Source organism: Hydrogenophaga crocea (assembly GCF_011388215.1).
Classification (GTDB): Bacteria; Pseudomonadota; Gammaproteobacteria; order Burkholderiales; family Burkholderiaceae_C; genus Hydrogenophaga; species Hydrogenophaga crocea.
The window spans coordinates 4,230,656-4,447,342 of the sequence record NZ_CP049989.1; the positions used below are offsets into that span (position 1 = coordinate 4,230,656).

The 216,687-nt window shown below is 69.3% G+C and carries 226 protein-coding genes and 2 tRNA genes (1 of these 228 running past the window's edge); 138 read left to right on the forward strand and 90 right to left on the reverse strand.

Annotated elements, in window-relative coordinates; all coding sequences use genetic code 11:
• Positions 1 to 35: 35 nt before the first annotated feature.
• The 3 genes from G9Q37_RS20090 to G9Q37_RS20100 are packed head-to-tail and all read left to right on the forward strand — an operon-like array spanning position 36 to position 3,574.
• Entirely contained in the window at positions 36 to 2,690 is a 2,655-nt protein-coding gene (locus tag G9Q37_RS20090; RefSeq protein WP_166230117.1) for a PAS domain-containing protein, read from the forward strand.
• The gene (locus G9Q37_RS20095) at positions 2,687 to 3,121 is read left to right on the forward strand and encodes a response regulator (RefSeq protein WP_166230119.1); all 435 of its coding nucleotides are present in this window, start codon (positions 2,687 to 2,689) and stop codon (positions 3,119 to 3,121) included. Before G9Q37_RS20090 ends, G9Q37_RS20095 begins: the two co-directional genes overlap by 4 nt.
• A gap of 18 nt (positions 3,122 to 3,139) precedes the next feature.
• Positions 3,140 to 3,574 carry a universal stress protein gene (locus G9Q37_RS20100; protein WP_166230121.1) on the forward strand — a complete coding sequence of 145 codons (435 nt, stop codon included), beginning with the start codon at positions 3,140 to 3,142 and terminating at the stop codon, positions 3,572 to 3,574.
• A 22-nt stretch (positions 3,575 to 3,596) separates the two neighbouring features.
• Here G9Q37_RS20100 and G9Q37_RS20105 read toward each other — a convergent pair whose 3' ends face one another.
• From G9Q37_RS20105 to G9Q37_RS20125, 5 genes are read right to left on the reverse strand one after another with little or no spacing between them, the layout of a single operon-like run.
• Complete coding sequence (locus G9Q37_RS20105; RefSeq protein ID WP_166230123.1) at positions 3,597 to 4,247, reverse strand: tetratricopeptide repeat protein; 651 nt, start codon at positions 4,245 to 4,247, stop codon at positions 3,597 to 3,599.
• Complete coding sequence (locus G9Q37_RS20110; RefSeq protein ID WP_166230125.1) at positions 4,244 to 5,035, reverse strand: SDR family oxidoreductase; 792 nt, start codon at positions 5,033 to 5,035, stop codon at positions 4,244 to 4,246. Before G9Q37_RS20110 ends, G9Q37_RS20105 begins: the two co-directional genes overlap by 4 nt.
• Positions 5,032 to 5,718: an iron-containing redox enzyme family protein gene (locus G9Q37_RS20115; protein WP_166230127.1), complete on the reverse strand. Its 687-nt coding sequence runs from the start codon at positions 5,716 to 5,718 to the stop codon at positions 5,032 to 5,034. Before G9Q37_RS20115 ends, G9Q37_RS20110 begins: the two co-directional genes overlap by 4 nt.
• A gap of 26 nt (positions 5,719 to 5,744) precedes the next feature.
• Complete coding sequence (locus G9Q37_RS20120; protein WP_166230129.1) at positions 5,745 to 7,211, reverse strand: AMP-binding protein; 1,467 nt, start codon at positions 7,209 to 7,211, stop codon at positions 5,745 to 5,747.
• Entirely contained in the window at positions 7,208 to 7,831 is a 624-nt protein-coding gene (locus G9Q37_RS20125; protein ID WP_166230131.1) for a thermostable hemolysin, read from the reverse strand. Before G9Q37_RS20125 ends, G9Q37_RS20120 begins: the two co-directional genes overlap by 4 nt.
• A 223-nt stretch (positions 7,832 to 8,054) precedes the next feature.
• Here G9Q37_RS20125 and G9Q37_RS20130 point away from each other — a divergent pair, with 223 nt between their 5' ends.
• Positions 8,055 to 8,513, forward strand: coding sequence for a hypothetical protein (locus G9Q37_RS20130; RefSeq protein WP_166230133.1), 459 nt, complete (start codon positions 8,055 to 8,057; stop codon positions 8,511 to 8,513).
• 85 nt (positions 8,514 to 8,598) lie between these two features.
• Here the strand turns inward: G9Q37_RS20130 and G9Q37_RS20135 are convergent, their stop codons facing one another.
• The 8 genes from G9Q37_RS20135 to G9Q37_RS20170 are packed head-to-tail and all read right to left on the reverse strand — an operon-like array spanning position 8,599 to position 17,137.
• A complete protein-coding gene (locus G9Q37_RS20135; protein WP_166230135.1) occupies positions 8,599 to 10,869 on the reverse strand; it encodes an ATP-binding protein in 2,271 nt (756 codons plus the stop codon).
• Complete coding sequence (locus tag G9Q37_RS21915) at positions 10,866 to 11,390, reverse strand: putative pterin-binding protein (protein ID WP_166230137.1); 525 nt, start codon at positions 11,388 to 11,390, stop codon at positions 10,866 to 10,868. The genes G9Q37_RS20135 and G9Q37_RS21915 overlap by 4 nt, the downstream gene beginning before the upstream one ends.
• Positions 11,391 to 11,419: 29 nt before the next feature.
• Positions 11,420 to 12,520, reverse strand: coding sequence for a protein-glutamate methylesterase/protein-glutamine glutaminase (locus G9Q37_RS20145; RefSeq protein WP_166230139.1), 1,101 nt, complete (start codon positions 12,518 to 12,520; stop codon positions 11,420 to 11,422).
• A gap of 24 nt (positions 12,521 to 12,544) precedes the next feature.
• On the reverse strand, positions 12,545 to 13,225 hold the full coding sequence (gene cheD, locus G9Q37_RS20150; protein WP_166230141.1) for a chemoreceptor glutamine deamidase CheD: 681 nt from the start codon (positions 13,223 to 13,225) through the stop codon (positions 12,545 to 12,547).
• The gene (locus G9Q37_RS20155) at positions 13,222 to 14,145 is read right to left on the reverse strand and encodes a CheR family methyltransferase (RefSeq protein WP_166230143.1); all 924 of its coding nucleotides are present in this window, start codon (positions 14,143 to 14,145) and stop codon (positions 13,222 to 13,224) included. Before G9Q37_RS20155 ends, cheD begins: the two co-directional genes overlap by 4 nt.
• Before the next feature lie 2 nt (positions 14,146 to 14,147).
• The gene (locus G9Q37_RS20160; RefSeq protein ID WP_166230145.1) at positions 14,148 to 16,259 is read right to left on the reverse strand and encodes a chemotaxis protein CheA; all 2,112 of its coding nucleotides are present in this window, start codon (positions 16,257 to 16,259) and stop codon (positions 14,148 to 14,150) included.
• 23 nt (positions 16,260 to 16,282) lie between these two features.
• Positions 16,283 to 16,645: a response regulator gene (locus tag G9Q37_RS20165; RefSeq protein WP_166230147.1), complete on the reverse strand. Its 363-nt coding sequence runs from the start codon at positions 16,643 to 16,645 to the stop codon at positions 16,283 to 16,285.
• A 45-nt stretch (positions 16,646 to 16,690) separates the two neighbouring features.
• Entirely contained in the window at positions 16,691 to 17,137 is a 447-nt protein-coding gene (locus G9Q37_RS20170; protein ID WP_166230149.1) for a hypothetical protein, read from the reverse strand.
• Positions 17,138 to 17,288: 151 nt separating this feature from the next.
• Here G9Q37_RS20170 and G9Q37_RS20175 point away from each other — a divergent pair, with 151 nt between their 5' ends.
• The 3 genes from G9Q37_RS20175 (at position 17,289) to G9Q37_RS20185 (ending at position 20,683) form a co-directional block, all read left to right on the forward strand.
• Positions 17,289 to 18,428, forward strand: a complete 1,140-nt coding sequence (locus G9Q37_RS20175) for an ATP-binding response regulator (RefSeq protein ID WP_166230151.1) — start codon at positions 17,289 to 17,291, stop codon at positions 18,426 to 18,428.
• Positions 18,406 to 19,035: a response regulator gene (locus G9Q37_RS20180; RefSeq protein WP_166230153.1), complete on the forward strand. Its 630-nt coding sequence runs from the start codon at positions 18,406 to 18,408 to the stop codon at positions 19,033 to 19,035. Before G9Q37_RS20175 ends, G9Q37_RS20180 begins: the two co-directional genes overlap by 23 nt.
• A gap of 229 nt (positions 19,036 to 19,264) precedes the next feature.
• Entirely contained in the window at positions 19,265 to 20,683 is a 1,419-nt protein-coding gene (locus G9Q37_RS20185) for a sensor histidine kinase (RefSeq protein WP_166230155.1), read from the forward strand.
• On the opposite strand, the gene G9Q37_RS20190 is transcribed toward G9Q37_RS20185, so the two are convergent.
• The 14 genes from G9Q37_RS20190 to fliF all read right to left on the reverse strand — a co-directional run bounded on the left by G9Q37_RS20190 (position 20,644) and on the right by fliF (position 32,453).
• Entirely contained in the window at positions 20,644 to 21,141 is a 498-nt protein-coding gene (locus G9Q37_RS20190; protein WP_166230157.1) for an acyl-CoA thioesterase, read from the reverse strand. The two genes, G9Q37_RS20185 and G9Q37_RS20190, sit on opposite strands and share 40 nt — an antisense overlap.
• Before the next feature lie 119 nt (positions 21,142 to 21,260).
• On the reverse strand, positions 21,261 to 22,025 hold the full coding sequence (fliR, locus tag G9Q37_RS20195) for a flagellar biosynthetic protein FliR (protein ID WP_166230159.1): 765 nt from the start codon (positions 22,023 to 22,025) through the stop codon (positions 21,261 to 21,263).
• A gap of 25 nt (positions 22,026 to 22,050) precedes the next feature.
• A complete protein-coding gene (fliQ, locus tag G9Q37_RS20200; protein WP_166230161.1) occupies positions 22,051 to 22,320 on the reverse strand; it encodes a flagellar biosynthesis protein FliQ in 270 nt (89 codons plus the stop codon).
• Between the two features lie 8 nt (positions 22,321 to 22,328).
• The gene (fliP, locus tag G9Q37_RS20205; protein ID WP_166230163.1) at positions 22,329 to 23,111 is read right to left on the reverse strand and encodes a flagellar type III secretion system pore protein FliP; all 783 of its coding nucleotides are present in this window, start codon (positions 23,109 to 23,111) and stop codon (positions 22,329 to 22,331) included.
• The gene (locus G9Q37_RS20210; protein ID WP_166230165.1) at positions 23,098 to 23,469 is read right to left on the reverse strand and encodes a FliO/MopB family protein; all 372 of its coding nucleotides are present in this window, start codon (positions 23,467 to 23,469) and stop codon (positions 23,098 to 23,100) included. The genes fliP and G9Q37_RS20210 overlap by 14 nt, the downstream gene beginning before the upstream one ends.
• A gap of 4 nt (positions 23,470 to 23,473) precedes the next feature.
• Positions 23,474 to 23,896 (reverse strand): flagellar motor switch protein FliN, encoded by a 423-nt coding sequence (fliN, locus tag G9Q37_RS20215; protein WP_166230167.1) that lies wholly within the window; start codon positions 23,894 to 23,896, stop codon positions 23,474 to 23,476.
• A gap of 22 nt (positions 23,897 to 23,918) precedes the next feature.
• On the reverse strand, positions 23,919 to 24,923 hold the full coding sequence (fliM, locus tag G9Q37_RS20220) for a flagellar motor switch protein FliM (RefSeq protein WP_166230169.1): 1,005 nt from the start codon (positions 24,921 to 24,923) through the stop codon (positions 23,919 to 23,921).
• A 16-nt stretch (positions 24,924 to 24,939) separates the two neighbouring features.
• Positions 24,940 to 25,509, reverse strand: coding sequence for a flagellar basal body-associated FliL family protein (locus tag G9Q37_RS20225; RefSeq protein ID WP_166230171.1), 570 nt, complete (start codon positions 25,507 to 25,509; stop codon positions 24,940 to 24,942).
• A 116-nt stretch (positions 25,510 to 25,625) separates the two neighbouring features.
• Positions 25,626 to 26,996 carry a flagellar hook-length control protein FliK gene (locus G9Q37_RS20230; protein ID WP_166230173.1) on the reverse strand — a complete coding sequence of 457 codons (1,371 nt, stop codon included), beginning with the start codon at positions 26,994 to 26,996 and terminating at the stop codon, positions 25,626 to 25,628.
• A complete protein-coding gene (gene fliJ, locus G9Q37_RS20235; RefSeq protein WP_166230175.1) occupies positions 26,993 to 27,472 on the reverse strand; it encodes a flagellar export protein FliJ in 480 nt (159 codons plus the stop codon). Before fliJ ends, G9Q37_RS20230 begins: the two co-directional genes overlap by 4 nt.
• A 58-nt stretch (positions 27,473 to 27,530) precedes the next feature.
• Positions 27,531 to 29,021, reverse strand: a complete 1,491-nt coding sequence (fliI, locus tag G9Q37_RS20240) for a flagellar protein export ATPase FliI (protein WP_166230177.1) — start codon at positions 29,019 to 29,021, stop codon at positions 27,531 to 27,533.
• Between the two features lie 16 nt (positions 29,022 to 29,037).
• Positions 29,038 to 29,727, reverse strand: coding sequence for a FliH/SctL family protein (locus tag G9Q37_RS20245; protein WP_166230179.1), 690 nt, complete (start codon positions 29,725 to 29,727; stop codon positions 29,038 to 29,040).
• The gene (gene fliG / locus G9Q37_RS20250; RefSeq protein WP_166230180.1) at positions 29,724 to 30,722 is read right to left on the reverse strand and encodes a flagellar motor switch protein FliG; all 999 of its coding nucleotides are present in this window, start codon (positions 30,720 to 30,722) and stop codon (positions 29,724 to 29,726) included. Before fliG ends, G9Q37_RS20245 begins: the two co-directional genes overlap by 4 nt.
• A 24-nt stretch (positions 30,723 to 30,746) precedes the next feature.
• A complete protein-coding gene (gene fliF / locus G9Q37_RS20255) occupies positions 30,747 to 32,453 on the reverse strand; it encodes a flagellar basal-body MS-ring/collar protein FliF (protein WP_166230182.1) in 1,707 nt (568 codons plus the stop codon).
• 184 nt (positions 32,454 to 32,637) lie between these two features.
• Here fliF and fliE point away from each other — a divergent pair, with 184 nt between their 5' ends.
• The 4 genes from fliE to G9Q37_RS20275 all read left to right on the forward strand — a co-directional run bounded on the left by fliE (position 32,638) and on the right by G9Q37_RS20275 (position 34,380).
• The gene (gene fliE / locus G9Q37_RS20260) at positions 32,638 to 32,958 is read left to right on the forward strand and encodes a flagellar hook-basal body complex protein FliE (RefSeq protein ID WP_166230184.1); all 321 of its coding nucleotides are present in this window, start codon (positions 32,638 to 32,640) and stop codon (positions 32,956 to 32,958) included.
• 109 nt (positions 32,959 to 33,067) lie between these two features.
• A complete protein-coding gene (locus tag G9Q37_RS20265; protein WP_166230186.1) occupies positions 33,068 to 33,535 on the forward strand; it encodes a hypothetical protein in 468 nt (155 codons plus the stop codon).
• A 103-nt stretch (positions 33,536 to 33,638) separates the two neighbouring features.
• Positions 33,639 to 34,103 carry a hypothetical protein gene (locus G9Q37_RS20270; RefSeq protein WP_166230188.1) on the forward strand — a complete coding sequence of 155 codons (465 nt, stop codon included), beginning with the start codon at positions 33,639 to 33,641 and terminating at the stop codon, positions 34,101 to 34,103.
• Positions 34,104 to 34,119: 16 nt separating this feature from the next.
• The gene (locus G9Q37_RS20275) at positions 34,120 to 34,380 is read left to right on the forward strand and encodes a hypothetical protein (RefSeq protein WP_166230190.1); all 261 of its coding nucleotides are present in this window, start codon (positions 34,120 to 34,122) and stop codon (positions 34,378 to 34,380) included.
• Positions 34,381 to 34,411: 31 nt separating this feature from the next.
• On the opposite strand, the gene G9Q37_RS20280 is transcribed toward G9Q37_RS20275, so the two are convergent.
• The 5 genes from G9Q37_RS20280 to G9Q37_RS20300 form a co-directional block, all read right to left on the reverse strand.
• Positions 34,412 to 36,286: an FG-GAP repeat protein gene (locus G9Q37_RS20280; protein ID WP_166230192.1), complete on the reverse strand. Its 1,875-nt coding sequence runs from the start codon at positions 36,284 to 36,286 to the stop codon at positions 34,412 to 34,414.
• 138 nt (positions 36,287 to 36,424) lie between these two features.
• Complete coding sequence (locus tag G9Q37_RS20285; RefSeq protein ID WP_166230194.1) at positions 36,425 to 36,727, reverse strand: flagellar protein FliT; 303 nt, start codon at positions 36,725 to 36,727, stop codon at positions 36,425 to 36,427.
• A 2-nt stretch (positions 36,728 to 36,729) separates the two neighbouring features.
• Complete coding sequence (gene fliS, locus G9Q37_RS20290) at positions 36,730 to 37,140, reverse strand: flagellar export chaperone FliS (RefSeq protein WP_166230196.1); 411 nt, start codon at positions 37,138 to 37,140, stop codon at positions 36,730 to 36,732.
• Positions 37,141 to 37,249: 109 nt separating this feature from the next.
• Positions 37,250 to 38,644, reverse strand: a complete 1,395-nt coding sequence (gene fliD, locus G9Q37_RS20295) for a flagellar filament capping protein FliD (protein ID WP_166230198.1) — start codon at positions 38,642 to 38,644, stop codon at positions 37,250 to 37,252.
• Positions 38,645 to 38,782: 138 nt separating this feature from the next.
• Positions 38,783 to 39,574 carry a flagellin N-terminal helical domain-containing protein gene (locus G9Q37_RS20300; protein WP_166230200.1) on the reverse strand — a complete coding sequence of 264 codons (792 nt, stop codon included), beginning with the start codon at positions 39,572 to 39,574 and terminating at the stop codon, positions 38,783 to 38,785.
• A gap of 475 nt (positions 39,575 to 40,049) precedes the next feature.
• Between G9Q37_RS20300 and flhD the strand changes: the two genes are divergently transcribed.
• The 14 genes from flhD (at position 40,050) to G9Q37_RS20370 (ending at position 52,364) form a co-directional block, all read left to right on the forward strand.
• The gene (gene flhD / locus G9Q37_RS20305) at positions 40,050 to 40,391 is read left to right on the forward strand and encodes a flagellar transcriptional regulator FlhD (RefSeq protein ID WP_166230202.1); all 342 of its coding nucleotides are present in this window, start codon (positions 40,050 to 40,052) and stop codon (positions 40,389 to 40,391) included.
• Between the two features lie 32 nt (positions 40,392 to 40,423).
• The gene (gene flhC / locus G9Q37_RS20310; protein WP_166230204.1) at positions 40,424 to 40,963 is read left to right on the forward strand and encodes a flagellar transcriptional regulator FlhC; all 540 of its coding nucleotides are present in this window, start codon (positions 40,424 to 40,426) and stop codon (positions 40,961 to 40,963) included.
• Positions 40,964 to 41,118: 155 nt separating this feature from the next.
• Positions 41,119 to 41,982: a flagellar motor stator protein MotA gene (gene motA, locus G9Q37_RS20315; protein ID WP_166230206.1), complete on the forward strand. Its 864-nt coding sequence runs from the start codon at positions 41,119 to 41,121 to the stop codon at positions 41,980 to 41,982.
• A gap of 17 nt (positions 41,983 to 41,999) precedes the next feature.
• Positions 42,000 to 43,040 (forward strand): flagellar motor protein MotB, encoded by a 1,041-nt coding sequence (gene motB, locus G9Q37_RS20320; RefSeq protein ID WP_166230208.1) that lies wholly within the window; start codon positions 42,000 to 42,002, stop codon positions 43,038 to 43,040.
• 42 nt (positions 43,041 to 43,082) lie between these two features.
• Positions 43,083 to 43,469: a chemotaxis response regulator CheY gene (cheY, locus tag G9Q37_RS20325; RefSeq protein WP_166230210.1), complete on the forward strand. Its 387-nt coding sequence runs from the start codon at positions 43,083 to 43,085 to the stop codon at positions 43,467 to 43,469.
• 14 nt (positions 43,470 to 43,483) lie between these two features.
• Complete coding sequence (locus G9Q37_RS20330) at positions 43,484 to 44,101, forward strand: protein phosphatase CheZ (protein ID WP_166230212.1); 618 nt, start codon at positions 43,484 to 43,486, stop codon at positions 44,099 to 44,101.
• Positions 44,102 to 44,180: 79 nt separating this feature from the next.
• Positions 44,181 to 44,450, forward strand: coding sequence for a type II toxin-antitoxin system TacA family antitoxin (locus tag G9Q37_RS20335; RefSeq protein WP_166230214.1), 270 nt, complete (start codon positions 44,181 to 44,183; stop codon positions 44,448 to 44,450).
• Positions 44,447 to 44,950 carry a GNAT family N-acetyltransferase gene (locus tag G9Q37_RS20340; RefSeq protein ID WP_166230216.1) on the forward strand — a complete coding sequence of 168 codons (504 nt, stop codon included), beginning with the start codon at positions 44,447 to 44,449 and terminating at the stop codon, positions 44,948 to 44,950. Before G9Q37_RS20335 ends, G9Q37_RS20340 begins: the two co-directional genes overlap by 4 nt.
• A 128-nt stretch (positions 44,951 to 45,078) precedes the next feature.
• Positions 45,079 to 46,233 (forward strand): flagellar biosynthesis protein FlhB, encoded by a 1,155-nt coding sequence (flhB, locus tag G9Q37_RS20345; protein WP_166230217.1) that lies wholly within the window; start codon positions 45,079 to 45,081, stop codon positions 46,231 to 46,233.
• Positions 46,230 to 48,305, forward strand: a complete 2,076-nt coding sequence (gene flhA / locus G9Q37_RS20350) for a flagellar biosynthesis protein FlhA (RefSeq protein ID WP_166230219.1) — start codon at positions 46,230 to 46,232, stop codon at positions 48,303 to 48,305. Before flhB ends, flhA begins: the two co-directional genes overlap by 4 nt.
• A 41-nt stretch (positions 48,306 to 48,346) precedes the next feature.
• Positions 48,347 to 49,834: a flagellar biosynthesis GTPase FlhF gene (flhF, locus tag G9Q37_RS20355; RefSeq protein ID WP_166230221.1), complete on the forward strand. Its 1,488-nt coding sequence runs from the start codon at positions 48,347 to 48,349 to the stop codon at positions 49,832 to 49,834.
• Positions 49,827 to 50,579 carry a hypothetical protein gene (locus tag G9Q37_RS20360; RefSeq protein WP_166230223.1) on the forward strand — a complete coding sequence of 251 codons (753 nt, stop codon included), beginning with the start codon at positions 49,827 to 49,829 and terminating at the stop codon, positions 50,577 to 50,579. The genes flhF and G9Q37_RS20360 overlap by 8 nt, the downstream gene beginning before the upstream one ends.
• A 2-nt stretch (positions 50,580 to 50,581) precedes the next feature.
• Positions 50,582 to 51,298 carry an RNA polymerase sigma factor FliA gene (locus G9Q37_RS20365; protein WP_166230225.1) on the forward strand — a complete coding sequence of 239 codons (717 nt, stop codon included), beginning with the start codon at positions 50,582 to 50,584 and terminating at the stop codon, positions 51,296 to 51,298.
• A 7-nt stretch (positions 51,299 to 51,305) separates the two neighbouring features.
• Positions 51,306 to 52,364 (forward strand): glycosyltransferase family 2 protein, encoded by a 1,059-nt coding sequence (locus tag G9Q37_RS20370; RefSeq protein WP_240936444.1) that lies wholly within the window; start codon positions 51,306 to 51,308, stop codon positions 52,362 to 52,364.
• Between the two features lie 6 nt (positions 52,365 to 52,370).
• Here the strand turns inward: G9Q37_RS20370 and G9Q37_RS20375 are convergent, their stop codons facing one another.
• Positions 52,371 to 53,408 (reverse strand): hypothetical protein, encoded by a 1,038-nt coding sequence (locus G9Q37_RS20375; RefSeq protein ID WP_166230227.1) that lies wholly within the window; start codon positions 53,406 to 53,408, stop codon positions 52,371 to 52,373.
• A 206-nt stretch (positions 53,409 to 53,614) separates the two neighbouring features.
• Between G9Q37_RS20375 and G9Q37_RS20380 the strand changes: the two genes are divergently transcribed.
• Entirely contained in the window at positions 53,615 to 54,025 is a 411-nt protein-coding gene (locus G9Q37_RS20380; protein WP_166230229.1) for a gamma-glutamylcyclotransferase family protein, read from the forward strand.
• Positions 54,026 to 54,062: 37 nt separating this feature from the next.
• Here the strand turns inward: G9Q37_RS20380 and G9Q37_RS20385 are convergent, their stop codons facing one another.
• The 3 genes from G9Q37_RS20385 to flgA all read right to left on the reverse strand — a co-directional run bounded on the left by G9Q37_RS20385 (position 54,063) and on the right by flgA (position 55,579).
• Positions 54,063 to 54,407 (reverse strand): hypothetical protein, encoded by a 345-nt coding sequence (locus G9Q37_RS20385; RefSeq protein ID WP_166230231.1) that lies wholly within the window; start codon positions 54,405 to 54,407, stop codon positions 54,063 to 54,065.
• An 11-nt stretch (positions 54,408 to 54,418) separates the two neighbouring features.
• Positions 54,419 to 54,730, reverse strand: coding sequence for a flagellar biosynthesis anti-sigma factor FlgM (gene flgM, locus G9Q37_RS20390; protein ID WP_166230233.1), 312 nt, complete (start codon positions 54,728 to 54,730; stop codon positions 54,419 to 54,421).
• A 123-nt stretch (positions 54,731 to 54,853) separates the two neighbouring features.
• Entirely contained in the window at positions 54,854 to 55,579 is a 726-nt protein-coding gene (gene flgA, locus G9Q37_RS20395; RefSeq protein ID WP_166230235.1) for a flagellar basal body P-ring formation chaperone FlgA, read from the reverse strand.
• Between the two features lie 199 nt (positions 55,580 to 55,778).
• On the opposite strand from flgA, the gene flgB reads away from it, so the two are divergent.
• From flgB to queC, 13 genes are all read left to right on the forward strand, one after another.
• A complete protein-coding gene (gene flgB, locus G9Q37_RS20400; protein WP_166230237.1) occupies positions 55,779 to 56,192 on the forward strand; it encodes a flagellar basal body rod protein FlgB in 414 nt (137 codons plus the stop codon).
• 20 nt (positions 56,193 to 56,212) lie between these two features.
• Entirely contained in the window at positions 56,213 to 56,617 is a 405-nt protein-coding gene (gene flgC, locus G9Q37_RS20405; RefSeq protein WP_166230239.1) for a flagellar basal body rod protein FlgC, read from the forward strand.
• Between the two features lie 22 nt (positions 56,618 to 56,639).
• Positions 56,640 to 57,305, forward strand: a complete 666-nt coding sequence (locus G9Q37_RS20410; RefSeq protein WP_240936445.1) for a flagellar hook assembly protein FlgD — start codon at positions 56,640 to 56,642, stop codon at positions 57,303 to 57,305.
• A gap of 30 nt (positions 57,306 to 57,335) precedes the next feature.
• Positions 57,336 to 58,544 (forward strand): flagellar hook protein FlgE, encoded by a 1,209-nt coding sequence (gene flgE, locus G9Q37_RS20415; RefSeq protein ID WP_166230241.1) that lies wholly within the window; start codon positions 57,336 to 57,338, stop codon positions 58,542 to 58,544.
• 254 nt (positions 58,545 to 58,798) lie between these two features.
• Positions 58,799 to 59,533: a flagellar basal-body rod protein FlgF gene (gene flgF, locus G9Q37_RS20420; protein WP_166230243.1), complete on the forward strand. Its 735-nt coding sequence runs from the start codon at positions 58,799 to 58,801 to the stop codon at positions 59,531 to 59,533.
• Positions 59,534 to 59,553: 20 nt separating this feature from the next.
• Complete coding sequence (gene flgG / locus G9Q37_RS20425; protein ID WP_166230245.1) at positions 59,554 to 60,336, forward strand: flagellar basal-body rod protein FlgG; 783 nt, start codon at positions 59,554 to 59,556, stop codon at positions 60,334 to 60,336.
• Positions 60,337 to 60,353: 17 nt separating this feature from the next.
• Positions 60,354 to 61,028, forward strand: a complete 675-nt coding sequence (locus G9Q37_RS20430) for a flagellar basal body L-ring protein FlgH (protein WP_166230247.1) — start codon at positions 60,354 to 60,356, stop codon at positions 61,026 to 61,028.
• A 44-nt stretch (positions 61,029 to 61,072) separates the two neighbouring features.
• On the forward strand, positions 61,073 to 62,200 hold the full coding sequence (locus G9Q37_RS20435; RefSeq protein WP_166230249.1) for a flagellar basal body P-ring protein FlgI: 1,128 nt from the start codon (positions 61,073 to 61,075) through the stop codon (positions 62,198 to 62,200).
• On the forward strand, positions 62,200 to 63,048 hold the full coding sequence (flgJ, locus tag G9Q37_RS20440; protein WP_166230251.1) for a flagellar assembly peptidoglycan hydrolase FlgJ: 849 nt from the start codon (positions 62,200 to 62,202) through the stop codon (positions 63,046 to 63,048). The genes G9Q37_RS20435 and flgJ overlap by 1 nt, the downstream gene beginning before the upstream one ends.
• A gap of 13 nt (positions 63,049 to 63,061) precedes the next feature.
• Complete coding sequence (gene flgK / locus G9Q37_RS20445; protein WP_166230253.1) at positions 63,062 to 64,975, forward strand: flagellar hook-associated protein FlgK; 1,914 nt, start codon at positions 63,062 to 63,064, stop codon at positions 64,973 to 64,975.
• Between the two features lie 2 nt (positions 64,976 to 64,977).
• Positions 64,978 to 66,198 carry a flagellar hook-associated protein FlgL gene (gene flgL, locus G9Q37_RS20450; protein ID WP_166230255.1) on the forward strand — a complete coding sequence of 407 codons (1,221 nt, stop codon included), beginning with the start codon at positions 64,978 to 64,980 and terminating at the stop codon, positions 66,196 to 66,198.
• A gap of 11 nt (positions 66,199 to 66,209) precedes the next feature.
• Positions 66,210 to 67,412: an HDOD domain-containing protein gene (locus tag G9Q37_RS20455; RefSeq protein WP_166230256.1), complete on the forward strand. Its 1,203-nt coding sequence runs from the start codon at positions 66,210 to 66,212 to the stop codon at positions 67,410 to 67,412.
• Positions 67,413 to 67,449: 37 nt separating this feature from the next.
• Entirely contained in the window at positions 67,450 to 68,169 is a 720-nt protein-coding gene (gene queC, locus G9Q37_RS20460) for a 7-cyano-7-deazaguanine synthase QueC (protein ID WP_166230258.1), read from the forward strand.
• A gap of 15 nt (positions 68,170 to 68,184) precedes the next feature.
• Here the strand turns inward: queC and G9Q37_RS20465 are convergent, their stop codons facing one another.
• The 3 genes from G9Q37_RS20465 to G9Q37_RS20475 all read right to left on the reverse strand — a co-directional run bounded on the left by G9Q37_RS20465 (position 68,185) and on the right by G9Q37_RS20475 (position 69,618).
• Positions 68,185 to 68,580 carry a type II toxin-antitoxin system VapC family toxin gene (locus tag G9Q37_RS20465; RefSeq protein WP_166230260.1) on the reverse strand — a complete coding sequence of 132 codons (396 nt, stop codon included), beginning with the start codon at positions 68,578 to 68,580 and terminating at the stop codon, positions 68,185 to 68,187.
• Positions 68,577 to 68,822: a FitA-like ribbon-helix-helix domain-containing protein gene (locus tag G9Q37_RS20470; RefSeq protein ID WP_166230262.1), complete on the reverse strand. Its 246-nt coding sequence runs from the start codon at positions 68,820 to 68,822 to the stop codon at positions 68,577 to 68,579. The genes G9Q37_RS20465 and G9Q37_RS20470 overlap by 4 nt, the downstream gene beginning before the upstream one ends.
• A gap of 67 nt (positions 68,823 to 68,889) precedes the next feature.
• A complete protein-coding gene (locus G9Q37_RS20475; protein WP_166230264.1) occupies positions 68,890 to 69,618 on the reverse strand; it encodes an aspartate/glutamate racemase family protein in 729 nt (242 codons plus the stop codon).
• Positions 69,619 to 69,782: 164 nt separating this feature from the next.
• Here G9Q37_RS20475 and G9Q37_RS20480 point away from each other — a divergent pair, with 164 nt between their 5' ends.
• From G9Q37_RS20480 to bla, 9 genes are read left to right on the forward strand one after another with little or no spacing between them, the layout of a single operon-like run.
• Positions 69,783 to 71,453, forward strand: a complete 1,671-nt coding sequence (locus G9Q37_RS20480) for an ABC transporter substrate-binding protein (RefSeq protein ID WP_166230266.1) — start codon at positions 69,783 to 69,785, stop codon at positions 71,451 to 71,453.
• A gap of 19 nt (positions 71,454 to 71,472) precedes the next feature.
• On the forward strand, positions 71,473 to 72,423 hold the full coding sequence (locus tag G9Q37_RS20485) for an ABC transporter permease (protein ID WP_166230268.1): 951 nt from the start codon (positions 71,473 to 71,475) through the stop codon (positions 72,421 to 72,423).
• A 12-nt stretch (positions 72,424 to 72,435) separates the two neighbouring features.
• Positions 72,436 to 73,329 carry an ABC transporter permease gene (locus tag G9Q37_RS20490; RefSeq protein WP_166230270.1) on the forward strand — a complete coding sequence of 298 codons (894 nt, stop codon included), beginning with the start codon at positions 72,436 to 72,438 and terminating at the stop codon, positions 73,327 to 73,329.
• A gap of 10 nt (positions 73,330 to 73,339) precedes the next feature.
• Complete coding sequence (locus G9Q37_RS20495) at positions 73,340 to 74,404, forward strand: ABC transporter ATP-binding protein (RefSeq protein ID WP_166230272.1); 1,065 nt, start codon at positions 73,340 to 73,342, stop codon at positions 74,402 to 74,404.
• A complete protein-coding gene (locus tag G9Q37_RS20500; RefSeq protein ID WP_166230274.1) occupies positions 74,401 to 75,414 on the forward strand; it encodes an ABC transporter ATP-binding protein in 1,014 nt (337 codons plus the stop codon). The genes G9Q37_RS20495 and G9Q37_RS20500 overlap by 4 nt, the downstream gene beginning before the upstream one ends.
• 10 nt (positions 75,415 to 75,424) lie before the next feature.
• Positions 75,425 to 76,624, forward strand: a complete 1,200-nt coding sequence (locus G9Q37_RS20505; RefSeq protein WP_166230276.1) for an amidase — start codon at positions 75,425 to 75,427, stop codon at positions 76,622 to 76,624.
• Between the two features lie 2 nt (positions 76,625 to 76,626).
• Positions 76,627 to 77,370 (forward strand): GntR family transcriptional regulator, encoded by a 744-nt coding sequence (locus G9Q37_RS20510; RefSeq protein WP_240936446.1) that lies wholly within the window; start codon positions 76,627 to 76,629, stop codon positions 77,368 to 77,370.
• A 4-nt stretch (positions 77,371 to 77,374) separates the two neighbouring features.
• A complete protein-coding gene (locus tag G9Q37_RS20515) occupies positions 77,375 to 78,634 on the forward strand; it encodes a Zn-dependent hydrolase (protein ID WP_166230278.1) in 1,260 nt (419 codons plus the stop codon).
• A 41-nt stretch (positions 78,635 to 78,675) separates the two neighbouring features.
• Complete coding sequence (gene bla / locus G9Q37_RS20520) at positions 78,676 to 79,536, forward strand: class A beta-lactamase (RefSeq protein WP_166230280.1); 861 nt, start codon at positions 78,676 to 78,678, stop codon at positions 79,534 to 79,536.
• A 12-nt stretch (positions 79,537 to 79,548) separates the two neighbouring features.
• On the opposite strand, the gene G9Q37_RS20525 is transcribed toward bla, so the two are convergent.
• From G9Q37_RS20525 to gspG, 15 genes are all read right to left on the reverse strand, one after another.
• The gene (locus G9Q37_RS20525) at positions 79,549 to 80,376 is read right to left on the reverse strand and encodes a hypothetical protein (protein ID WP_166230282.1); all 828 of its coding nucleotides are present in this window, start codon (positions 80,374 to 80,376) and stop codon (positions 79,549 to 79,551) included.
• Positions 80,377 to 80,457: 81 nt separating this feature from the next.
• Entirely contained in the window at positions 80,458 to 82,230 is a 1,773-nt protein-coding gene (locus tag G9Q37_RS20530; RefSeq protein WP_166230284.1) for an ABC transporter ATP-binding protein/permease, read from the reverse strand.
• Positions 82,227 to 83,144: a D-hexose-6-phosphate mutarotase gene (locus G9Q37_RS20535; protein WP_166230286.1), complete on the reverse strand. Its 918-nt coding sequence runs from the start codon at positions 83,142 to 83,144 to the stop codon at positions 82,227 to 82,229. Before G9Q37_RS20535 ends, G9Q37_RS20530 begins: the two co-directional genes overlap by 4 nt.
• Before the next feature lie 11 nt (positions 83,145 to 83,155).
• Positions 83,156 to 84,052: a 5'-nucleotidase gene (locus tag G9Q37_RS20540; RefSeq protein ID WP_166230288.1), complete on the reverse strand. Its 897-nt coding sequence runs from the start codon at positions 84,050 to 84,052 to the stop codon at positions 83,156 to 83,158.
• Positions 84,053 to 84,056: 4 nt separating this feature from the next.
• On the reverse strand, positions 84,057 to 85,286 hold the full coding sequence (gspF, locus tag G9Q37_RS20545) for a type II secretion system inner membrane protein GspF (RefSeq protein WP_166230290.1): 1,230 nt from the start codon (positions 85,284 to 85,286) through the stop codon (positions 84,057 to 84,059).
• A gap of 1 nt (position 85,287) precedes the next feature.
• On the reverse strand, positions 85,288 to 86,730 hold the full coding sequence (gene gspE, locus G9Q37_RS20550) for a type II secretion system ATPase GspE (protein WP_166230292.1): 1,443 nt from the start codon (positions 86,728 to 86,730) through the stop codon (positions 85,288 to 85,290).
• A gap of 10 nt (positions 86,731 to 86,740) precedes the next feature.
• Complete coding sequence (gene gspD / locus G9Q37_RS20555; RefSeq protein ID WP_166230294.1) at positions 86,741 to 88,984, reverse strand: type II secretion system secretin GspD; 2,244 nt, start codon at positions 88,982 to 88,984, stop codon at positions 86,741 to 86,743.
• Between the two features lie 34 nt (positions 88,985 to 89,018).
• Positions 89,019 to 89,810: a type II secretion system protein N gene (gene gspN, locus G9Q37_RS20560; RefSeq protein ID WP_166230296.1), complete on the reverse strand. Its 792-nt coding sequence runs from the start codon at positions 89,808 to 89,810 to the stop codon at positions 89,019 to 89,021.
• 2 nt (positions 89,811 to 89,812) lie between these two features.
• Positions 89,813 to 90,343, reverse strand: coding sequence for a type II secretion system protein GspM (gene gspM / locus G9Q37_RS20565; RefSeq protein ID WP_166230298.1), 531 nt, complete (start codon positions 90,341 to 90,343; stop codon positions 89,813 to 89,815).
• A gap of 3 nt (positions 90,344 to 90,346) precedes the next feature.
• A complete protein-coding gene (gspL, locus tag G9Q37_RS20570; protein WP_166230300.1) occupies positions 90,347 to 91,630 on the reverse strand; it encodes a type II secretion system protein GspL in 1,284 nt (427 codons plus the stop codon).
• 90 nt (positions 91,631 to 91,720) lie between these two features.
• Positions 91,721 to 92,701: a type II secretion system minor pseudopilin GspK gene (gspK, locus tag G9Q37_RS20575; RefSeq protein WP_166230301.1), complete on the reverse strand. Its 981-nt coding sequence runs from the start codon at positions 92,699 to 92,701 to the stop codon at positions 91,721 to 91,723.
• A complete protein-coding gene (locus G9Q37_RS20580; protein ID WP_166230304.1) occupies positions 92,698 to 93,441 on the reverse strand; it encodes a prepilin-type N-terminal cleavage/methylation domain-containing protein in 744 nt (247 codons plus the stop codon). Before G9Q37_RS20580 ends, gspK begins: the two co-directional genes overlap by 4 nt.
• A gap of 2 nt (positions 93,442 to 93,443) precedes the next feature.
• Positions 93,444 to 93,800 (reverse strand): type II secretion system minor pseudopilin GspI, encoded by a 357-nt coding sequence (gene gspI, locus G9Q37_RS20585; RefSeq protein WP_166230305.1) that lies wholly within the window; start codon positions 93,798 to 93,800, stop codon positions 93,444 to 93,446.
• Positions 93,797 to 94,258 carry a prepilin-type N-terminal cleavage/methylation domain-containing protein gene (locus G9Q37_RS20590; RefSeq protein WP_166230307.1) on the reverse strand — a complete coding sequence of 154 codons (462 nt, stop codon included), beginning with the start codon at positions 94,256 to 94,258 and terminating at the stop codon, positions 93,797 to 93,799. Before G9Q37_RS20590 ends, gspI begins: the two co-directional genes overlap by 4 nt.
• Before the next feature lie 38 nt (positions 94,259 to 94,296).
• Positions 94,297 to 94,674: a type II secretion system major pseudopilin GspG gene (gspG, locus tag G9Q37_RS20595; protein WP_240936690.1), complete on the reverse strand. Its 378-nt coding sequence runs from the start codon at positions 94,672 to 94,674 to the stop codon at positions 94,297 to 94,299.
• Between the two features lie 128 nt (positions 94,675 to 94,802).
• On the opposite strand from gspG, the gene G9Q37_RS20600 reads away from it, so the two are divergent.
• Complete coding sequence (locus tag G9Q37_RS20600) at positions 94,803 to 95,312, forward strand: type II secretion system protein N (protein ID WP_166230311.1); 510 nt, start codon at positions 94,803 to 94,805, stop codon at positions 95,310 to 95,312.
• Between the two features lie 25 nt (positions 95,313 to 95,337).
• Here the strand turns inward: G9Q37_RS20600 and G9Q37_RS20605 are convergent, their stop codons facing one another.
• Together G9Q37_RS20605 and ilvA are read right to left on the reverse strand one after the other, a co-directional pair.
• Complete coding sequence (locus G9Q37_RS20605) at positions 95,338 to 96,450, reverse strand: nicotinate-nucleotide--dimethylbenzimidazole phosphoribosyltransferase (RefSeq protein WP_166230313.1); 1,113 nt, start codon at positions 96,448 to 96,450, stop codon at positions 95,338 to 95,340.
• A 12-nt stretch (positions 96,451 to 96,462) separates the two neighbouring features.
• Positions 96,463 to 98,028: a threonine ammonia-lyase, biosynthetic gene (gene ilvA, locus G9Q37_RS20610; protein ID WP_166230315.1), complete on the reverse strand. Its 1,566-nt coding sequence runs from the start codon at positions 98,026 to 98,028 to the stop codon at positions 96,463 to 96,465.
• A 206-nt stretch (positions 98,029 to 98,234) separates the two neighbouring features.
• Here ilvA and G9Q37_RS20615 point away from each other — a divergent pair, with 206 nt between their 5' ends.
• Complete coding sequence (locus G9Q37_RS20615) at positions 98,235 to 98,684, forward strand: OsmC family protein (RefSeq protein WP_166230317.1); 450 nt, start codon at positions 98,235 to 98,237, stop codon at positions 98,682 to 98,684.
• Between the two features lie 29 nt (positions 98,685 to 98,713).
• Here G9Q37_RS20615 and coq7 read toward each other — a convergent pair whose 3' ends face one another.
• Positions 98,714 to 99,373 (reverse strand): 2-polyprenyl-3-methyl-6-methoxy-1,4-benzoquinone monooxygenase, encoded by a 660-nt coding sequence (gene coq7 / locus G9Q37_RS20620; RefSeq protein ID WP_166230319.1) that lies wholly within the window; start codon positions 99,371 to 99,373, stop codon positions 98,714 to 98,716.
• A gap of 297 nt (positions 99,374 to 99,670) precedes the next feature.
• Between coq7 and G9Q37_RS20625 the strand changes: the two genes are divergently transcribed.
• Together G9Q37_RS20625 and G9Q37_RS20630 are read left to right on the forward strand one after the other, a co-directional pair.
• Positions 99,671 to 100,702 carry a porin gene (locus tag G9Q37_RS20625; protein WP_166230321.1) on the forward strand — a complete coding sequence of 344 codons (1,032 nt, stop codon included), beginning with the start codon at positions 99,671 to 99,673 and terminating at the stop codon, positions 100,700 to 100,702.
• A gap of 271 nt (positions 100,703 to 100,973) precedes the next feature.
• On the forward strand, positions 100,974 to 102,035 hold the full coding sequence (locus G9Q37_RS20630; RefSeq protein ID WP_166230323.1) for a porin: 1,062 nt from the start codon (positions 100,974 to 100,976) through the stop codon (positions 102,033 to 102,035).
• A 64-nt stretch (positions 102,036 to 102,099) separates the two neighbouring features.
• On the opposite strand, the gene G9Q37_RS20635 is transcribed toward G9Q37_RS20630, so the two are convergent.
• A complete protein-coding gene (locus tag G9Q37_RS20635; RefSeq protein WP_166230325.1) occupies positions 102,100 to 102,402 on the reverse strand; it encodes a ComEA family DNA-binding protein in 303 nt (100 codons plus the stop codon).
• Between the two features lie 269 nt (positions 102,403 to 102,671).
• Here G9Q37_RS20635 and G9Q37_RS20640 point away from each other — a divergent pair, with 269 nt between their 5' ends.
• From G9Q37_RS20640 to G9Q37_RS20670, 7 genes are all read left to right on the forward strand, one after another.
• Positions 102,672 to 104,267, forward strand: a complete 1,596-nt coding sequence (locus G9Q37_RS20640; RefSeq protein ID WP_166230327.1) for an ABC transporter substrate-binding protein — start codon at positions 102,672 to 102,674, stop codon at positions 104,265 to 104,267.
• Between the two features lie 64 nt (positions 104,268 to 104,331).
• Positions 104,332 to 105,312 (forward strand): ABC transporter permease, encoded by a 981-nt coding sequence (locus G9Q37_RS20645; protein ID WP_166230329.1) that lies wholly within the window; start codon positions 104,332 to 104,334, stop codon positions 105,310 to 105,312.
• Between the two features lie 2 nt (positions 105,313 to 105,314).
• The gene (locus G9Q37_RS20650; RefSeq protein ID WP_166230331.1) at positions 105,315 to 106,601 is read left to right on the forward strand and encodes a M20 aminoacylase family protein; all 1,287 of its coding nucleotides are present in this window, start codon (positions 105,315 to 105,317) and stop codon (positions 106,599 to 106,601) included.
• The gene (locus tag G9Q37_RS20655) at positions 106,598 to 108,166 is read left to right on the forward strand and encodes an ABC transporter substrate-binding protein (protein WP_166230333.1); all 1,569 of its coding nucleotides are present in this window, start codon (positions 106,598 to 106,600) and stop codon (positions 108,164 to 108,166) included. Before G9Q37_RS20650 ends, G9Q37_RS20655 begins: the two co-directional genes overlap by 4 nt.
• Before the next feature lie 53 nt (positions 108,167 to 108,219).
• A complete protein-coding gene (locus G9Q37_RS20660; RefSeq protein WP_166230334.1) occupies positions 108,220 to 109,155 on the forward strand; it encodes an ABC transporter permease in 936 nt (311 codons plus the stop codon).
• A 2-nt stretch (positions 109,156 to 109,157) separates the two neighbouring features.
• Positions 109,158 to 110,126 carry an ABC transporter ATP-binding protein gene (locus G9Q37_RS20665; protein WP_166223077.1) on the forward strand — a complete coding sequence of 323 codons (969 nt, stop codon included), beginning with the start codon at positions 109,158 to 109,160 and terminating at the stop codon, positions 110,124 to 110,126.
• Positions 110,123 to 111,148 carry an ABC transporter ATP-binding protein gene (locus tag G9Q37_RS20670; RefSeq protein ID WP_166230336.1) on the forward strand — a complete coding sequence of 342 codons (1,026 nt, stop codon included), beginning with the start codon at positions 110,123 to 110,125 and terminating at the stop codon, positions 111,146 to 111,148. Before G9Q37_RS20665 ends, G9Q37_RS20670 begins: the two co-directional genes overlap by 4 nt.
• 4 nt (positions 111,149 to 111,152) lie before the next feature.
• Here G9Q37_RS20670 and G9Q37_RS20675 read toward each other — a convergent pair whose 3' ends face one another.
• Entirely contained in the window at positions 111,153 to 112,001 is an 849-nt protein-coding gene (locus G9Q37_RS20675; RefSeq protein ID WP_166230338.1) for a MurR/RpiR family transcriptional regulator, read from the reverse strand.
• Positions 112,002 to 112,065: 64 nt separating this feature from the next.
• On the opposite strand from G9Q37_RS20675, the gene tal reads away from it, so the two are divergent.
• Positions 112,066 to 113,007 (forward strand): transaldolase, encoded by a 942-nt coding sequence (tal, locus tag G9Q37_RS20680; RefSeq protein WP_166230340.1) that lies wholly within the window; start codon positions 112,066 to 112,068, stop codon positions 113,005 to 113,007.
• Between the two features lie 86 nt (positions 113,008 to 113,093).
• Here tal and groL read toward each other — a convergent pair whose 3' ends face one another.
• From groL to metK, 4 genes are all read right to left on the reverse strand, one after another.
• Positions 113,094 to 114,740 (reverse strand): chaperonin GroEL, encoded by a 1,647-nt coding sequence (groL, locus tag G9Q37_RS20685; RefSeq protein WP_166230342.1) that lies wholly within the window; start codon positions 114,738 to 114,740, stop codon positions 113,094 to 113,096.
• A 36-nt stretch (positions 114,741 to 114,776) separates the two neighbouring features.
• Positions 114,777 to 115,067 carry a co-chaperone GroES gene (groES, locus tag G9Q37_RS20690; RefSeq protein WP_166230344.1) on the reverse strand — a complete coding sequence of 97 codons (291 nt, stop codon included), beginning with the start codon at positions 115,065 to 115,067 and terminating at the stop codon, positions 114,777 to 114,779.
• A gap of 217 nt (positions 115,068 to 115,284) precedes the next feature.
• The gene (locus G9Q37_RS20695) at positions 115,285 to 117,309 is read right to left on the reverse strand and encodes a PAS domain-containing sensor histidine kinase (protein ID WP_166230346.1); all 2,025 of its coding nucleotides are present in this window, start codon (positions 117,307 to 117,309) and stop codon (positions 115,285 to 115,287) included.
• A 167-nt stretch (positions 117,310 to 117,476) separates the two neighbouring features.
• Positions 117,477 to 118,661, reverse strand: a complete 1,185-nt coding sequence (metK, locus tag G9Q37_RS20700) for a methionine adenosyltransferase (protein ID WP_166230348.1) — start codon at positions 118,659 to 118,661, stop codon at positions 117,477 to 117,479.
• Between the two features lie 161 nt (positions 118,662 to 118,822).
• Here metK and G9Q37_RS20705 point away from each other — a divergent pair, with 161 nt between their 5' ends.
• Positions 118,823 to 119,656, forward strand: a complete 834-nt coding sequence (locus G9Q37_RS20705) for a lysophospholipid acyltransferase family protein (protein ID WP_166230350.1) — start codon at positions 118,823 to 118,825, stop codon at positions 119,654 to 119,656.
• A complete protein-coding gene (locus tag G9Q37_RS20710; protein ID WP_166230352.1) occupies positions 119,653 to 120,579 on the forward strand; it encodes an LpxL/LpxP family acyltransferase in 927 nt (308 codons plus the stop codon). Before G9Q37_RS20705 ends, G9Q37_RS20710 begins: the two co-directional genes overlap by 4 nt.
• Before the next feature lie 21 nt (positions 120,580 to 120,600).
• Here G9Q37_RS20710 and yihA read toward each other — a convergent pair whose 3' ends face one another.
• Positions 120,601 to 121,311: a ribosome biogenesis GTP-binding protein YihA/YsxC gene (gene yihA, locus G9Q37_RS20715; protein WP_166230354.1), complete on the reverse strand. Its 711-nt coding sequence runs from the start codon at positions 121,309 to 121,311 to the stop codon at positions 120,601 to 120,603.
• Positions 121,312 to 121,416: 105 nt separating this feature from the next.
• Here yihA and G9Q37_RS20720 point away from each other — a divergent pair, with 105 nt between their 5' ends.
• The 5 genes from G9Q37_RS20720 to G9Q37_RS20740 all read left to right on the forward strand — a co-directional run bounded on the left by G9Q37_RS20720 (position 121,417) and on the right by G9Q37_RS20740 (position 127,366).
• The gene (locus tag G9Q37_RS20720; protein WP_166230356.1) at positions 121,417 to 122,031 is read left to right on the forward strand and encodes a c-type cytochrome; all 615 of its coding nucleotides are present in this window, start codon (positions 121,417 to 121,419) and stop codon (positions 122,029 to 122,031) included.
• Between the two features lie 96 nt (positions 122,032 to 122,127).
• Positions 122,128 to 124,272, forward strand: a complete 2,145-nt coding sequence (locus tag G9Q37_RS20725) for a cytochrome c biogenesis protein ResB (RefSeq protein ID WP_166230358.1) — start codon at positions 122,128 to 122,130, stop codon at positions 124,270 to 124,272.
• Complete coding sequence (gene ccsB / locus G9Q37_RS20730; RefSeq protein ID WP_166230360.1) at positions 124,269 to 125,630, forward strand: c-type cytochrome biogenesis protein CcsB; 1,362 nt, start codon at positions 124,269 to 124,271, stop codon at positions 125,628 to 125,630. The genes G9Q37_RS20725 and ccsB overlap by 4 nt, the downstream gene beginning before the upstream one ends.
• A gap of 94 nt (positions 125,631 to 125,724) precedes the next feature.
• A complete protein-coding gene (gene msrP, locus G9Q37_RS20735) occupies positions 125,725 to 126,717 on the forward strand; it encodes a protein-methionine-sulfoxide reductase catalytic subunit MsrP (protein ID WP_166230362.1) in 993 nt (330 codons plus the stop codon).
• Between the two features lie 10 nt (positions 126,718 to 126,727).
• Positions 126,728 to 127,366 (forward strand): protein-methionine-sulfoxide reductase heme-binding subunit MsrQ, encoded by a 639-nt coding sequence (locus tag G9Q37_RS20740; protein ID WP_166230364.1) that lies wholly within the window; start codon positions 126,728 to 126,730, stop codon positions 127,364 to 127,366.
• Here the strand turns inward: G9Q37_RS20740 and lysA are convergent.
• Complete coding sequence (gene lysA, locus G9Q37_RS20745; RefSeq protein WP_166230366.1) at positions 127,336 to 128,607, reverse strand: diaminopimelate decarboxylase; 1,272 nt, start codon at positions 128,605 to 128,607, stop codon at positions 127,336 to 127,338. The two genes, G9Q37_RS20740 and lysA, sit on opposite strands and share 31 nt — an antisense overlap.
• On the reverse strand, positions 128,564 to 128,761 hold the full coding sequence (lptM, locus tag G9Q37_RS21990; RefSeq protein WP_166230368.1) for an LPS translocon maturation chaperone LptM: 198 nt from the start codon (positions 128,759 to 128,761) through the stop codon (positions 128,564 to 128,566). Before lptM ends, lysA begins: the two co-directional genes overlap by 44 nt.
• Positions 128,762 to 128,772: 11 nt before the next feature.
• On the opposite strand from lptM, the gene cyaY reads away from it, so the two are divergent.
• Positions 128,773 to 129,102, forward strand: a complete 330-nt coding sequence (cyaY, locus tag G9Q37_RS20755) for an iron donor protein CyaY (protein WP_166230370.1) — start codon at positions 128,773 to 128,775, stop codon at positions 129,100 to 129,102.
• Here cyaY and G9Q37_RS20760 read toward each other — a convergent pair.
• Positions 129,092 to 131,518 (reverse strand): penicillin-binding protein 1A, encoded by a 2,427-nt coding sequence (locus tag G9Q37_RS20760; RefSeq protein ID WP_166230389.1) that lies wholly within the window; start codon positions 131,516 to 131,518, stop codon positions 129,092 to 129,094. The genes cyaY and G9Q37_RS20760 overlap by 11 nt on opposite strands.
• 264 nt (positions 131,519 to 131,782) lie before the next feature.
• Between G9Q37_RS20760 and G9Q37_RS20765 the strand changes: the two genes are divergently transcribed.
• The 36 genes from G9Q37_RS20765 to tatC all read left to right on the forward strand — a co-directional run bounded on the left by G9Q37_RS20765 (position 131,783) and on the right by tatC (position 164,721).
• Complete coding sequence (locus G9Q37_RS20765; protein WP_166230391.1) at positions 131,783 to 132,862, forward strand: pilus assembly protein PilM; 1,080 nt, start codon at positions 131,783 to 131,785, stop codon at positions 132,860 to 132,862.
• Positions 132,859 to 133,491, forward strand: a complete 633-nt coding sequence (locus tag G9Q37_RS20770; protein ID WP_166230393.1) for a PilN domain-containing protein — start codon at positions 132,859 to 132,861, stop codon at positions 133,489 to 133,491. Before G9Q37_RS20765 ends, G9Q37_RS20770 begins: the two co-directional genes overlap by 4 nt.
• Before the next feature lie 10 nt (positions 133,492 to 133,501).
• Positions 133,502 to 134,173: a type IV pilus inner membrane component PilO gene (locus G9Q37_RS20775; RefSeq protein ID WP_166230395.1), complete on the forward strand. Its 672-nt coding sequence runs from the start codon at positions 133,502 to 133,504 to the stop codon at positions 134,171 to 134,173.
• Complete coding sequence (locus G9Q37_RS20780) at positions 134,173 to 134,709, forward strand: pilus assembly protein PilP (RefSeq protein ID WP_166230397.1); 537 nt, start codon at positions 134,173 to 134,175, stop codon at positions 134,707 to 134,709. Before G9Q37_RS20775 ends, G9Q37_RS20780 begins: the two co-directional genes overlap by 1 nt.
• Positions 134,706 to 136,829 (forward strand): type IV pilus secretin PilQ, encoded by a 2,124-nt coding sequence (locus G9Q37_RS20785; RefSeq protein WP_205710684.1) that lies wholly within the window; start codon positions 134,706 to 134,708, stop codon positions 136,827 to 136,829. The genes G9Q37_RS20780 and G9Q37_RS20785 overlap by 4 nt, the downstream gene beginning before the upstream one ends.
• Positions 136,826 to 137,377: a shikimate kinase gene (locus tag G9Q37_RS20790; protein WP_166230399.1), complete on the forward strand. Its 552-nt coding sequence runs from the start codon at positions 136,826 to 136,828 to the stop codon at positions 137,375 to 137,377. Before G9Q37_RS20785 ends, G9Q37_RS20790 begins: the two co-directional genes overlap by 4 nt.
• 41 nt (positions 137,378 to 137,418) lie before the next feature.
• A complete protein-coding gene (gene aroB, locus G9Q37_RS20795; RefSeq protein WP_166230400.1) occupies positions 137,419 to 138,543 on the forward strand; it encodes a 3-dehydroquinate synthase in 1,125 nt (374 codons plus the stop codon).
• Entirely contained in the window at positions 138,540 to 139,703 is a 1,164-nt protein-coding gene (locus tag G9Q37_RS20800; RefSeq protein WP_166230402.1) for a deoxyguanosinetriphosphate triphosphohydrolase, read from the forward strand. The genes aroB and G9Q37_RS20800 overlap by 4 nt, the downstream gene beginning before the upstream one ends.
• On the forward strand, positions 139,700 to 140,878 hold the full coding sequence (locus G9Q37_RS20805; protein ID WP_166230404.1) for an MFS transporter: 1,179 nt from the start codon (positions 139,700 to 139,702) through the stop codon (positions 140,876 to 140,878). Before G9Q37_RS20800 ends, G9Q37_RS20805 begins: the two co-directional genes overlap by 4 nt.
• A 27-nt stretch (positions 140,879 to 140,905) precedes the next feature.
• Positions 140,906 to 141,610 carry a transposase gene (locus tag G9Q37_RS20810; RefSeq protein WP_166230406.1) on the forward strand — a complete coding sequence of 235 codons (705 nt, stop codon included), beginning with the start codon at positions 140,906 to 140,908 and terminating at the stop codon, positions 141,608 to 141,610.
• 159 nt (positions 141,611 to 141,769) lie between these two features.
• On the forward strand, positions 141,770 to 146,548 hold the full coding sequence (locus tag G9Q37_RS20815) for a glutamate synthase-related protein (protein ID WP_166230408.1): 4,779 nt from the start codon (positions 141,770 to 141,772) through the stop codon (positions 146,546 to 146,548).
• A gap of 36 nt (positions 146,549 to 146,584) precedes the next feature.
• A complete protein-coding gene (locus G9Q37_RS20820) occupies positions 146,585 to 148,051 on the forward strand; it encodes a glutamate synthase subunit beta (protein ID WP_166230410.1) in 1,467 nt (488 codons plus the stop codon).
• 95 nt (positions 148,052 to 148,146) lie between these two features.
• Complete coding sequence (locus G9Q37_RS20825) at positions 148,147 to 148,965, forward strand: ABC transporter ATP-binding protein (protein WP_166230412.1); 819 nt, start codon at positions 148,147 to 148,149, stop codon at positions 148,963 to 148,965.
• Positions 148,962 to 149,744 (forward strand): lipid asymmetry maintenance ABC transporter permease subunit MlaE, encoded by a 783-nt coding sequence (gene mlaE / locus G9Q37_RS20830; RefSeq protein ID WP_166230414.1) that lies wholly within the window; start codon positions 148,962 to 148,964, stop codon positions 149,742 to 149,744. Before G9Q37_RS20825 ends, mlaE begins: the two co-directional genes overlap by 4 nt.
• Before the next feature lie 19 nt (positions 149,745 to 149,763).
• A complete protein-coding gene (gene mlaD / locus G9Q37_RS20835; protein ID WP_166230416.1) occupies positions 149,764 to 150,267 on the forward strand; it encodes an outer membrane lipid asymmetry maintenance protein MlaD in 504 nt (167 codons plus the stop codon).
• A gap of 22 nt (positions 150,268 to 150,289) precedes the next feature.
• Entirely contained in the window at positions 150,290 to 151,018 is a 729-nt protein-coding gene (locus G9Q37_RS20840) for an MlaA family lipoprotein (RefSeq protein WP_166230418.1), read from the forward strand.
• A 125-nt stretch (positions 151,019 to 151,143) separates the two neighbouring features.
• On the forward strand, positions 151,144 to 151,779 hold the full coding sequence (locus tag G9Q37_RS20845) for an MlaC/ttg2D family ABC transporter substrate-binding protein (RefSeq protein ID WP_166230420.1): 636 nt from the start codon (positions 151,144 to 151,146) through the stop codon (positions 151,777 to 151,779).
• Positions 151,779 to 152,054, forward strand: coding sequence for an STAS domain-containing protein (locus G9Q37_RS20850; RefSeq protein ID WP_166230422.1), 276 nt, complete (start codon positions 151,779 to 151,781; stop codon positions 152,052 to 152,054). The genes G9Q37_RS20845 and G9Q37_RS20850 overlap by 1 nt, the downstream gene beginning before the upstream one ends.
• Before the next feature lie 115 nt (positions 152,055 to 152,169).
• Positions 152,170 to 153,168 (forward strand): ABC transporter ATP-binding protein, encoded by a 999-nt coding sequence (locus G9Q37_RS20855; RefSeq protein WP_166230424.1) that lies wholly within the window; start codon positions 152,170 to 152,172, stop codon positions 153,166 to 153,168.
• On the forward strand, positions 153,165 to 153,920 hold the full coding sequence (locus G9Q37_RS20860) for an ABC transporter permease (RefSeq protein WP_166230426.1): 756 nt from the start codon (positions 153,165 to 153,167) through the stop codon (positions 153,918 to 153,920). The genes G9Q37_RS20855 and G9Q37_RS20860 overlap by 4 nt, the downstream gene beginning before the upstream one ends.
• A 4-nt stretch (positions 153,921 to 153,924) precedes the next feature.
• Positions 153,925 to 154,164, forward strand: coding sequence for a BolA family protein (locus tag G9Q37_RS20865; protein ID WP_166230428.1), 240 nt, complete (start codon positions 153,925 to 153,927; stop codon positions 154,162 to 154,164).
• A gap of 7 nt (positions 154,165 to 154,171) precedes the next feature.
• On the forward strand, positions 154,172 to 155,455 hold the full coding sequence (gene murA, locus G9Q37_RS20870) for a UDP-N-acetylglucosamine 1-carboxyvinyltransferase (RefSeq protein WP_166230430.1): 1,284 nt from the start codon (positions 154,172 to 154,174) through the stop codon (positions 155,453 to 155,455).
• Positions 155,452 to 156,099, forward strand: coding sequence for an ATP phosphoribosyltransferase (hisG, locus tag G9Q37_RS20875; protein WP_166230432.1), 648 nt, complete (start codon positions 155,452 to 155,454; stop codon positions 156,097 to 156,099). Before murA ends, hisG begins: the two co-directional genes overlap by 4 nt.
• Before the next feature lie 10 nt (positions 156,100 to 156,109).
• Positions 156,110 to 157,501: a histidinol dehydrogenase gene (hisD, locus tag G9Q37_RS20880; protein WP_166230434.1), complete on the forward strand. Its 1,392-nt coding sequence runs from the start codon at positions 156,110 to 156,112 to the stop codon at positions 157,499 to 157,501.
• A complete protein-coding gene (gene hisC / locus G9Q37_RS20885) occupies positions 157,498 to 158,598 on the forward strand; it encodes a histidinol-phosphate transaminase (protein WP_166230436.1) in 1,101 nt (366 codons plus the stop codon). The genes hisD and hisC overlap by 4 nt, the downstream gene beginning before the upstream one ends.
• Positions 158,595 to 159,224, forward strand: a complete 630-nt coding sequence (gene hisB, locus G9Q37_RS20890; RefSeq protein ID WP_166230438.1) for an imidazoleglycerol-phosphate dehydratase HisB — start codon at positions 158,595 to 158,597, stop codon at positions 159,222 to 159,224. The genes hisC and hisB overlap by 4 nt, the downstream gene beginning before the upstream one ends.
• Positions 159,225 to 159,243: 19 nt before the next feature.
• Complete coding sequence (hisH, locus tag G9Q37_RS20895; RefSeq protein ID WP_166230440.1) at positions 159,244 to 159,894, forward strand: imidazole glycerol phosphate synthase subunit HisH; 651 nt, start codon at positions 159,244 to 159,246, stop codon at positions 159,892 to 159,894.
• Positions 159,895 to 159,921: 27 nt separating this feature from the next.
• Positions 159,922 to 160,662, forward strand: a complete 741-nt coding sequence (hisA, locus tag G9Q37_RS20900; RefSeq protein WP_166230442.1) for a 1-(5-phosphoribosyl)-5-[(5-phosphoribosylamino)methylideneamino]imidazole-4-carboxamide isomerase — start codon at positions 159,922 to 159,924, stop codon at positions 160,660 to 160,662.
• 3 nt (positions 160,663 to 160,665) lie between these two features.
• Entirely contained in the window at positions 160,666 to 161,445 is a 780-nt protein-coding gene (hisF, locus tag G9Q37_RS20905; RefSeq protein WP_166230444.1) for an imidazole glycerol phosphate synthase subunit HisF, read from the forward strand.
• The gene (hisI, locus tag G9Q37_RS20910; RefSeq protein WP_166230446.1) at positions 161,445 to 161,834 is read left to right on the forward strand and encodes a phosphoribosyl-AMP cyclohydrolase; all 390 of its coding nucleotides are present in this window, start codon (positions 161,445 to 161,447) and stop codon (positions 161,832 to 161,834) included. The genes hisF and hisI overlap by 1 nt, the downstream gene beginning before the upstream one ends.
• A gap of 4 nt (positions 161,835 to 161,838) precedes the next feature.
• Positions 161,839 to 162,204 carry a phosphoribosyl-ATP diphosphatase gene (locus G9Q37_RS20915; protein WP_166230448.1) on the forward strand — a complete coding sequence of 122 codons (366 nt, stop codon included), beginning with the start codon at positions 161,839 to 161,841 and terminating at the stop codon, positions 162,202 to 162,204.
• 21 nt (positions 162,205 to 162,225) lie between these two features.
• Positions 162,226 to 162,615, forward strand: coding sequence for a DUF4870 family protein (locus G9Q37_RS20920; protein ID WP_166230450.1), 390 nt, complete (start codon positions 162,226 to 162,228; stop codon positions 162,613 to 162,615).
• 12 nt (positions 162,616 to 162,627) lie between these two features.
• Positions 162,628 to 162,990: a histidine triad nucleotide-binding protein gene (locus G9Q37_RS20925; RefSeq protein ID WP_166230452.1), complete on the forward strand. Its 363-nt coding sequence runs from the start codon at positions 162,628 to 162,630 to the stop codon at positions 162,988 to 162,990.
• A gap of 106 nt (positions 162,991 to 163,096) precedes the next feature.
• Positions 163,097 to 163,342 (forward strand): Sec-independent protein translocase subunit TatA, encoded by a 246-nt coding sequence (tatA, locus tag G9Q37_RS20930; protein ID WP_166230454.1) that lies wholly within the window; start codon positions 163,097 to 163,099, stop codon positions 163,340 to 163,342.
• 87 nt (positions 163,343 to 163,429) lie between these two features.
• Positions 163,430 to 163,918 (forward strand): Sec-independent protein translocase protein TatB, encoded by a 489-nt coding sequence (gene tatB / locus G9Q37_RS20935; RefSeq protein ID WP_166230456.1) that lies wholly within the window; start codon positions 163,430 to 163,432, stop codon positions 163,916 to 163,918.
• Positions 163,918 to 164,721, forward strand: coding sequence for a twin-arginine translocase subunit TatC (gene tatC, locus G9Q37_RS20940; protein ID WP_166230458.1), 804 nt, complete (start codon positions 163,918 to 163,920; stop codon positions 164,719 to 164,721). The genes tatB and tatC overlap by 1 nt, the downstream gene beginning before the upstream one ends.
• A gap of 7 nt (positions 164,722 to 164,728) precedes the next feature.
• Here tatC and G9Q37_RS20945 read toward each other — a convergent pair whose 3' ends face one another.
• Positions 164,729 to 165,889, reverse strand: a complete 1,161-nt coding sequence (locus G9Q37_RS20945; RefSeq protein ID WP_166230460.1) for a Do family serine endopeptidase — start codon at positions 165,887 to 165,889, stop codon at positions 164,729 to 164,731.
• A 110-nt stretch (positions 165,890 to 165,999) separates the two neighbouring features.
• Here G9Q37_RS20945 and G9Q37_RS20950 point away from each other — a divergent pair, with 110 nt between their 5' ends.
• Both G9Q37_RS20950 and pdxA read left to right on the forward strand, forming a co-directional pair.
• Positions 166,000 to 166,755 carry a Nif3-like dinuclear metal center hexameric protein gene (locus G9Q37_RS20950; protein WP_166230462.1) on the forward strand — a complete coding sequence of 252 codons (756 nt, stop codon included), beginning with the start codon at positions 166,000 to 166,002 and terminating at the stop codon, positions 166,753 to 166,755.
• 59 nt (positions 166,756 to 166,814) lie between these two features.
• A complete protein-coding gene (pdxA, locus tag G9Q37_RS20955; protein WP_240936448.1) occupies positions 166,815 to 167,837 on the forward strand; it encodes a 4-hydroxythreonine-4-phosphate dehydrogenase PdxA in 1,023 nt (340 codons plus the stop codon).
• Here the strand turns inward: pdxA and mscL are convergent.
• The gene (mscL, locus tag G9Q37_RS20960) at positions 167,827 to 168,249 is read right to left on the reverse strand and encodes a large conductance mechanosensitive channel protein MscL (RefSeq protein ID WP_166230466.1); all 423 of its coding nucleotides are present in this window, start codon (positions 168,247 to 168,249) and stop codon (positions 167,827 to 167,829) included. The genes pdxA and mscL overlap by 11 nt on opposite strands.
• 191 nt (positions 168,250 to 168,440) lie before the next feature.
• Here mscL and petA point away from each other — a divergent pair, with 191 nt between their 5' ends.
• The 6 genes from petA (at position 168,441) to G9Q37_RS20990 (ending at position 172,632) form a co-directional block, all read left to right on the forward strand.
• Positions 168,441 to 169,076: a ubiquinol-cytochrome c reductase iron-sulfur subunit gene (gene petA / locus G9Q37_RS20965; protein ID WP_166230468.1), complete on the forward strand. Its 636-nt coding sequence runs from the start codon at positions 168,441 to 168,443 to the stop codon at positions 169,074 to 169,076.
• Positions 169,077 to 169,107: 31 nt separating this feature from the next.
• Positions 169,108 to 170,508 carry a cytochrome b gene (locus tag G9Q37_RS20970; RefSeq protein ID WP_166230470.1) on the forward strand — a complete coding sequence of 467 codons (1,401 nt, stop codon included), beginning with the start codon at positions 169,108 to 169,110 and terminating at the stop codon, positions 170,506 to 170,508.
• Between the two features lie 28 nt (positions 170,509 to 170,536).
• On the forward strand, positions 170,537 to 171,292 hold the full coding sequence (locus G9Q37_RS20975; protein WP_166230472.1) for a cytochrome c1: 756 nt from the start codon (positions 170,537 to 170,539) through the stop codon (positions 171,290 to 171,292).
• Positions 171,293 to 171,399: 107 nt separating this feature from the next.
• On the forward strand, positions 171,400 to 172,011 hold the full coding sequence (locus G9Q37_RS20980; RefSeq protein ID WP_166230474.1) for a glutathione S-transferase N-terminal domain-containing protein: 612 nt from the start codon (positions 171,400 to 171,402) through the stop codon (positions 172,009 to 172,011).
• A 10-nt stretch (positions 172,012 to 172,021) separates the two neighbouring features.
• On the forward strand, positions 172,022 to 172,498 hold the full coding sequence (locus tag G9Q37_RS20985; RefSeq protein ID WP_166230476.1) for a ClpXP protease specificity-enhancing factor: 477 nt from the start codon (positions 172,022 to 172,024) through the stop codon (positions 172,496 to 172,498).
• Between the two features lie 58 nt (positions 172,499 to 172,556).
• A tRNA-Thr gene (locus G9Q37_RS20990) sits at positions 172,557 to 172,632 on the forward strand.
• A gap of 22 nt (positions 172,633 to 172,654) precedes the next feature.
• Here the strand turns inward: G9Q37_RS20990 and G9Q37_RS20995 are convergent.
• The gene (locus G9Q37_RS20995) at positions 172,655 to 172,969 is read right to left on the reverse strand and encodes a DciA family protein (RefSeq protein ID WP_166230478.1); all 315 of its coding nucleotides are present in this window, start codon (positions 172,967 to 172,969) and stop codon (positions 172,655 to 172,657) included.
• Positions 172,970 to 173,031: 62 nt separating this feature from the next.
• On the opposite strand from G9Q37_RS20995, the gene G9Q37_RS21000 reads away from it, so the two are divergent.
• From G9Q37_RS21000 to G9Q37_RS21020, 5 genes are all read left to right on the forward strand, one after another.
• On the forward strand, positions 173,032 to 173,985 hold the full coding sequence (locus G9Q37_RS21000) for a M23 family metallopeptidase (RefSeq protein WP_166230480.1): 954 nt from the start codon (positions 173,032 to 173,034) through the stop codon (positions 173,983 to 173,985).
• A 168-nt stretch (positions 173,986 to 174,153) separates the two neighbouring features.
• Positions 174,154 to 176,895: a preprotein translocase subunit SecA gene (gene secA, locus G9Q37_RS21005; RefSeq protein ID WP_166230482.1), complete on the forward strand. Its 2,742-nt coding sequence runs from the start codon at positions 174,154 to 174,156 to the stop codon at positions 176,893 to 176,895.
• Positions 176,896 to 176,937: 42 nt separating this feature from the next.
• Positions 176,938 to 178,185, forward strand: a complete 1,248-nt coding sequence (gene argJ, locus G9Q37_RS21010; RefSeq protein WP_166230484.1) for a bifunctional glutamate N-acetyltransferase/amino-acid acetyltransferase ArgJ — start codon at positions 176,938 to 176,940, stop codon at positions 178,183 to 178,185.
• On the forward strand, positions 178,182 to 179,060 hold the full coding sequence (locus G9Q37_RS21015; protein WP_166230486.1) for an ATP-binding protein: 879 nt from the start codon (positions 178,182 to 178,184) through the stop codon (positions 179,058 to 179,060). The genes argJ and G9Q37_RS21015 overlap by 4 nt, the downstream gene beginning before the upstream one ends.
• Positions 179,057 to 179,512 (forward strand): NUDIX domain-containing protein, encoded by a 456-nt coding sequence (locus G9Q37_RS21020; RefSeq protein WP_166230488.1) that lies wholly within the window; start codon positions 179,057 to 179,059, stop codon positions 179,510 to 179,512. The genes G9Q37_RS21015 and G9Q37_RS21020 overlap by 4 nt, the downstream gene beginning before the upstream one ends.
• Positions 179,513 to 179,522: 10 nt before the next feature.
• Here G9Q37_RS21020 and G9Q37_RS21025 read toward each other — a convergent pair whose 3' ends face one another.
• The 8 genes from G9Q37_RS21025 to G9Q37_RS21060 form a co-directional block, all read right to left on the reverse strand.
• Positions 179,523 to 179,717 (reverse strand): DNA gyrase inhibitor YacG, encoded by a 195-nt coding sequence (locus tag G9Q37_RS21025; protein ID WP_166230490.1) that lies wholly within the window; start codon positions 179,715 to 179,717, stop codon positions 179,523 to 179,525.
• A 4-nt stretch (positions 179,718 to 179,721) separates the two neighbouring features.
• Entirely contained in the window at positions 179,722 to 180,477 is a 756-nt protein-coding gene (gene zapD / locus G9Q37_RS21030; RefSeq protein WP_166230492.1) for a cell division protein ZapD, read from the reverse strand.
• 43 nt (positions 180,478 to 180,520) lie between these two features.
• On the reverse strand, positions 180,521 to 181,126 hold the full coding sequence (gene coaE / locus G9Q37_RS21035; protein WP_166230494.1) for a dephospho-CoA kinase: 606 nt from the start codon (positions 181,124 to 181,126) through the stop codon (positions 180,521 to 180,523).
• Complete coding sequence (locus G9Q37_RS21040) at positions 181,123 to 181,968, reverse strand: prepilin peptidase (protein ID WP_166231555.1); 846 nt, start codon at positions 181,966 to 181,968, stop codon at positions 181,123 to 181,125. Before G9Q37_RS21040 ends, coaE begins: the two co-directional genes overlap by 4 nt.
• Positions 181,969 to 181,976: 8 nt before the next feature.
• Positions 181,977 to 183,194, reverse strand: coding sequence for a type II secretion system F family protein (locus G9Q37_RS21045; protein WP_166230496.1), 1,218 nt, complete (start codon positions 183,192 to 183,194; stop codon positions 181,977 to 181,979).
• 35 nt (positions 183,195 to 183,229) lie between these two features.
• Positions 183,230 to 184,963, reverse strand: a complete 1,734-nt coding sequence (gene pilB / locus G9Q37_RS21050; RefSeq protein WP_166230498.1) for a type IV-A pilus assembly ATPase PilB — start codon at positions 184,961 to 184,963, stop codon at positions 183,230 to 183,232.
• A gap of 166 nt (positions 184,964 to 185,129) precedes the next feature.
• Positions 185,130 to 185,206: transfer RNA gene (locus G9Q37_RS21055), tRNA-Pro, on the reverse strand.
• A 30-nt stretch (positions 185,207 to 185,236) separates the two neighbouring features.
• Positions 185,237 to 186,166, reverse strand: coding sequence for a polyprenyl synthetase family protein (locus tag G9Q37_RS21060; protein ID WP_166230500.1), 930 nt, complete (start codon positions 186,164 to 186,166; stop codon positions 185,237 to 185,239).
• A 261-nt stretch (positions 186,167 to 186,427) separates the two neighbouring features.
• On the opposite strand from G9Q37_RS21060, the gene rplU reads away from it, so the two are divergent.
• The 4 genes from rplU (at position 186,428) to proB (ending at position 189,333) form a co-directional block, all read left to right on the forward strand.
• Positions 186,428 to 186,739, forward strand: coding sequence for a 50S ribosomal protein L21 (gene rplU / locus G9Q37_RS21065; protein ID WP_166230502.1), 312 nt, complete (start codon positions 186,428 to 186,430; stop codon positions 186,737 to 186,739).
• A 12-nt stretch (positions 186,740 to 186,751) separates the two neighbouring features.
• Positions 186,752 to 187,009, forward strand: a complete 258-nt coding sequence (gene rpmA, locus G9Q37_RS21070) for a 50S ribosomal protein L27 (RefSeq protein ID WP_166230504.1) — start codon at positions 186,752 to 186,754, stop codon at positions 187,007 to 187,009.
• Positions 187,010 to 187,089: 80 nt separating this feature from the next.
• Positions 187,090 to 188,160 carry an Obg family GTPase CgtA gene (cgtA, locus tag G9Q37_RS21075; protein ID WP_166230506.1) on the forward strand — a complete coding sequence of 357 codons (1,071 nt, stop codon included), beginning with the start codon at positions 187,090 to 187,092 and terminating at the stop codon, positions 188,158 to 188,160.
• A gap of 3 nt (positions 188,161 to 188,163) precedes the next feature.
• The gene (gene proB, locus G9Q37_RS21080) at positions 188,164 to 189,333 is read left to right on the forward strand and encodes a glutamate 5-kinase (protein ID WP_240936449.1); all 1,170 of its coding nucleotides are present in this window, start codon (positions 188,164 to 188,166) and stop codon (positions 189,331 to 189,333) included.
• Between the two features lie 9 nt (positions 189,334 to 189,342).
• On the opposite strand, the gene G9Q37_RS21085 is transcribed toward proB, so the two are convergent.
• Positions 189,343 to 189,852: a CNP1-like family protein gene (locus tag G9Q37_RS21085; protein ID WP_166230508.1), complete on the reverse strand. Its 510-nt coding sequence runs from the start codon at positions 189,850 to 189,852 to the stop codon at positions 189,343 to 189,345.
• On the reverse strand, positions 189,849 to 190,475 hold the full coding sequence (locus tag G9Q37_RS21090) for an RNA pyrophosphohydrolase (RefSeq protein ID WP_166230510.1): 627 nt from the start codon (positions 190,473 to 190,475) through the stop codon (positions 189,849 to 189,851). Before G9Q37_RS21090 ends, G9Q37_RS21085 begins: the two co-directional genes overlap by 4 nt.
• A gap of 172 nt (positions 190,476 to 190,647) precedes the next feature.
• Between G9Q37_RS21090 and G9Q37_RS21095 the strand changes: the two genes are divergently transcribed.
• Both G9Q37_RS21095 and G9Q37_RS21100 read left to right on the forward strand, forming a co-directional pair.
• Positions 190,648 to 192,393, forward strand: coding sequence for a proline--tRNA ligase (locus G9Q37_RS21095; RefSeq protein WP_166230512.1), 1,746 nt, complete (start codon positions 190,648 to 190,650; stop codon positions 192,391 to 192,393).
• Positions 192,390 to 193,016, forward strand: a complete 627-nt coding sequence (locus tag G9Q37_RS21100; protein ID WP_166230514.1) for a lytic transglycosylase domain-containing protein — start codon at positions 192,390 to 192,392, stop codon at positions 193,014 to 193,016. Before G9Q37_RS21095 ends, G9Q37_RS21100 begins: the two co-directional genes overlap by 4 nt.
• A gap of 6 nt (positions 193,017 to 193,022) precedes the next feature.
• Here the strand turns inward: G9Q37_RS21100 and G9Q37_RS21105 are convergent, their stop codons facing one another.
• The 5 genes from G9Q37_RS21105 to hemA form a co-directional block, all read right to left on the reverse strand.
• Positions 193,023 to 194,033, reverse strand: coding sequence for an AAA family ATPase (locus G9Q37_RS21105; protein WP_166230515.1), 1,011 nt, complete (start codon positions 194,031 to 194,033; stop codon positions 193,023 to 193,025).
• Positions 194,034 to 194,201: 168 nt separating this feature from the next.
• Positions 194,202 to 194,525 carry a Grx4 family monothiol glutaredoxin gene (grxD, locus tag G9Q37_RS21110; protein ID WP_166230517.1) on the reverse strand — a complete coding sequence of 108 codons (324 nt, stop codon included), beginning with the start codon at positions 194,523 to 194,525 and terminating at the stop codon, positions 194,202 to 194,204.
• A gap of 44 nt (positions 194,526 to 194,569) precedes the next feature.
• The gene (prmC, locus tag G9Q37_RS21115; protein ID WP_166230519.1) at positions 194,570 to 195,406 is read right to left on the reverse strand and encodes a peptide chain release factor N(5)-glutamine methyltransferase; all 837 of its coding nucleotides are present in this window, start codon (positions 195,404 to 195,406) and stop codon (positions 194,570 to 194,572) included.
• Complete coding sequence (gene prfA / locus G9Q37_RS21120; RefSeq protein ID WP_166230521.1) at positions 195,403 to 196,488, reverse strand: peptide chain release factor 1; 1,086 nt, start codon at positions 196,486 to 196,488, stop codon at positions 195,403 to 195,405. The genes prmC and prfA overlap by 4 nt, the downstream gene beginning before the upstream one ends.
• A gap of 62 nt (positions 196,489 to 196,550) precedes the next feature.
• Positions 196,551 to 197,843, reverse strand: coding sequence for a glutamyl-tRNA reductase (gene hemA / locus G9Q37_RS21125; protein ID WP_166230523.1), 1,293 nt, complete (start codon positions 197,841 to 197,843; stop codon positions 196,551 to 196,553).
• A 48-nt stretch (positions 197,844 to 197,891) separates the two neighbouring features.
• On the opposite strand from hemA, the gene G9Q37_RS21130 reads away from it, so the two are divergent.
• Complete coding sequence (locus tag G9Q37_RS21130) at positions 197,892 to 198,152, forward strand: hypothetical protein (protein WP_166230525.1); 261 nt, start codon at positions 197,892 to 197,894, stop codon at positions 198,150 to 198,152.
• A gap of 6 nt (positions 198,153 to 198,158) precedes the next feature.
• Here the strand turns inward: G9Q37_RS21130 and ugpQ are convergent, their stop codons facing one another.
• From ugpQ to ugpB, 5 genes are all read right to left on the reverse strand, one after another.
• A complete protein-coding gene (gene ugpQ / locus G9Q37_RS21135; protein ID WP_166230527.1) occupies positions 198,159 to 198,908 on the reverse strand; it encodes a glycerophosphodiester phosphodiesterase in 750 nt (249 codons plus the stop codon).
• Between the two features lie 16 nt (positions 198,909 to 198,924).
• A complete protein-coding gene (locus tag G9Q37_RS21140) occupies positions 198,925 to 199,935 on the reverse strand; it encodes a sn-glycerol-3-phosphate import ATP-binding protein UgpC (RefSeq protein ID WP_166230529.1) in 1,011 nt (336 codons plus the stop codon).
• 11 nt (positions 199,936 to 199,946) lie between these two features.
• Positions 199,947 to 200,801 (reverse strand): sn-glycerol-3-phosphate ABC transporter permease UgpE, encoded by an 855-nt coding sequence (gene ugpE / locus G9Q37_RS21145; RefSeq protein ID WP_166230531.1) that lies wholly within the window; start codon positions 200,799 to 200,801, stop codon positions 199,947 to 199,949.
• Between the two features lies 1 nt (position 200,802).
• A complete protein-coding gene (ugpA, locus tag G9Q37_RS21150) occupies positions 200,803 to 201,684 on the reverse strand; it encodes a sn-glycerol-3-phosphate ABC transporter permease UgpA (RefSeq protein WP_166230533.1) in 882 nt (293 codons plus the stop codon).
• 104 nt (positions 201,685 to 201,788) lie between these two features.
• Positions 201,789 to 203,108, reverse strand: coding sequence for a sn-glycerol-3-phosphate ABC transporter substrate-binding protein UgpB (gene ugpB, locus G9Q37_RS21155; protein ID WP_166230535.1), 1,320 nt, complete (start codon positions 203,106 to 203,108; stop codon positions 201,789 to 201,791).
• Between the two features lie 176 nt (positions 203,109 to 203,284).
• Here ugpB and G9Q37_RS21160 point away from each other — a divergent pair, with 176 nt between their 5' ends.
• From G9Q37_RS21160 to G9Q37_RS21225, 14 genes are all read left to right on the forward strand, one after another.
• Positions 203,285 to 207,154: a DUF3683 domain-containing protein gene (locus G9Q37_RS21160; RefSeq protein WP_166230537.1), complete on the forward strand. Its 3,870-nt coding sequence runs from the start codon at positions 203,285 to 203,287 to the stop codon at positions 207,152 to 207,154.
• Positions 207,155 to 207,171: 17 nt separating this feature from the next.
• Positions 207,172 to 207,588: a gamma-butyrobetaine hydroxylase family protein gene (locus G9Q37_RS21165; protein ID WP_166230539.1), complete on the forward strand. Its 417-nt coding sequence runs from the start codon at positions 207,172 to 207,174 to the stop codon at positions 207,586 to 207,588.
• 9 nt (positions 207,589 to 207,597) lie between these two features.
• Positions 207,598 to 208,329: a bifunctional demethylmenaquinone methyltransferase/2-methoxy-6-polyprenyl-1,4-benzoquinol methylase UbiE gene (gene ubiE, locus G9Q37_RS21170; protein ID WP_166230541.1), complete on the forward strand. Its 732-nt coding sequence runs from the start codon at positions 207,598 to 207,600 to the stop codon at positions 208,327 to 208,329.
• 50 nt (positions 208,330 to 208,379) lie between these two features.
• Positions 208,380 to 209,387 (forward strand): Tim44 domain-containing protein, encoded by a 1,008-nt coding sequence (locus G9Q37_RS21175; RefSeq protein ID WP_166231561.1) that lies wholly within the window; start codon positions 208,380 to 208,382, stop codon positions 209,385 to 209,387.
• A 61-nt stretch (positions 209,388 to 209,448) separates the two neighbouring features.
• Positions 209,449 to 210,027, forward strand: coding sequence for a hypothetical protein (locus tag G9Q37_RS21180; RefSeq protein WP_166230543.1), 579 nt, complete (start codon positions 209,449 to 209,451; stop codon positions 210,025 to 210,027).
• Positions 210,024 to 211,589: a ubiquinone biosynthesis regulatory protein kinase UbiB gene (gene ubiB, locus G9Q37_RS21185; protein ID WP_166230545.1), complete on the forward strand. Its 1,566-nt coding sequence runs from the start codon at positions 210,024 to 210,026 to the stop codon at positions 211,587 to 211,589. Before G9Q37_RS21180 ends, ubiB begins: the two co-directional genes overlap by 4 nt.
• 121 nt (positions 211,590 to 211,710) lie before the next feature.
• Complete coding sequence (locus G9Q37_RS21190) at positions 211,711 to 212,049, forward strand: FmdB family zinc ribbon protein (RefSeq protein ID WP_166230547.1); 339 nt, start codon at positions 211,711 to 211,713, stop codon at positions 212,047 to 212,049.
• A gap of 9 nt (positions 212,050 to 212,058) precedes the next feature.
• On the forward strand, positions 212,059 to 212,733 hold the full coding sequence (locus G9Q37_RS21195; protein WP_166230549.1) for a DUF502 domain-containing protein: 675 nt from the start codon (positions 212,059 to 212,061) through the stop codon (positions 212,731 to 212,733).
• An 18-nt stretch (positions 212,734 to 212,751) separates the two neighbouring features.
• Complete coding sequence (gene aspS, locus G9Q37_RS21200; protein WP_166230551.1) at positions 212,752 to 214,554, forward strand: aspartate--tRNA ligase; 1,803 nt, start codon at positions 212,752 to 212,754, stop codon at positions 214,552 to 214,554.
• Between the two features lie 132 nt (positions 214,555 to 214,686).
• On the forward strand, positions 214,687 to 215,007 hold the full coding sequence (locus G9Q37_RS21205) for an ElaB/YgaM/YqjD family protein (RefSeq protein WP_166230553.1): 321 nt from the start codon (positions 214,687 to 214,689) through the stop codon (positions 215,005 to 215,007).
• Positions 215,008 to 215,015: 8 nt separating this feature from the next.
• Positions 215,016 to 215,390, forward strand: a complete 375-nt coding sequence (locus G9Q37_RS21210) for a phage holin family protein (RefSeq protein WP_166230555.1) — start codon at positions 215,016 to 215,018, stop codon at positions 215,388 to 215,390.
• Positions 215,391 to 215,403: 13 nt separating this feature from the next.
• The gene (locus tag G9Q37_RS21215) at positions 215,404 to 215,706 is read left to right on the forward strand and encodes a hypothetical protein (protein WP_166230557.1); all 303 of its coding nucleotides are present in this window, start codon (positions 215,404 to 215,406) and stop codon (positions 215,704 to 215,706) included.
• Entirely contained in the window at positions 215,699 to 216,175 is a 477-nt protein-coding gene (nudB, locus tag G9Q37_RS21220; protein WP_166230559.1) for a dihydroneopterin triphosphate diphosphatase, read from the forward strand. Before G9Q37_RS21215 ends, nudB begins: the two co-directional genes overlap by 8 nt.
• A 104-nt stretch (positions 216,176 to 216,279) precedes the next feature.
• Positions 216,280 to 216,687 carry the 5' portion of a hypothetical protein gene (locus G9Q37_RS21225; RefSeq protein WP_166230561.1) on the forward strand. Its footprint extends 54 nt past the window's final position, so 408 of the gene's 462 nt are visible here — the first part of the coding sequence; its start codon is at positions 216,280 to 216,282; its stop codon lies off the right edge, out of view.

Sequence of the window (216,687 nt, forward strand, 5' to 3'; positions counted from 1 at the left end):
CGGCGCCTGACCGCGGCCACGCGGGAGCGCGCGGCATGAGCCCGCGGGCCGACCGCTGGACGCCGCCGGGCCGCTGGTGGCTTCCCGTGCTGTTCGGCCTGTTCGCCCTGGCGGCGACCGGCGTCAACTACCTCAGCGGTCTGCGCGACCTCGGCACCCAGGTGGAGCAGGCCGAGTCGCGCCGCCTGTTCGAACGCCTGGTGATGGAGCAGACGCGCATGCGGCTGCAGAACCCCGACACGCCCCAGCCGCTGGTGCAGCAGGTGATCGACGGCCTGGCGCGTTACCAAGGCCTGGCCGAGGCGATGCTGGTGCGCGCCGACGGCATGGTGATCGCGGCGCTGGAGCGCAAGGACGCCGGCCGCCCCTTCGAGGCGCTGCTGAACGAGCGGCCCGAGCTGGCCCACCTGCGCGAGTTCGCCCAGGGCCCGGTGAGCGGCCCGACCCTGCCGGTGCTGGTGCAGCGGCGCGCCGGCACCGACGAGCTGGTGGGCGTGGTGCCGTACCCCACGGGGTCGCGCCTGTTCACCGTGGTCGACCTCGGCGTGCCATTGGCCCAGCGCCATGCCCAGCTGCGCCACGAGGTGCTGCGCGAATCGCTGCTCATGCTGGTGGTGGTGGCGGCGCTCGCGGTGCTGCTGCACCTGCTGTGGTTCCGCCGCGCGCAACGCCTGTCGGCCACGCTCGCGGCGTTCGGCGAAGGCCGGCTCGACCACCGCACCGGCCTGCGCGGACAGGACGAACTCGGCCAGATCGGCGCCGAGGCCGACCGCATGGCCGAGCGCCTGCAGCAACAGCAGCAGCAACTGCGGCAGCTGCACGCGCTGGTCGACCGCTCGCCCGCGGTGGTGATCGAATGGGCCAACCGGCCCGGCTGGCCCATGACCTACCTGAGCCGCAACGTGGCCCAGTGGGGCTACGCGCCCGAGGAGCTGCTCAATGGCGCGATCGACTGGGACGATCTCGTGCATCCCGACGACGTGGCCCAGATGAACGCCGAGATCGCGGCCCACTGGGCCGCCGGGCGCAACGAGTACCGGCAGGAATACCGGCTGCGCCGCGCCGACGGCGGCTACGCCTGGATCGACGACCGCACCTCGATCGCGCGCCGCGCCGATGGCGACATCGACAGCATCAGCGGCATCCTGCTCGACATCACGGCCCAGAAGCAGGCCCAGTTCGCGCTGCGCGAGCAAAGCGAGGTGCAGCGCCTGTTCTACGACCTGCCCTTCATCGGCATGGGCATCTCGTCGCCCGGCAGCAAGCAGTGGCTGCAAGTGAACGACCGCCTGTGCGAGATCCTGGGCTACACGCGCGAGCACCTGATCAACACACCGTGGACCGCCTTCACGCCCCAGCCCGATCTGGACCGCAACCTCGAGCTGCTGCAGGCCATGATGGACGGCAAGACCGACCACTACATGATGCAGAAGCGCTTCGTGCGCGGCGACGGGCGCCTGGTGCACACGCTGCTGGACGTGCGCGCCGTGCGCGCGGCCGACGGTTCGCTGCAGCGCCTGTTCGCCACCGTGCAGGACATCACCGAGGCCCTGCAGTCCAGCGAGGCCTTGCGCGAGCAGAAGGCGCTGCTGGAGCAGGCCGAAGGCCTTGCGGGCCTGGGCAGCTGGCAGTACGACGCCGGGCAGCGCCTGGTGCTGTGGTCGAACCAGATGTTCCGCAACATCGGGCGCGACCCCGCGCTCGGGCCGCCGGCCACGCTCCCGGACTACCTGGACTGCCTGCACCCGGGCGACCGCGAGCGCATCGCCGACTTCATGCGCTCGGCCGGCAGCGGTGGCGGCGTGATGCACACCGAATTCCGCCGCCACCCCGACCTCGGTCCCGAGCGCTGGTTCCGCGCCAGCCTCGAACACCACCGCACGCCCGAGGGCGGCTCGCGCTACTCGGGCACCTTGCTCGACATCACGGCACTCAAGCGCGCGCAGATCGCGCTGCAGCAGACCAATGCCGAGCTCGAGCGCCGCGTGGCCGAACGCACCGAGCAGCTCAGCGTGGCCAACCGCGAACTCGAGGCCTTCACCTACACCGTGTCGCACGACCTGAAGGCGCCGCTGCGCGGCATCGACGGCTACAGCCAGTTGCTCGAAGAGGAGTACGGCCCCACACTCGACGACGACGCGCGCGGTTTCATCGTCCGCATCCGGCGGGGGGTGGGCCAGATGAGCGCGCTCATCAACGACCTGCTGGCCTATTCGCGCATGGAACGCCGCACGCTCGATCCGCAGACCATGAACCTGCACGCCACGGTGGCGCGTGTGCTCGACGAGTTCGGCGCCGACCTCGAACGCAGTGGCGCGCGCGTGGCGGTGAACGTGCCCGAGATCTCGCTCATGACCGACCGCGAAGGCCTGGCCGTGGTGCTGCGCAACCTCGTGGGCAATGCGCTCAAGTTCGCGCAGCCGGGCCAGCCGCCGCAGGTCGAGGTGGGTGCGCGGCGCGAAGGCGATCGCCACCTGGTGTGGGTGCGTGACCAGGGCGTGGGCTTCGACATGAAGTACCACGACCGCATCTTCGGCATCTTCCAGCGCCTGCAGCGCGCCGAGGACTACCCCGGCACCGGCGTGGGCCTGGCGCTGGTGGCCAAGGCCATGCAGCGCATGGGCGGCCGTGTGTGGGCCGAGAGCGAGCCCGGCCAGGGCGCCACGTTTTTCCTGGAGTTCCCGTCATGAGCTCACGACAGGTGCCGCTGCGGCCCATCCTGCTGGTCGAGGACAACCCGATGGACCTCGACCTCACGCTGCGTGCGTTCAGCAAGCGCAACTTCTCCAACGAGATCATCGTCGCGCGCGACGGCGAAGAGGCGCTGGCCTGGCTGCCGCGCTGGGCCGCGGGCGAGCCCATGCCGGCCGTGGTGCTGCTCGACATCAACCTGCCGCGCGCGAGCGGCCTGGAGGTGCTCAAGGCCTTTCGCGAGCACCCGCAGGCGCGGCACGTGCCGGTGGTGGTGCTCACGTCCTCGCGCGACGACCGCGACCTCAAGGCCGCGTACGACCTGGGCGTGAACTCTTACATCGAGAAGCCGGTCAGCTTCAACAAGTTCATCGAGGTCGCCGGGCACATCGAGTTGTACTGGTGCGTCTTCAACGAACGCCCTTACTGACCGCCACAGGAGTCGCCCATGCACAAGGTCCTGATCCCCATCGATGGTTCGCCCGAGGCGCTCGCGGCAGTGCACCACGTGCTGCAGCTGGTGGGCCAGGGCCTGCGGCTGCGTTGCGTGCTGGCCAATGTGCAGGAAAGCGCTTCACTCTACGAGGTGGTGACCGCGCCCGACCCGGCCGTGCTGCAGCGCGTGGCCGACGGCGCGGGGCGCGACCTGCTCAAGCCCGCGCAGCAGCTGCTGGCCGCGGCGGGCGTGGCCTTCGAGCAGGAGGTGGTGCAGACCGGTGAGGTCGCGCAGGCCCTGCTCGACGTGGCCGAGCGCCACGGCGTGCACGCGATCGTGATGGGCGCGGGCGCCAGCGGCCTGGGCGATCGGGTGCTCGGCTCGGTCTCGCTCGACCTGGTGCGCGCGGCGCCGGTGCCCATCACGGTGGTGCGGGCCCGGGGCTGAGGCGCGGGCCACGGCACGCGCTTCAGCGCGCGCTGACCAGCTTGGCCTGCAGGGCCTTGATCTCGTCGCGGCGGCCCGCGTCGGCCAGCGGGCGGCCGGGGCGCGCCGGGGCGGCCAGCGCGCGGTCCAGGTAGACCTTGGCCTGGTCGGCGCGGCCGGTGTCGGCGAGCAGTTCGGCGTAGAAGAAGTTGGGGTCGATGCCGTTGGGGTTGATCGCCAGCGCCTGCTTGAACAGCGCCTCGGCCTTGGCCTTGTCGCCGAAGCCGATGGGCCAGCCCGGCACCTTGTGGTACAGCACACCCAGGCTCGCGTAGGCCGAGCCGTCGAGCGCCTTGCCGTCGATCTCGATCGCCTTCTCGTACAGCGCCTTGGCCTGCTTCACGAGCGAGAGCGCGCCCATGCCGCCGCGTTCGGCGGCCCAGGAGCTCACGATGATGCCTTCCCACACCAGCGGCTCGCTGCGGTCGGCGAAGGCCTGGCTGGTTTCGCGGGCCTTGGCGCTCAGGGACTCGAAGCGCTTCTCACGCTCCTTGGGCGGCGCCTGGTAGCGGATGGTTTCCCAGTCGTGCTGCAGCGTGGACACGGCGTCGTCGACCGGGGCGGCATGGGCGGCGAACAGCGGCAGCGCCAGGGCGCAGGCCAGCAGCGGGGCAAAAAAGGTGTGGCGTTTCATGAGGAGCTTCCTTCGGAGGGCAGGGACAGGAGCGCGTCGCGGTGCTTGCGGAAACCCGCGTCCATGAGCGGGCCCAGCACGCCGTTCAGGCGCACCGCGAGGCGTTCGGGAAAACCGATGTGGCGTTCGGCGGCGCCGCTGCGCAGCAGCTCGATCAGCGCCTGGGCCACCACCTCGGGCGGGTCGCTGTGCGTCTGCGTGGCCCGGTTGAAGGCCTCGCTGCGCGCGCTGTTGAACGCGGTGCGTGTGGCCCGGGGCGCCAGCCACTGCACGCCCACGGCGCTGCCGGCGAGTTCGCGCCGCAGCGCTTCGGCCAGCCGGTGCAGGCCGGCCTTGCTGGCGCCGTACACCGCCGAACCCGGCACGCCGATGCGCCCGAGCGCCGAGCCCACGAACACGATGCGGGCCTGGGGCATCTGGCGCAGGTGCGGCAGCAGGGCCCGGGTGAGCGCGATCGGCGACCACAGGTTGAGCTGCAGCACGCGCGCGACCTCGGCCGGGTCGAGCTCGTCGAAGGCGCCGAAGGCGGGCACGCCCGCGGCATGCACCAGGGTGTCGGCGCCCCAGGCGGTGGCCGAACGCGCCACGCGGTCGATGTCTTCGGGCCGCGACAGGTCGCCCTGCACCCAGACCTGCGGCTGGTCGGCCGCGTCGGCCGCGGTGAAGTCGGCGGGCGATCGCGACACACCCATGGTGGCGGCGCCGCTGCGGCGCAGCGCGCGCAGCATGGCGCGGCCGATGCCGCCGGTGGCGCCGGTGAGCAGCACCCGCGAGCCGGCCGGCATCATGCGGCCGCCTCGGCGGGGGCGCCGGCCTGCGCCTGGGGCAGCGGCAGGCTGGCGAACACGTTGGCGTAGAGCCCGTAGAACATGCGCGCGGCGTGCACGATGGCCTGCTGGTCCTTGGGGTCGGCGATCTGGTCCATCAGCAGCGCGAAGTGCGCGGTGTGCTCCTGGTCGAGCGTGCCGTGCGAGCGCAGGTAGGAGAAGCCGCTGTCGGGCAGGTTCAGCGGGCGCTGGATGGCGTCGGCCGCGAGCAGCGCGAGCGAGACGCTGGTGCCTTCGAGCACATGCACCATGCCGAAGAAGCCCAGCGGGTTGCCGCGCTGCACGGTGTCGTAGGCGTAGGCCACCATGAGTTCGGTGGCGGCCGACGGCCGGCCGTGGCGCACGGCCTCGGCGTCGCCGCCGCAGGCCGCGATGTCGTTGAGGATCCACTCGTCGTGGCCGGCCTCTTCCTCGATGTACTCGTCGAGCGCCGCGTCGAGCCAGCGGTGGTGCTCGGGCAGTGCGGCCTTCATGGCCTTGAGCAGGGGCACCGTGTGCCGCACGTGGTGGTAGGCCTCGCGCAGGAAGGCGAGGTAGCTCGGGACCGACACCTGGCCGCGCAGGGCGCCCTGGATGATCGGTGTCTGGAGCAGGCGCTGGCGCGCCGATTCGGTGTCGGAGACGAGGGTGGTGTGAAAGCTCATGGCGGGTCTCGGGTTCGGGTTCGGATTCAGGGGGCGGTGGCGGTGGCGGCGCCGCCGTCGGTGACGGGAGGCATCAGGTCCGGGCCGTAGCGCGCCTGCACGCGCTCGCGCACCGGGCGGCCGTTGGGGGTGAAGAGGCCGCTGGCGAGATCGCTGGCGAGCTCGCCGACGGTCCAGGCGCCGATGCGCGCGTAGTCGGGCAGCCGGGCGTTGGCGCGCTCGACCGCGCTGGCAATCGCGGCCGCGGGCAGGCTGCCTGCCAGCGGCGTGGGCCAGATCACCGCGCTCAGGTGCACGCGGCCCTCGCCCATCACCACCGCCTGCGCGATCGCGGCTTCGCCGGCCAGCGTGGTCTCGACCCATTCGGGCGACACGTTGCGGCCGTAGGCGGTGATGAGCACGTTCTTGCGCCGGCCTTCGATGAACAGGAAGCCGTCGTCGTCGATGCGGCCCAGGTCGCCGCTGGGCCACCAGTCGGGGACCGGCGCGGTGTCACCCAGGTAGCCCAGGTGCAGGCTGCCGCGCACCTCGATCTCGCCCGAGGGCGAGATGCGCAGCTGCGCGTGCGGCAGGGCGCGGCCCGCGCTGCCGGCGCGCTCGGCCCCGGGCAGGTTCAGCGTCTGCACCGACGCGCCTTCGGACAGCCCATAGCCTTCGAACGCCGGCACGCCCAGCGCCTTCGCCTGGGCCAGCAGCGGCGCGCCCACGGCGGCGCCGCCCACGGCCACGAAGCGCAGGCCCGGGTGGGCGCGCTGGCCGGTCTGCGCCAGCCAGCCGCACCAGGCGCGCAGCATCTGCGGCAGCAGGATGACGCTCTGGACATCGAGCACGCGCAGGGCGCGGTCGAAGGTGGCGGGGTCGAAGCGCGACGAGCCGCTGAGGCCGACCCGGGCCGTGGGCAGGCTCACCAGCGTGGCGCCCTGTCGGCGCGCCGCCATCGAGCCGGCGACGTTTTCGAGCAGCACCGCGTAGGGCAGCACGCTCAGGTGGCGCTCGATGCCCAGCGGCCCCAGCGCCTGCACCAGGCCGTTGGCAATGGCGTCGAGCGCCTCGCGGCCCAGGCACACGCCCTTGGGCTGGCCGGTGGTGCCCGAGGTGAAGGTGATCTTGACGGTACCGGCCGGCATGGCGCGCGGCGTGGCCGGACGGTGCGCCATGCTCAGGGTCTCGCCCGCGACCTGCAGCGGGGCCCATGGCCACTGGGGCCACTGGGCGGCGAGCAGGGGGCTGGCGATGAGGGTGTCCACGCCGGCGGCGTCGAGCGCGTGCAAGGCCTGCTGGCTGGTGAAGAAGGGCGGCAGCGGCACATGCACCAGGCCGGCGTCGAGTGCGGCCTCGTCGAGCACCACGAAGGCCGGGCCGTTGTCGAGCAGGGTGGCGACCACGCGGGCGCCCGTGGTCGCCAGCGCCTGGCGCGCGCCCCAGACCTCGGCCTGCCAGCCGGCGGCGTCCCAGGTCTGGTGTTCACCCTGGATCAGGGGGGCGGGCGTCATGCGCGGCTCCGGCGTTGCATGGCCTGCAGCGCGAGCTGCAGCTGCCCGGCGTGCACCAGCGGGCGGTGGTCGTAGTAGCTGCCCCAGTCGGCCGCCTGCTCGCCCAGCCGTTCGGGGTCGGCCACGCCCAGGGCCAGCGGCGCCACGCCCAGTCTTACGAAGAGCTGGCGCAGCTCCTGCGTCAGGGTGCTGACGATCCAGTCGAAGCCTTCGCGCGCCAGCAGCATGGCCATCAGACCCACCAGTCGCCGGCCTTCGCCGGGCTGGATGGAGGCCAGGTGGCCCACCTCGGCGATGCGTGCGCGCGAGACCGGCGCGCCCGAGGCCATCTGCAGGTGGTGTTCGATGGGGTGTTCCAGGTAGCGTTCGAGGAACAGCGGCCCGCCGTCGGCGGCGCGGTAGCCGGCGGCGGCCACGAGCCGGTCCTGCGCGTCGCGCAGGGCAACGAGCACCGGCGCGAAGCCGCGCACCCGCGCGCCGAAGCGCTCCTGGAAGACCCCGTGGATGAAGGCCTCGACCTCGGCGCGGCGGGGGTCGTCGCGCAGCACCTCGCACAGGCGCGGGCCGTGGGCGGTGGGGCGGGGTGGGGCGGCGCAGGGCAGCGCGGCATGCGGTGGCATCGGATCTCCTGTTCGCCCGGGGGGCGGCACGTTGGGATGTGATGCTCTTGTGATGCCATTAACCGTTTCTTAAATGACGGTGCAACCGCCGATCGGCCGATTCGCGGAAATGACCTCAAGTTCGGCCCCAGTTCGACCGATAGCCTTGGGGAAGCCCAGGCCTCCCCGCCGGGGCACCCTATTTGGGGGTTTCACCATGATCCCGACCAGTCCAGCCCATTCCGTGTCGTGGACCGCCCCGGCGTCCCCGGCGGTGGTGCCCGTGCCTGCCGTCGTGGGCGTCGCGCCCGCGGCCGCCGCCGCGCGCGATCAGCAAGCCGGCCTCGAGCAGCGCCGCGGGCAACCGCGGCCGGTGCAAACGCGCGACGCCGCCGTCCCCACCGACACCGTCGACGCGGGCGCCAGTGCCAAAGAGGAACTGGCCGAGGAGCGCAGCCGGGCCCTGCGCAGCGAGCAGCAGGCGCAGCGCGCCCGCGAACAGGCGCAGATCCAGCAGGAAGCCATGGAGCACCTGCGCACGGCGCTGCGCAAGGTGTGGGACGCGAGCGGCGCGGTGGTGGACCAGGCGCTCGCGCGCGACGCCGAGGCCGCGAGTCAGCAGGCCTCGCGCGCTCGTTCGGTCGATGCCTATGGCGCGTCGACCGGAGCCGGCACGCCCACGAACCTCAGCAAGCGCGTTTGACGCGGGTGATTTGAACCAGCGCGCTTGAACCCGCGCGCTTGAAGCCGCGTGCGCGAACGGCGCGCGCAATCAGCGCCCCGCCCCCTCAGGCGTCGATGAAGACCGCATTGCCGGTGAAGGCCGGCAGGGCCTTGACGGTGTCGTGCACGTCCCTGGTCAGCCGGCGGGCCAGGGTGCGCAGCTGCGCAAGATCGCCCTCTTGGCCCGCTTTCTCGATCTGGGTCGAGACCTCGACCAGCGCGCGCAGGCCCATCAGCATGCACGAGCCCTTGAGCCGGTGCGCCTGGTACACCACCGCGGCCACATCCTCCTCTGCGAGTGCCTTCTCGAGCAGGGGGGCGGTGCCATCGGGGGCCTTGAACAGCATGTCGAGCAGTTCGTCGTGCATGCCGGGCGGCATCATCGAGAAGAGCTGGTGGTGCATGTCGGCGTCGATGAGCTCGTTCGGGTGGCGCGAGGCCGGCTGCAACGGCGTCAGCGGCGCGGGCTGGGTGTCGGTCGATTCGCCGAACAGGCCGCAGCGGCGCAGGGCGCGGCGCAGGTCGGCTTCCTGCAGCGGCTTGGGGGCGAACTGCGTCACTCCGGCTTCGGCCGCGAGCTGCCTCGTGTCGTTGACCACGTCGGCCGTGACCATGATGACCGGCACCTGGCCCGCGGCCCCGGGCAGCAGGCGGATCTCCTGCGTCGTGGCGATGCCGTCGAGCAGGGGCATGTGGTAGTCGAGCAGCACCGCGTCGAAGGTCTCGCGGTTGAGCAGTTGCAGCGCCTCGAAGCCGTTCTCGCAGAACACCGCTTCGTGGCCCATGCGTTCGATCAGCAGGTTCAGGTACTTGAGGTTGACCGGGTGGTCTTCGGCCACCAGCAGGCGCAGCCGGCGCGCCGGCGGACGGCGGCGGTCGCGCTCCCAGGCCGCATCGTCGAGCAGGGCGTCCTTGTCGACCGCCGGGGCGGCCGTGCGCGGCAGGCTGAGCGTGACCACGAAGATCGAGCCCTTGCCGATCTGGCTGGTGACGCTGATGTCGCCGCCCATCATGCGGGCCAGCGTGCGCGAGATCTCCAGGCCCAGGCCGGTGCCGCCCACGCGGCGTCGCAGCGAGTTGTCGGCCTGGTAGAAGCGCGTGAAGAGCTGGCCGACGGTTTCTTCGTCCATGCCGATGCCGGTGTCCTGCACGGTCATGCGGATGCCGTCGGGCAGACTGGTGTCGGTCTCGAGGATGACGTCGATGCTGCCCTGGCGCGTGAACTTGACCGCGTTGTTGACCAGGTTGAGCAGGATCTGGCGCACGCGCGTGGGGTCGGCCAGCACCCATTCGGGCAATTCGTGATCGCACACGCAGTTCATGGTCACGCCCTTCTCGTGCGCGAGCGGCTCGAGCAGGGTGGTGACCTCGTTGGCCGTCATCGCCAGGTTCATCGGCGCGGGCGAGAGCTTGAGCGTGCCCGATTCGATGGTGGACACGTCGAGGATGTCGTTGACCACGCCGAGCAGGTGATGGGCCGAGTCGGACGCGGTCTGCACGTAGTCCTTCTGCTGGCTGGTCAGGCGCGTGTCCTCGAGCAGCTTGAGCATGCCCAGAACGCCCTGGAACGGCGTGCGGATCTCGTGGCTCATGTTGGCCAGGAACACGCTCTTGGCCTGGTTGGCGGCCTCGGCCTGGTCGCGGGCGGCGGCGAGCTCGCGGCTGAGCTTCTGCAGGTTGGCGTACTGGCGCGTCTGCTGGCGGATGTGGCGCACCAGCACCGCCACGAAGAGCAGCATGGCGGCCACCTGCACGCCGGCCAGCGCGATCAGCAACAGGCCTTGGCGGCGCAGCTGGGTGTTGCGCTCGTCCAGGTAGCGGGCCACCGCGCGGTTGGCCTCGCGCGTGAGTTCGGCCAGGCTCTGGCTGAGCTCGTGGGCCATGCCGTCGATCTTCTGCAGGGCCGCGCGGTTCTGGATGAGCCGGGCGCCATCGGCGAACAGCGGGTCGGCCTCGCTGCGGAAGGCGGCGATGGCCTGCATGGTGGGCTGGTAGCCGGTCCAGGCCTCGAGCAGGTCGCGGCGCGGAATGTCGCTGAGCAAGGTGATGCGGCTCAGGAAGATCTCGTAGCGTTCCTGCAGGTCCTCGGGCAGCACCTGGGTGTTGGGTTCGCCCGCCTCCATGATGGCGTGCTCGAGCCGGCTCAGCTCGCGCTCGAGCTGGTAGGCCTGCCACATGATGGAGTCGACCTGGCGCGTGTCGGTGTCCTTGAGCAACTGCCACTGGCGCCACTCGATCAGGCCCAGCGGTGTCAGCGTGACCACAAGGATCGCGAGGATCGCCAGGGTCCAGGTGCGAGACCCCCAGGCCGCAATACCGCTCGGCTTGCTGTTCATTCGATGCTCATGCGCTTGAGTTGCCAGATCGAACGCTCATAGTACGTGGAGCTGCGCAACTCGGCCTTGCTGTCGAACGGATAGATGACAAACAGGGGACCCTTTTCACGCACGGGCATGGGCTGGTCGTTGAGCAGGCGCGCCACGATCACGCCGTGCGCCGCGGCGTCGGCCACGGGGATGCTGATGGTGTAGTCGTTGATCGCGCTGGCCTTGATGGTCTGGCCCTTGGCCTTGACGGCCGCGAGCACGTCGGACAGCAGCGGGCCGGTGAACTTCATGGGCTTGTCGAACCACGGCGTGCGCGTGGTGAAGCTCTGCTGCGGCAGCGCTTCGAGCATGGCCATGTCGAAGGCGGCGTCCTTGCCGCGGTTGGTCTGCTCGATCTGGCCGCTCACCGTGAGGATGACGCGCCCTTTGGGTTCGGGCAGGCCCTGGGCGGCGGCGGTCAGCGTCGAGAAGGCCAGCGCCAGGCCGAGGGCGAGCGCGCCACGGCGCGGCAGACGGGGATGCAGGGACATCGGGGTACTCCAGAAAGGGTGCGTTGGCATCAGATGCGGTGACGCACACCGGCCGGTGCGTTCGCCAGGCGGGCCAACACCGCCGGCGCAATCTGGTTGAGGGGCAGGACTTCGTGCGCCGCACCGTGCTGGATCGCCATGCGGGGCATGCCGAACACGACACAGCTCGCTTCGTCCTGGACGTAGTTGTAGCTGCCCGCGTCCTTCATCTCGCGCATGGCGCTGGCGCCGTCGGCGCCCATGCCGGTGAGCATGATGCCGATGGCGTTGGGCCCGATCACGCGGGCGGCGGACTTGAACAGCACCTCCACCGAAGGGCGGTGGCGGTTCACGGGTTCGGTGTCTTCGACCACGGCCACGTAGTTGGAGCCGCTGCGGTCGATGCGCAGGTGGTGCCCGCCGGGGGCGATGTAGGCATGACCGGGCAGGATGCGTTCGCCGTCGCGGGCCTCGGCCACACGGATCTTGCACAGACCGTTGAGGCGGTTCGCGAAGCTGGTGGTGAAGCCGGGCGGCATGTGCTGGGTGATGACAATGGCGGGCGAGTCGGCCGGCATGGGCACGAGCACCTCGCGGATCGCTTCGGTGCCTCCTGTGGAGGCGCCGATGCAGATGATCTTCTCGGTCGACACGCGCGGCAAGGGGGCCGCGGGCCGGGTGTGAGAAACGGCCGCGGCAGGGTTCACGCCCGGGCCGGGCGACGGCGCAGCGGCGGGCAGGCGGCGCACCTTGGCGGCCGCGGCCACGCGGATCTTGTCGGTGATGTCGCTGGCGAGCTCGTTGAGCCCCTGGCTCACGCCGATGCGCGGCTTGGCCACGAAATCGATCGCGCCCAATTCGAGCGCGCGCATGGTGATTTCGGCGCCTTGTTCGGTGAGGGTGGACACCATCACCACCGGCATGGGCCGCAGGCGCATGAGGCGCGAGAGGAACTCCAGGCCGTCCATGCGCGGCATCTCGACGTCGAGCGTGATCACGTCGGGGTCGAGCTCGCGGATCATTTCACGCGCGGCCAGCGGGTCGGCGGCCGCGCCCACGCATTGCATGTCGCTCTGGCGGTTGATGATCTCGGTGAGCAGGCTGCGCACCAGCGCCGAATCGTCCACCACCACCACTCGGGTCTTGGGCATGTTGTTCTCCTTGTCGTCGCGCCCTCAGAACAGGTCGATCGAGCCGCCCGCGGTGCTCGTGACCACGGTGGCGGCACTGCCCTTGCGTTCCTGGGTCTCCAGCGTCTCGGGGTGCGAATGCGCCAGGCGCTTGACCATGGCCTTGCCCGTGGACGGGAAGAAGCAGACCTTGCGCGGATGGATGTCCAGCACGTCCTTGGAGACGACCGCGATGCGTTCGGTCTGCAGGTAGTCGAGCACGAAGCTCGTGTTGCGCTCGCCCACGTTCATGGTGGTGAAGCTGCTCATGACCTGGCCGCCGCCGAACACCTTGGCCTGCATGGTCTCGCGCCGCGCGCCCTGCTTCATCAGTTCGTTGATCAGCAGTTCCATCGCGTAGGAGCCGTAGCGCCCGCCCGAGTCGCTGCCGCCTTCGGGCAGCATGAAGTGGTTCATGCCGCCCACGCGCACGCGCGGGTCCCAGATACAGGCCGCGATGCACGAGCCCAGCACGGTCTGGATCACGAGCGGGTCGGCGCTCACGTAGTACTCGCCCGGCAGCACCTTCACGGCGTCGCTGCGGAAGTGCGGGTCGTAGAAGAAGAACGAGGCCTCGCCGGGTTTGGGCTTGCGCGCGCGGTACTCGGCCACGCGCGAGACCGTGCCCGGGTGCGGCGTCACCGGCAGAAGGGGCTTGTGCGGCGCGGGCACCGCGGCGGCGGTCATAGGCGCTCGTACACGGTCTTGCCGCGCAGCTGGAACAGGCTGCGGGCGTCGCTGAAGTTTTCGGCGTGACCCACGAAGAGGGTGCCGCCCGGGCGCATCACGCGGTGGATGCGTTCGAGCACGGCGCGCTGGGTGCCGGCGTCGAAATAGATCATCACGTTGCGGCAGAAGACCACGTCGAAGGTGTCGCGCAACGGCAGCTCCTGCACCAGGTTCACGGGCAGGAAGCTCATGTGCTTCTGCAGCTCGGGCTTCACACGCATGTAGCCCGCGTTGGCGCCCTTGCCGCGCAGGAAGAAGCGCTGCAGCCGCTCGGCCGACAGGCCCTTGTTGCCGTCGACCTTGTAGACGCCGCGCTGCGCCGTGGCGAGCACCTTGGTGTCGATGTCACTGTTGACGATCTCGTACTGCCCGTTGGCGCCCAGCACCTCGGCGCAGGTCATGGCGATGGAGTAGGGCTCCTCGCCGGTGGACGCGGCCGCGCACCAGATGCGCCAGGCATGGCCGGGCTTGCTGCGCAGCAGCTGGGCCAGGGCGTCGAAGTGGTGCGACTCGCGGAAGAAGGCCGTGAGGTTGGTGGTGAGCGCGTTGATGAACTCCTGCCACTCGGCGCCGTCGTGGCGCTCGAGCCAGTCGAGGTAGTCTTTGAAGCTCGCGTGGCCGGTCTCGCGCAGGCGGCGCGAGACGCGGCTGTAGACCATGGCGTGCTTGCCGTCGTGCAGGCTGATGCCGGCCTTCTGGTAGATCAGCGCCTTGATGCGGGCGAAGTCGGCATCCGACCAGACGAACTCGCGGCCTTCGGCCACCGGCCCGTCATCGAGCGCCGGCCCGGAACCGGGAAACACCGCGGATCCGGCTTTGCCGGGCCGCTGGTGTTGCCCCCTCGAGGGGGTCGCGCGAAGCGCGGCGGGGGTGTTCATGTTCAGTGCCGCGAGCGGCGCACCAGGGCAGAGGTGTCGAGGATCAGCGCCACCTTGCCATCGCCGAGGATGGTGGCGCCCGACACGTTGGGCACCTTGCGGTAGTTGCTTTCGAGGTTCTTGATCACCACCTGCTGCTGGCCGAGCAGTTCGTCGACCATCAGCGAAGCGCGCTGGCCGTCGGCTTCGACCACCACCATGATGGGGCTGGCGGCGTTGTGCTCGAAACGCGGCACCGAGAAGATCTGCTCGAGCTCGACCACCGGCATGAACTCGTCGCGCACCTTCACCACGCGGGCGCCGTGCGCCACGGTGTTGATGTCCTTGGGCTTGATCTGGAACGACTCGATCACGCTGGCCAGCGGCAGGATGTAGACCTCGTCGCTCACGCGCACCGACATGCCGTCCATGATGGCCAGCGTGAGCGGCAGCCGCACCGACACACGCATGCCGTAGCCCTCGGCCGAGTCGATCTCGACCGTGCCGCCGAGCGCGGTGATGTTCTTCTTGACCACGTCCATGCCCACGCCGCGGCCCGACACGTCGGTGACCTGTTCGGCGGTGGAGAAGCCGGGCGCGAAGATCAGGTTCCAGACCTCCGGGTCGCTCAGGGTGTCGGGGGCGTCGATGCCCTTTTCACGCGCCTTCTGGAGCAGCTTCTCGCGCGACAGGCCCTTGCCGTCGTCGCGCACCTCGATGAGGATGCTGCCGCCCTGGTGCGTGGCCGACAGCGTGATCGTGCCGGTCTCGCTCTTGCCCTTGGCGCGGCGCTCCTCGGGCATCTCGATGCCGTGGTCGCAGCTGTTGCGGATCAGGTGGGTCAGCGGGTCGGTGATCTTCTCGACCAGGCCCTTGTCGAGTTCGGTCGATTCGCCCTGCGTCACCAGGTCGACCTTCTTGCCGAGCTTGGCCGCGAGGTCGCGCAGCATGCGCGGGAAGCGGTTGAACACCACCGACATGGGGATCATGCGGATCGACATCACGGCTTCCTGCAGGTCGCGCGTGTTGCGGTCCAGATCGGCCAGTCCCGCGAGCAGCGGGTGGCTGGCGGTGTTGTCGAGTTCGCGGCTCTTTTGCGCCAGCATGGCCTGGGTGATCACGAGCTCACCCACCAGGTTGATGAGCTGGTCGACCTTGCTGACCGACACGCGCAGCGTGGTCGATTCGAGGCCGGCGCTGCTGTTGGCGGCGGCCGCCGCCTTGGGCTCGGCGCTGCGCACCTCCTTGCGCGGCGCGGGCGCGGCGTCGGCGGCGGGCAGGCCGGGCGAGCCTTCGAAGAAGCCGTAGTCGCGGCCTTCGGTGGCCGGGGGCATGGGCACGCGGCCGTGCACCATGTCACCGGCTTCGTGGATCTGGATCTGTTCCTTGCTCACGTGGAAGGTGAACAGGTCCAGCAGTTCGTTGTCGCTGGCCGCGGTGCGCGCGCGGAACACGCGCTTGCCCGGCTGGTCGCAGGGCAGGGCGCTCACCGTGCCCAGGCCCGGGATGTCGCGGAACAGCTCGGCGATGCCATCGGCCGTGGCGGGGTTGTCGATCGGGCCGATGTGGATGTCGATCTCGCGCTCGCCCTTGGCCAGGGGTTTGGCGGGCTCGCTCGGCGTTTCGGGCGCAGCGACGGGTGCGGCCGCGACCGGCGCGGGGGCGGCCACCGGCGCGGGCGCCGGGGCGCTGGCCACGGCGGCGGGGGCTTCCTGGCCCTGCGCGAGTGCGTAGATGCGGGCCACCAGGTTGCCGGTGTCGGGGCTGCTGCTGGCGCCGCCCTGGTGCACCGCGAGCTGGCCGCGCAGCGCGTCGCTCGATTCGAGCAGCACGTCGACCATGGCGGTGGTGGGTTTGAGTTCGTGGCGGCGCAGCTTGTCCAGCAGCGACTCGGCCTGGTGCGTGAGCTCGGCCACGTCGGCAAAGCCGAAGGTGGCGGCGCCGCCCTTGATCGAGTGGGCGCAGCGGAAGATCGCATTGAGCTCTTCGTCTTCGGCCGCTTCCACGTCCAGCGCGAGCAGCATCTGCTCCATCTGGTCCAGGTTCTCGCCGGCCTCCTCGAAGAAGATCTGATAGAACTGGCTCAGGTCGATGTCGTTGCCGAGGTGCTGGCCCTCGCTCATCATGTCACCCATGTCTTGGCTCCTGGGGTTGCGGCTCAGCGGATCACCTTGTTGATCACCTCGATGAGGCGACCCGGGTCGAAGGGCTTCACGAGCCAGCCCGTGGCGCCCGCGGCGCGGCCGGCCTGCTTCATCGCGTCGCTCGACTCGGTGGTCAGGATGAGGATGGGGGTGGTCTTGAACTTGGGGTGCTCGCGCAGCTTGCGCGTCAGCCCCAGCCCGTCCAGGCGCGGCATGTTCTGGTCGGTCAGCACCAGGTCGATGCTGTGGTTCTGGGCCTTGTCCCAGGCGTCTTGGCCGTCCACCGCCTCCACCACGTGGAAGCCCGCTCCGGTGAGCGTGAACGACACCATTTTTCGCATGGATGCCGAATCGTCGACGGCTAGGATGGATCGCATGGGTTTCTCCGTACTTCGGGTGTTATCGGCACCGGGCGCGCGTTCTTAAAACAGTTCGATCGACCCGGCGTCCATTTCGCTCTGCGTCACGGGGCTGGGGCGTTCGGGGATGGGGTCGAGCTGCAGCGGCTCTTCGTCTTCTTCGGGCGCCATGGCCTGGTCGGCCAGGCGCCAGGCGCAGCCCTGCAGCACCTTGCCGGTGTGGGTCAGCAGCTGGGTCGCCATGTCGTGGAACTGCAACTCCGTGACGGCCTGGTGAAGGCTGTGGTGGATGCGCGTGAGCTCGCCCGCGCCGTGCACCGCTTCCAGGGCGGCCAGGTCGCGGTTGGCGTTGCCGAAGCGCTCCAGCAGGTTGCCCGTGGCGTGGTCGAGCAGGCCCTGCAGGCGCTGCAGGTCGGTCATGGCCATCAGCAGCGAATCCTGCAGATCGGCGACCAGGGCCACGGAGAGCGTGACCGATGGCTCATTCGGCAGCATTGGGGTGGGCTCCATGGCAACAGTTCGGTCAGATATACGGTTAGGGGGTACTAGAATTCTCGACAGCAGTCCCGTGGTGTATCGACCGAAAACCGCCAGAAATCAGGCGCTTTTGGTCGCCTGCGAAGACCCCTCGTCGGCTTCCTCCCCCTCCTTCCGATCACCCATGACCGGCCCCGGTGCAGCGACCGAACAGCGCGTGGTGCGCATCCTTCACCTCGAGGACTCCCGGGTCGACCATGCCCTGGTGAAGTTCGCGCTGCAGCGCAGCCAGCTGGCCAACGAGATCACCCTGGTCGACACCCTGGAGGACTTCCGCCGCGAGCTGCAGCAGGGGCGGCACGACATCGTGCTGGCCGACTACCACCTGCCCGGCTTCACCGGCATCGAGGCCTGGGAGGTCGCGCGCGAGCTCAAGATCCAGATCCCCTTCGTGGTGCTGTCGGGTGCCATCGGCGAGACCGCGGCCGTGGATGCCATGCACCGCGGCGTAAGTGACTACTTGCTCAAAGACAGCATGCACCGGCTGGCCCACGTGGTGCAGCGCGCGCTGGAGGTGAGCGAAACGCGGCGCGCCAAGGCCCGCGCCGACGCCGAACTGGCCGAGTCGCGCCAGCGCCTGGGCGAGCTCGCCGAGCACCTGCAGACCAGCATCGAGCGCGAACGCGCCGACATCGCGCGCGAGATCCACGACGACATCGGCGGCGCGCTGGCGGCCGTCAAGCTCGACCTCTCCTGGGTGAGCCGCCGCGCCAGCGACCCCGAGGTGCAGCGCCACCTGAACAGCGCCATGGACATGCTGCAGCACGCCCTGGGCGCGAGCCAGCGCATCATGATGAACCTGCGCCCGCCCATCCTCGACCAGGGCCTGGTGGCCGCGGTGCAGTGGCTGGCCAGCGGCTTCGAGCGGCGCACCGGCCTGCGCGTGAACGTGCGCCGCTCGGCCGAGCGCATCGAGGTCTCGCGCGACGTGCAGCTCGTGGCCTACCGCACCGCGCAGGAGGCGCTCACCAACATCGGCAAACACGCGCAGGGCGCGTCGCAGGTGGACATCGACCTCAGCGACGGCGAGGGCGTGCTCACGCTGGAGGTGAGCGACAACGGCCCGGGCATGAGCACGGGCGCCCTGCGCAAGACCCAATCGTTCGGCCTGCTCGGCCTGCGCGAGCGCGCGGCCAAGGTCGGTGGCTGGCTCGACGTGAGCTCGTCGCCCCGCGGCACCTCCGTGATCCTGTCGGTGCCATTGCCGCGGGCCGCCGAGGTTCCCGCCCCCAAGGAAGCCCATGATCAAGGTGATTTTGTGTGATGACCACGCCGTGGTGCGCCGCGGCATCCGCGACACGATCAGTGAAGCGGTGGACATCCAGGTGGTCGGCGAAGCCGGCAGCTACCCCGAGTTGCGCGAGCTCATGCGCAAGGCCGTGTGCGATGTGCTCGTGCTCGATCTGAACATGCCCGGTCGCGGCGGCCTGGAGGTGCTGGCCGCGCTCAAGGAAGAGGGCTCGGTGGTGAAGGTGCTGGTGGTGTCCATGTACCCCGAGGACCAGTACGCCATCCGCTGCCTGCGCGCGGGCGCACGCGGCTACGTGAACAAGGCCGGCGACCCGGCCGAGCTGGTGAACGCCATCCGCGTGGTGATGCAGGGCCGCAAGTACGTGACGGCCGAGGTCGCGCAGATGCTGGTGGACACCCTGAGCGCGCCCGAGACCGAGGAACTGCACGCCAGCCTGTCCGAGCGCGAGCTGCAGACGCTGCAGAAGATCGCCTCGGGCCGCAAGCTGTCCGACATCGCCGAAGAGCTCATGCTCAGCCCCAAGACCGTGAGCGTGTACCGCGCGCGGGTGCTCGAGAAGCTGCACCTGTCGAACAACGCGGAACTGACGGTCTATGCGATCCGCAACGGGCTGGTCTGAGGCGGTCAGCGCTCTTGCTCGAAACATCAGGCTAAATACCCTACAGGGTTCTTTGGATCGCCTTTCACCGGCCCGCCGCGAACGCGGCGCGCAGGCCATTCTTCTGCGCTGATCGAAACATCATGCGCTGGCGCGCGCTGCACCCCGGATCGCGGGGTTTGCCCGGCCTGGCCAAACCTACACTGCGCCGCTCAGTGCCGGCGCAGCAGCCGGCCGCAGGAGGAACCCCATGTACTCGTTGCTGCCGGCTCTGGTCGCGGGGCTGTTCCTGGGCTATGGCACCTACGTGCTGCTCACGAAGGGGGTCAATCGCGTCAGCCGCAGCTTTTTTCTGCTGTGCGTGACCACGTTCTTCTGGCAGGCAACCTGGGCGGTTCTTTTCCAAGTGGACGATCCGCAGCTGGCCGACAAACTGGCCCGGTTCGGCTACCTGTTGATCATCTTTCTGCCGACCAGTCTCTATCACCTGCTGATCGAGATCGCGAACCGCCCAGACGATCGTCCATGGGTCAAGCTGTCGTATGGCTTCGCGCTGATGCTGGGGGTTCTTGACCTCACCACCGATCTGTTCGTCGCTGGCCACTACCAGTACTTCTACGGCTACTACCCCAAGGCCGGCCCTTTGCATGCTCTGCATCTGGTGCAAACGGGACTGGTCGTGATGCGTGGCCTCTGGGTGACCTACCAGGCTGCTCGTCGCGTCGCTCCCGACGATGCCGTGCGCCTGCGCTTGTGTGTGGTCAGCCTTCTGATCTATTTCTTCGCGTCGGTGGACTATCTGTGCAACTACGGGTTCGGCTTTTACCCGCCCGGTGTCGTGTTCATCGCGGTCAGCCTGGGGCTGATCATGCTGGCCGTGACCCGGCACAAGCTCATGAACCCGGTGGCCGTGGCGGCATCGGTCGCGCACGAAATGCGCACACCGCTGGCCACCATTCGCCTGCAGGCCGAGACCTTGCATACGTGGTTGCCCGAGCTCGACCGGGGCTACCGCATCGCGGTGTCGCGTGGATTGCTCGAGCAGCCGTGTGAGGTACCTGACTTCTCACGCCTGTGCACCTTGGCGGAAGCGATCGCGAAACAGGTCGATCGCTCCAACGCCGTGATCGACATGGTGCTCGCCTCGGCCCGTTTCGAGCAGATCAATCCCTCGGAATTCAGGCGCTGCTCCATGGGTGCGTGCGTGCGCGAGGCGATCGACAGCTATCCCTTCATCGGGCGGGAGCGAGACAAGGTGCACCTGAACCTCGGTGCCGACTTTCGTTTCATGGGTGCCGAAGCTTTGATGATTTATGTGCTGTTCAATCTTTTCAAGAACGCCCTCTACGCGATGAAGGCGGCCGGCAAGGGTGAGCTGCATATCGAACTGTCGAACGGGAAAGGGCAGCACGCGCTGATCGTTCGCGACACCGGATCGGGCATTCCGGCGGCCAGCCTGCCCCGCATCTTCGATACCTTCTACACCACCAAGCCCATGAAAGGTGCGGGCCTGGGCCTGCCGTTCTGCCGCCGCGCGGTCGAGTCCTTCGGCGGTCGCATCCATTGCGAGTCGGTGGAGGGCGAGTACACGGTGTTTCACCTGCGATTTCCCGCCCTTCAGGGCCACCCTCAGCCGCGCTCGAAAGGTGTCGTGTCCATCACCTCGTAGTCGCGCATGCGGTTCAGCGCGAAGGCGGGCAACCGCTGCAGACGCTTTCGATGGTCCGCAAAAGCAATCTGCTGGTAGCCGGTGGCCACGGTTCTTTCTTCGCTGACGAAGCGGAACAGCAGTTGGAAGGAGCAGTGCCGGATCTCGTGGGTATTGACCTCACAGGTCAGGTGCTGAAAGGGAAAGGACTCGTGCAGGTATTCGGCATGTGCGCGTTTGGTGATGAACACGCCCAGCGATTGCAGCATGTCGGCAGAAATGCACTGGTGGAACCAGCGCTCGCGGCAAACGCCTTGCCACTCGAAGTACCTGGAGAAATAGGTGTTCCCGTACGCATTCGAATCCTTCAGGTAGATGTCGATGCTGTGCCGGAAGGTTTTGATGGCGCGGCGCGCCGGGGTGGGTGCAGGCACGCCGTGACGAAAGGACTCGGGCAGGTCGATGAGGTGGGACAACATGGAAGGCTCCTGTTTCATGGCGTTGAGGCTTTGGGCAAAGCCGCAGGCCCGGAATGGACCTGCACAGGCCAATCTAGTGAAGCGCAGCGCGTGTACCCACCCCCCGGCGTCGTTGGTGATCAGCCGGTGAACATCGCCGTGGCCACGCGCAGCAGCGCGGCGATCGGCGTGTCCAGCATGGGCAGCGTGAAGGCGATGCCCAGCAGCCCGGCCGACAGGGTGACCGGAAAGCCGATGGCGAAGGCGTTCATCTGCGGCGCGATGCGCGAGACGATGCCCAGCACGGTGTTGATGAAGATGAGCATGCCGATCAGCGGCAGCGCGATCCACAGCCCGTAGCGGAACACCACCGCGCCGAGTTCGTGCAGGCGCATGGTGTTGACGGCATCGAGCGCGCCGCCGCCCAGGGGGAAGGTGTTGAAGCTGGCCACCACGGCCTGCAGCAGCATGAGGTGGCCGCCCATGACCACGAACAGCAGCATGGTGGTGTTGCCGAAGAAGCGGCCCACGGTGCTGGTCTGGGCGCCCGTGGTGGGGTCGAAAAAGCCTGCGAAGTTCAGGCCCATCTGCAGGCCCACGAGTTCGCCCGCCAGTTCCACCGCGGCGAACACGATGCGCACCGCCAGGCCGATGGACACGCCGATCAGCAGCTGCTGCATCAGCACCTCGAGTGCGCGCGGGTCGGTGAGCGCGACCACGGGCTGATCGCCCAGCGTGGCCTGCGCGCAGACCGCGATCAGGAAGGCCAGCGCCACGCGCGTGCGCAGCGGCACCGAGCGCGCCGAGAAGATGGGCGCACTGGAGAACACCGCGAGCACGCGGATGAAGGGCCAGAACACCGGCGACACCCAGGCCATGAGCTGGGCTTCGGTGAACGTGACCATGCTCGAACCGTCCGCGGGCCTGCGCTCAGACGGCGTACTGCGGGATCGACAGCAGCGTGCTGCGGATGAACTCGACCAGGGTGGTGAGCATCCACGGCCCGGCGATGGCGAACACCGCGATGGCGGCCACCAGCTTGGGCACGAAGGCCAGCGTCTGTTCGTGGATCTGCGTGATGGCCTGGAACAGGCTGATCACCAGGCCCACGCCAAGCACGGTGAGCAGCACCGGCGCGGCCACGCTGAGCAGCAGGAACAGCGCGTTCTGGCCGAAGGTGAGGGCGGCTTGGGGTTCCATGGTCTTGCCTATTGCGCGAAGGATGCGGCCAACGAGCCGATGAGGATGTTCCAGCCGTCCGCGAGCACGAACAGCATGAGCTTGAAGGGCAGGGCGACCAGCACCGGCGACAGCATCATCATGCCGAGCGACATCAGCACGCTGGCCACCACCATGTCGATGACCAGGAAGGGGATGAAGATCATGAAGCCGATCTGGAACGCGGTCTTGAGCTCGCTGGTGACGAAGGCCGGCACGATCACGCGCAGCGGCGCGTTCTCGGCCTTCACGTCGGCAGGCAGCTTGGCCAGGCGGGCGAAGAGTTCGAAGTCGGACTGGCGCGTCTGCTTGAGCATGAAGGCGCGCATGGGCGCTTCGCCGCGCTGCAGCGCCTGCTCGAAGGTGATCTGGTTGCGCGAGTAGGGCGCGTAGGCGTTGTCGTAGACCTGGTCGAGCGTGGGGCCCATGACGAACAGCGTGAGGAACAGCGACAGGCCCACGATGACCTGGTTGGGCGGGGCCGATTGCGTGCCCAGGGCCTGGCGCATGAGCGAGAGCACGATGACGATGCGCGTGAAGCCCGTCATCAGCAGCAGCACCGCGGGCAGGAAGGACAGCGCGGTGAAGAACAGCAGGGTCTGGATCGGCACCGAATAGCTGTTGCCCCCGGCGCCCTGGCCCACCACCAGCGGCAGCGAGGGGCCTTGCGGCGTGGGCACGGGCGCGCCTTGCGCCCACACGCCCAGCGAGAGCAGGGCCAGCGCGAGAAAGAGCGCGAGCGTGCGCAGGATCAGCACGTCAACGCGGCGCATCGCCAGGGCCCTTGTTGACCAGTTGTTGCGCCAGCCGCGCGGCAAAGCCCGCGGGGGCTGCGGGCGCAGCGGCGGCGCCCTCGGGCAGCGGCATGTGATGCAGCGCGGTGATGCTGCCCGGCGCCACGCCGAGCACCAGGCACACGGCGTCCTCGCCCTGGCCGACCTGCAGGGTCACCACGCGCTGCTGCGGGCCGAGCGCCTGGCTCGCGAGCAGCTTGAGCGCGGGGCCTTGCTGGCCCGGCACGCCGGGCAGGCCGGCGAAGCCGGGCATGCGGCCGCGCGCCCATTTGAGCGCCCAGGCGATGCCCACCATCAGCGCCAGCAGCACCAGCGCCGGCCAAGCGTTCTGCCACATGGGTTTACTTCCGGCTCAGGCGTTTCATGCGCTCGGACGGCGTCACGATGTCCGTGAGGCGGATGCCGAACTTGTCGTTCACCACCACCACCTCGCCTTGGGCGATCAGGTAGCCGTTGACGAGCACGTCCATGGGCTCGCCCGCGAGCGCGTCGAGCTCCACGATCGAGCCCTGCGCGAGCTGCAGGATGTACTTGATCGGCACGCGCGTGCGGCCCAGCTCCACCGACAGCTGCACCGGGATGTCCAGCACCATCTGGATGTCCTGCATCGCGGCATTGCCCGCGGCCGCGGCGGCGGCGGCCTTCACGGGCGTGTGCTCGGCATCGAAGGCGGGGGCGCCATCGGCGGTGGCGGTGGCGGCCTGTTCCTCGAGGGCCTGGGCCCACTCGTCGGCGATGGCGTCCTGGTTCGGGGTGTCGGACATGGATGTCTCTCCTGAAAACGGGTCACAGGTCGGCGTTGGAGCCGAGCCAGTTCAGGTCGGCGCCGCGCAGGCTGCGCTCCACGCGCAAGGCGTACTTGCCTTTGTGCGTGCCGTACTGGCACTCGAAGATGGGCACACCGTCGACGTGCGCGGTGATGGTGGGCAGGCGGTCGAGCTCGATGAAGTCGCCGACCTGCATGGCCAGCAGCTGCTCCACCGTGGCCTCGGTCTTGGCGAGCTCGGCCACCACGTTGACCTCGGCGGCCTGGATCTCGTGGCTGAGCAGCTTGACCCAGCGGCGGTCGACCTCGATGGCGTCGCCCTGCACGCTGGAATACAGCACGTCGCGGATGGGTTCGAGCGTGGCGTAGGGAATGCAGATGTGCAGCGAGCCCGTGAGGTCGCCGATCTCCAGCGTGAAGCTGGTGGAGACCACGATCTCGCTGGGCGTGGCGATGGTGGCGAACTGCGGCTGCATCTCCGAGCGCTGGTACGACAGCTCGATCGGGTACACGCCGCGCCAGGCCTTCTTGTATTCCTCGCTCACCACCTCGACCAGGCGGTTGATCACGCGCTGCTCGGTGGGCGAGAAGTCGCGGCCTTCGATGCGGGTGTGGAACTTGCCGTTGCCGCCGAACAGGCTGTCGATCACGCCGAACAGCAGCGTGGGCTCGCACACCACCAGGCCGTTGCCGCGCAGCGGGCGGATGGCCATGATGTTGAAGTTCGTGGGCACCACGAGCTCGCGCAGGAAGGCGCTGTACTTCTGCACCTGCACGCCGCCCACCGAGATCTCGGGGCTGCGGCGGATGAAGTTGAACAGGCCCTGGCGCAGGTTGCGCGAGAAGCGCTCGTTGACGATCTCCATGGTGGGCATGCGCCCACGCACGATGCGCTCCTGGCTCGAGAGGTTGTAGCTGCGCACGCCATCGGTGGGCGCTTCTTCCTTGGCGAGCTTCTGGCTCTCGCCGGTCACGCCCTCGAGCAGGGCGTCGACCTCTTCCTGGGACAGAAACGAGTCGGACATGGCTGGGCTCGCGCGCTTACTGCACGATGAAGCTGGAGAACAGCACGGCCTGCACCGGGTTGGGCGGCGCGCGGCGCTTCTTCTTCTTGCTGCCTTCCTCCTCGTGGTCGTCGACCTCGTAGCCCATGACCTCGGAGACGGCGGCGATGATGTCCTGGTTGAGCTTTTCCTTGCCCTCGGCGCTCAGCACCTGCTCGCTGGTGCGTTTGGCCAGCAGCATGAGCACGGCGCTGCGGATGCTGGGCATGTAGGCCTTCACGGCCTCGCCGGTGGCGGCGTCCTGCAGCTGCAGCGTGAGGCCGATCTGGATGTAGCGGTTGCCGCCGGTGTCGGCCAGGTTCACCACCATGTTCTCCAGTGGCAGGAAGGTGGGCGCGTGCTTGGGGTCGACCTTCTTCACGTGGGCGACGGGCGCGTCTTCCTCGTGGTCGTCCTCGGCGGTGTTCTTCTTGAGGATGAACAGTGCGCCGGCCGCGCCCGCGATGGCGAGCACCAGCACGCCGACGATGATGAACAGCAGCTTCTTGCCCTTTTTCTTGGGCGCTTCAGGGGCGTCGGCGGTGGCGGCAGCAGCAGCGGCGGACATGGGCTTCCTTCATCGGTGGCACCCGCACAGGGCGGGGGGGGATGAGAAGGATTGTGGGATTCCACCCCCACGCCCGTTCGCCGGATAAGCGCTGAAAAAGGCGCTTATTCCCGGGCTCAGATGAACAGGTCGAGCCCGCCGTTGGCCGGGCGCTGGGCGGCCTGGGCGCGCGCCGGTGGGGTGGCCGGTGCGGCGGGCTCGGCGCTGTCGCGCTGCACGCGCGGCTGGTGCAGCGTGGGCGTGTGGCCCTCGCGCGGGCGGTCCTGCTGCTGGCTGCCGACCGACACGTCGGCCAGCTGCAGGCCGCCCTGCTGCAGGCGTTCGCCGAGCGCGGCGCGGGCCTGCTCGCGCAGGGCGTCGCGCGTGGCGCTGTCGTCGGTGCGGATGTCCAGCCGCACCTCGTCGCCGCGCACGGCGAGCTGGATGTCGATCGCGCGGCCGGCTTCTTCGCCCACGCGCAGGCTGGCGTGGCGCAGGCCGTGCGCGCCGCCCCAGTGCTGCACCTCGACGGCCTCGGCGTCCGCGCGGGCCTCGGCATAGGGGTCGTTGGGCTGGGCGGTGCTGTCGTCGGTGGCGAGGCGGGTGTGGCCGTCGTGGCTGTCGGGGCCGGCGCCGGCCTGGCCGCCCGAGCCGTCGGCCTGGGCGGCGTTGCCGGCGGCGCCCACGGCGGCCGGGCCGGTCCAGGTGCCGCTGGGCGCGGCGCCCGGGGCCGCGTCGTCGGCGGCGCCGGCGCCCGCGGAGCCGCCCAGCGCGGCGTGCGCGGCCGGGAAGCGGGCGTCGAGCGTGACGGTGCTGCGCACCGCGTCGAGGTGGGCGTTGGCCGCGTTGGCCGCGTCGGGCGCGGCGGCGCTCCAGCGCAGGGCGGGCACGTCGGCGCCGTTGCCGCCCGTGGCCCGGGCGGCGGCCTGCAATGCGGCCGGTGTGCCGGCGGCGGGCTGGGCCTGGGCGGCGCGCGTGGCCGCCACCTGCCAGCTCAGGCCGGGCGCGCGGGCGGTGCCGTTGGCGGCCGCGTCGGCGGCGCGCAGGGCGGGGTCGGGGTCGAGCGCCTGGGCGCCCTGGGTCTCGGTGAGCGCGGCGCCGCTGGCGGCCACGGCGGTGTCGCCGCGGGCGGCGCGCGCCAGGTCGGGGTGGGTCTTGTCCAGGGCCGGCGGCTGCCACAGCATGAGGCCGGCCAGCGGGTGTTCGTCGAGCGGGTCTTGGGCGTCGATGCCGGGCTTGCCCTTGCCGGCCTTGCCCGGCTTGCCGCCGGCGGGCGCGCCGCTGTCGAGGCCGTCGATCGCGTCGGCCGCGGCCAGGGCGTCGGTGGCGCTGCCGTCCACGGGCGCGGCGTCGGCCGCGAGCGCGAGCAGGGTGGCGAACAGATCGGCCGGCGCCTGGCGCTGGCCGTGCGCCTGCGTGCCGTTGGCGCCCTGGCTGCCCTGCGCGCTCTGGGTGCGCGCGTGGCCGGGGGTCTGCGGGGCGTGGGTGCTGGTGGCGGCGGTGGTCATGAGGAGGACATGGGCTGGAAACTGCTGTCGTTCTCGAGGCGGCGGCGGTGGATGTTCTGCGCCATCTCGTCGGTGTGCTTCTGTTCGCGGCGCTGCAGCTTCTGCTGCCAGGCTTCCATCTGGCGCGCGGCGTACTTGCGCAGGCTGGCGAGCTCGCGCTCGGCGTCGACCACGGCGGCCTGGGCCTGGTCCACGCGCCGGGCGTGGTCGGCCAGCACACCCTGCTGGAAATCCATGGCGTGTTCGAGCTTGGCCATGAACTGGCGGTGGTTCATGAGCAGCGCCACGTTCACGCCCACCGCGCCGCGCTCGGCGAAGCGGCGGCTGGCTTCGTCGGCGTAGCTGCTGAGCTGGTCCATCTGTTCCTGGGCCTGGCGCTGCGCCTGCTGCTGGCGCGCGCATTCGGCCAGGGCTTCATCGCGCCGGCGTTCGGCGAGTTCGATCACGGGGTCCAGTTGCTGGGCCGGACGGGTCATTCGCAAACCTCCGCGCAGTGCGCTGCGGTGCGATCAGCTTCGGGCGGCCGTGCGCTGATCATTGATTGCCCTCATAGGGGTTGTGGTGCGGGCGCGCGCCGCGCTGGGCCTGCGGCTGGGCCGGCGCGGCGGCCTTGTCTTCCTGCAGCGCGGTGCGCATCTGGCGCAGGCTGTCGCTCATGGGCGCGGCCTCGCGCATGTCCTGCATCAGGAAGCGCTGCAGGCCGGGGTAGAGCACGATGGCGCGGTCGGTGTCCGGGTCGCTGCCGGCCACGTAGGCGCCGAGCTGGATCAGGTCGCGGCTCTTCTGGTAGCGCGAGTAGTTCGAGCGGAACTTGCGCGCGAGCTCCAGGTGCGCCGGGCCGGCCACGTTGTGCATCACGCGCGAGGCCGAGGCCTCGACGTCGATGGCGGGGTAGTGGCCCGACTCGGCGAGCGCGCGCGAGAGCACGATGTGGCCGTCGAGGATGGCGCGCGCCGCGTCGGCGATCGGGTCCTGCTGGTCGTCGCCCTCGGACAGCACGGTGTAGAAGGCGGTGATGGAGCCGCGGCCGTTGAGGCCGTTGCCGCTGCGCTCCACGAGCTGCGGCAGCTTGGCGAAGCACGAGGGCGGATAGCCCTTGGTGGCGGGCGGCTCGCCGATGGCGAGCGCGATCTCGCGCTGGGCCATGGCGTAGCGCGTGAGCGAGTCCATCAGCAGCAGCACGTGCAGGCCCTCGTCGCGGAAGTGTTCGGCGATGGCGGTGGCGTAGCTCGCGCCCTGCATGCGCACCAGCGGCGGCGCGTCGGCCGGCGCGGCCACCACCACCGAGCGCGCGCGGCCGTCCTCGCCCAGGATGTCCTCGATGAACTCTTTCACCTCGCGGCCGCGCTCGCCGATCAGGCCGACCACGATCACGTCGGCCTTGGTGTAGCGGGCCATCATGCCCAGCAACACGCTCTTGCCCACGCCCGAGCCGGCAAACAGGCCCAGGCGCTGGCCGCGGCCCACGGTGAGCAGGGCGTTGATGGCGCGCACGCCGGTGTCCAGCGGTTCGCGCACCGGGTCGCGGTCCATGGCGTTGAGCGGCGCGCGCTCCAGCGGTGACACGCCGACGTCGCGCAGCGGGCCCTGGTGGTCCAGCGGCTGGCCGTGCGAGTCGACCACGCGGCCGAGCAGGCCCATGCCCATGGGCAGGCTGAGCACGCTGCGGTCGTTCGGCGAGGGCGGCGGGTTGGCCTGGCCCAGGCGGGGCACGCTGCGGTAGGGCGGCAGCGGCGTCACGCTGGCGCCGCTGGCCAGGCCGTGCACGTCGCCCGCCGGCATGAGGAAGGCGCGGTCCTTGGAAAAGCCCACCACCTCGGCCAGCACCGGCTGCTTTCCGCCGTTGTCGATCACGCACTGCGAGCCGACCGGGGCGCGCAGGCCCACGGCCTCGAGCACCAGGCCCGCGAGCTTGGTCAGGGTGCCGCGCGACTCCAGCGGCGTGGGGGCCTTGGCGCTGCTGCGCAGGTCTTCCATGAAGTGGCCCCAGCGGCTGGGGGTTTCGTCGAACGTGCTGTCGGTCATGGTCGCGGCCCGGGGCTCAGATGTCGGCGTCGGCGGGGTTGTAGGGTTCGCTCAGGCCCAGGTTGCCGATGGCGCGCAGCCAGCGCTTCTCCACCGTGGCGTCGACCGAGTTGGTGCGCGACTCGACCACGCAGCCGCCCGGGGTGATGGCGGGGTCGCCCACGAACTCGGGCGCGGGCTCGCCCAGCGTCTCGATCAGCGCGCCCTTCATGAGCGCGAGGTCGCTCGGGTGCATGCGCACCGTGGCGGGCAGGCCGTCGTCGATGAGCTGGTTCAGCGCCTCGGCCACCACGCCCTGCAGGTGCTGCGGGTTCTGCACCAGTTCCTGGCGCACCACCTGGCGCGCGAGGTCGCAGGCGAGGTCGAGGATGTGGCGCGACATGTCCTGTTCGCTGCGCTTGATGTGGTCGCGCGTGTGGCGCAGCAGCTGCGCCATGCGCACCGCGGTTTCTTCGGCGGTGCGGCGCATGGTGGCTTCCATGGCGTCGCGCACCGACTGCGCGCCGGCGTCGTGGCCGTGGCGGAAGCCTTCGGCATAGGCCTGCTCGCGCACCTCGGCCATGCGCTCGTCGGCCGCCGGGTCGGGGGTCTCCGCGGGCGCGGGCGCGCGCTGGTCGCTGCCGTCCACGGCCGAGAACTGCCAGGCGGCCACGCCGTCGATTTCCTCGCGCGGGATGAAGCGCGCGTAGGGATCGATCTTGGTCATACGAAGGCCTCCTCTTCACCGCCGCCGCCGATCATGATCTGGCCTTCGTCGGACAGGCGCCGCACGACCTTGAGGATCTCCTTCTGCTGCGCCTCGACCTCGGACAGGCGGATCGGGCCGCGCGCGTCGAGGTCTTCGCGCAGCGCCTCGGCCGCGCGCGAGGACATATTGCCCAGGATGAGTTCGCGCAGTTCGGCGCTCGCGCCCTTGAGCGCGACCACGAGCTGGTCCGTGGCGATCTCCTTGAGGATGAGCTGGATGGCCTTGCCGTCGAGCTTGAGCAGGTCCTCGAAGATGAACATCTTGTCCATGATCTTCTGGGCCAGGTCGGCGTCGTGGTCGCGGATCGCTTCGATGATCGAGCTCTCGATCTGCGTACCCATCATGTTGATGATCTCGGCCGCGGTCTTCACGCCGCCCATGGAGGCCTTGCGCACCTTGTCGCCGCCCGCGAGCACCTTGTAGAGCACCTCGTTGAGGTCCTTGAGCGCGGTGGGCTGAATGCCTTCGAGCGTGGCGATGCGCAGCATGACCTCGTTGCGCGGGCGCTCGGTGAAGTTCTTGAGCACGGCGGCCGTCTGCTCGGCCTCCAGGTGCACCAGGATCGCGGCCACGATCTGCGGGTGTTCGTTGCGCAGCAGTTCGGCGATGGACAGCGGGTCCATCCACTTCAGGCTTTCGATGCCCGACACGTCGCCACCCTGCAGGATGCGGTCGATCAGCAGCGCGGCCTTGTCGTCGCCCAGCGCGCGCTTGAGCACGCTGCGCACGTAGTTGTCGGTGTCGGACACCAGCAGGCTCTGCGACGAGGCGGTGCTGGTGAAGCGCTGGATCACCTCGTCCACGCGCTCGTGCGACACGGCGCGCGTGCGGGCGATGGTCTCGCCGAGCTTTTGCACTTCCTTCGGGCTCAGGTGCTTGAACACCTCGGCCGCTTCTTCTTCGCCGATCGACATGAGGAAGATCGCGGCGTCCTGCAGTCCCTGGTCGTCCATGGTCGTGATTCCTCCGGTGGGGCCTCAGGCCGGCTGTTCGCCGTTGACCCAGCCCTTGACGATGTTGGCCACCGCGGCCGGGTTCTCCAGCGCCAGGCGCTTGGCTTCGCTCAGGCGGCGCTTCTCGGGCGTGTCTTCGTTGACGGCCTCGGGCTGCGGCAGGCCCGGGCGCTCGGGGGCTTCGTTGAGCAGGGCGTTGAGCGGCGTGACCTCGCGCGCCGGGGCCGGCGGCGGCGCCTTCATGAGCTTGAGCGCGGGGCGCACCATGCCGAAGAACACGATCAGCGCGAGCAGCACCATGCCGGCCGGGAAGGCCATGCTGCGCGCCAGGTCGAGGGTGTCGGCCTGTTTCCAGAAGGGCACCTCGTCGGCCTCGGGCGCCTTCACCTCGTTGAAGACGGCGTTGACCAGGTTCACCGAGTCGCCGCGGGTCTGGTTGAAGCCGATGGTCTCGCGCACCAGCGCGGTCATCTGCGCGAGCTGCTCGGCCGGGATCGGCGCCGACACCGGCTTGCCGGCCTTGTCCAGCGTGGTCTTGTGGTTCACCACCACGGCCGCGCTCAGGCGCTTGATGGTGCCGGTGGCCTCGCGCACCACGCGCACGGTCTTGTCCACCTCGTAGTTCACCACCGACTCGCGGCGGCTCGAGCCGCTGTTGGCGGCCGCAGCCCCCTGGCCGTTGGTGCCGGTGCCCGGGCCCACCTGTGCGGCCGAGCCGTTGATGGGCGACTGGCCCTGGGCCGGCGGCTGGTTGCTCACCGCGCCCGGCACGCCCGCGGGCTGTGCCCCCGCGCCGCCGTTGCGGTCTTCGATCAGCTGCTGGCTGCGCACCGCGCTGGGCTCGTTGCCCTGGTTGGGGCGGTGCTGCTCCGAGGTCATCTCGGCCTGCGAGAAGTCCACGTCGGCGCTCACCTGGGCCTTCACGTTGCCCACGCCCACCAGGGGTTCGAGCATGTCCAGGATGCGGCGGGTGTAGGTCTGTTCGAGCTGCTGCTGGTACTGCAGCTTCTGCACGTCGGCGGCCATCTCGTTCTGGCCGTCGGGCGGGTTGGACAGCAGCTTGCCCTGGTCGTCCACCACGCTCACCGCCTTGGGGTTCATCTCGGGCACGCTGCTGGCCACCAGGTGCACGATGCCGGCCACCTGGGCGCGGTCGAGCGTGCGGCCCGGGAACAGGGTGAGCAGCACCGAGGCGCTGGGCTTTTGCTGTTCGCGGAAGAAGCCGTTCTGGTTCGGCAGCGCCAGGTGCACGCGCGCGGCCTGCACCGAGGCCAGCGACTGGATGGAGCGGGTGAGCTCGCCTTCGAGGCCGCGCTGGAAGCTCAGGCGCTCCTGGAACTGCGTCATGCCGAAGCGGTTGGTCTCCATCTGCTCGAAGCCGTTGACCGTGCCCTTGGGCAGGCCTTGCGAGGCCAGGCGCAGCCGGGTGTCGTGCACCTTGTCGGCCGGCACGAGGATGGCGCCGCCGCCCTCGGCGTGCTTGTAGGGCACGTTCATCTGCGACAGCTGGGCCACGATGGCGCCGCCGTCCTTGTCGCCCAGGTTGGCGTACAGCACGCGCCACTCGGGCTGGCGGCTCATGAAAAAGAAGGCCAGTGCGACGGCGATCAGCGCGGCCACGCCCAGCCCCAGCTTGATCTTCTGGGCGTTGTCCATGCGGGCTAAGCCTTCGGCGAGCGGGCTGCGGCGCACGGGCTGGGCGTCGATTTCGGCAACGGCAGTGGTGCTCATGGGCGGAATGACTCTTCAAAAGGAGGCACGGAGGGCCCCCGAATGCGGTCGAGTATCCCGAAGGGGGCTGGCGGGCAGTCCCGGAAAAAGGCGCTTTTATGGGCCTTTATTTCCGGCCCTTCGTGCCGAGGGGGTCCCTAGCATGGAGCCCTGTCAACCGGCAAAGCCTCGAAGGAGTCCCCCCATGGACATGCGCCTGAACCCCCTGACCAGCCAAGGTCTCGCCAGCACCGGCGCCCTCAAGCGGCCGGCCGCGGGCACCGCCGCGGCCGGCGGCGCGGGCGCGGCCTTCGCCGACAACCTCAAGACCGCGCTGCAGAAGGTCAGCCAGGCCCAGAACAAGGCCAGCGAGATGCAGACCCAGGTGACCCTGGGCAACCCCAACGTCAGCCTGGAAGAGACCATGATCGCCATGCAGAAGGCGCAGATCGGCTTCCAGAGCGCGCTGCACGTGCGAAACCGCATGGTGCAGGCCTACACCGACGTGATGAACATGTCGGTCTGATCCGCCGGGCGGGCCGAAGCGCGGCCCGGGAACCCATTGGCGGGCCGGGCGCACTACCTGCGCGTCGCCCGCCGGCCGCGGCCGGGTGACCACCCCATCCCCGGCCACCATGCACCCCAGCGAACTCGAGCGTTGCCTGCAGCAAGCGGCCGAGCTGTCGGGCATCCATGCCTTGCTGCGCCACCCCGAGCACGACGACATGTGGAGCGTGGTGCTCGATGGCTCGGCCGTTCTGTACGCCGAATCGGAGCCCGCCCGCGGCCGCCTGAGCCTGTGGGCAGAACTCGGCCTTCTGGCCGACCCGCAGCAGCGCGACGCCGTCCACGGCCTGATGGCGCGTTACGCGGCATCGGTCGAACGCTCGCGCATCGTGCTCGGCGATGCGGGCGTGTACGAATTGCACAGCCACTGGCCGCTGCGGCCAGGCCGGCCGGCCGATCTGGCGGCGCTGTTCGACCACATCGCGCCCGTGGTGCACAGCTGGCGCGAGATCCTCGCGCGGCCGCCGGTGGAGCGGCCACCGCCGGCCACGCTCGACGCCTGCCTGGCCGAGCTCGCGGTGCGTTACTGCGTGTGAGCGCAGGCGCGCCGGGGCGGCAGGCCGGCCGTCGATTGCCCGCCCGGGCTGGAACCGGCCAAGCCCGTTCATCACTCAGACCTCACGCCCGCACCCGCTCCCCATGCAAGACCCATCGATCGACACCTGCCTGCGTCACGCCGTCGAGCGCTCGCGCGCCCGCACCCTCGTGCGCCACCCCGAACACGCCGGCACCTGGTCGGTGACCCTCCCTGGGGCGGCCGTGCTGACCCTCGTGCTGGAAGCCGACGGCGAACGCCTGCGCCTGTGGGCCGCCCTCGGGCGGGTGAGCCACGAGCAGGCCCGCCACACCGTGCACGCGCTGCTCGCGCATTTCGCAGCCGCCTGCGACCACTTCCGCGTCGGCCTCGGCGACCACGACATCTACGAGCTGTGGGGGCATTGGCCCATCGATCTGCACGGCGCCGATGAACTGGCCGACCTGCTCGACGAAGTGGCTTCCGTGGTGCGCGTCTGGCAGGAGATCCTGGCGAAACCACCGGCGCCGGGCCGCGTCGCCGGTCCGGCCCCCCGCGAGACCGCCGTCCCACCCCTGGTCCGGGCCTGATCCCCTGGAGACATCCATGACCACACCGCTTTCGCCCCGCGCGGGCGCCCGACCCGGGGGCCTTGCTGCCACCCCGCACGCCGCTCCGTCCAACGACGCTGGCGCGCCTGCCCGCGTGCAGGGCAAGCCCCTGTACCTCAAGCCCGGCCTGTCGTGGGACCGGATCGCCGTGGACTACGCGAGCGTGCGCGTGGCCCACAAGCGGGCCAGCGCGATGCAGGCCTTCATCGCCAGACTGAAAGACCTGTCCACCGACGCCGGCCCGCCGGCGGCTTGACGCCGGCGCTGGCGGGCGCCAGGCCGTCGGGTCAGTACAGGTGCACCGCGCCGCTGTTCAGCACGATCTGCTGGTCGCGGTCGCGGCGGTCTTCCTGCACCGCGCCCACGGCAAGCGTGAGCCGCTGGCCCTGGCCGGCCAGGGCCACGGCATACCCGTACAGCGCGTTCTGCTGGGCGCTGCCCACGGGCGCCTTCATGTAGGCCTGCTGCGTCCAGCCGGTGGCCCCGCGAGTGAACACGTAGGCCGCGCCGCTGTTGAGGCGGTCGTTGTCGGCGCCGTCACCGCCCAGGCCGATGTCGGCACTGCCTTCCGTGGCGGCCCCCACGGCGATCGTGTTGCCATCGCCCGATAGCGCCAGGCTGCGGCCGAAGGCGTCGGCCCGGTCCGGATTGGAGGCCTTCAGATAGGCCTGCGGCGCCCAGTGGCCGTTGCCGTCCTGGGCGAAGACGTACACCGCGCCGCTGTCCACGTTGACGTCCGCGTCGATGGTCTGGGCGGCCGTGGGCTGCCCGGCCATGGTGGCCTCCAGGCTGTCTTCGAGCAGGGCGGACACCGCCAGCGTGTCGCCCGCGGTCGAGAGCGCCACGCGAAAGCCGAAGTTGTCGTGTGCACCGGTGTTGGACGCCTTCACATAGGCCGTCTGGCGCCATTGGGTGCCGGCGCGCGCGAACAGGTACACCGCGCCGCTGTCCGTGGCATTGCCGTTGGTGACGCCCGGTGCGCCGGGCGTGACGCCCGTGAGGTCGCTGTCCTCGCCGGGCGCGCCCACGGCCAGGGTGCTGCCGTCGGCCGCGAGCGCGAGGCTGTAGCCGAACCACTGTCCGGCCCCGGCGTTGGCCGCCTTGAGGTAGGCCTGTGGCTGCCAGCTTCCGTTTGCATGCGCGAACACGTACACCGCGCCGCTGTTGTCGGCGTTCTGGTTGATCGCGCCCGCGTCGGGCACGCCGTTGACCACACCGCTGAGGTCGCTGCCCTCGTGGATGGCGCCCACCGCCAGGGTCTGGCCGTCGGCCGACAGCGCGAGCTGGCCGCCGAACTGGTCGCCGCAGGCGGTGGCTGGGCAGCTCGCGGCGTTGAAGGCCTTGAGGTAGGCGGTCTGGGTCCATTGGCTGCCGTCGCGGCCGAAGACATACACGGCACCGCTGTCGGGCGCGGTGTTGCTGCTGCCATCGGCCGCGCTGCCGCTGTCTTCGAGCGGCGCGCCCACGGCCAGCGTGTGGCCATCGGCGGACAGGGCGAGCGACAGGCCGAAGCGGTCGTCGCTGCCGGCGTTGGCGGCCTTCAGGTAGGCCTGCTGGGTCCAGCCGCTGGCACCGCGCGTGAACACGTACACGGCGCCGCTCTGGGGCGCGGTGTCGTTGAGGCGCTGCTCGCCGTTGATGGTGGTGGTGGCGCTGTCCTCGCCCATGGCGCCCACGGCCAGGGTGGTGCCGTCGGCCGACAGCGCCACGGCCACGCCGAAGCCGTCGTCGGCCCCCATGTTCGAGGCCTGCAGCACCGAGCCCGCCTGCGCCAGGCTGGCGGCCAGCGTGACGGCATTCGAGTCGGTGCACTGGCTGCCCTGGCAGGTGCGCAGGATGTACGAGGCGTTGACGTGGGTGGGCAGGAAGATGTCGACGTCATGCACCGTGGTGCCAGGGGGCAGGGTGTCGAGCAGGCTGTAGTCCGATTGCCCCTGCGCCTTTTCCATCAGCCGCAGCTCGGTGGCGCCGCTGGCCGGGGGCCAGCTGAAGCGGTAGGTCTGGCCGTCCAGTGCGCTCACCTGCAAGCCGGTGGCCTGGTCCGTCGCGCCCCCGGTGGCGCCACCTCCACCGCCGCCGCCCCCGCCGCAGGCCGCAAGGGTCAGCGCCACGAGCAGCGTGGCCAGGCTGGCGCGTGCGCGCCGGTGTTTCCATGATTTCATGTGCCCTCCTGAGGAAACGGCCGGATCGTGGCCGCAGGAGGAACTTGGCAATCGCGGTACCCGTGCGTGTTGGCAGAGCCCCGAATGCAGACGCGGCCCCGAAGGGCCGCGTGCGTGCTTGATGATTGCCTGACGGCCTCAGTGCGTGGCCGCCTTGCTCGATTTGTCGAGCAGGTGGGCGAGGTCGTTGAGCCAGGGCTCGGCCAGGCAGCGGATCTCGGCGTCGGTGCGCAGGATGCGCTGCATGATGCGCGCCTTTTCCTTGCGCTCCTCGGGCGCGAGATCGGTCTCGCGCGACTTGAAGCGCAGCTGGGCGATCAGCACCGCACAGGCGCCTTCGAGCCGCACCACCTGGTCCCAGTTCTCGGACTGCGCGGCCGCGAGCATCTGCTCGCTGGTGCGTTCGATGGCCTTGTAGTAGTCGATCAGCGGGGTGGTCATGGTCAGGCTCCGGCGATGGCCTGTTCGCGGATCTGTTGCCATGACTGCGCGACGGGCTCGATGAGCGCGACGACCTCGTTCAGAGGCTTGACGTCGTTGTGCAGGTTGGCCAGCGAAAGGCGGTTGGCGCTGTACGTGTAGAGCAGGCGCAGGTTGACGGCCAGTTCGCCGCCGCGCGCTTCGTCGAGGCCGGACAGCAGGCCCTCGTCGAGGATGCGCAAGGCCTTGCCGATCTGTTCACCCTTGACCGCCACGTCGCCGCGCGCCATCGCTGCCTGCGCTTTGCTCAGGGCCTGGAGCAGGCCGTCGAACAGCAGGGCGATGAGGTGGTGGCTGTCGGAGGCCTGCACATTGGACTCCACCGCGACACGGCGGTAGGCACTGGCGGCTCGGGTGTTGACAGAGGTGAACATGGCGTCGGTTCCTTGCATCTGATGCCTTTCTGTATCGGCAAGCCAGGGCCGGACTGTAGGCGGCTGATGCGCCGAAACGCGCGGTGTCACAAAGGCTTTCAAGCGCGCCTCAACCGGCGCTCCACAGCGACAGCTGCTGGCTCACGAAGCTGCCCAGGGTGTTGTACTGGGCCACCGTGGTGTCCAGGGCCGAGAACTGCGCGAGCAGGCGCGTCTGGGCGCGGTCGGCGCGCTCGTTGATGCGGTCCTGCTCCTGCGTGTTGCGCGTCTGCTGCTTCTGGATCGCCTCGGTGCGGCTGGTGATCTTGCCGTCGGTGGCGAGCATGCCGTCGGTGAAGGCCTTCACCTTCAGGCCGAAGCCGCGCAGCGTGGCGTCGGTGTTGGTGGCGGTGAACAGGCGCTGCACGCCCTGCAGGTCCTTGGCCATCACCTCGTCGAACTTCTTGGTGTCCAGCGTGAGCTTGCCGCCGGTCTGCTGGGTCGAGATGCCGACGTCGAGCAGGCGCGAGAACGGCGTGGTGCCGGAGACCGAGCGCATCATCGCGCGCAACGCGTTCTGCAGGCCCACGGTGGTGGAGTCGCCCTGCAGCGGGCCCGCGGTCTTGGTGGCGTCGTCGTACTTCACCGCGTTGCTCAAGGTGTCGTTGAGCGTGTTGTAGGCGTCCACGAAGGCCTGCATCTGCTTCTTCAGCGCCTCGGTGTCGGGCACCACGTTGATCTCCACCGGCGCCAAGGTGGTCTGGTTGAGCGTGATGTTCAGGCCGGTGAGCGTGTCGCTGAGCTTGTTGCTGGCCGAGACGATGTCCACGCCGTTGACCTTGGCCAGCGCGTTCTGCGCGGCCTGCGTGAGCGTGGCGCCGCCCGTGCCGCCCGGGTCGTAGCCCAGGGCCTGCACGCCGGCGTCGCCGCTGGCCTGCACGCGAAAGGCCTGCGTCTCGCCGGTTTCGCTCGAGCGCATGAGCAGCCGCTCGCCGCTGGCGTCGCGCAGCACGGTGGCGGTCACGCCGGCGCCGGCCTGGTTGATCTTGGTGGCGATGCTGCTCAGGGTGTCGGTGGCGCTCACGCTCACGGGCACGGCGGCCTTGCCGTTGCTGGTGAAGGCCGTGCCCGACCAGCTGCCGATCTCGATGCTGAGCGTGCCGGTGCCGACCGTGCTGCCGGTGGTCACGGGCGTCGACGCGGTGGACTGCGCGCGCGCGAGCTGCTGCACCTCCATGGTGAAGCTGCCGCCGGTGGCGCCGGTGCCCGCGGTGACGCTGATCGAGGTGTTGTCGCTCGAGCTCGCGGTGAACAGGCCCCAGCCCGAGGTGGTGGAGAGCTTGGCGGCGGCGTCACCGAGCGCGGCGAACTGCGACTTGATGGTGCCGTAGGTGGAGAGCTGCGTCTTGAGGGACGTGGCCTGGGTCTGCAGGGTCTCCAGCGGCTTGCGTTCGATCGCGACCAGCTGCGAGACGATGCTCTGCACGTCCAGGCCGGTGCCGATGCCGGGGGAAGAGATGGCCATGGTCTTGCCTTTCGCTCGATGGACGCAGCGCACGCCGTGCGGCATGCGCTGGGTGCATCGGCGTTTCGCGGGCGCGAAACGCACGAAGCGGCGGAAGGTGCTCGCACCTCCGCCGCGTGAACGCTCCCTGACGCCGGATCAGCGCAGGAGGGCCAGCACGTTCTGCGGCACCTGGTTGGCCTGGGCCACCATCGCGGTGCCGGCCTGCGTGAGCACCTGGGTGCGCGACAGGTTCGCGGTTTCCTGCGCGAAGTCGGCGTCCATGATGCGGCCGCGGGCAGCTGCCTGGTTCTCCGAGGCGATGCGCAGGTTGCTCACCACCGATTCGAAGCGGTTCTGCACCGCACCCAGCGTGGCGCGCTTGGTGGTGGCGTCGTTCAGGGCGGTGTCGATCGCGCCGAGGGCGGTCGTGGCGTTGGCGGCGCTGGTCACGTCACCGGTGATGGCCACGGCGGCCACCGAGGCCACGGCGATGGTGTCGCCGCTGTTGGCGCCGACCTGGAAGGTGTAGGCCGAGCCGAACACGTTGGCGCCGTTGAAGCGCGTGGAGCTGCCCAGGCGGGTCACTTCGGCGGCGAGCTGCTGGAATTCGGCGTCGAGGTTGGCGCGGTCGCCGGTGCCGTTGGTGCCGTTGGCCGACTGCACGGCCAGGTCACGCATGCGCAGCAGGGCGTCGCTCACCTTGCCCAGCGCGCCGTCGGCGGTCTGCGAGAAGGAGATGGCGTCGTTGGCGTTGCGGATCGCGACGTTCATGCCACGCTCTTGAGCGCTCATGCGGGTGGCGATGGACAGGCCGGCGGCGTCGTCCTTGGCGCTGTTCACGCGCAGGCCCGACGACAGGCGTTGCATCGAGGTCGCCAGCGAGCTCTGGTTGGTGGCCAGGTTGCGCTGGGCGTTGAGGGACATCACGTTGGTGTTGATGGCGGTCATGACTTACTCCTGAAAGAGATTGACTGGTAATCCGGCATTGCTGCCAATCAGTTGCCGGCGATGCCACCGGCGGCTTGACCGGAGCTTCTTCCCTGGCTGCGGCGCTGCACCTGCATCACCGCGGCCCAGGGCTTGGCTGGCCGGACGACGAACCCCTTTTGAAGTCCGTTGAGTCCAATTTCGGTGATGCGCTGGAATTCTTTAGGGCCCCGTGAAAACCGATCGCTCGATAAGCCCCCAAGTCGCCCGCCAGTTCCGCTGGTCCCCGTTTGCCCACCGCACAGTCGGTTTCGGACCGTTTTGAAAACCAAAGGTGTAGGCAACGCGCTGACAAAGGCCTCCGGTTCTCCCGACACGTTGCACAGCGAATTACCGATTCAAGTTTTTTCACCGGTCGACACAATTCCTCACATCGGGTCTCGCAAAGCCTTTCGGCAGCAAAACCCCCCACTTGAGGAACGCGAAGGAGCGACACATGGACAGCGAACAACTTCTGGCCGAGATCCGCGAAGCCAACCTGACCTACCTGATGCTGGCGCAGAACCTGATCCGCAAGGACCGCGCCGAAGCCCTGTTCCGCCTGGGCCTGACCGAAGAGGCCGCCGACCTGCTGGGCATGCTGTCGACCGCGCAGCTGCTCAAGATCGCGTCGAGCAACATGCTGCTGTGCCGCTTCCGCGTCGACGACGACCTGGTGTGGAACCTGCTCACGAACCACAACGTGAAGAAGGTGGACAACACCACCACGACCCAGCTGCACGCGAGCATCCTGATGGCCGGCAAGTTCGCCGAGTCCGTCGCCGCCACCGCCCACTGATCCCCGTCTCTTTTCGTACCCCGGAGCGCACCATGGCCGCAGGCAAAAGCATCCTCAACGAGTCGCGTGACATCGAACGTGCCGTCGCGCTGATCCAGCTCGGCGCCCGCCTGCAGGTGCTGGAGTACGAAACCAGCCTGTCCTACGAGCGCCTGCTGCGCCTGTACAAGGAAGTCGCGGGCAAGAGCCCGTCCAAGGGCCAGCTGCCGTTCTCCACCGACTGGTTCCTGACCTGGCAGCCCAACATCCACGCCTCGCTGTTCCTGAACATCCACGAGTACCTGTCCAAGACCAGCGAACTCGAAGAGATCGACACCGTCATCAAGGCCTTCCGCCTCTACAGCGAGCAGATGACCGCCAGCGCCATCGAGCCCCTGCTGTCCATCACCCGCGCCTGGCGCCTGGTGAAGTTCGTGGACAACGGCATGCTCACGCTGACCAAGTGCTCGTGCTGCGGCGGCAACTTCGTCACCGAGCCCTACGAGAACGCGCGCAACTTCGTCTGCGGCCTGTGCCAGCCGCCGGCCCGTGCCGGCAAGGGCTCCACCGCCGGCAGCCTGCGCCTGCACTGAACACCCTGCGCTTCCTCAAAGCCGGAAAAGGGCCCCGACAAGGGCCCTTTTTCCGTTTCTGAAGGGTCTTCATCCCCCCTAGAGTCGGCCGATAAGTTCTTCATCCCATTCCGGCAGGTGCGCCCGTTGCACCCGCCACCCAAGCGACCAACAACATGTTCGTCATCATCGGCTTCCTGGTCTCGATGGCCTGCATCTTCGGGGTGTTCATCGCCCACGGGGGCAACATCGGTGTGGTGCTCAAGGCCCTGCCTTTCGAGATGACCACCATCCTCGGCGCGGCGCTGGGCGCCTTCCTGATCAACAACCAGATGAAGGTGGTCAAGGCCGCGTTCAAAGGCATGGCCGGTTGTTTCAAGGGCAGCCAGTACACCAAGGACCGCTACATGCAGATCCTGGCGCTGCTCTACGACCTGCTGCAGAAGGCGCGCAAGGAAGGCCTGATGGCCATCGAACAGGACGTGGAGAACCCCGACCAGTCGCCGGTGTTCAAGAAGTACCCCACGATCGCGGCCGACCACCACGTGGTCGAGTTCATCACCGACTACCTGCGCATGATGGTCTCGGGCAACCTCAACGCCCACGAGATCGAGTCGCTCATGGACAGCGAGATCGAGACCCACCACCAGGAGGCGCACGCGCCGGTGGCCGCGATCGGCCGCCTCGCGGGCGGCCTGCCGGCCTTCGGCATCGTGGCCGCCGTGCTCGGCGTGGTGAACACCATGGGCTCGGTGGGCCAGCCGCCCGCGGTGCTCGGCGCCATGATCGGCTCGGCCCTGGTCGGCACCTTCCTGGGCATTCTGCTGGCCTATGGCGTGTTCGAGCCCATCGGCGGCCTGATGGACCAGAAGGTCGAAGAGGCGGGCAAGGAATTCCAGTGCATCAAGACCACGCTGCTCGCGAGCATGCAGGGCTACGCCCCCGCCACCGCGGTGGAGTTCGGCCGCAAGGTGCTGTTCAGCGACGTGCGTCCTTCGTTCTCGGAGCTGGAGAACCACGTCAAGGGCAAGAAGGCCTGATCACCTGAGGCACCGACATGGCCGGGGACGGAAAAAAACTACAGCCCATCATCGTCAAGCGCGTGAAGAAGGGCGGTCACGCGGCCCACGGCGGCGCGTGGAAGATCGCCTACGCCGACTTCGTCACGGCCATGATGGCCTTCTTCCTGCTCATGTGGCTGCTCGGCTCGACCGCCAAGGGCGAGCTGCAAGGCATCGCGAGCTACTTCTCCAACCCGGTCAAGGTCTCGCTCATGGGCGGCAATGGCACGGGCAACAGCAACAGCATCATTCCTGGCGGCGGCCGCGACCTGTCGGCCACCAACGGCCAGCGCGACTCGGGCGACACCGAGCGCACGACCAAGGAGCTCGGTGCCCAGATGGCACGCGCCGAACTCGCGCGCAAGGAGCAGGAGCGCATCGACGCGCTCGAGCGCAAGATCAGCACGATGATCGACAGCAACGCCAAGCTCGGCGAGTACCGATCGCAGATCCGCATGATCAAGACGCCCGACGGGCTGCACATCCTGATCGTGGACGACCAGAACCGCGCCATGTTCGACACCGGCAGCGCGCTCGTGAAGCCCTACATGCAGGAGATCCTGCGCACCCTGGGCAAGGCCCTGGGCGACGTGGAGAACCACCTGGCGCTGGCCGGCCACACCGACGCCTCGCCCTACGGCAGCGGCGATCGCGGCTACAGCAACTGGGAGCTCTCGGCCGACCGCGCCAACGCCTCGCGCCGCGAACTCGTGGCCGGCGGCCTGCCCGACAACAAGCTGCGCCGCGTCGAAGGCCTGGCCGCGAGCGTGCCGCTGCTGCCCGACAAGCCGCTGGACCCTTCGAACCGCCGCATCAGCATCGTGGTGATGACCAAGGAATACGAGGAGCGCATGTTCCCGCCCGCGCTGCCGGCCGCGCCGCTGCCGCCCGCCAGCATGGGCACGGCGCCGGCCGCCCCAGCGACCAACCCCGCGGCCAACCCCGCGCCCGGCGCGCCGATGACGCCCAACATCGTGCCGCCCCTACAGATTTCCGCCAACCTGACGAAAGCTTCTGAAGAAGCGAGCCCGCGCTGACCCTGGCGCGCCCGTGTTGCCCCTTGAACCGTGGAGCCTGCGATGTCCACCCCGATGAAATTCCTGATCGTTGACGACTTCTCCACCATGCGCCGCATCGTGCGCAACCTGCTCAAGGAGATCGGTCACACCGATGCCGACGAGGCCGAAGACGGCGCGATCGCGCTGAACAAGCTCAAGTCGGGCGGGTTCAACTTCGTGGTCACCGACATCAACATGCCGAACATGAACGGCTTCGAGCTGCTGTCGGCGATCAAGCAGGACGAAAAGCTCAAGCACCTGCCCGTGCTCATGGTGACCGCCGAGGCGCGCAAGGAAGACATCGTGCTCGCGGCGCAAAACGGCGCGGCCGGCTACATCGTCAAGCCTTTCACCAAGGCCACGCTGGAAGACAAGCTCGCCAACATCTTCAAGAAGCTCGGTCTCTGAGCGCGGGGGCAGTCATGAGCAGCGACACCAACGACACCGAGTCCGGCGCCAACCCGGACATGTTCCGCAAGCTGGGCAGCATCACGCGCCAGCTGCACGACGCGCTCAAGGAGCTGGGCTACACCGACAAGCTCCAGGGCACGGTGGAGCAGTTGCCCGATGCGCAGAGCCGCCTGTCCTACATCGCCCGCCTCACCGGCGAAGCCGCCGAGAAGGTGCTGAGCCAGGTGGAAGAGGGCAAGAAGGAGCAGGAGCAACTCGCCCGCCGCGGCCGCGAGCTCGCCGACACCATCCGCCGCGTGCCCGCGCTGGCCAAGGCCATGCCCGAGCTGCTCGAATGGTCGAACGACGTGGTCGCCCTGGCCGAGAAGACCGACCAGCGCCTGACCGAGATCATGATGGCGCAGGACTTCCACGACCTCACCGGCCAGGTGATTGCGCGCGTGGTGAACCTGGCCGGCACGATAGAAGAGCAGCTGCTTGCGCTGCTGCTCGAGTCGGCCCCCTCGGGCCAGCCCGGGCAGGACAAGGCCTACGAACTCGCGGGCCCGGTGGTGAGCGCCGAAGGCCGCACCGACGTGGTGACCAACCAGCAGCAGGTCGACGACCTGCTGGCGTCCCTGGGCTTCTGATCCTTCGGCCAGTGCGCCGCCCGCCCGCGGGCGGCGCTGTGTTGACGTTGTGTATACGGGCTGGCATGCTTGGCGTCCCATGCAAGCCGCCGCCACCACCATCAATGTCCGTGCACCCGCCGAGGTGCGCGACCTCATCGACCGCGCCGCCCAGGCCCAGGGCAAGACACGCACCGACTTCATGCTCGAGGCGTCTGTCGAGGCGGCCCGCCGCGTGCTGCTCGACCAGGTGTTTTTCCAGGCCGACGAGGCCCAGATGAAAGCCTTCCAGGCGGTGATGGAGCAGCCCGTCGAATACAACGCGGCCGTTCGCGCCCTGCTGTCGCGCCAAGCCCCGTGGTCGGCGTGAGTCCCGGCCCGCTGCGCGCACCCGAGCCCCTCACCGCCGAGCACGACAGCTCGGCCTTCGTGTGCAAGCACCCGGCGCTGACCGAATGGCTGCAAAAGCGCGCCCTGAGCAACCAGGCCAGCGGGGCATCTAGCACCTACGTGGTGTGCACGGAGGACCGGGCCGTGGTGGGCTATTACGCGCTGGCGCCCGGGGCCGTCGCCCACGCCGTGGCCACCGGTCCGGTGCGGCGCAACATGCCCAGCCCGGTGCCGGTGTTCGTGCTGGGCCGGCTGGGCGTTCGGGCCGACTGGGGCGGTCGCGGCATCGGCGCGGGGCTGCTGCGGGACGCCTTGCTGCGCAGCGCGCAGGCCGCGCGCATCGTCGGCGGGCGCGCCCTGCTGTGTCACGCCATCGACGATGAAGCCCGCTCGTTCTATCTGCGGCACGGCTTCCAGCCTTCGGGCCTCGAACCCATGACCCTCATGGTCGGGCTGCAGGGCCTCGGTCCGCTGGTCTGACCGCGCGCGCCGAAAACCGCACACCCGGCCGTCGGCGAGGGGGAAAAGGGCGGTTTCGCACCGCCTTATCGCCCTTTAGTTTTGCGGCCCGCTTTCCACAATCAGGCTCACTGCTCAGAGCCTGATCGATGGATTCCTCCGCCCAAGACAAGAACCTGCCAGCGACCCCGCAGCGCCTGAAGAAGGCGCGCGACGAGGGCCAGGTGGCGCGCTCGAAAGACCTCACCCACCTGGTGGTGCTGGGCGGCGGCATGGCCACGCTGTTCGCGCTCGCGCCCATGGGCTTCGGCCGCCTGCGCGATGCGCTGGCCACCCAGCTGCGTTTCGACAACGCCAGCGTGCGCACCCCCGAACTCATGCTGCAGCGCCTGGTGGACAACGCCGGCAATGGCCTGGTGCTGGTGCTGCCGCTGGCCCTGATCGTGGCCGCGATGGTGATCGCCGCCATCATCGCCTCGGGCGGTTACGCACCCAGCACCAAACCCATCGAGCCCAAGCTGTCCCACCTCGATCCGCTGGCGGGCATCAAGCGCCTGTTCTCGCGCCAGCAGCTGGTGGAAACCGCCAAGCTGTTGCTCATCGTGGCCATCATCCTCGCGGTGGCCACGCAGTTCGTGCGCTCGCACGCCGAGGCCTTCTCCACCCTGCTGATGCGCCCGCTCGAGGCCGGCATCGGCCAGCTCGCGCAATGGCTCATGGCCGGCGTGGGCCTGCTGCTGCTGGTGGTGGGCGTGGTGGCCGCGATCGACGTGCCCACCCAGCGTGCGTTGCACAAGCACAAGCTGCGCATGTCGCACGACGAGATCAAGCGCGAGCACAAGGAAGCCGAAGGCGACCCGCACGTGAAGGGCAAGCGCAAGCAGCGCCAGCGCGAGCTCGCGCAGCGCAACAGCATCCGCGCCGTGCCCAAGGCCGACCTGGTGGTGATGAACCCGACCCACTACGCCGTGGCGCTGCGCTACGACGACGCCACCATGGCCGCCCCGCGCGTGATCGCCAAGGGCACCGACCTGATCGCGCTCAAGATCCGCGACGTCGCCAAGGCCAACAAGGTGCCGGTGCTCGAGTCGCCCATGCTGGCGCGCGCGCTCTACGCCCACGCCGAGATCGACCAGGAGATTCCTGGCGCGCTCTACACCGCCGTGGCCCAGGTGCTGGCCTGGGTGTACCAGCTCAAGGCCGCGCTGCGCGGCGAGGGCGTCATGCCCGCCGACCCGCAGCCGCAGGTGCCGCCCGAACTCGACCCCCATTTCAAGAAAGCCGCCCAGGAGTCTGAGGCATGAACGATCTGCAGCAATGGTTCAAGCGCAATGGCGCCATGGCCGGGGCCCTGGCCGCGCCCATGCTCGTGATGACGGTGCTCGCCATGATGGTGTTGCCGCTGCCGCCCTGGCTGCTCGACACCTTCTTCACGCTCAACATCGCGCTCGCGCTGGTGGTGATGATGGTGGCCGCGCACATGAAGCGCCCGCTGGACTTCTCGGTCTTTCCCACGGTGCTGCTGCTCACCACGCTGCTGCGCCTGTCGCTCAACGTGGCCTCGACGCGCGTGGTGCTGCTCGAAGGCCACACCGGCCCGGGCGCCGCGGGTGAGGTGATCGAGGCCTTCGGCCACTTCCTCATCGGCGGCAACTTCGCGGTCGGCCTGATCGTGTTCGTGATCCTGGTGGTGATCAACTTCGTGGTGATCACCAAGGGCTCCGAGCGCATCGCCGAGGTGTCGGCGCGTTTCACGCTGGACGCCATGCCCGGCAAACAGATGGCCATCGACGCCGACCTGGGCGCGGGCCTGATCGACGAGAAGGAGGCCAAGCGCCGCCGCGCCGAGGTGGGCGAAGAGGCCGAGTTCTTCGGCTCCATGGACGGTGCCTCCAAGTTCGTGCGCGGCGACGCGGTCGCCGGCATCCTGATCCTGATCATCAACATCATCGGCGGCTTCGCCATCGGCATGCTGCAGCACGGCCTGTCGGCGGGCCAGGCGGCCGACAACTACATCCTGCTCGCGGTGGGCGACGCGCTGGTGGCGCAGATCCCCGGGCTGCTGATCTCGGTGGCCGCGGCCATGGTGGTCTCGCGCGTGGGCAAGGACGAGGACGTGGGCAGCCTGGTGGCGCGCCAGATGTTCGTCTCGTGGCGCGTGATGGCGATCGCCGCCGGCGTGCTGTTCCTGCTCGGGATCATCCCCGGCATGCCGCACGTGTTCTTCCTGGCCTTCGCCGCGCTGCTCGGCGGCGCGGCCTGGTGGCGCCGCCAGCAGGAACTCGCGCCCAAGCCCGCGACCGGCGACGCGCCGGCCGGCCCGGTCAACGACGGCGAAGCCAGCTGGGACGACCTGCAGCCCGTGGACCTGCTGGGCCTGGAGCTCGGCTACCGGCTGATTTCGCTGGTGGACAAGAACCGCCAGGGCGACCTGCTCACCCGCATCAAGGGCGTGCGCAAGAAGTTCGCGCAGGACGTGGGCTTCCTGCCCCCGCCGGTGCACGTGCGCGACAACCTCGAGCTGCGCCCCAGCGCCTACCGCATCACCCTGCGCGGCGTGGTGGTGGGCGAGGGCGAGGTCTTCCCCGGCATGTGGCTGGCCATCGACCCGGGCGGCACCGGCACGCCCCTGATCGGCACCCCCACCACCGACCCCGCTTTCGGCCTGCCCGCGCACTGGATCGACGAGCGCCAGAAGGAAAACGCGCAAATGGCCGGTTTCACCGTGGTTGATTCCGAGACTGTGCTGGCGACCCATCTTTCACACTTGATGCAAGTCCAGGCCGCCAAGTTGCTGAGCCGGACCGAGACCCAGGAACTGGTCGAACACGTGACCCGCCTGGCCCCGAAGCTGATCGAAGAAGTCGTTCCCAAGATGGTTTCCGTCGCCACGTTCCAGAAGGTGCTGCAGCTGCTCCTCGAAGAAGGTGTCAACGTGCGCGACATCCGCACCATCATCGAGTCGATCGCCGAACACGCGGTGCAGACCACCGAACCCCACGAACTGGCGCGCCGCGTGCGCATGGCGCTCGCCCCGGCCATCGTGCAGCAGATCTACGGCCCGGTGAAGGAGCTCGAGGTGATCGCCATCGAGCCCGGCCTGGAGCGCCTGCTGATGCAGGCCCTGACCGGCAACAACGCCGGCGCGCTCGATCCCGGCGTGGCCGAGATGCTGAGCAAGTCCGCCACCGACATCGCCAACCGGCAGGAAGAAAAGGGCGTGCCCGCCTGCCTGCTGGTGCCCGACGCCATCCGCAGCGCCATGGCGCGCCTGCTGCGCCGTGCCGCCCCGCGCCTGCAGGTGCTGGCGCACAGCGAAGTGCCCGAAACCCACCTCATCCGCATCGGCCCCATCCTGGGCCAGCTCGCGGCCTGACCCCTTTCTCCGATTGATCGCTCACCTCCGGGATTGACAGCATGAACATCCAACGCTTCATTGCCCCCACCTCGCGCGAAGCCATGGCCCGTGCGCGCCGCCAGATCGGCGACAGCGCCGTGATCCTCTCCACCCGCCAGACCGCCGAGGGTTTCGAAGTGATGGCCGCGGCCGAAGAAAGCCTGGCCTCGATCGCCCAGGCGGCGCAGCCCGGCATGGCCGCCGCCGCGCCCGCCGCCCCCGCCGCGCGCAAGGAGGTGTTTGCCAACACCCAGACCTCGGTGGCCAACGACACCGAAGCCATGGCCATGAGCACGCTGTCCTTTCAGGACTACGTGCGCGAGCGCATGCTGCGCAAGCGCCGCGAGTCGCTGGGCGGCGCCGCCGCCGAGCCCGAGGCGCCGGTCGCCAAGGCCATGCCGCAGCCGGCCATGCGCATGGCCGATCCCGAGCCCATCGTGGTGCCGGTGCAGCGCTACAACGAGCCGCCGCAGATCAGCGCGCCCCGCGCCCAGCCCATCCGCACCCGCGACAGCGGTTTCGCCGACAGCCAGCCGCCCACGCGCTTCGCCACGCAGGACGACCAGCGCATGGCGGTCGAGCTCAACGCGCTCAAGGACATGATCGAAGAGCGCTTCAACACCCTGGCCTGGCTGGGTTCGAGCAAGAACAACCCGATCCAGTCGAGCCTGATGCACAAGCTCATCCGCGCCGGCTATTCGCCCGCGATGGCGCGTGCGCTGCTCGAACGCCTGCCCGTCGAGGCCGGCGCCGGTGAAGCCCTGCGCTGGCTCATGGACGCCATCACGCGCAACCTGCGTGTGGCCGGCAACGGCGCGGGCCTGGCCGACGAGGGCGGCGTGGTCGCGCTCGTGGGCGCCACCGGCGTGGGCAAGACCACCACCGCCGCCAAGCTCGCCGCCCAGTGCGTCAAGCAGTACGGCGCCGGCAGCGTGGGCCTGGTCACGCTCGACAGCTACCGCGTCTCGGGCTACGAGCAGCTGCGCTCCTTCGGCCGCATGCTCGGCGTGGTGGCCCACCTGGCGCACGACCGCGCCGCGCTCAAGGACATGCTGGGCCTGCTGGCCGGCAAGCGCCTGGTCATCATCGACACCGCCGGCCTGGGCCAGCGCGACCAGCGCGTGCAGGACATGCTCGACGTGCTGGAGATGCCCACGCTCAAGAAGGTGCTGGTGCTCAACGCCGGCTCGCAGGGCGACACCATCGACGAAACCCTGTCCGCCTTCAAGGCCGACAAGCTGCACGGCGTGGTGCTCTCCAAGGTCGACGAGGCCGTCAAGCTCGGCCCCGCGATCGACGCCCTGGTGCGCCACCACGTGACGCTGCGCGGCGTGGCCAACGGCCAGCGCGTGCCCGAAGACTGGCAGCAGCCCGATGCCGGCGCGCTGGTCAAGATGAGCATGGGCTCGGCGAACAAGTCGGCCTTCGACCCGGCCAACACCGACATGGGCTTCTACTTCGCCCAGTCCGGTGGCCGCAACGCCAACCTGGGTGGCCTGCATGTTTGAGTTCGGTCTCGACCAGGCCGCCGGCCTGCGCCTGGACATGCAGGCGCGCGAAGGCAGCCCGGCCCTCATGCCCCTGGCCAGCCCGGCCCAGCCCTCGCGCGGCTTCGAATGGCTGTGCCGCCTGGCCATGGCCCTGGCCGACGCCGGCCAGCGCGTGGTGGTGCTGGACGCCTGCGCCAGCGAGCGCGGCGACAGCGGCGGCCTGGTGCATGCCCTGGCCGATGGCAGCGAGGCCCACCTGGGCCTGGACAGCAACCAACAGCACTGGCTCGTGATGCCCGCGGCCCACGGCCTGCAGACCCTGGTGGGCACGGCCCGCGCGGGCGGCGCCGACATCGCGCTCTCGCGCCTGTTCGCGCCCTTCGCGGCCGGCACCCTGGTGCTGCTCTACGCCCCGGCGCAGGCGCTCGCGGGCCTGTTGGGCGGGGTGAGCGCGCGCGTGCTGGTGCCGGTGGTCGAACAACCCCAGGCCAGCATCGACGCCTACGGCGCGCTCAAGTGGCTGCACGGCGCGGGCCTGTGCCCGGTGCTGGCGCCGCTCGACGCCTCGGCGCAGGTGCTGGGCAACGTGATCGAGACCGCGCAGCGCCACCTGGGCCTGCGCACGCCGGTGTGGGCCCAGGGCAGCTGGGCCCAGCGCGTGCCCGACGGCGCCCTGGTGCGCGCGCACGCGCACCCCCTTTCCCAGCAAGCTTCCCACGCCCGCGGCCCGGTGGCCGCCGACGGTGCTTCCCTCTGGAGCTGACGATGTACACCGCCAAAGGCACGCTCAACCGCGACGACCAGCTGAAGAAATACAGCCCGCTGGTGCGCCGGCTGGCGCACCACATGATTGCCAAGCTGCCGCCGAGCGTGGAGATCGACGACCTGATCCAGGTCGGCATGATCGGCCTGACCGAGGCCATCGCGCGCTACGAGCCCTCGCAGGGCGTGCAGTTCGAGACCTTCGCGAGCCAGCGCATCCGCGGCGCCATGATCGACGAGCTGCGCGACGGCGACTGGATGAGCCGCGGTTCGCGCAAGAGCCAGAAAGATATCGAGCAGGCCGTGCACCGCCTGCAGCAGAAGCTGCACCGCGTGCCCAAGGAAAGCGAGATCGCCGCCGAGATGGGCCTGAGCCTGCCCGACTACCAGGCCCTGCTGGCCAAGGTGCGCGGCACCCAGCTCGTGTACCTCGAAGACATCAGCGGCGGCGGCGACGACGAAGAGAACTTCCTCGACCGCCACATGGGCGACACCGAGGCCGATCCTTCATCGGTGCTGCAGGACCAGCGCATGCGCATGGCGCTGGTGGAAGCCATCAAGACGCTGCCCGAGCGCGAGCAGCACATCATGAGCATGTACTACGAGCACGACATGAACCTCAAGGAGATCGCTGCCGTGCTCGGCGTGACCGAATCGCGCGTGTGCCAGCTGCACAGCCAGTCGATCGCGCGCCTGCGCGCCAAGATGCGCGAACACTGAGCCGCGCGTGAACACCGCCCGCGGTCCCCACAGCGTGGCGCTCGTGATGATCGCGCGCGACGAGGCGCGCTGCATCGAGCGCGCCCTCCACAGCCTGCGCCCGCACGTGCAGCGCATGCTGGTGCTCGACACCGGCTCGCGCGACGACACCGTCTCGCTCGCGCGCGCCGCCGGCGCCGAGGTGCAGCGCTTCGCGTGGTGCGACGACTTCGCCGCCGCGCGCAACCGCGCGCTCGAGCTCGCCGACGCCGACTGGAACCTGGTCGTGGACGCGGACGAATGGCTGATCGCGGGCGGCGCCGCCATCGAGGCGCTGCAGCACCAGCGGCCCATGCACCTGGGGCAGCTGCGCATCCACAGCGGCTTCGGCGACGGCACGCAGGAACACATCTCCTGGCTCACGCGCGTGCTGCCGCGCGGCGTGCGCTACCAGGGCCGCATCCACGAACAGCCCGAGTCGCCGGTGCCGCGTGTGCGACTGGGCATACAGCTCGGCCACGACGGCTACAGCCAGGCCCAGCTCGCGCTCAAGCGCGGCCGCAACCGCACGCTGCTGCTGGCCGAGCGCGACGCCCACCCCGAAGACCCGCACGTCTGGCTGCACCTGGGCAAGGACCACGAAACCTACGGCGAGCACGCCGACGCCGCCACCTGCTACCGCGCGGCCTGGCTGCGCAGCCAGCCCGGCGCGCCCTACCGGCACGACCTGCTGGTGCGCCTGCTGCATTGCCTGGGGCAGAGCGGCGGCCTCGACGAGGCCCTGGTGCTCGCGGGCGAGGCCATGGACGAATGGGGCGGCTCGCCCGACTACCACTTCGTGCTCGGCAACCTGCTGCTCGACTGGTCCACGCAACACCCCGAACAGGCGCTCGACCAGGGCCTGCCCATGGCGCGCGCCGCCTGGGAACGCTGCCTGGAAATCGGCGAACGCCCCGACCTCGACGGCAGCGTCACCGGCCGCGGCAGCCACCTCGCGGCCCACAACCTCGCGGTCATCCACGAAGGCCTGGGCCAGGGCGAGCAGGCGGCGCACTACCGCCGCCTCGCGCAGCGCCTGCGCGCCTGAGCGCGCTCAGTCCGGCCCGTCGCCGGGCTGCAGACACAGTTCCTCAAGATCGGGCAGCAATGCCAGGTAGGCCGGCACGCTGGACAGCGCGCGCGGCGGCACCAGCCGTGTGAGCGGCGGCAGCATGCCGGTGCGCACCGCCGCAAAGAAGGCCATGCCCCCGAGCGCGTCGAAGGCCTCGAGCAGCGGCGCGGGCAGCGGGCTCAGGTCGAGCGTGGCGCCGGGCTGCTCCAGGTGCGTGAGCAGCACGGTCTCCAGCGCGTCGACGTCGGCCGGCCGGAAGCCGTGCCGGTCGACCAGCAGCGTGCGCAGCGCACACGCCCAGTCGCGCGGCGCCTGCGGCGGGCGCAGCCGGCGCGCGGTGTCGGCGCGGCGCAGGGCGCGCGCGAGCGCCGCCTGGGCGCGCGGCCGGCGCGCCACCCAGTCGCCCAGCGAGGGCGCGTCGGTGCGGCGCGTGAAGCCGAGCACCGGCAATCCGCAACCTGCGGGGCGCGCGATGTGCTCCTGCAGCTGCGCGTGCACGGGGTCGAGCAGGTGCACGGCCTTCAGGCGCGGCAGGCCACGCAGGTCGAGCGAGCGCGCCAGCGGCGAAGGCAGCCAGAGCTCGCCCACCTCGGGCAGGCCCGCGAACCAGCCCGGCGCCACGCGCAGCCAGGCCGGGGCCTTGAGCGTGTCCACGGCCGGCCGGCGCTGGCGGCGAAAACCCAGGAACACCGTCATGCCGCCGAGCTGTTCGAAGGCCTCGAACAGCAGCGCGTCGATGCCGCTCAGGTCGAGCAGGTTGCGCGGCCGCGTGAGCGCCACGGTGAGCAGGCGCACGAGCTGCTCGGTGGCCGGGGGCGCGAGCCCGGGGTCGGTGTCGAGCAGATGGCCGAACAGCCGCATCCAGTCGGACGGCAGGAAGGGCATGCGCGCGGGCAGCGCGGCCTGGCCACCGGCCTGGGCGAGCAGGGCGTCCCAGCAGCGGCTCTGCAGGCCGCTGGCGCGGCCGTGCTGGGCCGACCAGAGTTCGAGGACCGGCCGGGCGAACAGGCGGCGTTGCACGGCCAGGGAAGCGGGGGGTGGAGCGGGGCGGCTGGCAGGAGGCATGCGGCGGGCCGGGGCGTGCGGCGCGCGCCCCGACGGGGAAAGTGGAAAACGCCCGGGTATCGGTGAGCGCCGGTCGCGGCGCGGGGCCGGCGGACCGGTCGTCACTTCGGGCAGACTCGGCGGTTTGGCCCTGCTACGCCGGCCGTATGGCTGGTTTCCCCATGACCCTGTTGTTCGTTTATGGCTCTCTCAAGGAGGGCTATCCCAACGCCCACGTCAACCGCGGCCGGCGCCTGCCCGGCGAATACCGCACCGCGATGCCCTACCCGATGCACCTGGTGGAGTCGGTGCTGCCCTGCCTGTTCCTGGCGCCCGGCAAGGGCCTGCCGGTGAAGGGCCAGTTGTTCGAGGTGGACGACGCGGCCCTGGCCGCGATGGACGCGCTCGAGCGCATCGGCGAGCCGGGCGGCTACCAGCGCGTGGCGATCGACGTGGTGCCGCTGGACGCGCCCGAGCGGCCCGTTCAGGCCTTCGTCTACGTGCAGGACCCGGCGCTGCTCGAACGCGAAGGGCCGCACCCGGGGCCGATCGACGAGTACACGCCGGAGCACGCCAAGGCCCTGCGCTGGTGAGCGCAGGCCAGCGGGCCGGCAACGGAAAAAGGAAGTGTCAGCGCGCCGCGTAGCGGCGGGCACCCGCCTGGCTCAGCCCCTGGTAGGTGGGCTTTTGCAGGTGGTCGGGCAGCAGGCTGCCCAGCGCGCGCTCGTTGAGCGCGGCGGCGCGCAGCGTGGCCGCGCGCAATTGGGTGAAGCGGCGGGCGGCTTCGCGCAGCGCCTCGAAATGGCCGGCCTGCAGATCGGCCGAGCGCGGGGCTTGCTGCAGCGCGGCCTGCACGGCAGCGCTGGCGGCCTCGACCGCGGGCGCGTCGCCCTGCAGCAGGGCGCGCTCCAGCCCGTCCAGTTGCCCGTTGAGGCGGGCGATCCAGGGGGCGGCGGGCGGGGGCAGCAGGCTCATGGTGGGGGTGTTCAGGCGCGAGCGGCGTTGAGCATTTCGGCGGCGTTCGACAGCAGCTTGTCCGCGATCGCTTCCGGGTTGACCTGGAAGGTGCCGGCGGCGATGGCCTGCTTCATGGCTTCGACCTTCTCGGCGTTGAACACCTCGCTGCCCGATGCGCCCACCGTCGCGTTCGACGACAGGGTCAGCGTCACGCCGGGTTGCGGGTTGCTGGTGCCTTTGGCGGCGCCTTCGACGGCCGCGGCCGGCGGGGTGGCCGCCTTGTGGGGGCCACCGGCCACGCTGCCAATGTAGGAATCCGCGCTAGAGGAATCGACTTTCATGTCACGCTCCGTCCCCGGTTTTCGGGGCAATGTCGTTGTCGTATCGGTCGCGATCTCCAGAACTTTAGGGTTTTGAGGGTGCTTTTCAACCGTTGGTCGTACAGCGCCTGCCGCAGAGAGGCCTCAAAGAGGCAATTCCACCGTCAGGTCGGGCCGCACCGTGCCGCTGACGATCTTGCCCGAGGGCAGCCGCACGCGCGCCGCCTGGCCCACGTAGCCGGTGTTCAGGGCCTGGCCCGTCACGCTCACGGCAAAGCCACCACCGTTGGCGCTCACTTTCACGGCGCTGCCGGCGTCGAAGGCCTGGGCAGCGCGCACCATGTTCTCGCGGATGACCTGGCCCGGGGTCAGGGCGAAGGCCGCCGGCTGGCCCAGCCAGCGTTCCGGCAGCGCCAGCACCGGTGACGGGTGGGCGGCCCAATCGACTTCGGCGCGTTCGGCGTGGGCTTGAGTCAGGGTTTCGCCGGCCGGCACCGCGGCCTTGAGCACCCAGGCCGGCCCGAAGGCCTGCACCGTGACCGGGATGTAGACCGACCAGCGCGTGGGCCCGTCGACGCAGCGCAGCCCGACGCGGCTGCGGCCCCACAGGCGCCCGCCCGGCGGCAGAAAGGGTTCGATGCCGTTGCACGGCGCCAGCCGCAGCCGGCTGTCCAGGTTGCCCATCACGACCTCGGCGCGCAGCGATTTGCCACCCTGTTCGGCCACGGCCTGGTCGACCGCGGGCTGCAGGAAGTCGCGCGCGAGCTTTTCCAGGCCGCCCGGTTCGGTGGCGCGGGCGCTGGCGGCCGCGGCCAGCAGCACCAGGGAGAAACCCACGGTCAGCAGCAATCGGAAGGCGGGGCGGTTCATGGGGCGCTCCAGACAGGAAAAAGACACAGGGACAGCCCGGCACTCTAGGCATCCCGCGCCGGGGCTAAGCGGGGAAATGACGGGTTGGCCGGCCGCTGTTCGCCCCATTGGCTCCCCTCAAGTCTTTTGACAATGCCCGCACGCCCCGGCCCCGGACCGCTTCCGGCGCCGGCCCCGATTCCCCGCCTGCGAGGTGAGCATGCTCGAACAGATGACCGACCGGCTGGACTTCCACGCCAAGGCGCTGACGCTGCGTTCGCAGCGCCAGCAGGTGATCGCCAGCAACATCGCCAACGCCGACACGCCCGGCTACGCCGCGCGCGACCTCGATTTCGCGGCCGCGCTGCGCAACGCCGCGGGCGGCGCGGCCGGCACCGGCCCCGCGGCCACCACCGACGCGCGCCACTTCAGCAGCGTGGGCGCGGCCGCCGGCGCGGGCGGCGACCCCAAGCTCGGTTACGCGGTGCAGACCCAGCCCTCGCAGGACGGCAACTCGGTCGACCTCGACCGCGAGCGCGCGGCCTTCGTGGACAACACCATCCGCTACGAGTCGACGCTGCGCTTCATCAACGGGCACGTGAAAACCATGCTCAGCGCCATCACCGGCCAGTGAGCGCCTGAAAGGACCTCGCCATGTCCATGTTCCAGATCTTCAACGTCAGCGGCAGCGCGATCAGCGCGCAGCAGCAGCGGCTCAACGTGGTGGCCAGCAACCTGGCCAACGCCGACGCCGTGGCCGGGCCCGACGGCAAGGCCTACAAGGCGCGCCACATCCACTTCCAGACCGTGCCCATGGGCGGGCAGGCGAGCGCGGGCGTGAAGGTGCAGAACATCACCGAGAGCGACACGCCCAACCGCCGCGTGTTCGAACCCAACCACCCCAGCGCCGACGCGCAGGGCTACGTGACCCACTCCAACGTGAACCCGGTGGAGGAGATGGTCAACATGATTTCGGCCTCGCGTTCGTACCAGAACAACGTCGAGGTGATGAACACCGCCAAGAGCCTGATGCTCAAGACGCTGCAGATGGGCCAGTGAGGCCCTTCGAGGAACCCGCACCATGATGTTCTCCAACCCCCTGGATCTGTCCGGCCTCGGCAACACCGTCGGCAGCTCCACCGCCAAGTCCGCCACCTCGGCCACCAACGCCGAGGCCACGCAGGACCGGTTCCTGAAGCTGCTGGTCGCGCAGCTCAACAACCAGGACCCGATGAACCCGATGGACAACGCGCAGATGACCACGCAGATGACCCAGATCAACACGGTCGCGGGCATCGAGTCGCTCAACACCACGCTCAAGGGCATGGCCGCGCAGTACTCGGCCATGCAGACCATGCAGGGCGTGTCGCTGATCGGCCGCGAAGCCCTGGTCGCGGGCACGCAGTTCGGCTTCGACGGCACCGTGGGCAAGGCCGCGTTCCGCCTGCCGGCCGCGGCCTCCAACGTGCAGGTCGACGTGATCGGCAAGGACGGCAGCGTGATCGACACGCTCGACTTCGGCGGCCTCACCGCGGGCCAGCACTCGTTCAACTGGGACGGCAGCGACCACAGCCCCACCGACGTGGCGGGCTACCGCGTGCGCGCGTCCAACGGCGGCACCCCGGTCAACGCCACCACCTTCACGCGACTCACCGTGACCGCCGTGGGCAACAAGGACGGCCAGCTGCAGCTCGAGCTGCAGGACGGCAGCACCTTGTCCCAGGACAAGATCACCACCTTCATCTAATCCCCGACACCGCACCGCAAGGAAACCACCATGGCATTCCAGCAAGGACTCTCCGGCCTCAACAGCGCGAGCAAGAACCTCGACGTGATCGGCCACAACATCGCCAACGGCAACACGGTGGGCATGAAGTCCTCGCGCGCCGAGTTCGCCGAGGTGTACGCGAGCTCGGTCAACGCGGCCGGCGGCGTGAACCAGGGCATCGGCGTGTCGGTGGCCTCGGTGTCGCAGCAGTTCACCCAGGGCAACATCACCATCACCGGCAACGACCTCGACGTTGCCATCAACGGCGCGGGCTTCTTCGAACTCACCATGCCCAACGGCACCGTGGCCTACAGCCGCGCCGGCATGTTCAAGCTCGACGACCAGGGCAACATCGTCACCAACCAGGGCGGCCAGCTCATGGGCTACCCCACCGATGCGGCGGGCAACCGCCTGAGCTTCAACCCGGTGCCCCTGTCGCTGCCCACCGCGAGCCCGATCCCGGCGCAGCAGACCGGCACCATCACCGCCGAATTCAACCTCGACGCGCGCGCGCCGGTGTGGAACACCGCGACGCCGCCCACGCCGCTGTCCACCTACGGCACTTCGCTGGTGTGCTTCGATTCGCAGGGCATCGAGATCCCGGTGAACCTGGCCTTCCGCAAGGTGGGCAACAACAGCTGGGAGGTCTACACCGGTGTCAACGGCGCCGACCCCGCGCTGTCCACGCCCTTCACCGTGAACTTCCTGGCCGACGGCTCGCTCGACACCGCGACCACCACGATCCCGCCGCTCGCGCTGAGCTCGCCCAACGGCACCTTCAACGTGAACCTGGACTTCAACAACATCACCCAGTTCGGCACCGCCTTCGGCGTCACCGAGCTCGATCAGGACGGCTACCGCCCGGGCCAGTTCATCGGCCTCAAGATCAACGAGAACGGCGTGGTCACGGGCCAATACTCCAACGGCGAAACCCGTGCCGCGGGCCAGATCGCGCTCGTGAACTTCCGCAACGCCCAGGGCCTGCAGCCGGGCAGCGGCGGCAACTGGTCGGCCACCTTCACCTCGGGCGAGCCGCTGCGCGGCGAGGCCGGCAGCGGCAACTTCGGCAAGCTGCGCGCGGGCGCGCTCGAAGACTCCAACGTCGACATCACCGCCGAGCTGGTCAACATGATGACCGCGCAGCGCGCCTACCAGGCCAACGCGCAGACCATCAAGACCCAGGACCAGGTGCTGAGCACGCTGCTCAACATGCGCTGATCCGGCGCGCCGCCGCCGCGTGGCCGCCCGCCTTTCGCGCCCCGCCCGGGGGCCGTCGCACGACGGTCTTCGCGCGGGGCGCGGCGTTTGCGGGCACCTCGCGCGGGGCCGCGCGGCCCCGCGGTGAAGCGATGAATAGGCCCCCGCGGCGCACGTTGTTCGCGGCATTGGCCACCCTCAAGAATTCCCACAATTCGCTCAAGCCGTCGTGGCCAGCCGTGCTGGCGCCGTCTGGCGAGTGAAAGGACTTGTGCTTGGACCGCTTCATCTACACCGCCATGACCGGTGCCAACGCCGCGGCGCATCGCCAGCAGGTGTTGACCAACAACCTGGCCAACGTGTCCACGCCGGGTTTTCGCGCCGAACTCTCCACTTTCCGCGCCGTGCCCATCCGCGGTGACGGCGCCACCACGCGCGTGTTCGCGCTCGAGGCCACGGCCGGCGCCGACCACAAGCCCGGCGCCATCCAGATCACCGGCCGCGCGCTCGACGTGGCCGCGCAGGGCGACGCCTGGTTCGCGGTGCAAGGCCTCGATGGCACCGAGGCCTACACGCGCGCGGGCGCCTTCGAGGTCAACGCCGAAGGCACGCTCGTGACCGCCAACGGCCTGCCGGTGCTCGGCGATGGCGGGCCCATCGTGGTGCCGGCCAATGCGCACGTGGACATCGGCGCCGACGGCACGGTGAACACCCGCGTGGGCAACGAGCCCGGCCAGGTGGTGGGCCGCCTGAAGATGGTCGTGCCCGACGCCGACAACCCGATCCGCCGCGGCGAGGACGGCCTGTTCCGCGGCGCCGGCGGCGACCCGCTGCCCGCCAGCCCCGTGGCGCGCCTGCAGGACGGCGCGCTCGAAGGCTCCAACGTCAACCCCGTCGAGGCCATGGTCGGCATGATCGCCGCGGCCCGTCAGTACGAATTGCAGATGCGCATGCTGCAGAACGGCGAAGGCAATGACCGCGCCGCGTCGCAACTGCTCAACGTCAGCTAAGCAAAGGCAAAGGAATCGCCATGATCAATTCCCTGATGACCGCCGCCACCGGCATGACCGCGCAGCAGACGCAACTCGACGTCATCTCGCACAACCTGGCCAACGTCAGCACCACCGGCTTCAAGCGCTCGACCGCGGTGTTCGAAGACCTGATGTACCAGAACCTGCGCCAGGTGGGCGCCAACAGCACCGAGCAGGCCGAGCTGCCCACGGGCCTGCAGGTGGGTCTGGGCGTGCGCACCGTGGCCACCAGCCGCAATTTCACGCAGGGCACGCCGCAGCAGTCGGGCCGCGCGCTCGACGTCGCCATCAACGGCGCGGGCTTCTTCCAGGTCGAGATGCCCGACGGCACCACCGGCTACACGCGCGACGGCAGCTTCCAGGTCGACGCCCAGGGCCGCATGGTCACCAACAGCGGCTACCCGCTCACCGCGGGCATCACCGTGCCCGCGCAGACCGAGAGCGTCACGATCTCGTCCGACGGCATCGTGAGCGCCAAGATCACCGGCCAGACGCAGCCGCAGCGCATCGGCCAGATCGAGCTCGCCAACTTCATCAACCCGCCGGGCCTGGAGCCGCTGGGCCAGAACCTGTACCGCGAGAGCGTGGCCTCGGGCGCGCCCGTGGCCTCGGCCCCCGGCGCCACCGGCATGGGCTACCTCATGCAGGGCTACACCGAAGCGTCCAACGTCAACGTGGTGCAGGAGCTGGTGCAGATGATCCAGACCCAGCGCGCCTACGAGATGAATTCCAAGGCGATCCAGACCTCGGACCAGATGCTGCAGCGCCTGAGCCAGCTGTGATTCCCGAAAGGCCCGCCATGATCCGCCTCGCCCTCACGCTCGCCCTGGCCCTGCTGGCCACCGGTTGCGAAACGCTGCAGAACCAGCCCAAGGTCGACCTGCAGCCGGCGCAGCCGGTGCAGTACGTGCAGACCACGCCGCCCGCCGCGCCCACCGGCGGCCTGTTCCAGGCCGCGAGCTACCGCCCGCCGCTTGAAGACGCGCGCGCGCGGCTGCCGGGCGACATCGTCACCATCCAGATCACCGAACGCGTCACCGCGAGCCAGAGCTCCTCGGCCTCGATCGACCGCAGCGGCGAGGCCTCGGGCAGCATCAGCGCCATCCCGCTGTTCGGCGGCTCGTCGCCCTGGGCCAAGTCAAGCCTGGGCGCGCAGAGCAGCAACACCTTCGCGGGCGACGGCAAGAACCAGGCGAACAACGCCTTCACCGGCTCCATCACGGCCACGGTGCAGCAGGTGCTGCCCAACGGCCATCTGGTGGTGGTGGGCGAGAAGCAGATCGGCGTCAACGCCAACGTCGACGTGATGCGCTTCTCCGGCACCATCAACCCGCGCGACATCCGGCCCGGCAACGTGGTGCCCTCGACCCAGGTGGCCAACGCGCGCATCGAGTCGCGCAACCGCGGCGCGCAGGGCGAAGCCATGTCAATTGGCTGGTTGGCGCGCTTCTTTTTGAGCGTTCTGCCGTTCTGACACCCGCCACCATCGGTGGCATGCAACCCCTAGGCCGTCCTGCCATGAGCCCTGCTTTCTTTATCGACCGATGCCTGCGCCACTTGATGGTGGTCTGCTGCGCGCTCGCGCTGCTGCCCGCCGCCGCCCAGAGCGTGCGCGTGAAGGAGATCGCGGCGGTGCAGGGCGTGCGCAGCAACATGCTCACGGGCTATGGCCTGGTGGTGGGCCTGGACGGCACCGGCGACCAGACCTCGCAGATGCCCTACACCGGCCAGAGCCTGGCCAACTTTTTGCAGCAGCACGGCCTCACGCTGCCCGCGGGCGCGAACCCGCAGCTCAAGAACGTGGCCGCGGTGATGATCACCGCCGAACTGCCGCCGTTCGCGCAGCCGGGCCAGGCGATCGACGTCACCGTCTCGTCCATCGGCAATGCGAAGTCGCTGCGCGGCGGCACGCTGGTGGTGTCGCCGCTGCGCGGCGCCGACGGCGAGATCTACGCGCTCGCGCAAGGCAACCTCATGGTCGGCGGCGCGGGCGCTTCGGCCGGCGGCAGCAAGGTGCAGATCAACCACCTGAGCGCGGGCCGCATCCCCGGCGGCGGCCAGGTGGAGCGCGCCGTGCCCACGCCGCTGCACTCGGGCGGCACGCTCGACCTCGGCCTCAACAGCAACGACTTCCAGACCGCCACGCGCGTGACCGACGCGATCAACAAGGCGCTGGGCGCGGGCACGGCCGCGGCCGTGGACGGCCGCGTGGTGCGCCTGAACGCGCCCGCCGACCCGAGCGCGCGTGTGGCCTTCCTCGCGCGCGTCGAAGAGGTGCGCATCGAATCGGCCGTGCCCACGGCCAAGGTGGTGATCAACGCACGCACCGGCTCCATCGTGATGAACCAGGCCGTCACGCTCAGCCCGGTGGCGGTGGCGCACGGCAACCTGTCGGTGAGCATCAGCACCACCCCCGTCATCAGCCAGCCGGCCCCGCTGTCGGGCGGCGAGACCGTGGTGCGCGAACAATCGAACATCCAGATCAGCCAGGACAAGGGCTCGCTCGTGTCCATGGGACCGGCCGCGCAACTGGCCGACGTGGTGAAGGCGCTCAACGCGCTCGGCGCCACGCCGCAGGACCTGCTCGCCATCCTGCAGGCGATCAAGGCCTCGGGCGCACTCAACGCGGAGCTGGAGGTGATCTGATGGCCATCGGCACCTCGATCACGCCCGCCGGCCTGGCGGCCGACCCGACCTCGCTGAACGCGCTCAAGGCCGCGGGCAACGACAAGGCCGCGCTCAAGGAAGCCGCCAAGCAGTTCGAGGCGCTGTTCATGCGCGAGCTGCTCAAGAGCATGCGCGAGGCCACCGCCAAGAGCGGCCTCATGGACAGCCAGGGCGAGAACATGGGCACGGACCTGCTCGACCAGCAGTTTTCGGTGCAGCTCTCGGGCCTGCCCGGCGGCCTGTCCGAGGCCATCGAGCGCCAGCTCGGCCGCCAGCTCACGGGCCAGGCCACCGACATGCAGGCCCCGGGCGGCCTGCGCATGCCCAGCACGGTGGACCGCGTGAGCGCCACCGAACGCCAGGCCGACTTCGTCGAGAAACACAGCGCCGCGGCCCAGGCCGTGGCGCGCGAATCGGGCATTCCCGCGGCCTTCATGATCGGCCAGGCCGGCCACGAGAGCGGCTGGGGCCGCGGCGAGATCCGCCACGCCGACGGCTCGCCCGCGTTCAACCTGTTCGGCATCAAGGCCACGGGCGGCTGGACCGGCAAGGTCGCCGAGATCACCACCACCGAATACATCGACGGCGAGCCCCGCAAGGTGACCGCGAAGTTCCGCGCCTACGACTCCTACGAGGAATCGTTCCGCGACTACGCGCGCCTGATCGGCAACAGCCCGCGCTACGAAGGCGTGATGGAGCAGCGCCACTCGGTGCAGGGCTTCGCCAGCGGCCTGCAGCGCGCCGGCTACGCCACCGACCCGGCCTACGCGGCCAAGCTCAGCCGCGCCATCAACACCACGCTGTCGCTGCAGCGGGCCCAGGGCTGAGGGGAGCTTCCGCATGTCATCGCTCAACATCGCCACCCGCGCGCTCACCACCAACATGGCGGCGCTGCAGGTCATCGGCCACAACATCGCCAACGTCAACACCGAAGGCTATTCGCGCCAGACGGTGCAGCTGCAGAACGCGGGCTACCAGTCCACCGGCGGCGGCTACTTCGGCAAAGGCGTGGAGATCGCCACCGTCGACCGCGCCTACAACGCGCACCTCACGCGCGAGGCGCGCATCACGGCTTCCACCGCGGCCGGCGACGCCGCGCGGCTGGAGCGCCTGGAGCAGCTCGAGGCCCTGTTCCCCATGGGCGACAAGGGCCTGGGCAGCGCGCTCAACGACATGCTCAACGCCTGGGCCGACCTGTCGGCCTCGCCGAGCAACAGCACCGCGCGCTCGGTGGTGATCTCGCGCGCCGACGCCTTCGCCGCGCGCCTGCGCGACACCGCGGGCCAGATCGACCTGCTGCGCAACAGCACGCAGCAGCAGGTGGGCGAGCACGTCGACGCCATCAACCGCCTTGCGACCGAGCTCGCCGGCGTCAACCGCAGCATCATCGAGACCGCGGGCGGCAGCCACGTGCCCAACGACCTGTTCGACCAGCGCGACAAGCTGCTGGCCGACCTGAGCCAGTACGCGCAGATCAGCGTGGTGCCGGGCGAGGGCGGCTCGGCCAACGTCTTCCTGGGCGGCAGCCAGCCGCTGGTGCTGGGCACGCAGACCGGCAAGCTCGCGGTGCAGCGCGACCCGCTCGACACCTCGCGCATCAACGTCATGTTCACCCAGGGCGCGCTCGCCACGCCGCTGGACGCCAACACCCTGGGCAGCGGCGCGCTCGCGGGCACGCTGCGCTTCCTCAACGACGACCTGAGCGCGATCCAGAACCAGGTGGGCCGCATCGCGCTGGCCACGTCCTCGCTCATCAACCAGCAGCACCAGCTCGGCGTGGATCTGGCGGGCAACATGGGCGGCAACTTCTTCGTGCCCACCGGCCCGGCCCAGGGCCTGCCTGCGCCCACCAACGCGAGCGCCGCCACCGCGGCCGCCACGGTCAGCAACCCGCAGGCGTTGATCGCGTCCGACTACGAGCTGCGCGTGGAGGCCACGGGCTTCTCGGTGCGGCGCCTGTCCGACGGCACGACCACCGCGCTGGCCACGCTGCCCGCCGAGATCGACGGCCTGAGCTTCAGCATCGGCGCCGGCCCCGCCGCCGTGGGCGACAGCTTCCGCATCCGCCCCTACGAGGGCGCGGCGCGCAACCTGCAGGTGGCCATCGCCGCGCCGTCGAGCCTGGCCGTGGCCAGCCCGGTGCTGGTCACGCCCGGCACCGGCAATTCCGCGGGCATGAGCGTGGAATCGCTCTACGCGCGGGCGCCCTCGGCCAACCTCACCGACCCGGTCACCCTCACCTTCAACGCCGACGGCACCTTCAGCGCCACCGGCCTGGGCCCGGGCAACCCGCCGCCCGACAACCCCGGCCCGCCCGCGAGCTACAACTACACGCCGGGCCAGCCGCTGCAGTTCAACGGCTGGAGCCTCACGCTGCGCGGCACGCCCACCGCGGGCGACAGCTTCGCCATCGGCGCCGCGCCTTCGAGTGCCATCGCTCAGAACGCGGGCAACGCCAACGGCATGCTCGCCTTGCGCAGCCTGGCCACCTTCGAGGGCACGGCCTTGTCCGACGGCTACGTGAGCCTGTTCTCCGACGTCGGCTCGCGGGTGCAGAACGCCCAGTTCTCGGCCGCCTTCTCGAGCAACGTGGCCACCACCGCCGAACAGGCGCGCGCCAACGTGGCCGGTGTCAACCTCGACGAAGAGGCCGCGCGCCTGCTGCAGTTCCAGCAGGCCTACCAGGCCTCGGCCAAATTCCTGCAGATCGCGCAGAGCACCTTCGACAGCCTGCTGCAAACCGTGGGCCGCTGATCATGAGTTTTCGCATCGCCACCTCCAACCAGTACGACCGCACCGTGGCGCAGCTTGGCATGCGCCAGACCGAGCTGGCGCGCCAGCAGGAGCGCATGTCCACCGGCAAGCAGGTGCTCAAGGCCAGCGACGACCCCGTGGCCGCCACGCTCAACGAGGCCTCGCGCAACCGCTCCTCGCGGCTCGAGGCCGATCTGCGTGCGCTCAACGCCTCGCGCACCAGCCTGCAGCAGGCCGAGTCGGGCCTGGCCGAATCGGGCGAGCTCATGATCAAGGTGAAGGAGCTGCTGGTGTCGGCCGGCAACGGCTCGTACACCGACGCCGAACGCGCCGACATCGCGCGCCAGCTCGAAGGCCTGCGCGAGCAGCTCATCACCGTGGCCAACCGCACCGACAGCAGCGGCCGCACGCTCTACGGCGGCCTGGGCGGCAACTCGGTGCCCTTCGTGGACGTGTACAGCCCCAGCGGCAACGGCGTGGTCTTCCAGGGCCTGCGCGGCCAGCCCGCGCCCGGCGACAACAGCCTGCCGCAGACGCTCGACGGCAACGCCATCTGGATGCGTGTGCCCCAGGGCAACGGCAGCTTCACGCTCAGCGTGCCCACGAGCAATACCGGCTCGGTCACCACCAGCCTGGGCGAGGTGACCAACACGGCCGCTCTCACGGGCGACAACTACCGCGTCGATTTCGCGGTGGTCGCCGGCGTCACGCAATACACCCTGACCAACACCACCACCGGCACGCCGGTGCCCGGCCACGTGGGCGTGCCCTACGTGAGCGGCGCCACCATCAACGCCGACGGCCTGAGCTTTTCCATGACCGGCGACCCCGCCGCGGGCGACCGCGTGGACCTCGCCGCCAACACCGGGCCCACCAGCGTCTTCGGCGTGATCGAGAACGCCGTCGCCGCGCTGCGCTACAACGGCCCGGGCGAGCAGACCTTCCGCACCCAGGAACTGGGCCGCGCCATGACCGAGATGGAAAGCTCGCTCGACAGCGTGCTGCTGGCGCGCGGCCGCGTGGGCGAATGGCTCAACCGCGCCGATTCGCAGGAAACCCTCATGAAAGACCGCGTGGTCGACCTCGAGACCGAGCAATCGCGGCTCACCGACCTCGACCCCGTCAAGGGTATTTCCGACTTCCAGAAGCAGCAGCTCGCGCTCGATGCTGCGATCAAGTCGTACGCGCAGGTGCAACGCCTGTCCCTGTTCAACCAGATCTGATTCCCGCCCGCATGCTCAACGCGCATTCCGTCCTCGACAGCGTCGCCATGGCCTATGCGCCGCTGTGGAACCGCGCGCGCGAACTCGCCGGGGTGCGCCTGTACGTGCGCGCCATCCACCCCGAAGGCGTGGACGCCCAGCACCTGCTGCAGGCCGTGGGTGACGACTGGCCCGAGGGCGCGCCGCCGCTGCTGGTGTCGCTGCAGACGCCGCGGCTGCTGCAGCAGGCCCTGCAGTGCCCGCCGGTGCGCAACACCTCGATCGAGGTGCCGGCGGCGATGTTCCAGGGCCAGGAAACCCTGGCGCGCCTGTCGGCCGCGCAGCGCCGCGGCCACCAGCTCGTGCGCAGCGGCGCGCTCGGCGCGCTGCGCGGCCAGCCCTCGCCGGGCGTGGACCACCGCAACCTGCTGCACGTGGACCCGCTCGACCGGCTCGAACCGCTGCCGGGCCAATGGCTCGAAGGCCTGGACACCCAGGCCCGCGTGCAGCAGGCGCTCGACCAGGCCGGCGCCGCCGCCGTGCTCGACTGGCCCGTGGCCGACGTCATGAAGGCCCACCGCCACGCCCCGCTGCGCTACGACCGCCGCGTGGTGGAGCAGGTGCTCGCGGTGATCGACGACGAAGAGTGCTCGATCGAGTACCTGGAACGCCTGGTGCGCCAGGACCCGGTGCTGATCTACCGCATCCTCTCGCTGGTGAACTCGGCCGCCTACGGCGCGCACCGCGAGATCGGCTCGCTGCGCCACGCGCTCATGATGCTGGGCTTTCGCGAGCTCGGCCGATGGCTCGTGGAGCAGCTGCCCGAGCTCGAACCCGACCCCGACCTGCAGCCCGTGCGCTACGCCATGGTGATGCGCTCGCGCCTGGCGCACCACCTGCTCGCGAGCGGCTCGGACGACCTGCTGCGCGCCGAGGTCTACACCACGGCCGCGCTCGCGCAGCTCGATCTGCTGCTGCACCAGCCGCTGGCCGACCTGCTGCACCGCCTGCCGCTGCCCCCGCGCATCACCGACGCGCTGCTGCGCCGCGACGGCCCGTACTTTCCGCTGCTCGACGTGGCGCGCGCCATGGGCGATCCCACACGCATCGACCGCCTCGAGACCGTGTGCCGCCGCCACGAGATCACGCTCGACCAGGCCAACCGCGCGCTGCTGCGCATGCTGGCCACCAGCCGCGACCACGCGGCGCGGCGGTCGGAGCGGTTGATGCACTGAGGGGCTTCGCGCGGGGCGAACGTTCTAACATCGCCCCATGCCCGACCCCCAACGCCACACCCGCGCCCTCGTCCTCTTCTCCGGCGGCCAGGACTCCACCACCTGCCTCGCCCACGCCCTGCAGCGCTACGACCATGTCGAGACCGTCGGCTTCGACTACGGCCAGCGCCACCACGTCGAACTCGATGCGCGGCTGAACGTGCTGCACCACCTGCGCGCGCAGTTCCCCGACTGGGCGCGCAAGCTCGGTCCCGACCACGTGCTCGACCTCGCGGTGCTGGGCTCGGTGTCCGAAACCTCGCTCACGCGCGACATGGCGTTCCGCATGCAGGCCAATGGCCTGCCCAACACCTTCGTGCCGGGGCGCAACCTGCTGTTTCTCACGCTGGCCGCGGCGCTGGCCTACCGGCGCGGCCTCAGCGCCCTCGTCACCGGCGTGTGCGAAACCGATTTCTCGGGCTACCCCGACTGCCGCGACGACACCATGAAGGCCATGCAGCTCGCGCTCTCGCTCGGCATGGACCAGCGCTTCCTGGTCGACACGCCGCTGATGTGGATCGACAAGGCCGACACCTGGCGGCTCGCGCGCGATCTCGGCGGCGACGCGCTGATCGACCTGATCGTGGAGCACAGCCACACCTGCTACCTCGGCGACCGCGAGCACCGCCACGACTGGGGCTGGGGCTGCGGCAGCTGCCCCGCGTGCGAACTGCGCGCGCGCGGCTGGGCCGCGTTCCGCAAGGGCGTGCGGGCCTGAGCGGCCTGGCCGGGGTCAGATCCGCGCGAGTGCGCGGGTGTCGTCGGCGAAGGCCTGTCGCAGCTTGGCGTCCTGGGTGATCAGCGCCGTGCCCAGGCGGCGGGCCAGCACCACGAACTCGCAGTCGTAGGCGCTGCATCCACTGGACTGGGCGAGCTGCAGCACATCGAGCGAGTCCACCTCGTATTCGCGATCGGCCATCAGCGCTTCGGCTTCGCGCTGGATGCGGTAGGCGTCTTCGAGCGCCAACAGGGATTTGCGCAGGTAGGTCGAGAGGATGTTGCGCAATTCGCTGCGCCACAGGACGGGCGCGGCCCAGTCGCCATCGGTCAGCAGCAAGCCCTCGGCCGCGGCGGTGTACGGCCCGGGCAGGTAGAGGTAGGCGATGACGTTGGTGTCGACGACGATCACTTGCGCCCCTGCCGTTTGGCGGTGTCGATGTCGGCCGGCTTGAACGCGCCCGGCTTGAGGCCAGCGCGCAACGCGCGGGCCCGGGAGACCCGCTCCTGGGCGCTCAGCCGGCGGGGCAGCAAAGCGCCCTCCAGGCACGCGATGGCCTCGCTGTTGAGGCTGCGGTGGTGCAGCTCGGCAGCGCTCTTGAGCTGCGCGTAGAGCTCATCGGGTATGCCCTTGAGGGTCAGGTTGGTCGGCATGGCGCTGCTCCGTGGCGAATGGAACCATTATGGCTCCAATGTGGTTGCTTGAGCCGTGCCCGTGCTTTCACCAGCGCAGCGCCCCCGCCCAGCCCGCCATGGGCTTGGGCAGCGGCGGCGCATAGTCGCCGTGCGCGCTGGTGCGCAGGCCCAGCGACACCAGGCTTTCCGCCCACTTCACCGCCACCGCCACGCCATCGATCACGGGCACGCCCAGGCGCTCGCCGAGCGTGCGGCACAGCGGCGCCATGCCCGCGCAGCCGAGCACGATGGCGCCGCTGCGGTCACGCGCCAGGGCGGTGCGCGCGGCCGCTTCCAGCTGGTTCAGGGTGTCGGGGCTGCAGTCTTCCAGCGCGAGCACCGGCACGTCGGTGCCGTGCACGCCGCGGCAGGCGTGGTGCATGCCGTAGCGCTGCAGCAGCCGCTCGGCCATCACGCAGGTGCGCGTCATGGTGGTCACCACCGAGAAGCCGGTGCTCAGCAGGGCCGCGGCCTGGAACGCGGCCTCGGCGATGCCGATCACCGGCGCCGACGTGGCCTCGCGCGCGGCGTCCAGCCCCGGGTCGCCGAAGCAGGCGATCACCACCGCGTCGGGCGGCTCGGCGGCCAGGCGCACCTGCTCGGCCACGCCGGCCGCGGCGATGGCTTCGTCGAAGTGGCTCTCGATGGACACCGGACCGAAGGTGGGCTGCGTGGCCACGATCCGCGTGCCCGGCGCGGCGACCGCGCGCGCTGCCGCGGCGATGCCTTCGGTCATGCCGCGCGAGGTGTTGGGGTTGATCAGCAGGATCTTCATTTCAGTGCCGGGTCAGGCCCCATGTCGGGGCGTTTTGCATACAAAACGGGCGCTCGCGCTGCGCGTCGGTGCGCCGCCGCGTGGCACGGTGATTGCATACAAAAAGCCTGCCAACCCCCGGCGCACCACAACGCCCCATCCCAACGACCCTTGCTGGAGTCACGATGAACCGGACCACCGCTTCCTCCCGTTTCGCCCCCCGTTCCCTGGGCCTGTCCCTGGCCGCTGCGGCCTGCCTCGCGGCCTTCGGCGGCAGCGCCCTGGCGCAGGAAAAAGTGCTGCGCATCGCCATGACGGCGGCCGACATCCCGCGCACCCTGGGCCAGCCCGACCAGGGCTTCGAGGGCAACCGCTTCACCGGCATTCCGATGTACGACGCGCTCACGCACTGGGACCTGTCCAAGGCCGACGCCCCCAGCGTGCTGGTGCCCGGCCTGGCCACCTCGTGGAAGGTGGACGACAAGGACAAGACCAAGTGGGTCTTCAAGCTGCGCCCGGGCGTGAAGTTCCACGACGGCTCCGACCTCACGGCCGACGCCATCGTGTGGAACGTGCAGAAGGTGCTCGACAAGGACGCGGTGCATTTCGACGCCAGCCAGGTCGGCGTGACCGCCTCGCGCATGCCCACGCTGCGCAGCGCGCGCAAGATCGACAACCTCACGGTGGAGCTCACCACCAGCGAGCCCGACGCCTTCCTGCCGCTCAACCTCACCAACCTGTTCATCGCCTCGCCCGCGCACTGGCAGAAGAAGTTCGACGCCGCGCAAGGCGCGACGCCGGCCGACAAGGCCAAGGCCGCCTGGACCGCGTTCGCGGCCGACGCCTCGGGCTCGGGCCCGTTCAAGATGGCGCGCTTCGTGCCGCGCGAGCGCCTCGAGGTGGTGGCCAACAAGGCCTACTGGGACCCCAAGCGCACGCCCAAGGTCGACCGCGTGGTGATGCTGCCCATGCCCGAGGCCAACGCGCGCACCGCGGCGCTGCTGTCGGGCCAGGTCGACTGGATCGAGGCGCCCGCGCCCGACGCCATGCCCCAGATCCGCCAGCGCGGCTTCAAGATCGAGAGCAACGCGCAGCCGCACGTGTGGCCCTGGCAGCTCTCGTTCGCCGAAGGCTCGCCCTGGCTCGACAAGCGCGTGCGCCACGCGGCCAACCTGTGCGTGGACCGTGAAGGCCTCAAGACCCTGCTGGGCGGCATGATGGCCGTGCCCAAGGGCACCGTGCCCCCGGGCCACCCCTGGTGGGGCAACCCCAAGTTCGACATCAAGTACGACGTGAAGGCCGCCCAGGCCCTCATGACCCAGGCCGGCTTTTCGGCCGCCAAGCCGGTGAAGGTCAAGGTGCAGATTTCGGCCTCGGGCTCGGGCCAGATGCAGCCGCTGCCCATGAACGAGTTCGTGCAGCAGTCGCTCAAGCAGTGCTACTTCGACGTCGAGTTCGACGTGATCGAGTGGAACACCCTGTTCACCAACTGGCGCAAGGGCGCGAAGGACCCGTCGGCCAACGGCGCGCACGCCACCAACGTGAGCTATGCGGCCATGGACCCGTTCTTCGCCATGGTGCGCTTCACCAGCACCAAGACCTTCCCGCCGGTCTCGAACAACTGGGGCTACTTCGGCAACGACGAGTTCGACAAGCTGATCGCCGACGCGCGCACCACCTTCGACGACAAGAAGCGCGACGAGGCGCTGGCCAAGCTGCACGCGCGCATCGTCGAAGAAGCGCCCTTCGTGTGGATCGCGCACGACGTGGGCCCGCGCGCCATGAGCACCAAGATCAAGGGCTTCGTCCAGCCGCGCAGCTGGTTCGTGGACCTGGCCCCGGTCTCGATGGACTGAGCCCCGACGGACGCCGCCCATGATCGCCTTCCTGCTGCGCCGGGTGGTCTACACCCTGCCCATCATGCTGGGGGTGGCGCTGGTGTGCTTCGCCCTGGTGCACCTGTCGCCGGGCGATCCGCTGGTGTCCATCCTGCCGCCCGACGCCTCGGCCGAGCTGCAGCAGCAGCTCATCCGGCTCTACGGCTTCGACCGCTCCTACCCCGAGCAATTCGCCTCGTGGGTGTGGCGCGCGCTGCAGGGCGATCTGGGCACGTCCATCGCCTCGGGCCGCGCGGTCACCGAAGAGGTGTTCCGCGCGGTCGGCAACACGCTGCGGCTGGCCGTGCTGGCCACGCTGATCGGCTTCGTCTTCGGCTGCCTGTTCGGCTTCGTCGCGGGCTACTTCCAGAACTCCTGGCTCGACAAGGCGGCCTCGCTGACCTCGGTGCTGGGCGTGAGCGTGCCGCACTACTGGCTGGGCATGCTCATGGTGATCGTGTTCTCGGCCACGCTCGCCTGGCTGCCGCCGGGCGGCGCGGGCCCGGGCGGCTCGGGCGACTGGGCCTGGGACTGGGCCCACGTGCAGCACATGATCCTGCCCGCCATCACCATGAGCGTGATCCCCATGGGCATCATCGCGCGCACCGTGCGCGCGCTGGTGGCCGAGATCCTGGCGCAGGAGTTCATCGTGGGCCTGCGCGCCAAGGGCCTGACCGACCTCGGCGTGTTCGGCCACGTGGTGAAGAACGCCGCGCCCACCGCGCTCGCCGTCATGGGCCTGCAGCTGGGCTACCTGCTGGGCGGCTCGATCCTGATCGAGACCGTGTTCTCGTGGCCGGGCACGGGCTTCCTGCTGAACTCGGCGATCTTCCAGCGCGACCTGCCGCTGTTGCAGGGAACCATCCTGGTGCTCGCCCTGTTCTTCGTGGTGCTCAACCTGGTGGTCGACGTGATCCAGACCCTGCTCGACCCGCGCATTTCCCGCTGACCGGAGCCCCGCATGAACGACATCGCCCTGTCCGCCGCGGCCCCAGCGGCCGCCGCCTTCGAACGGTCCCCCGGCTACTGGCAGACGGTGGGCCGGCGCTTCCTGCGCGACCCGGTGGCCCTGGCGGCCGCCGCGGTGGTGCTGCTGCTCCTGCTGCTGGCGGTGTTCGGGCCCTGGCTCGCGCCGGCCGATCCCTACCAGGCCAGCATGCTCAAGCGCCTGAAGCCCATCGGCTTCGAGGGCCACCCGCTGGGCACCGACGAGCTCGGCCGCGACATGCTCTCGCGCCTCATGGTGGGCGCACGGCTGTCGCTGTTCATGGGCATCACGCCGGTGGTCTGCGCCTTCGTGCTGGGCTCGGTCATCGGCATCACCGCGGGCTACGCGGGCGGCGCGCTCAACACGGTGCTCATGCGCACCATCGACGTGTTCTACGCCTTCCCCTCGGTGCTGCTGGCCATCGCGCTGTCGGGTGCGCTGGGCGCGGGCATCACCAACTCGCTGATCTCGCTCACCATCGTGTTCATCCCGCCGATCGCGCGCGTGGCCGAGAGCGTGACCACGCAGATCCGCGGCCGCGAGTTCGTGGACGCGGCGCGCGCCTCGGGCGCCAACGCCTTCACCATCGTGCGCGTGCACGTGCTGGGCAACGTGCTCGGGCCGGTGTTCGTCTACGCCACCAGCCTGATCGCGGTGAGCATGATCCTGGCGTCGGGCCTGAGCTTCCTGGGCCTGGGCGTGAAGCCGCCCGAGCCCGAGTGGGGCCTGATGCTCAACACCCTGCGCACCGCCATCTACCTGCAGCCCTGGCTGGCCGCCTTGCCGGGTGTGATGATCTTCATCACCTCGATCGCCTTCAACGGCCTGGCCGACGGCTTGCGCACGGCCATGGACATCAAGCAGTGAGGAGGTCCGCATGCCTTTGAGCACCCCCGACATCGGCGGTCCGGCCCAGCCGCTCCTGAGCGTGCGCGGCCTGGTCAAGCATTTCCCGCTCAAGAAAGATGCGCTGGGCCGCGGCGGCGGCGTGGTGCGCGCGGTCGACGGCATCGACTTCGACGTGCTCAAGGGCGAGACCCTGGGCGTGGTCGGCGAGTCGGGCTGCGGCAAATCGACCACCGCGCGGCTGCTGATGCAGCTCATCGCGCCCGACGCGGGCGAGATCGTGTTCGACGGCCAGACCGTGGGCGAGCGCGCGTTGCCGCTCAAGGCCTTCCGGCGCCAGGCGCAGATGGTGTTCCAGGACAGCTACGCCTCGCTCAACCCGCGCCTGACCATGGAGCAATCGATCGCCTTCGCGCCGCAGGTGCACGGCCTGGGCAAGCGCGAGGCCATCGAGCGCGCGCGCGACCTGCTCGCGCGCGTGGGCCTGGAGCCGCGCCGCTTCGCCGAGCGCTACCCGCACGAGCTCTCGGGCGGCCAGCGCCAGCGCGTGAACATCGCGCGCGCGCTGGCGCTGCAGTCGCGCCTGATCCTGCTCGACGAGGCGGTGTCGGCGCTCGACAAGTCGGTGGAGGCGCAGGTGCTCAACCTGCTGCTCGACCTCAAGGCCGAGTTCGGCCTGACCTACATCTTCATCAGCCACGACCTCAACGTGGTGCGCTTCATGAGCGACCGCGTGATGGTGATGTACCTGGGCCAGGTGGTGGAGATCGGCGACAGCGAGGCGCTGTTCGAGCACCCCGCGCACCCTTACACCCGCGCGCTGCTGTCCTCGGTGCCGTCCATGGACCCGGACCGCCGCACCGAGGCGCCGCCGCTGGCGGGCGACCCGCCCAACCCGATCAACCCGCCCTCGGGCTGCCGCTTCCACACCCGCTGCGCCCAGGCCGCGCCGGTGTGCTCGCAGCACATGCCCGAGCTGCTCGCCACGCCGCACGGCCAGCAGGCCGCGTGCTGGCTGCACGTGGCCGGCAGCGGCCACCCCCAGGCGCCGGCCGCGCCCGTGGCCACGCCCTTCGTTTCGCTGGAGGCCGCATGAACACCCCCGACGGCGACGACGCCCACGTCGAACTGAGCGACCTGCGCATCACCTTCACCGGCGGCAAAAAGCCGGTCGAGGCGGTGAGCGGGGTCGACCTGCGCTTGCGGCGCGGCGAGGTGGTGGCGCTGATCGGCGAATCGGGCTCGGGCAAGAGCGTGACGCTGCGCAGCCTGCTGCGCCTGCACCCGCCCGCGCGCACCCGCATCGAGGGCCGGATCCGCGTCGCGGGTCACGACGTGCTGGGCCTGGGCCCGCGCGCGCTCGCCGACTACCGCGGCAAGGTGGCCTCCATGATCTTCCAGGAGCCGCTGCTCGCGCTCGACCCGGTCTACACCGTGGGCCGGCAGATCACCGAAGCGATCCGCCGCCACGAGCCCGTGGGCGCGGCCGAGGCGCAGCGGCGCGCGCTGCAGCTGTTCGAGCGCGTGCGCATCCCCAGCCCCGAGCGCCGCCTGCAGGCCTACCCGCACGAGATGTCGGGCGGCATGCGCCAGCGCGCCATGATCGCGCTGGCCCTGGCCTGCCAGCCGCAGCTGCTGCTGGCCGACGAGCCCACCACCGCGCTCGATGCCACGGTGCAGATCCAGATCCTGCTGCTGCTGCGCGAACTGCAGCGCGAGCTCGGCCTGTCGGTGGTCTTCGTGACGCACGACATCGGCGCCGCGGTGGAGGTGGCCGACCGCATCGCCGTGATGTACGCGGGCCGCATCGTCGAAGAGGGCCCGGCCGCCACGCTGCTGCGCGCGCCGCGCCACCCCTACACCCAGGCGCTGCTGCGCAGCCGCGCGCACGGTGCGCTCGAGAAAGGCGCGCGGCTGCAGACCATCGCCGGTTCGCCGCCCGACCTCACCGCGCTGCCCGCGGGCTGCGCCTTCGCCGAGCGCTGCCCGCAGGCGCAGCCGCGCTGCTTCGACGCGCGCCCCGACAGCACCTGGATCGACGCCGGCCACCGCGCGCGCTGCTGGCTCGTGAGCGAGGCCAGCCACCCCACCGCCGCCACCGCCTGAGCACCGCCCCATGCCCCACACCGACGTCCACCACGACCCCGCCCACGCCTTCATGCCCTACCCCGCGGCGCCGGTGCCGCACGCGCCCACCGGCCCGCTCGCGGGCCTGGGCTTCGGGGTGAAAGACCTGTTCCACGTGGCCGGCTACCCCACCAGCGGCGGCCAGCCGCTGCTGCTGGCGCTGCTGGGCGTGCAGACCACCACCGCGCCCACGGTGCAGCGCCTGCTCGACGCGGGCTCGCGCTTCGTGGGCAAGACCGTCACCGACGAGCTCGCCTTTTCCATGAACGGGCGCAACGCGCACTTCGGCGCGCCCGTCAACGGCGCCGCGCCCGAGCGCATCGCGGGCGGCTCGTCCTCGGGCTCGGCCGCGGCGGTGTCGCACGGCCTGTGCGACTTCGCGCTCGGCACCGACACCGGCGGCTCGGTGCGCGCGCCCGCCAGCCACTGCGGCCTGGTCGGCCTGCGCCCCACCCACGGCCGCGTGAGCCTGCACGGCGCGCTCGACCTCGCGCCCAGCTTCGACACCTGCGGCTGGTTCGCGCGCGACGTGCCGACCTTCGCGCGCGTGGCCGACGTGCTGCTCGGCGACGACCCCGCGCCGCTGCCCGAGGCCGTGCGCCTGCTCGCGCCCAGCGACCTCTGGCCCCTGGCCACGCCGGCCGCGGCCAAGGCGCTCGCGCCCGCGCGCCGCGCCATCGAAGCGGTGCTGGGCAAGGCCCGGCCCGTGAAGACCGTGCTCGACGGCATCGACGACATGTACTGGCACTTCCGCCACCTGCAGGGTGCCGAGGCCTGGCAGGTCGACGGCGGCTTCATCCGCCGCTTCGCGCCGCCGCTGGGCCCGGGCGTGGCCGAGCGCTTCGCGTGGAGCGCGCAGGTCACCGACGCGCAGGCGGCGAGCGCGCGCGCCTTCCGCGAGCGCTTCCGCGCCCACCTGGCGGCGCTGCTCGGGCGCGACGGCGTGCTGCTGCTGCCCACCATGCCCGACATCGCGCCGCGCGTGGACGAGCCCGAGTCCGCGCTCGAGGACTACCGCAACCGCGCCATCCGCCTGCTCTGCGTGGCCGGCCTGTCGGGCTTCGCGCAGCTCACGCTGCCGCTGGCGCGCCGCGCCGATGCGCCGCTGGGCATTTCCCTGCTGGGCCCTGCGGGCAGCGACCGCTCGCTGGTGCGCCTGGCCGAACGTGTGGTTTCATCGCTGGCGTGAACGTGAACGCCCGACTGCCGCCTGCCGCCGCCGCCGCCCTGGCCCCCGAGGCCGAGGCGGGTGCGCCCACCGCCACCGACCGGGTCTACCAGGCCGTGTACCGCGCGGTGATGGAGCACCGCCTGGAGCCCGGCCAGCGCCTGCGCGAAGAGGCCATGGCGGCCGAGTTCGGCGTCTCGCGCACGGTGGTGCGGCAGGCGCTGCAGCGGCTGGCGCAGGACCAGGTGATCGAACTGCTGCACAACCGCGGCGCGCGCGTGCCGCAGCCGGACGAGGCCGACGCGCGCCACGTGTTCGAGGCGCGGCGCATGGTGGAGTGCGAGGTGGCGCGCCGCCTGGGCGGGCGCCTCACGCCCGCGCAGGTGGCCGAGCTCGAAGCCCTGGCGCGCGACGAGCTCGAGGCCGACCAGCGCGGCGACCGGCCCGAGGCGATCCGGCTCTCGGGCGAATTCCACAACGCGCTCGCGCGCATGCACGGCAACCCCGTGTACCTGCGCCTGCTCACCGGGCTCATGCCCACCACCTCGCTGCTCATGGCGCATTTCAAGCGCCACGGCGGCCAGGTCTGCGTGGCGCACCGCCACGTCGATCTCATCGGCGCGCTCCGGCAGGGCGCCGCACCGGCCGCGGCCGAGATGCGCCGGCACCTGGTGGAGCTCGAACGCTCGCTCACCGGGCCGGCGCGCCGGCGCCGCGCTCCCTTCGACGGCTACAGCGAGCCGTCCACCGAACCCGACAAGCCCTGACCCCATGACCGCCACCGCCCTCGACATCGACACCCTGCGCACCAACGGCCAACGCCTCTGGCAATCGCTCATGGACCTCGCCGCCATCGGCGCCACGCCCAAGGGCGGCGTGTGCCGGCTGGCGCTCAGCGAGCTCGATCGCCAGGGCCGCGACCGCGTGGTGCAGTGGGCGCGCGAGGCCGGCCTCACGGTCACGGTGGACCGCATCGGCAACGTCTTCATGCGCCGCGCGGGCCGCAACAACGCGCTGCCGCCCGTGATGACGGGCAGCCACATCGACACCCAGCCCACGGGCGGCAAGTTCGACGGCAACTACGGCGTGCTCGCGGGCCTGGAGGTGGTGCGCACGCTCAACGACCACGGCATCCAGACCGAGGCGCCGATCGAGGTCGCGTTCTGGACCAACGAAGAGGGCTCGCGCTTCGTGCCCGTGATGATGGGCTCGGGCGTGTTCGCGGGCGCCTTCAGCCTGGAACACGCCTACGCCGCGAAGGACGCCGAGGGCATCAGCGTGCGCGAGGCGCTCGAGGCCATCGGCTACCTTGGCGACGAAGCGCCCGGGGCGCATCCGATCGGCTCGTACTTCGAGGTGCACATCGAGCAGGGCCCGGTGCTCGAAGACGCGGGCGTGACCATCGGCGTGGTCGAGGGCGTGCTGGGCATCCGCTGGTTCGACTGCACCGTGACCGGCATGGAGGCCCACGCCGGCCCCACGCCCATGGGCCTGCGCCGCGACGCGCTGCAGGTGGCCACGCAGCTCATGCAGGAAGTGGTGGCCAGCGCGCTGCGCCACGGCCCGCATGGCCGCGGCACCGTGGGCATGGTGCGTGTGCACCCGAACAGCCGCAACGTGATCCCGGGCCAGGTGCAGTTCTCGATCGACCTGCGCAACGCCAGCGACGCCCTGGTCGACCAGCAGGTGGCCGAGGTGTTCGCGCTGGCCGAGCGGCTGCAGGCGCAGACCGGCCTGTCGATCCGCATCGAGCCCGTTTCCAGCTACGCCGCGCAGCCCTTCGACGCCGGCTGCATCGACGCGGTGCGCCGCGCCGCGCAGGCCCTGGGCCATTCGCACATGCCCGCGATCTCGGGCGCGGGTCACGACGCGATCTACGCCGCGCGGCTGGCGCCGGCGGGCATGGTGTTCATCCCGTGCAAGGATGGCATCAGCCACAACGAGATCGAGGACGCCGACCCGGCGCACGTGACCGCGGGCGCCGACGTGCTGCTGCGCGTCATGCTGGAGCGCGCGGGCCTGGCACGCTGAGACGCGGCGGCGCTAGCATGGCGGGCTGTCAGGAACAGCCCATGCCGCACCGCCGCCACGCCATCGCCGCCACCGCCTTCGCCCTGTTTCCCCTCTCCGGTGCGCTCGCGCAGACCGACGTGCTCGCCGCCGCGCTGCGCGCGATCGAGTCGCGCGCCCAGGGCCGACTCGGCGTGCACGTGATCGACAGCGGCTCGGGCCGCGAATGGGGCCACCGCAGCGACGAGCGATTCATGATGCTGAGCTCGTTCAAGACCCTGGCCGCGGCGCTGGTGCTCGCGCGCGCCGACCAGGGCCTGGCCCCGCTCGCGCAGCGCGTGCGCTACGGCCGCGCCGAGCTCGTGAGCTGGTCGCCCGTGACCGAGCGCCATGTGGGCGGCGAGGGCCTGACGCTGGCCGAGCTGTGCGAGGCCACCATCACCACCAGCGACAACACCGCGGCCAACCTGATCCTCGCGAACGTGGGCGGGCCGGCCGCGCTCACCGCCTTCCTGCGCCGCATCGGCGACCCGGTGACGCGGCTGGACCGCACCGAGCCCGAGCTCAACCGGCCGGTGCCCGGGCAGGACCTGGACAGCACCACGCCGCGCGCCATGGCGCGCACGCTGCGCACGCTCTTGCTGGGCGATGTGCTGTCGGCCGAGGCCAGCCTGCAGCTCGCGGCCTGGCTGCGCGCCAACACCACGGGCGGCAAGCGCCTGCGCGCGGGCCTGCCACCCGACTGGGGCGTGGGTGAGAAGACCGGCACCGCCGGCCGCAGCGCGAACGACGCGGGCATCGTGTGGCCGCCGCGCGGCCGCGCGCCGCTGCTGGTGAGCGCCTACCTGGCCGACAGCGAGGCGCCCGCCGAACAGCGCGAGCAGGCGCTGGCCGAGGTGGCGCGGCTCATCGCGCGCGCCTGAGCGCCGCGGCGCTCAGCCCGGCCACGCGAACTGCAGGGCGATGCCCAGCGCCAGCAGCCACAGGGCTTCGCGCACGTCGGCCAGGGCGGGCGCGGCGTTGGCGATCCACTGCGCGAAGGCGCCGTCCACGGTGTGCAGGGGCGCCTTCATGCGCCAGTCTGCGGGCAGGGCGTCGAACCAGTCGGCGTAGTTGTCGAGCGTGGCGTTCGCGAGCCGGTGGTCGGGTGCGAGTGCGCGCAGTTCGTCGAGCAGCGCCTGCGCCTCGGTCCGGTTGATGAACTGGTAGTGCCCTGCGGGCGCGCGGTCGTTGTGCTGGCCCAGCGCCGCCACGATGCCCACGAAGATCACCACCGCGAACACCATGCCGCCGCCCAGGGTGAGGCAGTTCAGGAGCCGCTCGGAACGCCGTTGCGCGATCGCGTCGTCGGCGGGCGCGGCGTGGGCCCGGGCCCAGCGGAACACCTCGCGTTGGTCGGCTGCGTCGAGGCGGGGGTCGGCGCAGATGGCGGTGGCATCGGGCGCCCACTGGCCGTCCAGCTCCTGCTTCACGTGGCGGCTGGCGTCGAAGCGCAGCGGGCACAGCAGCGGGGGCGTGCTGATGTAGCGATGCGCTTCGTTGGCGAGTTGGGCAATGTCCGAATCCGCCACCGCGGGGCCGCTGAAGATCGCGGGACTGATGGACAGGCCCGTGGCATCCAGCACCGTGTGGCAGACGGGATCGAAGCGCCAGCGCGTGAGCAGGTCGGGTTTGGCGCTGGGCAGGGTGGTGCCGTGTGCCCCGCCCGGGCCCGTGGGCTGGCGCGAGGGAGAGGGCGATCGTGAGTGAGACAGGCGTTGCATGCGGAGGAAACCCGCCGGGCGGGTCGGGGTGATGGAGTACCCCGGCTCAGTAACCCGCACCCGGGCGGCGTTCCGCCCGCGTCAGGGCACCACGACCCGGTATCTCGGCCCGCTCGGGTCACCGGGCACCCACTGCCATTGCTGCGCGTGCCAGGCCGCCACCCCGGGCCGGTGCGCGATGGACACCAGCGCGCCGTTCTGTGCTGCCACCAGCGCGCGCAGGCGCTCGTAGAGCGTGGCCTCGGCGGCTTCGTCGAGTGCGCTGGTGGCCTCGTCCACGAACAGCCAGCGCGGCCGCTTGAGCAGCGCGCGCGCGATCGCCAGGCGCTGTTGCTCGCCGCCCGAGAGCTTCTGGCCCCAGGCGTCGTGCTCGTCGAGGCGGTCGGCCAGCGCGGGCAGCAGGGCCTGCTCGAGCGCGCCGCGCAGCTGTTCGTCGCTGTAGCGTTCGGCCGGCTCGGGGTAGGCCAGGGCGTCGCGCAGCGGGCCGTTGGGGAAGTAGGGCCGCTGCGGCAGGAACATGGCGCGGGCCTCGAAGTCGTCGGGCAGGCGCAAGCGGCGCCGCGCCCAGGGCCAGATGCCCGCAAGGCCGCGCAGCAGCGTGGACTTGCCGCTGCCCGAGGGGCCCTTGAGCAGCAGCGTGTCGCCCGCGGCGATGCGCATGCCCTGCACCCCGAGCAGCGCCACGCCCCCGGGCAGCGCCAGGTCCATGGCGTCGATGGCGATCGCGTCGGCGCCGTGGCGGATGTTCGCCGTGGCGTCGTCATCGGCCTGCAGCGCGGCGAAGCTGTCTTCGAAGCTGGTGATGCGGTCGGTGGTGGCGCGCCAGGTGGCCAGGGTGCTGTAGTTGTCCACGAACCACGAGAGCGAGTCCTGCACGCGGCCGAAGGCCGAGGCGATCTGCATGAGTTCGCCGAGCTGGATGGCGCCGCTGAAGAAGCGCGGCGCGGCGACGATGAAGGGGAACACCACCGCGGCCTGGCCGAAGCCCGAGGTGAACCAGGTGAGGCGCTTTTGCGCGTTGAGCAGCCGGAGGTAGTTGGCCAGCACCTCGCCGAAGCGCAGGCCGAGCTGGCGGCGCTCGACGGCCTCGCCCCGGTCGAGCGCGATGGATTCACTGTATTCGCGCACCCGCACCAGGTGGTGGCGGAAGTCGGCCTCGTAGCGCTGCTGCTTGAAGTTGAGCGGGATCTGCGCCCGGCCCAGGTAGTGGGTGATGACGCTGCCCACGACGCAGTAGAGCACCGCCATCCAGACCATGAAGCCCGGGATGTCCCAGGCGCGGCCCTGGAAGCTGAAACCGAAGCTGCCCGAGAGCGACCACAGGATGCCGATGAAGCTCATCAGCGTGACCACGGCGTTGAGCAGGCCCATGGACAGGCTCACCGTGTAGCTGGTGAACAGGTTCATGTCTTCGGCGATGCGCTGGTCCGGGTTGTCGGGCGGCGCGTCGGTGCCGCGCGCGTAGCGCGCGAGCTCCATGCGGTAGAAGCGGTGGTCCTGCAGCCAGCGGTCGAGGTAGTGGCGCGTCATCCACGAGCGCCAGCGCATCTCGAGCAGCTGCGTGAGGTAGAAGCGGTAGACGGCGATGATGATGAAGGCGAAGGCCAGGTAGGTGAAGCGGCCGAGCTCGCGCCAGAACACCGCGGCGTCCTTGTTCTGCAGGGCGTCGTAGAACACGCGGTTCCAGTCGTTGAGCAGCACCAGCATGTACACCGCGCCGAGATTGAGCGCGACGATGGCCGCGAGCAGGCCGCGCGCTTTCCACTTCTCGTCGGAATGGAAATAGGGCCGGGACAGGCGCCAGGCCTTGCCCGCGAAGGCGCTGAAGGCCTGCAGTTTCTCGCGAACGCTCATGGGGGACTCCGGTGGCTGGGTTCGGTGGTGCGCGCGATGGCGAGCGCGAGCCGGTGTTCGGCGCCGGGTGCGAGCGTGACCACGTCGTCGCCCGCGTTGGCGGTTTCCACGCACACGAAACGGCTGTGTTCGCCCGGCCCGAGGTCGGCCATGCCGGCGGCGAGCTCGGCGCCCGGGTTCCACACCACGGCGCTGCGGCTGCCCTCGCTGTCGAGCGTGAGCCGGCCGCCGCCCGCGGCGCCTTCGAGCTGCAGCCGCGTGGGCGCGTTCGGGTAGATGCGGTCGAGCCGGCCCGCGAAGGTCAGCGGGCCGGGCGCGGGCGCGCCCTGCGGGTTCGCGCCCGGCACCTGGTCGATGAAGCCCAGGCCGTCGAGGCCGTGCACGCGCGCACCCTCGATGCGATCGAGCGCGAAGTAGCTGTGCAGCGCCTGGGTGAGCGTGAGGTGGGTGTCGCCGAGGTTGCGTGTGGTGAGCGCCAGCGCGAGCGTGTCGCCGACGCGGATTTCGAGCCGCAGGCGGAATCGGTGCGGCCAGAGCGCGCGCGTGGCCGCGTCGTCGGTGAGCTCGAGTTCGAGCAGGGTGCAGCCGTCGCCCTCGTCGAGCGCGTGGCGCAGCACCCAGGGCGACTGGCGCGCAAAGCCGTGCGCCGGCCGGCCCAGGCCCTGCGGGTCGGGGCCGAACCAGGGCCAGCACACCGGCACGCCGCCGCGCACGGGCCGGCCGGGCGCGAACACCGCGTTGGGGCTCAGGTACAGCCAGTCGGGTTCGCCGTGCGGCTGGAACGACAGCAGCTGCGCGCCCTGCAGCGCGACCACGGCCCGCGCGTGGCGGTTGTGGATGTGCAGCTCGGTGAGCCTGCCGCGGCCGGCCGCCACCCGGGTCGACGAGGGCAGCGGGGCGGGCGCGTGGGGCATGGCGGTCGGCGTCAGGTGTTGGAGATGCCCGAGGCCACGTGGCCCGCGGGCACATGGCGCGCCGCGGATTCGATGTGGCCGGTCTGGTCGTCGAAGAAGAAGTCGGGCTCGAACTCGCGCAGGAACTCGCCCTTGGGCAGGCCACCGAGGAACATGGCCTCGTCGACCTCGATGTTCCAGTTCATGAGCGTGCGGATCGCGCGTTCGTGCGCAGGCGCGCTGCGCGCCGTGACCAGCGCGGTGCGCACGCGCATCAGCGGCGTGCCTTCGCTCTGCAGGCGGTGCAGGGCTTCGAGCAGGGGCTTGAACGGCCCGCCTTCGAGCGGCGTGGCGGCCTTGCTCGCCTCGTGGGTCTGGAAGGCCGACAGGCCCTGCGCCTGGTAGACACGCTCGGCCTCGTCGGAGAACAGCACGGCGTCGCCGTCGAAGGCGATGCGCACCTCGGTCGGGTGGGCGTCGCTGGCGCGCACCGAGGTGGGGTAAACCTGGGCCGCGGGCACGCCGGCGTCGAGCGCGGCGCGCACGTCGGCCAGGTGGGCCGAGAGGAAGAGGTTGGCGCGCAGCGGGCGCAGGTAGCGCCAGGGCGGCTGGCCGCGCGTGAAGCTGCCGCGCTGGATCGGCAGGCCGTAGTGCTGGGCCGAGCGGAACACGCGCATGCCCGAGACCGGGTCGTTGCGCGAGAGGATCACCACCTCCACGCGCTGGGCCTGGGCGTCGTTGAAGGCGAGCAGCTTGTGCACCAGCGAGAAGGCCACGCCGGGCGCGGCGGGCTGGTCGAGGCGCTCAAGCTGCAGGCGCATGTAGGCCTTGTCGTCGCCGCCTTCGAAAACCCGGTTCTCCTCTTCGAAGTCGAACAGGGCGCGCGAAGAGATGGCGACGACGAGCTTGCCGTCGAGCGTGACTGCCATGGGATCAGGTGACCAGGGTGTTCAGTTGGATGATGGGCAGCAGCACCGCGAGCACGATCAGCATGACCACCAGGCCCATGCCCACGATGAGCAGCGGCTCGAGCACCGTGGCCAGCGACATGGCGCGGCGCTGCACCTCGGCGGCGAGCTGGTCGGCCGCGCGCTGCAGCATGGGCGGCAGCTGGCCGGTCTGCTCGCCCAGGCGCGCGAACATGCTCAGCAGCGGGGGAAAGCGCTTCTTGGCCGCGAGCGCCGAGGCCAGCGGCGCGCCCTCGCGCACGCGCACCAGGGCGTCGAGCGCGTCTTCGCGCAGCGCGCGGTTGTTGAGCGTTTCGGCCGCGGTCTGCAGCGCGCGCAGGATGGGCACGCCCGCGCCCGCGAGCATGGCCAGCGTGCCCGCGAAGCGCGCCGCGTTGAAGCCGCGCGCCAGCCGCCCGATCACGGGCAGTTGCAGCACCGCGGTGTCCATGCGCAGGCGCACGCTGTCGCGCTTGCGCGCGAACCACAGGCCGGTGAAGCCGGCCACCGCCAGCAGCAGCACCAGCCAGCCCCAGTGGCGCACGAAGCCACTCAGGCCCAGCATGACCACGGTGAGGAAGGGCAGGGCGCGCTTGCTGCCCTCGAACACCCCGGCCACCTGCGGCACCACGTAGCTCACAAGGAAGACCACGATGGCGATCGCCACCAGCGTGACGATGGCCGGGTAGAGCGCCGCGGCGAGCAGCTTGTTGCGCAGCGCCTCGCGCGCCTCGAGGTCGTCGGCCAGGCGTTCGAGCACGGTGCCGAGCTGGCCGCTCTGTTCACCCGCGGCGACCACGGCGCAGTAGCTGGCCGGGAATTCGCGCGGGAACTGCGACAGCGCACGCGCGAACGCCGAGCCCGCATTGACCTCGCCGCGCAGCGTGGCCACGAGGTTGCGCACCTTGTCGTTCTCGGCCTCGTCGGTGAGCGCGGTGAGCGCGCGTTCGAGCGGCATGCCCGCGGCCACCAGACCCGAGAGCTGGCGCGTCCAAACGCCCAGCGCGGTGGCGTTGAACACCCGGCCGCCCCAGAGCGTGATGTTGAGGCCTTTGCCGCCGCCGTCGTTGATGGCCGAGCTCGCGGGTTCGACCGCCAGCGGCACGAGCGAGCGCGCGCGCAGCTGGCTGCGCGCGGCGCGCGCGGTGTCGGCGTCGATCAGGCCCTTGTGCGTCTGGCCGTCGGCGTCGAGGGCTTCGAAGGTGTAGGCGGGCACTTTATTCCCGTGTCACAGACATCACCTCTTCGACCGAGGTGATGCCCGCCTCGATCAGCCGCTGGCCGTCTTCGCGCATGGTCTTCATGCCGGCCTTCTCGGCCTGCACGAAGAGCTTGCTCTCGGCCGCGCGGTTGTGCACCAGGGTGCGGATGGCGTCGTCGGCCACCATGAGTTCGTAGATGCCGGTGCGGCCCTTGTAGCCGCTGTGGTTGCATTGCGCGCAACCCACGGGGTGCCAGCGGCCGTGCGCGTCCTGCTTGCGGCAGTGCACGCAGAGCTTTCGCACCAGGCGCTGCGCGAGCACGCCCAGCAGCGAACTGCTGAGCAGGAAGGGCTCCACGCCCATGTCGGTGAGGCGGGTGACGGCGCTGGCCGCGTCGTTGGTGTGCAGCGTGGCCAGCACCAGGTGGCCGGTGAGCGAGGCCTGGATCGCGATCTGCGCGGTCTCGTGGTCGCGGATCTCGCCGATCATGATGACGTCCGGGTCCTGGCGCAGGATGGCGCGCAGGGCCTTGGCGAAGGTGAGCTCGATGCGCGGGTTGACCTGGGTCTGGCCGATGCCGGGCAGCTCGTATTCGATCGGGTCTTCGACCGTCATGATGTTCTGCGTGCCGGCGTCGAGCCGCTGCAGCGCGGCGTAGAGCGTGGTGGTCTTGCCCGAGCCCGTGGGGCCGGTGACGAGGATGATGCCGTGCGGCTGCGTGACCAGGCGCTCGAAGCGTGCGAGCACGTCGCCCTGCATGCCCACCGATTCGAGGTTGAGCTTGCTCTCGCTCTTGTCGAGCAGGCGCAGCACCGCGCGCTCGCCGTGCGCGCTGGGCAGGGTGGACACGCGCACGTCGACCGCGCGCGTGCCGATGCGCAGGCTGATGCGGCCGTCCTGCGGCAGGCGTTTCTCGGAGATGTCGAGCTCGGCCATGATCTTCAGGCGCGAGATCAGCGCCGCGTGCAGCGCGCGGTTGGGTTGCACCACCTCGCGCAGCGTGCCGTCGACGCGAAAGCGCACGCTGGAGTGGCGCTCGAAGGGCTCGATGTGGATGTCGCTCGCGCCGTCGCGCGCGGCCTGCGTGAGCAGGGCGTTGAGCATGCGGATGATGGGGGCGTCGTCGGCGGTCTCGAGCAGGTCCTCGATCGCGGGCAGCTCCTGCATCATGCGGCTCAGGTCGGCGTCGCCCTGCACTTCGCTGACCACCGCCGCGGCGCTCGACTCGCCCTGCGAGTAGGCGGCGCTGATGCGCTGGCGCAGGCCCTCGGCGTCTTCCCAGCGCATGTCGACCACCGGATGCTGGCGCAGGATCTCCGACAGCGCCGACAGGCGCCGCGTCTGCGACTCGGCGTCGCTGGCGGCGCTGCGGCTGCCGATCAGGGTGAGCGTGCCCGCGTCTTCCTCGAGCAGCCACTGGTGCTCGCGGGCGAAGGCGTAGGGCAGCGGGTACTTCACGGCGCGGGCCTCAGGGGCGCGGACTGGCCGGGGCCGGCGCGGGGGCTGCGGGCGCCGGGGTGGGCGTGGGCTGCACCGGAACGGGCACCGGCGTGGACGTGACGCCACCGGGCGCGCCTTCGGTGGTGCCGAGCTGTGGCCGCGGCGCGTTCTGGCGCTGGTAGGGCATGGGCTGCTCGCCCAGCACCGGGCTCTGGTTGATCTGCAGCACGCTGCTCGGCGCGGGCTGGATGTCGCGCTGCACCGCGCGCATCTGCTCGTAGCGGTCGAGCGCGAGGTTGGCGGTGTCGCGCTCGTCGCGCAGCACCACGGGGCGCAGGAACACCATGAGGTTGGTCTTGCGGCGGCTGCGGCTTTCGTTGCGGAACAGGCCGCCCAGCACGGGCACGTCGCCCAGGCCGGGCACCTTCTGCTGGTTGTTGGCGAACTCGTCCTGCAGCAGGCCGCCGAGCACCACGATGGCGCCGTCGTTCACGAGCACGTTGGTCTCGATGCTGCGCTTGTTGGTGATCAGGCCGGTGCTCGAGCCCACCGACGAGGGCAGGATGCTGCTGACCTCCTGGTAGATGGTCATCTTGATGGTGCCGTTCTCGCTGATCTGCGGCTTCACGCGCAGCGTCAGGCCCACGTCCTTGCGCTCGATGGTCTGGAACGGGTTGACCGAGCCGTTGTTGCCGCCGCCGGTGTTGGTGAACTGGCCGGTCACGAAGGGCACGTTCTGGCCGATGACGATCTTGGCCTCTTCGTTGTCGAGCGTGAGCAGGTTCGGGGTGGACAGCACGTTGCCGGCGCCGTTCTCCTGCAGGAAGCGCGCGAGGAAGCCCAGCACGTAGACGCCGCCGGTGCGGCGCGCCAGGCCGATGTTGAGGCCGGCCGCGGGCGTCGTCTCGCCCTGCGCGAGGTTGATGATGTTGCGGCCGCCCTCACCGAAGTTGGTGCCGAGCAGGCCGATCACGCGGTCGCCCGAATTGCCCGAGGCGCCCTGCCACTGGATGCCGAACTCGGCGGCCTTGTCGTCGTTGATCTCGGCGATCAGGCTTTCCACGTAGACCTGGGCGCGGCGCGAGTCGAGCTGGTCGATCACCGCGCGCAGCTGGCGGTAGACCGGCTCGGCCGCGGTGATGATGAGCGAGTTGGTCGCCGGGTCGGCCTGGATCTGGCCGCCGGTGGAGGGCTGGGCGCTGGGCGTGACCGGCGTGGTCGAGGCCGTCATGCCCGAGGCATTGGCCGTGAGGTTGATGGTGGACGGCGCGGCGCGGACGGCCGAGGCGGAGCCGATGGCGCCGGCTGCACCGCCGCCGCCACCGCCCGATTCGGCCGCGGCCAGCGCGGCGCGCAGCGTGGTGGCCATGGAGACCGCGTCGGCGTTCTTCAGGTAGACCACGTGGATGTTGCCGCTGAGCGCGGTGGCCGAGGGCTGGTCGAGCCGCACCACGAGCGATTTCACGAGCGCCAGCCGCGCCGGATTGGCCGCACGCAGCACCAGGCTGTTGCTGCGTGCGTCGGCCATGATGGTGGTGCGGTAGCTCGCGTCGGCCGCGCCCGCAGCGCCGCCGGCGCCCGCGGTCGCGGGGTCGATCAGGCGCTGGATCATGGGCACCAGGTCGGCCGCCACCGCGTGCTGCAGCGGCACGATCTCGATGTCGCTCGCGCCCGGCACGTCGAGCGCCGAGATGATGCGCGCCACGCGCTGCAGGTTCTCGGCGTAGTCGGTGATGACCAGCGAGTTGTTGCCCGGGTTGACGTTGATGGTGTTGTTGGGCGGGATCAGCGGGCGCAGCACCGGCACCAGGTTGTTCGCGTTCTCGTGGTTGAGCCGGAAGATCTGCGTGACGACCTGGTTCGACGAGGGCAGGGCCGAGGGCGCGCCCGCGTTGACCACGTTGCCCTGCAGCTTGGCGTCGGCCTCGGGCACGATCTTGTAGAGGCCGCCGGTGTCGACCAGCGCGAAGCCCTGCAGGCGCAGCGCGGCCGCGAACTGGTTGAGCGCCGCGTTGGGCGGCACCGGGCGGTCGGTGGACAGGTTGATGGTGCCGCGCACGCGCGGGTCGACCACCACGCTGCGGCCGGTGATGGTGGCCATGGTGCGGGCCACGGCCTCGATCTCGGCGCCCACGAAATTGAGCGTGACGGGTTCGCTGTTGCGGGCGGCGGGCTGGGCCTGGGCCGAGGGCGTGCCCAGCAGACTCAGCGCCATGGCGCAGGCCAGCGCGAGGGCGCTGCTGCGGCTGGCGAGGGGGGTGAGGGCGGACATGGCGCAATCCTATAGGGAGGTGGTCAGGCAGCGGTCACCCGATGGTGATCACCGAGCGCGGGCCGTCGCGGCGGCCCACGATGTTGAGCAGGTTGGTCAGCGCGAGCTCGCTGCCCGGCGCGGCCTGGGCGTCGCCCGCGAAGCGCAGCCGCCCGCCGACCCATTCGCCCTGACCCTGCAGCAGCAGGGCGCCGCTGAGGGTCTGGAGTTCGAGCCGCGCGGTGTGGCCGTCGGCGTCGGCGCGCAGCTGGGCGCGGTAGCTGCCCAGGGGGCGGATGCTGGACAGGCGCGAGGCCAGGTCGAGCGCGTCGATGTCGAGTCCGCCGTACAGCTGCGCGCGGCCGCTCACCAGGCTCAGACCCAGGCCCTGGCTTTGCAGTGCGATCGTGCCTTCGAGGCGCAGCGTGTTCCAGGGCGTGCCCAGGCCCGCGAGCAGGCCCGCGGGCAGGCGGCCCTGGAAGGGGGCGATGTCGAGCCGGGTTTCGCCGATGCCGGGCCGCAGGTGCAGCTGCACCGGTTGCGGCGTGCAGCACGGCGCGCGCAGGCCGAGCGCGAGCGCGGGCCCGCCATGCCAGGCCGGGCGCAGCCGCCAGGCCAGGCCTTCGGGCAGCGCGCTGGTGCTGCGGCTGCCTTCGCCGCCGGTGAAGAGCAGGTCGGCGCGGCCGGTCCAGACCGTGCCGCTGGCGTTGACCAGCTGCACCTGGCCGCCGCTGGCGCGGGTGACGGCGTCGGCCAGCCAGCGCGCGGGCGCGAACAGCAGCAGCGCGAGCAGCGCGCCGAGCACGGCGGCCGCGAGGGCCAGGCGTTGGATGGCGGTGGGGTTCATGGTCAGTTGGCCGTGGCCAGCGGCGGGCCGGCCAGCACCAGGGTGCCGGTCCAGCCACCCGAGGCGGCGTCGCGGCTCAGTTGCGACTCGACCGGCAGCAGGCGGGCGTTGCTGCGCACCTGCTGCAGCCACTGCGCGAGCGCCACGGGGCTGGCCTGGCGCAGCGCAACGGTGGCGCGGTCGCCGACCACGCTCACCTGGGCGCTGCCGCCCAGCGTGGCGCTGGCGGCTTCGAGCTGGCGCAGTGCTTCGTCGCGGCTGGGCGCGGCGGCCGCCGACTGCGCGCGCAAGGCTTCGGCCTGTTGCGCAAACTGCTGCATGCGCGCGAGTTGGGCGTCGGCGGCGGCCTGGCGCGCGGGCGCCTGGCGCAGGGTCTGCCAGGCCGGCGCGATCGCCACCCACCACAGCAGGCCCAGGCCGAGCACGGCGGCGGCGATCAGCACCAGCCGGCGCTCGCGCGCCGACAGGCCGGCCAGCCAGGCCGAAACGGCGGCCAGGCCGCGGGTCTTGGAGGGGGTGTCGCTGGCGGCCATGGTTCAGGGTTGGGGCGTTTGCAGCGACAGTTCGCCGCCGTCGTAGCGCGCGCGCCAGCCGGCGGTCTGCAGCGCCTGCTGCAGCGCGCGCACCTGGTCGTCGCCGGCGCGCCAGCCCGACAGGCGCAGGCCGTTGGCGTCGTAGGACAGCCGCGTGGGCGTGACGGCCTCGGGGCCGGCCGCGCGGTCGATCGCGCCGAGCAGGGTTTCGAGGTCGCCCGCGGCCAGGTGGCCGCTGGCCTGCTGCAGCCGCGCGACCTCGCGCTGCATCTGCACCGGCGGGTCGATCACCAGGCCGACGTTGGGGAAGGTGCGCGTGAGCGTGTCGCGCGCGGCGGCCTGCTTGGCCTGCAGGCTGCGGCCTTCCTGCCAGGCCACGAGGTTCAGGCCCACGAGCTGCGCCAGCAGCAGCGCCGCCAGGCCCCAGCGCGCCGGGCGCCAGGCGGGTGAGGCGCGGAACTCGCGCCAGGCGCGGCGCAGGCGCTGGCTGCGGCGGGCGTTGGAGGACAGGCTGAGGTCGAACTGCGCGAGGTTCCAGTCGGTCTGGCCCGCGCGCAGCAGCCATTGGTCGGGCGGCACCGGGTCGACATGGCGCTGCAGCACGCGCGTGGCGAGCTCGACCACCAGCGGGTCGGCGAGCCAGACATCGAGGCTGCGCGCGTCGTCCTGGCCTTCGTCGGCGCCGGGAATGAGCGCCGACAGCGGCGGCACGCCCGCGCCTTCGAGCAGCGGCACGCTGCTCACGCCCAGCGGGCTGGCGCTCGCGAGCCAGGCCTGCTGGCCGTCGATGTGGGCCCAGTGCACGAGGCTGGGGGCGTCCATGGCGAAGCTGCGCGTGCTGCCGGGCGCCGAGGGTGCGGCGGCCGCGACCATGGGCCACATGAGCGGCGCGATGCGCGCCACCGGCCGGCCCGAGCTTTCGAGGGCGCGCACCCAGGCGCGCAGGCGGTCGCGGTGGGTGCTCGCGACCCAGACCGGCTGGCCCGGCCGGCCGTCGGGCTCGAGGGCGTGGTGCAGTTCGCCCACGTCGCACAACACGCGGTCTTCGAGCAGGCCGTCGAGCGCGGCACGCAGGCGCGGGCCGCTCACGCGCGGCAGGTTGATGCGGTTCCAGGTGAGCGTGCGCGGCGGCAGCGCGAGCACTAGCTCGTCGTCGCGCGGCAGCAGGTCGATCGCGCACTCGCCGTGTTCATCGGGCTGCTGGCCGTCGGCGCTGCGCACCCACTGCAGCAGCGTGGAGGCCGCGCCGGGACTGGCGAGGGGGTCGACGGGCGTGACGATCAGCACAGCGGGGATTTCAGGAAGTGGGACCGGCCATTCTAGGGAGGGATCACGACAAAAAGACCGGAAAGGCCCGGGCGGCGTTGCATCCCGGCTTCAACGGCGTGTGAAGCGCTCGCGCCAGACGATGCGCACGTCGAGGTTGCGCCGCACCACGAGCGAGCGCTCTTCGATGATGGTGTCGTCCAGCCGCAGCCGGCCGCGCACCTCGAAATGCTCGCTGCGCACGCCGTGGTACTGGTCGGACAGCGGCGGCACCTCGCTCGCCCCGAGCACGCGCGCGGCCTCGGCCAGGCTGCGGAAGGGGGTGCGCTCGCGCACGGCGATGAGCCGGCGCGCGCGCGCCAGGTCGAGCCCGGGCGACGAAGCGGCGATGGCCTCGGCGCTCGCGGTGTTGAGGTTGAGCGTGGTGCGCTGCGGCAGCACGGTGAGGTGGGGTTCGAGCCGCGCCAGGCTCTCGCGTGAAATGCCCAGCCACGCGAGTTGCGAGAACTTGGTGGGCAGCAGCGCGGTGCGCGAAGGCTGGGGGTCGGTGAGCGACAGCCGCGTGCTCGCGAGCAGTTCGTTGGCCGCCGCCTGCAGTTCGCCCAGGGGCAGGCCCAGGCCCTCGTAGAGCCGTTGCAGGGCCTGCAGGTCGGGCTCGGACAGCTCCACCTTGAGCGCGCTGCCGCTGCCCTCGCGCCGGATCACGTTGTTGAAGTTCAGGCGCGACTGCAGGTCGATCATCTCGCCCGACAGGAAGGCCTGCAGCACGCTGTCGGCGTTGTTGTCGCGGTCGGCCGCGAGGAAGCTGGAGAGGCGGGCTTCTTCGAGCGGCAGCGCCCAGGGTTCGCCCAGGTGGTCGGGGTTGCCGCTGGTCTGGTTGCCGCGCGCGTCCTCGCGCAGGATCAGGCGGGCCCAGTCGAGCGCGCCCGCGAGGATCCAGGCCGCCTGGCCGCGCTGGCGCTCGGCGCGTTCGATCTCGATCGCGCGCCACTGCTGCCAGGCGGCGCTGGCCGCCAGCGCCGCCACCAGGGTGACGGTGAGCATGGCGAGCAGCAGGGCCGCGCCGCGCTGGGTCCGCGCACCGGCGCTCATGGCGCGGCCTCCAGCGTGGGCCGCACCCAATCGCGCAGCAGCGTGCCCTGCAGCGGCAGCTCGGGCGCGAGCGTGAGCTGCAGCCGCACGCCGTTGGGCAGGTTGGCGTTGGGCGCGTAGCCGTCGCCGCTGGCGGGCACGGTGTCGGCGGCCGACTGCGGGTTGGTCCAGGCCTCGCCGCGGTGGTAGTAGAGCTGCCAGGCGCTGGCGCGCACCAGGCCGATCGCGCTGTCGGCCGTGGGCGAGGCCAGGGTGTCGCCGCTGGCGCCGGGGTTGACCCGCCCGGCCGACCACTCGCTCGCGCGCTGCCAGGCGCGCGCGAGCTCGTCGCGCTGGCGCAGCGGGCCCGATTGCCAGCGCGACCAGCGCAGGCCTTCGGCACCGGGCAGCAGGGCCCAGGCCACCACGCGGATGCCGCGGCTGTCGAGGCCGGTTTCCATCGGGTCGCGGCGCGTGAGCCGCAGCACCTGGCCGTTGAAGTCGATCGGGTTGACCTCGCGCGTGTCGATCAGCGCGTCGAGGTCGGCGTTCCACTGGCCGAGTGCCGATTGCAGGCGCAGCAACTCGTTGGCGCGCGACTGCGTGATCGCCTGCGTGCGCCCCATGCCGTCGATGGCGCGCCAGCTCAGGATGGCGATGGTCGACAGGATGACCAGCGCCACCAGCAGTTCGACCAGGGTGAAGCCGCGTGCGCGCCGGGGCGGCAACGGCGACACGCAGCGCGAAGTGTGGGGGCTCATGGTCAATACCGGCCCTGCACCGTGGACAGTGTGAGCAGGCGCGTCGCGCCCTGCACCACGGTGGCGTCGACCCGGCGGAAGTTGGGGTTGGGCGTGGGTGACACCGACAGCCGCACCAGCATCGTGCGGTTGGCCTGTTCGCACACCACCTCACTGTCGCCCGTGCCGGGCAGCTGGCGCTGCAGCCGCAGCGCGGTGAGCGCGTTCTCGGCGCAGAGCTGGGCCAGCCACTGTTCGGTCTGGCGTTCGGCGTTGCGGGTTAGCGCGCCGCTGGCCTGCAGCCCGGCGGTGAGGGTGAGCGCCACGACCCCGAGCGCCACCAGCACCTCGATCAGCGTGAAGCCGCGGCAGGGCTTCATGGTTCGTTCACCACGGCGAAGGGGCCGAGGCCGTCGGTGGCGATGACGAGCCGGCGCTCACCCAGCACGATGGCCACGCGCTGCGCGGGAATCAGCGGCTCGGGGCCGAGCACCAGGCCGGTGGCGCCGGGCGGTGCCACCACCTGCGCGGCCGTGCCTTCGTTGAGCCAGCGTTGCGGGCCGTCGGTGACGCCGGCGGGGCGCACGCCTTCCTGCGGGCGGGGCAGGCCGATGAACTCGAAGCCGTCGGGGCGGATGCGCCAGACCACGGGCAGGCCGCTGGTGCGCGACTGCGCGCGCGCCGATTCGACCAGCGCCGACAGGCGCATGGCCTCGCGTTCGAGGCGGGTGCCGCTGTCGTCGCGCAGCGCGAGCGTGACGCTGGCCGTGGCCAGGGCCACGATGGCCACCACCACCATGATCTCCAGCAGCGTGAAGCCTCGGTGGGCGGGGCGCATGGGCTTGGGCTCAGCAGGCCGTCAGCCGGCCGACGGGTTCATTGCCAGCTGCCGATGTCGGCATTGGCGCCCTCGCCGCCGGCCTGGCCGTCGGCGCCGAGCGAGAGCACGTCGACCTCGCCGTGCACGCCGGGATTGAGGTATTGGTAGGGCCGGCCCCAGGGATCGTTGGGCAGCTTGTCGAGGTAGCGGCGCCAGTTGGGCGGCAGCGGTGCGGCGGTGGGCTTGGCCACCAGCGCGGCCAGGCCCTGCTCGTTGCTCGGGTAGCGCTGGTTGTCGAGGCGGTACAGCTTGAGCGCCTGCATGAGGTTGTTGACGTCGGTTCGTGCGGCGGTCATGCGCGCGTCGTCGGTGCGGTCGAGCACGTTGGGCACGATGAGCGCGGCCAGCACACCGATGATGACCAGCACCACCATCAGCTCGATGAGCGTGAAACCGCGCTGCAGGGCTTGCCGGGCGGGGGAAAGGAATCGAATCAAGCGCGTCTCCGGTGCCGCGTGGGCAGAGGCCCACATAGAGGGTCGGTCGATGATAATGCGCCGTCATGGCAACAGATCGAAGCTTCGGCCACTCGGTGTTTCTCGGCGAAAGCGCGGCCAGCGGCGCCGCGCCGCGCCGCTGGCCGGCGCTGGCGGCTGGTCTGTTGTGGCTCGCTGCCGGCCTCAGCCTAGGCTATTGGGCGCTGCAGGTGCTGGGTCGCTCGCCGCTCACACCCGTTTCCACCACCGCCCAGCTGCCCGAAGCGCCCGAGCCCGCGGCCCTCGCGCGGGTGCTGGGCGCCACGCCCCAGGTGGCCGCGGTCACCGCACCGGTGGCGCCGCCGCCGCTGTCCTCGCGCTACCAGCTGGTGGGCGTGGTGGCCGACGGCGGCGACGGTGGTGCCGCGCTGATCGCGATCGACGGCCAGCCGCCCAAGCCTTACCGCGTGGGTGCCACGCTCGAAGGCGATGTGGTCTTGCGCACGGTGCAGCGGCGCTCGGTGCGGCTGGCGCCGCCCGGCAATGCCCAACCGTTCGAACTGAGCCTGCCCGAAGCACCGGGCGGCCGCTCCTGAGGCAGCCGGCGCGCGGCCGGGCCGTTCAAGCGGTGGCGTCGAGCATGCCCTGCGCGGCGAGCAGCAGGGGCCAGGCGAGCAGCGCGCCCGTGCCCTGGTTGGTGTTGAGTTCGAGGTCGAGCAGTGGGTGCGCCCGCAGGTGGATCAGCATCAGCCGGTGCGGCGCCGCGGCCGAGCGCTGCGCGTACACCAGGTAATCACCGACGTTGGGGTGCAGTCCCCGCGCGACCAGCGCCGCGGCGCCGGCCACGAAGCCGTCGACCAGCACGATGCGGCGCTCGCTCGCGGCCTGCAGCATGGCGCCGGCCAGCATGGCGATCTCGAAGCCGCCGAAGGCCGCGAGCGCGTGGATCGGCGACATGGCGAGCGCGTGCCGCTGCGACGCGGCCTGCAGCTTGTCCACGCGCTGCCAGTGCAGGGTGTCGTCGAGCGAGGTGGCACCCGGGTCTTCGCGCGGGAAGGCATCGACCACCGGCACACCGCACAGGCGCGACAGCAGCAGCGACGCGCTGGCGATGCCGCCGACGCCGATGTCGCCGAGCGCGATCACCGTGCCGGGCAGGTGGCGCACCACGTCCATGCCGGCGTGCAGGGCCGAGACCGCCTGCACCAGCGACATGGCCGGGCCCAGCAGGCAATTGCGCGTGCCGTAGCCGATCTTGCGCGGTTGCAGCACCGCCGCGGGCCGGGTGCGGGCGACGGGCGGAATGGGCGCGGCCAGGCCGGCGTCGACCACCGTGACGTCGAAGCCGTGCTGGCGCGCCAGCACGTTGGCCGGGGCCGCGCCCGACAGCAGCTGCGCCACGTGCTGTTGCGAGGTGGACTGCGGCCAGTCGCTGATGCCCTCGTCGGCCAGTCCGTGGTCGGCTGCGAACACCACGAGTTGCGGCGCATCGAAGACCAGCAGGTCAAAGGGCAGCGGGCTGCCGTTCTGGATGCGCGCCAGCTGCAGCGCGAGCGACTGCACGCGCCCCAGGGCGAACAGGTCGTGCCCGGGCGTCTGCATGCGCAGGGCCAGCGTGTGGTCGAGCGTGGCGTCCGCCGTGGCGGCGATCGTGGGCACGCGCAGCCCCTCCACCGGGGCGTGGGGCCGGGCGGCATTGAGCGGGGTCAGCGCGGGGTCGCGGGCCGAGGGCATGGGGCGGTTCGTTCAGTTGCGCAGGAAGAGCCGGTAGGCGGGGTTGCCGGTTTCTTCCACACAGGGGTAGCCCAGCGTGTCGAGGAACTTCGCGAAGGCCTTGTCGTCCTTGGCCGGCACCTGCAAACCCACCAGGATGCGGCCGTAGTCGGCGCCCTGGTTGCGGTAGTGGAACAGGCTGATGTTCCAGGAGGGGCGCATCAGGCTCAGGAACTTCAGCAGGGCGCCGGGGCGTTCGGGGAACACGAAGCGCAGCAGGCGCTCGTCGTGCGCCAGCGGCGACGGGCCGCCCACGAGGTGGCGCACGTGTTCCTTGGCCAGTTCGTTGTGGGTGAGGTCCAGCGTCTCGAAGCCGTGGCGGATGAGTTGTTGCGCCAGCTTCCCCGACTCGCCCTTGGCCGTGGTGCTCAGGCCCACGAACACGTGCGCCTGGGCCCCGTCGTGCATGCGGTAGTTGAACTCGGTCACGCTGCGCGGGCTGCCGGGCAGCTCGCCGATCAGCTCGCAGAAGCGGCGGAAGCTGCCGCGCTCCTCGGGCATGGTGACGGCGAACAGGGCCTCGCGTTCTTCGCCCACCTCGGCGCGCTCGGCGACGAAGCGCAGGCGGTCGAAGTTCATGTTGGCGCCGCACAGGATGGCCGCGTAGGTCTGGCCCTTGGTCTTGTGGCGGGCCACGTACTGCTTCACCGCGGCGACGGCCATCGCGCCCGAAGGCTCGACGATGCTGCGCGTGTCCACGAAGATGTCCTTGATCGCGGCGCAGACAGCGTCGGTGTCGACCGCGATGTAGTCGTCGACCAGGTCTTGCGCGATGCGGAAGGTTTCTTCGCCCACCAGCTTCACGGCGGTGCCGTCGGCGAACAGGCCCACGTCGGGCAGCGTCACGCGCTGGTGCTCGGCGACCGAACGCATCATGGCGTCGGAGTCGGTCATCTGCACGCCGATCACCTTCACCTCGGGGCGCACCGCCTTGATGTAGTTGGCCACGCCCGAGATCAGGCCGCCGCCGCCGATGGCCACGAACACCGCGTCGAGCCGGTCGGAGCCCAGGCGCTGCAACTGGCGCAGGATCTCCATCGCGATCGTGCCCTGGCCCGCGATCACGTCGGGGTCGTCGAAGGGGTGCACGAAGGTCAGGCCCTGCTTCTTCTGCAGCACCACCGCGTGGCCGTGGGCGTCGGAGTAGCTGTCGCCGTGCAGCACCACCTCGCCGCCGAAGCCGCGCACCGCGTCGATCTTCACCTGGGGCGTCGTGACCGGCATGACGATCACGGCGCGGATGCCCAGCTTCTTGGCGCTCAGGGCCACGCCCTGGGCGTGGTTGCCCGCCGACGCGCAGATCACGCCCTTGGCGAGCTGCTCGGGCGGCAGGTGCGCGATCTTGTTGTAGGCCCCGCGCAGTTTGAAGCTGAACACCGGCTGCTGGTCCTCGCGCTTGAGCAGCACGGTGTTGTGCAAACGGCGCGAAAGCGCCCGCGCGGGCTCGAGGTCGGACTCCACCGCCACGTCGTACACCCGGGCGGTCAGGATTTTCTTGAGGTAGTCGGCCGGGGTGAGGGCCGTCTGGGGCGATGTCATCGGCCGATCATATCGATGGGCAAAAAAAACCCGGACCGACGTTCGTGGTCCGGGTTTGAATCCACCCGTGGAGGGTAGAGGAGACAACCTTCAATACAATGCCGCGAGTATACCGTTGGCATGCTGCATTGCAACAACCTTTGCCGCATTGCCCCTGTTTTCAGAGCGCTACCTCTAATTGGTGTGCGCGATCACACGGAGTTTTCATGGAATGCACCGTCACCTGGACCGGCGCCAGCGGCACCCGATCGGCCATGGGCTTCGTGGCCGAGACCGGCAGCGGCCACGTGCTGACCATGGACGGCGCGCCCGATGCCGCCAAGCCTGAGAACGGCGGCGCCAATCTGGCCCCCCGGCCCATGGAAACCGTGCTGGCCGGCACGGGCGGGTGCACCGCCTATGACGTGGTGCTGATCCTCAAGCGGGGCCGCCACGACGTGCGCGGCTGTTCGGTGAAACTGACCAGCGAGCGAGCGGCTACCGATCCCAAGGTGTTTACCAAGATCCACATGCAGTTCACGGTGACCGGCAAGGGCATCCCGGCCGCGGCGGTCGAGCGCGCGATCGCCATGAGCCACGAGAAGTACTGCTCGGCCAGCATCATGCTGGGCAAGACCGCCGAGATCACCACCGGCTTCGACCTGATCGAAGCCTGAGCGCCCGCCGCGCCGCAGCGCGGCGCGGCTCAGATGCGGTGCGCCACGGTGGTCATCACCTTGGCCATGGCGCGCATGGCGCCTCTCACCGGCAGCGGCAGTTCGGTGGCGCCAGCCTGCTGGGCATCACGCGCATGGCGGGCTTCGTCTTCTTTCATCTGGGCCACGATGGCGCGTGAGGCATGGTCCTGGGCGGGCAGCCGGTCCATGTGCGAGGCCAGATGGGCCTCGACCTGGCGCTCGGTTTCCACCACGAAACCCAGGCTGGCGCCCCGCCCCAGGGCGCCGGCCACCAGCCCGAGGCCGAAGGCGCCCGCGTACCACAACGGATTGAGCAGTGAAGGCCCGGCGCCGAGCTCCTCGAGCCGGGCCTGGGTCCAGGCCAGGTGATCGGTTTCTTCGCGGCCCGCCGCTTCCAGTCTCGCAGCGAGTGCTTCGCTGGCGCCGCGTTTCGGGCCGACGGGCCAGCGCGCGGCCAGGGCCTGTGCCGTGTACAGCGCCTGGGCACAGACTTCGCCCACGTGGTTCACGCGCATCAGCGCACCGGAAAGGTGCCGCTCCTCGGGCGTCAACGCCGCATCGTCGTGGTGCTCGGGCACGGTGGGGCAGGGCTGGCTCGCATGGGGTTTGACGAACAGGGTGCGCAGCGCCGAGTCGGCGGCGTGGATCAGGGCGTCGGAGGCGGACATGGTGGAAGTTCCGTCGGTTGCGTCATGGCATGTTGCCACGGCGCGAGCGCGACTTGAACGGTTTCCCGGCGCGCCGAGCGGTTTCGCGGGCGGCGCATCTGAGTGCTTTGGTGCTAAGGGATAGCCCGAAATTCGTGGTGACCGAACAACATTCGGGGCATGCCGGCGGCATCGGCGCCCCGTAAACGTGGAATGTGCTGTGGCTTTCTGTTGCAATGCCCGCAGCTTCCCGCAACGGAGGTGGGCTCAAGGGCCATAGACCCTTGGCCAGTCAACTCAACCTTGGAGAACTCCTCAATGAAAAAGACCCTGATCGCTCTGGCTGCCGTCGCAGCTTCCAGCGCTGCACTGGCCCAGTCGTCGGTGACCCTGTTCGGTATCGTGGACGTGGCCGTGCGCAACGTGAAGCAAGGCGGCGTGAGCCAGTCCTCCCTGAGCCAGGACGGCACGGCTTCGAGCCGCATCGGTTTCCGTGGCGTGGAAGACCTGGGTGGCGGCATGAGCGCCAGCTTCTGGCTCGAGGGTGCCCTTGATCCCGACACCGGCAACGCCGCTGGCCTGACCTTCCAGCGCCGCAGCACCGTGAGCCTGTCGGGTGGTTTCGGTGAAGTCCGCCTGGGCCGTGACTACACCCCGACCTTCTGGAACCACACCGTGTACGACCCGTTCGGCACGAACGGCGTGGGTTCGTCCACCAACACCTTCGGTGCCCTGGGCAGCGGCGCGACCACCGTCGTGCGTGCGAACAACACCATCGCTTACTTCACGCCGAACATCTCTGGCTTCCAGGGCCAGTTCCAGTACGCGTTCAAGGAAACCCAGACCGACAACGATCCCAACAAGTATGCCGGCCTGCGCCTGACGTACAACGCGGGTCCCCTGAGCGTGGCCCTGGCCACCGCCGCCGAAGGCAGCGCCGCCGCCAACGTGAACAAGTTCAAGCGCACCAACGTGGGCGCTTCGTACGACTTCGGCTTCATCAAGCCGATGGCTCAGTACACGATCGGCAAGTTCGAGACCAACGCCGGTGTGGACCAGGAAGTCAAGCACCTGATGGTCGGCCTGACCGCCCCCGTGGGTCCTGGCCTGATCAAGGCTTCGTACACCCGTTCGAGCTATGACAACTTCGCTGGCGATGCCAACCAGGTTGCCATCGGCTACGAGTACGGCCTGAGCAAGCGCACCGCTCTGTACACGAACTACTCGCGCATCTCCAACAAGGTCGGTGCCGCCTTCAGCGTGAGCGCCGAAGCCGGTGCCACCGGCGCCGCCGTGACCCCGGGCCAGAGCTCGCGTGGCTTCGAAGTCGGCGTTCGCCACTCCTTCTGATCCCTGGCGGGCTTGACCCGCTTGGTATTCGAAGCTTGAAAAGCCACCGCGAAAGCGGTGGCTTTTTTCATGGGCGTGTCCGGGCCAACTTGCCCGACAGGGGCAATCGCAGCCCGCAGCAATGATGCGTTGCACCATGGCAACAATCGGGCATGCGTTGGGGAAAAATCTAGGGGCTAACCCTGTACCTGTGGCGCGGGTGGCCTACCATCCGATCAGTTTCAGTCGTGTGAAACGTTTCCCCAACCGTTCCAAAGGAAAAGGAATCCCCATGAAGAAAAGTCTGATCGCTCTGGCCGTTCTGGCCGCCAGCGGCGCCGCCATGGCCCAGTCCAGCGTGACCCTGTACGGCATGGCCGACGTGTGGGTTGGCCGCACCAAGACCGACGTGACCGGCGCTCCCTCCGTGAGCACCTCGCGCCTGGACAGCGGCGGTTTCAACACCAGCCGCCTGGGCTTCAAAGGCAGCGAAGACCTCGGCGGTGGCCTGAAGGCCAACTTCCAACTGGAAGGTGCCCTGGGCATGGACAACGGCACCGCCGGTGGCTTCCGCTTCGACCGCCAGTCGTGGGTCGGCCTGTCGGGTGGCTTCGGTGAAGTCCAGCTGGGCAAGCCCTGGACCCCGTACGACGACACCCGCTCGATGGCCAACGACACGTTCAACGCGAACTTCTCGTCGTCCTTCTCGACCTGGCTGCCGTACGAAGACAATCCCAACAACACCATCCGCTACAACTCGCCGAACTTCGGTGGTTTCTCGGGTGCCATCGCCTACTCGCTGGGTGAAGACAAGGCCGCTTCGCTGACCGGCGGTACCAGCAGCCTGGTGTCCCTGAGCCTGAACTACGCCAACGGCCCGATCGTGGCTGGTTTCGCTCACCAGTCCGAGAAGAACGCCAGCCTGGTTCCTGGCTACCTGGCCCCGGGCAGCACCAACCTGCTGACGGGCGCTGGCGCCACCGGCAAGACCACCTACAACCTGCTGAACGGCTCGTACGACTTCGGCGTGGCCAAGCTGATCGGTGGCATCAACCAGGTCAAGGTGAAGGCCGACGGCGCTGCTGCCGACGTCAAGGCCAACGAGTACAACATCGGTGTGGACGTGCCCCTGGGTGGCGCGCTCGAAGCCGGTTTCGGCCTGGCCCGTTCGAAGACCGAGTCGGCTGGTGTTGACCTCACCAAGACCACCGGTTTCAGCGCTGGTCTGAAGTACGCGCTCTCCAAGCGCACCTTCACGTACCTGGCCTTCAACCGCACCAAAGCCGAAGCCATCGGCACCGGTCTGGAAGCCAAGAACACCCTGTACGCCGTGGGCGTTCAGCACAACTTCTGATCGCTTCCCCAAGCGTTCGAAGCATGAAAAACCGCCCGGCTTGCCGGGCGGTTTTTTTATGGCTTCAAGACTTCGGCTTCGCCGGTGCCGGTGCACCGGCTGGCTTGTAGGCCTCGCCGTTGACCGTGAGCCCTTGGTGCGACAGCTTGGCCGCGCGCTTTTCGCCGATGCCGGACACGCGCCCGATCAGGTCGTTCCAGTTCTTGAATGGTGCGCTTTTGCGCTGTTCGATGATCTTGGCGCTCGTGCCCGGACCAATGCCTTTGATGCTGTCGAGGTCGGTGGCGCTGGCCTTGTTCACGTCGACCGCGGCGAAGGCAAAGCCGGCGCACAGCGACAGCAGCACGGCCATCAATTGGCGTTTCATGGATCACTCCCTGTGGGTTGGGTTGAAGACAGAAGAACCCGATCCGTACGATCGGGCGTTGGAAATATAGGCTTTAAGCATTCGTATTTCATCACGGAGAAAGCAAGCTTGTTTGAGATGCCGGTCGGTGCGCGGAAACACCCGCACCCCAAAACCGCCGCGCCAAAGAGGCCATTTCCCCGGCGCGAGCCCTACGGGTAATTCCCCTCGCTGGTGCAGGAACGCTTGTTGCATAGTCCCGGCACCCACACTTATTTCAGGTGTCAACGATGAAACCCATCTCCACGCCGCTGCGCGCGGTCATCCTGGCCGCCACGCTGGCCATCACGACCGGCGCCGTGCAGGCCCAGGGCAAGACCTTCAAATGGACCAGCGCCAGCGACATCCCCACCTGGGACATCCACTCGCAGAACAACGCGCTGGCCAACGGCATCCATGCCTCGGTCTATGAATCGCTCGTGTACTACAACAGCCGCACCTTCAAGCCCGAGCCGATGCTGGCCACGGGCTGGACCGAGGTGTCGCCGACCCAGCTGCGCATCACGCTGCGCACGGGTGTGAAGTTCCACGACGGCTCGGCCTTCACGGCCGACGACGCGGTGTTCTCGCTGCAGCGCGCCATGGCGCCCACCTCGAACTTCACGCCCTACGTGCAAGGCATCGACCGCATCGTCAAGGTCAACAACAACACGATCGACATCTTCACCAAGGGCCCCAACCCGGTGCTGGTGAACCAGCTCACCGAGCTGCGCATGATGAGCAAGGCCTGGGCCGAAAAGAACAACTCGGTGGCGCCCAAGGACATCAAGACGCAGGACGAGAACTTCGCGCACCGCAACGCCATGGGCACCGGTCCCTTCATGCTCAAGGAATGGGCGCCGGATCAGAAGATGGTGCTCACGCGCAACCCGAACTGGTGGGGCCGCAGCGGCGACAGCAACGTGAACGAGGTCGTGTACACGCCCGTGAAGGCCACCGCCACGCGCATGGCGGCGCTGCTCTCGGGGGAAGTCGATTTCGTGCTCGACCCGAGCCCGCAAGACCTGCCGCGCCTGCGCCAGGACGGCAACCTCAAGGTGATCGACGGGGTGGAAAACCGCACCATCTTCTTCGGCATGGACCAGCACCGCGACGAACTCGTGGGCAGCAACATCAAGGGCAAGAACCCGCTCAAGGATGTGCGCGTGCGCAAGGCGCTGTACCAGGCGATCGACATGAACGCCATCGCCCGCGTCACGCTGCGCGGCCTGGGCCAGCCCACCGGCGCGCTGGTGGCGCCACAGGTGGCGGGCTGGAGCGAGTCGGTGCACCAGCGCTACCCGTTCGACGTGGCCGCCGCGCAGAAGCTGCTCGCCGACGCCGGCTACAAGGACGGCTTCGAGGTGGACTTCGCCTGCCCGAACAACCGCTACATCAACGACGAGGCGATCTGCCAGGCTGTGACCGCGATGTGGGCGCGCGTGGGCGTGAAGGCCAAGCTGCGCACGCTGCCGCTGTCCACGTATTTCCCCATGATCCAGCGCTACGAGGCCAGCATCTACATGCTGGGCTGGGGCGTGCCCACCTTCGACGCGCTCTACAGCCTGCAGTCGCTGGTGCGCAGCGTGGGCCAGGGCGGTGACGGCAACTACAACGTGGGCCGCTACAGCAACCCCAAGATGGACCAGATCATCGATCGCGCCAAGACCGAGACCGATCCGCTGATCCGCAACCGCCTGCTCAACGAGGCGCTGGCGCTGTCGAACACCGACGTGTCGCACCTGCCCCTGCACAACCAGATCATTCCCTGGGCCATGAAGAAGAACATCGACGTGGTGCACCGCGCGGACAACCGCCTGGATTGGCGTCTCATCAAGGTAAACTGACCGCGTTTCCGACCGCAAAGGGTCGCCCCAGGTATGGCGCGACCCTTTCTTGTTTTTTCATCCGATGTTCGCTTTCATACTTCGGCGGCTGGTGCAGGCTCTGATCGTGATGGTCAGCGTGGCCCTGATCGCCTTCATGCTGTTCCAGTACGTCGGTGATCCGGTGGTGTTCCTGCTCGGCCAGGACGCCACGCCCGAGCAGGTGCGCGCGCTGCGCGCCGACCTCGGCCTGGACAAGCCCTTCATCATCCAGTTCTGGCACTTCCTCATGAACGCGGCGCAGGGCGAGTTCGGCCTGAGCCTGCGCCAGGGTGCCAAGGTTTCGCGCCTGATTGCCGAGCGTTTCCCGGCCACGCTGGAGCTGGCCCTGGTGGCCGCCGTGCTCGCGCTGGTGGTGGGCATCCCCATGGGCGTGTACGCGGCGCTCAAGCGCGGCACCTTCATGAGCCAGGTGTTCATGACGATCTCGCTGCTCGGCGTGTCGCTGCCCACCTTCCTGATCGGCATCCTGCTGATCCTGGTGTTCGCGGTCCACCTGGGCTGGTTCCCGAGCTTCGGCCGCGGCGACGTGGTGCAGATGGGCTGGTGGAGCACCGGGCTGCTCACGCCCAAGGGCTGGCTGCACATCACCCTGCCCGCGATCACGCTGGCGATCTTCCAGCTCACGCTGATCATGCGGCTGGTGCGCGCCGAGATGCTCGAGGTGCTGCGCACCGACTACATCAAGTTCGCGCGGGCACGCGGCCTCACCAACCGCGCGGTGCATTTCGGCCATGCGCTCAAGAACACGCTGGTGCCGGTGATGACCATCACCGGCCTGCAGCTTGGCGGCCTGATCGCCTTCGCGATCATCACCGAGACCGTGTTCCAGTGGCCGGGCATGGGCCTGCTGTTCATCCAGGCCGTGACCTTCGCCGACATACCGGTGATGGCCGCCTACCTGTGCCTGATCGCGCTGATCTTCGTGGTGATCAACCTGATCGTCGACCTGCTTTATTTCGCGGTCGACCCGCGGCTGCGCGTCGAAAAGGCCGGAGGCCACTGAACATGGCCGTCACCTCGCGCATCCGGGCCCATGGCCGCGCCTTCGCGCACATCGCGGCCTACCACCCTGAGCTCACCGCGCTGCGCCGCGACCTGCATGCGCATCCCGAACTGGGCTTCGAGGAGCGCTACACCAGCCAGCGCGTGGTCGAGTCGCTCAAGGTCTGCGGCGTGGACGAGATCCACACCGGCATCGGCAAGACCGGCGTGGTCGCGGTGGTGCGCGGCCGCAGCACGGCCAGCGGCCGCATGATCGGCCTGCGCGCCGACATGGACGCCTTGCCCATGACCGAGCACAACGACTTCGCCTGGAAGTCGAGCAAGCCCGGCATGATGCACGGCTGCGGCCACGACGGGCACACGGCCATGCTGGTGGGCGCCGCGCGCTACCTCGCCGAGACGCGCCACTTCGACGGCACCGCGGTGCTGATCTTCCAGCCCGGCGAGGAGGGCTTCGCGGGCGCCAAGGCCATGATCGAAGACGGCCTGTTCGAGCGCTTTCCGGTGCAATCCGTGTTTGCCATGCACAACTGGCCGCAGATGCGCCCAGGCACCGTGGGCATCAACCCCGGCCCCATGATGGCCGCGGCCGACCGCATCACCATCGAGATCACGGGCAAGGGTGGCCATGGCGCGCATCCCTATGCCACGGTCGACCCGGTGGTGGTCGCGGCCCACATCATCACGGCGGTGCAGACCATCGTGTCGCGCAACGTGCGCGCGATCGACAGCGCGGTGATCAGCCTGTGCGCCATGCAGGCCGGCGATCCCGGCGCGTTCAGCGTGATCCCGGGCACCGCGCGGCTCGTGGGCACGGTGCGCACCTTCAACCCCGAGGTGCAGGCCATGGTCGAGAAGCGCCTGCACGAGGTGTGCTCGGGCGTGGCCCTGGGCCTGGGCGCGTCGGCGCACCTGCACTACGAACGCATCTACCCGGCCACCATCAACACGCGCGACGAAGCCCGCTTCGCGATGGAGGTGGCACAAAAGCTCGTGGGCCACGAGCACGTGGACCGCAACATGGACCCGAGCATGGGCGCCGAAGACTTTTCCTTCATGCTGCAGGTCAAGCCCGGCGCCTACCTGCGCCTGGGCCAGGGCGCCGAGAACGGCGTGGGCGCCTGCTTCCTGCACAACAGCCGCTACGACTTCAACGACGACGTGCTGCCGCTGGGTGCGGCGCTGCACGCCGGCCTTGTCGAACAGGGCATGCCGCTCGCCGAAGAAGCGGCGCAGCCCACCCTCCGTCACACACCCGTTTCACCCAACCCTGTCAGGAGCGACGCATGACCTTCACCCAAACCGCCGCCGCCTTGCTGGCCATGACCGCTGTCGGCATGGCATCGGCACAGACCGTGCGCATCGGCAACCAGGGCGATGCCCTGTCGATGGACCCGCATTCGCTCAACGAATCGCTGCAGCTGAGCGTCACGGGCAACGTCTACGAGCCGCTGGTGGCGCGCGACCGCAACCTCAAGGTGATCCCCGGGCTGGCCACGAGCTGGCGCCAGACCTCGCCCACGGTGTGGCGCTTCGAACTGCGCAAGGGTGTGCAGTTCCACGACGGCACGCCGTTCACCGCCGACGACGTGCTGTTCACCTTCGCGCGTGCCGCGGGCGAGGGCTCGGACATGAAGAGCTACGTCAACGACGTGAAAGAAGTGCGCAAGGTCAACGACCACGTGGTCGACATCGAGACCAAGACGCCGTTCCCCATCCTGCCCGACGTGCTCTCGCTGCTCTACATCATGAGCAAGAAGTGGAGCGAGGAGAACCAGGCCACGCGTCCCGTGGACCGCCGCAAGGGCATCGAGAACGCGGCCTCGTTCCGCGCCAACGGCACCGGTCCGTTCCGCCTGCGCGAGCGCCAGCCCAACGTGAAGACCACGTTCCAGCGCAACGGCAGCTACTGGGGCAAGATCGAAGGCAACGTGGTGAACGTGGAGTACACGCCGATCGGCAACGACGCCACGCGCGTGGCCGCGCTGCTCTCGGGCCAGGTCGACGTGATCGAGCCGGTGCCGCTGCAGGACGTGCAGCGCATCAATGGCAGCGGCAAGTCCAAGGTGCTGCAAGGCCCCGAGCTGCGCACCATCTTCCTGGGCATGGACCAGAAGCGCGACGAGCTGCTGTACTCGAACGTGAAGGGCAAGAACCCCTTCAAGGACAAGCGCGTGCGCCAGGCCTTCTACCAGGCCATCGACATCCAGGGCATCCAGCGCACCGTGATGCGAGGCGCCTCGTCGCCCACCGCGCTGATGGTGGGCCCGGGCATCACCGGCTTCGATCCCGCGCTGAACACGCGCCTGCCCTACGACCCCGAAGCCGCGAAGAAGCTGCTCGCGGAAGCCGGCTACCCCAACGGCTTCGAAGTGGCCATGAACTGCCCGAACGACCGTTACGTCAACGACGGCAACGTGTGCCAGGCCGTTGCGGCCAACCTCGCGCGCGTCGGCGTGAAGATCAACTTGCAGGCCGAAACCAAGGGCACCTATTTCCCCAAGATCCTGCGCCGCGACACCAGCTTCTACATGCTGGGCTGGACGCCGGGCACCTACGACGCGCACAACGCGCTCAACGCCCTGATGCGCTGCGTGGACGATTCGGGTGCGGGCCAGTTCAACCTTGGTTCGTACTGCAACCCCAAGCTCGACGAGCTGACCAACAAGATCCAGGCCGAGACCGACAAGACCAAGCGTGACGCCATGATCCGCGAGGCCTTCAAGATCCACTCGGACGACGTCGGCCACCTGCCGCTGCACCAGCAGGCCCTGGCATGGGGCGTGGCCAACAACGTGAGCCTCGTGCAGATGGCCGACAACTTCATGCCCTTCCGCTACTTCTCGGTGAAGTAAACCCCGCGCCCCATCGGGCGGATGCCGGCCGGCGCGGCCGCATCCGCCCGCGCATGCCCTGTCCCACGGACCACAACGTGATCGCCTTCCTGCACAAGGTATTCGACAGCGATGTCGGCTACAGCTTCCGCACCTCGCCGACGGCCATCGTGGCCGCGGTGATCGCGGCCATCTGCATCTTCTGCGCGGTGTTTGCCCATTGGGTGGCGCCGCACAACCCCTTCGACCTTGCCACGCTCGACCTGATGAACGCGCGCCTGCCCCCCATGTGGCAGGAGGGCGGCAACCCGCAGTTCGCGCTCGGCACCGACGACCAGGGCCGCGACATCCTGTCCGCGCTCATGTACGGCGCGCGCATCTCGCTGGCCGTGGGCCTGGCCTCGGTGGTGCTGTCGGTGCTCATCGGCGTCACGCTGGGCCTGCTCGCGGGTTTCCTGGGCGGCTGGATCGACGCCTTCCTCATGCGCCTGTGTGACGTGATGCTGTCGTTCCCGCCCATCCTGATCGCGCTGCTGATCGCCGGTGTGGGGCGTGCGCTGTTTCCCAACGCGCACGAGACGCTCGCCTTCGGCGTGCTCATCATCTCCATCACGCTCACCGGCTGGGTGCAATACGCGCGCACGGTGCGCGGCTCCACGCTGGTCGAGCGCAACAAGGAATACGTGCAGGCCGCGCGCGTGACCGGCGTGGCGCCGCTGCGCATCATGGGCCGCCACGTGCTGCCCAACGTGCTCGGCCCGGTGCTGGTGCTGGCCACCATCCAGGTCGCCACGGCCATCATCACCGAGGCCACGCTGTCCTTCCTGGGCGTGGGCGCGCCGCCCACCTCGCCCTCGCTGGGCACGCTCATCCGCGTGGGCAACGACTACCTGTTCTCGGGCGAGTGGTGGATCACCATCTTCCCGGGCCTGATGCTCATCCTCATCGCCCTGAGCGTGAACCTGCTGGGCGACTGGCTGCGCGACGCCCTGAACCCCCGGCTCCGTTGAACATGAGTCTTCTGCAAGTCAAGAACCTCGTCGTCGAGTTCCCCACGCGCCGCGGCACGCTGCGCGCGCTCGACGACATCTCCTTCGACATCGCGCCCGGCGAGATCCTGGGCGTGGTCGGCGAATCGGGCGCTGGCAAGTCGCTCACGGGCGCCTCCATCATCGGCCTGCTCGAGCCGCCGGGGCGCATCGCCTCGGGCCAGGTGCTGCTCGAAGGCCAGCGCATCGACCACCTGCCGCACGAGCAGATGCGCCGCATCCGCGGGCGCAAGATCGGCGCCATCTTCCAGGACCCGCTGACCTCGCTGAACCCGCTGTACTCGGTGGGCCGCCAGCTCATCGAGACCATCACCACGCACCTGCCGGTGAGCCAGGCCGAGGCGCGCGAGCGCGCCATCCAGCTGCTCAAGGACACCGGCATCCCCGCGGCCGAGCAGCGCATCGACCACTTCCCGCACCAGTTCTCCGGCGGCATGCGCCAGCGCGTGGTGATCGCGCTGGCGCTCGCGGCCGAGCCGCAGTTGATCGTGGCCGACGAGCCCACCACCGCGCTCGACGTGTCCATCCAGGCGCAGATCATCACGCTGCTCAAGACCATCTGCAAACAGCGCGGCGCGGCCGTCATGCTGATCACGCACGACATGGGCGTGATCGCCGAGACCTGTGACCGCGTGGCCGTGATGTACGCGGGCCGCATCGCCGAGATCGGCCCGGTGCACGAGGTGATCAACCACCCGGCCCACCCCTACACCCGCGGCCTGATGGCCTGCATCCCCGACATGACCGAAGACCGCGAGCGGCTGCACCAGATCGACGGCGCCATGCCGCGCCTGAACGCCATCCCCAAGGGCTGCGCCTACAACCCGCGCTGCGAGCGCGTGTTCGATCGCTGCCACGCCGAGCGGCCCGAGCTCATGGACGCGGGCGCCACGCGCGCCGCCTGCTGGCTCTCGAGCGGAGCCGCTGCATGAACGCCACCGTGAACGCCACCGTGAACGACGACACCCCGCTGGTGCGCGCCACCGACCTGGCCAAGACCTTCGACGTCTCGCCGCCCTGGCTCAACCGCGTGATCGAGCGCAAGCCGCGCCAGCTGCTGCGCGCCGTCGACGGCGTGAGCTTCGACATCCCGCGCGGCCAGACGCTGGCGCTGGTGGGCGAGTCGGGCTGCGGCAAGAGCACCGTGGCGCGGCTGCTCGTGGGCCTGTACGAGCCCACGCGCGGCGGCTTCGAGTTCGACCGCCAGGACGCGCACGCCGCGTTCAAGACGCCCGAAGGCCGCGTGCTGCGCCGGCGCATCCAGATGATCTTCCAGGACCCGTACGCGAGCCTGAACCCGCGCTGGCGGGTCGAAGACATCATTGCCGAGCCGCTGCGCGAGCACCAGATCGAGTCCGACCCGGTGAAGCTGCGCGAGCGCGTGGACGGCCTGCTGCAGTCGGTGGGCCTGAGCCCGCTCGACCGCGTGAAGTACCCGCACCAGTTCAGCGGCGGCCAGCGCCAGCGCATCTCGATCGCGCGCGCCCTGGCCACGCAGCCCGACTTCCTGGTCTGCGACGAGCCCACCAGCGCACTCGACGTGTCGGTGCAGGCGCAGGTGCTCAACATCATGAAGGACCTGCAGCGCGAGCGCGGCCTGACCTACCTGTTCATCAGCCACAACCTGGCCGTGGTGCGCCACGTGAGCGACCAGGTGGGCGTGATGTACCTGGGCCGCCTGGTGGAACTCGCCCCCAAGCACACGCTGTTCGAGCAGCCGCGCCACCCCTACACGCGCATGCTGCTCGACGCGATCCCCAAGATGCACGACACGGGCCGCGCGCGCACACCGGTGCAGGGCGAGGTGCCCAACCCGCTGAACCCGCCCAGTGGCTGTGCGTTCAACCCGCGCTGCCCGCACGCCAACGAGCGCTGCCGCAACGAGCGCCCCGCGCTGCAGACCCTGGGCGGCATCCGCATCGCGTGCCACGCCGTCGAAGAAGGCCGGATCTGAGTCGCTAGGCGTAGCGTTTGCTGCGCAGGTTGTTCTTCATCTCGCGCAGCAGCGGCTGCAGCCGCGTGCTGCCGATGCGCAGCGCCAGGCAGGTGGCGAGGATGTCGATCACCATCAGGTGCAGCAGCCGCGAGGTCATGGGGCTGTAGCGGTCGTAGCCCTCGGGGTGGTCGGCCGCGAGGTGGATGTGGCCCACCTGCGCCATCGGCGAGCCGCTGGTGGTGATGGTGATCACCGTGGCGCCGTGCTTGCGCGCGATGTCGGCCGCGTCCATCAGGTCGCGCGTGCGGCCCGAGTTCGACACGATCACCAGGCAGTCGCCCGCGCTCAGCAGCGACGCGCCCATCACCTGCATGTGGCCGTCGCTGTAGGCCACGGCGTTGATGCCCAGCCGGAAGAACTTGTGCTGGGCGTCGTGCGCCACGATGCCCGAGTTGCCCGCGCCGTAGAACTCGATGCGGCCGCGCGCCTTCCACGAGGCCATGAGCGCGTCCACCGCGCGCTCGATCGCGTGGCTCGACGCGTCGTTGCGGTACTTGAGGAAGGCCGCCACCGTGTTGTCGACCACCTTCACCAGCACGTCGCCGGTCTTGTCGTCGGCGTCCACGCTGCGGTGAATGAAGGGCACGCCCTCGCTCACCGTGCCCGCGAGCTTGAGCTTGAAATCCGACAACCCGTCGTAGCCCATGCTGCGGCAGAAGCGCACCACCGTGGGCTTGCTCACGTGCGCACGCTCGGCCAGCTCGCTCACGGGCAGGCTTGCGAAGCTGCGCGGGTCTTGCAGCACCAGCCGGCCCACGCGCTGTTCGGCCGGGGCGAGCGAGGGCAGGGAGGCCTTGATGCGGTCGAGCATGGCGTGGAACCCGGTGGACGAATGGTCTGAAATTTTATTACCGGCGGGTCGCGATAATGCGCTCATGAACCAGCTCGACGCGCTCAAACAGTTCACCACCGTGGTCGCCGACACCGGCGACTTCAAGCAACTGGCGGCCTATGCCCCGCAGGACGCCACCACCAACCCCTCGCTGATCCTCAAGGCGGTGCAGAAGCCCGAATACGCGCCGCTGCTGGCCCAGGCCATTGCGCGCCACGGCAGCGCCGACAAGGTGGCGCTGATGAACCGCCTGCTGGTGCGCTTCGGCTGCGAGATCCTGAGCCTGATCCCGGGCCGGGTGTCGACCGAGGTCGATGCCCGCCTGAGCTTCGACACCGCGGCCACGCTGGCACGCGCGCGCGAACTCATCGCGCTCTACCGCGCCGAGGGCGTGGACAGCGGCCGTGTGCTGATCAAGGTCGCGGCCACCTGGGAAGGCATCCGCGCGGCCGAGCAGCTCGAGCGCGAAGGCATCCACACCAACCTCACGCTGCTGTTCTCCTTCGCGCAGGCGGTGGCCTGCGGCCAGGCGGGCGTGCAGCTCATCTCGCCCTTCGTGGGCCGCATCTACGACTGGTACAAGAAGCAGGCCGGCGCCCAGTGGGACGAAGCCGCCAACGCGGGCGCGAACGACCCCGGCGTGCGCTCGGTGCGCCGCATCTTCGAGCACTACAAGCGCCACGGCATCCGCACCGAGGTGATGGGCGCGAGCTTTCGCAACGTGGGCCAGATCGTTGCGCTCGCGGGTTGCGACCTGCTCACCATCAGCCCCGAGCTGCTCGCGCAACTGGCCGCAAGCGAGGCGCCGCTCACGCGCGCGCTCGACGCCGACGCGGCCCGCGCGCTCGACCTGCCCGCGGTGGCCTACGACGAGGCGGGCTTTCGCTTCGCGCTCAACGAAGACGCCATGGCCACCGAAAAGCTCGCCGAGGGCATCCGCGCCTTCGTGGCCGACGCGATCAAGCTCGAAGCGCTGATGGTCTGAGCCCGCCGCCCCCGAGCGGGAGGGCCCATAAAAAAACCCCGCGATCGCTCGCGGGGTTTTTTGTTGGCCGGGAAGCCGGGCGGGGCTTACATGCCCATGCCGCCCATGCCACCCATGTCGCCCATGCCGCCGGCGGGGGCGGGAGCGTCGTCCTTCGGCGCTTCGGCGACCATGGCTTCGGTCGTCAGCAGCAGCGAAGACACCGAGGCGGCGTTCTGCAGCGCGGTGCGGGTCACCTTGGTCGGGTCCAGGATGCCCATCTCGATCATGTCGCCGTAGGTGTCGTTGGCGGCGTTGAAGCCGTAGTTGCCCTTGCCGTTCAGCACGGCGTTGACCACCACGGACGGCTCGCCACCGGCGTTGGCCACGATCTCGCGCAGCGGCGCTTCGATGGCCTTGAGCACCAGCTTGATGCCGGCGTCCTGGTCGGGGTTGTCGCCCTTGAGCTTGTCGCCCACGGCCTGCTTGGCGCGCAGCAGGGCCACGCCACCACCGGCCACCACGCCTTCTTCAACGGCGGCACGCGTGGCGTGCAGCGCGTCTTCCACGCGGGCCTTCTTCTCTTTCATCTCGACTTCGGTGGCCGCACCGACCTTGATCACGGCCACACCGCCGGCCAGCTTGGCCACGCGCTCTTGCAGCTTCTCGCGGTCGTAGTCGCTGGTGGCTTCTTCGATCTGGATGCGGATCTGCTTGACGCGGGCCTCGATGTCGGCCGCGGCGCCGGCGCCGTCGATGATGGTGGTGTTTTCCTTGCCCACTTCCACGCGCTTGGCCTGGCCCAGGTCGGCCAGCGTCACCTTCTCGAGCGTCAGGCCCACTTCTTCAGCGATGACCTTGCCGCCGGTGAGGATGGCGATGTCTTCGAGCATGGCCTTGCGGCGGTCGCCGAAGCCAGGCGCCTTGACGGCCACGACCTTCAGGATGCCGCGGATGGTGTTGACCACCAGGGTCGCGAGGGCTTCGCCTTCGACTTCCTCGGCGATGATCAGCAGCGGACGGCCGGCCTTGGCGACTTGCTCCAGCGTGGGCAGCAGGTCACGGATGTTGCTGATCTTCTTGTCGAACAGCAGCACGAAGGGGTTGTCCAGCAGGGCGGCCTGCTTTTCGGGGTTGTTGATGAAGTAGGGCGACAGGTAGCCGCGGTCGAACTGCATGCCTTCCACGACATCGAGTTCGTTGTCGAGCGACTTGCCGTCTTCCACGGTGATCACGCCTTCCTTGCCGACCTTGTCCATCGCGTCGGCGATGATCTTGCCGATCGACTCGTCGGAGTTGGCGGAGATCGAACCCACCTGGGCGATTTCCTTGCTGGTGGTGGTCGCCTTGGACGACTTCTTCAGCTCTTCCACCAGGGCGGCGACGGCCTTGTCGATGCCGCGCTTGAGGTCCATGGGGTTCAGGCCGGCGGCCACGTACTTGCTGCCTTCGCGCACGATGGCCTGGGCCAGCACGGTGGCGGTGGTGGTGCCGTCACCGGCGTTGTCGGAGGTCTTGGAGGCCACTTCCTTCACGAGCTGGGCGCCCATGTTCTGCAGCTTGTCCTTGAGCTCGATTTCCTTGGCCACGGACACACCGTCCTTGGTCACGGTGGGGGCGCCGAAGGAGCGCTCGAGCACCACGTTGCGGCCCTTGGGGCCCAGGGTGACTTTCACGGCGTTGGCCAGGATGTTCACACCCTCGACCATGCGGGCGCGGGCTTCGCCGCCGAAAACTACGTCTTTAGCTGCCATTTTTCAGACTCCTGAATAGCGATAAAGGGGGAGGGCTTACTTCTCGACGACCGCGAACAGGTCGTCTTCCTTCATGACGAGCAGCTCGTCGCCGTCGACCTTGACGGTCTGGCCGCTGTACTTGCCGAACAGGACACGGTCACCGACCTTCACGGTCAGCGCCTTGGTTTCGCCCTTGTCGTTGGTCCGGCCCGGACCCACGGCCACGACCTCGCCCTGGTCGGGCTTCTCGGCGGCGGCGTCGGGAATGACGATGCCGGAGGCGGTCTTGGTTTCGCTGTCGACGCGCTTGACGATCACGCGATCGGCGAGGGGACGAAGTTTCATTGCATCTCCTGAATGGGAAGAATGTTGGTGGAGGGAAAAAGGGGGTTCCGACCCGGGGGCCGGGACACGGGCGCGAATGTTAGCACTCGGCGCCGGCGAGTGCTAATCATGGGGCCGACGTGTGTCGATTTCAAGAGCGCGGCAACGGCGATCGGCTGGCACGCCCAAAAAAAGAGCCCGGGAGGTCCCGGGCCCTGTCTGGGGTCGTCGGCGGTTCTCAGGCGCTCAGGGCGGCCAGGGCCGAGGGCGTGAACTCGGTGGCCGGGCCCGTGCCTTCGAAGGGCAGCGTGAAGTAGAAGGTGCAGCCGCGGCCGGGGGCGGTTTCGCACCAGATGCGGCCACCGTGGCGTTCGATGATGCGCTGCGTCTGCGCGAGACCGGTGCCGTTGCCCTCGAAGTCCATCGAGTGGTGCTGGCGCTGGAACATCACGAACAGGTTGTGCGCCTTCTCCAGGTCGAAGCCGACGCCGTTGTCGCTGATGTAGAACATGTGGCCGCCGACGGGGTTGACCTTGCAGCCGACCTCGATGCGCGCGTTCGGGTGCTTGCGCGTGTATTTCACGGCGTTGTCGAGCAGGTTGCCCCAGGCCTGGGCCAGCAGCATCGCGTCGCCGCGCACCATGGGCAGGTCGGTGTCGATCACCCAGTCGATCTGGCGCTGTGTGTTCTCCTGCCGCAGGTGGGCGATCACGCCGTGCAGCAGCGGGCTCAGCGGCACCGGCTGCGACTCGATCGCCACGCGACCCAGGCGCGCGTATTCGAGCAGGCCTTCGATCATCACGCCCATGCGTTTGCTCGACTTGCCGATCGATTGCAGGCACTGCTGCACCATCGGGTCGTCGGACTCGCCGATCTGCTCCTGCAGCAGCGAGGTGAAGCTGGCGATGTGGCGCAGCGGCGCGCGCAGGTCGTGCGAGACCATGTGCGAGAAGACGTCGAGGTCCTTGTTGGCGGCCACGAGCTGGCGCGTGCGGTCGGCCACGCGTTTCTCGAGCTCGCGGTTGAGGTCGTTCATCACGTCCTCGAGGTTCTTGGCGGCGGTCATGTCGCGCGTGATGCACGACAGGCCGCGCAGTTCGCCCTGCTGGTTGCGCAGCGCGGTCACCACGCTGTGCGCCCAGAAGCGCGTGCCGTCCTCGCGCAGGCGCCAGCCGCGGGTTTCCCACTGGCCGTGCGACTTCGCCAGGCGCAGCACCTGCTGGGTGTCGATCTCGTCCTCGCCCGCGTTGTCGGCGCTCATGAGCGAACCGAAGGGCTTGCCTGTGACCTGGGCCTTGCTGTGGCCGTGCAGGCGCTGGGCGCTCTCGGTCCACTCGGTGATGCGGCCTTGCTCGTCGATGAAGTAGACGCAGTAGTCCTGCAGCGCGTCCACCATCAGGCGGTAGCGCTGCTCGCTCTCGAACAGCTCGGTGGTGCGCTCGCGCACGCGCTCTTCGAGGTCGCGGTTGGCGTTGAGCACCAGTTCTTCGGTGCGGCGGCGCTCGCTGATGTCGTGCAGCTCGATGAAGATGCCCTTGATCTCGTGGCCCTGCTGGTCGGGCAGGTAGTGGATCTCGTAGTAGTGCCGCTGGCCGGAAGCGTCCTGGCGTTCGGCCTCGAAGCTCTGAGGCTGGCCGCTGAGTGCCGCGGCCACGCGCGGCAGGATCTCGTGCAGCACCTCGGGGCGCACCACGTAGCTCAGGTGCGAGCCCACCATTTCTTCGGGCGTCTTGCCGTAGCGGCCGGCGTGCGCCGCGTTCGCGAAGCGGCAGACCAGGTCCTTGTCGTAGTAGGCCAGGCGCGCGGGAATGCGGTCGGTGATGCTGCGCAGCAGGGCCTCGGTGGGCGTGGGTGCGCCGGCCGTGGTCGCCACGGGGGCGGGCGCGGGCTGCACCAGGGTGCTGGTGTGCAGGAAGTGGCCCTGGGCGTCGAACACCGCGGCCGAATGCAGCCGGGCCGGCCACACGCCGCCGTCGGCCTTGCGCAGGGCCAGGTCCAGCGGCGGGGCCTCGCCGCGCTGGCGCAGCGCGTCCACGTGGGCGCGCAGCTGCTCGAGGCTTTGTGCGTCGGCCGGTTCGATCACATGGGCCAGCGCATCAGCGCCCGCGCCGCTGTGGCCGAGCCAGTTCAGCAGCGTGCGATTGGCCCGCACGCAATGCAGATGCGCGTCCAGCGCGAGCAGGCCGCCCGGGACCTGGTCGAAGGGGTCCTGGCCGGGGGTTGATTCGCAGCCGATGTCGGTGAAGGACAGGTCGAGTTCCATGAAAGCTCCGGCGGGTTCTGCGCAGGCGAAGAAGGACTTGTGCGTTCATATCGGCGCACGCCCGGAAAAATTCAGCGCTCGCTGGCGTTCATGGACGAAGGGATGAAAAACACGAAAAAAGGCCCCGCGGGCTCGCGCCGGCGGGGCCTTGCAGGCAGTGATTCGACTTACTTCAGGCCGGCGGCAGCGCGCAGGGCAGCGGCCTTGTCGGTCTTTTCCCAGGTGAATTCCGGCTCCTCGCGGCCGAAGTGGCCGTAGGCGGCGGTCTTGGAGTAGATCGGGCGCAGCAGGTCGAGCATCTGGATGATGCCCTTCGGGCGCAGGTCGAAGTGTTCCTGCACGAGCTGGGCGATCTGCTCGTCGGGGATCACGCCGGTGCCTTCGGTGTAGACCGTGACGTTCATGGGGCGCGCCACGCCGATGGCGTACGCCACCTGGATCTGGCACTGCTTGGCCAGGCCGGCGGCCACGATGTTCTTGGCCACGTAGCGCGCCGCGTAGGCGGCCGAGCGGTCGACCTTGGACGGGTCCTTGCCCGAGAACGCGCCACCGCCGTGCGGGCAGGCACCACCGTAGGTGTCGACGATGATCTTGCGGCCGGTCAGGCCGCAGTCGCCCTGCGGACCGCCAATGACGAAACGGCCGGTGGGGTTGATCAGGTACTTGGTGTTCTGCAGCCACTCCTTGGGCAGCACGGGCTTGATGATCTCCTCGATGATGGCTTCGTTGAAGCTGGCCTTCATCTTGGTGGGCGTCTCGCTCTGGTCGGGCGAGTGCTGGGTGGAGAGCACCACGGTGTCGATGCTGTGCGGCTTGCCGTCGACGTAGCGCATGGTCACCTGGCTCTTGGCGTCGGGCCGCAGGAAGGGCAGGCGGCCGTCCTTGCGCAGTTGGGCCTGACGCTCCACGAGGCGGTGCGCGTAGTAGATGGGCGCGGGCATCAGCTCGGGCGTTTCGTCGCAGGCATAGCCGAACATCAGGCCCTGGTCGCCGGCGCCGGTGTTCAGGTGGTCGTCGCTCGCGTGGTCCACGCCCTGGGCGATGTCGTTGGACTGCTTGTCGTAGCAGACCATCACGGCGCAACCCTTGTAGTCGATGCCGTATTCGGTGTTGTCGTAGCCGATGCGCTTGATGGTGTCGCGCGCGACCTGGATGTAGTCGACGTGGGCGTTGGTGGTGATCTCGCCGGCCAGCACCACCAGACCCGTGTTGGTCAGCGTTTCGGCGGCCACGCGGCTGCGCGGGTCCTGCTGGAAGATCGCGTCGAGGATGGCGTCGGAGATCTGGTCGGCCACCTTGTCGGGGTGGCCTTCGGACACGGATTCGGACGTGAAGAGGAAATCGCTCGCCATTTAAACTCCTGAAGGTTGTCGTGATCGGCGTTGCCGGTCTGTCAGAAGTCGGCGAACGCTTTAGCGGCATTTGTGAATCGCCCCGCAATCAGTTCATCAACTCGGCGATGGCGCGATTCTAGTGCAGCGCCCGTCTGGCCTCACAGGGCCCCTTTGTTCTCTTGGCCACACTGATCCGTCTCTTGTTCTCCGCGGGCGCGCGCCTGCCGCTGGCCGTGCTGCACGCGGTGGGCCTGCTGCTGGGCTGGCTCAGCTTCGCGCTGTCGCCCACCTACCGCCGTCGCCTGCTGGCCAATGCGCGGCAGGCCGGTCAGCCGCTGGCCGTGGCCCTGCGCTCGGTCGGTCACGCGGGCCGGCTGGTGACCGAGTTGCCGCGCCTGTGGCTGGGCGCACCCGTGCCCTGGCGCTGGAGCGGGGTCGAGCACATCGAGGCCGCGCAGGCGGCGGGCCGCGGCCTGCTGTTCCTCACCCCGCACCTGGGCTGCTTCGAGGTCACGGCCCAGGCCTATGCCGCGCGCTTTGGCGCCCGGCGGCCCATGACCGTGCTCTACCGGCCCTCGCGCCAGCCCTGGCTGCGCGAGCTGGTGGACCGGGCGCGCGAGCGCCCCGGCCTGCAGACGGCTCCCACCACCTTGTCCGGGGTGCGCCAGCTCATCGGCGCCCTGCGCGCGGGCGAGGCCGTGGGCCTGTTGCCCGACCAGGTGCCGCCCCAGGGGCTCGGCGTCTGGGCGCCGTTCTTCGGCCGCGACGCCTACACCATGACCCTGTCGGCCCGCCTCGCGCGCTCGGCCGACGCGGTGGTGCTGCTGAGCTGGGGCGAGCGCCTGTCCTGGGGTCGCGGCTACGTGATCCACGTGCGTCCGCTCGACCAGCCCCTGCCCGCCGAGCCCGAAGCGGCGGCGCGGGTGGTCAATGCCGCCATGGAAACGCTGGTGCGAGAATCGCCCGCCCAGTACCTCTGGTCGTACGACCGCTACAAGGCGCCTCGCCGATGACCGAACCCGCGAAAGACGCCCCGTCCCTCGACGATCCCCCCGCCAGCCTGGGCGCGCGCCTGGGCATCGGCTTCATGCGCGTGCTCGCGCGCCTGCCCCTGTCGTGGGTGCGGGCGCTGGGCTGGGTGCTGGGCCAGGTGCTGCACACCGTCGCGGGGCGGCGCCGGCGCATCGCGCGCACCAACTGGGCGGCCTGCTTTCCCGAACAGTCCGAGGCCGAGCGCGATGCCGCGGTGCGCCGCCATTTCGTGTATTTCGCCCAGGCCTGGCTCGACCGCAGCTGGCTCTGGGAAGCGCCCGACGAGGTGGTGAAGCGCCGTCTGGTGCTCAAGGGCGATCTGGCCGTGTTCGACGGCAACACGCCCACGGTGATCTTCGCGCCGCATTTCGTGGGGCTCGATGCGGGCGGCCTCGCGCTCACCGCCAAGCTGCCGCGGCGCTTCTGCACGGTGTATGCCGAGCAGCTCAACGCCGACATCGACCGCTGGATGGCCGCCGGCCGCCAGCGCTTCGGCCAGCCGCACGTGGTGAACAAGCGCCAGGGCCTGCGGCCCATCGTGGCCGCGGTGCGCGACGGTTTTCCGCTCTACCTGCTGCCCGACATGGACCACGGCGAGCGTGACGCCGTGTTCGTGCCCTTCTTCGGCGTGCTCGCGGCCACCGTCACCTCGCTGCCTCGCCTGGCGCGGTTGGGCAAGGCGCAGGTGGTGCCGGTGCTCACCCGCCTGGTGCCCGAGGGCTACGAGGTCACGGTGCTGCCGCCCTGGCAGGGCTACCCGGGTGGCACGGTGGAAGAGGACACCGCCGAGATGAACCGCCAGCTCGAAGGCTTCATCCGCACCATGCCCGAGCAGTACTACTGGGTGCACAAGCGCTTCAAGACGCGGCCGCCGGGCGAGCCGCCGTTCTACACCGGCGTCTGACACGCGCCGCGCGGCGCGGCCTCAGTCCAGGGCCGGGGGCTCGTCGTCTGGCGGCGCGGGCGCGGCGGCGGGCGCCGCGGGCGCTTCGAGCGCCCACTGCCGCAGCAGCACCGCCACCTCGTCCAGGCCCTGCTTCTTGAGCGCCGAGAACAGCCGAGCCTCGCCGCCGGCGGTCTGCAGCCGCGCGATCGACAGCGCCTTGTGGGCCTCGGTGCGGGTGAGCTTGTCGGCCTTGGTGAGCAGCACGAGGAACTTCAGGCCGTCCTGCACGCGCGGGCGGATCGCTTCGAGCAGCGCTTCGTCGAGTTCGGTCAGGCCCAGGCGCGGGTCGACCAGCATGACCACTGCGCGCAGGTTGGGGCGCGTCAGCAGGTAATTGGCCATCACGCGCTGCCAGCGCAGCTTGGCCTCGCGCGGCACCGCCGCGTAGCCGTAGCCGGGCAGGTCGGCCAGCACGGCGTCGGTCACGCCCTGCTTGCCCAGGGTGAACAGGTTGATGCTCTGGGTGCGGCCGGGCGTTTTCGAGGCGAACGCCAGCCGTTTCTGCTGTGTCAGCGTGTTGATCGCCGTGGATTTGCCCGCGTTGGAGCGGCCCACGAAGGCGAATTCGGGCACCTCGAGCGCAGGCAGGGTCTCCAGCGTCGGGGCGGTGGTGAGAAAGCGCGCCGTGTGCAACCACGCGTGGGCCAGGCGGGCGTCGGCACTGGGGGCCGGAGTGGAGTGGTGGGTCATCTGAGGCAGGCTTGGTGGCGCATTGTAAAATCGTCGGGTTTTGACCGGCCGAGCCTCGATCGTCCCCACACACCGAACCCGTCCGCCCGCGACGCACGCCCCGACATGAAATTGCCTGTCTCCTTCCTGATGGCCGCTGCCGCTGCAGCCCTTTCCCTGAACGTGCACGCGCAGGCGGCCAAGCCGGACCTCGCCAAGGGTTCCGCCACCTACGGCAACGTCTGCGTGGCCTGCCACGCCGCCGACGGCAACTCGACCACGCCGGCCAACCCCAAGCTCGCGGGCCAGCACCCCGAGTACCTGATGAAGCAGCTGCAGGAATACAAGTCGGGCAAGCGCGCCAACCCCATCATGCAGGGCATGGCCGCCGGCCTGTCGGACGACGACATGCGCAACGTGGCCCACTGGCTGGCCTCGCAAAAGCCCGCGCCGGGCTTCGCCTCGGACCCCGAGCTCGTCAAGCTGGGTGAGCGCATCTACCGCGGCGGCCTGGCCGACCGTGGCATCGCCGCCTGCGCCGGCTGCCACAGCCCGAACGGCGCCGGCATCCCGTCGCAGTACCCGCGCCTGTCGGGTCAGCACGCCGACTACACCAAGACCCAGCTGGAGCATTTCCGCAATGGCACCCGCGCCAACAACGCGCAGATGCGCGACGTGGCCGCGAAGATGACCGACCGCGAGATCAAGGCGGTGTCCGACTACATCGCCGGCCTGCGCTGATTTTTTCGCCGGTCACTGAACCGGCGCCGCGCAACCGCATCAGAACAAGGCGCTTCGCGAACTCCGCAAGCGCCTTTTTTCTTCGCCCTTCACCCCATGACCGCATCGACCCAAGGCCTGGAACTGCAGAACGGCTCGCGCCGCTGGGCCGCGCTGGTGGAATTGCTGTCGTCGATGCGCTTTGCCATCGCGCTGCTCACCGTGATCTGCATCGCCTCGGTGATCGGCACGGTGGTCAAGCAGGCCGAGCCTTACAACAACTACGTCAACCAGTTCGGGCCGTTCTGGGCCGAGGTGTTCGGTTCGGCCCACCTGTTCACGGTCTACAGCGCCTGGTGGTTCCTGCTCATCCTGGCCTTTCTGGTGGTGAGCACCAGCCTGTGCATCGCGCGCAACACGCCCAAGATCCTGGCCGACTTCAAGGCCTACAAGGAAAACATCCGCGAGCAAAGCCTCAAGGCCTTCCCGCACCGCGCGCAGGCCGAGCTGGCCGAGGCGCCGCAGGCCGCGGCGCACCGCATCGGGCAGCAACTGCTGGGCGCGGGCTGGAAGGTGCGGCTGCAGTCGCGCACCACCCCCCAGGGCGAGGGCTGGATGGTGGCCGCCAAGAAGGGCGCGGCCAACAAGTGGGGCTACATCGCCGCGCACAGCGCGATCGTGCTGGTCTGCGTGGGCGGCCTGCTCGACGGCGACCTCATGGTGCGCGCGCAGACCTGGTTCAACGGCAAACAGATCTTCGAGGGCGGCGGCATGATCGCCGACGTGCCGGCCCAGCACCGGTTGTCCACCAGCAACCCCACCTTCCGCGGCAACCTGCTGGTCACCGAAGGCACGGCATCGAGCACCGCGATCCTGTCCCAGCCCGGTGGCGTGCTGCTGCAGGAGCTGCCGTTCTCGGTCGAGCTCAGGAAGTTCATCGTCGAGTACTACGACACCGGCATGCCGCGGCTGTTCGCGAGCGAGATCGTGATCCACGACCGCGAGACCGGCGAGCAGATTCCGGCGCGTGTCGAGGTGAACCACCCGGTGTTCCACCGCGGCATTGCCATCTACCAGTCGAGCTTCGACGATGGCGGCTCGCGCGTGAAGCTGCAGGCCGTGCCCTTCACGCGCGGCGCCCGGCCTTTCGAGGTCGAGGGCACCGTCGGCGGCTCGACCCAGCTCAGCAACGGCGACCAGCAGATGACGCTGGAGTACACCGCGCTGCGCGTGATCAACGTCGAGAACTTCGCGGGCAACGCGGGCGGTGGCACCGACGTGCGCAAGGTCGACCTGCGCGAGGCGGTGGAGAGCCGGCTGGGCTCGGCGCACAAGACCACTACCGAAAAAACGCTGCGCAACGTGGGGCCGAGCGTGACCTACAAGCTGCGCGACAGCGCGGGCCAGGCGATCGAGTACCACAACTACATGCTCCCGGTGGAGCTCGACGGTCAGCGCGTCTTCCTGCTGGGCCTGCGCGAAACGCCGCAGGACCCGTTCCGCTACCTGCGCGTGCCGGCCGACGAGAACGATGCCATGGACGGCTTCGCCCGCCTGCGGGCGGCGCTCGACGACCCCCAGCTGCGCGCCGAGGCCGTGCGCCGTTACGCCGTGCAATCGGTCGAGAGCGGTCGCACCGACCTGGCCCAGGCGCTGGCGGCATCGGCCACGCGCGCGCTCGCGCTGTTCGCGGGCGCCGAGCGCCTGCCTGCCGAGGCCGCGGCCGGTGACAACGGCCAGCCGCCGCGCGACCTCAAGGGCGGCCTGCAGGCGGTGTCGGCCTTTCTGGAAACCAGCGTGCCGGCCGAGGAACGCGAGCGCGCGAGCGAGGTGCTGGTGCGCATCCTCAACGGCACCCTGTTCGAACTGCTGCAGCTCAGCCGCGAAAAGGCCGGCCTGGCGCCGCTGCCACGCGACGACGCCACCCAGCGCTTCATGACCCAGGCCGTCATCAGCCTGTCCGACAGCTTCTTCTACCCGGCGCCCATGGCGCTGACGCTCAAGGACTTCACCCACGTGCAGGCCAGCGTCTTCCAGGTCGCGCGCGCGCCCGGCAAGACCATCGTCTACCTGGGGTGCCTGTTGCTCATCCTGGGCGTCTTTGCCATGCTCTATGTGCGCGAGCGCCGCGTGTGGGTGTGGCTCGCGCCGAACGCGCAGGGCGCCCAGGCCAGCCTGGCCCTGTCGACCAACCGCAAGACGCTCGACGCCGACCACGAATTCGACTTGCTCAAGACCCAGCTGTTGCAGGTGAAACCATGAACACCGCCACCCAGACCATCGATCTCAAGAAGGCCGCCGCCGGCGGCGGCCTGCAGCCCGGCTACTTCGCGCGCCGCGACGTGTGGGACTGGCTCTTTGCCGCGCTCGTGCTCGCGGCCGGTGTCGCGGCCTTCGCGCTCTATGGCAGCGCCATGGACGGCTACGAAAAAGCCATCCTCGCGGGCACCGTGCCCAGCCTGGTCTGGCTCGGCTGGTTCTGGCGCCCGCTGCGCCTGCTGACGGTGGTCGTCGGCGCGCTGGCGCTGCTGGCGATCTGGCTTTACCAGGCGCCGGGTGGCGGCGCCGACCTTGCGCGCAGCGAGCAGGTGTTCCTGCTCAAGTACTTCATCTCGAGCCAGTCGGCCATCCTCTGGATGAGCGTGCTGTTCTTCATGAGCACGGCCTTCTACTGGATCGGCATGTTCACGCGCGCCGGCGCGGCCTTCGAGGCCATGGGCTCGCGCCTGGCCTGGGTGGCCATCGGCCTGGCGCTCATCGGCTCGCTCGTGCGCTGGTACGAAAGCCACCAGATCGGCCCCGGCATCGGCCACATCCCGGTGAGCAACCTGTACGAAGTGTTCGTGCTGTTCTGCTGGATGACCGCGGCCTTCTACCTGTACTACGAAGACCGCTACGCCACGCGCAGCATGGGCGCGTTCTCGATGCTGATCGTGAGCGCGGCCGTGGGCTTTCTGCTCTGGTACACGGTGGTGCGCGAAGCGCACGAGATCCAGCCGCTGGTTCCCGCGCTGCAGAGCTGGTGGATGAAGCTGCACGTGCCCGCGAACTTCATCGGCTACGGCACCTTCGCGATCGCGGCCATGCTGGCCTTTGCCTACCTCATCAAGCAGACCGCGGGTGAGACGCGCTGGTACAAGCTTGCGCCGCTGTGGCTGCTGGGCGTGGTGCTGTGCTTCGAGCCCATCGTGTTCCGCCAGAGCGCGGCCGAGAAGGGCGGCAGCTACTGGTTCGTCTACTTCGGCGTGTCGGCGCTCATCGTGGGCACCATCATGTTCGGCCGCCGCCGCATCGCCGAGCGCCTGCCCTCGTTCGAGGTGCTCGACGACGTGATGTACAAGGCCATCGCGGTCGGCTTCGCCTTCTTCACCATCGCCACCGTGCTCGGCGCGCTCTGGGCCGCGGAGGCCTGGGGCGGCTACTGGAGCTGGGACCCCAAGGAGACCTGGGCGCTGATCGTGTGGCTCAACTACGCGGCCTGGCTGCACATGCGCCTCATGAAGGGCCTGCGAGGCACCGTGGCCGCCTGGTGGGCGCTGGTCGGTCTGGCCATCACCACCTTCGCTTTCCTCGGCGTCAACATGTTCCTGTCGGGTTTGCACAGCTACGGCGAACTCTGATCGCGGAAACCAGCGAGACTCAGGCGGATCGAAGCACCGATCCGCCGGCGGGCGCGGCATCTTCCGCGCCCGTGTCATTTCTGGAGGCAAGGCCATGCTGATCCGCACGCCCGACAACGGTTTCGTCCACCCCACCAGCAGCGACATCACGCCGCGCTCGGCCTACCTGCAACGCCGCCAATGGCTGCTGGCGGCGGCCGCTGCGGGCGCCACCTGGGCCGCGCGAGACGCCTGGGCCCAGAACACGGTGCCCCGTCCGGGCAAGCTCGCCCCCTTGCCGGGCAAGCCCAGCACCGTGCCCGGCGGCACCACGGTGGAGAAACCCGCGCGCTACGAAGACGCGGCGGGCTACAACAACTTCTACGAGTTCGGCCTCGACAAGGAAGACCCGGCGCGTTACGCCAAGACGCTCAAGCCGCAGCCCTGGACCGTGCAGGTCGAGGGGCTGGTGAACAAGCCGGGCCGCTTCGATCTCGAGGCCCTGCTCAAGCTGGCGCCCATGGAGGAGCGCATCTACCGCCTGCGCTGCGTCGAGGGCTGGTCGATGGTGATCCCGTGGGAGGGCTACTCGCTGGCCGAACTCATCAAGCGCGTGGAGCCGCAGGGCAGCGCGAAGTACGTGGAGTTCGTGACCTTGGCCGACGACAAGCAGATGCCCGGTCTGCGCTCGAACGTGCTGAACTGGCCCTATGTGGAAGGCCTGCGCATGGACGAGGCCCTGCACCCGCTGACCCTGCTCACCTTCGGCATGTATGGCGAGGTGCTGCCGAACCAGAACGGCGCGCCGGTGCGGCTCGTGGTGCCCTGGAAGTACGGCTTCAAGAGCGGCAAGTCGATCGTGAAGATCCGCTTCACCGAGCAGCAGCCCAAGACGGCCTGGAACGTGGCGGCGCCGCAGGAATACGGCTTCTATTCGAACGTGAACCCGCAGGTGTCGCACCCGCGCTGGAGCCAGGCCACCGAGCGCCGCATCGGCGAAGACGGCGGTGGCCTGTTCGCCAAGCGCCGACAGACCCTGATGTTCAACGGCTACGAGGCGCAGGTGGGCCAGCTCTACGCGGGCATGGACCTCAAGAAGTTTTACTGAGCCCCGCCCCATGGACCGCGCGGCCCTTCAGCGGGCCTTGTTGCATCCCCTGGCCAAGCCGCTGGTGTTCGCGCTCTGGCTGCTGCCCTTCGTGTGGCTGGTCTGGGCCGCGGTGGCCGATCGGCTCGGTGCGAACCCGGCCGAGGCGCTGATCCGCTCGCTGGGCGACTGGACGCTGCGTGCGCTGCTGCTGGTGCTCCTGGTGACGCCCTTGCGGATCACCTTCCGGATGCCCGCGCTTGCGCGCTTTCGCCGCATGCTCGGCGTGTTCGTGTTCTTCTACGCCACGCTGCACTGGCTCGCGTATGTGTGGTTCGACATGGGCTTCGTGTGGGCCGATGTGGTGGCCGACATTCCCAAGCGCCCGTTCATTCTGGTGGGCTCGCTGGCCTGGCTGCTGCTGCTGGCGCTCGCGGCGACCTCGTTCAACCGCGCGATCCGCGCGCTCGGTGCACCGCGCTGGCAGGCGCTGCACCGCGCGGTCTACGCGATCGCGGTGCTCGCGCTGCTGCACTTCTTCTGGATGCGCGCGGGCAAGAACAACTTTCAGGAGGTGGCGGTGTACGCCGCGCTGTTCGCGCTGGTGCTGGGCTGGCGCCTGTGGCGGCGCCTCGCGCCTCAGGGCAGCAGCGTCTCGAGCCGCATCTGATCGGCCGCGCTCTCGCGCTGGCGGATCGGCGTGGCCATGGCGCCGTCCACCAGCACTTCGGCCGCGCGGCCGCGCGTGTTGTAGTTGCTGGCCATGGCCATGCAGTACGCACCGGCCGACAACACGGCCAGCAGGTCGCCCTGCTGCACGGCGAGCGCCCGGTCGCGGCCCAGCCAGTCGCCGCTTTCGCACACCGGGCCCACCACGTCCCACACGGTGCTCGCGGCGTCGGCGCGCGGGCGCACCGGCTCGATGCGGTGGAAGGCCTGGTACATCGCCGGTCGCGGCAGGTCGTTCATGGCCGCGTCGACGATCAGGAAGTTCTTCTGTTCGCCGGGCTTGGTGAACAGCACCTCGGTGAGGCAGACGCCCGCGTTGCCCACCAGCGAGCGGCCGGGTTCGATCATCACCGTGCGCTCGCCGTAGCCGCGCGCATCGAGCTTGGCCAGCAGTTGCGGCCACAGGGCGTCGGCGGCCGGCGGGGTGTCGCCGTTGTAGTCGATGCCCAGACCGCCGCCGAAGTCGATGTGGTGCAGCGGCACGCCCGCCGCCTCGATCGCGGCGACCAGGTCGAGCACGCGGTCCATGGCGTCGAGGTAGGGCGCCACTTCGGTGATCTGCGAACCGATGTGGCAGTCGATGCCCACGACCTCCAGGCCGGCGCAGGCCGCGGCATGGCGGTAGGTCTGCAGCACCTCGCTGTGGGCGATGCCGAACTTGTTGCCCTTGAGGCCGGTGGAGATGTAGGGGTGGGTCTTCGCGTCCACATCGGGGTTGACGCGGATGCTCACGCGCGCGCGCAGGCCCATCGAGCGCGCGACCTCGTCGAGCACGTCGAGCTCGGCGCGGCTTTCGACGTTGAAGCAGCCGATGCCGACCTCGAGCGCGCGGCGCATCTCGCCGCGCTGCTTGCCCACGCCGGAGAACACGATGCGCTCGGGCGCGCAACCGGCCGCCAGCGCGCGTTCGAGCTCACCGCCCGAGACGATGTCCAGGCCGCAACCCGCCCGCACCAGCACCTGCAGGATGGCCAGCGACGAGTTGGCCTTCATGGCATAGCAGATCAGGTGCTTGCGGCCCGCGAGGCCGCGCTGGTAGGCGGCCAGCGCCTGCAGGATGGCGGCCTTGCTGTAGACGAAGAGCGGGGTGCCGTGTTCGCGGGCCAGGCGCTCGAGGGGCACGTCCTCGAAATGCAATTCACCGTGTCGAAGCGTCAGGTGTGCGGGCAGGGGCAGGGACATCGGTGGAAGCCTTGGTCTTGGCGGCGGAGGTCGGAGAGGGCAGGTAGAGCGGACCCCGCTGCCCGCAGGCAGCCAGGCACGACAGCGCCAACGCCAAGGCCATGACCCGAGCGGGGCCGGAGCGGAAACCTAGAATGCGCAGCCACCTGAACATCCGCGCATTCTATGACCGACCTCGAATACCAGGACCGCGCCGAAGCCTTGTTGCGCGCGGTCGAGCTGGCCTGCGATCGCATCAACGAAGACAGCGATGCCGACATCGACAACCAGCGTGTGGGCGGCATGATCACGCTGACCTTTCGCAACCGCAGCCAGATCGTGATCAACCTGCAGAAGCCGCTGCACGAGGTGTGGTTGGCCGCGCGCGCGGGCGGCTTCCACTACAAGCACGACGGCACGAACTGGCAGGACACCAAGGGCAGCGGCGAGTTCTTCGAGAACCTGAGCCGCTACGCCAGCGAGCAGGCCGGCCAGCCCCTGCGCTTCAGTTCCTGAACAGGTTGAGGATGCTGCGTCGCTCGTCCGGCTGCGGTGCCGGCACCGGCGTCGGCACCGGCAGGCCGTTGTTGTCCACCGGCGTGCCGTTCGGTGCTCCGGGCCAGGGGTCGCCCAGGCCGAGGCCGTGCACGCCGCGGCCGGGCACGAACTCTTCGTAGTACCACTCGCCGCCCACATTGACGACGCCGGGCGGGGCCTCGTACGTCGTCACCGGCACGCCCTTGAGCATCTCCTGCATGAACGAGATCCAGATCGGCAGGGCCAGGCCACCGCCGGTTTCGCGGCTGCCCAGGTTGCGCGGCGTGTCGTAGCCGATCCAGGCGCCCGCGGCCAGCGTGGGCTGGAATCCCACGAACCAGGCGTCGACCGCGTCGTTGGTGGTGCCGGTCTTGCCGTACAGGTCGGGGCGCTTGAGTGTGGCCTGCGCGCGCGCCGCGGTGCCCGAGCGCGTGATCTCCTGCAGCAGGTTGTTCATGATGAAGGCGTTGCGCGGTTCGATCGCGCGCGGCGCGTTGTCCAGCGTGGTTTGCGGCGCCTCGTAGAGCACATGGCCGCGCGCATCGGTGACGCGCGTGATGAGCAGGGGCGCCACGCGGTGACCGCCGTTGGCGAACACGGAATAGGCCGAGACCATCTGCAGCGGCGTGACCGAGCCCGCGCCCAGGGCCATCGTGAGGTAGGCGGGGTGCTTGTCGGCGTCGAAGCCGAAGCGCGTCACCCATTCCTGCGCGCTTTGCGTGCCCACCAGCTGCAGCACGCGGATCGACACCATGTTCTTGGACTTGGCGAGCGCGCGGCGCACCGACATTGGTCCCTCGAACTGGCCGTCGTAGTTCTTGGGCTCCCAGGGCTTGCCACCGGTTTCGGTGGCCGAGTAGAACAGCGGCGCGTCGTTCACCACGGTCATGGGCGTGAGGCCCTTTTCCAGCGCCGCGGAATAGATGAAGGGCTTGAAGCTCGAGCCCGGCTGGCGCCAGGCCTGCGTCACGTGGTTGAACTTGCTCTTGTTGAAGTCGAAGCCGCCGATGAGGGCCGCGATGCGTCCGTTGCGCGGGTCCATGGCCACGAAGGCCGACTCCACCTCGGGCACCTGTGTGATGCGCCAGGACTTGTCGTCGACCTTGACCACGCGCACCACCGCGCCCGGGCGCAGCTTGATGTTGGGGCCGGCTTTGTCCGACAGGCCCGATTGCACGGGCTTGAGGCCTTCGCCCGTGATCTCGATCGGGTCGCCGTCCTGGCGCACCACGACCACCTTGCGCGGGCTGGCTTCGAGCACCACGGCCGACAGCAGATCGCCGTTGTCGGGGCGCTCGGCGAGCGCCTCGTCGATGGCCTGGTCGCGCTGCTGCGGGTCGTCGGGCAGGTTGATGAACAGCTCGGGGCCGCGGTAGAACTGGCGGCGCTCGTAGTCGAGCACGCCCTGGCGCACCGCGCGGTAGGCCGCCTGCTGCGCCTTGGTGTTGATGGTGGTGGTGACGACCAGGCCGCGCGTGTAGGCCGCTTCGCCGTACTGCGCGACGATGGCCTGGCGCGCCATTTCGGCCGCGAATTCGGCGGCCATGTGTTCCTCGCGGGCGGGTTGGCGCAGCTTGATCGGCTGGGCCTTGGCCTCGGCCGCCTGGGCCGGCGTGATGAAGCCGTTCTCGACCATGCGGTCGATGATGTAGCGCTGCCGCGCCTGGGCGCGCTTGGGGTTGCGCACCGGGTTGTAGGCCGAAGGCGCCTGGGGCAGGCCGGCCAGCACCGCGGCCTCGGCGATGGTCACGTCCTTGAGCGGCTTGCCGAAGTAGATCTGCGAGGCCGATGCGAAACCGTAGGCCCGCTGCCCCAGGAAGATCTGGTTCATGTAGATCTCGAGGATCTGTTCCTTGGTGAGCAGGTGCTCGAGCTTGAAGGTGAGCAGCACCTCGTAGATCTTGCGCGTGTAGCTCTTCTCGGCCGAGAGGTAGACGTTGCGCGCGACCTGCATGGTGATGGTGGATGCGCCCTGGCTCTTGGCCTCGCGCAGGTTGGCCAGCGCCGCGCGCACCATGCCGCGGTAGTCGACGCCGCTGTGCTCGAAAAAGCGCGCGTCCTCGATGGCGAGCACCGCGTTCTTCATCACGTCGGGGATCTCGTCGATGGTGAGCAGATTGCGCCGCTCTTCACCGAATTCGCCGAGCAACTGCCCGTCGTCCGCGAGCACGCGCAGGGGCAGCTTGGGTCGGTAGTCGGCCAGTCCGGTGACGTCGGGCAGGTTGGGATAGGCCACCGCCAGAGCGATGCCGATGGCGATCAACATGGCCGCAACACCCGCCGCCGCCAGTCCGGCCGCAGCCACCACCAAGCGCCCGATCCAGGCGAGTGCAGAAGGGCGCGCAGATACTGCCTTCGCAGTGGTGCCTTTGGCAGGCTGGGTGTCTTGGGTCATTCGGATTCGGGGCAATCGGCCCGCCATTGTAGGAGTCGGTTTCCGGGCCGATGGGGTTTTGAAGGGCGGCTTCGCATGGGCCGGAACCAGGGCAGACACCTGGGCACTCGGCCATCACCGTCCCCTCACAGCGCGTCGGCTTTTGACAACGTTTCTATTTGTGCGTGAGGCAAGAAATCTTTGCCGCTCAATGGGCTTACTGCTAGCATTGAAGTGAATTCTTAAGTATGGCGCGCGTGCGCGCCACGCGATTTGGGGGCCACCTTGATCTCATTGGGATCGCTTTTCAGCCGGGAACCGGCGCCCTTGTTGGGCATTGATGTCAGTTCCTCCAGCGTCAAGCTGGTCGAGTTGAGCCGCAATCGCGCAGGCGAGTTCGTGCTTGAACGGTGTGCCATGGAGCCGCTGGAGCGCGGCTGGATCACCGACGGCAACATCGAGAAGTTCGACGAAGTGGCCGACGCCTTGCGCCGCGTGGTGCGCAAGAGCGGCAGCAAGACCCGCAACGTGGCGCTCGCACTGCCGGCGTCCGCGGTGATCACGAAGAAGATCATCCTGCCCGGTGGCATGTCCGACAAGGAACTCGAGGCGCAGGTCGAGTCCGAGGCCAACCAGTACATCCCGTTCTCGCTCGACGAGGTCAGCCTCGATTTCTGCGTGGTGGGGCCCAGCACCACCTCGGTGGGCGACGTCGAGGTGCTCATCGCGGCCTCGCGCAAGGAAAAGGTGTCCGACCGGCAGGGCCTGGCCGAAGCGGCCGGCCTCAAGCCCGTGGTGATGGACGTGGAGTCCTACGCGTCGCGCCTGGCCGCCGGCCGTGTGATCGAGACGCTGCCGAACCAGGGCGTCGATGCGCTCGTGGCCCTGTTCGAGATCGGCTCGATGACCACCAGCCTGCAAGTCATCCGCAACGACGAGGTGCTCTACGAGCGCGACCAGGCGTTCGGCGGCAGCCAGCTCACGCAGCTCATCATCCGCCAGTACGGTTTTTCGACCGACGAGGCCGAGGCCAAGAAACGGTCGGGCGATCTGCCCGAGGACTACCAGAGCGCCGTGCTCGATCCGTTCATCGAAAGCCTGTCGCAGGAAATCGGCCGGGCGCTGCAGTTCTTCTTCACGAGCACGCCTTACAACAAGATCGACCACATCCTGCTCGCGGGCGGCAGCGCCGCGCTGCTGGGCCTGACCGAAGCGGTCACGCACCAGACCTCGTTCGCCTGCATGCTGATCAATCCCTTCGACGCGATGGAACTGGGTTCCAACATCCAGGCGCGCAAGATCTCGCGCGAGTCGTCGGCCTACCTGACGTCCACCGGTCTTGCGCTTCGGAGGTTCTACCAATGATCCTCATCAACCTGCTGCCGCACCGCGAAGCGGCACGCAAGCGCCAGAAGGAACAGTTTTTTGTCCAGCTGGGGCTCTCCGCCCTGCTCGGCGGCGTGATCAGCGGTGCCGTGTTCACCTGGTACCAGGGGCAGATCTCGGTCCAGCAGGAGCGCAACCAATTCCTCACGCAGGAAATCGCCAAGCTCGACGCCGAGATCAAGGACATCGCCACGTTGCAGGCGCAGATCGCCTCGCTGCGCGCCCGCCAGGCCGCGGTGGAAGACCTGCAGGCCGGCCGCAACCTGCCGGTGTACCTGCTCGAAGAGCTGGTCAAGCAACTGCCCGAAGGGGTGTACCTGCGCTCGATGAAGCAGGAGGGCAGCAGCGTGCTGCTCAACGGCACCGCCCAGTCCCAGGAGCGTGTGTCCGAGTTGCTGCGCAACCTTGGCAACAACAGCCCGGCCCTGACCCGTCCCGAACTCGTCGAGATCGTGGCCGCGAACGCTGCGGTGAGCGGCAAGGACGCGCGGCGCGTGGCGAACTTCGTCATGCGTGTGACCCTGCGCCGTCCGGAAGCCCCGAAGCCGGCTGCGGTGCCGGCCGCTGACCCGGCCAAACCCGCGGCCCCCGCCGCGGGCAAGGTTTGAAGAGGTTGTGATGGCCAAGAAGTCCGCTCTCAACATGGATTTGTCTGCCCTGCAGGGCAAGCTGCGGTCGCAGTTCTCGGGGCTCGATCCCAACGACCCTTCATTGTGGCCCGCGCTGCCTCGCAACCTGCTGTTCGTCGCGGTGTGCGCGGGCGTGGTGGCGGCGCTGTGGTTCTCCTGGCTCAAGGGCGTGGACGAAGAGCTCGTGGCCGAGACGGCCAAGGAGCAGCAGCTGCGCGAGACCTACAAGCAGAAGCTGGTGCAGGCCGTGAACCTCGACGCCCTGCGCAAGCAGCTCGAGCAGGTCCAGCAGTACGTGACGCAACTGGAGAAGCAGCTGCCCAGCAAGGCCGAGATGGACGCGCTGCTGTCGGACATCAACCAGGCCGGTCTGGGCCGCAGCCTGCAGTTCGAGCTGTTCCGCCCGGGGCAGGTGGCGGTGCGCGAGTACTACGCCGAACTCCCGATCACCATCCGCGTCACGGGCAGCTACCACGACATCGGTCTGTTCGCCGGCGACATCGCCAACCTGTCGCGCATCGTGACCCTCAACAACCTCACGCTGACGCCGATAGCCAATCGTGAGGGCTACCTCGCCATGGACGGCGTGGCCAAGACCTTCCGCTACCTGGATCCGGAAGAGGTGGCGGCACAGCAAAAGGCCAAGGGGGCTGCCAAGTGATGCATCGATTTTCCTGCGCGGCACTCGGGGTGATGGTCCTGGCGGGCTGCACCTCCTCGGGCCAGGACGAATTGCAGGCCTGGATGCAGGCCGAGCGCAATGCGATCCGTCCGTCGGTGCAGCCGATTCCAGAACCCACCCGCTTCGTTCCCCAGCCCTACGGCGCCGAGCGCCTGATCCCGCCCTTCAGCACCGAGAAGCTGGCCAGCCTGCTGCGTGGCGCGCAGACGGTGTCCGCGGCCAGTTCGGCGCTGATCGAGCCCGAGCTCGCGCGCCGCCGTCAGCCGCTCGAGGCCTTCCCGCTGGACGCCATGAGCATGGTGGGCAGTCTGAACCGGGATGGCCAGCTGGTGGCCCTGGTGAAGATCGACCGGCTGCTGTACCAGGTGCGTCCCGGAAACTACCTGGGTCAGAACTACGGGCGGGTGACCCGCATTACCGAAACCGAAGTGGTTCTGCGCGAGATCGTGCAGGACGCCGCAGGCGAATGGATCGAGCGCCCGACGGCGCTGCAGCTAGTAGAGGAATCTAAATGAAGAAGCCGGAACAGACGATGACGGGCGCATCGTGGGGGCGGAGGCTGTACAAGGGCGGTCTGGCGGCGTGTCTGCTCGCCAGTTCCTGGCTGGCCCAGGCGCAGGTGGCGATCCAGTCGGTCACGGGCGGCATCCAGAGCGGCGCCGAGATCATCCGCATCAACACCAACGAGCCGCTCAAGGCGGTTCCGGCGAGCTTCTCCACGCAGTCGCCCGCGCGCATCGCGCTGGACTTTCCTGGCGTCACCAACGCGATCGGCCGCAGCACCGTGGACATCAACGAGGGCAACCTGCGCTCGGCCACGGTGGTGCAGGCGGGCGACCGCACGCGCGTGGTGATCAACCTCAAGCAGGCAGCAGCTTTCCAGACGCGCATTGACGGCAACAGCCTGCTCGTGGTGCTGGAGCGCTCCGAAGCCGTGACGGCCCAGACGAACCCGCCCGCGGCCTTCTCCGAGAGCCGCAACGTGGACGTGGGCGCGTTGCGCGACATCGACTTCCGCCGCGGCACGGGCAACAGCGGCCGCGTGGTCGTCGAACTGCCGAACAACCAGGTGGGCGTGGACATCCGCCAGGAAGGCACCGGCCTGGTCGTCGAGTTCATGAAGAGCGTGCTGCCCGAAGGGCTGCGCCGCCGCCTCGACGTGACCGACTTCGGCACGCCGGTGCGCACCGTCACCACCACCCAGAACGGCGATCGCGTGCGCATGGTGGTGGCCGCCACGGGCAACTGGGAACACTCGGCTTACCAGAGCGACAACCAGTTCGTGCTCGAGGTGCGCGAGCAGCGCATCGACCCCTCCAAGCTCACCCAGGGCCCGGGCTACTCGGGCGAGAAGCTGTCGCTGAACTTCCAGAACATCGAGGTTCGAGCGCTGCTGCAGGTGATCGCCGACTTCACCAACTTCAACATCGTCACCTCCGACTCGGTGACGGGCGCCGTGACCCTGCGCCTGCGCGATGTGCCCTGGGACCAGGCGCTCGACATCATCATGCAGGCCAAGGGCCTGGGCCTGCGCAAGACCGGCAACGTGCTGTGGATCGCGCCGCGCGACGAGATCGCCGCCCGCGAGAAGCAGGAGCTCGAGGCCCGTGCGACCGTGGAGAGCCTCGAACAGGTTCGCACCCAGTCGTTCCAGATGAACTACGCCAAGGCGGCCGACATCGCAGCCCAGCTTACCGCGGGCTCGGTGGGAGGGACCGGCTCGTCGGGCGGCTCGGCACGCATCATCTCGGCACGCGGCAGTGTGATCGCCGAGCCACGCACCAACCAGCTGTTCGTCACCGACATCCCCTCGCGCCTGCAGCAGGTGCAGGACCTTATCGCCAAGCTCGACATCCCCATCCGCCAGGTGCTCATCGAGGCCCGCATCGTCGAAGCCGACGACGACTTCAGCAAGTCCATCGGCGTGCGCCTGGGTGGCGGCGTGCGTGATTTCAGCGCCGGTTCGGTCAACGGCAACGGCGTTCGCGGCAACTTCGGCAGCAACTACTCGGCCGTCACGACCAGCCCCACGCTGACCTCCTCGCCCTTCGTCAGCCTGCCCGCGCTGCCGCCCAGTGGCACCGCGGCCACCTACGCCTTGTCGCTGTTCAGCCCCAACGCCTCGCGCTTCCTCGCGCTCGAGATCTCGGCGCTGGAGTCGGACGGCAAAGGCCGCGTGGTGTCGAGCCCGCGGGTGGTCACGGCCGACCAGGTGAAGGCCCTGATCGAGCAGGGTACCGAATTCCCCTACCAGACCGCCACCTCCAGCGGCGCCACGGCCATCGCCTTCCGCAAGGCCAACCTCAAGCTCGAGGTCACGCCGCAGATCACGCCCGAGGGCAACATCATTCTCGACCTGGACGTGAACAAGGACACCCGCGGCGAGACCACCGTGGACGGCATCGCGATCGACACCAAGCACGTGAAGACCCAGGTGCTGGTCGAGAACGGCGGCACCGTGGTGATCGGCGGCATCTTCGAGCGCACCGAGCGCAACCAGATCCGCAAGGTGCCGCTGCTTGGCGACATCCCGGCCGTGGGCAACCTGTTCAAGTCGCGCGACATGATCGATGAGCGTTCCGAACTGCTGATCTTCATCACGCCCCGCGTGCTCGGCCGCACCGCGATCAATTGACTCTCAGCACATCGGTATTCCTCGTCGGACTGCCGGGCTCGGGCAAATCCACCGTCGGGCGCCAGTTGGCCCGCCGGCTGGGTTTGCCCTTTGTCGATGTGGACCACGCTATCGAGGCGCACATCGGCTCCAGCATCCGCACCTTCTTTGAGCGCGAGGGCGAGGCCGCGTTTCGCGACGTCGAGGCCGGCGTGCTGGCCGACATCGCCGCCGGCCCGATCTCGGTCGTGTCGACCGGCGGGGGAGCGGTGCTCCGGCCCGAGAACCGGCAATGCATGCGCGAGCACGGCCAGGTCGTGTACCTGCGGTCCTCGCCCGAGGAGCTGCAGCGCCGTCTCCGCCATGACCGCAACCGGCCGCTGCTGCAGGTTGCCGATCCGCTGGCCAAGCTGCGCGAGCTGCACGCACAACGCCACCCGCTGTATGCGCAGAGCGCGCATTTCACGATCGACACCGGCCGGCCCTCGGTGGCGACGCTGGTGAACATGATCGTCATGCAGCTCGAGCTCGCGGGCTTCGTGCGCACCGCGCCCGACGCGCCGGCCTGAGCCCCCAAGGCCCCGCCCGGGGGCCGGCATACACTTCGGGCATGCCCTCCACCGACGTTGTTCCCACGCCTTTGCAAGTGCCCATCGACCTGGGCGATCGCAGCTACGACATCCTGATCGGCGCCGGCCTGCTCGACGATCCCGCCTCCTACGAAGGCCTGCCCACCAGTGGTCACGCGCTGATCGTGACCAACGAAACCGTGGCGCCCTTGTACCTGGCGTCGCTCGAGCAGGGGCTCAAGCGACGGCACCGCCAGGTGCACACGGTGGTGTTGCCCGACGGCGAGGCGCACAAGAACTGGGTCACACTGCAGCGCATCTTCGATGGCCTGCTCGCTGCGGGCTGTGACCGCAAGACCGTGCTCTACGCCCTGGGCGGCGGTGTGGTGGGCGACATGACCGGTTTCGCCGCCGCGTGCTTCATGCGCGGCGTGTCGTTCGTTCAACTGCCCACCACCTTGCTGTCGCAGGTCGACTCTTCCGTGGGTGGCAAGACCGGCATCAACCACCCGCTGGGCAAGAACATGGTCGGCGCCTTCCACCAGCCCTTGCGCGTGCTGTGCGACCTGTCGGTGCTGCGCACCCTGCCGGCGCGGGAACTCAGCGCGGGCCTGGCCGAGGTCATCAAGTACGGACCGATCGCCGACATGGCCTTTTTCGAATGGATCGAGACGCGCATCGATGCCCTGCGGGCCCTCGACCTGCAGGCCCTGGCGCATGCGGTGCAGCGCAGCTGCGAGATCAAGGCCGCCGTGGTGTCCAGCGATGAGCGCGAGTCGGGCCTGCGCGCCATCCTCAACTTCGGCCACACCTTCGGGCACGCGATCGAGGCCGGCATGGGCTATGGCGCCTGGCTGCACGGCGAAGCCGTGGGATGCGGCATGGTCATGGCAGCGCGCCTGTCGCAAGCGGTCGGGCTGGTCGATGCGGCCTTCGTGGACCGCGTCAAGCGCCTCGTCGAGCGCGCCGGACTGCCCGTGGTGGCGCCGGTGCTCGACCCCGGTCGCAACGCCGAGCGTTACCTCGACCTCATGCGGGTGGACAAGAAGGCCGAGGCCGGCGAGATCCGCTTCGTGCTCATCGACGGCCCGGGCCGCGCGGTGCTGCGCCCGGTGCCCGATGCGGTGGTGGCCGACGTGATCGCGCGCAGCTGCCAGCCCGCATGACGGCCTTGCTGGCCCCCTACGCCTGCGACCCTGCGCGCAGCCGCGGTCGGCGCCATCCCGAGCCCGACGCGCCGACGCGCACCGCCTTCCAGCGCGACCGCGACCGCATCGTGCACTCCACCGCGTTCCGCCGCCTGGTCTACAAGACCCAGGTCTTCCTCAACCACGAAGGCGATCTGTTCCGCACGCGGCTCACGCACTCGATCGAGGTGGCCCAACTGGGCCGCAGCATCGCGCGCTCGCTGCGTCTCAACGAAGACCTCGTGGAGGCCGTGGCGCTGGCCCACGATCTGGGCCACACGCCCTTCGGCCACGCTGGCCAGGACGCCCTGCACGAAGCCTTGCAGGCCTTGCCGCCGGACGGCCAGGCGCCCGAGGGCTGGGGCTTCGAGCACAACCTGCAAAGCCTTCGGGTGGTCGACGAACTCGAAGAACGCTACCCCGAGTTCGACGGCCTGAACCTCTGCTTCGAAACGCGCGAGGGCATCCTCAAGCACTGCTCACGCCGCCACGCCGAGCAGCTCGAGGCGCGCGAGCCGGGCGGCATCGCGCGGCGCTTTCTCCAGGGCGGCTCGCCTTCGCTCGAAGCCCAGTTGTGCAACCTGGCCGACGAGATCGCCTACAACGCGCACGACATCGACGACGGCGTGCGTTCGGGCCTGATCACGATGGAGCAGCTCGAGGCGGTCGAGCTGTTCGACCGCTACCGCCGCCAGGCGCTACAGCAGCATCCCCACCTGCGCGGCCGGCGGCTGCTCTTCGAAAGCATCCGCCGCATGCTGAGCGATCAGGTGTACGACGTGATCGACGCGACCCGCGCGCGCATCGCCGAGGCGGGCGTGCAATCGCCCGACGAGGTGCGCGCCTCGGCCGCGCTGGTGCGCTTTTCCGACGGCATGCGCGACAGCAGCCAGCAGCTCAAGCGCTTCCTGTTCCGCAACCTCTACCGCCACCCGCAGGTGGTCGAGACCACGGGCCGGGCGCGCCAGGTGGTGCGCGACCTGTTCGAGCGCTACCTGGCCGAGCCCTCGCAATTGCCCGAGGCCTACCGCGAAGCGCCGGCGCTGCCGCGCGCCGTGGCCGATTACATCGCGGGCATGACCGACCGCTTCGCGATCCGCGAGCACGAACGCCTGTTCGGCGCCGCGGTGTTCCCATGAGCGGGCCGCAGCCTCCGAAGCGCGCGGCCGCGCTCGTGGTGGGCGTGGGCGTGACCTGCGCCCTGCACATCGGCAAGCTGCCGCCCGCCGTGCCGGCCTTGCAGGCCGGGCTGGGCATCAGTCTGCTGCAGGCCGGCTTCCTGTTGTCGCTGGTGCAGCTCGCGGGCATGTGCCTGGGCCTGTTCGTCGGCCTCTCGGCCGACCGCTTCGGTCCGCGGCGCGTGATGCTGCTCGGGCTGGTGGCCCTCGCACTGGGCAGCGCCTGGGGCGCCACGGCGCCTTCGCCGGGCTGGCTGCTGGCCTCGCGCGTGCTCGAAGGGCTGGGCTTTCTGCTGGCGGTGCTGCCGGCCCCCGGGCTGATCCGCCGCCACGTGGCCGAGCCGCGGCTGCTCGCGCGCTCGCTGGGCTGGTGGGGCGCCTACATGCCGCTGGGCACGGCCCTGGCGCTGCTGGTGGGCGCACCGGTGATCGAGTCCATGGGCTGGCGCGTGGTGTGGCTGGCGCTGTCGGGGGTGTCGGCCCTGGCCGCGCTGATGCTGCTCATGGGCCTGCCGGCAGATGCCCGCCTGGACGGTCAGGCCGCTCCCTTGCTGCCGCGCCTGCGGCGCACCCTGTCGGCGCCCGGGCCCTGGCTCGTGGCCCTGGGTTTCCTGCTGTACTCGGGCCAGTGGCTGGCGGTGGTGGGCTTTCTGCCCACCATCCTGGCGCAGGGCGGGCTCGGCGGTGTCGCGGCCGGCCTGTTGAGCGCGCTGGCCGCGGCGGTGAACATGGGCGGCAACATCGGCGCCGGCCGCTGGATCGCGCACGGTGCGCGACCCCTGGTGGTGCTGCGGCTCGCCTACCTCGCCATGGGCGTGGGCGCGGTGCTGGCGTTTGCGCTCGACGGGCCGTTCGGCCTGCAGTACCTGGGGGTGCTGGTGTTCTCCGGCGTGGGCGGGCTGATTCCTGGCACGCTGTTCGGGCTTGCGGTGCGGCTGGCGCCGGGTGAAGACACGGTGTCGACCACGGTGGGCTGGATGCAGCAGCTCTCGGCCCTGGGGCAGTTCGCCGGGCCGCCGCTGGTGGCCTGGGTGGCGACGCTGGCCGGGGGCTGGCAATGGAGCTGGCTCGTGACCGGCGCCTGCTGCCTGCTGGGCCTGTGGGTGGCCCAGCGCATCGACCGCGCGCTCCCATAATCGGCCCCCCACCACGATGCCCCGGCCATGGCCCGACTGCCCCGCCTCACCCTTGCCGGTCACGCCCACCACGTGATCCAGCGCGGCAACAACCGCCAGGCCATCGTGCTGGACGACACCGACCGCCAGCAGCTCATGGACCTCGTGTTCGAGCAGGCGCGTGCCCACGGCGTGGCCGTGCACGCCTGGGCGCTGATGGACAACCACCTGCACCTGCTGCTCACGCCCACCACGGCCGATGGCGTGCCGCGCACCATGCAGGCCGTGGGCCGGGCCTACGTGCGCCGCTTCAACAACCGGCACGGCCGCAGCGGCACCCTGTGGGACGGTCGCTACAAGTCGACGCTGGTGCAGGAAGAGGGCTACCTGCTGGCCTGCATGGCCCACATCGAACTGCACCCGGTGCGCGAGGGCCTGGTGTCGGATCCGCGCGACTACGCCTGGTCGAGCCACCGCCACCACATCGGGCAGCGCGTCGACCGCCAGCTCACGCCGCACCCCGTGTACTGGGCGCTGGGCAACACGCCGTTCGCGCGCGAGGCAGCCTATGGCGAGCGGGTGCGCGCCGGCCTGTCGGCCGAGCAGCAGCGGGCCATCGCCGACGCCACGCTCCACGGCTGGGCCCTGGGCGACGCGGCCTTCGTGCAGGCCCTGCAAAAGCACACCGAGCGCCGGGTGGCGCGTTCGCCGCGCGGCCGCCCGCCGATGCCGGTGCGTGCCGACGAGCCCTGAGCCCTTCGCGTCTTTGATCTGTCCCCAATTGAATTCTCACGAGCTGGGGTGGTGAGAAAAATGGGATCTGACCCCATTTAAAATGCTTGGCCGGCATGGTGCGATGCAATATGCTCGCAGTCCCGTTTGTTTTTGCCCCACGACGAATAAGGACACGCCATGAGCACGTTTGGCGAGCAGCAGCACCTCCAGCAACACGGTCTGTACGACCCGGCCAACGAGCACGATGCGTGCGGTGTGGGCTTCGTGGCGCACATCAGGGGCGAGAAGAGCCACGCGATCGTGACGCAGGCGCTCAAGATCCTCGAGAACCTCGACCACCGGGGCGCCGTGGGCGCCGACAAGCTCATGGGCGACGGTGCGGGCCTGCTGATCCAGATGCCCGACGCGCTCTACCGCGAAGAGATGGCGGCGCAGGGCGTCACGCTGCCGCCCGCGGGCGAGTACGGCGTGGGCATGATCTTCATGCCCAAGGAGCACGCCAGCCGCCTGGCCTGCGAACAGGAAATGGAGCGCGCGATCGCCGCCGAGGGCCAGGTGCTGCTGGGCTGGCGCGATGTGCCCGTGAACCTCGACATGCCCATGTCGCCCACGGTGCGCGCCAAGGAACCCATCATTCGGCAGGTCTTCATCGGCCGCGGCAACGACGTCATCGTGCAGGACGCGCTCGAGCGCAAGCTCTACGTGATCCGCAAGACCGCGAGCGCCGCGATCCAGCGCCTCAAGCTCACGCACTCCAAGGAGTACTACGTGGTGAGCATGAGCAGCCGCACCGTGGTCTACAAGGGCCTGCTGCTGGCCGACCAGGTCGGCACCTACTTCAAGGACCTGCAGGACCCGCGCTGCGTGTCCGCGCTGGGCCTGGTGCACCAGCGCTTCTCCACCAACACCTTCCCCGAGTGGCCGCTCGCCCACCCGTACCGCTACGTCGCGCACAACGGCGAGATCAACACCGTCAAGGGCAACTACAACTGGATGAAGGCGCGCGAGGGCGTGATGAGCTCGCCCGTGCTCGGTGACGACCTGAAGAAGCTCTACCCGATCAGCTTCGCGCACCAGTCCGACACCGCGACCTTCGACAACTGCCTCGAGCTGCTCACCATGGCCGGCTATCCGCTGGCGCAGGCCGTGATGATGATGATTCCCGAGCCTTGGGAACAGCACACGCTCATGGACGACCGCCGCCGCGCGTTCTACGAGTACCACGCCGCCATGCTCGAGCCGTGGGACGGCCCGGCCTCGATCGTGTTCACCGATGGCCGCCAGATCGGCGCCACGCTCGACCGCAACGGCCTGCGCCCTTCGCGCTACTGCATCACCGACGACGACCTGGTGATCATGGGCTCGGAGTCGGGCGTGCTGCCCGTGCCCGAGAACAAGATCGTGCGCAAGTGGCGCCTGCAGCCCGGCAAGATGTTCCTGATCGACCTCGAACAGGGCCGCATGATCGACGACGAGGAGCTCAAGGCCAACCTCGCCAACAGCAAGCCCTACAAGCAGTGGATCGACAACCTGCGCATCCGCCTCGACGACGTCGAGCACCCGGTGGCCGGTGAATCGCCGCAGGAGCTGCCCGTGGCCCAGACCGAGCCGCAGTCGGCCGGCGTCGAGCGCGTGTCGCCCGAGTTGCTCGACCTGCAGCAGGCCTTCGGCTTCACGCAGGAGGACATCAAGTTCCTCATGAGCCCCATGGCCACGAACGGCGAAGAGGGCATCGGCTCCATGGGCAACGACAGCCCGCTGGCCGTGCTGTCGGACAAGAACAAGCCGCTCTACAACTACTTCAAGCAGCTGTTCGCGCAGGTCACGAACCCGCCGATCGACCCGATCCGCGAAGCCATCGTGATGTCGCTGGTGTCCTTCATCGGCCCCAAGCCCAACCTGCTCGACATCAACCAGGTCAACCCGCCCATGCGCCTCGAAGTGAGCCAGCCCGTGCTCGACTTCCGCGACATGGCCAAGCTGCGCAACATCGAATCGGTGACGCAGGGCAAGTTCCGCAGCGTCACGCTCGACATCACCTACCCGGTGGCCTGGGGCCGCGAGGGCGTGGAAGCCAAGCTGGCCTCGCTGTGCGCGGCCGCGGTCGACGCCATCAAGGGCGGCAAGAACATCCTCATCATCAGCGACCGCGGCGTGGGCGCGGCGCAGGTGGCCATTCCTGCGCTGCTCGCGCTCTCGGCCATTCACCAGCACCTGGTGCGTGAAGGCCTGCGCACCAGCGCTGGCCTGGTGGTGGAGACCGGCACGGCGCGCGAAGTGCACCACTTCGCCGTGCTCGCGGGCTACGGCGCCGAAGCGGTGCACCCCTACCTGGCGCTGGAAACGCTCACCTCGATCCACAAGGACCTGCCGGGCGCGCTGAGCGCCGACAAGGCGATCTACAACTACATCAAGGCGATCGGCAAGGGCCTGTCGAAGATCATGTCCAAGATGGGCGTGAGCACCTACATGAGCTACTGCGGCGCCCAGCTCTTCGAGGCCATCGGCCTGAGCAGCGACACCGTGGCCAAGTACTTCACCGGCACCGCGAGCCGCGTCGAGGGCATCGGCGTGTTCGAGATCGCCGAAGAAGCCCTGCGCATGCACAAGGCCGCCTTCGGCGACGACCCGGTGCTCGAGAGCATGCTCGACGCCGGTGGTGAGTACGCGTGGCGTGCGCGCGGCGAAGAGCACATGTGGACGCCCGACGCCATCGCCAAGCTGCAGCACAGCACGCGCGCCAACAACTGGAACACGTACAAGGAGTACGCCCAGATCATCAACGACCAGAGCCGCCGCCACATGACGCTGCGTGGCCTGTTCGAGTTCAAGCTCGACCCGAGCAAGGCCATCCCGCTCGACGAGGTCGAGCCGGCGAAGGAGATCGTCAAGCGCTTCGCCACCGGCGCGATGTCGCTGGGCTCGATCAGCACCGAGGCCCACGCCACGCTGGCCGTGGCCATGAACCGCATCGGCGGCAAGAGCAACACCGGCGAAGGCGGCGAAGACGAGCGCCGCTACCGCAACGAGCTCAAGGGCATCAAGATCACCAAGGGCGAAACGCTCAAGTCCATCATCGGCGAGGACGTGGTCGAGGTCGACCTGCCGCTCGAAGACGGCGACAGCCTGCGCTCGAAGATCAAGCAGGTGGCCTCGGGCCGCTTCGGCGTCACGGCCGAATACCTGCAGAGCGCCGACCAGGTGCAGATCAAGATGGCCCAGGGCGCCAAGCCGGGCGAGGGCGGCCAGCTGCCCGGCGGCAAGGTGTCCGAGTACATCGGCAAGCTGCGCTACTCGGTGCCGGGCGTGGGCCTCATCAGCCCGCCGCCGCACCATGACATCTACTCCATCGAAGACCTGGCCCAGCTGATCCACGACCTCAAGAACGTGGCGCCGCACGCCAGCATCAGCGTCAAGCTGGTGTCCGAGGTGGGCGTGGGCACCATCGCCGCGGGCGTGGCCAAGTGCAAGGCCGACCACGTGGTGATCGCCGGCCACGACGGCGGCACCGGCGCCTCGCCCTGGTCGTCCATCAAGCACGCGGGCTCGCCCTGGGAGATCGGCCTGGCCGAGACCCAGCAGACCCTGGTGCTCAACCGCCTGCGCAGCCGCATCCGCGTGCAGGCCGACGGCCAGATGAAGACCGGCCGCGACGTGGTCATCGGTGCGCTGCTCGGCGCCGACGAGTTCGGCTTCGCCACCGCCCCGCTGGTGGTCGAGGGCTGCATCATGATGCGCAAGTGCCACCTGAACACCTGCCCGGTGGGCGTGGCCACGCAGGACCCGGAGCTGCGCAAGAAGTTCTCGGGCAAACCCGAGCACGTGGTCAACTACTTCTTCTTCATCGCCGAAGAGGTGCGCCACATCATGGCCCAGCTCGGCGTGCGCAAGTTCGACGACCTCATCGGCCGCGCCGACCTGCTCGACATGCGCGCGGGCATCGCCCACTGGAAGGCCCGCGGCCTCGACTTCAGCCGCCTGCTGGCCACGCCCGCGGTGCCGGCCGATGTGCCGCGCCTGCACACCGAAGCGCAGGAGCACGGCCTGGAGAAAGCGCTCGACCAGGTGCTGATCCAGAAGTGCAAGCCCGCCATCGAAAAGGGCGAGCGCGTGCAGTTCATCGAGGTGGCCCGCAACGTGAACCGCTCGGTGGGCGCCATGCTCTCGGGCGAACTCACCAAGCACCACCCCGAAGGCCTGCCCGACGACACCATCCGCATCCAGCTCGAGGGCACGGGTGGCCAGTCGTTCGGCGCCTTCCTGGCCAAGGGCATCACGCTCTACCTGATCGGCGACGCCAACGACTACACCGGCAAGGGCCTGTCGGGCGGCCGCGTGGTGGTGCGCCCGAGCATCGACTTCCGCGGCGAGTCCACTCGCAACATCATCGTGGGCAACACGGTGCTGTACGGCGCCACCACGGGCGAGGCCTTCTTCGCCGGCGTGGCCGGCGAGCGCTTCGCGGTGCGCCTGTCGGGCGCCACCGCGGTGGTGGAAGGCACGGGCGACCACGGCTGCGAATACATGACCGGCGGCACCGTGGTGGTGCTGGGCAAGACCGGCCGCAACTTCGCGGCCGGCATGAGCGGCGGCGTGGCCTACGTGTACGACGAAGACGGCCAGTTCGCCAAGCGCTGCAACACCGCCATGGTGGGCCTGGAGCCCGTGCTGTCGGCCAAGGAACAGGAAGCCCAGAGCGACAAGGCCACCTGGCACCGCGGCCAGACCGACGAGGCCCAGCTCAAGAAGCTGCTCGAAGACCACAACCGCTGGACCGGCAGCAAGCGCGCGCGCGAACTGCTCGACAACTGGGCCCAGGCCCGCGCGAAGTTCGTCAAGGTCTTCCCGACCGAGTACAAGCGCGCGCTCGGCGAGATGCACGCCCGCCAGGCCGCGGCCGAGGCGACGACCAAAGCCAAGGGCACGGCCAAGAAGGCCACCGTGCCCGCGAAGTAAGCCCCCAAGCCCCACGACACGCACAAGGACAGCACCATGGGAAAAGTCACCGGCTTCATGGAATTCGAGCGCATCGAAGAGGGCTACGCGCCCGTGCCCGAGCGGCTCAAGCACTACAAGGAATTCGTCGTCGGCCTCGATGAGTCGCAGGCCAAGGTGCAGGGCGCGCGCTGCATGGACTGCGGCACCCCGTTCTGCAACAACGGCTGCCCGGTCAACAACATCATTCCGGACTTCAACGACCTCGTGTACCAGGGCGACTGGAAGAACGCCATCACGGTTCTGCACAGCACCAACAACTTCCCCGAGTTCACCGGCCGCATCTGCCCCGCGCCCTGCGAGGCCGCCTGCACGCTCAACGTGAACGACGACGCCGTGGGCATCAAGTCGATCGAGCACGCGATCATCGACAAGGCCTGGGCCGAAGGCTGGGTGCGGCCGCAGCCCGCGCGCCACAAGACCGGCAAGAAGGTGGCCGTGGTGGGCTCGGGCCCCGCGGGCCTGGCGGCCGCGCAGCAGCTCGCGCGCGCCGGCCACGATGTGACCGTGTTCGAGAAGAACGACCGCGTGGGCGGCCTGCTGCGCTATGGCATTCCCGACTTCAAGATGGAGAAGTCGCACATCGACCGCCGCGTGGCGCAGATGGAGGCCGAAGGCGTGGTGTTCCGCACCGGCGTGCTCGTGGGCGCCATGCCCGCGGGCAGCAAGGTCACCAACTGGGCCAAGGAAACCGTGAGCGCCGAGCAGCTCAAGAGCGAGTTTGACGCCGTGCTGCTCACGGGCGGCGCCGAGCAGAGCCGCGACCTGCCCGTGCCCGGCCGCGAGCTCGATGGCGTGCACTTTGCGATGGAGTTCCTGCCGCAGCAGAACAAGGTCAACGCGGGCGACAAGTTCAAGGGCCAGCTGCGCGCCGACGGCAAGCACGTGATCGTGATCGGCGGCGGCGACACCGGCTCCGACTGCGTGGGCACCAGCAACCGCCACGGCGCCGCGAGCGTGACCCAGTTCGAGGTCATGCCCCAGCCGCCCGAGCAGGAAAACAAGCCCCTGGTGTGGCCCTACTGGCCGCTCAAGCTGCGCACCAGCTCCAGCCACGAAGAGGGCTGCGTGCGCGAGTTCGCGGTGTCCACCAAGGAATTCATCGGCAAGAACGGCAAGCTCACCGGGCTGAAGACCGTGCACGTCGAGTTCAAGGACGGCAAGTTCGTCGAGGTGCCGGGCACCGAGAAGGAATACAAGGCCGACCTGGTGCTGCTCGCGATGGGTTTCACCAACCCCGTGGCCAGCGTGCTCGAGGCCTTCGGCGTCGACAAGGACGCGCGCGGCAACGCCCGCGCCAGCACCGACTTCACGGGCGGCTACGCCACCAACGTGGCCAAGGTGTTCGCTGCCGGCGACATGCGCCGCGGCCAGTCGCTGGTGGTCTGGGCCATCCGCGAAGGCCGCCAGGCCGCGCGCGCAGTCGACGAGTTCCTCATGGGCTACTCCGACCTGCCGCGCTGAACAGACGATTACCAATCTGTAAGGGGATACGGAAATCGGGTTGAGCCGATTCCCGTATCATGCGGCGGCCGGGTTTCACGCCCGGCTTTTCATTGATGAACACCGCCTCCCCACCCCCGCTGGTCGAACTGCGCGGGCTCACCTTCGGCTACGGTGAGCGCGTCATCCTCGACGACATCTCGCTGACCGTGCCGCGCGGCAAGGTCACGGCGCTCATGGGCGCCTCGGGCGGTGGCAAAACCACGGTGCTGCGCCTCATCGGCGGCCAGATCCGCGCCCAGCGCGGCCAGACCCTGTTCGATGGCGCCGACGTCACCACCATGGACCCGCGCGCGCTCTACGCGGCGCGCCGCCGCATGGGCATGCTGTTCCAGTTCGGTGCGCTGTTCACCGACATGAGCGTGTTCGACAACGTGGCCTTCCCGTTGCGCGAGCACACCCGGCTGCCCGAGCCGCTGGTGCGCGACATCGTGCTCATGAAGCTCAACGCCGTGGGCCTGCGTGGCGCGCGAAACCTCATGCCCAGCGAACTCTCGGGCGGCATGGCGCGGCGCGTGGCACTGGCCCGCGCCATCGCGCTCGACCCCGAGCTCGTGATGTACGACGAGCCCTTCGCCGGCCTCGACCCGATCTCGCTGGGCACCGCCTCGCGCCTGATCCGCGAAATCAACGACGCCATGGGCCTCACGAGCATCGTGGTCTCGCACGACCTCGACGAAACCTTCGCCATCGCCGACCAGGTGATCGTGCTCGCCAACGGCCGCATCGCGGCGCAGGGCACACCCGACGACGTGCGCCACAGCGACGACCCCCTGGTAGCCCAGTTCGTGAACGCGCGGCCCGAAGGCCCGGTGCGTTTCCACCACCCGGCGCCCTCGCTCGCCGACGACTTCGGCCCCGGAGGCGCGCGATGAGTCCCCTGCACCCCGCCCGCGTCGGCCGCGCCGTGCGCCTGTGGCTCACGGCGCTGGGTTTCGGTGCCCGGCTGTTCGTGCGCCTGGTCGCCCTGGTGGGCGTGGCGCTGCGCCGCTTCGGCCTGGTGCGCGACCAGATCCATTTCCTGGGCAACCACTCGCTGTCCATCATCGGTGTGTCGGGCCTGTTCGTGGGCTTCGTGCTCGGCCTGCAGGGCTACTACACGCTGCAGCGCTACGGCGCCACCGACGCGCTCGGCGTGCTGGTGGCGCTCTCGCTGGTGCGCGAGCTCGGGCCCGTGGTGAGCGCGCTGCTGTTCGCGGGCCGCGCGGGCACCTCGCTCACCGCCGAGATCGGCCTCATGAAGGCCGGCGAGCAGCTCAGCGCCATGGAAATGATGGCCGTGGACCCGGTGCGCCGCGTGCTCGTGCCGCGCTTCTGGGCCGGCGTGATCACCATGCCGCTGCTGGCCGCCGTGTTCAGCGCGGTCGGCGTCATCGGCGGCTGGCTGGTGGGCGTGGGCCTCATCGGCCTCGACGGCGGCGCCTTCTGGAGCCAGATGCAGAGCGGCGTCGATGTCTGGGCCGACGTCGGCAACGGCGTCATCAAGAGCGTCGTGTTCGGCTTCGCCGTCACCTTCATCGCGCTGCTGCAGGGCTACCTCGCACGCCCCACGCCCGAGGGCGTGTCGCGCGCCACCACCCGCACCGTGGTGATGGCCTCGCTCACCGTGCTCGGGCTCGATTTCGTGCTCACCGCCATGATGTTCAGCATCTGAGCATCCCTGGAGAAACACCATGACCTCCTCCAAGAACGATTTCTGGGTCGGCCTCTTCGTGCTCATCGGCGGGGCGGCCATCCTGTTCCTCGCGCTGCAATCGGCCAACCTGCTGAGCCTGAACTTCGAGCCCACCTACCGCGTCACCGCGCGCTTCGACAACGCCGGCGGTCTCAAGCCCGGCGCCGCGGTGCGCAGCGCCGGTGTGGTGGTGGGCCGGGTCGAGAACATCGGCTTCGACGACAAGACCTTCCAGGCCAGCATCACGCTCTCGCTGCAGAAGCGCTACGCCTTTCCCAAGGACAGCTCGATGAAGATCCTCACCAGCGGCCTGCTGGGTGACCAGTACATCGGCATCGAGGCCGGGGGCGACCCCGACAACCTCGCCGACGGTGCGGTGGTCACGCAGACGCAATCGGCCCTGGTGCTGGAGAATCTCATCGGCCAGTTCCTGTTCAACCGCGCCGCCGAAGGGGCCGACAGCAAGCCGGCGGCCCCCGGCGCCCCTTCGACCTCGCAGTGACCCTCTCGCTGGGAGACCCACCATGAACCTGCCGTCCCCCTTGCCCGCCCTGCGCCCTGCGCTCGCCGCCACCGCCCTGGTCGCCCTGGGCGGCTGCGCCACCGGCCCCGATGCCGATCCGCGCGATCCGCTCGAACCCTTCAACCGCCAGGTGCAGCGCTTCAACGACGCCGCCGACGAAGCGGTGTTCAAGCCCGTGGCCACGGCCTACGTGAAGGTCACGCCCAGCCCGGTGCGCACCGGCGTGAACAACTTCTTCAGCAACCTGGGGGACCTGTGGTCGGCGGTGAACGCGGGCCTGCAGCTGCGCCCGCGCGAAAGCGGCGAGAACCTCATGCGCTTCGGCGTCAACACCGTGCTCGGCTTCGGTGGCCTGCTCGACATCGCGAGCGAGGCGGGCATTCCGCGCAGCCGCATCGACTTCGGCCAGACCATGGGTCGCTGGGGCGTGCCCTCGGGCCCGTACGTGGTGTGGCCGCTGCTGGGCCCGTCGACCGCGCGCGACAGCGTGGGCATGGTGGCCGACGCCGCGGGCGATCCGGTGGCCTACGTGGACCACGTGCCCACCCGCAACAGCCTCTATGCCCTGCGCATCGTGGACACGCGCGCGCAGCTGCTGCGTGCGTCCAACCTGCTCGACGACGCGGCGCTCGACAAGTACAGCTTCACCCGCGACTTCTACCTCAGCCGTCGCCAGACCCAGATCAACGACATGATCGACAAAGGCATCGGCCTGGGCAACGGGAACTGACGCGAGAGTGAGCGCAAACCAGCGATACGACTCGCAACCTTTGGCCCGGAACCCGACACAGAAGCGTCCGCTCTGAGCCCTAGGATGTCTTCCCGGCCCACGAGGCCGCCACGGAGAAACACACGATGACGAAGAACCTGCTGCAACGACGCGCCTGGATCGCCGGCCTCACGCTGGCCGCGATGGCCTGGAGCCTGCCGGCCGCGGCCTCGGAAGCGCCCGATGCCCTGGTCAAGCGCATCTCCACCGAGGTGCTCGACACCATCAAGACCGATCCCGCGATCCGCGCCGGCGACATGAACAAGATCATGGCGCTGGTCGACAGCAAGATCATGCCCAACGTGAACTTCACGCGCATGACCGCGTCCGCGGTGGGCCGCGGCTGGCGGCAGGCCACGCCCGAGCAGCAGAAGCAGCTCGAAACCGAGTTCAAGGCCCTGCTGGTGCGCACCTACTCGGGCGCGCTGGGCGAGGTCCGCGACCAGACCCTGAGCTTCAAGCCCATGCGCATGCGCCCCGAAGACACCGAGGTGGTGGTGCGCTCCGAGGTGCGCGGCAAGGGCGAGCCCATCCAGCTCGACTACCGCCTCGAGAAGGTGGGCGACGGCTGGAAGATCTACGACCTGAACGTGCTCGGCCTGTGGCTGGTGGAAACCTACCGCAACCAGTTCGCCCAGGAGATCAACGCCAACGGCATCGACGGCCTGATCAAATCGCTGTCCCAGCGCAACAAGGCCAGCGCCACGGCCAAGACCAGCTGATGAACGAGCCCCGCCTGCCCGAACGCCTCACGCTCGACGAGGCCGCTGCCACCCTGGGCGCGTTGCGCGCGGCGGTGGCGGGGGGCGAGGGCGGCGCGGCCGTCACGGTCGATGCGGGCGCCCTGCGCCACTTCGATTCGTCGGCCGTGGCGGTGCTGCTGGAGTTGCGTCGCGAACTGCAGCAGCAGGGCCGCACGCTGCAGGTGCGGCAGTGGCCGCCGCGTCTGCAGGACCTGGTCCGCGTCTACGGCGTGCAGGAGTTGCTGACCGCCTGAGCCGGCCGCGGTGGCCCTGGTGCCGCTGCGGAAAGGCCCCGGGCCGTAAAATCCCGCTTTCGCCACCGCCCCGGATGTCCCGCGGGCCGCGGGCGACCCAGCGGTGTCGCCGCGCATGCCAGCCGTCTCCTTCCAGAACGTCTCCAAGACCTACGCCACGACCCGTGGCCCCCTGCACGCCCTTCGCTCGGTGTCCTTCGACATCGAGCCCGGCGAGTTCTTCGGCCTGCTCGGCCCCAATGGCGCGGGCAAGACCACGCTCATCAGCATCCTGGCCGGGCTCGCGCGCGCCAGCGAGGGCAGGGTGGTCGTTCACGGCCACGACGTGCTCAGCGACTACCGCGAGGCACGCCGCCACCTGGGCGTGGTGCCGCAGGAACTGGTGTTCGACCCCTTCTTCAATGTGCGCGAAACCCTGCGCATCCAGTCGGGCTACTTCGGCGTGCGCCGCAACGACGACTGGATCGACGAGTTGCTGACGGGTCTGGGTCTGGCCGACAAGGCCACGGCCAACATGCGCCAGCTCTCGGGCGGCATGAAGCGCCGCGTGCTGATCGCGCAGGCGCTGGTTCACAAGCCGCCCGTGATCGTGCTCGACGAGCCCACGGCGGGTGTGGACGTGGAGCTGCGCCAGACCCTGTGGCAGTTCGTCTCGGGCCTGAACAAGCGCCTGGGCAGCACGGTGCTGCTCACCACCCATTACCTCGAAGAGGCCGAGGCCCTGTGCGGGCGCATCGCCATGCTCAAGCAGGGCCAGGTGGTGGCGCTCGAGTCCACCTCGGCGCTGCTCGCGCGCGCCGCGTCCAACGTGCTGCGCTTCAAGACCGACGCCGCGCTGCCCGCCGACATCGCGGCCCAGGCGCGCATCACGGGCCGCGTGGTGCAACTGCCCGCGCTCGATGCGCGTGCCGTGGAGCATGTGCTGGCCCGCCTGCGCGAAGCCGGTGTGATGCCCGAGGACATCGAGGTGCGCAAGGCCGACCTCGAGGACGTGTTCCTCGATCTCACGGGTGCACACACACGCCCCGCCGCCGGGCCGCCCCAAGGCGGGGCAGCCCCCTCGGGGGGCAGCGAGGACACGTCAGTGCCGAGCGTGGGGGCGCGTAAATCATGACCGGCTGGCAAACGCTGTTCTACAAAGAGGTGCTGCGCTTCTGGAAGGTCTCGTTCCAGACCGTGGCCGCGCCGGTGCTCACCGCGCTGCTCTACCTGCTGATCTTTGCGCACGTGCTCGAAGACCGCGTGCAGGTCTACGAGTCGGTGAACTACACCGCCTTCCTGCTGCCCGGCCTCGTGATGATGAGCGTGCTGCAGAACGCCTTCGCCAACAGCAGCTCCTCGCTGATCCAGAGCAAGATCATGGGCAACCTGGTCTTCCTGTTGCTCACGCCGCTGTCGCACCGCGCGTGGTTCGTGGCCTATGTTGGCTCTTCCATCGTGCGCGGCCTCGCGGTGGGCGCGGGCGTGATGGCGGTGGCCTGGTGGTTCGCGCAGCCCACGCTGGTGGCGCCGCTGTGGATTCTGGTGTTCGCGGTCCTGGGCGCGGCGCTGCTGGGCGCGCTCGGGCTGATCGCCGGCCTGTGGGCCGAGAAGTTCGACCAGATGGCCGCGTTCCAGAACTTCATCATCATGCCCATGACCTTTCTTTCGGGCGTGTTCTACTCCATCCACTCGCTGCCCGCCTTCTGGCAGAAGGTGAGCCACCTCAATCCCTTCTTCTACATGATCGACGGCTTCCGCTACGGCTTCTTCGGCCGCAGCGACGTGTCGCCCTGGCTCAGCCTGCTGCTGGTGGGCGGTGCGCTGGCCGCGGTCAGCGCGCTCGCGCTGCACCTGCTCAAGACGGGCTACAAGGTCCGCCACTGAACCCATGAACGCCGAACAACTGCAAGCCCTCATCGCCGCCGGTCTGCCCTGCGACCACATCGAGGTCACCGGCGATGGCCGTCACTGGTCGGCCGTGATCGTCTCGCCGGCCTTCGAAGGCAAGCGCGCCATCCAGCGCCACCAGGCGGTCTATGCCACGCTGGGCCAGCGCATGCACACCGACGAGGTGCACGCGCTGTCGATGAAAACCCTCACGCCGGCCGAATGGGCCGCACAAGGCTGAAGCACGCATGGACAAACTCCTGATCCGCGGAGGCCGCAAGCTCAGCGGCGAGATCACCGTCTCCGGCGCCAAGAACGCGGCCCTGCCCGAGCTCTGCGCCGCGCTGCTCACCGACGAGCCCGTGACGCTCACCAACGTGCCGCGCCTGCGCGACGTGAGCACCATGCGCCAGTTGCTCACCCACATGGGCGTGCACACCGAAGACGTGGCGGGCGAGCGCGGCGGCCTGCTGCTGCACGCGCGCGGCGTGCTCAAGGCCGAGGCGCCCTACGAACTCGTGAAGACCATGCGCGCCTCGGTGCTGGTGCTGGGCCCGCTGCTCGCGCGCTTCGGCGCGGCGCGCGTCTCGTTGCCCGGCGGCTGCGCCATCGGTTCGCGGCCGGTCGACCAGCACATCAAGGGCATGCAGGCCATGGGCGCCGAGATCGTGGTCGAACACGGCTACATGGTGGCGCGCCTGCCCGCGGGCCGCAAACGCCTGCACGGCGCGCGCATCGCCACCGACATGGTCACCGTGACCGGCACCGAGAACTTCCTCATGGCTGCGGCGCTGGCCGAGGGCGAGACCCTGCTCGAGAACGCGGCGCAGGAACCCGAGGTGACCGACCTCGCCGAGATGCTCATCAAGATGGGCGCGAAGATCGAAGGCCACGGCACCAGCCGCATCCACGTGCAGGGCGTCGAACGCCTCAATGGCTGCACGCACGAGGTGGTGGCCGACCGCATCGAGACCGGCACCTTCCTGTGCGCCGTGGCCGCCACGGGCGGCGACGTGCTGCTGCGCCAGGCGCGCGCCGACCACCTCGACGCCGTGATCGACAAGCTCACCGACGCGGGCGCCGAGGTCGAGGCCGGCTCGAACGCCGCCGGGCCCTTCATCCGCATCCGTGCCAGCGGCCGCCTCAAGGCCCAGACCTTCCGCACCACCGAGTACCCCGGCTTCCCCACCGACATGCAGGCCCAGTTCATGGCGGTGAATGCCGTGGCCGACGGCACCAGCAAGGTCACCGAGACCATTTTCGAAAACCGCTTCATGCACGTGAACGAGCTGGTGCGCCTGGGCGCGCGCATCCAGACCGAGGGCAAGGTGGCAATGGTCGAAGGCGTGCCCCAGCTCTCGGGCGCCACCGTGATGGCCACCGACCTGCGTGCCTCGGCCAGCCTGGTGATCGCCGGCCTGGTGGCCGAGGGCGAGACCACCGTCGACCGCATCTACCACCTCGACCGCGGCTACGACCAGATGGAAGTGAAGCTGCGCGCCCTGGGCGCCGACATCGAGCGCATCAAATGAGCCAGACCATCACGCTGGCCCTGTCCAAGGGCCGCATCTTCGACGAGACGATGCCGCTGCTGCGCGCCGCCGGCATCGAGGTGCTCGAAGACCCGGAGAAGTCGCGCAAGCTCATCCTGCCGACCAACCAGAACGACGTGCGCGTGGTGCTGGTGCGCGCCACCGACGTGCCGACCTATGTGGAGCACGGCGGCGCCGATCTCGGCGTGACCGGCAAGGACACGCTGATCGAGCACGGCGGCCTGGGCCTGTACCAGCCGCTGGACCTCAACATCGCGCGCTGCCGCGTGAGCGTGGCCGTGCGCGCCGATTTCGACTACGCCTCGGCCGTGCGCCAGGGATCGCGCCTGCGCGTGGCCACCAAGTACACCACCATTGCGCGCGACTTCTTCGCCGCCAAGGGCGTGCACGTGGACCTGATCAAGCTCTACGGCAGCATGGAGCTCGCGCCGCTCACCGGCCTGGCCGATGCCATCGTGGACCTCGTGTCCACCGGCAACACGCTCAAGGCCAACCACCTCGTGGAGGTCGAGCGCATCATGGACATCAGCTCCCGCCTGGTGGTGAACCAGGCGGCCCTCAAACTCAAACAGGCGCGCCTGCGCCCCCTCATCGACGCCTTCGCCGGCGCCATCCAGCCCTGACCGCCACCGCATGAACCCCGCCGCCACGCCCCTTCGCCTGTCCACCGCCCAAACCGATTTCGAGGCGCGCTTCGCGGCGCGCCTGCATTGGTCGAGCGAGACGGACCATGCGATCGAGCAGCGCGTGGCCGACATCCTGGCCGACGTGCAGCGGCGCGGCGATGCCGCGGTGCTCGAGTACACCGCGCGCTTCGACGGTCTGCAGGCCGCGAGCGTGGCCGAACTCGAACTCACCCAGGCCGACTTCAAGGCCGCCTTCGACGCCCTGCCCGCCGCGCAGCGCGAAGCCCTGCAGGCCGCGGCCGCGCGCGTGCGCCGCTACCACGAGGCGCAGAAGAAAGCCAATGGCGAAGGCTGGAGCTACCGCGACGAAGACGGCACGCTGCTGGGCCAGAAGGTCACGCCGCTGGACCGCGTGGGCATCTACGTGCCCGGCGGCAAGGCCGCCTACCCGTCGAGCCTGATCATGAACGCCGTGCCCGCGCACGTGGCCGGCGTGCCCGAGATCGTGATGGTGGTGCCCACGCCGGTGCGTGGCAGCGTCGCCACCGGCGGCAGCGGCGCGGCCACGGCCGCGCGCGGCGAGCGCAACGAACTCGTGCTGGCCGCGGCCCACGTGGCCGGTGTCACGCGCGCCTTCACCATCGGCGGCGCGCAGGCCGTGGCCGCGCTGGCCTACGGCACGGCCACCGTGCCCAAGGTCGACAAGATCACCGGCCCCGGCAACGCCTACGTGGCCAGCGCCAAGAAGCGCGTGTTCGGCACCGTGGGCATCGACATGATCGCGGGCCCGAGCGAGATCCTGGTGCTCGCCGACGGCAGCACGCCGGCCGAGTGGGTGGCCATGGACCTGTTCAGCCAGGCCGAGCACGACGAACTCGCGCAGAGCATCCTGCTGTGCCCCGACGCGGCCTACATAGCCGCCGTGCAGGCCGCGATCGACCGCCTGCTGCCCACCATGCCGCGCGCGGCCATCATCGCCAAGAGTCTCAACGACCGCGGCGCGCTGATCCACACGCGCAGCATGGAAGAGGCCTGCGCCATCAGCAACCGCATCGCGCCCGAGCACCTCGAGGTCTCGAGCGCCGAGCCGCACCGCTGGGAGCCGCTGCTGCGGCACGCCGGCGCGATCTTCCTCGGCGCGTACACCAGCGAAAGCCTGGGCGACTACTGCGCCGGTCCCAACCACGTGCTGCCCACCAGCGGCACGGCCCGTTTTTCCTCGCCGCTGGGGGTGTACGACTTCCAGAAGCGCAGCAGCCTGATCGAGGTCAGCGCCGCGGGCGCGCAATCGCTCGGTACCGTGGCCGCCGAACTCGCCTATGGCGAAGGCCTGCAGGCCCACGCGCGCGCCGCCGAACTGCGCCTGAACGACGTTCCCCCGATGCGAGGTGCCCGATGAACACGCCTTTGAACACCAACCCCATGGCCCGCATCCGCCAGGACGTGCAGTCCATGCACGCCTATGCGATCCAGAACTCGGCCGGCATGCTCAAGCTCGACGCGATGGAAAACCCCTTCGCGCTGCCGCTGCCGCTGCAGGCCGAGCTCGGCCGCCGCCTCGGCGCCGTGGCCATCAACCGCTACCCGGGCGCGCGCATCGACGAGCTCAAGCGCGCGCTCGAGCAGCACATCGACCTGCCGCCCGGCCACGCGCTGATGCTGGGCAACGGGTCGGACGAACTCATCTCGCTGATCGCCATGGGCTGCGACCTGCCGGGCGCCACCATCCTCGCGCCGCTGCCCGGCTTCGTCATGTATGCCATGAGCGCGCAGCTGCAGGGCCTGGGTTTTCACGGCGTGCCGCTCACGGCCGGATTCGAACTCGACGAAGCCGCCATGCTGGCCGCCATGCGCGAGCACCGCCCCGCCATCACCTACCTGGCCTACCCCAACAACCCCACGGCCAACCTGTGGGACGCGGCCGTGATCCGCCGCCTCATCGCCGAGGCCGCCAGCTTCGGCGGCCTGGTGGTGATGGACGAGGCCTACCAGCCCTTCTCCAGCCACACCTGGCTCGACGAGATGCGCGCCCACCCCGGGGCCAACGCACACGTGCTGCTCATGCGCACGCTGTCCAAGTTCGGCCTGGCGGGCGTGCGCATCGGCTACCTCGTGGGGCCGCAGGCCCTGGTGCACGAGTTCGACAAGCTGCGCCCGCCCTACAACGTGAGCGTGCTCAACGCCGAGTGCGCGCTGTTCGCGCTCGAACACGCCGACGTGTTCGCGGGCCAGGCCGCGCAGATCCGCGAGCAGCGCGAGCGGCTCGTTGCCGCGCTCGCCGCCATGCCCGGCGTCACGCCGTTCCCGAGCCAGGCCAACATGGTGCTGGTGCGCGTGCCCGATGCGAAGCGCAGCTTCGAGGCCCTCAAGGCCCAGGGCGTGCTCGTGAAGAATGTTTCTACAATGCACCCGCTGCTGGCCCAGTGTCTGCGGCTCACGGTGGGCTCTCCCGACGAGAACACCCAGCTCCTCCGCGCCTTGCAGACCGCCCTATGAACACCCCCACGCCCGCCTTTCCCGATCCGGGCCCCGGTGAGCGCGCCGCCAGCGTGCAGCGCAACACCAGCGAGACCCGCATCGGTGTGCGCGTCAACCTCGACGGCACCGGCGTCGCCGTGCTCGCCACGGGTATCGGCTTCTTCGACCACATGCTCGACCAGATCGCGCGCCACGGCCTGATCGACCTCGAGATCCAGGCCGAGGGCGATCTGCACATCGACGGCCACCACACGGTGGAAGACGTGGGCATCACGCTGGGCCAGGCCTTCGCGCGCGCCGTGGGCGACAAAAAGGGCATCCGCCGCTATGGCCACGCCTACGTGCCGCTCGACGAAGCGCTCTCGCGCGTGGTGATCGACTTCTCCGGCCGGCCCGGCCTGCACATGCGCGTGCCCTTCAAGGCCGGCATGATCGGCGGCTTCGACACCCAGCTCACCTACGAGTTCTTCCAGGGCTTCGTGAACCACGCGGGCGTCACGCTGCACATCGACAACCTGCACGGCGAGAACGCGCACCACCAGGCCGAGACCGTGTTCAAGGCCTTCGCGCGCGCGCTGCGCATGGCCCTCGAGCGCGACGCCCGCCTGGGCGACGCGATTCCCTCGACCAAGGGCTCCCTCTGATCTTTTTCTTTTCTGTGCGATGAAAGCCAGGACGGTCGCCGTGGTCGACTACGAGAGCGGAAACCTCCGCTCGGTTTCGCAGGCGGTGATGCACGCGGCGCAGGGCAGCGGTGTCGACGTGGTCGTCACCCAGTCGGCCGCCGAGATCATGGCCGCGGAGCGCGTGGTGCTGCCCGGCCAGGGCCACATGGGCGACTGCATGCGCGCGCTCGCCGATTCGGGCCTGATGGACGCGGTGCTGCACGCCTGTGCGAACAAGCCGCTGTTCGGCGTCTGCGTGGGCATGCAGATGCTGCTCGACCGCAGCGAAGAAGGCCCCACCGACGGTCTGGGCCTGATCCCCGGCGAGGTGCGTCGCTTCCGGCTCGAGGGCCGGCTGCAGCCCGATGGCAGCCGCTTCAAGGTGCCGCAGATGGGCTGGAACCGCGTGTTCCAGACCCGGCCGCACCCGGTGTGGGCCGGCGTGCCCGACGGCAGCTACTTCTACTTCGTGCACAGCTACTTCGCCGCGCCCGCGCTGGCGGCCCATGTCGCCGGCGAATGCGACTACGGCGGCCGCTTTGCAGCCGCGGTGGCACGCGATAACATTTTTGCGACCCAGTTTCACCCCGAGAAGAGTGCCGACCAAGGCCTCGCGCTCTACCGCAACTTCCTTTCCTGGAACCCCTGAGCTTTCGGCTCGCGCCTGCCCACGACCATGCTGCTGATTCCCGCCATCGACCTCAAGGACGGCCACTGCGTTCGCCTCAAGCAAGGCGACATGGACCAATCCACGGTGTTCAGCGAAGACCCGGCCGCCATGGCGCGCAACTGGGTGGCCAAGGGCGCGCGACGCGTGCATCTCGTCGACCTCAACGGCGCGTTCGCGGGCAAGCCCAAGAACGAGCAGGCCATCCGCGCCATCCTCAAGGAAATCGGCAGCGAGGTCGACGTGCAGCTGGGCGGCGGCATCCGCGACCTCGACACCATCGAGCGCTACCTCGACGCCGGCCTGCGCTACGTGATCATCGGCACCGCCGCGGTCAAGAACCCGGGCTTTCTGCAGGACGCCTGCACCGCCTTCGGCGGCCACATCATCGTGGGCCTCGATGCCAAGGACGGCAAGGTCGCCACCGACGGCTGGAGCAAGCTCACCGGCCACGAAGTGATCGACCTCGCGAAGAAGTTCGAAGACTACGGCGTCGAATCCATCGTCTACACCGACATCGGCCGCGACGGCATGCTCACGGGCATCAACATCGAGGCCACGGTCAAGCTCGCGCAGTCGCTGACCATTCCCGTGATCGCCTCGGGTGGCCTGTCCAACCTCGAGGACATCCGCAAGCTCTGCGCGGTGGAAGACGAGGGCGTGGAAGGCGTGATCTGCGGCCGCTCCATCTACAGCGGCGACCTCGATTTCGAAGCCGCGCAAAAGCTCGCCGACGAGCTGAACGGATAACGCGTGCTCGCCAAACGCATCATTCCCTGCCTCGATGTCACGGGTGGCCGCGTCGTCAAGGGCGTGAACTTCGTCGAGCTGCGCGACGCCGGCGACCCGGTGGAGATCGCGGCCCGCTACAACGAGCAGGGCGCCGACGAGCTCACCTTCCTCGACATCACCGCCACCAGCGACGGCCGCGACCTGATCCTGCCCATCATCGAGGCCGTGGCCTCGCAGGTCTTCATTCCGCTCACCGTCGGTGGCGGCGTGCGCACCGTCGAAGACGTGCGCCGCCTGCTCAATGCGGGTGCCGACAAGACCAGCTTCAACTCGGCCGCCATCGCCAACCCCCAGGTCATCCGCGACGCGTCCGACAAGTACGGCTCGCAGTGCATCGTGGTGGCGATCGACGCCAAGCGCCGCCAGGGCGAGGACCTTGCGCAGCGCGGCGAGGGCTGGGACGTGTACAGCCATGGCGGCCGCAAGAACACCGGCCTCGACGCCGTGGCCTGGGCGCAGCGCATGGCCGAGCTCGGCGCGGGCGAGATCCTGCTCACCAGCATGGACCGCGACGGCACCAAGTCGGGCTTCGACCTCGCGCTCACGCGTGCCGTGGCCGACACCGTGAGCGTGCCCGTGATCGCCTCGGGCGGTGTGGGCAACCTCGACCACCTCGCCGACGGCGTGCAGCAGGGCGGCGCCGACGCCGTGCTGGCCGCGAGCATCTTCCACTACGGCGAGTACACCGTGGCCCAGGCCAAGGCGCGCATGGCCGAGCGTGGCATTCCCGTGAGGCGCTGATGGACTGGCTCGATGCCGTGAAATGGGACGCGCAGGGCCTGGTGCCCGTGATCGCGCAAGAGGCCGCCACGGGCGATGTGCTCATGTTCGCCTGGATGAACCGCGAAGCGCTGCAGAAGACCGCCGAGCTCGGCCGCGCCGTGTACTACAGCCGTTCGCGCCACAAGCTCTGGTTCAAGGGCGAAGAATCGGGCCACGTGCAGACCGTGCACGACATCCGGCTCGATTGCGACAACGACGTGGTGCTGCTCAAGGTCACGCAGCTCGGCCATGAGCCCGGCATCGCCTGCCACACCGGCCGGCACAGCTGTTTCTTCCAGCGCCACGAGAACGGGCAATGGATCACTGTCGAGCCGGTCTTGAAAGACCCGGAATCGATCTACAGGTAACACCATGAGCACCGTCGACGACCTGGCCCGCCTGGCCGCCGTGATCGAAAGCCGCAAGCCCGCCAACGGCGGCGATCCCGAGAAGAGCTACGTCGCACGCCTGCTGCACAAGGGCCCCGACGCCTTTCTCAAGAAGATCGGTGAAGAGGCCACCGAGGCCGTGATGGCCGCCAAGGACATCGACCACGGCGGCGACCGGCAGAAACTGGTGAACGAAGTGGCCGATCTGTGGTTCCACAGCATGGTGGCCCTGGCCCACTACGGCCTGGGCCCGGCCGAGGTGGTGGCCGAACTCGCGCGCCGCGAGGGCCTGAGCGGACTCGAAGAGAAGGCGCTGCGCAAGGCGCAGGCGCGCGAGGCCGGTGAATGAGCGCTTGAAAGGGGTGTGGCGATGAGCGACGTGATCGACGTGGAAACCACCGACAGCGAAAAGGCCCAGTCGCTCAAGAGCGTGGGCTGGCTCAGCTACCTGCTGCACCTCATCGTGGCCGTGGGCGCGGTGCTGCCGGCCACGCAGCCCGGTGTGGCGCTGCTCATCGTGGCGCTGGTGATCGATCTCGTGAAGAAGGGCGATGCCGAAGGCACCTGGCAGGCCAGCCACTTCGCCTGGCGCATCCGCACGGTGATCTGGGCCGCCATCCTCTACCTCGTCACCTCGCCGCTGTGGCTGTTGCTGATCGCGCCGGGCTGGATCGCCTGGGGCCTGATCTCGCTCTGGTTCCTCTACCGCATCGTCCGCGGCATGGTGAACATGAACGACAACCGCCCGATGCCCCGCTGACCCCCGGACACCATGAGCGCACACGACCCCAACTGCATCTTCTGCAAGATCGTCGCCGGCCAGATCCCGTCGAAGAAGGTCTATGAAGACGAGGACATCTACGCCTTCCACGACATCAACCCCTGGGCGCCGGTGCACTTCCTGCTCGTGCCCCGGCGCCACATCCCGTCCATGGCCCAGATCGGGGCCGAACACGAACGCCTCATGGGCCGCATGCTCACGCTCGCGCCCCGGCTCGCGCTCGAGCAGGGCTGCAACCCCTACCCCGAAGGCGGCTTTCGCATCGTGTGCAACACGGGCCTTGAAGGCGGCCAGGAAGTGCACCACCTGCACGTGCACGTCATGGGCGGCCCGCGTCCCTGGGCGCGCGGTTGACCATTCGCCCCGCTCGGGCCCTTGCACTGTCATCGGTTGAACCCCGGGCGCGGCTTAGAATCCGACGCTTGGGCTCGCGCTCACCCCACCCTCTCTGGAGATTGACATGGGTACGTTTTCCATCTGGCACTGGCTCATCGTCCTGCTGATCGTCGTCATGGTGTTCGGCACCAAGAAGCTCAAGAACATCGGCTCCGACCTCGGCGGCGCCGTCAAGGGCTTCAAGGACGGCATGAAAGAAGGCGGCCAGAACGCCGCCGATGCCCCCGCGGGCCAGGCGCCCCAGCAGGTCACGCAGAACAGCGCGGCCGACAAGGGCACCATCGACGTCGAAGCCAAGCACAAGAGCTGAGCCGTCGGCACCCGACGCTCACTCCTTCGTCGCGACGACACCCGGGGCTGGTCGACAGCCCCGAAGCGTCTCTGCAAGGGCTGATCCATGATCGATCTGGGCATTTCCAAGCTCGCGCTCATCGGTGCGGTGGCGCTGGTCGTCATCGGTCCCGAGAAACTGCCGCGCGTGGCGCGCACGGTCGGCACGCTGCTGGGCAAAGCCCAGCGCTACGTGGCCGACGTCAAAGCCGAGGTCAACCGCTCGATGGAGCTCGAAGAGCTCAAGAAGATGAAGGACTCGGTGGAAAGCGCGGCGCGCGACGTGCAGACCTCGGTCGAGTCGGGCGCGAGCGACTTCGAGAAGTCCTGGTCCGAGGCCACGGCGGGCCTGAACGAGCCGCTGCGCGAACCCGGTGAAGCCGACGCCTACGGCCAGCCGGTGTTCCCGGTCTACAAGCACCCCAAGAAGAATTTCCGCCTGAAGCAGAAGGCGGTGCCGCAGTGGTTCAAGTCCCGCGCCGGCATCCGCACGCGCACCCAGTCGGGCGCGGCCCGCGTGGCCCGCTTCCGGCCCCGCCCGTCCAGCAAATCCTGATGTCCGACAAGCCCGATCCCGCCGACGAGCTCGCCGGCACCGAACAGCCCTTCGTGCAGCACCTGATGGAGCTGCGCGACCGGCTCCTCTACAGCGTCATCGGTCTGGCGGTCTGCATGGCCGCGCTCGCGATCTGGCCCGGGCCGGCCGGCCTGATCGATCTCGTGGCCGTGCCCATCCGCGCGCACATGCCGCCTGACGCGCGCCTGATCGCCGTGGGCGTGTTCTCGCCGTTCTTCGTGCCGCTCAAGGTGCTGGCCATGGCCGCCGTGCTGCTGTCGCTGCCGTGGTGGATGTACCAGCTCTGGTCGTTCATCGCGCCGGGCCTCTACAGCCACGAGAAGCGCTTCGCCGTGCCCCTGATCTTCCTGGGCAGCCTGCTGGCCTATGCGGGCATCGCGTTCGTGCAGTTCTTCGTGCTCGACAAGATGTTCGCGTTCATCCAGAAGTTCACGCCCGCCAGCGTGGCCGCCACGCCCGACATCGCGTCCTACGTCGAGGCCATTCTGGGCCTGTACCTCGCGTTCGGCCTGGCCTTCCAGGTGCCCATCGTGGTCATCCTGCTCGTGAAGATGGGCATGGTCTCGATCCAGAAGCTCAAGGATTTCCGCGGCTACTTCATCGTCATCTCGTTCATCATCGCCGCCGTGGTGACCCCGCCCGACGTGATCTCGCAGCTCGCGCTGGCCGTGCCCATGTGCGTGCTCTACGAGCTCGGTATCTGGGGCGCGCAGCTGTTCCTCAAGAACGGCCGCAAGGACGGCGAGGACGAAGAGGGCGCGGACCAGAAGCCCGCCGCCTGAGGCGGCTTCAGCGGCGGTTGACGGCCTGGCGCGCAAGGTTGCGCTTGCCGGGCGTCACCTGAACCTTCAGCGACGCTTCGCGGCGCAGCACATCGAGCTCGGCCTTTTCGCCGGGGGGCAGCGCGGCCACGGCCGACAGCAGCTGCGGCACGTCGCGCACCTCGCGGCCCTTCACCTTCGTGATCACGTCGCCCGGCCGGATGCCGGCCTGGGCCGCGGGGCCGTTCTGCAGCACGCCCGTGATGATCACGCCGCTGCGCACGCCAACGCCGAAGCTTTCCGCGAGCTCGGGCGTGAGGTCCTGGGGCTCCACGCCGATCCAGCCGCGCGTGACCTGGCCGTCCTTGACGATGGCCTCCATCACGCTGCGCGCGGTCGAGGTGGGAATGGCGAAGCCGATGCCCATGGAGCCGCCCGAGCGTGAATAGATCGCGGTGTTGATGCCCATCAGGTGGCCATGCACGTCGACCAGCGCGCCGCCCGAGTTGCCCGGGTTGATCGCGGCATCGGTCTGGATGAAGTTCTCGAAGGTGTTGATGCCCAGCTGGGTGCGGCCCAGCGCGCTCACGATGCCGCTGGTGACGGTCTGGCCCACGCCGAAGGGGTTGCCGATGGCCAGCACCGGATCGCCGATCTCGAGCGCGTCGGAGTCGCCGAGCGTGATCACGGGCAGGTCGGTGAGGCCGATCTTGAGCACGGCCAGGTCGGTCTCGGGGTCGGTGCCGATCACCTGGGCGCTGGCCTGGCGGCCGTCGTTGAGGATGACCTGGATCTCGTCGGCCTCTTCGATCACGTGGTTGTTGGTCAGCACGTAACCCGCCGGGCTGAGGATCACGCCCGAGCCCAGGCCGGTCTGGGGCTGGTTGTTGGCCTGGTCGCCGAAGAAGAAGCGGAACCAGGGGTCGGCGCTGTTGGGGTTGTTGGGGGCGGCCTTGCTGGTGTTGATGCTGACCACCGCGGGGGAAGCTGCCTTGGCCGCTGCGCGCAGGCTCACCGCGCCGGGATCGCCGCCCACTGCGGGCGAGCTGCCGGGCAGGGCCTCGAACACCGGCACCACCGAGGGCATGGCACGCCGGCCCAGCCACTGCGGCTGCAGGGTGGCGACCACGAAGAGCACCGCCACCAGGACAGTGACGGTTTGGGCAAACACGAGCCAGAGGCGTTTCATTCGGTGCGGTGGTGCGAGCGGCGGAAAACGGGATTGTCCTGCATCCCCGTGCCTTGCACGTGGCTGTCAGAATGCCGCTTTTCAAGTCCCGCCCGCCCGGCGACCCACCGATGAGCACCACCCGCGACGCACTCGCCCACGCGTTCGACGCCCTGCTGCAGCCCGCGGCGTTCAAGGACTACGGCCCGAACGGCCTGCAGGTGGAGGGCCGCGGCGAGGTGCGCCGGCTGGTCAGTGGCGTGACCGCGAGCCGCGCGCTCATCGACGCCGCCATCGAGGCCGGCGCCGACGCCATCGTGGTGCACCACGGCCTGTTCTGGCGTGGCCAGGACGGGCGCGTGACCGGCTGGATGAAACAGCGCCTGTCGCGCCTGCTCGCGCACGACATCAGCCTCTTTGCCTACCACCTGCCGCTGGACGCGCACCCCGCGCTCGGCAACAACGCGCAACTGGCCCGGGTGCTCGGCATCGCACTCGAAGACGGCGTGCGCTTCGGCGACCAGTCGCTGGGCTTCGTGGGGCGGCGTGAAGCCGCCAGCGCCCGCGCCCTGGCCGATCACGTGCAGGCCACGCTGGGTCGCGCGGTCACGCTGGTGGCCGAACCCGACCGCCCGGTGCGCCGCATCGGCCTGTGCACGGGCGGTGCGCAGGGCTACTTCGAGGCCGCGATCGCCGCCGGCGTCGACGCCTTCATCACCGGCGAAATCTCCGAACCGCAGGCCCACTACGCGCGCGAATGCGGCGTGGCCTACCTGGCCTGCGGCCACCACGCCACCGAGCGCTACGGCGCGCCCGCCGTGGCCATGCAGGTGGCGTCCGAGCTCGGCATCGAGCACCGGTTCATCGACATTCCGAACCCGGCATGAGCCGCCGGGCCGCTCCCAAGGCGCATAGCCCCGCAGTCCGTAGGACGGAGGGTAGTCCAGTGACCGATCTCCCGCTGGCCATCAGCATGGGCGATCCCGCGGGCATCGGCCCCGAGACCGTGATGCGCGCCCTGATCGAGCGCCCCGCGCTGCGCGAACGGGTCGTGGTACTGGGCGACGTGGGCACGCTGCACCGCGCCGCGCACCTGGTGGCGCCGGCCGGCCCGCCGGTGCTGGCCGAGCTCTCGGCGGTGGCCGACGCCGCGACGCGGCCACCCGGCGCGGTGGCCTTGGTGCAGGTGGGCGAGGCACTGCCCGCCTTGCCCTGGGGCGCGGTCTCGGCGCAGGCCGGCCGGGCGGCGGCCGCGGCCGTGCGGGCAGGCGCCCGCGCGGTGCTGGCCGGTCAGGCCCGGGCGCTGGTCACGGCACCGCTGCACAAGGAAGCGCTGGCCGCCGCCGGTGAGCCGTTTCCCGGCCACACCGAACTGCTGCAGGCGCTGGCCGCCGAACACCTGGGCGTGGCGATCGACGCCGTGCCGGTGCGCATGATGCTCAGCGCCCCGGGCCTGGCCACCGTGCTCGTGAGCATCCACGTGGCACTGCGCGAAGCGCTCGACGCGGTGCGCGCGCCGAACGTGCTGCAGACCGTGCGCATCACCCACGCCCACTTCCGGCGCATGGGGCTGGCGCGCCCGCGCATCGCGGTGGCCGGGCTGAACCCGCACGCGGGGGAGGGCGGGCTCTTCGGCCGCGAAGAGATCGAGCACATCGCGCCCGCCGTGGCCGCGGCGCGGGCCGAGGGCATCGAGGCCAGCGGGCCGCACCCGCCCGACACGGTGTTCATGCGCGCGCGCCAGGGCGCGTTCGACGTGGTCGTGGCCATGTACCACGACCAGGGGCTGATCCCCGTGAAGCTGCTGGGCGTAGAGCACGGCGTGAACACCACGCTGGGCCTGCCCTTCGTGCGCACAAGCCCAGACCACGGCACCGCGTTCGACATCGCGGGCCAGGGTATTGCCAGCGCGGACAGCCTGCTCGCCGCGATCGAGGCCGCAGCAGCGGCCAGCGCACTCAGCGCTTGAGGCTGTCGCGGATCTCGCGCAGCAGCACGATGTCTTCCGGCGTGGCGGCCGGCGGCGCCGGGGGCGCTTCGCGCTTGAGGCGGTTCACCTGCTTGACCATCATGAAGATGATGAAGGCCAGGATCAGGAAGTTGATGCCCACCGTGATGAAGTTGCCATAGGCCAGCACCGGCACGCCGGCCTGTTTCATGGCCGCCAGCGTGCGCGCGGTGCCCTCGGGCACGCTGCCGAGCACGACGAACAGGTTGCTGAAGTCGAGCTTGCCGAACACCAGGCCCACCACCGGCATGATCACGTCGTCGACCAGCGAACTGACGATCTTGCCAAAGGCGCCGCCGATGATCACGCCGACCGCGAGATCGATCACATTGCCCTTGACGGCGAACTCTCTGAACTCCTGCATCATGCCCATGGGCTGCTCCTCGGGGGTTGTTGTGGGCGGCATTCTCACACGCGCCATGGGCCCGGCGCCGGCTTTGCGCGGCACTGTCGCGCGATAGACCGACTGCGCTGCAAGGAGCTTCGAAAACCCGCAAACCGGTCCAGTACAATGCCGGGTTGTCCCTGAGATCCCCACCCTCGACCCCGAGAAAGACTCCTCCCATGAGTGAAGCTACTGCCAACAGCGGCCAAGTCGCTGGGGCCACCAACGGCACTGTGGACAGCAGCCGCCGGACCTGGCTGATCACCTCCTGCGCCATGGGTGGCGTGGGTGCCGCGGCCGTTGCCGTGCCCTTCGTGAGCTCCTTCCAGCCCTCCGAGCGCGCCAAGGCCGCCGGCGCGGCTGTCGAAGTGGACATTTCCACCATCGCTCCCGGCGAGAAGCGCATCGTGGAATGGCGCGGCAAGCCGGTGTGGATCTTCCGCCGCACGCCCGAGCAGCTGGCCACCCTGGAGCAGGACGAGGCCCAGCTCGCCGACCCGAACTCCAACCGCACGGCCATCCCCACGCCGGCGTACGCCAAGAACCGCCACCGCTCGATCAAGCCCGAGTTCTTCGTGGCCGTGGGCATCTGCACCCACCTGGGTTGCTCGCCCGGCGACAAGCTCACTCCCGGTCCGCAGCCGTCGCTGCCCAACGACTGGAAGGGCGGTTTCCTCTGCGCCTGCCACGGCTCCACGTTCGACGTCGCCGGCCGCGTGTTCCAGAACAAGCCCGCGCCCGACAACCTCGAGATCCCGCCGCACTACTACGCGTCCGACAACCTGCTCGTGGTCGGCGAAGAGAAGTCGGCCTGAGGCCGCGTCATCGAATCAATGAGGCTTCCCCATGGCTGAATTCAAAGAGATCTCCCCCGACGCGCCGCTGAGCCAGAAGGCCCTGAACTGGGTCGACAACCGCTTCCCGCTGAGCAAGCTCTACAACGAGCACCTGGCCGAGTACTACGCACCGAAGAACTTCAACTTCTGGTACTTCTTCGGTTCGCTGGCCCTGCTGGTGCTGGTGATCCAGATCGTCACCGGCATCTTCCTGGTGATGCACTACAAGCCCGACGCGAACGTGGCCTTCGCCTCGGTCGAGTACATCATGCGCGACGTGCCCTGGGGCTGGCTGATCCGCTACATGCACTCCACCGGCGCCTCGGCGTTCTTCGTGGTGGTGTACCTGCACATGTTCCGTGGCCTGCTCTACGGCAGCTACCGCAAGCCGCGCGAGCTGGTCTGGGTGTTCGGCTGCGCGATCTTCCTGTGCCTGATGGCCGAAGCCTTCATGGGCTACCTGCTGCCCTGGGGCCAGATGTCCTACTGGGGCGCGCAGGTGATCGTGAACCTGTTCTCCGCCATCCCCTTCATCGGCCCCGACCTCGCGCTGCTGATCCGCGGCGACTACGTGGTGGGCGACGCCACGCTGAACCGCTTCTTCAGCTTCCACGTGATCGCGGTGCCGCTGGTGCTGCTGGGTCTGGTGGTGGCGCACATCATCGCGCTGCACGAAGTGGGTTCGAACAACCCCGACGGCGTCGAGATCAAGGCCAACAAGGACGCGTCCGGCAAGCCGGTCGACGGCATCCCGTTCCACCCGTACTACACCGTGCACGACATCCTGGGCGTGTCGGTGTTCCTGATGGTGTTCTCGGCGATCGTGTTCTTCGCGCCCGAGTTCGGTGGCTACTTCCTGGAGTTCAACAACTTCATCCCGGCCGACCCGCTGACCACGCCGCTGCACATCGCGCCGGTCTGGTACTTCACGCCCTTCTACTCGATGCTGCGCGCCATCACCGCCGAGATGATGTACGTGCTCGTGGCCTGCGTGGTGCTCGGCGCCGTGCTGGGTGTGCTCAAGGCCAAGGTGAACGGTGCCGTCAAGGGCGGCATCGTGGCCGCCGCGATCGCCGTGAGCGCCGCCATGCTGTCCATCGACGCCAAGTTCTGGGGTGTGGTCGTGATGGGCGCGGCCGTGATCATCCTGTTCTTCCTGCCCTGGCTCGACAACAGCCCGGTCAAGTCGATCCGCTACCGCCCGACGTGGAACAAGTGGCTCTACGCCGTGTTCGTGCTCAACTTCTTCGTGCTGGGCTACCTGGGCATCCTGCCGCCCTCGCCGATCGGCGAGCGCGTCTCCCAGGTGGGCACGCTGTTCTACTTCGGCTTCTTCCTGCTGATGCCGTGGTGGAGCCGCCTGGGTGAGTTCAAGCCCGTGCCCAACCGTGTGACCTTCCAGCCGCACTGACCCCACGCGATCCCGGAGAAACAGAGCAATGAAGAAGATCCTTCTGGCCCTCGCCCTGAGCCTGGGTGTGAGCGGTGCCGCACTGGCCGCCGGTGGCGGCATTCCGCTGGACCGCGCGCCCCAGCGCACCAACGACATGGCCGCCCTGCAAAACGGCGCCAAGCTGTTCGTCAACTACTGCCTGAACTGCCACTCGGCCGCGTTCATGCGCTACAACCGCCTGCGCGACATCGGGCTGACGGACAAGCAGATCGCCGAGAACCTGACCTTCGCCACCGACAAGATCGGCGACACCATGAAGGCGGCCATCGATCCCAAGCTGGCCAAGGACTGGTTCGGCAAGAACCCGCCCGACCTGACGCTGGTGGCGCGTTCGCGCTCGAGCAGCGCCGGCAGCGGCCCCGACTACCTCTACACGCTGCTGCGCAGCTACTACCGCGACGAGACCAAGCCGACCGGCTGGAACAACAAGGCCTTCCCGAACATCGGCATGCCGCACCCGCTGTGGGAGCTGCAGGGCGAGCGCGCCCCGGTCTACAAGAAGGTTGAAAGCCATGGCCACGAGACCGAGGTGCTGACCGGCTGGACCCAGGTCAAGCCCGGCAAGCTGACTCAGGCCCAGTACGACCAGAACGTGGGCGACCTCGTGGCTTACCTGCAGTGGATGGCCGAACCCGCGGCCAACACCCGCGTGCGCCTGGGCGTCTGGGTGCTCATCTTCCTCGGGTTCTTCACCGTGGTCGCCTGGCGTCTGAACGCCGCGTACTGGAAAGACGTCAAGTAAGCCCTGGTGCTGGCGCGCGATCCGCGCCGGCTCCCGCCCACAGTGGCCTGCGGTGCCGGACCGGCACAAACGCATGCCACTGTTTTCTGTTTCAGGAGACGCCAATCATGATGGTCTTGTACTCGGGTACCACCTGCCCCTATTCGCACCGCTGCCGCTTCGTGCTGTTCGAAAAAGGGATGGACTTCGAGATCCGCGACGTGGACTTGTACAACAAGCCCGAAGACATCAGCGTGATGAACCCCTACGGCCAGGTGCCCATCCTGGTCGAGCGCGACCTCATCCTGTACGAGTCGAACATCATCAACGAGTACATCGACGAGCGCTTCCCGCACCCGCAGCTCATGCCCGGCGACCCGGTGGACCGCGCGCGCGTGCGCCTGTTCCTGCTCAACTTCGAGAAGGAGCTGTTCACGCACGTGTCCGTGCTCGAGTCGCGCAGCAGCAAGGGCAACGACAAGGCGCTCGAGAAGGCCCGTTCGCACATCCGCGACCGCCTGACGCAGCTCGCCCCCGTGTTCATGAAGAACAAGTACATGCTGGGCGACAACTTCTCGATGCTCGACGTCGCGATCGCGCCGCTGCTGTGGCGCCTCGACTTCTACGGCATCGAGCTGAGCAAGAACGCCGCGCCGCTGCTCAAGTACGCCGAGCGCATCTTCTCGCGCCCGGCCTACATCGAGGCGCTGACCCCGTCCGAGAAGGTCATGCGCAAGTAAGGCGCTCGCCATGAGCCTTCCCGAAGCGCCCGTCCCATCCACGCGCCCCTACCTGATCCGGGCGCTGTACGAGTGGTGCAGCGAGAACGGCTTCTCGCCCTACATCGCGGTGCACGTGGACGCCTCGGTGCAGGTGCCCATGGAGTACGTGAAGAACGGCGAGATCGTGCTCAACGTGAGCATGGACGCCACCAACGGCCTGCGCCTGGGCAACGAGTTCATCGAGTTCAAGGCCCGCTTCGGCGGCATCGCGCGCGACATCGTGGTGCCGGTCACGCACGTGATCGCCATCTACGCGCGCGAGAACGGGCAGGGCATGGCCTTTCCCGCGCCGGCGCCGATCGCCGCGGGGGTGGAGACTCCGGCACCCGCCGCGCCGGCCACGCCGCTGCGCGCCGTCACGCCCGATTCGCCAGCCACCGAGCCTGGCGACGGCGGCGATGGCCCGCGCCCTGGTGGCCGTCCGCAGCTCAAACGCGTGAAGTGACCGGCGGCGCCGCGCGCCCTCGGCGCGCGCCCGGGCTTCTCTAGAATGGCCGTCCCGTGCCGCTTTAGCTCAGTTGGTAGAGCACTCGCCTTGTAAGCGATAGGTCGTCCGTTCGATTCGGACAAGCGGCACCACCCGACCCCCACCCGCGCGGGCTCATCGCCCCGGCACTTGGACCTTGATGCGGATTGCGCTAACCTGCGCCCCGTTTTCCGCCAGCACCTCGCGCATCGCGGGCAGCAGCTGACGCAGCTTCGCAGCGGCGGCGGCGTTGCCCACCAGCAGGCACCACTCGCCATCGCCCCAGGGCCCGGGCGCCACCTGCTGGCGCAGCCCGGCGGGCATCAGAGGGCGCACCAGGGACAGGCAGCGTTGCGAGGCTTCGGCGCGCTCGCGCAGCAAGGCCAGCGTGGGGGCGGCACCCACGGCCTCCTGCAGGCTGAGGAACGAGGGCGAACGGTGAGCGGGCATGGCGCGATTTTCGCCCAGGCCCCGCCGGCAGCAGGGCCCGGGGCCCGCGAAAGGACAAGGACGTGCACATCATCATCACCGACGCCTGGCTGGCGCGTCGCCAGGCCCTTCACCTCAACGGCTGGAAGCTGATCGGCGCGGCCGTGCTGGCCGTGCTGCTGCTGATGTTCGGCGCCGTGGCGACCTACCACTGGGTGTTCCTCGAAGGCATCCGGCGCGGCTGGCCCGGCTTCGAATCGGTGGCCCGGCTGGTGCACCGCGACAACGCTGGCGACCGCGACGCCTACCTGCGCGCCAACCTCGACGCCATGGCGCGCAAGCTCGGCGAGATGCAGGCCCGGCTGATGCAGATCGACGCGCTGGGCGAACGCGTGTCGGGCCTCGCGGGCCTGGAGCCCGCGCAGTCGCGCCCGCCCTTGCCCGGCTCGGGCGGCGCCCTGGTGGCGAACCGATCGCTCACGCTGGAAGAACTTTCGCGCGAACTCGACGCGCTCGACGCGGGCAGTGGCGCACGGGTCGACTGGCTCACGGCCATCGAGTCGCGCCTGTTCGACCAGAAGATCCAGCGCTCGATGGTGCCCACCGAAGAGCCCGTGGTGGGCGTGCGCCCGGGCTCGCCCTTCGGTTTCCGCATCGACCCCATCACCGGCCAGTCGGCCCTGCACACCGGTCTCGACTTTCCCGCCGACATCGGCACGCCCATCCTGGCCGCGGCGGGCGGCGTGGTGATCGCCCAGGAATTCCATCCCGCGTACGGCAACCTGGTCGAGATCGACCACGGCAACAACCTGGTCACGCGCTACGCGCACGCCTCCAAGGTGCACGTGCAGAAGGGCGACATCGTGCGCCGCGGCCAGCGCATCGCCGATGTGGGCAACAGCGGCCGCTCCACCGGCCCCCACCTGCACTTCGAGGTCTGGGTCGCGGGCGTGCCCCAGGATCCCCAGAAATTCCTGCGCGCGGGCGAGCAGCTGGCCCGCGGGGACGCCGCCGCCAAGGCCCCGGCCGGGCGCTGACGCGGCTCAGGCCCCCCGGCTAAAATCGCCACTTCGCGCTTGAAAGCCGCGGGTCCGCCTGCATCTGCAACCGGCAATCCGCGTCCACCAGCCCCGGGCACGTCCGTGCCCCCTTGAACGACACCATCGTCCGCCCAGGTGCCCAGCGCCTGCCGCAGGCGCTTCAACATGGCCACCAATTTCCTCACCAAGCTCTTCGGAAGCCGCAACGACCGCCTGCTCAAGCAGTACCGCAAGACGGTCGATCGCATCAATGCCCTGGAGCCGCAGTTCGAGAAACTGAGCGACGAGGAACTGCGCGGCATGACCGACGCGTTCAAGCAGCGCGTCGCGGGCGGTGAGACCCTCGACGCCCTGCTGCCCGAGGCCTTCGCCGTGGTCCGCGAGGCCAGCAAGCGCGTCATGAAGATGCGCCACTTCGACGTGCAGATGATCGGCGGCATCGCCCTGCACAACGGCAAGGTGGCCGAGATGCGCACCGGCGAGGGCAAGACGCTGACCGCCACGCTGCCGGTCTACCTGAACGCGCTGGCCGGCAAGGGCGTGCACGTGGTGACCGTCAACGATTACCTCGCCAGCCGCGACGCACAGTGGATGGGCCGCCTCTACAACTTCCTCGGCCTCTCGGTGGGCGTGAACCTGCCGCAGATGCAGCGCGAGGAGAAGCAGGCCGCCTACCGCGCCGACATCACCTACGGTACCAACAACGAATACGGCTTCGACTACCTGCGCGACAACATGGTCTACGAGGCGGCCGACCGCGTGCAGCGCGCGCTGCACTACGCCATCGTCGACGAGGTCGACTCGATCCTGATCGACGAAGCGCGCACGCCGCTGATCATCAGCGGTCAGGCCGAAGACCAGACCGCGCTGTACGTGGCCATCAACCAGCTCGTGCCGCGCCTCACGCGCCAGGAGGGCGAGGCCGATCCGCGCACCGGCGAGGGCGTGATCAAGGCCGGCGACTTCACGCTCGACGAGAAGGCCCGCAACATCCACCTCACCGAGCAGGGCCACGAGCACGCCGAGCAGCTGCTGGCCAAGGCCGGCCTGCTGCCCGAGGGCGCATCGCTCTACGACCCGGCCAACATCACGCTGCTGCACCACCTGGTGACCTCGCTCAAGGCGCACCACCTGTACTTCCGCGACCAGCACTATGTGAACCAGGGCGGCGAAATCGTGATCGTCGACGAGTTCACCGGCCGCCTGATGGCGGGCCGCCGCTGGAGCGACGGCCTGCACCAGGCCGTGGAAGCCAAGGAAGGCGTGGCGATCCAGCCCGAGAACCAGACGCTGGCGTCCATCACCTTCCAGAACTACTTCCGCCTGTACACCAAGCTCTCGGGCATGACCGGCACGGCCGACACCGAGGCCTACGAATTCCAGGAGATCTACGGCCTCGAGACCGTGGTGATCCCGCCGAACCGGCCGAGCAAGCGCCAGGACCAGCTCGACCGCGTCTACAAGACCACCCAGGAAAAGTACGCCGCGGCCATTGCCGACATCCGCGAATGCCACGAGCGCGGCCAGCCGGTGCTGGTGGGCACCTCGTCGATCGAGAACTCCGAGGTCATCTCGCAGTTGCTCACCGCGGCCAAGCTGCCGCACCAGGTGCTCAACGCCAAGCAGCATGCGCGCGAGGCCGAGATCATCGTGCAGGCCGGCCGTCCGGGCGCCATCACCATCGCCACCAACATGGCGGGCCGCGGCACCGACATCGTGCTCGGCGGCAATCTCGAGAAGATGATCGATGCGGTCAACGCCGACCCCTCGCTGGACGACGCCACCAAGGCCGCGCGCGCCGAAGCGCTGCGCGCCCAGTGGCAGGCCGACCACGAGAAGGTGGTGGGTCTGGGCGGCCTGCGCATCATCGCGACCGAGCGCCACGAAAGCCGCCGCATCGACAACCAGCTGCGCGGCCGCTCGGGCCGCCAGGGCGACCCGGGCTCGAGCCGCTTCTACCTGTCGCTCGACGACCCGCTGATGCGCATCTTCGCGGGCGACCGCGTGCGCGCCATCATGGACCGCCTGAAGATGCCCGAGGGCGAGGCGATCGAGGCCGGCATCGTCACGCGCAGCATCGAGAGCGCGCAGCGCAAGGTCGAGGCGCGCAACTTCGACATCCGCAAGCAGCTGCTCGAGTACGACGACGTGGCGAACGACCAGCGCAAGGTGATCTACCAGCAGCGCAACGACATCCTCGACGCGCAGGACCTGCGCGCGCAGATCGACTCGCTGCGCGACGGCGCCGTGACCGATCTCGTGCACCAGTTCGCCCCCGAGGGCAGCGTGGAAGAGCAGTGGGACCTGCCCGCGCTCGAGAAGGCGCTGCGCGAGGAATGGTCGATCGACGCGCCAGTGACCTCGTGGGTGTCGGAAGCCGAGTCCATCGAGGTCGACGACATCGTCGAGCGCGTGCTGGCCGCGGCCAAGAGTGCCTTCGACGCCAAGGTGGCGCTCGTGGGCGAAGAGAACTTCACCTCGTTCGAGCGCGTGGTGCTGCTGCAGACCATCGACTCGCAGTGGCGCGAACACCTGGCCGCGCTCGACTACCTGCGCCAGGGCATCCACCTGCGCGGCTATGCGCAGAAGCAGCCCAAGCAGGAGTACAAGCGCGAGGCCTTCCTGCTGTTCGGGCAGTTGCTCGACGCCGTGAAGAACGACGTCACGCGCATCCTCATGAACGTGCGCGTGCAGTCGGCCGAGCAGATCTCGCAGGCGGCCGAGCAGCTCGAGGAGCGTGCCGAGGCCATCAGCAACGTGACCTACACCGCGCCCACCGAAACCGGCGACGCCGAGACCACCGCCGGTGGCGCGCGCGCCGCTGACGTGCCCCGCGTCGGACGCAACGATCCCTGCCCCTGCGGCAGCGGCAAGAAGTACAAGGCCTGCCACGGCAAGCTCGATTGAATCCGCGGCGCCGCGTCGGCGCCCATCGCTTCGGAGACCTCCATGCCCGTCCAGCTTCCTGTGCCGGTTGAAGCCGACCTGTTGCCCATCGCGGGCGTGCGCATCGGCATCGCCGAAGCCGGCATCCGCAAGGCCCACCGCAAAGACCTCACGGTGTTCCTGCTCGACGAGGGATGCTCGGTGGGCGCGGTGTTCACGCGCAACCGCTACGCCGCTGCGCCGGTGCAGGTGTGCCGAGAGCACCTCGCGAGCGGGCAGGGCATTCGCGCCCTGGTGATCAACACCGGCAATGCCAACGCGGGCACAGGCGAGAGCGGCCTGGCGAACGCGCGCCAGACCTGCGTGGCGCTGGCGCGTTCGCTGCAACTGCACCACGAACAGGTGCTCCCCTTTTCCACTGGCGTGATCATGGAGCCGCTGCCCATGGACCGCCTGCTTGGCGGCCTGCCCGCGGCGCTCACGCACGCGGCGCAGCCGCAGCACGACAGCGGCGCCCACTGGCTGGCCGCGGCCCAGGGCATCATGACCACCGACACCGTGCCCAAGGCAGCCAGCGTGCGCTTCACGCTGGGCGGCCAGGCGGTGCAGGCCACGGGCATTGCCAAGGGCGCGGGCATGATCCGCCCCAACATGGCGACCATGCTGGGCTTCCTGGCCACCGACGCCGCGGTGTCGCCGGCGGTGGCGAACGAGCTGGCTCGCCGGCTGGCCGATGTGTCCTTCAACCGCGTGACCGTGGACGGCGACACCAGCACCAACGACTCCTTTGTGGTGATCGCCACCGGCTGCGCCGGCCATGCGCCGGTGACCGACCTGGCCAGCGCCGAGGGCCAGGCCCTGCTGGCCGCGCTGACGCCGCTGGCCCAGCGCCTGGCGCATGCGATCGTGCGCGACGGTGAGGGTGCGACCAAGTTCATCACCGTGCGCGTCGAAGGCGGCCGCAACGCCGAGGAATGCCTCAAGGCCGCGTATGCGGTCGCGCACTCGCCGCTGGTGAAGACCGCGTTCTTCGCGAGCGATCCCAACCTGGGCCGCATCCTCGCGGCCGTGGGCTATGCGGGCATCGACGACCTCGACGTGGGCGGTATCGATCTGTGGCTGGGCGACGTGCACGTGGTCACGCAGGGCGGCCGCCACCCGGCCTACCGCGAGGAAGACGGCCAGCGCGTGATGAAACCCGCGGAGATCACCGTGCGCATCGGCCTGGGCCGCGGCTCGGCGTGCGAGACCGTGTGGACCTGCGACTTCAGCCACGACTACGTGACCATCAACGCGGACTACCGTTCATGAACCCGTCTTTCGAGCGCCTGCTGCAGCGGGCCGAAGCGCTGATCGACCGCATCGAGGCGGTGCTGCCGCAGCCGCTGGGCGAGCCCGACTGGGGCGCCTCGATCGCTTTCCGCTACCGAAAGCGCAGCAATGGGCACGGTGTGCTCGAGCCGGTGCGCCACGTGGCCACCATCCGGCTCGAGGACCTCAAGGAGGTCGAGGGTCAGAAGGAGCGCATCCTGCGCAACACCGAGCATTTCGTGCAGGGCCTGCCGGCCAACAACGTGCTGCTCACGGGCGCGCGTGGCACGGGCAAATCCTCGCTCGTGAAGGCCTGCCTCAACGCGTTCGCCGACCGCGGGCTGCGCCTGATCGAGGTCGACAAGGCCGAACTCGTGGACCTGCCCGACATCGTGGAACTCGTTGCCGCGCGTCCCGAGAAGTTCATCGTCTATTGCGACGACCTGAGCTTCGAGGACGGCGAGCCCGGCTACAAGGCGCTCAAGTCCATCCTCGACGGCTCGGTGTCGGCCTCGAGCGCCAACGTGCTGATCTACGCCACCAGCAACCGGCGCCACCTGCTGCCTGAGTACATGAAGGAGAACCTCAGCTACACGCACACCGCTGACGGCGAGGTGCACCCGGGCGAGGTGGTGGAGGAAAAGATCTCGCTGTCCGAGCGCTTCGGGCTCTGGATCAGCTTCTATCCCTTCAGCCAGGACGAGTACCTGAGCATCGTGGCGCAATGGCTCTCATCGTTCGGCGTGTCGCCGGCAGCCATCGAGGCGGCGCGTCCGCAAGCGCTGGTGTGGGCGCTGGAGCGCGGCTCGCGCAGCGGCCGCGTGGCGCAGCAGTTTGCCCGCGACTATGCGGGCTCGCACGGCCCCGTGGTATGAGCGCCGAGGTGCTGGTGGTCGACGGCGGCCGCACCGCCGACCAGGCCGGGCGCCCCGTGACCGAAGTGGCGGTGGGCGTGCTCATCGATGCCCAGGGCCGTTTTCTGCTGACCTCGCGTCCTCCCGGCAAGGTGTACGCGGGCTATTGGGAGTTTCCGGGCGGCAAGCTCGAGGCCGGCGAGAGCGTGGAAGAGGCCTTGCGGCGCGAACTGATCGAAGAGATCGGGGTGTGCATCGGCCCCGCGCACGCCTGGCGCACGCAACTGGTCGACTACCCCCATGCGCTGGTGCGGCTCCACTTCTGCAAGGTGTACGCATGGAGCGGGGAACTCCAGATGCACGAAGGCCAGCAGTTCAGCTGGGAGCGGCTGCCGGTGCAATGCGCGCCGGTGCTGGCGGGCACCGTGCCGGTGCTGCGCTGGCTCGAAGAAGAAGCAGCGGCGCCGCGCTGAGCCGGGCGGCTCAGCTTTTCTCGAAGTCCGGATCGCTCTGGCCTTCGCGCTCGGGCATGGCGTACGAGCCGCTCGCCCAGGCCCCCAGGTCCTGCTGCTTGCAGCGTTCGCTGCAGAAGGGCCGCCAGCGGTTGCGCGGTGCGTAGACGCTGTCGCCGCCACAGGCGGGGCAGGTGACCACGCGTTCCTCGGGCGCGCTGCTCATGGCCTCAGGCGCACAGGGTCAGCTCGAAGCTGCCGTCTTCGCCCGCAGGGTGCAGGCGGTGGTCCTCGCCCAGGCGCATGAGACGCACCGAGAACATCAGGCGGTTGCCGCTGATCTCGGGGATCAGGCCGGGCGTGGGATCGATGCGCAGGCGCAGAAGCTGGAAGCTGCGGCCCTGCGGCAGGTTCTGCTGGTACTGGCCGCCCACGGCCACCACCTTTTGCGGCGTGCCGGTGTCGCGCATCATCTTGAGCAGCAGCACCAGCGCCTCGGCCAGCGGGGCCAGCGATTGCGCCCACGCGGCCAGCTCGGCCTGCCGCTGCGCGGCGGGCAGGTGCTGCCAGTGGAAGTAGGCCGGCAGATCGAATTCGCAGGTGCCACCGGGGATGCCGATGCGGCTGCGGATGGCCATGAGCCAGTCGTTCTCGGTGAGCGCGTGCCCTGGCTTGCCGGCGTTCTCGGCGATCTGGTTGAAGCAGTGATCGAGCTGGCCGATCACCGTGTCGAGCGCCTGTTCGGAGATCGCGGGGTTGCCGCGGTAGCCGTTGAGGGTCTGCTTGTGGCGATCGAGGTCCTTGAGCACGTCCGACTTCATGTCGGCCCGCGAAGCCACGTCCATGATCTCGAACAGCGTCTGGATGGCGTAGTGGTGATCGAGCGCGTGCTCGCGGGGCACCAGCAGCGCCAGGCGCTTGAACAGCTGCTCAAGCCGCAGGTAGGTGCGGATGCGTTCGTTGAAGGGGTATTCGTACAGGATCACGGGCTTGATCGCAGGGCGGGGCCCAAGAGCGGTGGCTGGGCGATCATAGCCCGAAGCGCGAGGACAGCCGGTCGATATCGGCATGCAGCCGGTCGAGGTCGTCCGCATCGTTGAACAGCACCAGATCGGCCGCGGCCAGGCGCCGCGCGCGAGACGCCTGCTGGTGGATCACGGCCCGGATGGTGTCGTCGTCCCAGCCACTGCGCGCACGCACGCGCCGCAACTGGGTGCTTTCGCTGCAGTCCACCACCAGCACACGGTCGAGCTGGGGCCGCCAGCGCGGCGATTCGACCAGCAGCGGCACGTCGAACACCACGCAGCGCGCCCGGTTTCGGGCCACCTGTTGCGCGATGCCCGCGGCCACGATGGGGTGCACGATGGCTTCGAGGCGCTGCCGCGCCGACGGATCGCTGAACACGCGTTCGCGCATGGCCGCGCGGTTCAAGGCGCCCTCGGCATCGATGAAGGCATCCCCGAAGGCTGCGCGAATCGCGTCGATGGCTGCACCGCCCGCGGCCGTGCTCTGGCGGGACAGGGCGTCCGCGTCGACCACCTCGGCGCCGCGCGCCTGCAGCCGCGCCGCGACCGTGCTCTTGCCGCTGCCGATGCCGCCGGTGAGCCCGAGCCGCCAGGGAAGCGGCGGCTTCACAGGCCCACGGCCGCGAGGATGGCGCGCGGCCCGAACAGCATGGCCGTGATGCCGCCGAGCGCCAGGAAGGGGCCGAAGGGCACGTAGCCGCCTTCGCGCAGCCGGCCCACCAGCTTGATGCCGATGCCAACGACGGCACCCAGCACCGAGGCCATCAGGATGATGGGCACCAGGGCCTGCCAGCCGAACCAGGCCCCCAGGGCGGCGAACAGCTTGAAATCGCCATGGCCCATGCCCTCCTTGCCGGTGAGCAGCTTGAAGACCCAGTAGATGAGCCAGAGCGACAGGTAGCCCGCGACCGCGCCCCACACCGCATCGGTCAACGGCACGCTCATGAGGCCGGCCGCCGAGAGCACCAGGCCTGCCCACAGCAGCGGCAGCGTGATGTCGTCGGGCAGCAGGGTGGTGTCCCAGTCGATGCCGGCGAGCGCCAGCAGGGCCGCGGCGAAACCGCACCAGGCCAGCGCCGTGACACCCAGCCCCCACTGCCACCCCACCCAGGCGAACAGCGCACCGGTCGTGAGTTCGACCAGCGGATAACGGATGCCGATGCCGTGCCCGCACTGGCTGCAGCGGCCGCGCAGCAGCGCGTAGCTGAGCACGGGAATGTTTTCGTGCCAGCGGATCGTGTGACCGCAATGGGGACAGGCGGACCGGGGCACGAGCAGGTTGTAGGCCTTCTCTTCGGCTGCCTCGCTGTCGTGGCCCTGCAGTTCGGCGCACTCGCGCGCCCACTGCCGTTCCATCATCCGGGGCAGGCGGTGGATCACCACGTTGAGAAAACTGCCTACCAGCAGTCCGAGCAAACCCAGCAACGCCCCGGCGGGCGCGCCCGCGGCCATCTCGACCATCAGACCACCTGACCGAGTTTGAAGATCGGCAGGTACATGGACACCACGATGCCACCGATCACGGTGCCCAGCACCACGATGATGATGGGCTCCATGAGGCTGGAGATGCCGGCCACCATGTCGTCGACTTCCGCTTCATAGAAGTCGGCCGCCTTGCCCAGCATGTGGTCGATCGAGCCCGACTCCTCGCCGATGGCGCACATCTGCAGCACCATGGAAGGAAAGATGTTGGCGTTCGTCATGGCCGTGGTCAGGCTGATGCCGGTCGACACATCCTGCTGGATCTTCTCGGTGGCGATGGCGTAGACGGAGTTGCCCGACGCGCCGCCCACGGAATCCAGCGCCTCGACCAGCGGAACGCCGGCGCCGAACATGGTGGCGAGCGTGCGCGTCCAGCGCGCCACCACCGATTTTTCGATCAGCGGGCCGAAGATGGGCAGCTTGAGCAGCAGCCGGTCCATGAAGCGCTGGACCCGTTCATTGCGTTTCCAGGCCTGCATGAAGAAGTAGGCGCCGCCGCCCAGCGCGCCGAAGATCAGCCACCAGTAAGCGACGAAGAACTCGCTCATGGCGATCACGACCAAAGTCGGTCCAGGCAGGTCGGCGCCGAAGCTCGAGAAGACCTGCTTGAAGGACGGGATCACGAAGATCATGATCACCGCCACCACCACGAAGGCCACGATGATCACGGCCGTGGGGTACATCAGGGCCGACTTGATCTTGGACTTCAGCGCCTCGGTCTTCTCCATGTAGGTGGCGAGGCGGTCGAGCAGGTCTTCCAGGATACCGGCGGCTTCACCGGCCTCCACCAGGTTGCAGTAGAGGCTGTCGAAGTACATCGGGTACTTGCGGAACGCCGAACTCAGCGAGGTGCCGGTTTCGACGTCGGCGCGGATGTCGCCGAGCAGCCGGGTGACGTTGGGATTGGGGTTGCCCCGGCCCACGATGTCGAACGCCTGCAGCAGGGGCACGCCCGCCTTCATCATGGTCGCGAACTGGCGCGTGAAGATCGCGATGTCCTTGGGCTTGATGCGTTTGCCTGACGAGGTGCGGCGCTTCTTGATCTTCACCGGCACGATGCCCTGGCGGCGCAGCGAGGCGGTGACCTGGTTCTCCCCCTGCGCGCGCGTCTCACCCCGCACCGGCTTGCCGTTGCGGTCCTTGCCCTCCCACTCGAACACGAAGTCCTTGACGCTCTTGCTTGCAACGGTGGCCATGGGCGGTCCTCAGGGGGCGGGGGGTCGTTGGTGTGTCATTCGTTGGTCACGCTCAGCACTTCCTCGAGGGAAGTCAGGCCGAGCTTGACCTTGAGCAAGCCGGATTCGCGCAGCGAGCGAACCCCTTCCTTGCTGGCTTGCTGCGCGATGTCCAGTGCGGTGCCGCCTCGCAGGATGATGCGTTGGATCTCCTCCGAAATCGGCATCACCTGGTAGATGCCTACGCGTCCCTTGTAGCCGTTGTTGCAAGCCGAGCAACCCACGGGCTTGTAGGGTGTCCAGCTGCCATCGATTTCTTCGGGCTTGTATCCGGCTTCAAGCAGCGCCTTGCGCGGCACGTCGAGCGGCGCCTTGCAATTGGGACACAGGCGGCGTGCCAGGCGCTGGGCCGTGATCAGAATGACGCTGGAGGCGATGTTGAACGTGGGGATGCCCATGTTCATCATGCGGGTGAGGGTCGTCGGCGCGTCGTTGGTGTGCAGGGTCGACATCACCATGTGGCCGGTCTGTGCGGCCTTGATCGCGATGTCGGCGGTTTCCAGGTCGCGGATCTCGCCCACCATGATCACGTCGGGATCCTGGCGCAGGAAGGCCTTGAGCGCGACCGCGAAGGTCAGCCCCGCCTTCTCGTTCATGTTGACCTGGTTGACCCCGGGCAGGTTGATTTCCGAGGGGTCCTCCGCCGTCGAGATGTTGACGCCGGGCTTGTTGAGGATGTTCAGGCAGGTGTAGAGCGACACGGTCTTGCCCGAACCCGTCGGGCCGGTCACCAGCACCATGCCGTAGGGCCGCTGAATGGCCTCCAGCAGCCGCTCTTTTTCCTCGGGTTCGTATCCGAGGGCGTCGATGCCCAGCTTGGCCTGGCTCGGGTCCAGGATACGGATCACGATCTTTTCGCCGAACAGCGTGGGCAGCGTGCTGACGCGGAAGTCGATCACGCGGTCGGCGCCCACCTTGAGCTTCATGCGCCCGTCCTGCGGCACCCGCTTCTCGGAGATGTCCATGCGGGAGATCACCTTGATGCGCGAGGCGAGCTTTTCCTTGATGGCAATGGGCGGTGAGGCGATCTCGCGCAACTCGCCGTCGATGCGGAAGCGCACGCGGTAGGTGTGCTCGTAGGGCTCGAAGTGCAGATCGGACGCGCGCATGTTGAACGCGTCGATCAGCATCTTGTGCAGGAACTTGACGACGGGGGCGTCGTCGACCTCGGCGGCCTTTTCGGATGCCGTGTCGGTGACGGCGGCTTCGGCGGCGAGGTCGTCGAACTCGACGTCGCCGACGATGTTGTCCATCGCCTCGGTCACCGACTTGGTCTGTGACTCGACCAGCTTGCTCAGCTTGTCGAACTCCGCAATGACCCAGTCCACGCCCATTTGCGTGGCGAACTTGATGCGCTCGGCGGCCTGTTGGTCAGAGGGATCGGCCGTGGCGACGATCAGCCGGTTGTTGCGCTTGCTCAGCGCGATGATGCGGAAGTCGGCACAGATCTTGGGGTCGAGCAAGCCGGAGGGCAGGCGTTGCACGTCCACCGCGTCGAGGTCGAGCAAGGGTGCCGCGAAGGCCGTCGACATGGTGTGGGCGAGGTCGGCGGGTGACACCGCGCCCGAACCCGTGAGTTCGGCGATGAAGCTGGTTCGGCTGCTTTGGGCTTTGCGGTAGAGCTCTTCAGCCGCCTTCTGCCCCAATTTGCCGGCGGAAACGAGCGCGCGCCCCAAGCCCGGCAGGGCCATGGACGGACTTTCCTGATTGACCGTGTCTGCTGACGCCATATGCCCGTAATCTAACGGAAATCAACAACTTGCACGTCACAATTGACGCCAGTTGTCCGGAAAAACGCGGCTCACGTCAGGTCGCGTGGTTTCCAGATTACATCCGGCTGGGGGCGGGAGGGGGAGTGCGCCGGTCCGTGCGGACCGCCGAAGGGATCAGACCATATGGTCGGGGTGAGAGGATTCGAACCTCCGGCCTCTACGTCCCGAACGTAGCGCTCTACCAGGCTAAGCTACACCCCGTGTGGATCTGCTGATCCTGCTGTGAAGACGTCAGGAGCGACGTTCCAGCAGCGAAGCGGCCAATTGTAGCAAAGCCGATTGATGGTTATTCGCGGGCAGCGCCTCGGCCGCCGCCAATGCCCGGCGGGCCTCCCCGCGGGCCGCTTCGCGCGCCGTCTCGAGCGCGCCTGTGCGCACGATGATGGACTGGATGGCAGGCAGGTGCTCCACCCGGCCGTGTTCGATGGCGTCCTGGATCAGCTCACGTTCGGCCGGACTGCCGGCGCGCAGCGCACAGATGATGGGCAGGGTCACTTTGCCCTCCCGCAGGTCGTCGCCGAGGTTCTTGCCGAGTTCCTGCGCATCGCCTTCGTAGTCCAGCACGTCGTCGATCACCTGGAAGGCCGTGCCCAGCGCCTGTCCGTAGGTGGCGCATGCGTCTTCGATCGCCGCGGGCGCGCCGGCGAGGATGGGCGCCAGGCGGGCGCTCGCTTCGAACAACTTGGCCGTTTTCGAGCGGATGACCCTGAGGTAGTCCTCTTCGCCGATCGAGGCGTCGTGCATGTTCATCAGCTGCAGCACTTCGCCCTCGGCGATCACGTTGGTCGCGTCGGACAGAACCTCCATCACCCGCATGTTGTTCACGTCCACCATCATCTGGAAGGCGCGTGAGTACAGGAAGTCGCCCACCAGCACACTGGCGGCGTTGCCGAAGGTCTGGTTGGCGGTGGCGCGACCGCGGCGCAAGGTCGATTCGTCGACGACGTCGTCGTGCAGCAGGGTGGCGGTGTGGATGAACTCCACCACGGCGGCCAGCGTGTGGCGATGGGGGTTCGTGTCCTGAAGGGCCCCGCTGACCAGCAGCAGCAGCGCTGGACGCAGGCGCTTGCCGCCGGCGGAAATGATGTATTGGGCCACCTCGCGCACCAGGGGAACGTCGGTGGTGAGTCGCGTGCGGATCACCTCGTCCACCATGGCCATGTCGGCGCGGATCAGATCGAGCGGCTGGGGAGAGGGGCTTGAAGAGGGCAAGGCGTGACCGCAGCGAATGGGCAGGAGGAGCGACGCGGGATTATAGGAATTGGTCCGCCGGGCCCCGGCCGCGCTGGCGCGCGCCCGTCTGGCTTCGCCGGGCGCGGTCTTGGCTGGCGGGAAGGCAGACGCTATAATCCGCGGTTCGGTGGAAATCCGTCTACCGAGGCTGGGCGCCACAGGGCGCCGGCAAACATCGAGAGGATCCCTATGTACGCGGTCATAAAAACCGGTGGCAAGCAGTATCGCGTTGCCGCTGGCGAGAAGATCAAAGTAGAACAGATTGCTGCGGAAGTGGGCCAGGAGATCGTGTTCGACCAGGTTTTGGCTGTCGGTAACGGCACCGAACTCAAGGTGGGCACCCCCTTGGTCTCTGGCGCAACGGTCACGGTGAAAGTGGTGGCTCACGGCCGTCACGACAAGGTGCGCATTTTCAAAATGCGTCGCCGCAAGCACTACCAGAAGCGCCAGGGTCACCGGCAGAACTTCACCGAAATCGAGATCGCCTCGATCACCGGCTAAGGAGCACGCAACATGGCACAGAAAAAAGGCGGCGGCTCAACGCGAAACGGCCGCGATTCCAAGCCCAAGATGCTGGGTGTGAAGGCTTTCGGCGGTGAACTGGTTTCGGCCGGCTCCATCATCGTTCGCCAGCGCGGCACGAAATTCCATCCCGGCACCAATGTCGGTATCGGCAAAGACCACTCCCTGTTCGCCACGGTTGACGGTCACGTCAACTTCGCGGTCAAGGGTGCACTCGGCCGTCACGTGGTGAGCATCACGCCGGTCTGACCTCCGGGTCATTCCCCCGCAAGAGGCCCGCGCGTGCGGGCCTTTTTGTTGCACCCCCCAGAGCCTGATACAACCCCAGCATGAAATTCGTTGACGAAGCCCACATCGACGTCGCCGCGGGTGATGGGGGCAATGGCTGCGCTTCCTTCCGGCACGAGAAGTTCAAAGAGTTCGGCGGCCCCGACGGCGGCGATGGCGGCCGCGGCGGGCATGTGTACGCGCTGGCCGATGCAGGCCTGAACACGCTGGTCGATTTCCGCTACACGCGCCGCTTCGAAGCCCAGCGGGGCGAGCACGGCAAGGGCTCCGACATGTTCGGTGTCAAAGGCGACGACATCGTGCTTCGCATGCCGGTCGGCACCATCATCACCGACGCCGAGACCGGTGCCCTGGTGTGTGAATTGCTGCAGCCTGGCGAGCAAGTGATGATCGCCAAGGGCGGTGACGGCGGCTTCGGCAACCTCCACTACAAGAGTTCGACCAACCGGGCGCCGCGCCAGAAGACGCCGGGCTGGCCCGGCGAGCGCAAGACGCTCAAGCTCGAGCTCAAGGTGCTGGCCGATGTGGGCCTGCTCGGCATGCCCAATGCCGGCAAGTCGACGCTGATCGCGGCCATCTCCAACGCGCGACCCAAGATCGCCGACTATCCCTTCACCACGCTCCACCCCAATCTCGGCGTGGTGCGGGTCGGCCCTGAGAAGAGCTTTGTTGTGGCCGACGTTCCGGGTCTCATCGAGGGCGCCTCCGAAGGCGCGGGCCTGGGTCACCAGTTCCTGCGCCATTTGCAGCGCACCCGCTTGCTGCTGCATCTGGTCGACGCCGCGCCCTTTGACGAGGCGGTGGATCCCGTGGCGCAGGTGCGTGCGATCGCGGCCGAACTCAAGAAATTCGACCCCACGCTGCACGAGAAGCCGCGCTGGCTCGTGCTCAACAAGGTGGACATGTTGCCCGCCGACGAGCGCGAGAAACGCATCAAGGACATCGTGCGCCGCCTGCGCTACAAGGGTCCCGTGTTCCAGATCTCGGCCCTCACGCGCGAAGGCTGCGAGCTGCTGGTGCAGAAGGTGTTCGAACACATCCACAACGTTCACCGCAGCGAGCAACCGCCCGCCGAGATCGACCCCCGTTTCGGCGCGCCGCAGGACGACTGACCCATGCTTCCCACCATGCAGGCAGACAGCGACAAGTCGATTTCCGAACCCGGTCCGGTGTTGCGCGAGGCGCGGCGCATCGTCGTCAAGGTGGGCTCCAGCCTCGTGACCAACGAGGGCAGGGGCCTCGACGAACAGGCCATCCGCCAGTGGAGCCAGCAATTGGCGGCGCTGGTGCAGCAAGGCCGCGAACTGATCATGGTCAGCAGCGGCGCCGTGGCCGAAGGCATGAAGCGTCTGGGTTGGCGCACGCGCCCCAAGGAGATCCACGAACTGCAGGCGGCCGCTGCCGTCGGGCAGATGGGACTGGTCCAGATGTACGAGACCCAGTTGCGCGCCTGTGGCGTGGGCAGTGCGCAGGTGCTGCTGACGCATGCCGACCTCGCGGACCGCGAGCGTTACCTGAACGCCAAGTCGACCCTGCTGACGCTGCTGCAACTGCGCGTCGTGCCCGTGATCAACGAGAACGACACGGTGGTGAACGACGAGATCAAGTTCGGCGACAACGACACCCTGGGTGCGCTGGTGGCCAACCTGGTCGAGGCCGATGTGCTGGTCATCCTCACCGACCAGAAGGGGCTCTACACGGCCGATCCGCGCCGCGACCCCGCGGCGCAATTCGTGCACGTGGCGCGGGCGGGCGATCCGGCGCTCGAGGCCATGGCGGGCGGGGCCGGGTCCGGCATCGGCAAGGGCGGCATGATCACCAAGATCCTGGCGGCCAAGCGCGCGGCCGCCTCGGGCGCCTCGACCGTCATCGCCTGGGGCCGCGAGCCCGACGTGCTCAAGCGGCTGTGCACCGGTGAGGCCATCGGCACCGCGCTGATGGCGCAGACCGCGAAGCACCAGGCGCGCAAGCGCTGGATGTCGGACCATCTGCAATTGCGCGGTGCGGTGGTGGTGGACGACGGGGCCGTGAGCAAGATCGTGGGCGAGGGCAAGAGCCTGCTGCCCATCGGCATGACCGCGGTCGAGGGCGACTTCTCGCGCGGTGACGTGATCGCCGTGCGCGATGCGCGCGGCCTGGAGATCGCCCGAGGGCTCGCCAACTACGCGAGTCCCGAGGCGCGGTTGCTGTGTCGCAAGGTGTCGGCGGATTTCGAGCGTCTGCTCGGCTATGCGGCCGAGCCCGAGATGATCCACCGCGACAACCTGGTGCTCAGCCGGGGCTGAGGCTGCCGGTCAGCGCATCTGGTCGGCGCGGCCGTTGCGCAGCGAATCGACGATGCGGTTGACCGAGCGGTTGGGCGCCTTGCCGTCGCAAACCCCGGCCTGCGCCATTTGCCAGGCCCGGCGCGTGGCGCCGCGGTTCTCCAGCGCTTGCCAGGTGTCGCTGCCGGTGCGCCATTGCCGCGCGTCCGGGTCCCAGCGCGCGTGGGTCTTGACCTCCGCCGTCTGGCAGCGGATGCCCTCGAAGAACGCGTTGAGCGCGCCGCTGCTGCTGCGGGCGATGAACACATAACGCACCACGCCGTCTTCATCGAAGCGAACCGTCTTCGGATCGATGGCGTAGCGCAGCGTGGCGGTGTTGTCCAGGCGGAACTCGACCGCGCGCTCCGCGTTCCAGTCGGCCGGGGGCGTCACCGCCGTTTCCTTCCAGGGCTCGGGTTCGTTCACCTGCGCCGCCGCGAGGGAGGCCGCCAGGGACAAGACCGCGGCCGCCACCAGTGACCGGTTCGGGATCGGGCTCATTCGGGGTCGGCGCCGCAGGCGCCGGCGTTGGGCATGGGTTCGAAGCTGGCGCCCGGCGGCAACTCGATGCCCGCCGGCACGGCAGACGCCGTCGTCTCCGGTGCGCGGGGCCGGCCGCCATGGCGCAGGAAACGGTTGCGCTGACCCTCGACCCGGGGCAGGTAGCGCGAGAGCTCGGTGAGCGCCATCTCGTAGACGCCGCGCTTGAATTCCACCACCACATCGAGCGGCACCCAGTAGTCGTTCCAGCGCCAGGCGTCGAACTCGGGGTGGTTGGTGGCGCGCAGGTTCAGATGCCAGTCCTGCGCGGTCAGGCGCAGCAGGTACCAGATCTGCTTCTGTCCCTTGTAGTGGCCGCGAGCATCCCGGCGGATGAAGCGGTCCGGCACTTCGTAGCGCAACCAGTCCCGCGTGCGGGCCACGATGCTCACGTGCTCGGGGCGCAGACCGACTTCCTCGTGCAGTTCCCGGTACATGGCCTGCTCGGGGGTTTCGCCCCGATCGATGCCGCCTTGCGGAAACTGCCAGGAGTGGGAGCGGATGCGCTTGCCCCAGAACACCTGGTTTTTCTGGTTGAGCAGAATGATGCCGACATTGGGTCTGAAACCCTCTCTGTCAAGCATAATCAACCTCGGATTTTTGAACTGTGACCATTATGCATCGCACCCCATGCGATCCGAAGTGATCACACACCGCTCCAGCCCGCGCCCCGCCTAGGGACATACCCGCAGCGGCCTGGCGCCTCCCCCGCCCGAAACGCAGCAACCGATCGCCCCCGACGGGGCACATTCGTTCATGAAAGCCAGCCAGTTCCTGATCACCACGCTCAAGGAAGCGCCCGCCGACGCCGAAGTGGCGAGCCACCGCCTGATGACCCGGGCGGGCATGGTCCGCAAACTGGGGGCCGGCATCTACAACTACATGCCGATGGGCCTGCGCGTGATCCGCAAGATCGAGGCGATCGTGCGCGAAGAGATGAACCGCGCCGGCGCGGTGGAAATGACCATGCCCGTGATCCAGCCGGCCGAGTACTGGCAGGAGTCGGGTCGCTTCGAGAAGATGGGCCCCGAGCTGCTGCGCATCAAGGACCGCCACGACCGCGACTTCGTCGTGCAGCCCACCAGCGAAGAGGTGGTGACCGACGTGGCCCGCCAAGAACTGCGCAGCTACAAGCAGCTGCCGCGCAACCTGTACCAGATCCAGACCAAGTTCCGCGATGAGCGCCGGCCGCGTTTCGGCCTCATGCGCGGCCGCGAGTTCATCATGAAGGACGCCTACAGCTTCGACCGCGACGAAGCCGGCGCCAAGGCGAGCTACCAGGTGATGGGCGCGGCCTACCGCCGCATCTTCGACCGCTTCGGTCTGCGCTACCGCGCGGTGGCGGCCGACAGCGGCGCCATCGGCGGCGACCTGAGCGAAGAGTTCCAGGTGATCGCGGCAACCGGCGAAGACGCCATCGTCTATTGCCCCCACAGCGACTACGCGGCCAACATGGAAAAGGCCGAGGCCCTGGCGCCCGCGGGTCCGCGCCCCGCGCCTTCGAACCCGCTCGTGCGCACGCCCACGCCCGGCAAGTCCACCTGCGCCGAGGTGGCGGCCCTGCTCGGCGTGCCACTGGCCACCACGGTCAAGTCGCTGGTGCTGGCCACCGACACGCTCAACGAAGCGGGCGAGGTGGTGAAGTCGCAGGTGTGGCTGTTGCTGCTGCGCGGCGACCACGACATGAACGAGGTCAAGGTGGGCAAGGTGCCGGGGCTCGACCAGGGCTACCGTTTCGCGACCGTGCCCGAGATCGAGGCGCACTTCGGCTGCAAGCCTGGCTACCTGGGCCCGATCGGTCTGAAGCAGCCCGTCAAGCTCGTGGTGGACCGCGAGGTCGCGGTGATGGCCGACTGGATTTGCGGCGGCAACGAAGTCGACGTGCACCTGACCGGCGTGAACTGGGGCCGCGACCTGCCCGAGCCCGACCAGGTGGCCGACATCCGCAACGTGGTCGAAGGCGATCCGTCGCCCGACGGCAAGGGCCGGCTCGCGATCGAGCGCGGCATCGAGGTCGGCCACGTGTTCTACCTGGGCACCAAGTACAGCAAGGGCATGAACGCCACCTTCCTCGACGAGGACGGCAAGCCCAAGCACTTCGAGATGGGCTGCTACGGCATCGGCATCACGCGCCTGCCCGCGGCCGCCATCGAACAGAACCACGACGAGCGCGGCATCATCTGGCCGGACGCCATCGCGCCGTTCACGGTCGTGGTGTGCCCGATCGGCATGGACCGCAGCGCGGAAGTCAAGGCCGCTGCGGACAATCTCTACATGCAGCTCCTCAACGACGGTGTGGACGTGATCCTCGACGACCGTGGCGAACGCCCGGGCGCGATGTTCGCCGACTGGGAGCTCATCGGCGTGCCGCACCGCATCACCATCGGTGACCGCGGGCTCAAGGCCGGCGAAGTCGAGTACCAGCACCGCCGCGACAGCGCCCCCACGGCCGTCAAGCTCGCGGACATCGTGGCCCACGTGAAGGGCCGCCTGCAGGCATGAAGCCGGGGCGGTGGTCGCGCCGCGACAGCCTGCTCGGGCTGGCCTCGCTGGGCGCGTCCGCCTGGCTGCCGCCCGCGCACGCGGGCCAGGTGGAAGAACCCCTGGCCGACGCGGTGCGTGGCGCCTTGCGCATGTCCATCGAAGCGGCGGGTCCGCCCAACCACGAGTTGCTGCCGCTGCCCTCGCGCCAGCGTTACGCGCGCTGGGAGCGCGACCTGGCGCCGCGCCTGGCGCGGCAGAAGTCCCACCCGCTCGAGCGCGAGGAGTTCCTGCGCACGGTCTGGTACTACGCGGTGCGCCAGGGCCTGGACCCGACCCTCGTGATGGGCGTGGTGCAGGTGGAAAGTGCCTTTCGCAAGTACGCGGTGTCGTCGGTCGGCGCGCGCGGCTACATGCAGGTGATGCCCTTCTGGGCGCGGCTGATCGGCAACGGCGACGCCGGTGTGCTGTTCGATCTCAACGCCAACATCAGCTTCGGCTGCACCATCCTGCGCCACTACCTCGACCGCGAGCGGGGCGACACCTTTCTTGCGCTGGGCCGCTACAACGGCAGCCGCGGCCGCGCGCCGTACCCGAACTCGGTCTACGTGGCGATGCGCCGCTGGGCGCACCCCGACGCCTGACCTGCCTTACTGCAGGAAGCCGATGCGGGTCTTGCCCGAGCCCTGCCGCGGCAGGTCGTCGGGCTCCACCGCGTCGCGCTCGTCGAGCCGGGCGTTGCCGAAAGCCGTGACGATCGCGCGCCGCATCTCGCGCGGCGGCATGGCCGACAGCGCATCGAGCACGTCGGCCGCAGGCTCGGGCGCGAAGCGCTGGCCCCAGTCGTGTTCGGCGCGGATGCTGCGGTAGAGGTTGGCTGCGATCTTGCGCGCCGCCTCGGGCGACGGCGCCTGGATCTCGTACACGTTCATGCGGTTGAGGATGGGTTCGGGGATGGCGCGCTCGTCGTTGGCCGTGGTGACCCAGATCACCTGGCTGGCGTCGATCGGCACCTCGGCGAACTCGTCGATGAAGTGCTGTGCGGTGTCGTGCTCGAGCAGGCTGTAGAGCGCACCCAGCGGGTCGTACTGGGCGTCGGCGCTGGCCTTGTCGATCTCGTCCACCACAATCACGGGGTTGGCGTACTGGCCTTCGATCAGGGCCTCGAACACCTTGCCGGGGCGCGCGCCTTTCCATTGCGACGACGAGCCCGACAGCAACCAGCCCGCGGTCATGCTGCTCATGGGCACCAGGTTCATGCTGGTGCCCAGCAGCTCGGCGATCTGGCGCGCGAAGTGCGTCTTGCCCACGCCGGGCGGGCCCAGCAGCAGCATGGGGGTGACCTCGAGGCTGTCGCGGCTGTCCTGGCTCAGGGCCACGTGGCGCTTCACGTCGTCGAGCGCCTCACCAAAATTGGGCATGAGCTCGTAGAGCGGCGCCATGTCGGGCACGCCCGAGGGCTTCACCGCGAAGCGTTGCGGGCCGCGCTCGAGCATGCGTTGCCAGGTGTTGCGAAGGATCTCGTGCTCGCGTTCGCTGCCGGCCGCCTGCTGCAGCCGCGCGAGCTTGCGCTCCACGTCTTCGGGCTGGAACACGGTGCGCATGTGGGCGATGGGCAGGCCCATCGGAGGGGTGGCCACCAGGCTGCGTGAGCTGCTCATGAATCACTCCTTCAAGCGGTTCGGCGCTTTCATTCAAGCACAGGGCGTGCCTGGGCTCAACGCTGAAAAGGCTGGGGAAATCCCCGCTTGAACGCGATTTCGCGCGCCGTGTGCCAGAAAGCACGAAGCCGCCCGGTGGGCGGCTTCGATGGCGGGGCGAAAGGAGGCTCAGCCCTGCGTACCGAGTACCTGCTGCAACTCGCCCGACTGGTACATCTCCATCATGATGTCGGAGCCGCCGATGAACTCGCCCTTGACGTAGAGCTGCGGGATCGTGGGCCAGTTGCTGTATTCCTTGATGCCCTGGCGGATGGCGTCGTCTTCGAGCACGTTGACCGTGACCAGGCCCTTGGGGTCCACGCCGCTGGCCTTGAGGATCTGGATCGCGCGGCCCGAGAAGCCGCACATGGGAAAACTTGCGTTGCCCTTCATGAAGAGCACGATGTCGTTGGACTTGACCAGTTGGTCGATGCGGGTCTGGGTGTCGCTCATGGGGGTGTCCTGTGCAATGCCGGCGCCGGGCCGGCGACGCGGGATTATCGCGCTGCCGGCCAGCGGCCGCCGCTGCAGCGCACGATGCCCGCAAGATCGGTGCGGCCGGCCACGGCCTCGAAGCCGCGTTCGCGCAGCAGGGCCTGCACCGTTTCGCCCTGGTCGTGGCCGTGCTCCAGCAGCAGCCAGCCGCCCGGCGCCAGGGCCTCGGGCGCCTGCGCCACCAGGGTGCGCAGATCGTCCAGGCCGTCGGGGCCGGCGGTGAGCGCGCCGATCGGCTCGTGGTGCAGCGCGTTCAGGTGCGGGTCGCCTTCGGCGATGTAGGGCGGGTTGCTCACGATCAGCTCGAAGCGCTCGCCCGGCACCGCGGCCAGCCAGGCGCCCTGGCGCAAGGCCACGGCCAGGCCCAGGCGCTCGGCGTTGGCGCGCGCCACCGCCAGCGCATCGGCGCTCGCGTCGGTGGCGGTCACGCGCCAGGTGGGGCTATGGTGCTGCAGGGCGAGCGCGATCGCGCCGCTGCCGGTGCCGAGGTCGAGCACGCGCGCATCGGGAGGGGCCCCGGTCGACAGCACATCGATGGCCCATTGCACCAGGGTTTCGGTGTCGGGGCGGGGGGCCAGCACCCGGCGGTCGACGCGCAGGTTCAAGCCGAAAAAGGCCTGCTCGCCGCGCAGGTAGGCCATGGGTTCGCCGGCGCGGTGGCGCTCGAGCAGCGCGGACAGCCGCGCCTCGGCCTCGGTGTTCAGCGTCTGGTCGTCGTGCGCGAGCAGCCAGGCGCGGTCGTGCGGGTCGCGGCCCAGCGCGAGCAGGAGCAGCTGCAGGGCTTCGAGCCGGGGCAGGCCGTCGGCGCTCAGGCGGGCGAGTCGGGACGCGAGCGTCATGCCTGGCCTTGTTCGAGCTCGGCCAGCAGCTCGGCGCCGCGCGCCACCTGCAGCGCGTGGATCACCTCGTCGATCTCGCCCTCCATCACGCTGAGCAACTGGTAGAGCGTGAGGTTGATGCGGTGGTCGGTGAGCCGGCCCTGCGGGAAGTTGTAGGTGCGAATGCGGTCGCTGCGGTCGCCGCTGCCGATCAGGCCCTTGCGCGTGGCCGCTTCTTTGGCGGCGCGCGCCGCGCGGTCTTTCTCGCGCAGCCGCGCGGCCAGCACCTGCAGGGCCTTGGCCTTGTTGCTGTGCTGGCTGCGGCCGTCCTGGCACTCGGCGGTGATGCCGGTGGGCAGGTGCGTCACGCGCACCGCCGAATCGGTCTTGTTGATGTGCTGGCCGCCCGCACCGCTGGCGCGGAAGGTGTCGATGCGCAGCTCGGCCGGGTTGAGCTCGATGGCCTGGGCCTCATCGGGCTCGGGCATCACGGCCACGGTGGCGGCGCTGGTGTGGATGCGGCCCTGGGCTTCGGTGGCGGGCACGCGCTGCACCCGGTGGCCGCCCGACTCGAAGCGCAGCCGGCCATACGCCCCGTCGCCCTCGATGCGCAGCACCACCTCCTTGTAGCCGCCGAGCTCGCTGGGCGATTCGCTCATCACCTCCACGCGCCAGCCCTGGCGCTCGGCGTAGCGCGTGTACAGGCGCGCGAGGTCGCCCGCGAACAGCGCCGATTCGTCACCGCCCGTGCCCGCGCGGATTTCGACGAAGGCGTTGCGCGCGTCGTCGGGGTCGCGCGGCAGCAGCAGGGTCTGCAGCTCGGTGTCGAGCGCGGCGATGTCGGCTTCGCAGGCGGCGATCTCTTCGCGCGCCATGTCGGCCATGTCGGGGTCGCGCAGCAGCTCCTGGGCGGTCTGCAGGTCGGCCTCGCGCTGCAGGAAGCGGTCGAACACCGCGACCACCTGGCTCGCCTCGGCGTGCTCCTTGCTGAGCGCGCGAAAGCGCGCCATGTCGTCGACCACGTCGGGCGCCGAGAGCAGGGCGTCGAGCTCGTGCAGCCGCGCGCGCTGGCGCAGCAGGGAGTCGCGGACGAAGGGTTTCATGGGGCGGGCGGACTCGGCCATGCACGGCGCCCGGCGCAGGGCCCGGCCGCCGGCAGGCGGTGCTAGGCGCGCGGCTCGCGCGGGGGCGCGCCTTCGCGCAGGAACAGGCGCGAGACGGTTTCGGCCGTGGCGGCGCGCGCGGCCGCGTCGCCACTGTGCAACTCGGCCAGGGTGCCGTGCAGCATCTTCTGCGTGAGCCCCTTGGACAGGGCCTCGAGCACGGCCTCCACGGGTTCGCCGCGCGCGAGCAGACGCTTGGCGCGCGCGAGTTCGTGGGCGCGCCAGGCATCGGCCTGGGCATTGATCTGCTGGATCAGCGGGATCACGCCGTTGTTGGGGTCGCGCCGCTCCATCCAGTGCATGAAGCTGAGCACACCGGCGTCGATGATGGCTTCGGCCTGTGCCACCGCGGCCTGGCGGTGCTCCTTGCCGGTCTGCACCACGTGGGCGAGGTCGTCGACGGTGTAGAGGTAGATGTCGTCCAGGCCCTTGACCTCGGCCTCGATGTCGCGCGGCACGGCCAGGTCGACCATGAACATGGGCCGGTGCTTGCGCTTCTTGAGCGCGCGCTCCACCGCACCCAGGCCGATGATGGGCAGGGTGCTCGCGGTGCAGCTCACCACGGCGTCGAATTCGTGCAGGCGGTCGGGCACGTCGGCCAGGCGCATCACCTGGGCGCCGAAGCGGCCCGCGAGCTTCTCGCCGCGCTCCATGGTGCGGTTGGCGATCGCCATCGCCTTGGGCGTGCGGGCCGCGAAGTGCGTGGCCGCGAGCTCGATCATCTCGCCCGCGCCCACGAACAGCACGCGGATCTCGCGCAGGTCTTCGAACAGCTGCGAGGCCAGGCGCACCGCCGCGGCGGTCATGCTGATGGAATGGGCGCCGATTTCGGTGGAACTGCGCACCTGCTTGGCCACCGCGAACGAGCGCTGGAACAGCTGGTGCAGCGTGGTACCGAGCGCGCCGGCTTCGTCGGCCACGCGCACCGCGTCTTTCATCTGGCCCAGGATCTGGGCCTCGCCCAGCACCATGCTGTCGAGGCCGCTGGCCACGCGGAACGCATGGCGCGCGGCCTGCCCGTCGCGCAGCACGTAGGCGTGCTCGCGCAGCACCTGCGGGCTCACGCCGCCGGTCTGGGCGAGCCAGTCGAGCGTGGGGTCGAGGGCGGTGGGATCACCGGCGCCGTAAAGCTCGGTGCGGTTGCAGGTGGACAGCAGCGTGGCCTCGGGCTGGCGCGGCAGGCGGCTGCGCAACTGGTGCAGCGTGGGCTGGATCTGGTCGAGCGCAAACGCGAAACGGCCCCGCAGATCGAGCGGGGCCGTCTGGTGGTTGATGCCGAGCGTCCAGACAGACATGACCGGATTATAAAATTTAGCGCTTATGGACGCTGCTTTTCCTTCGGCATGACGTTTGGACTGTTGCTGGGGCACGTCCTGGCCTTCGTGGCACCGGCCTTCGGGCTGGCCCTGGTGCTGTGGCTGGGCCTGCGGGTGCGGCGCGCCCAGCGCTTCGGGCCGGCCACGCAATTCGCGGTGCTGCTGGCCGCTGGCGTGCTGGTGCTGGTGGCCGGTCTGGTCCTGTTCGACCGCGACGGCCGCATGGCCGTGTACGCCGCGCTGGTCGGGGTGCAGGGCACGCTGGCCTGGTGGTTGCGTGGGCGCTGAGCCGGCTCAGCTCACCGGTGCGAACAGGTCCACCCGGTCGGTGATGATGCCGTCCAGCCCGAGGTCGATCAGGCGCTCGGCCGCCCACTCGTCGTTCACCGTGTAGGCCAGCATGCGCCAGCCCTCGCCGCGCGCGATGCGCACCAGGGCCCGGTCCCAGAGCGCGTGGTTGCACACCAGGGCGCGAACGCCGAGCTCGCGCGCCACGTCAAGCCAGCCGTCCCACAGCGTGTCGAGCAGCAGGCCGCGCGGCAGGTCGGGCGCGGCCTGGCGCGCGCCCAGCAGCGACTCGGGGCGGAACGAGGTCAGCAGCGGCGGCCGGTCGGGCTGGCGCACCCACAGGCGCTGTGCCTCGGCCGCCACCACGCGGCCGGTTTCGAGCTCCTGACCCGGCGTGGGCTTGATCTCGATGTTGAGCCAGTGCCGGTGCGCCAGGCAGTGGCGTGCGATGGACGCCAGCGTGGCCGGCGGCTCGCCCGCGTAGGCGCGCGAATGCCAGCCGCCGGCATCGAGCCGGCTCAACTCGGTCCAGGGGCGTTCACCGGCGGTGCCCTGGCCATTGGTGGTGCGCTCGAGCGTGGCGTCGTGCAGCAGGAACACCACGCCGTCGGCGCTGAGCTTGGCGTCGCATTCGTACATGCGGTAGCCGTGCGCCGCGCCGAGGCGGAAGGCCGCGAGCGTGTTCTCGGGCGCGAGCTTGCCCGCGCCGCGGTGGGCGATCCAGAGTGGGTAGGGCCAGGGGGCGGGGGCGGGCATGGCGTGGGTCCGCGCTTCAGGCCTCGACGCGGCGCTGCGTGGCCGCGTCGAACCAGTGCAGGCGGTCTTCGCGCGGCTTCGCGCGGATGGTGCTGCCCACGGCGGGCGCGCCTTCGTCTTCGTGGGTGCGGATGATCACGGCCTCGTCGCCGAGGCGGCAGTGCACCAGGCGCTCGGCGCCCAGCAGTTCCACGGTCTCCACCTGCAGCGACCAGCCTTCGCTGCCCACGTCGAGGTGCTCGGGCCGGATGCCCAGGATGCGGCCTTCGCGCCCGCCCGGCGCCTGCTTGAGCAGGTTCATGGGCGGCGAGCCGATGAAGCTCGCGACGAAGGTGGTGGCGGGGCGGTTGTAGACCTCTTCGGGCGTGCCGAACTGCTCCATGTGCCCCGCGTTCATCACGATCATGCGCTGCGCCAGCGTCATGGCCTCGACCTGGTCGTGGGTGACGAACAGGCTGGTGATGCCGAGTTCGCGGTGCAGCTTCTGGATCTCGATGCGTGTCTGCGCGCGCAGCTTGGCATCCAGGTTGGACAGTGGCTCGTCGAACAGGAACACCTGCGGCTGGCGCACGATGGCACGGCCCATGGCCACGCGCTGGCGCTGGCCGCCCGAGAGCTGGCGCGGCTTGCGCTCGAGCAGGTGGCCGAGCTCGAGGATCTTGGCGGCCTTGTCCACGCGCGCCTTGATCTGATCGGGCGGCACCTTGGCGATCTTCAGGCCGTAGGCCATGTTGTCGAACACGCTCATGTGCGGGTAGAGCGCGTAGTTCTGGAACACCATGGCGATGTCGCGCTCGGCCGGTTCGAGCTGGTTCACCACGCGCGGGCCGATGCAGATCTCGCCGCCCGTGACCTCTTCGAGGCCCGCGACCATGCGCAGCAGCGTGCTCTTGCCGCAGCCCGAGGGCCCGACGATCACGATGAATTCGCCGTCGTGGATGTCGGCGCTCACGCCGTGGATCACCTGCAGCGACTGCTTGCCCTGCCGGTACTGCTTGATGACGTTCTTGAATTGCAGCGTTGCCATGTCGGCTCTCTTTATTTCTCGGTATCGACCAGGCCCTTGACGAACCACTTCTGCATGAGGATGACCACGAAGGCCGGCGGCAGCATGGCGAGGATGGCGGTGGCCATCACCACGTTCCATTCCACGTAGACCTCGCCGAAGATGGCGCGCTTGATGCCCAGCACCACCGGGTACATGTCCTCGCTGGTGGTCACGAGCAGCGGCCAGAGGTACTGGTTCCAGCCGTAGATGAACTGGATCACGAACAGCGCCGCGATGCTGGTGCGCGACAGCGGCAGCAGCACGTCCCAGAAGAAGCGCATCGGGCCGGCGCCGTCCATGCGCGCGGCCTCCACGAGCTCGTCGGGCACGGTGAGGAAGAACTGGCGGAACAGGAAGGTGGCCGTGGCCGACGCGATCAGCGGCACGGTCAGGCCCGCGTAGCTGTTGAGCATGCCCAGGTCGGACACCACCGCGTAGGTCGGGCCGATGCGCACCTCCACCGGCAGCATCAGGGTCACGAAGATCATCCAGAACACCAGGCCGCGCGCCGGGAAGCGGAAGTACACGATGGCGAAGGCCGACAGCAGCGAGATCGCGATCTTGCCGACGGCGATCACCATGGCGCTCACGAAGCTCACCCAGAGCATGGGCGCCACGGGCGCGATGGTGGAGCCGCCGCTGGTCTTGCCGCCGAGCAGCGCGAGCTTGTAGGTCTCGAAGAAATGGCTGCCCGGCACCAGCGACAGCGGGTTGCTCGTGGCCACCTGCTCGGCCGTCTGCGTGGAGCCCACGAAGGTGATGTAGACCGGAAAGGCCACCACCAGCACGCCGATCAGCAGGATCAGGTGCGAAAAGAAGGTGAGGACGGGGCGTCGTTCGATCATGTCAGTACTGCACTTTCTTTTCGACGAAGCGGAACTGCAGCACCGTGAGCGCGATGACGATGCCCATGAGGATCACCGATTGCGCGGCCGAGCCGCCCATGTCCAGGGCCTTGAAGCCGTCGTAGTACACCTTGTAGACCAGGATCGCGGTCTCCTTGCCCGGGCCGCCGTGGGTGGTGGCATCGACGATGGCGAAGGTGTCGAGGAAGGCGTAGACGATGTTGATCACCAGCAGGAAGAAAGTGGTGGGCGACAGCAGTGGGAACACGATGGTCCAGAAGCGGCGCCAGGGCGAGGCGCCGTCGATGGTGGCGGCCTCGATCAGCGAGTGCGGGATCGACTGCAGCCCCGCGAGGAAGAACAGGAAGTTGTACGAGATCTGCTTCCACACCGCGGCCATCACGATCAGCGCGAGCGCATGGTCGGGGTTGAGCAGGTGGTTCCAGTCCATGCCCATCCAGCGCAGCGCATAGGCCACCACGCCGTAGGGTGAGGCGAACATGAACAGCCACAGCACGCCCGCCACCACGGGGGCCACGGCGTAGGGCCAGATCAGCAGCGTCTTGTAGACCGAGGCGCCGCGCAGCACGCGGTTGGCCATCACGGCCAGCAGCAGCGCGATCACCAGGCCCACGGCGGCCACGAGGAAGGAGAACACCGCCGTGACCTTGAACGAGGCGATGTAGCTCGGGTCGGCGAACAGGCGCTCGAAGTTGGCCAGGCCCACGAACTCGGTGGACAGGCCGAAGGCGTCTTGCTGCAGCACGCTCTGGTAGAGCGCCTGCGCGGCAGGCCAGAAGAAGAACACCAGTACCACCGCCATCTGCGGGGCCACCAGCAGCCAGGGCAGCCAGGCGGATCGGAATCGGACGCGTTTTTCCATGGCAATCTCGTGGACGTCGAGGGGCGCGACCCTACAACAAAAACCGCCCCGACCGGGTCATGCCGGTTCGGGGCGGGCTGGGCACCCGGGGTGCCCGGGGGACATCACTTGCCCTTGTTGGCGGCTTCGAAGCGGGCCAGCAGCTCGTTGCCGCGCTTGACGGCGTCGTCGAGCGCCTGCTTGGGCGCCTTGCGGCCGGCCCAGACCTGTTCGAGCTCTTCGTCGTTGATGGTGCGGATCTGCACGAAGTTGCCCAGGCGGATGCCGCGCGACTTGTCGGTGGTCTTGCGGATCATCTGCTCCACCGACACGTCGGTGCCCGGGTTCTGCTTGTAGAAGCCCGACTTTTCGGTCAGCTCGTAGGCCGCCTTGGTCACGGGCAGGTAGCCGGTGCGCTGGTGGCTCTTGGCCGCTTCCTCGGCCTTGGAGAGGTGGGCGAAGAACATCGCCACGCCCTTGTACTCGGCTTCCTTCTTGCCCGACATCACCCACAGGCTGGCGCCGCCGATCACGGTGTTCTGGGGCGCGCCGGCCACGTCGGGGTAGTAGGGCAGGGTGCCGATGCCGCCCACGAACTTGGCGTTGCGCTTGACGTTGCCGTACAGCGCCGACGAGCCGGTGATCATGGCGCACTCGCCCGAGACGAAGGTGGCGTCGGCGGCGTTGCCGCGGCCCTTGTAGACGAACAGGCCGGTCTTGGCCATGTTGGCCAGGTTCTCGATGTGGCGCACGTGCAGCGGGCTGTTGAAGCTCAGCCGCGTGTTCAGGCCACGCATGCCGTTGCCCAGGGTGGCGAACTCGGTGTTGTGCCAGGCCGAGAAGCTCTCGAGCTGGGTCCAGCTCACCCAGCTGGTGGTGAAGGGGCACTTGTGACCCGAGGCCTTGAGCTTGCCGGCGGCCAGGGCCACCTCGGGCCAGGTCTTGGGCGGCTTCTCGGGGTCGAGGCCGGCGGCCTTGAAGGCGTCCTTGTTGTAGTGGAAGACGGTGGTCGAGCTGTTGAAGGGGAAGCTCAGCATCTGGCCGTTGGGCGCGGTGTAGTAGCCGGCCACGGCGGGCACGTAGGCGTTGGGGTCGAAGGTCACGCCGGCCTTCTTCATCACCTCGCCCACGGGCACGATGGCCTGGCGGCTGGCCATCATGGTGGCCGTGCCCACCTCGAACACCTGCAGGATGTGGGGCGCGTTGCCGGCGCGGAAGGCGGCGATCGCGGCCGTCATGGACTCGTCGTAGCTGCCCTTGAAGGTCGGCACGATCTTGTACTGGGTCTGGGTGGCGTTGAAGTCCTTGGCCAGGTCGTTCACCCATTCGCCCAGCGCGCCGCCCATGGAGTGCCACCACTGGATCTCGGTCTGTGCGTGGGCGGGGGCGGTGAAGGCGGCGGCCAGTGCGATGGCGCCGGCCAGGGGCAGGTAGCGGTTTTTCATGGAGGCTCCTCGGGTAGGGGTGCTGCGGAAGCCGCAGGCTATCGGTCTTTTGTGACGGATCGATTGCACAGGCGTTGCCCCGCCGTGACAACCGGGGTTTCCACCAGACGGGAAAGGGGATGTTGCGCTGCGATACCATCCCCGCCTCGGTGCCCTGTGACGGCGCCGAGCGCCCCATGAACGCTCCGACTCCGATCCCGCTGCTCGCCACCGCCACGGACGACGCGCCCCGCCTGCGCGAAATTCCCTACAACTACACGTCCTTCTCGGATCGCGAAATCGTGATCCGCCTGCTCGGCGAGCGCGCCTGGTCGCTGCTCGACGGCTTGCGCGGCGAGCGCCGCACCGGCCGCTCGGCCCGCATGCTCTACGAGGTGCTGGGCGACATCTGGGTCGTGCAGCGCAACCCCTACCTGCAGGACGACCTGCTCTCGAGCCGCAAGCGCCGCGGCCAGCTCGTGGACGCGCTCCACCACCGCCTGAGCGAGGTGCAGAAGCGCCGCACGCCGCAGGACGACCCCTCGCGCGACGCCCTGGTGGGCGAGCTGCTGGTCGCGGCGCGTGCCGCGGTCGAGGCCTTCGCGCGCCAGTTCGACGAAGTCGCCGCACTGCGCCAGCGCGCCAACAAGCTGCTGGGCCGGCTCACCGCGCGCGACAACATCAAGTTCGACGGCCTGTCGCGCGTCTCGCACGTCACCGACGCCACCGACTGGCGCGTCGAGTACCCCTTCGTGGTGCTCACGCCCGACACCGAGGCCGAGATGGCCGGGCTGGTGCAGGGTTGCGTCGAGCTCGGGCTGACCATCATCCCGCGCGGCGGCGGCACCGGCTACACCGGCGGCGCCATCCCGCTTACCTGGAAGAGCGCGGTGATCAACACCGAGAAGCTCGAGGCCATGACCGAAGTGGAGTGGGTCCAGGTGCCCGGCCACGACGAGCCCCTGCCCACGGTCTGGACCGAGGCCGGCGTGGTCACCCAGCGCGTGGCCGACGCGGCCGAGCGCGCGGGCCATGTGTTCGCGGTCGATCCCACCAGCGCCGAGGCCTCGTGCATCGGCGGCAACATCGCCATGAACGCCGGCGGCAAGAAGGCCGTGCTCTGGGGCACGGCGCTCGACAACCTGGTGAGCTGGCGCATGGTCACGCCGCAGGCCGAGTGGCTCGAGGTGACGCGCCTGGACCACAACCGCGGCAAGATCCACGACGCCGAGGTCGCGACTTTCGAGCTCAGGTACTTCGCGCCCGACGGCAAGACCCTGCGCCGCACCGAGACCCTGGCCATCCCGGGCCGCACGTTCCGCAAGGAAGGCCTGGGCAAGGACGTCACCGACAAGTTTCTCTCGGGCCTGCCAGGGATCCAGAAAGAGGGCTGCGACGGCCTGATCACCAGCGCGCGCTGGATCGTGCACCGCATGCCCGAGCACACCCGCACCGTGTGCCTGGAGTTCTTCGGCAACCCGAAAGACGCGGTGCCCAGCATCGTCGAGATCAAGGACTTCATGTTCGCCGAGCAGAAGCGCTCGGGCGTGCTGCTGGCCGGCCTCGAACACCTCGACGACCGCTACCTCAAGGCGGTGGGCTACGCGACCAAGAGCAAGAAGGGCAACGGCGGCCTGCCCAAGATGGTGCTGATCGGCGACATCGTGGGCGACGACCCCGACGCGGTCGCGCGCGCCACCAGCGAGGTGATCCGCATCGCCAACTCGCGCAGCGGCGAAGGCTTCATCGCCATCAGCCCCGAGGCGCGCAAGAAGTTCTGGCTCGACCGCAAACGCACCGCCGCCATCAGCAAGCACACCAACGCCTTCAAGATCAACGAAGACGTGGTGATCCCGCTGCCGCGCATGGGCGAGTACACCGAGGGCATCGAGCGCATCAACATCGAGCTCTCGCTGCGCAACAAGATCCGCCTGGCCAACGAGCTCGAGGCCTTCTTCCTGCGCGGCAACCTGCCGCTGGGCAAGGGCGACGACGCCAGCGAGATCCCCACCGCCGAGCTGCTCGAAGACCGCGTGCAGCAGGCCCTGGCGCTGGTGCGCGAGGTCCGCGCGCAGTGGCAGGGCTGGCTCACCGACGTCGACCGCCTGTTCCCCGAGCTGCAGGACCACCGGCTGCGCGCGAGCTGGAAGGCCCAGATCCGCGCCCCGCTGCAGCAGATCTTCAGCGGCGCGGCCTTCGGTCCGCTGCTGGCCGAGTGCAACGCCATCCACCAGCGCGTGCTCAAGGGCCGGGTCTGGGTGGCCCTGCACATGCACGCGGGCGACGGCAACGTGCACACCAACATCCCGGTCAACAGCGACGACTACGAGATGCTGCAGACCGCGCACGAAGCGGTCGACCGCATCATGGTGCTCGCGCGTGGGCTCGACGGCGTGATCTCGGGCGAGCACGGCATCGGCATCACCAAGCTGCAGTACCTGAGCGACGACGAGCTCGCGCCCTTCGCCGCCTACAAGGCCAAGGTCGACCCCGAGGGCCGCTTCAACAAGGGCAAGCTGCTGCGCGGCAGCCTGGACGGCGCGCGCAGCGCCGACCTGTCGCACGCCTACACGCCCAGCTTCGGCCTCATGGGGCACGAATCGCTCATCATGCAGCAGAGCGACATCGGCGCCATCGCCGATTCGGTCAAGGACTGCCTGCGCTGCGGCAAGTGCAAGCCCGTGTGCGCCACCCACGTGCCGCGCGCCAACCTGCTCTACAGCCCGCGCAACAAGATCCTGGCCACCTCGCTGCTGGTCGAGGCCTTCCTGTACGAAGAGCAGACGCGCCGCGGCGTGAGCATCCAGCACTGGCAGGAGTTCGAGGACGTGGCCGACCACTGCACGGTCTGCCACAAGTGCCTCACGCCCTGCCCGGTGAAGATCGACTTCGGCGACGTCACCATGAACATGCGCAACCTGTTGCGCAAGATGGGCCAGAAGAGCTTCCGCCCCGGCAACGCCGCGGCCATGTTCTTCCTCAACGCCACCCAGCCCGAGACCATCAAGCTCATGCGCTCGGCCATGGTGGGCGTGGGCTTCAAGGCGCAGCGCCTGGCCAACGACCTGCTCAAGCGCGTGGCGCGCAAGCAGACCGCCGCGCCGCCGGCCACGCTGGGCCCCGCGCCCATCAAGGAACAGGTCATCCACTTCATCAACAAGAAGATGCCGGGTGGCCTGCCCAAGAAGACCGCGCGCGCGCTGCTCGACATCGAGGACAAGGACTACGTCCCCATCATCCGCAACCCGCAGGCCACCACAGCCGAGACCGAGGCGGTGTTCTATTTCCCCGGTTGCGGCTCGGAGCGCCTGTTCTCGCAGGTGGGCCTGGCCACGCAGGCCATGCTCTGGCATGCCGGCGTGCAGACCGTGCTGCCGCCCGGCTACCTGTGCTGCGGCTACCCCCAGCGCGGCTCGGGCCAGTTCGACAAGGCCGAGAAGATCATCACCGACAACCGGGTGCTGTTCCACCGCGTGGCCAACACGCTCAACTACCTCGACATCAAGACCGTGGTGGTGAGCTGCGGCACCTGCTACGACCAGCTCCAGGGCTACGAATTCGAGAAGATCTTCCCGGGCTGCCGCATCGTCGACATCCACGAGTACCTGCTCGAAAAAGGCATCCGGCTGGAAGGCAAGGGCGCCTACCTGTACCACGACCCCTGCCACAGCCCCATGAAGCTGCAGGAACCCATGAAGACGGTGAAGGCGCTGGTGGGCGAGCAGGTGCTCAAGAGCGAGCGCTGCTGCGGCGAGTCGGGCACGCTGGGCGTCACGCGCCCCGATGTCTCGACCCAGGTGCGATTCCGCAAGGAAGAAGAGCTGCGCAAGGGCGAGGCCGCGCTGCGCAACGGCGGCGCCGTGGCGGCCGACGCCAACGTCAAGATCCTCACCAGCTGCCCGAGCTGCCTGCAGGGCCTGAGCCGCTACCGCGACGACATGCAGAACGGCCTGCTCGAGGCCGACTACATCGTGGTCGAAATGGCGCGCCACATCCTGGGCGAGAACTGGCTGCCCGAGTACGTGGAACGGGCCAACCAGGGCGGCATCGAGCGCGTGCTCGTCTGAAGCAAAGGAGACAAACCATGGCCGGCCTCGACCGCAACACCCCCACCCCCCAGGACATCACGGTGCACGGCGCCTCGCGCGTGCTCGAGGTGAGCTTCTCCGACGGCAGGCGCTTTCGCATCCCGTTCGAGCTGATGCGCGTGTACTCGCCCTCGGCCGAGGTGCAGGGCCACGGCCCGGGCCAGGAGGTGCTGCAGACCGGCAAACGCCACGTGGGACTGCTCGAGCTGCAGCCCGTGGGCAACTACGCGGTGCAGCCCACCTTCGACGACGGCCATTCCTCGGGCATCTTCTCTTGGGACTACCTGTACTTCCTGGGCGACCAGCAGGAGCAGCTCTGGGCCGACTACGAAGCCCGGCTGCAGGCCGCCGGCGTGGGCCGCGACGACCCCATGCCCGAGAAGGCCGGTGCCGGCTGCGGCCACCACCACTGAGGACCCTCCATGGCCCAGACCCATTTCGGTTTCCAGAACGTCGACGAGCGCGAGAAAGCCAGCCGCGTGCGCGGCGTGTTCGACTCGGTCGCCTCGCGCTACGACGTCATGAACGACCTGATGTCGGCCGGCCTGCACCGCCTCTGGAAGCGCTACACCATCACCGTGGCCGATGCGAAGCCGGGCCAGCACGTGCTCGACATCGCCGGCGGCACCGGCGACCTGGCGCTGGCCTTCGCGCGCGAGGTCGGCCCCACCGGCCGCGTGTTCCACACCGACATCAACGAGGCCATGCTGCGCGAAGGCCGCACCCGGCTGCTCGACGCCGGCGTGGTGCTGCCCACCCTGGTGTGCGACGCCGAGAAACTGCCCTTTGCCGACGAGAGCTTCGACCGCGTCTCGGTGGCTTTCGGCCTGCGCAACATGACGCACAAGGAACTTGCGCTGGCCGAAATGCATCGCACGCTGCGGCCGGGTGGCAAATTGCTGGTGCTGGAGTTTTCCCGGGTGGCCAAACCGCTGGAGAAGGCGTACGACTGGTATTCGTTCCAGGTGCTGCCGAAACTGGGCAAGTGGGTCGCCAAGGACGAAGAAAGCTACCGCTATCTCGCGGAATCCATCCGCATGCACCCGGACCAGGAAACCCTGCGGCAGATGATGAAGTCGGCCGGCTTCGGCCACGTCGACGTGCACAACCTCACGGGAGGGGTGGTCGCCTTGCACGTGGGCATCAAGTGTTGATCCCAGAATCGCTGGGTGGATTGTTCGATATCTATAAGGAGGCAAGGATGATGAACAAGCTGTGGTCCGTGTTGCTGGCCCTGACCCTCGCGGTCGGCTCGACCGATACGTTCGCCAAGCGCATGGGCGGGGGCTCGTCCATCGGCAAGCAATCGAGCAACGTCACGCAGCGCAACACCGCGCCGACGCAGACCACGACGCCGGCCCAGCAGGCCGCGCCCGCCCAGGCCCCGCAGGCCGGCGCCGCGCAGCGCCCGGCCACGGCACCCGCCGCCGCCGCACCCAAGCGCCCCTGGGGCGCCATGCTCGGCGGCCTGGCCGCCGGCCTGGGCCTGGCCTGGCTCGCGTCCGCGCTGGGTTTCGGTGAAGCCTTCGCGCAGTTCCTGCTGTTCGCGCTGCTGGCCGTGGTGGTCATGGCGGTGATCGGCTTCGTGATGCGCCGCAAGGCGCCTGCCGCCGCGAACACCGGCCTGGCCTACCAGGGCGCGGGCAACGCCGCGCCGCGCGCGCCGGCCGATTTCGAGCCCACCATGCCGCGCAGCTACAGCCCCAAGAACGTGGGCAACGACGCCTCGGCCCGCCCCTGGGAGCGCAGCGCGCCCGCCAGTCTCGAGGGCGGCCACGGCGGCTCCATGATCGGCTCGGCCCTGCTGGGCCGCCAGACCTGGGGCATCCCGGCCGGCTTCGACACCGAAGGCTTCCTCAAAGCCTCCAAGACCAACTTCGTGAACCTGCAGGACGCCTGGGACCGCGCCGACATCCCCAGCCTGCGCGCCATGATGACCGACGACATGCTCGAGCAGATCCAGGCCCAGCTCGCCGAGCGCGAGCGCGACGCCCGCGGTGTGCCGAACAAGACCGAGGTGGTGATGCTCGAGGCACAGCTCCTGGGCATCGAAGAGACCGATGTGGACTACATGGCCAGCGTCGAGTTCTCGGGCCTGATCCGCGAAGACGCTTCGGCCGGCCCCAACCCGTTCCGCGAGGTCTGGAACATCACCCGCCCCAAGGCCGGTCCGGGCGGCTGGCTGGTGGCGGGCGTGCAGGCCCTGCAATAAGCCCTGCACCCGGCCCGGGGCACACCGCCGGGCCGGCCTTATCCGTCAGAATCGGGTGGTCATGGCACATGTACCACCCGATTCCGTTTCCGGCACGCCTCTGCCGCCGCCCCTGAACCTGCTGCAGGACCTGCTGGGCGCCCTGCGCCCACCCGCCTGGGCCGTGGACGAGTTGCAGAACCGCCTCGTGCTGTTGCTCAACCACGTGCTGCAGCAGGAGCCCGCGGCCACCGAGCGCCTCAAGCGCCAGGCCGGCAAAGCAATCCAGCTGCACTGGGGCGACTTCCACCTCATGCTCGCGCCCACGCGCGCCGGCCTGCTCGAGCGCTGTGACCCGGCATCGGCCACGCCCGAACTCCGGGTCACGCTCACCCAGACCTCGCCGATCGACATCGCGCAGCGCGTGCTCGCGGGCGACAAACCCGGTGTCGACATCCAGGGCGACGTGCAACTGGCCGCCGAGATCGCCTGGCTGGTCGACAACGTGCGCTGGGACGTGGAGGAAGACCTCTCGCGCATCGTCGGCGACGCCCCGGCCCACGCGCTCGTGGGCTTCGCACGGCGCGCGGCCGAGGCCGTCAAGGCCTTTGCCGAGCGCATGCCCCGCCCACCCGCGCGCAGCGCCAAGGTGGACCGGTGAGGCGGCTGCTGCGCGGCGCCTTCATCGCCTGGGTGGTGCTGCGGCACGGGCTCGACGAGCTCGTGCTCTCGAGCTTCGACCACCCCTGGCTGCGCCGGCTCACGCGCGTGCTCACGCTGGGCCGCCGGCTCGAGCAGCCGCGCGGCGTGCGCCTGCGCCAGGCGCTCGAAAGCCTGGGGCCCATCTTCGTGAAGTTCGGCCAGGTGCTGTCCACGCGGCGCGACCTGCTGCCGCCCGACATCGCCAACGAACTCGCGCTGCTGCAAGACCGCGTGCCACCGTTCCCGGCCGAGGTCGCCATCGCCACCATCGAGCGCGCCTACGGCCGCCCGCTGGACGAGGTTTTCAGCCACTTCGAGCGCGTGCCCGTGGCCAGCGCCTCGATCGCCCAGGTGCATTTCGCCACCTTGCGCAGTGGCCGCAGCGCAGGCCGCGAGGTCGCGGTGAAGGTGCTGCGGCCCCACATGCTGCACGTGATCGACAAGGACCTGTCGCTCATGCGCATGATGGCCGGCTGGCTCGAGCGGCTCTCGGCCGACGGGCGCCGCCTCAAGCCGCGCGAGGTGGTGGCCGAGTTCGACAAGTACCTGCACGACGAGCTCGACCTGCTGCGCGAGGCCTCCAACGCCGCCCAGCTGCGTCGCAACATGGCCGGGCTCGACCTGGTCATCATCCCCGAGGTGCACTGGGACTGGTGCCGTACCGAGGTGATGGTGATGGAGCGCATGAACGGCGTGCCCATCAACCGCGTCGACGAACTGCGCCGCCGCGGCGTGGACATCCACAAGCTCGCGCGCGACGGCGTCACCATCTTCTTCACCCAGGTGTTCCGCGACGGCTTTTTCCACGCCGACATGCACCCGGGCAACATCCAGGTGAGCGTGGAGCCGGCCACCTTCGGCCGCTACATCTCCCTCGACTTCGGCATCGTGGGCACGCTGACTGCCTTCGACAAGGAGTACCTGGCGCAGAACTTCACGGCCTTCTTCCGCCGCGACTACAAGCGCGTGGCCGAGCTGCACATCGAGTCGGGCTGGGTCCCGCCCGACACCCGGGTCGACGAGCTCGAGTCGGCCATCCGCGCGGTGTGCGAACCGTACTTCGACCGGCCGCTGCGCGAGATCTCGCTGGGCATGGTGCTCATGCGCCTGTTCCAGACCTCGCGCCGCTTCCACGTCGAGATCCAGCCCCAGCTCGTGCTGCTGCAGAAAACCCTGCTCAATATCGAGGGCCTGGGCCGCGAACTCGACCCCGACCTCGACCTCTGGTCCACCGCCAAGCCCTTCCTGGAGCGCTGGATGCTCGAGCAGATGGGGCCGCAGAAGCTGCTGGCCCAGCTCAAGGCCGAAGCGCCCCAGTACGCCAAGCTGCTGCCGGCGCTGCCGCGCCTGCTGCACGACTACCTGCGCGATCGCCCGCAGGACCTGCGGCGCGAGATCGACGGCCTGATCGCCGAGCAGCGCCGCACCAACCGCCTGCTGCAGGCCATCGTCTACGGCGGCGTGGGCTTCCTGCTCGGGCTGCTGGCCATGCAGCTGCTGCTGCGCGTGCGCCTGTGGTGAGGCGGCCCGGGTGAGCCGCGCGCGCCCGGCAGGGGAACCCCCCCGGAATTTATAATCGCGGGCTTTGTCCGCCCGGGCCTGCGCGCCGGGGCGGCTTCTCCTTTTTCACTGCGTTCACGCCATGCCCATCTACGCCTACAAGTGCGGGTCCTGCGGCCATGCCAAGGACGTCCTGCAGAAGATCTCCGACGCCCCCCTCACCCAGTGCCCGGCCTGCGGTGCCGACGCCTTCCGCAAGCAGGTCACGGCCGCGGGTTTCCAGCTCAAGGGTTCCGGCTGGTACGTCACCGATTTCCGCGGCGGCAACACCAGCGGCGGCGGTGCCGGCTCGGCCGGCGAGTCCAAGAGCGCCGACGCTGCGGCCGCCCCGTCGAGCGAGAGCAAGCCCGCGGCTGCGCCGGCCCCGGCGAGCGCCCCCGCCGCCGCGCCGGCCGGCGGCTCCGGCTCCTCGTCCACCTGATCGGCCCGCATGACCGCCCTGCGCAAGTGGCTCTTCTCGGGACTGCTGGTCCTGGTGCCACTCATCGTCACCCTCTGGGTGATCGACTGGGTGGTCGGCACGCTCGACCAGACGCTCAACATCCTGCCGCCCGCCTGGCGGCCCGACGCCCTGCTGGGGGTGCACATCCCCGGCCTGGGCGTGGTGTTCGCGCTGGTCATCCTGCTGTCCATCGGGGCGCTTGCGTCCAACATCATCGGCAACCGCATCGTCAGCTGGTGGCATGCGCTGCTGCACCGGATTCCGGTGGTCCGCTCCATCTATTCGGGCGTCAAGCAGGTCTCCGACACGCTGTTCTCCGAGAAGGGCAACGCCTTTCGCAAGGCGGTGCTGGTGCAGTGGCCGCACGAAGGCATGTGGACCATCGCCTTCCTCACGGGCGCGCCTCAGGGCGAGGTGCTCGACACGCTGCAGGCCAAGCCCGGCCAGGACACCCTCACCGACGACTTCGTCAGTGTCTACGTGCCCACCACGCCCAACCCCACGGGCGGCTACTTCGTGCTGCTGCGCGCGCGCGACTGCGTTGAGCTCTCCATGAGCGTGGACGAGGCGCTCACCTACATCGTGTCCATGGGCGTGATCGTGCCCGGTGGGCCCAAGAACCCGAAGATCAAGCCCGCGGTGGTTGCCGCGGACCCCTCCTGAAAACAGAAAGAAGCCATCATGTCCATGCGCTCCCAATACTGCGGTCTGGTGACCGAGGCCCAGCTGGGCCAAACCGTCACGCTGGCGGGCTGGGTGAACCGCCGCCGTGACCACGGTGGCGTGATCTTCATCGACCTGCGCGACCGCGAAGGCACGGTGCAGGTGGTCTGCGACCCCGACCGCCCCGAGATGTTCAAGACCGCCGAAGAGGTGCGCAACGAGTTCTGCGTGCAGGTGGTGGGCGTGGTGCGCGCGCGCCCCGAGGGCACGACCAACGACGGCATCAAGAGCGGCAAGGTAGAGGTGCTGTGCCACGAGCTCAAGGTGCTCAACCCCTCGGTCACGCCGCCGTTCCAGCTCGACGACGACAACCTCTCCGAGACCACGCGCCTCACGCACCGCGTGCTCGACCTGCGCCGCCCCTACATGCAGCGCAACCTCATGCTGCGCTACCGCGTGGCCATGGAGGTGCGCAAGTTCCTCGACGCCAACGGCTTCGTCGACATCGAAACCCCCATGCTCACCAAGAGCACGCCCGAAGGCGCGCGCGACTACCTCGTGCCCAGCCGCGTGCACGATGGCATGTTCTTCGCGCTGCCGCAGTCGCCCCAGCTGTTCAAGCAGCTGCTCATGGTGGCGGGCTTCGACCGCTACTACCAGATCACCAAGTGCTTCCGCGACGAAGACCTGCGCGCCGACCGCCAGCCGGAGTTCACGCAGATCGATATCGAGACCTCGTTCCTGACCGAGCAGGACATCCGCGACATGTTCCAGGGCATGATCAAGACGGTGTTCCAGAACACGCTGGGCGTTGACCTCGGCGAGTTCCCGGTCATGGCCTACAGCGAGGCCATGCACCGCTACGGTTCGGACAAGCCCGACCTGCGCGTGAAGATGGAGTTCACCGAGCTCACCGACGTCATGGCCGACGTGGACTTCAAGGTCTTCAGCGCGCCCGCGCAGATGAAGAACGGCCGCGTGGTGGCGCTGCGCGTGCCCGGCGGCGCCGAGATGAGCCGCAGCGAGATCGATGCCTACACCGAGTTCGTCAAGATCTACGGCGCCAAGGGCCTGGCCTGGATCAAGGTCAACGACATCACCAAGGGCCGCGACGGCCTGCAGAGCCCGATCGTGAAGAACCTGCACGATGCCGCGCTCGACGCGGTGCTGCAGCGCAGCGGCGCGCAGAACGGCGACATCCTGTTCTTCGGCGCCGACAAGGCCAAGGTCGTCAACGACGCCATCGGCAACCTGCGCATCAAGATCGGCCACAGCGAACTGGGCAAGAAGAACGGCCTGTTCGAAGACCGCTGGGCCCCGATGTGGGTGGTCGACTTCCCGATGTTCGAGTACGACGACGAGGCCGACCGCTGGACCGCGGTGCACCACCCCTTCACCGCGCCCAAGGACGGCCACGAGGACCTGATGGTCACCGACCCGGGCCGCTGCATCGCCAAGGGCTACGACATGGTGCTCAACGGCTGGGAGATCGGCGGCGGTTCGGTGCGCATCCACCGCGCCGACGTGCAGGCCAAGGTCTTCGACGCGCTCAAGATCGGTCCGGAAGAGCAGCGCATGAAGTTCGGCTTCCTGCTCGACGCGCTGCAGTACGGCGCGCCGCCGCACGGCGGCCTGGCCTTCGGCCTCGACCGCATCGTCACGCTCATGACGGGTGCCGAGTCCATCCGCGATGTGATCGCCTTCCCCAAGACCCAGCGCGCCCAGTGCCTGCTCACGCAGGCCCCGAGCCCGGTCGACGAGAAGCAGCTGCGCGAGCTGCACATCCGCCTGCGCAACCCCGACGCGGTCAAGCCGGCCTGAGGGGCCCTGTAGGACGATGCCTCAAAAGGCGCCTTCGGGCGCCTTTTTGCATGGAACCTGCGTATGCTTGTGTGGTCGCACCGTCGGTCCCCGTGATCGAATGTTTTCAACCGACTGGAAAAGGAGTCCGCCATGGCCGAAGCCCTCACCGATACCACCACCAGCAAGAAGAAGCTCGTGCGCGACCTGCAACGCGTCATCAGCGACGCCGAAGAGCTGTTGCAGGCCACGGCCAGCGAGACCGAAGGCAAGGTGGTCGAGATGCGCGAGCGCATCCGCGAAAACCTCATGGCCGCCAAGCACAAGCTCGGTGACATCGAAGACACCATCGCCGCCAAGACCAAGGAAGCCGCGCGTGTGACCGACGAATACGTGCACGACCACCCCTGGCAGGCCATCGGCACCGCGGCGGGCGTGGGCCTGCTCATCGGTCTGCTGATCGGCCGCCGCTGACCCGGTTCATGGAGCCCTCCGCCCAACGCCTGTCGGCCTCGCTGCGCGGCCTGGCCGCCACCCTGGTCGAACTCGCGCAGGTTCGCCTCGAGTTGTTCAGCGTCGAGGCCCAGGAAGAGGTGCTGCGCGTGGCCAGCCTGGTCGCGTACGGCGCGATCGCGCTGGTGTGCATGGCGCTGGGCCTGGGCTTCCTGGCCATCCTGATCACCGTGGCCCTGTGGGACGAGCACCGGCTGCTGGCGCTGTCGGTGTTCACCGCGGTGTTCCTGCTCGCCGGCCTGGTCGCGATGGCGCAGGCGCGCGAGCGCATCCGGCGTGGCTCGCGCCTGTTCTCGGCCAGCATCGAAGAGCTGCGCCAGGACCGCGAATCGCTCGAACCATGAACGGGGCGCCCGCATGACCGGCCTGCGTGCCCGCCAGCTCGCGCAGCGCCGCACGGCCCTGCGCGCGCGTTCGCGCGCGCTGCGGGCGCGCGCCGCGCTGCAGTCGCGTTCGCTCGAACCGGTGCTGACCTGGGCCGACCGCGTGCAGACCGCCTGGCAGTGGCTGCGCGGCTGGCCGCGCGAGGTGGTGCTGCCGCTGGCGGCGGCCTCGGGCCTGTGGATGGCGCGCAAACCCAGCCGCTTCCTCTCGGTGCCGCTGCGCCTGCTTTCGGTGTGGCGCCTGTGGCAGCGCCTCACCGCGGGCCGCCGTGCCTGAGCCCGCGCCCGCGCACAAGCTGCCCTGGTCGGTGCTGGTGGTGATCCACACGCCGGCGCTCGAGGTGCTGCTGATCGAACGCGCCGACGCGCCGGGCTTCTGGCAATCGGTCACCGGCTCGCGCGACCACCCCGACGAGGCCTTCGAGGCCACCGCCGTGCGCGAGGTGGCCGAGGAGACCGGGCTCGACGCGCGCGCGCCCGGCCATGTGCTCAGCGACTGGGGGCTGGAGAACGTCTACGAGATCTACCCGCAGTGGCGCCACCGCTACGCACCGGGCGTGACGCACAACACCGAGCACCTGTTCGGCCTGTGCGTGCCGGCGCCGCGGCCCGTGCGGCTGAGCCCGCGTGAACACCGCGATCAGTGCTGGCTGCCGTGGCAGCAAGCCATGGAGCGCTGTTTTTCGTCCTCCAATGCCGAGGCCATCGGCTGGTTGCCGCGGCTCGGCGGCCTTCGAAGGCAGTAGGGCCGTGCCACCCACCCGGACAGCGGCGCCGTTGTGCCCCTGGGCACACCCTGCCGGGCAGCGCGCGCGCACGCTGGCACGTCCTCACCGGATGGAGACCGGCCATGCTCACGATGCCCGAATCCGCCTCGGCCGCCGCGCGCGACGACCCGCACCTGCTCTCACTGCCCTGGATATCGGCCGGGCGCATGCGCCTGCTGCGCGGCGACGTGCTGCGCTTCCGGCCCGACCCGCTGCGCCTGGGGCTGCAGGTCGCGGTCTTCGAGTGGCGGCTCGGCGACGGCGCCTGCCGCCGCGTGACGCTGGGCGTGCACCAGCGCCCCGCACAAGACTGGCTGCAGGGCGAAGACGATGCCCTGGTGCTGATCGAACCGGCGGGTGCGCCCGGCTGGGCCGCGGCCACGGGCGGTCTGCGCGAGCGCGTGCGGCTCACCGAGGGCGGCGGCTTCGCCTACCACCCGCTGCCCGGCTTCGTCGGCCGCGAGGCCTTTGCCTACCTGGACCAGGGCCGG

What these genes read in the sequence shown, in the direction of transcription:
- G9Q37_RS20090 (WP_166230117.1), top strand. Translation starts at nt 36, where the DNA reads ATGAGCCCGCGGGCCGACCGCTGGACGCCGCCGGGCCGCTGGTGGCTT.
- G9Q37_RS20095 (WP_166230119.1), top strand. Translation starts at nt 2,687, where the DNA reads ATGAGCTCACGACAGGTGCCGCTGCGGCCCATCCTGCTGGTCGAGGAC.
- G9Q37_RS20100 (WP_166230121.1), top strand. Translation starts at nt 3,140, where the DNA reads ATGCACAAGGTCCTGATCCCCATCGATGGTTCGCCCGAGGCGCTCGCG.
- G9Q37_RS20105 (WP_166230123.1), bottom strand. Translation starts at nt 4,247, where the DNA reads ATGAAACGCCACACCTTTTTTGCCCCGCTGCTGGCCTGCGCCCTGGCG.
- G9Q37_RS20110 (WP_166230125.1), bottom strand. Translation starts at nt 5,035, where the DNA reads ATGATGCCGGCCGGCTCGCGGGTGCTGCTCACCGGCGCCACCGGCGGC.
- G9Q37_RS20115 (WP_166230127.1), bottom strand. Translation starts at nt 5,718, where the DNA reads ATGAGCTTTCACACCACCCTCGTCTCCGACACCGAATCGGCGCGCCAG.
- G9Q37_RS20120 (WP_166230129.1), bottom strand. Translation starts at nt 7,211, where the DNA reads ATGACGCCCGCCCCCCTGATCCAGGGTGAACACCAGACCTGGGACGCC.
- G9Q37_RS20125 (WP_166230131.1), bottom strand. Translation starts at nt 7,831, where the DNA reads ATGCCACCGCATGCCGCGCTGCCCTGCGCCGCCCCACCCCGCCCCACC.
- G9Q37_RS20135 (WP_166230135.1), bottom strand. Translation starts at nt 10,869, where the DNA reads ATGAACAGCAAGCCGAGCGGTATTGCGGCCTGGGGGTCTCGCACCTGG.
- G9Q37_RS21915 (WP_166230137.1), bottom strand. Translation starts at nt 11,390, where the DNA reads ATGTCCCTGCATCCCCGTCTGCCGCGCCGTGGCGCGCTCGCCCTCGGC.
- G9Q37_RS20145 (WP_166230139.1), bottom strand. Translation starts at nt 12,520, where the DNA reads ATGCCCAAGACCCGAGTGGTGGTGGTGGACGATTCGGCGCTGGTGCGC.
- cheD (WP_166230141.1), bottom strand. Translation starts at nt 13,225, where the DNA reads ATGACCGCCGCCGCGGTGCCCGCGCCGCACAAGCCCCTTCTGCCGGTG.
- G9Q37_RS20155 (WP_166230143.1), bottom strand. Translation starts at nt 14,145, where the DNA reads ATGAACACCCCCGCCGCGCTTCGCGCGACCCCCTCGAGGGGGCAACAC.
- G9Q37_RS20160 (WP_166230145.1), bottom strand. Translation starts at nt 16,259, where the DNA reads ATGGGTGACATGATGAGCGAGGGCCAGCACCTCGGCAACGACATCGAC.
- G9Q37_RS20165 (WP_166230147.1), bottom strand. Translation starts at nt 16,645, where the DNA reads ATGCGATCCATCCTAGCCGTCGACGATTCGGCATCCATGCGAAAAATG.
- G9Q37_RS20170 (WP_166230149.1), bottom strand. Translation starts at nt 17,137, where the DNA reads ATGGAGCCCACCCCAATGCTGCCGAATGAGCCATCGGTCACGCTCTCC.
- G9Q37_RS20175 (WP_166230151.1), top strand. Translation starts at nt 17,289, where the DNA reads ATGACCGGCCCCGGTGCAGCGACCGAACAGCGCGTGGTGCGCATCCTT.
- G9Q37_RS20180 (WP_166230153.1), top strand. Translation starts at nt 18,406, where the DNA reads ATGATCAAGGTGATTTTGTGTGATGACCACGCCGTGGTGCGCCGCGGC.
- G9Q37_RS20185 (WP_166230155.1), top strand. Translation starts at nt 19,265, where the DNA reads ATGTACTCGTTGCTGCCGGCTCTGGTCGCGGGGCTGTTCCTGGGCTAT.
- G9Q37_RS20190 (WP_166230157.1), bottom strand. Translation starts at nt 21,141, where the DNA reads ATGTTGTCCCACCTCATCGACCTGCCCGAGTCCTTTCGTCACGGCGTG.
- fliR (WP_166230159.1), bottom strand. Translation starts at nt 22,025, where the DNA reads ATGGTCACGTTCACCGAAGCCCAGCTCATGGCCTGGGTGTCGCCGGTG.
- fliQ (WP_166230161.1), bottom strand. Translation starts at nt 22,320, where the DNA reads ATGGAACCCCAAGCCGCCCTCACCTTCGGCCAGAACGCGCTGTTCCTG.
- fliP (WP_166230163.1), bottom strand. Translation starts at nt 23,111, where the DNA reads ATGCGCCGCGTTGACGTGCTGATCCTGCGCACGCTCGCGCTCTTTCTC.
- G9Q37_RS20210 (WP_166230165.1), bottom strand. Translation starts at nt 23,469, where the DNA reads ATGTGGCAGAACGCTTGGCCGGCGCTGGTGCTGCTGGCGCTGATGGTG.
- fliN (WP_166230167.1), bottom strand. Translation starts at nt 23,896, where the DNA reads ATGTCCGACACCCCGAACCAGGACGCCATCGCCGACGAGTGGGCCCAG.
- fliM (WP_166230169.1), bottom strand. Translation starts at nt 24,923, where the DNA reads ATGTCCGACTCGTTTCTGTCCCAGGAAGAGGTCGACGCCCTGCTCGAG.
- G9Q37_RS20225 (WP_166230171.1), bottom strand. Translation starts at nt 25,509, where the DNA reads ATGTCCGCCGCTGCTGCTGCCGCCACCGCCGACGCCCCTGAAGCGCCC.
- G9Q37_RS20230 (WP_166230173.1), bottom strand. Translation starts at nt 26,996, where the DNA reads ATGACCACCGCCGCCACCAGCACCCACGCCCCGCAGACCCCCGGCCAC.
- fliJ (WP_166230175.1), bottom strand. Translation starts at nt 27,472, where the DNA reads ATGACCCGTCCGGCCCAGCAACTGGACCCCGTGATCGAACTCGCCGAA.
- fliI (WP_166230177.1), bottom strand. Translation starts at nt 29,021, where the DNA reads ATGACCGACAGCACGTTCGACGAAACCCCCAGCCGCTGGGGCCACTTC.
- G9Q37_RS20245 (WP_166230179.1), bottom strand. Translation starts at nt 29,727, where the DNA reads ATGACCAAGATCGATCCCTACGCGCGCTTCATCCCGCGCGAGGAAATC.
- fliG (WP_166230180.1), bottom strand. Translation starts at nt 30,722, where the DNA reads ATGGACGACCAGGGACTGCAGGACGCCGCGATCTTCCTCATGTCGATC.
- fliF (WP_166230182.1), bottom strand. Translation starts at nt 32,453, where the DNA reads ATGAGCACCACTGCCGTTGCCGAAATCGACGCCCAGCCCGTGCGCCGC.
- fliE (WP_166230184.1), top strand. Translation starts at nt 32,638, where the DNA reads ATGGACATGCGCCTGAACCCCCTGACCAGCCAAGGTCTCGCCAGCACC.
- G9Q37_RS20265 (WP_166230186.1), top strand. Translation starts at nt 33,068, where the DNA reads ATGCACCCCAGCGAACTCGAGCGTTGCCTGCAGCAAGCGGCCGAGCTG.
- G9Q37_RS20270 (WP_166230188.1), top strand. Translation starts at nt 33,639, where the DNA reads ATGCAAGACCCATCGATCGACACCTGCCTGCGTCACGCCGTCGAGCGC.
- G9Q37_RS20275 (WP_166230190.1), top strand. Translation starts at nt 34,120, where the DNA reads ATGACCACACCGCTTTCGCCCCGCGCGGGCGCCCGACCCGGGGGCCTT.
- G9Q37_RS20280 (WP_166230192.1), bottom strand. Translation starts at nt 36,286, where the DNA reads ATGAAATCATGGAAACACCGGCGCGCACGCGCCAGCCTGGCCACGCTG.
- G9Q37_RS20285 (WP_166230194.1), bottom strand. Translation starts at nt 36,727, where the DNA reads ATGACCACCCCGCTGATCGACTACTACAAGGCCATCGAACGCACCAGC.
- fliS (WP_166230196.1), bottom strand. Translation starts at nt 37,140, where the DNA reads ATGTTCACCTCTGTCAACACCCGAGCCGCCAGTGCCTACCGCCGTGTC.
- fliD (WP_166230198.1), bottom strand. Translation starts at nt 38,644, where the DNA reads ATGGCCATCTCTTCCCCCGGCATCGGCACCGGCCTGGACGTGCAGAGC.
- G9Q37_RS20300 (WP_166230200.1), bottom strand. Translation starts at nt 39,574, where the DNA reads ATGACCGCCATCAACACCAACGTGATGTCCCTCAACGCCCAGCGCAAC.
- flhD (WP_166230202.1), top strand. Translation starts at nt 40,050, where the DNA reads ATGGACAGCGAACAACTTCTGGCCGAGATCCGCGAAGCCAACCTGACC.
- flhC (WP_166230204.1), top strand. Translation starts at nt 40,424, where the DNA reads ATGGCCGCAGGCAAAAGCATCCTCAACGAGTCGCGTGACATCGAACGT.
- motA (WP_166230206.1), top strand. Translation starts at nt 41,119, where the DNA reads ATGTTCGTCATCATCGGCTTCCTGGTCTCGATGGCCTGCATCTTCGGG.
- motB (WP_166230208.1), top strand. Translation starts at nt 42,000, where the DNA reads ATGGCCGGGGACGGAAAAAAACTACAGCCCATCATCGTCAAGCGCGTG.
- cheY (WP_166230210.1), top strand. Translation starts at nt 43,083, where the DNA reads ATGTCCACCCCGATGAAATTCCTGATCGTTGACGACTTCTCCACCATG.
- G9Q37_RS20330 (WP_166230212.1), top strand. Translation starts at nt 43,484, where the DNA reads ATGAGCAGCGACACCAACGACACCGAGTCCGGCGCCAACCCGGACATG.
- G9Q37_RS20335 (WP_166230214.1), top strand. Translation starts at nt 44,181, where the DNA reads ATGCAAGCCGCCGCCACCACCATCAATGTCCGTGCACCCGCCGAGGTG.
- flhB (WP_166230217.1), top strand. Translation starts at nt 45,079, where the DNA reads ATGGATTCCTCCGCCCAAGACAAGAACCTGCCAGCGACCCCGCAGCGC.
- flhA (WP_166230219.1), top strand. Translation starts at nt 46,230, where the DNA reads ATGAACGATCTGCAGCAATGGTTCAAGCGCAATGGCGCCATGGCCGGG.
- flhF (WP_166230221.1), top strand. Translation starts at nt 48,347, where the DNA reads ATGAACATCCAACGCTTCATTGCCCCCACCTCGCGCGAAGCCATGGCC.
- G9Q37_RS20360 (WP_166230223.1), top strand. Translation starts at nt 49,827, where the DNA reads ATGTTTGAGTTCGGTCTCGACCAGGCCGCCGGCCTGCGCCTGGACATG.
- G9Q37_RS20365 (WP_166230225.1), top strand. Translation starts at nt 50,582, where the DNA reads ATGTACACCGCCAAAGGCACGCTCAACCGCGACGACCAGCTGAAGAAA.
- G9Q37_RS20380 (WP_166230229.1), top strand. Translation starts at nt 53,615, where the DNA reads ATGACCCTGTTGTTCGTTTATGGCTCTCTCAAGGAGGGCTATCCCAAC.
- G9Q37_RS20385 (WP_166230231.1), bottom strand. Translation starts at nt 54,407, where the DNA reads ATGAGCCTGCTGCCCCCGCCCGCCGCCCCCTGGATCGCCCGCCTCAAC.
- flgM (WP_166230233.1), bottom strand. Translation starts at nt 54,730, where the DNA reads ATGAAAGTCGATTCCTCTAGCGCGGATTCCTACATTGGCAGCGTGGCC.
- flgA (WP_166230235.1), bottom strand. Translation starts at nt 55,579, where the DNA reads ATGAACCGCCCCGCCTTCCGATTGCTGCTGACCGTGGGTTTCTCCCTG.
- flgB (WP_166230237.1), top strand. Translation starts at nt 55,779, where the DNA reads ATGCTCGAACAGATGACCGACCGGCTGGACTTCCACGCCAAGGCGCTG.
- flgC (WP_166230239.1), top strand. Translation starts at nt 56,213, where the DNA reads ATGTCCATGTTCCAGATCTTCAACGTCAGCGGCAGCGCGATCAGCGCG.
- G9Q37_RS20410 (WP_240936445.1), top strand. Translation starts at nt 56,640, where the DNA reads ATGATGTTCTCCAACCCCCTGGATCTGTCCGGCCTCGGCAACACCGTC.
- flgE (WP_166230241.1), top strand. Translation starts at nt 57,336, where the DNA reads ATGGCATTCCAGCAAGGACTCTCCGGCCTCAACAGCGCGAGCAAGAAC.
- flgG (WP_166230245.1), top strand. Translation starts at nt 59,554, where the DNA reads ATGATCAATTCCCTGATGACCGCCGCCACCGGCATGACCGCGCAGCAG.
- G9Q37_RS20430 (WP_166230247.1), top strand. Translation starts at nt 60,354, where the DNA reads ATGATCCGCCTCGCCCTCACGCTCGCCCTGGCCCTGCTGGCCACCGGT.
- G9Q37_RS20435 (WP_166230249.1), top strand. Translation starts at nt 61,073, where the DNA reads ATGAGCCCTGCTTTCTTTATCGACCGATGCCTGCGCCACTTGATGGTG.
- flgJ (WP_166230251.1), top strand. Translation starts at nt 62,200, where the DNA reads ATGGCCATCGGCACCTCGATCACGCCCGCCGGCCTGGCGGCCGACCCG.
- flgK (WP_166230253.1), top strand. Translation starts at nt 63,062, where the DNA reads ATGTCATCGCTCAACATCGCCACCCGCGCGCTCACCACCAACATGGCG.
- flgL (WP_166230255.1), top strand. Translation starts at nt 64,978, where the DNA reads ATGAGTTTTCGCATCGCCACCTCCAACCAGTACGACCGCACCGTGGCG.
- G9Q37_RS20455 (WP_166230256.1), top strand. Translation starts at nt 66,210, where the DNA reads ATGCTCAACGCGCATTCCGTCCTCGACAGCGTCGCCATGGCCTATGCG.
- queC (WP_166230258.1), top strand. Translation starts at nt 67,450, where the DNA reads ATGCCCGACCCCCAACGCCACACCCGCGCCCTCGTCCTCTTCTCCGGC.
- G9Q37_RS20470 (WP_166230262.1), bottom strand. Translation starts at nt 68,822, where the DNA reads ATGCCGACCAACCTGACCCTCAAGGGCATACCCGATGAGCTCTACGCG.
- G9Q37_RS20475 (WP_166230264.1), bottom strand. Translation starts at nt 69,618, where the DNA reads ATGAAGATCCTGCTGATCAACCCCAACACCTCGCGCGGCATGACCGAA.
- G9Q37_RS20480 (WP_166230266.1), top strand. Translation starts at nt 69,783, where the DNA reads ATGAACCGGACCACCGCTTCCTCCCGTTTCGCCCCCCGTTCCCTGGGC.
- G9Q37_RS20485 (WP_166230268.1), top strand. Translation starts at nt 71,473, where the DNA reads ATGATCGCCTTCCTGCTGCGCCGGGTGGTCTACACCCTGCCCATCATG.
- G9Q37_RS20490 (WP_166230270.1), top strand. Translation starts at nt 72,436, where the DNA reads ATGAACGACATCGCCCTGTCCGCCGCGGCCCCAGCGGCCGCCGCCTTC.
- G9Q37_RS20495 (WP_166230272.1), top strand. Translation starts at nt 73,340, where the DNA reads ATGCCTTTGAGCACCCCCGACATCGGCGGTCCGGCCCAGCCGCTCCTG.
- G9Q37_RS20500 (WP_166230274.1), top strand. Translation starts at nt 74,401, where the DNA reads ATGAACACCCCCGACGGCGACGACGCCCACGTCGAACTGAGCGACCTG.
- G9Q37_RS20505 (WP_166230276.1), top strand. Translation starts at nt 75,425, where the DNA reads ATGCCCCACACCGACGTCCACCACGACCCCGCCCACGCCTTCATGCCC.
- G9Q37_RS20515 (WP_166230278.1), top strand. Translation starts at nt 77,375, where the DNA reads ATGACCGCCACCGCCCTCGACATCGACACCCTGCGCACCAACGGCCAA.
- bla (WP_166230280.1), top strand. Translation starts at nt 78,676, where the DNA reads ATGCCGCACCGCCGCCACGCCATCGCCGCCACCGCCTTCGCCCTGTTT.
- G9Q37_RS20525 (WP_166230282.1), bottom strand. Translation starts at nt 80,376, where the DNA reads ATGCAACGCCTGTCTCACTCACGATCGCCCTCTCCCTCGCGCCAGCCC.
- G9Q37_RS20530 (WP_166230284.1), bottom strand. Translation starts at nt 82,230, where the DNA reads ATGAGCGTTCGCGAGAAACTGCAGGCCTTCAGCGCCTTCGCGGGCAAG.
- G9Q37_RS20535 (WP_166230286.1), bottom strand. Translation starts at nt 83,144, where the DNA reads ATGCCCCACGCGCCCGCCCCGCTGCCCTCGTCGACCCGGGTGGCGGCC.
- G9Q37_RS20540 (WP_166230288.1), bottom strand. Translation starts at nt 84,052, where the DNA reads ATGGCAGTCACGCTCGACGGCAAGCTCGTCGTCGCCATCTCTTCGCGC.
- gspD (WP_166230294.1), bottom strand. Translation starts at nt 88,984, where the DNA reads ATGTCCGCCCTCACCCCCCTCGCCAGCCGCAGCAGCGCCCTCGCGCTG.
- gspN (WP_166230296.1), bottom strand. Translation starts at nt 89,810, where the DNA reads ATGAACCCCACCGCCATCCAACGCCTGGCCCTCGCGGCCGCCGTGCTC.
- gspM (WP_166230298.1), bottom strand. Translation starts at nt 90,343, where the DNA reads ATGGCCGCCAGCGACACCCCCTCCAAGACCCGCGGCCTGGCCGCCGTT.
- gspK (WP_166230301.1), bottom strand. Translation starts at nt 92,701, where the DNA reads ATGAGCGCCGGTGCGCGGACCCAGCGCGGCGCGGCCCTGCTGCTCGCC.
- G9Q37_RS20580 (WP_166230304.1), bottom strand. Translation starts at nt 93,441, where the DNA reads ATGAGCCCCCACACTTCGCGCTGCGTGTCGCCGTTGCCGCCCCGGCGC.
- gspI (WP_166230305.1), bottom strand. Translation starts at nt 93,800, where the DNA reads ATGAAGCCCTGCCGCGGCTTCACGCTGATCGAGGTGCTGGTGGCGCTC.
- G9Q37_RS20590 (WP_166230307.1), bottom strand. Translation starts at nt 94,258, where the DNA reads ATGCGCCCCGCCCACCGAGGCTTCACGCTGCTGGAGATCATGGTGGTG.
- gspG (WP_240936690.1), bottom strand. Translation starts at nt 94,674, where the DNA reads ATGGTGGTGCTGGTCATCATCGGTGTGCTGGCCGCGCTCATCGTGCCC.
- G9Q37_RS20600 (WP_166230311.1), top strand. Translation starts at nt 94,803, where the DNA reads ATGGCAACAGATCGAAGCTTCGGCCACTCGGTGTTTCTCGGCGAAAGC.
- G9Q37_RS20605 (WP_166230313.1), bottom strand. Translation starts at nt 96,450, where the DNA reads ATGCCCTCGGCCCGCGACCCCGCGCTGACCCCGCTCAATGCCGCCCGG.
- ilvA (WP_166230315.1), bottom strand. Translation starts at nt 98,028, where the DNA reads ATGACATCGCCCCAGACGGCCCTCACCCCGGCCGACTACCTCAAGAAA.
- G9Q37_RS20615 (WP_166230317.1), top strand. Translation starts at nt 98,235, where the DNA reads ATGGAATGCACCGTCACCTGGACCGGCGCCAGCGGCACCCGATCGGCC.
- coq7 (WP_166230319.1), bottom strand. Translation starts at nt 99,373, where the DNA reads ATGTCCGCCTCCGACGCCCTGATCCACGCCGCCGACTCGGCGCTGCGC.
- G9Q37_RS20625 (WP_166230321.1), top strand. Translation starts at nt 99,671, where the DNA reads ATGAAAAAGACCCTGATCGCTCTGGCTGCCGTCGCAGCTTCCAGCGCT.
- G9Q37_RS20630 (WP_166230323.1), top strand. Translation starts at nt 100,974, where the DNA reads ATGAAGAAAAGTCTGATCGCTCTGGCCGTTCTGGCCGCCAGCGGCGCC.
- G9Q37_RS20635 (WP_166230325.1), bottom strand. Translation starts at nt 102,402, where the DNA reads ATGAAACGCCAATTGATGGCCGTGCTGCTGTCGCTGTGCGCCGGCTTT.
- G9Q37_RS20640 (WP_166230327.1), top strand. Translation starts at nt 102,672, where the DNA reads ATGAAACCCATCTCCACGCCGCTGCGCGCGGTCATCCTGGCCGCCACG.
- G9Q37_RS20645 (WP_166230329.1), top strand. Translation starts at nt 104,332, where the DNA reads ATGTTCGCTTTCATACTTCGGCGGCTGGTGCAGGCTCTGATCGTGATG.
- G9Q37_RS20650 (WP_166230331.1), top strand. Translation starts at nt 105,315, where the DNA reads ATGGCCGTCACCTCGCGCATCCGGGCCCATGGCCGCGCCTTCGCGCAC.
- G9Q37_RS20655 (WP_166230333.1), top strand. Translation starts at nt 106,598, where the DNA reads ATGACCTTCACCCAAACCGCCGCCGCCTTGCTGGCCATGACCGCTGTC.
- G9Q37_RS20660 (WP_166230334.1), top strand. Translation starts at nt 108,220, where the DNA reads ATGCCCTGTCCCACGGACCACAACGTGATCGCCTTCCTGCACAAGGTA.
- G9Q37_RS20665 (WP_166223077.1), top strand. Translation starts at nt 109,158, where the DNA reads ATGAGTCTTCTGCAAGTCAAGAACCTCGTCGTCGAGTTCCCCACGCGC.
- G9Q37_RS20670 (WP_166230336.1), top strand. Translation starts at nt 110,123, where the DNA reads ATGAACGCCACCGTGAACGCCACCGTGAACGACGACACCCCGCTGGTG.
- G9Q37_RS20675 (WP_166230338.1), bottom strand. Translation starts at nt 112,001, where the DNA reads ATGCTCGACCGCATCAAGGCCTCCCTGCCCTCGCTCGCCCCGGCCGAA.
- tal (WP_166230340.1), top strand. Translation starts at nt 112,066, where the DNA reads ATGAACCAGCTCGACGCGCTCAAACAGTTCACCACCGTGGTCGCCGAC.
- groL (WP_166230342.1), bottom strand. Translation starts at nt 114,740, where the DNA reads ATGGCAGCTAAAGACGTAGTTTTCGGCGGCGAAGCCCGCGCCCGCATG.
- groES (WP_166230344.1), bottom strand. Translation starts at nt 115,067, where the DNA reads ATGAAACTTCGTCCCCTCGCCGATCGCGTGATCGTCAAGCGCGTCGAC.
- G9Q37_RS20695 (WP_166230346.1), bottom strand. Translation starts at nt 117,309, where the DNA reads ATGGAACTCGACCTGTCCTTCACCGACATCGGCTGCGAATCAACCCCC.
- metK (WP_166230348.1), bottom strand. Translation starts at nt 118,661, where the DNA reads ATGGCGAGCGATTTCCTCTTCACGTCCGAATCCGTGTCCGAAGGCCAC.
- G9Q37_RS20710 (WP_166230352.1), top strand. Translation starts at nt 119,653, where the DNA reads ATGACCGAACCCGCGAAAGACGCCCCGTCCCTCGACGATCCCCCCGCC.
- yihA (WP_166230354.1), bottom strand. Translation starts at nt 121,311, where the DNA reads ATGACCCACCACTCCACTCCGGCCCCCAGTGCCGACGCCCGCCTGGCC.
- G9Q37_RS20720 (WP_166230356.1), top strand. Translation starts at nt 121,417, where the DNA reads ATGAAATTGCCTGTCTCCTTCCTGATGGCCGCTGCCGCTGCAGCCCTT.
- G9Q37_RS20725 (WP_166230358.1), top strand. Translation starts at nt 122,128, where the DNA reads ATGACCGCATCGACCCAAGGCCTGGAACTGCAGAACGGCTCGCGCCGC.
- ccsB (WP_166230360.1), top strand. Translation starts at nt 124,269, where the DNA reads ATGAACACCGCCACCCAGACCATCGATCTCAAGAAGGCCGCCGCCGGC.
- msrP (WP_166230362.1), top strand. Translation starts at nt 125,725, where the DNA reads ATGCTGATCCGCACGCCCGACAACGGTTTCGTCCACCCCACCAGCAGC.
- G9Q37_RS20740 (WP_166230364.1), top strand. Translation starts at nt 126,728, where the DNA reads ATGGACCGCGCGGCCCTTCAGCGGGCCTTGTTGCATCCCCTGGCCAAG.
- lysA (WP_166230366.1), bottom strand. Translation starts at nt 128,607, where the DNA reads ATGTCCCTGCCCCTGCCCGCACACCTGACGCTTCGACACGGTGAATTG.
- lptM (WP_166230368.1), bottom strand. Translation starts at nt 128,761, where the DNA reads ATGTTCAGGTGGCTGCGCATTCTAGGTTTCCGCTCCGGCCCCGCTCGG.
- cyaY (WP_166230370.1), top strand. Translation starts at nt 128,773, where the DNA reads ATGACCGACCTCGAATACCAGGACCGCGCCGAAGCCTTGTTGCGCGCG.
- G9Q37_RS20760 (WP_166230389.1), bottom strand. Translation starts at nt 131,518, where the DNA reads ATGACCCAAGACACCCAGCCTGCCAAAGGCACCACTGCGAAGGCAGTA.
- G9Q37_RS20770 (WP_166230393.1), top strand. Translation starts at nt 132,859, where the DNA reads ATGATCCTCATCAACCTGCTGCCGCACCGCGAAGCGGCACGCAAGCGC.
- G9Q37_RS20775 (WP_166230395.1), top strand. Translation starts at nt 133,502, where the DNA reads ATGGCCAAGAAGTCCGCTCTCAACATGGATTTGTCTGCCCTGCAGGGC.
- G9Q37_RS20780 (WP_166230397.1), top strand. Translation starts at nt 134,173, where the DNA reads ATGCATCGATTTTCCTGCGCGGCACTCGGGGTGATGGTCCTGGCGGGC.
- G9Q37_RS20785 (WP_205710684.1), top strand. Translation starts at nt 134,706, where the DNA reads ATGAAGAAGCCGGAACAGACGATGACGGGCGCATCGTGGGGGCGGAGG.
- aroB (WP_166230400.1), top strand. Translation starts at nt 137,419, where the DNA reads ATGCCCTCCACCGACGTTGTTCCCACGCCTTTGCAAGTGCCCATCGAC.
- G9Q37_RS20800 (WP_166230402.1), top strand. Translation starts at nt 138,540, where the DNA reads ATGACGGCCTTGCTGGCCCCCTACGCCTGCGACCCTGCGCGCAGCCGC.
- G9Q37_RS20805 (WP_166230404.1), top strand. Translation starts at nt 139,700, where the DNA reads ATGAGCGGGCCGCAGCCTCCGAAGCGCGCGGCCGCGCTCGTGGTGGGC.
- G9Q37_RS20810 (WP_166230406.1), top strand. Translation starts at nt 140,906, where the DNA reads ATGGCCCGACTGCCCCGCCTCACCCTTGCCGGTCACGCCCACCACGTG.
- G9Q37_RS20815 (WP_166230408.1), top strand. Translation starts at nt 141,770, where the DNA reads ATGAGCACGTTTGGCGAGCAGCAGCACCTCCAGCAACACGGTCTGTAC.
- G9Q37_RS20820 (WP_166230410.1), top strand. Translation starts at nt 146,585, where the DNA reads ATGGGAAAAGTCACCGGCTTCATGGAATTCGAGCGCATCGAAGAGGGC.
- G9Q37_RS20825 (WP_166230412.1), top strand. Translation starts at nt 148,147, where the DNA reads ATGAACACCGCCTCCCCACCCCCGCTGGTCGAACTGCGCGGGCTCACC.
- mlaE (WP_166230414.1), top strand. Translation starts at nt 148,962, where the DNA reads ATGAGTCCCCTGCACCCCGCCCGCGTCGGCCGCGCCGTGCGCCTGTGG.
- mlaD (WP_166230416.1), top strand. Translation starts at nt 149,764, where the DNA reads ATGACCTCCTCCAAGAACGATTTCTGGGTCGGCCTCTTCGTGCTCATC.
- G9Q37_RS20840 (WP_166230418.1), top strand. Translation starts at nt 150,290, where the DNA reads ATGAACCTGCCGTCCCCCTTGCCCGCCCTGCGCCCTGCGCTCGCCGCC.
- G9Q37_RS20845 (WP_166230420.1), top strand. Translation starts at nt 151,144, where the DNA reads ATGACGAAGAACCTGCTGCAACGACGCGCCTGGATCGCCGGCCTCACG.
- G9Q37_RS20850 (WP_166230422.1), top strand. Translation starts at nt 151,779, where the DNA reads ATGAACGAGCCCCGCCTGCCCGAACGCCTCACGCTCGACGAGGCCGCT.
- G9Q37_RS20855 (WP_166230424.1), top strand. Translation starts at nt 152,170, where the DNA reads ATGCCAGCCGTCTCCTTCCAGAACGTCTCCAAGACCTACGCCACGACC.
- G9Q37_RS20860 (WP_166230426.1), top strand. Translation starts at nt 153,165, where the DNA reads ATGACCGGCTGGCAAACGCTGTTCTACAAAGAGGTGCTGCGCTTCTGG.
- G9Q37_RS20865 (WP_166230428.1), top strand. Translation starts at nt 153,925, where the DNA reads ATGAACGCCGAACAACTGCAAGCCCTCATCGCCGCCGGTCTGCCCTGC.
- murA (WP_166230430.1), top strand. Translation starts at nt 154,172, where the DNA reads ATGGACAAACTCCTGATCCGCGGAGGCCGCAAGCTCAGCGGCGAGATC.
- hisG (WP_166230432.1), top strand. Translation starts at nt 155,452, where the DNA reads ATGAGCCAGACCATCACGCTGGCCCTGTCCAAGGGCCGCATCTTCGAC.
- hisD (WP_166230434.1), top strand. Translation starts at nt 156,110, where the DNA reads ATGAACCCCGCCGCCACGCCCCTTCGCCTGTCCACCGCCCAAACCGAT.
- hisC (WP_166230436.1), top strand. Translation starts at nt 157,498, where the DNA reads ATGAACACGCCTTTGAACACCAACCCCATGGCCCGCATCCGCCAGGAC.
- hisB (WP_166230438.1), top strand. Translation starts at nt 158,595, where the DNA reads ATGAACACCCCCACGCCCGCCTTTCCCGATCCGGGCCCCGGTGAGCGC.
- hisH (WP_166230440.1), top strand. Translation starts at nt 159,244, where the DNA reads ATGAAAGCCAGGACGGTCGCCGTGGTCGACTACGAGAGCGGAAACCTC.
- hisA (WP_166230442.1), top strand. Translation starts at nt 159,922, where the DNA reads ATGCTGCTGATTCCCGCCATCGACCTCAAGGACGGCCACTGCGTTCGC.
- hisI (WP_166230446.1), top strand. Translation starts at nt 161,445, where the DNA reads ATGGACTGGCTCGATGCCGTGAAATGGGACGCGCAGGGCCTGGTGCCC.
- G9Q37_RS20915 (WP_166230448.1), top strand. Translation starts at nt 161,839, where the DNA reads ATGAGCACCGTCGACGACCTGGCCCGCCTGGCCGCCGTGATCGAAAGC.
- G9Q37_RS20920 (WP_166230450.1), top strand. Translation starts at nt 162,226, where the DNA reads ATGAGCGACGTGATCGACGTGGAAACCACCGACAGCGAAAAGGCCCAG.
- G9Q37_RS20925 (WP_166230452.1), top strand. Translation starts at nt 162,628, where the DNA reads ATGAGCGCACACGACCCCAACTGCATCTTCTGCAAGATCGTCGCCGGC.
- tatA (WP_166230454.1), top strand. Translation starts at nt 163,097, where the DNA reads ATGGGTACGTTTTCCATCTGGCACTGGCTCATCGTCCTGCTGATCGTC.
- tatB (WP_166230456.1), top strand. Translation starts at nt 163,430, where the DNA reads ATGATCGATCTGGGCATTTCCAAGCTCGCGCTCATCGGTGCGGTGGCG.
- tatC (WP_166230458.1), top strand. Translation starts at nt 163,918, where the DNA reads ATGTCCGACAAGCCCGATCCCGCCGACGAGCTCGCCGGCACCGAACAG.
- G9Q37_RS20945 (WP_166230460.1), bottom strand. Translation starts at nt 165,889, where the DNA reads ATGAAACGCCTCTGGCTCGTGTTTGCCCAAACCGTCACTGTCCTGGTG.
- G9Q37_RS20950 (WP_166230462.1), top strand. Translation starts at nt 166,000, where the DNA reads ATGAGCACCACCCGCGACGCACTCGCCCACGCGTTCGACGCCCTGCTG.
- mscL (WP_166230466.1), bottom strand. Translation starts at nt 168,249, where the DNA reads ATGGGCATGATGCAGGAGTTCAGAGAGTTCGCCGTCAAGGGCAATGTG.
- petA (WP_166230468.1), top strand. Translation starts at nt 168,441, where the DNA reads ATGAGTGAAGCTACTGCCAACAGCGGCCAAGTCGCTGGGGCCACCAAC.
- G9Q37_RS20970 (WP_166230470.1), top strand. Translation starts at nt 169,108, where the DNA reads ATGGCTGAATTCAAAGAGATCTCCCCCGACGCGCCGCTGAGCCAGAAG.
- G9Q37_RS20975 (WP_166230472.1), top strand. Translation starts at nt 170,537, where the DNA reads ATGAAGAAGATCCTTCTGGCCCTCGCCCTGAGCCTGGGTGTGAGCGGT.
- G9Q37_RS20980 (WP_166230474.1), top strand. Translation starts at nt 171,400, where the DNA reads ATGATGGTCTTGTACTCGGGTACCACCTGCCCCTATTCGCACCGCTGC.
- G9Q37_RS20985 (WP_166230476.1), top strand. Translation starts at nt 172,022, where the DNA reads ATGAGCCTTCCCGAAGCGCCCGTCCCATCCACGCGCCCCTACCTGATC.
- G9Q37_RS20995 (WP_166230478.1), bottom strand. Translation starts at nt 172,969, where the DNA reads ATGCCCGCTCACCGTTCGCCCTCGTTCCTCAGCCTGCAGGAGGCCGTG.
- secA (WP_166230482.1), top strand. Translation starts at nt 174,154, where the DNA reads ATGGCCACCAATTTCCTCACCAAGCTCTTCGGAAGCCGCAACGACCGC.
- argJ (WP_166230484.1), top strand. Translation starts at nt 176,938, where the DNA reads ATGCCCGTCCAGCTTCCTGTGCCGGTTGAAGCCGACCTGTTGCCCATC.
- G9Q37_RS21015 (WP_166230486.1), top strand. Translation starts at nt 178,182, where the DNA reads ATGAACCCGTCTTTCGAGCGCCTGCTGCAGCGGGCCGAAGCGCTGATC.
- G9Q37_RS21020 (WP_166230488.1), top strand. Translation starts at nt 179,057, where the DNA reads ATGAGCGCCGAGGTGCTGGTGGTCGACGGCGGCCGCACCGCCGACCAG.
- G9Q37_RS21025 (WP_166230490.1), bottom strand. Translation starts at nt 179,717, where the DNA reads ATGAGCAGCGCGCCCGAGGAACGCGTGGTCACCTGCCCCGCCTGTGGC.
- G9Q37_RS21040 (WP_166231555.1), bottom strand. Translation starts at nt 181,968, where the DNA reads ATGGCCGCGGGCGCGCCCGCCGGGGCGTTGCTGGGTTTGCTCGGACTG.
- G9Q37_RS21045 (WP_166230496.1), bottom strand. Translation starts at nt 183,194, where the DNA reads ATGGCCACCGTTGCAAGCAAGAGCGTCAAGGACTTCGTGTTCGAGTGG.
- pilB (WP_166230498.1), bottom strand. Translation starts at nt 184,963, where the DNA reads ATGGCGTCAGCAGACACGGTCAATCAGGAAAGTCCGTCCATGGCCCTG.
- G9Q37_RS21060 (WP_166230500.1), bottom strand. Translation starts at nt 186,166, where the DNA reads ATGGCCATGGTGGACGAGGTGATCCGCACGCGACTCACCACCGACGTT.
- rplU (WP_166230502.1), top strand. Translation starts at nt 186,428, where the DNA reads ATGTACGCGGTCATAAAAACCGGTGGCAAGCAGTATCGCGTTGCCGCT.
- rpmA (WP_166230504.1), top strand. Translation starts at nt 186,752, where the DNA reads ATGGCACAGAAAAAAGGCGGCGGCTCAACGCGAAACGGCCGCGATTCC.
- cgtA (WP_166230506.1), top strand. Translation starts at nt 187,090, where the DNA reads ATGAAATTCGTTGACGAAGCCCACATCGACGTCGCCGCGGGTGATGGG.
- proB (WP_240936449.1), top strand. Translation starts at nt 188,164, where the DNA reads ATGCTTCCCACCATGCAGGCAGACAGCGACAAGTCGATTTCCGAACCC.
- G9Q37_RS21085 (WP_166230508.1), bottom strand. Translation starts at nt 189,852, where the DNA reads ATGAGCCCGATCCCGAACCGGTCACTGGTGGCGGCCGCGGTCTTGTCC.
- G9Q37_RS21090 (WP_166230510.1), bottom strand. Translation starts at nt 190,475, where the DNA reads ATGCTTGACAGAGAGGGTTTCAGACCCAATGTCGGCATCATTCTGCTC.
- G9Q37_RS21095 (WP_166230512.1), top strand. Translation starts at nt 190,648, where the DNA reads ATGAAAGCCAGCCAGTTCCTGATCACCACGCTCAAGGAAGCGCCCGCC.
- G9Q37_RS21100 (WP_166230514.1), top strand. Translation starts at nt 192,390, where the DNA reads ATGAAGCCGGGGCGGTGGTCGCGCCGCGACAGCCTGCTCGGGCTGGCC.
- G9Q37_RS21105 (WP_166230515.1), bottom strand. Translation starts at nt 194,033, where the DNA reads ATGAGCAGCTCACGCAGCCTGGTGGCCACCCCTCCGATGGGCCTGCCC.
- grxD (WP_166230517.1), bottom strand. Translation starts at nt 194,525, where the DNA reads ATGAGCGACACCCAGACCCGCATCGACCAACTGGTCAAGTCCAACGAC.
- prmC (WP_166230519.1), bottom strand. Translation starts at nt 195,406, where the DNA reads ATGACGCTCGCGTCCCGACTCGCCCGCCTGAGCGCCGACGGCCTGCCC.
- prfA (WP_166230521.1), bottom strand. Translation starts at nt 196,488, where the DNA reads ATGAAACCCTTCGTCCGCGACTCCCTGCTGCGCCAGCGCGCGCGGCTG.
- hemA (WP_166230523.1), bottom strand. Translation starts at nt 197,843, where the DNA reads ATGTCTGTCTGGACGCTCGGCATCAACCACCAGACGGCCCCGCTCGAT.
- G9Q37_RS21130 (WP_166230525.1), top strand. Translation starts at nt 197,892, where the DNA reads ATGACGTTTGGACTGTTGCTGGGGCACGTCCTGGCCTTCGTGGCACCG.
- ugpQ (WP_166230527.1), bottom strand. Translation starts at nt 198,908, where the DNA reads ATGCCCGCCCCCGCCCCCTGGCCCTACCCACTCTGGATCGCCCACCGC.
- G9Q37_RS21140 (WP_166230529.1), bottom strand. Translation starts at nt 199,935, where the DNA reads ATGGCAACGCTGCAATTCAAGAACGTCATCAAGCAGTACCGGCAGGGC.
- ugpE (WP_166230531.1), bottom strand. Translation starts at nt 200,801, where the DNA reads ATGATCGAACGACGCCCCGTCCTCACCTTCTTTTCGCACCTGATCCTG.
- ugpA (WP_166230533.1), bottom strand. Translation starts at nt 201,684, where the DNA reads ATGGAAAAACGCGTCCGATTCCGATCCGCCTGGCTGCCCTGGCTGCTG.
- ugpB (WP_166230535.1), bottom strand. Translation starts at nt 203,108, where the DNA reads ATGAAAAACCGCTACCTGCCCCTGGCCGGCGCCATCGCACTGGCCGCC.
- G9Q37_RS21160 (WP_166230537.1), top strand. Translation starts at nt 203,285, where the DNA reads ATGAACGCTCCGACTCCGATCCCGCTGCTCGCCACCGCCACGGACGAC.
- G9Q37_RS21165 (WP_166230539.1), top strand. Translation starts at nt 207,172, where the DNA reads ATGGCCGGCCTCGACCGCAACACCCCCACCCCCCAGGACATCACGGTG.
- ubiE (WP_166230541.1), top strand. Translation starts at nt 207,598, where the DNA reads ATGGCCCAGACCCATTTCGGTTTCCAGAACGTCGACGAGCGCGAGAAA.
- G9Q37_RS21175 (WP_166231561.1), top strand. Translation starts at nt 208,380, where the DNA reads ATGAACAAGCTGTGGTCCGTGTTGCTGGCCCTGACCCTCGCGGTCGGC.
- G9Q37_RS21180 (WP_166230543.1), top strand. Translation starts at nt 209,449, where the DNA reads ATGGCACATGTACCACCCGATTCCGTTTCCGGCACGCCTCTGCCGCCG.
- G9Q37_RS21190 (WP_166230547.1), top strand. Translation starts at nt 211,711, where the DNA reads ATGCCCATCTACGCCTACAAGTGCGGGTCCTGCGGCCATGCCAAGGAC.
- G9Q37_RS21195 (WP_166230549.1), top strand. Translation starts at nt 212,059, where the DNA reads ATGACCGCCCTGCGCAAGTGGCTCTTCTCGGGACTGCTGGTCCTGGTG.
- aspS (WP_166230551.1), top strand. Translation starts at nt 212,752, where the DNA reads ATGTCCATGCGCTCCCAATACTGCGGTCTGGTGACCGAGGCCCAGCTG.
- G9Q37_RS21205 (WP_166230553.1), top strand. Translation starts at nt 214,687, where the DNA reads ATGGCCGAAGCCCTCACCGATACCACCACCAGCAAGAAGAAGCTCGTG.
- G9Q37_RS21210 (WP_166230555.1), top strand. Translation starts at nt 215,016, where the DNA reads ATGGAGCCCTCCGCCCAACGCCTGTCGGCCTCGCTGCGCGGCCTGGCC.
- G9Q37_RS21215 (WP_166230557.1), top strand. Translation starts at nt 215,404, where the DNA reads ATGACCGGCCTGCGTGCCCGCCAGCTCGCGCAGCGCCGCACGGCCCTG.